Here is a 224845-nt window from a genome sequence, read left to right as displayed (position 1 = left end):
GTTGCGGCCCGACTATCTGCTCGGGATCGATTCGCTCAACGCGAACCAGATCCAGCTGCAGTTCAACACGCCGCTCGGCGCCTATGCCTATGATGCGTCGCTGCGCATCCATGCGGGCTATGTGCAGGCCGAGGCGGAAGCCACCGACGGCGTCCGCGCGACGATCGGCGTGCGCTACGAGACCGCCGACGAACGCGTGACGCCGATCGGCACGACGACGACGCGGCTGAAGAATGATTATTTCCTGCCCGCCGCGACGCTTACCTATAATTTCGCGAGCAACATGCAGCTGCGCGCGAGCGCGTCGAAGACGATCTCGCGTCCGCAGTTCCGCGAGCTCGCACCGCAGCAGTTCCGCGATCCCGAATCGGATCGGCTGTTCTTCGGCAACCCGTTGTTGAAGGACTCGGAGCTCTACAATCTCGAGGGCCGCTACGAGTGGTTCTTCGCGCGCGACCAGCGCTTCACGCTCGGCGGTTTCTACAAGGAGATCAAGAACCCGGTCGAGCAGGTCGGCTTCTACACCGGCGCGGACGACCGGTTGCAGACCGGCTTCACCAACCTGCCCGAGGCGACGCTCTATGGCGCCGAGGTCGAGCTCCAGAAATATTTCGACCTCGATTTCCTCAATTCGGACTTCTTCGCGACGCGGCGCGCGCTGTTCATCGCCAACTACACCTATTCGAAGTCGTCGATCACCGCGGACGATAGCTGTGTCCCGAACGTGCTCAACCAGACGCTCGGCGGGTGTCAGGCGGGCTTCGGTCCGGCCGCGCTCCAGTTCCGCGACGGCGCGTCGCTGACCGGGCAGTCGGATCACCTCGTCAACGTCCAGGTCGGGCTCGAGGATACGGCGTCGCTGTCGCAGGTCACGGTGCTGTTCAACTATGCGAGCAACCGCGTGACCAATCGCGGGCCGTCGAACCTCAGCGGCGTCGGGTTCCAGCCCGACATCGTCGAGAAGCCCGGTATCCGCCTCGACGTCGTTGCGCGGCAGGGCTTCGACCTCGTCGGCGGGCGCTGGGAGCTCAAGGCCGAGGCGCGCAACCTGACGGGCACGCGGTTCCAGGAGGGGCAGACCTTCGACAACGGCGCGCAGGTGTTCATCAACCGGTATAATCTCGGGCGGGTGTTCACGCTGGGACTGAGCACGACGTTCTGAGGCCGGCTGAGGTCGGGACGAGCCGGGGGGCTACCCCCGGCCCGTCATCCCAGCGAAAGCTGGGATCCAGAGTTGCAGAGCACGGCGCTGTTTGGCTCTGGATCCTGGGTCGAGCCCAGGATGACGGAATTGGGGTGGTGAGCAGCGCGCCGGCCTCCCGCCCCGTCATCCCAGCGAAGGCTGGGATCCAGAGTTGCAGAGGACGGCGCTGTTTGGCTCTGGATCCTGGGGTGAGCCCAGGATGACGGGGTGGGTGAGGTGAGCAGTGCGCCGCCCCCGTTCTCCGTCATCCCAGCGAAGGCTGGGATCCAGGGTTGCAGAGGACGGCGCTGTTTGGCTCTGGATCCTGGGTCGAGCCCAGGATGACGGGGTGGGTGGGGTCAGCTGCGCGCCAGCCTCCTTCCCCGTCATTCCAGCGGAGGCCTAGGATCCAGGGTTGCAGAGGACGGCGCTGTTTGGTTCTGGAGCCCGGGATGACGGGGGTGGCTACCCCCAGGGCCGTTCGCGGTACCATTTGGTGATGACGTATTTGACGCCGCTGCGGACCTTCATGCCGTGGTGGAGCGTCGCCGGGTTGGGCGTGCCGTCGGGGCGGCGGTTGTTCCAGGCAAGCAGCTTGCCGGTCTCGGGCTGGACGATCTTGTCGATCGCCTTGAACCGCGTCGCGCCGCCCGCCTCGGGCTGGTTCAGATAGACCATCACGGTCCAGGTGCGATTGCCGGCAACGCTGCAATAGCGGTCATAGTCGATGCCGGTCGGCTCGAAATAATCCGTATGGCCCTTGAACTCCTGCCCGACCGCATAACGCTGTCCCTGCAGCGGCTCGCCGTAGATCCCGTCGAGACCGGTCAGCGTGGCGATATGCGCCTCGACCTCGAGCACGACGGGGTCGGCGGGGTCGAGATCGCCCGTCTCGCTGGTTCGGTAGCTTGCGTCGCCGTTCGAATCCGAGATCGTCGAGGGGCGGCGGACGTCGTCGATCCGCTCGATCAACGCGGCGCATAGCGCGGGCGACAGGAATCCGCGTCTGAGGAACAGCGTCAGCTTGGGGCTCGGTACGCGCTGGACGCCGGGCGCCGCCGTCAGACGCGCGACGATCGGCGCGGCGGCAAGGCCGCTGCCGAGCAGGAGCGTATCCGTCGGGGCCGGATTGGGCGGGACCGGGTTGGGTGGAGTCGGGTTCGGCGGGGGAGTCTGGGCCATGGTCCTGTTTTGCCAAGCGATCCGCGGCTGCGCCAGACCAGGATTAATCTATCGGCGCCTTGACGCGTAACTGTAACATGGCATGCCTAGGCGGGCAGGGGGCCTGGGTGGCCGGGGACTGTGGCGGGAGGGTTTGCAGATGCGATTGACGTTCGACGCGCGCGCGCGCCGCATCCTGCGACGATTGCCCGTGATCACGATCTATTCGGCCGCCGAACTGGCGCTGATGGCGGGGCTGGCGGTGCAGTGCGCGCGGCTGATCTGGGTCGCGGTGACACCGGTCAGCCCGCTCGGCGAATGGCGCCCGGTGCCGGTCGCGGTTGCGGGCGCGACCGCCGACATCCTGCGGGGGTTCGACCCGTTCTTCCGCCTGGGCACGCCCGCGAGCGCGGGGCCGGCAACCGTCACCGCGCTGCAACTGACATTGTTCGGGACGCGGATCGACGATGCGACGGGACGAAGTTCGGCGATCCTCGCGGGGGCCGACAGCGTCCAGCGCAGCGTCGTCGTCGGCGAGGAGATCCAGCCCGGCGTCAAGCTCAAGGCGGTCGCGTTCGATCATGTGACGATCGATCGCGGCGGCGTCGACGAGGACCTGTTCCTCGACCAGTCGGACGCGGTCGCGCCCGTGTCGCCGACGGGTGCACCCGGTGGGGCGATCGGCGGCGGCGCATCCGCGACGGGCGCCGGCATCCAGATCGGCCAGCTGCGCAGCGACATCGGCTTCATCCCGCGGATCGACGGCGGCCGTGTGAGCGGGCTGACGGTGCGATCGCAGGGATCGGGCGCGGCGTTCCGCCAGGCGGGGCTGCGCGACGGCGACGTCGTCACCTCGATCGGCGGGCGCCCCGTCAGCGGCCCCGCCGACCTCGACCGCGTCGCGACCGACTTCGCCAAGGGCGGCAACGTCCCCATCACCGTCGAGCGCGGCACCGATACGCTGCCGCTCGCCATCACGATCGCCCCTCCGCAATGACGCATTCGCCGTCCCCCGCTTCTCGAAACTCCAAGGCCGCAATGAAGAAATTGGTTCTCGCCTCGGTTCTGGCGCCCGTGCTGGCGTTCGCCGTCGCGAGCGAGGCGCGCGCGCAGACGACGCTCAACGTCCGCGATGCCGATATCCGCGCGTTCATTGCCGATGCCGCCAAGGTCACCGGGCGGACGTTCATCATCGACAACCGCGTCGCGGGCAAGGTGACCGTCGTCACCGACCGGCCGCTGACGCGGTCGGAATATTTCGAGGTGTTCCTCTCGACGCTGCGCGCCAACGGGCTGGTCGCGGTGCCGACGTCGAACGGTGCGTTCAGGGTGCAGCCGCTCGACAATGCCGCGTCGCAGCCGAGCCGGATCGGCGTCGCGGGTGCCGCGCGCAACAGCTATGTCACCGAGATCATCCGGCTGCGGTCGACCGACGCGACGAGCGCGGTCGACACGGTCCGACCGTTGGTCAGCGCGCAGGGGTCGGTCACCGCGAACCGCGGCGGCAACAGCCTGGTGGTCGTCGACTTCGCCGACAATATCCGCCGCATCCGCGAGGTGATCCGACGGATCGATACCGACAGCTCGTCGACGCGCGTCGTCGCACTGAAGAATGCAAGCGCGAAGGAGATCGCGACCGCACTGCAGGGGCTCATCGGGACGGGCACCGGCGGCGGGCAGGGCGGCGGCGCGGCTGCCACCGGGCCGAGCGCGTCAGTGGTCGCGGTCGAGGGATCGAACGCGGTCGCGCTGCGTGGCGACCCGACGACCGTCGCCAGGCTGGCGCAGGTGGCCGCCGATCTCGATCAGAAGGCGCGCAACGGGACCGAGATCAAGGTCGTCTTCCTCGAAAACGCCGATGCCGAGCAGCTGCTGCCGGTGTTGCAGGAACTGGTCGGGCAGACGCCGACCCAGCCGACCACGCAGGCGCTGTCGCGGTCGAATTTCGGCGCGAACAGCGGCAGCAACGGCGGTGGCGGATCGGGCTTTGGCGGCACGCAGCAGGCACAGGCGATCCAGCCGGTCCAGACCAGCGGCGGATCGTCGGGATCGGGGTCGGGCCAGCCGGCGATCACCGCCGCCGGGGGACGGACCGCGGCGGTCGTCACGCGCTTCGTCGGCGCCAACGCGATCGTCATCGCCGCACCCGCGGAGATCCAGCGCCAGCTTGCCGAGGTCGTCCGCCAGCTCGATACGCGGCGCGAACAGGTGCTGGTCGAGGCGATCGTCGCCGAGGTGTCGGACACGACCGCGCGGACGCTCGGCGCGCAGTTCATCGTCGGCGATCCCAGCGGCGGGGCGTTCGGCGCGTCGACCTTCTCGAACTCGGCGCCTAACATCCTGCAGATTGCGGGTGCGATCGGCGCGCGCTCGATCACGGGCAACGGCACGACGGTCGTCGCGCCCGATGGCACGCGCACGGAGACCAACACGCCCAATGCCGCCGCGGACTCGCTCGCGCAGTCGGCGATCTCGTCGATCCTCGCCGCGACGGGTGGCTTTGGCGGGTTCGGCGGCAAGATCGGCAGCACCTTCTTCGGCGCGATCATCAACGCGGTGAAGAGTGACACGACGTCGAACCTGTTGCAGGTCCCGCATCTCGTCACGCTCGACAACCAGGAGGCGCACAGCCTGGTCGGGCAGGAAATCCCGATCACGACGGGGCAGGCGCTCAGCAACAATTTCGACAACGCGTTCCGCACGACGCAGCGGCAGAATGTCGGCATCGAACTGACCGTGCGGCCGCAGGTCAATTCGAGCGGCACGGTCAAGCTCAACCTGCGCCTCGAGGTCAGCTCGATCGCGGGACCGGTGTCGAGCGACAATAGCGACCTGATCCTGAACAAGCGCGAGGTCGAGACGACGCGGACCGTCGACGACGGGCAGATCGCGGTGATCAGCGGGCTGCTCGACGACAATGAGCGGCGGACGATCGAGAAGATCCCGCTGCTCGGCGACCTGCCCGTGCTCGGGCACCTGTTCACGTCGAAGGCGAAGCAGCGCTCGAAGACCAATCTGATGATCTTCATCCGCCCGACGATCCTGCGCACCGCCGCGGACAGCCGGCGGATCACCGAGCAGCGTTACGGCTATCTGCGGTTGCAGCAGGGGCTTGCCGAGCCCGAGCGCGAACCGTCGATCGACCAGCTGGTCCGCGATTACCTCGGCGCCGCGCCGCCGATCCCGTCCGGCCCTGTGCCAGGGAGCATCGAGGACCCTCGGATCGCGGTGCCGGTGCGGACCTCGACGACGGTGTTCCGGCCGGTGAAGAAATGATTATCCGCGAGGGGCATGCGCTGGGCGACGAAAGCCCCTCTCCTTCAGGGGAGGGGTTGGGGTGGGGCGATGCCGCGAGCGTTGCCGTGCTCGGGACAGACCCCACCCCCAACCCCTCCCCTGAAGGGGAGGGGCTTGAGGTTGCGCTGCCCCAGATCACCATCCCTTATGCCTTCGCGCGCAAGTTCGGGGTCGTCGTCGACCACACCGAGACCGACTCGCAGCTGACGATCGCGATGCGTGCCGGAGCGGATCCGAAGGTGCTGCTCGAACTGCGCCGCTATCTCGGTCGCGCGTTCGATGTCGGCCTGGTCGAGGCGCCCGCGTTCGACCGGCTGCTGTCGAACGTCTATGCGATGGACGGGCAGGCCAATGCGCTGGCCGCGGTCGGGATGGGCGACGAACTCGACCTGCTTGCGGGCGACATGCCGACCGCGGAGGATCTGCTCGATACTGCGGACGATGCGCCCGCGATCCGGCTGATCAACGGGATCATCGCCGATGCGGCGCGCAACGGCGTGTCGGATATCCATATCGAGCCGTATGAAACGGGGCTCGTCGTCCGGATGCGGATCGACGGCGTGCTGCGCGAGACGCTGCGCATGCCGCCCAATGTCGCGCCGGTCGTCGTCAGCCGGATCAAGGTGATGGCGCGGCTCGACATCGCCGAGCGGCGCGTGCCGCAGGACGGCCGCATGGGGCTGACGCTGGGCGGCAAGCTGCTCGATGTGCGCGTCTCGACGCTGCCGAGCCGCGCGGGCGAACGCGTGGTGTTGCGTATCCTCGACAAGGAGAATGCCGGGATCGACCTCGAGGCGCTCGGCCTGCCGCCCGCGTTATTCGCGCTGCTCAACGAGGCGCTGAGCGAGCCCAACGGCATCATCCTCGTCACCGGGCCGACGGGGTCGGGCAAGACCACGTCGCTCTACGCCGCGCTCCGCCTGCTCAACGACGGCAGTCGCAACATCCTGACGGTCGAGGATCCGGTCGAATATGCGGTCGACGGCGTCGGCCAGACGCAGGTCAATCCGAAGGTCGGGCTGACGTTTGCGGCGGGACTGCGCGCGATCCTGCGTCAGGATCCCGACGTCGTGATGGTCGGCGAGATTCGCGACCGCGAGACCGCCGAGATCGCGGTGCAGGCGTCGCTCACCGGGCATCTCGTGCTGTCGACCGTGCATACCAACGACGCCATCGGCGCGATCACGCGGATGCGCGACATGAAGGTCGAGAGCTTCCTGCTCGCCTCGACGCTCCGCGCGGTGATCGCGCAGCGGCTGGTGCGGCGGTTGTGCCCGACCTGCCGGAAACCCGTGGCGGCGTCCGAGACGGTCGCGCCGCTGCTGGGGATCGCGCCCGATGCAGTGGTCTATGTCGCGCAAGGCTGCGACGACTGCAACCAGACGGGATACAAGGGCCGGATCGGCGTGTTCGAGGCGGTCCGCGTCGACGACACGATCCGCCGCCTGATCAACACCGACGGACATGAGTCGGCGATCACCGCGCACGCGTTCGCGCGGTCGCCGAACCTTGCCCAGTCCGCACGCGACCTCGTGCTGTCGGGACAGACGACGGCCGAGGAAGCGGTTCGCGTGTCGCGGCGCGATACGACCGAGATCGTCGACGAGCCGGCGGCGTGATGCACCCGCATGGCTGATTTCGACTATCTCGCCATCGATACCAAGGGTGCCGAACGGCGCGGCCATGTCGCCGCGTCGGACATCGACACCGCACGCGCGACGCTCGACGCGCGCAAGCTCTACGTCGTCAAGATCACGCCCGGCGCGCCGCCGCAGGCAACCAAGGGCCGCCCGCTGTTCGGGTTGCAGCTCGGCAAGCCCAAGATGTCGGGCAAGAACCTGACGCTGTTCACGCGCCAGCTCGCGACGCTCAACCGCGTGTCGCCGCTCGAGGAATCGCTCCGCACGATCACGCGGCAGACCGAGCAGGACAGCGTCCGCGTGATCGTCCAGCATGTTCACGCGGGCGTCGTCGAGGGCCGGCGTCTCGCCGATTCGATGGCGCGCGAGCCGAAAAGCTTCCCGCCGCTTTACCGCGCGATGGTCGCGGCGGGCGAGAGCTCGGGGTCGCTGCCGACGATCCTCGACCGATTGGCGGCGCTGCTCGAACGGCAGGCGGAAATTCGCGGCAAGTTGATCACCGCGCTCGCCTATCCCGCGATCCTCGCGCTGGTTGCACTGGGCGTCGTCACCGCGCTGATGATGTTCGTGGTGCCGCAGGTGGTCGAGCAGTTCGATACGGTCGGCCAGGAACTGCCGCTGCTGACGCGGATGGTGATGGCGTTTTCGGCGTTCCTCGTCGGCTATTGGTGGGTGATGCTGCTGATCGTCGCGGTCGCCGCGCTGGGTGGCTGGCAAGCACTGAAGGACCCGTCGATCCGGCTCGCCTTCGACAGCTGGCTGCTGAGGATCCCGTTGCTCGGGCGGCTGCTGCGCGACCTGCATGCGGCGCGGATGGCGCGGACGCTCGGGACGATGGTCGCGAGCCGCCTGCCGCTGCTCGACGGGCTCAACCTGACCGCCAGCACGATCCACAACCGCCGCCTCCGGCTCGCGTCGGACCAGATCGTCGAAGCGATCCGCGGCGGCGGCAGCCTGTCGGCGGCGATGCGGCGCGCGGGCGTGTTCCCGCCGCTGCTGACCTATCTCGCGGCATCTGGCGAGGCGGCGGGGCGGCTCGACGAGATGCTCGAGCGCGCGGCCGATTATCTCGAGCGCGAGTTCGACCGGTTTACCGCCACCGCCTTGTCGCTGCTCGAACCGCTGATCATCGTCGTGATGGGCGGCATCGTCGCGACGATCGTGTTATCCATCCTGCTCCCGATCCTCCAGCTCAACACGCTGGCCGGACAATGAGGTCTCGTATGCGTACCGAACAGAAAAAGCGTCCCGTACTCTCCAGGAAGCGCGAAGCGGGCTTTACGCTGGTCGAGCTGATGGTCGTGATCGTGATCATCGGCCTGCTCGCCACGATCGTCGCGCTGAACGTGTTGCCATCGGGCGATACCGCGCGGATCCAGAAGGCGAAGGCCGACATCGCGCAGATCGAGGGCGGGCTCGAGCTGTACAAGCTTCAGAACATGACCTTTCCGAACACGTCGCAGGGGTTGAACGCGCTTGTCACGGCGCCGGCCGGGCTGACCGATCCGTCGCGTTACCAGCGGGGCGGGTATCTGAAGAAGCTGCCGAACGATCCCTGGGGTCGTCCGTATCTCTATGCCTCGCCGGGGACGCATGGCGAGGCCGACGTCTGGACCTTCGGCGCCGACGGCAAGGAAGGCGGCGAGGGGATCGATGCCGATATCGGCAGCTGGCAGTAAGCCTCTGGCCGGGCTTCCCGTCGGTGTTCGCGCCGGCGGGGATCGGCGCGGCTTCACGTCCTTGAGGCGTTCCGCCGAAAACGGCTTCACGTCCTCAAGGCGTTCCGCCGAACACGGCTTCATGTCCTTGAAGCGTTCCGCCGAACACGGCTTCACGCTGGTCGAGCTGATGGTCGTGGTCACGATCATCGGGCTGGCATCGGCCGTGGCGGTGTTCGTCATGCCCGATCCGCGCGGCCGCGTGTTCGACGAGGCGACGCGCTTTGCCGCGCGGGTGCGCGCTGCGCATGACTCGGCGATCGTCGAGGCGCGACCGGTCAGCGTGTGGATCACGGGGGGCGGCTATGGCTTCGACCGGCGGCTTGCGGGCGGCTGGACGCCGATCAGCGAGAAGCCGTTGCGCGTCGAACGCTGGACCGAAGGCACGCGCGCGACGATCGGCGACCTGAGCGGCCGCGTGCGGGTGACGTTCGATCCGACGGGTCTTGTCGATCGCCCGGCGACGGTGGCGCTCAGCCGCGGTGGAGCCGAGGCGAGCGTCACGATCGACGCCGATGGCAGCGTGCGCGCCGATGCGCGCTGAACGAACGAGGTGCGCGCCCATGCCCGTGCGTGCGAGACGAACCGGTCGCCCGGAACGGGGCTTCACGCTTATCGAGATCATGGTCGCGCTGGCGGTGTTCAGCCTCGCGGCGATGGCGCTCGTCAGGTTGGAGAGCGCGACGATCCGGGGGGCGACGATCCTCGACGATACGCTGATCGCACAGATGGTCGCGCGCAACGTCGCGATCGACGCGGTAACCGCCGCGCAGCCGCCGACCGCCGGTGCGGTCGCGGGTGTGGAGACCAATGGCGGGCGAAGCTGGGCCTGGATGCGCCGCGTGCGCGCGATGGGCGGATCGCAGGTGCTGCGGATCGACGTCACGGTGGCAAACCGCAGCGGCGCAATCCTCGGCCGATCGACGATGATGCGTCCTGCGCCGCGCCAGGCTACGGCAGTGGCGGCGTCGTCATGAGCGGGCGGCGCGCTGCTTCGTTCAGGACGTACGAGCGCGCGCACGGCGCGGCTGTGTCGTTCATGCCTGAAAGCGGCCAACGTTTCGAACACGCACTCGAAGACGATCGACGGTCCGCCGAACACGGCTTCACGCTGGTCGAGGTGATGGTCTCGCTCATGATCTTCGGAATGATCGCGGCGGCGGGGGCGGCGATCCTGTCGTTCAGCGTGACGGCGCAGCGCACGACGGGCGCGCGGCTCGACGATATCGGCGCGTTGACGCGAACGCTGTCGATTATGTCGGCGGATCTCGGCCAAGCGTCGCTGCGGGCCGCGCGGGACGAATCGGGTACGCCGATTCCCGCGTTCGTCGGTGAGAGCGGGAGTGGCAGCGGCGACGCCCCGATTCTGCGGCTGGTCCGCGGGGGCTGGACCAATATCGACGGTGCGGCACGATCGAACGCGCAGAAGGTGGCCTATCGGCTGAGCGACGGCGTGGTGCAGCGGATCGCCTATCCGATGGTCGATGGTGCGGGCCCGCTGCCGCCCGCCGCGCTGATGGCGGGGGTGACGCGCATCGGGCTGCGCTATCGGCTGGCGGGCGCGTGGAGCGACCGGTGGGACGGCCTGCAGGGCGTGCCATTGCCCGAGGCGCTCGAGCTCACGCTGCAACGCACCGACGGGACGCTGTTCCGCCAAATGTTCCTCGTCGGATCGGGCTATGCACCGCCGCCGCAGGAGGTCGTCAATGAGACGCCGTGACGTCGCAATTCCTGCTCGCGAGCGGGGTGCTGCATTGCTGACCGTGCTGATGCTGGTGGCGATCATCGCGGTGATGGCGGGGGCGGCGCTCGAGAAGTTGCGTCTGTCGACGCGACTGGCCGGCAATGCGGCAGCGGGCGAGCAGGCGCGTGCCTATGCGCTGGCCGCCGAGACGCTTGCGACGACGCGGATCGGGGCGATGCTCGAGGCGAGCCCGAAGCGCGTGACGTTGCAGGGCGACTGGAGCGGCCGGCCGTTCGGGATGCCGTTGCCGGGTGGCGGATTTGCAACCGCGCGGGTGCGCGACGGCGGGAATTGCTTCAATCTCAACAGCCTCGTGAGCGGTCGGGCGGGGGCCTATGTCACCGACCCGCTGATGCGCCCGCAATTCGTCCGGCTGATGCGGTTGCTCGACGTGCCCGTGCAGGTTGCCGAACAGATCGCGGCGGGGACCGCCGACTGGATCGACAGCGACCAGGCACAGCAGGCGATGGGGGCGGAGGATGCCGCGTATCTCAACCGCGAGACGCCGTACCGGACCGCGGACACGCTGATGACCGACCCGAGCGAGATCCGCGCGGTGGCGGGAATGACGCCGCAAATCTATGCGACGCTGAAGCCGTGGATATGCACGCTGCCCATCGCGCAGGCCGCGCCGATCAACGTCAACACGCTGCTCCCCGAGCAGGCGCCGATCCTCGCGATGCTGTTCCCCGACACGATGTCGATCGCCGGCGCGCGCCAGATGATCCTTCAGCGCCCGCCGCAGGGCGTTGGCAGCACCGATGTTTTTTTCAAGAGCGCGGCGTTGCAGGGCAATGCCAATGCGGATGGCGAGCGCGGGACCGCGATCGTGTCGAAATGGTTCACGCTGCAGATCGACGTGACAATCGGCACGACGGTTTTGCAGGAACATGCGCTGATCGATGCGACGACGCTTCCTGCGCGGCTCGTATCGCGGCAATGGGGCGAAGACTCATGACGACCCTGGTGTTCCTTCCGTCCGGCGAGACCGGTTATCGCTGGATCCGCACGGCGGACAGGCGCGTCGTCGACGAGGGCGAGGGGATCCCCGCGCCCGATCCCGATGGCGCGACGATCGCAGTTGCCCCGGCCGAGGCGGTGACGCTCCACTGGGCCGAACTCCCGTCGCGCAGCCCCGCCCAGGCGACCGCGGCGGCGCGGTTGCTCGTCACCGAGGCGAGCGCTGCGCCGCTGGCCGAGCTTCACGTCGTCGTCGGCGACGAGGGCAATGCCGAACGACCGATCGGCGTGGTCGGCAGCGCGGTGATGCTCGGCTGGCTGCGGATGCTCGCGGAGGCGGGGATCGATCCGGTCGCGGTCATCCCCGCACCGATGCTGCTGCCACGCCCGGACGAGGGATATGTCGGCACCGTCCTGGCGGGCAGCGCGATCATCCGCGGGACGACCTGCGGGTTTGCCGACGAGGCGCCGATGACCGCACTCGTCACGGGCGACAGCGCGCCGGTCCCGATCGAGCGCGCAGACCTGGAAGCGGCGCTGGTCGGGGCGGCCGCGGCACCGTCGCTCGACCTTCGGCAGGGGGTGTTCGCACGGCGGCGGCGATTGGCGCTCGACTGGGCGCTGATCCGGCGACTGGCGGTGCTTGCCGGGCTGATCCTCGCGGTGACGCTGGCGATCTCGCTGGTGCGGATCGCGAAATACAGCTTTGGTGCGGATATGCTCGCGACGCAGGCGGACCTGGTCGCAAGATCGGGCCTGCCGCGCGGCGAGACGGTGACCGACGCGACGCGGCAGCTCGACGAGCGGCTGTCGCGCGTGCGCGGCCCCGGGCTGGGGTTCAGCGCGACCAGCGCGGCGATCTTCGCGGTGGTGCGCGCGGTGCCCGGCAGCGAGGTCACCGCGCTCGATTTCCAGCCGAACGGGACCGTGAGGCTGAGCGTGGCCGTCGAGCGCGAATCGCTCGCGACCGATTTGAAGACCGCGTTCGAGGCGGCCGGGTTCACGGTCCAGGCGGGCGTCTTCCAGGCGGCCGACGGGCGCGTCGCCGGCGACCTGACGCTCAGCACCGGTGGGGGCGCGTGACGATGACGGGACTGCGACACTGGTTCGAGGGACGATCGCTGCGGGAAAAGCGGCTGCTCGTCGCGATGGCGGCGCTGGCGGTGCTGACGCTGATCTGGGGCGCGGTGATCCGGCCCGTCGGCGACGGATTGTCGAGCGCGCGTGAACGGCATGCGAGCGCGGTGACGCGGCTGGGCGAGACACAGGCGCAGGTCGCGATCCTGCGCGAGGCGCAACGCACGCGACCCGCGCCGCTGACGGGCGCACTGGCCGACGTGGTTCGCGTGCAGGCGGATGTCGCGGGGTTCGCCGTGACCAGCCTCGATCAGGACGGGCCTGACCGCGTCCGGATCGCGATCCCCTCGGCACGCCCGGCAGCGCTGACCGCCTGGCTGGCACGGCTGGAACGCGCGGGGATCCTGGTGGATTCGGCGACGATGACCAATTCGGGCGACCGGACGGTGAGCGCGACGATGACGCTGAAGGCGCGCGCGGCATGAGGCGGATCAGGTTGAAGACCGGACCGACCGCGTTGTTCGGGGCGATGCTGGTCGTCGCGCTGCTCGTGTTTCTGCCGATGCGCGCGGCGCTCGGCTGGTTTGGCGTCGGTGACGCGGGGCTGGTGGCACGGCGCGTCACGGGAACGATCTGGGGTGCGACGCTGACCGATGCGCGGTTCGGCGACGTCGCGCTCGGGTCGCTCCACGCACGGCTGTCGCCGCTGCCGCTGCTGGTCGGGAAGGCGCGCATCGTGCTGGCAGGGCCCGACGGGCTGCCCGGGGCGCTGCGCGGCGCCGCCAGCGTCAGCCGGCACGGCTTTGGCATCGACGCATTGAGCGGGACGATCGCGGCGGGGGCGGTGTTCGCACCCGTACCGGTGACCGCGCTGGAGCTGGAGGCGGTCACCGTGGAGTTCGCCGACGGCCAGTGCCAGAGTGCGGAGGGGCGCGTGCGGGCGACACTAGGCGGGACGGTGGCGGGGATCACGCTGCCGCAGTCGGTTGCGGGCACGCCGCGGTGCGACGGGAGCGCGGTGATCCTGCCGCTCGTCAGCCAGGCGGGGACCGAGGGCGTGACGCTGCGGCTGGAGAATGATGGACGGTATCGGGCAGAGCTGACGCTGCAGCCGACCGACCCGGTTGCACAGCAGACGCTCGAAACGCTCGGGTTCGTCCGCGGGGCAGGCGGGTACCGCCAGGCGATCGAGGGCAGTTTTTGAACGCGAGCGACATCGCGGCGCTTGACGGACCCGGACAGCCCGCTTAGGGGCACGGGCCTTCGCGGCGATCGTAGTTCAATTGGTTAGAGCGTCGGCTTGTGATGCCGGATGTTGCGGGTTCAAGTCCCGTCGGTCGCCCCATTATTTCCCGGTCCTGGTACCGGGCGTTATTTTCCCCACTGGCATTATTTCGCCAAGTCCCTGGCATCGTGCAGCTTTGCGCTGGTAAATCGCGCCGGAAAATAATATTTCACCTCACAGCAATTTTATTCCTCCTGACGGAGCCGGCGATGACAGCGGTTTGGGACCTTCCCGATTTCGACGACCATGAGGGCGTCCACAGCTTTACCGATCCCGAATCGGGTCTGCGCGCGGTAATCGCGCTCCATTCGACCAAGCTCGGTCCGGCAGCGGGCGGGACGCGTTTCTGGCATTATGCCGATAACGGCCGCGCGGTGACCGATGCGCTGCGCCTGTCGCGCGGCATGAGCTTCAAGAACGCGATGGCCGGGCTCGAGCTTGGCGGCGGCAAGGGTGTCGTGCTGGCGGCGAAGCCCGGTGACGTCATCACGACCGCGCAGCTCGAAGCCTTCGGTCGCGCGGTCGAGGCGCTCGGCGGTCGGTATGTGACGGCCGAGGACGTCGGCATGTCCGAGGAGCGGATGAAGGTCATCGCGACGCAGACGCGGTATGTCTCGGGCCTGCCGGTCGCAAGCGGCGCGGCGGGTGGTGATCCGGGGCCGTACACCGCGCTCGGCATCTATCTGGGGGTCAAGGCGGCGGCGCAGCGCGGGCTGGGCGCGACCGACATGAAGGGCGTGCGCGTCGCGATCCAGGGAGTCGGCTCGGTCGGCGGCGGGCTCGCGCGGCTGCTGGCGAAGGACGGCGCGGTGTTGACGCTGGCGGACGTCGACGAGGCGCGCGCACAGGCGCTGGCAAGCGAGCTCGGCGCGACCGCGGTTGCGGCCGAAGCGATCCTGACGACCGAGACCGATATCTTCAGCCCGAACGCGCTCGGCGCGATCCTGACCGAGATGTCGATCGCCGCGTTGAAGGCAAAGGTCGTCGCGGGCGGCGCGAACAACCAGTTGAGCGTGCGCGAAGACGGAGCGCGGCTGCATGCACGCGGCATCCTGTACGCGCCGGATTACGTGATCAACGCGGGCGGGATCATCAATGTCGGGCTCGAATATCTCGGCCAGGGCGACGAGGCCGAAGTGAAGGCGCGGATCGCGCGCATTCCCGAGCGGCTGATTCAGGTCTGGGACGAGAGCGACCGCAGCGGCGAGCCGTCGTCGGATGTCGCGGACTCGATCGCGAAGCGGCTGATCGGGCGGTAAGCTCGGGACGCGTGTCGCGTCATGGGCGGAGGCGTTGTCCGGCATGCGTCTCCGCCGCGTCTTCGTTGCCGTCGTCGGGCGAAGTCTCGCGTGACGGCCGGGCAATGAGCCGATAAGGGAGCGGCAGTGCCTACGCTCCATGCCTTCGCCAATCCTGCGCGCTTTCTGAAGATCGCCAAGCCGTTGACGCCGCTGCTGTTCTGGGCGGGGGTGGTGCTTGTCGCGATCGGCTGCTGGGCAGGACTGACGCTGACGCCGCCCGATTATCTCCAGGGCGAGACGGTGCGGATCCTCTATATCCATGTTCCCGCCGCGTGGCTGGGCATGGGCGGATGGAGCGGAATCGCGATCAGCAGCATCATGGCGCTCGTCTGGCGGCACCCGCTGGCGACGATCGCCGCGCGCGCGATCGCGCTGCCGGGGGCGGTCTTCGCGGCGCTGTGCCTGACGACCGGGTCGATCTGGGGTCGGCCGACCTGGGGAACGTGGTGGGAGTGGGACGGGCGGCTGACGTCGATGCTGCTGCTGTTCTTCGTGTATCTCGGCTATATGGCGCTTGCGAAGGCGGATGCGGATCGTCGCGGCGACGGGCGGATCCCCGCGCTGTACGGCGTCGCGGGATCCGTATTGCTGCCGATCATCCGCTACTCGGTGGTCTGGTGGAACACGCTGCACCAGGGGCCGAGCATCGGCCTGACGCAGTCGAGCATTGCCGGTGCGATCCTGTGGCCGCTGCCGATCATGCTGCTGGGGTTCACGCTGGTGTTCGCGGGCATCGTGCTGATGCGGATGCGGACGATCCTAGCGGTGGCCAAGGCCGAGGCCCGGATGCGGCGGATGGCGCGGTCGTGACCGCCTGGCCCTTCGTGATCGCCGCCTATGGCGTGACGCTCGGCGGCGGCGGCGTGGTCGCGCTGCTGAGCTATCTTGCGATGCGGAAGGCGGAGCGATGAAGGCGAAGCATCAGCGGCTGACGCTGGCGCTGCTCGCGCTGGGCGCGGTCGTCGTCGCGGGGCTGCTCGCGCTGTCGGCGCTCAAGGATCAGGCGGCGTTCTTCTATGCGCCGTCGGACGTGCGGCGCGACGGCATCCCGCTGGGGCGCGCGGTCCGGCTTGGCGGGATGGTCGAGGACGGATCGGTCAAGCGTGCGGCCGACGGCGTCACGGTGCATTTCACCGTCACCGACGGCGCAGCGACGACGCCGGTCGTCTTTGCCGGCATCGTCCCCAACCTGTTCCGCGAAAAGTCGGGCGTCGTCGCCGAGGGCCGGTTCGAGCCCGATGGCCGCTTCGTCGCGTCCAATCTGCTCGCCAAGCACGACGAGAAATACATGCCGCCCGAAATGGCAGGCAAGATGCACGAGACCAGGACGCTGGTGACGGACCAGACGCCGTGATCGCAGAGGCAGGCCTTGCCGCGCTCTGGTTCGCGGGCGCGCTGGCAGCGTTGCAGCTCGCCATGGCGGCAATCGGGATTGCACGGAACCGCGACGACGTGTCGGCGGCGGTGCGGCCGGTCGCGATCGTCCAGGGCCTGTTGTCGGCGCTGGCGATGATATTGTTGATCTGGGTGTTCCTGCGGTCGGACATGTCGGTGAAGCTCGTCGTCGAGAACAGCCATTCGGCCAAGCCGTGGCTGTACAAGTTCGCGGGCGCCTGGGGGAATCACGAGGGCTCGATGCTGCTCTGGGTGACGATCCTGGGGCTGGCGGGGGGCGCGGTCGCAATCTTCGAGCGATCACTGGCGGAGCGGACCCTGACCGCGACGCTAGGCGCGCAGGCAGTGATCGCGCTCGGCTTCTATGCATTCCTGCTGTTCTCGTCGAACCCGTTTGCGCGGCTGAGCCCGGCGGCACCCGACGGGCTGGGGCTCAATCCGCTGTTGCAGGACCCGGGTTTGGCGTTCCACCCGCCGACGCTGTACGCCGGCTATGTCGGGCTGTCGGTCGCGTTCTCGTTCGCGGTCGGCGCTCTCGTGACGCGCGACGTCGGGCCGGCATTTGCCAGGGCGATGCGGCCCTGGGTGCTGATCGCCTGGATATTCCTGACGCTCGGGATCACCGCCGGCAGCTATTGGGCCTATTACGAGCTCGGCTGGGGCGGCTGGTGGTTCTGGGACCCGGTCGAGAACGCGTCGTTGATGCCGTGGCTCGCGGCGACGGCGTTGCTCCATTCGGTGACCGTGCTGGCGACACGCGACGGCCTGCGCGCGTGGACGGTGATGCTCGCGGTGGTCGCATTCTCGATGTCGATGATCGGGACGTTCCTGGTCCGGTCGGGCATCCTGACGAGCGTGCACGCGTTCGCGGTCGATCCGGAGCGCGGTGCGTTCATCCTCGCGCTGCTGGCAATCTATATCGGCGGTGCGCTCGCGCTGTTCGCCGCGCGGATCGGCACCGTCCGCGCGGGTACGACGTTCGACCCCGTCAGCCGCGAGGGCGGGCTGGTCGCCAACAACCTGTTGCTGTCGGTGATCCTCGGGATCGTGCTGATCGGGACGCTCTATCCGATCGTCGCGGCGAGCTTCGGCGTGCAGCTCTCGGTCGGCCCGCCGTTCTTCAACAAGGCGGCAGGGCCGATCGCGCTGCTGCTCGTCGCGGTGATGGCGGCGGGGCCGCTGCTCCGCTGGCGACGCGACGAGGCTCGCGCGGTGATCGCGCGGATGGCGCTGCCGATCGGCGCGACGGTGGCTGCCGCGATCGCGCTGATATTCATCTGGCCGGGCGTGCTGGCCTGGGCGGGGCTGTCGCTGGCCGCCGGACTCGCGGTGGCGAGCGTCGCGCCGTTGTGGAAGCGCAACCTGCGCCGCACGCCGCTGTTCACCTACGGCATGGTCATCGCGCATCTCGGCATCGCGGTCAGCCTTGCCGGAATGGCGTCGGACAGCGCGTTCACGCAGGAAACGCTGGTCGCGGTGCGCGCGGGCGAGCCGGCGCGGGTTGGACCGTACCAGGTCACGCTCGACGGGATCGCGCCGGTGATCGGCGACAACTGGTCGGCGCTCGAGGCACGTCTGTCCGTGGTCCGCGGCACGAAGACGCGCGTGCTGCACCCGCAGCTGCGGTTCTTTGCCAATCCGCCGACGAGCACCAACGAGTCCGCGATCCTGACCGCGCTCGACGGGCAGCTCTACACCGTGCTCGGCCAGCCCGATGCGCAGGGACGCTGGCAGTTGCGACTGTGGTGGAAGCCGTTCGTAACGTTGATCTGGTTCGGCGGGGTGCTGATCGCGCTCGGCGGGATGCTGTCGCTGATCGGACGCGTGCGGCGCGAACGCCGTACGACGTTGCGGGCGGAATGGGCGTGAAGCGCGTCGCCTTGTGGGCGCCGCTGGCGATCTTCGCGCTGGTGTTCGTCGTCGTGATCAGCGGGCTGGTGAAGCCCGGCGAAACGGTCGTGCGCTCGGCGATGGTCGGCAAGCCCGTCCCCGACTTCGCGTTGCCGGCGATGGTCGCGGGCAAGCCGGGGCTGAGCGCTGCGACGTTCAGGCAGGGGCAGCCGCGACTGCTCAACGTGTTCGCGAGCTGGTGCGTACCGTGCATCGCAGAGGCGCCGCAATTGATGCGGTTGAAGGCGGCTGGCGTGCCGATCGATGCGATCGCGGTGCGGGACACGGGGACGGCGATCGCGGGATTTCTCGCGCGCAACGGCGATCCCTATGCGCGGATCGGCAGCGATTCGGCGAGCCGCGTCCAGATGGCGCTGGGATCGTCGGGCGTCCCCGAGACCTTCGTCGTCGACGGCCGCGGGATCGTCGTGAAACAGATCATCGGCGACATCCGGCCCGAGCAGGTCGACGAGATCGTCCAGGCCGTCAGGGCGGCGCGGTGATGCGGGGTCGTGTCTTGACGGTGCTGTTGCTGGTCGCTGCGCCTGCCACCGCGCAGCCGGCCGCCCCGCCGGCGCCCTATGCCAATGTCCAGCTTGCCGATCCCGCCAAGGAAGCGTCCGCAAAGGCCCTGATGGAAACGCTGCGGTGCCTGGTATGTCAGGGCCAGTCGATCGCCGACAGCGACGCGGACATGGCGGCCGACATGCGCGCGCTGGTCCGTGAACGGATCGACAAGGGCGAGGCACCCGCATCGATCCGCGCGTGGCTCGTGTCGCGCTATGGCGATTACGTCACCTATGACCCGCCGCTGTCGGCACTGACCTGGCCGTTATGGCTGGCGCCGATCGCGCTGCTGCTGGCGGGGATCTGGGTCGCGCGGTCGAGTTTTCGTCGGAGGGCGCGCTGATGGGCTGGGTCATGCTGGCGGCGATCGCGGCCGCGGCGTTCGGCGTTCTCGCGCTGCTCAAGGTCGAGCGGATGCTGTGGTCGATGGTCGCGTCCGCGCTGATGCTGGGCGCGGCGGGCTATGCGCTGCAGGGCCGGCCCGGCCTTGCGGGGCAGCCGGTGATCGGCGGACTCGCGCCGACGCCCGACGACGGCGCGACGATCGAACTGCGCGACCAGATGCTCGAGCGGTATACCGGGGCGGCAGCGTATCTGGTCGCAGCGGATGCGATGACGCGGCTCGGTGACCGCCGCGCGGCGGTGCAGGTACTGCTCGGCGGAATCCGCATCGCGCCGCGCAGCGTGGTGTTGTGGACCGGCCTCGGCAACGCGCTCGCCGCGCATGACGGCAACCAGGTATCGTCGGCCGCGCTGTTCGCGTTCCAGCAGGCGACGCGATTGGCGCCGAGACATCCGGCGCCACCGTTCTTTCTGGGACTGGCCTATGTGCGTGCTGGCGATTTCGCGGCGGCGCGGCCGTATTGGGCGCGGGCGCTGGCGCTGACGCCGGCGCGGATTTCCTACCATGATGCGATTGCCACGCGGCTGGCGCTGCTCGACCGGCTGGTGGAGGCCCAAGCGACGCGACCTTGATGGTCGCGGGGTGGCGGTCTTTGAAGCCCGACGTTCGTCAGGGCGGTTTGGAGAATTAGGGGAGAGGGGGAGAGATCGGCGCGTCGCGTCCTATCTCTCCTCCGCGCGAGCCGTTACTGGCCGCGGCCGGTCTTGCCCTGGAGTTCGTCGATCTTGAGCGAGGCATCGGCCTTGCTCAACGTCTCGTCGAATTCCTCATGCGCTTCCTCGGAGAGCGTCTTGAGATAGCTCGCCTGTGCGCCGGTCATCTTTTCGTCGCCGGTCGTCCAGTCGTGCGGATCCTTCTCGGCGTTCGAAAAGGGCTCGGACTTGGGGTTCGGGGTGTCGGACATCGGAAATTCCTTTCCCCTGTCCAACACCCGCGTTCCGCATCCGTTCCCGGTTAATTCGACCACGCTTCGTAAGGTAGATCCAGATCATCCGCGACCGCCTTGTACGCGATCTTGCCCTTGTAGACGTTGAGCCCGTTGGCGAGATGCGGGTCGGCCTTCATCGCCGCCTCCGCACCCAGGTTCGCGAGCTTCAGCGCGAACGGCAGCGTCGCGTTGTTGAGCGCGAACGCCGACGTACGCGCGACCGCGCCCGGCATGTTCGCCACGCAGTAATGGATCACGCCGTCGACCTCGAACACCGGATCCTCGTGCGTGGTGGCGTGGCTCGTCTCGAAGCAGCCGCCCTGGTCGATCGCGATATCGACGAGGACCGAGCCGCGCTTCATCGTTTTCAGCATCTCGCGCGTGACGAGCTTGGGCGCTGCCGCGCCGGGGACAAGCACCGCACCGATCACGAGATGCGCGTTCTTCACCGCCGCCGCGATCGCGGCCTTCGAGGCATAGGCGGTCTTGATCTGGCTGGAGAAGAACATGTCGAGCTCGGCGAGGCGATCGTTCGAAATGTCGTAGATCGTGACGTCGGCGCGCATGCCGACCGCCATCTGCGCGGCGTTGACGCCCGACACGCCGCCGCCGAGGATCGCGACCTTGGCGGGCGCGACACCGGGGACGCCGCCGAGCAGGACGCCGCGGCCGCCCTGTTCCTTTTCGAGATAATGCGCACCGACCTGCACCGACATGCGGCCCGCGACTTCGGACATCGGCTTGAGCAACGGCAGGCCGCGGCGATGGTCGGTGACGGTCTCGTACGCGATGCAGGTCGCGCCCGACTTCATCAGCCCTTCGGCCTGCGGCTTGTCGGCGGCGAGGTGGAGATAGGTGAAGAGCAGGTGGCGCGGTTCGAGCATCGCGATCTCGACCGGCTGCGGCTCCTTGACCTTCACGATCATGTCCGCGGCGGCGAAGACCGACTTCGCGTCGGGGAGGATGGTCGCACCCGCGTCGACATAATCCTGGTCCTCGAAGTCGATGCCCGACCCGGCCTGAGTCTCGACGACGACCTCGTGGCCTGCGGCGACCAGCTCGGCGACCGATGGCGGGGTCAGGCCGACGCGATATTCGTGATTCTTGATTTCCTTGGGGACACCGACACGCATTGCTTCCACTCCTTATGTTTGCGCGCCTTTTACGCTGCTTCGCGCGGGAAGGGTTCGCAAACATGTCCCGGTCAGCTACGTCAAACGCATGATTTGTGTGATTAGCGACGTCGCGGCGCGAGATTTGTGACCAATTCGATCGAGCGCAGGATCCTCGACCTGCTGGCAGCGAATTCTGATCTGACGAGTGCGGAGCTTGGCGAGGCGGTCGGGCTGTCCGCGAGCGCGGCGCATCGCCGGGTGGCGCAGCTGCGCGAAAGCGGTGCGATCAGCGGGTATCGCGCGGTGCTGTCGCGGGCAGCGCGGGGCGATCCCAGCATCGTCCTCGTCAACGTGACGCTCCGCGACCAGCGCAAGGAGACGATGGCGGCCTTCGAGGCGGAGATCGTGCGCTGCCCGCAGGTAGTGCAGTGTTTCCTGATGAGCGGCGAGGCCGATTATATGCTGCACGTCGAGATACGGCAGGGCGAGACGTTCGAACGCATCCACCGCGAGACGCTGTCGCAATTGCCGGGCGTCACGCGGCTGGCGTCGCACTTCGTGATTCGCGAGGTGATCACGCGCTGACGGTTCGACGCCCAGACGGGCGCAAAATGCATCGCAACCGGCTCGGGGAGCGGCGGTACATGATCAGCAGCGGTTAATCCACGTTGCCGGCGGTGCCGTTGCCGCCCCCTGACGTGCATGCTAAATGCGCGCGCTTGGGGCACAGGGTGAAATCGGACATTCGATGATGATTGCTGCACTTCCGGGTCGATTCACCGTCCAGTGAGCGTCGACCAGACCGCCGCGGCTTCGACCGTGCCCCCCGCCGGCCTCGATCCGGATACCGGCCACCATCATTCGGACGGCATGCTCAAGCTCGCCTTCGGGGCGATCGGCATCGTGTTCGGCGATATCGGCACGAGCCCGCTCTACGCGTTCCGCGAGACTTTTGCGGGGCACCACAAGCTCGCGCTCGATTCGGCGCACATCATGGGCGTCATCAGCCTGATGTTCTGGTCGATGATGATCGTCGTGACGGTGAAATACGTCATCATCATCATGCGCGCGGACAACAAGGGCGAGGGCGGCAGCCTGGCGCTGCTCGCGCTCGTCTCCGGCAAGACCAAGACGCGGCGATGGAGCAAGGGGATCATCCTGCTCGGCGTGTTCGCGACCGCGCTGTTCTACGGCGACAGCATGATCACGCCCGCGGTGTCGGTGCTGTCCGCGGTCGAGGGGCTGGCGGTCGCCGCGCCGAGCTTTGCCGGGCTCGTCCTGCCGATCGTGATCGCGATCCTGATCGCCTTGTTCTGGGTCCAGAAGAGCGGCACGGCGCGTATCGGCATGGTGTTCGGGCCGATCATGCTGGTGTATTTCAGCGTCATCGCGGTGCTCGGCATCCTCAGCATCATCCAGACGCCGGGCGTGCTCTGGGCGTTCTCGCCGCATTATGCGGTCGAATTCTTCCTGATCGACCCGACCCGCGCCTTCCTCGCGCTCGGCTCAGTCGTGCTCGCGGTGACCGGCGCGGAGGCGCTCTATGCGGACATGGGGCATTTCGGCCGCCGGCCGATCGGCATTTCGTGGCTGTTCTTCGTGCTCCCCGCGCTGATCCTCAATTACATGGGGCAGGGCGCGCTGCTGTTCCGCGACGGGCAGGCGGCGCTCGTCAGCCCGTTCTACAATCTCGCGCCCGAAAGCCTCCAGCTGCCGCTCGTCATCCTCGCAACGATGGCCGCGGTGATCGCGTCGCAGGCGGTGATCTCGGGCGCGTTCTCGGTCACGCAGCAGGCGATCCAGCTCGGCTTCATCCCGCGCCTGCGGATCGAGCATACCAGTGCCGCGACTGCGGGCCAGATCTACATCCCGCTGGTCAACGGCGCGCTGATGGTGATGGTGATCCTGCTGGTGCTGTTCTTCCGCACCTCGTCGAACCTGACCAGCGCCTACGGCATCGCGGTGACGGGGGCGATGCTGATCGACACCTGCCTGCTCGGTGTCGTGCTGTTCCGGCTGTGGAACTGGCCGAAGATCGCCGCGATCCCGCTGCTCGCGATCTTCTTCACCGTCGACGGCGCCTATCTGGCCGCGAACCTGACCAAGGTGCCCGACGGTGGCTGGTTCCCGCTGCTGATCGGGCTCATCATCTTCACCTTCCTGACGACGTGGTCGAAGGGGCGGCAACTGATGATCGACCGGATGCGCGAGGCGGCGATGCCAATCAAGGTGTTCATCGGCTCGGCGGCCGGTTCGGCGTCGCGCGTGCCGGGAACCGCGGTCTTCATGACCTCGACCTCCGACGGCGTGCCGCACGCGCTGCTCCACAACCTCAAGCACAACAAGGTGCTGCACGAGCGTGTGATCCTGCTGACCGTCAAGATCGTCGGCCAGCCCTACTGGCCGGCGCATGACCGGGCTGTGCGCGAGGAGCTGGGTGACGGCTTCCACCGGCTGATCCTGCGCTATGGCTTCATGGAGGATGCCGACGTCCCCGCGGCGCTGCGCCAGGTGCATAGCTGCGGCGCGGACTTCAAGATGATGGACACCAGCTTCTTCCTGTCGCGGCAGACGCTGCTCGCGTCGGACAAGCCGGGGATGATGATCTGGCGCGAGAAGCTGTTCGCGTGGATGCTGCGCAACGCCGAAAGCGCGATGGAATTCTTCCGCCTGCCGACCAACCGCGTGGTCGAACTCGGCAGCCAGATCGAGATTTGACCATGACCGACATAGTGCCTGCGCCGATCATCGTGACGGCGCTGTTCGGGCGGCAGGACACGGCGTTTTTCGACGCGATGCGGCGCGAGCATTTTCCGCCCGAGCGCAACCAGCTCGATTCGCACCTGACACTGTTCCACCACCTGCCACCGTCAGGGCTCGACGAGTTGAAGCACCGGCTGAACCAGGAGACGCGCGGGCTGCCAGCACCGCGGGCGCGCATCGGCGGGCTGATGTCGCTGGGGCGCGGCGTCGCCTACCGGATCGAATCGCCCGAGCTCGTGGGGATACGCGCGCGGCTGGCCGATGCGTTCACGGGGATGCTGACGCCGCAGGACGCGGGCGGCTGGCGTCCGCACGTCACGATCCAGAACAAGGTCAACCCGTCGGTTGCCAAGCTGCTGCTCGGCAACCTGCAGCGTGATTTCGTATCGCGGGACGTCGAGATCGCCGGTCTGGGTGCGTGGTGGTACCGCGGCGGACCCTGGGAAGCGATTTCCCGTCACATGTTTGCTTGACCGCCTCGAATCCGCTTCCTATAGGCCGCGCCTCGCAGGAACGAACGCGCTCCTGCAGACGGTACGGCGAAGTAGCTCAGTTGGTTAGAGCACGGGAATCATAATCCTGGGGTCGGGGGTTCAAGTCCCTCCTTCGCTACCATTTTCAAACACACCGAACGGATCGTTGACGACCAGGATCGCGTCGCTTCGGGCGAGCGCGAGCAGCGTCAGGCCGTGCGTCCGCGCATGATCGATCGCGAGACTGGTCGGTGCGGAAATTCCCACCAGCATCGCCACGCCCGCCACCAGCGCCTTGTCGACCATCTCGAAGCTGATTCGCGACGTGACGAGGATGAAGGCGGGGGGCTCGGTCGACCGGATCGCCAGCCCGCCGACGAGCTTGTCGAGTGCATTGTGGCGGCCGACATCCTCATAGGCGGCCAGCACGTCTCCCGACCGGTCGCACGCGGCGGCGGCATGGATCGCCCCCGTCGCCGCGTTGAGCGGCTGATGCGCGCGCAACCCTGCCAGCGCGGCGAACAGCGCCTCTACCGACGCCTCCGGGCGGGGCGGGGTGGTCGCGACGGGCTTGCGGAGCTGTTCGAGCCCGGAGATGCCACACAGCCCGCAACTCGTGTCGCTGGTGCGGTGGCGGACGCGGTCGTGGATCCGCCCCTTGCACCGGTCGGACAGATCGACGCGGACGATCCAGCCCGCCTCCGCCTCGAACACGTCGATGTCGCGCACGTCGGCGGCAGCGTCGGCAAGACGTTCGGTCAGGAGGAACCCGGTGGTGAACTCGGCCAGGTCGGCGGGCGTCATCATCATCACCGCATAGCCGAGCCCGTCGACCTCGATGGCGACCGGGACCTCGACCGCAATCGTGCGTTCGCCGTGCGTCTGCGAATCGGGGCGCAGGATCGTGGTCGGCTGGATCCGCGAGACGGTCATAGCGCGGCCATGTCGGCCGGCGTGTTGACGTTGGGGACCGGGCCCGCGGCGATGATCGGCAACGCGCCGATCGCCTCGGCCCAGCCGCGTACGGACCGGCGCGGCGTTCGTTGGATATGCGCGAGCAGATGTGCGGCGAACGCGGCCTGCCAGTGGCCGAGCACAGGCGCATCGTTGCAATAGGCGGGCGCACGACGCGCGAGTGCCGCAAGCAGGCCGTCGGGCAGCACCGGCATGTCGCAGGCGATCGTGATGACCGAGGTGAACCCGAGCGTCGCGGCATGGTCAAGTGCGCCCGCTATCCCGCCGAGCGGCCCGAGCCCGGGCTCGGGCAGGTCGATGATGGTACCGCCGATCCCTGCGATGACGACGTCCGCCACATAGGGCCGCAACAGGTTTCCTGCGTGATGCGCGAGCGGCTGGTCACCGAACAGCGCCTGGGCCTTGTCCGACCCGAAGCGCGAGGACTGCCCGCCCGCGAGGACGACGCCGAGGATACTGTCCTGCGTCAGCGCGATTTCTCGATCCGGACGGGCACCGACTTGCCGGCGGGAACATGGCTTTCGCGCGCGTGATGCGACACCGGCATCAACAGGTTGCACTCGGGATAATAGGCCCCGACACAGCCTTCCGGGATCGAATATTCGACGACCCGCAGCTTGCCCAGACGCCGGTCCGCGTTCGACCCCGCGTCGCCGACCAGATCGACATCGTCGCCGTCGGCGATGCCGAGCCGTGCGATGTCCTTGGCGTTCATGAAGACGATGTCGCGCGTCCCTTTCACGCCGCGAAACCGGTCGTGATAGCCATAGACCGTGGTGTTGAACTGATCGTTCGAGCGCAGCGTCATGAGGCGGAAGCGGCCTTCGCTCTCCTCGAACCCGGTCACGTTGAGCGACTGGGGGACGTTGAATTCGGCCTTGCCGCTTTCGGTCTTCCATTCGCGGTGCGCCGCGGGGACGCCCTTCCAGAAGCCGCCGGGGGTGAACATCTGCACGTTGAAGTTGCCGAACATGTCGGGATAGGACACCTCGATCGCGTCACGGACATGGCCATAGTCGCCGACCCACGAATCCCAGTCGAGCTTCGGGTTGGGTGCGAGCGTGGCCTTGGCAATCCCGGCGACGATTGCGGGTTCCGAGAGCAAGGTTTCCGCGGCCGGCGTGGCCTTGCCCTTCGAGCCGTAGATCTGGCTGAACGAATCCTCGATCGATACGCTCTGCGGTCCGGTCGCCTGCATGTCGGTCTCGATCCGGCCGAGGCACGGGAGCAGGTAGCAGGTCTGGCCGGGCAGGAGGTGCGAGCGGTTGAGCTTGGTCGCGATGTGGACGGTCAGGTCGAGACCGCCCCATGCGGGCTCCATCGTCGCATGGTCGGGGATGGCGCGGACGAAATTGCCGCCGAGACCGATGAACGCCTGTGCGCTGCCGTCGAGGACCGCCTCGCACGAGGCTACCGTGTCCCAGCCCTTTTCACGCGGGGGCTCGAAGGCATATTGCTCGGCGAGCAGATCGAGCGGGGCGAGTTCGGGTTTCTCGGTGATGCCGACCGTCCGCTGTCCCTGCACGTTCGAATGGCCGCGCACCGGGCCCATGCCCGCACCCGGCTTGCCGATATTCCCGCGCAACAGCATCAGGTTGACGACCATGTGGACGTTGTCGATGCCGCCGACATGCTGGGTCAGCCCCATGCCATAAACCGCGATGACCGCCTTCGACTTTGCATAGATCTTCGCTGCCGCCTCGATATCGGCACGAGGCAGGCCGCTCTCATGCTCGATCGTCGCCCAGTCGGTCTGGCGCGCCGAGTCGGCGAAATCCTCGAACCGCGTCGTGTGCTCGGCGATGAACGCGTGGTCGAGCACGGGCAGCGTGTTGATCTGCTTCGCCCGGTCGTCCGCTTCGATCAGATACTTGCACATCCCCATGATCGCGGCGACGTCGCCACCGGTCTTCACCTGGTGATATTGCGATGCGATCGGCGTCGACTTGCCGGTGACCATCTCGATCGGGTTCTGCGGATCCTGGAATTTCTCGAGGCCGCGCTCTTTCAGTGGATTGAAGACGACGATCTCGACACCGCGCTTCGCGCAATCGCGCAACGGGTGGAGGAACCGCGGGCTGTTCACGCCGGGATTCTGCCCGAAGTAGAAAATCGCGTCGCACTTCTCGTAGTCGGTCAGGTGGATCGTGCCGACCGCAGAGCCGATGGCGGACTTCAGCCCGACCGAGGTCGTCTCGTGGCACATGTTCGAACTGTCGGGCAGGTTCTGGCTGCCGTACATCCGAGCGAGCAGGCTATACATGTACGAGGTCTCGAGGCTGGCGCGGCCCGAGGCGTAGAAGATGACCTTTGTGGGGTCGTAGGTCTTCAGCTTCGCGCCGATCCCGGCGAATGCCTCGTCCCAGCTGCACGCGACATATTTGTCGGTGGCGGCGTCGTATTTCAGCGGATGCGTGAGGCGCCCGGCCTGTTCGAGGTCGTAATCCTTCCAGCCGAGCAGTTCGCTGACGGTATGCTCCTGGAAAAACGCAGGCGTCACGCGGAACGATGTCAGCTCCCATGCGGTCGCCTTCGCACCGTTCTCGCAGAATTCCGCGACGTGCGGGTGCGCGGGCTTTCCCCAGGCGCAGCTGACGCAGGCAAAGCCGTCGGGCTTGTTCTGGCGTGCGAGTTCGCGGACGACTTCGGGACCGACCTTTTCGCGCGCGGATATCTCGATGAGCGATTTCATCGATCCCCAGCCGCCTGCGGGCGCGGTGTAATCCTCGATCTCAATCGTGCGGTCTTCGCTCATTATAATCTCCGATTTCCTCCTTCAACGAAGCGCGAATGGTTTCGATGCAGGCCAAAGCGTTCTGTCGATGGTTCAAATCACACGGTTGATCGCCTAGATGACGTCTGACTCTCCAAGGATATCAGAATGACGACGCATACCACCCGCATGCTCATCCTCGGCTCGGGGCCCGCCGGGCTGTCGGCCGCGATCTATGGCGCGCGTGCCGGAATGGCGCCGATCGTCGTTCAGGGCATCCAGCCGGGCGGCCAGCTGACCACCACCACCGATGTCGAGAATTATCCCGGCTTCAAGGACGTCATCCAGGGGCCGTGGCTGATGGAGCAGATGCAGGCGCAGGCCGAACATGTCGGCACGCGGATGATGTGGGACACGATCGTCAAGGTCGACGTCAGCAGCCGGCCATTTCGCCTGACCGGCGACAGCGGCGACGTGTATGAGGGCGAGACGCTCGTCATTGCGACGGGTGCGCAGGCCAAGTGGCTCGGCATCGACAGCGAGGAGCCGATGAAGGGCAAGGGCGTCAGCGCGTGTGCGACCTGCGACGGGTTCTTCTATCGCGGCAAGAAGGTCGCGGTCATCGGCGGCGGCAATACCGCGGTTGAGGAGGCGCTGTACCTCACGAACCACTCGCCCGACGTGACGCTGATCCACCGCCGCGATTCGCTCCGCTCGGAGAAGATCCTCCAGGAGCGGCTGTTCGCGCACAAGAGCGTGACGGTGCTGTGGAACAAGGAAGTCCGCGAGTTCGTCGATGGCGGCGGCAATGCCGGGCTGGTCGCGCTCGAGCTCGAGGACACGGTGACGGGCGAGCGGTCGCGGCTGTCGGTCGATGGCGGGTTCGTCGCGATCGGGCATCACCCCGCGACCGAGCTGTTCCGCGGGCATATCGATCTCGATTCGGACGGCTATATCTCGGTCGAGACGGGGTCGACACGGACCAGCGTCGAGGGCGTGTTCGCGTGCGGCGACGTCGCGGACAAGGTCTACCGCCAGGCGGTGACCGCGGCAGGCACGGGCTGCATGGCGGCGCTCGATGCCGAGCGGTTCCTCGCGGCGGCGGAATTTGCGGAGCTGGCCGAAGCCGCGGAGTAAGCGCGGGGGGCGTGCGTCCTTCCGATCCGCGCCCCTCCACCCGTCATCCTGACGAAAGTCAGGACCCAGAGCCAGGAACGGCATCGTCTGTAACCCTGGATCCTGACTTTCGTCAGGATGACGAGTGTGGGGAGGTGCCGGTGTTCCCCTCACATCTTTCGTCCGGCTGACGGGCGGGGGAAGCGCCAGCGTCCTATCCCACCCTCCGTCATCCTTACGAAAGTCAGGATCCAGAGCCAGGAACGGCACCGCCCGTAACCCTGGGTCCTGACTTTCGTCAGGATGACGAACTGGAGCAGGTGGCGGCGCCTGCATCGTCCGTGCAGGCGATCGCCTCCCTGACCGCGGCCTGCAATTCAGCGGCATTGGCGGAACCGGCAAAGCTGTGCGAACCGGTGGCAAGCCGCACGATCCGCGCCGCGCCGCGGTAACGCGCTGCAAACACCTGGCCGGTCGCATCCCCGGTCGCGAGCAGGATGACGACGCGCTCCGCCCAGCCGTCGATCGCACAGCAGACCCGGCTCGCGAGATCGCCCTCGACCTCCCCCGACGCTCGCGACAGTCTCACCAGACCCCGGACGAGCTTGCGCAGGTCGATCCCGCCGCGGAGCAGGCGTTTCCACGTGGCCGGATCGCGCAGCCGCACCGCATAGCGCGCGCGGATCGCGGCGGCGGGGGGGAGGTCGTCGGTCGGCGCGATCACCCAGGGGTTTGCGAGAAGCAGCCGGTCGATTCCGGCCGCCCCCCCGAACAGCGCGAGCGCGCTCGCGGCATCGCAATTGCCGAAGCCGACCAGCCGCGTGACGTGCGGCGCGGCGGCGCGAAACGCGGCGGCGGCGGCGACCAGATCAGGCTGCGCGCCGAGGAAGCCCGTATTCTCCCCCGTCGAATCTCCGACGCCGCGGCGGTCATAGCGAAACACCGGCGTGCCCCCCGCCGCCAGCCGCCGCGCTAGCATCGCCATGCCGCGGTGCGCGCCGCTGCGGATCTCGTTGCCGCCCGACACGATCAGCACCCCGGTAGCGCCCGCGGCGTCGTCGAGCGTCGCGACCAGCGTCTCGCCCTCGCAGGGGACCGCGATCAGCCGGCGCATGTGGCGATCCACCCGGCCACATCGGCAGCGAGCGCCTGCGCGAGCGTCGCGTCGCCGCCGGGTTCCGATCGCCGCCACAGCGGCGCGCCGGGATAACGCGCATTCGCGGGACGCGGATCGCTCTCGAGTCGAACCGTTCGCGACGCGGCATGCGGTGCGGCGTCGCGCAGATCGGCGAGCAGCGCCTCGGACAGGCTGTTACCCGCGTAATCCTCCTCGTCGGGCATCGTCGACGCGCCGCGGATCCGGTTCAGCTCGCGCAGAAGGTCACCGCCCGTCTGCGGTGCGAGCCGCCACCGCCCGGCGAGGCGCGCGTCGCGATCGACGAGCGCACCGCTGCGAATCGTGAGCCCATAAACCGGCGCGTCGAGCGTGCCGACAAGCGTGGCAAAGGCCTGGCGCAGATCGGCCAGCCGCAGGTCGCGCGTCTCGACCAGGCTCTCGCCGATACCGGGCAGGTCGGGCAGGAGGCTACCGATCCCGCGCCCGGCCAGCGCGCGCAGGATGTCGACGACGAACGCGCGCGTGCGGTTCGCCTCCTCGAACAATGGCAGTGCGGCGACGACGATCGGTCCGGTATCGGGGCCGAAGCGCAGCGCCGTCTCGCGCCCACCGGCCCAGTCATAATGGTCGAAGCGTGCGCCGGTCATCCCGGCGGAGGCTAGACCAGCGCCTTGCGCGCGGCAAACTGGACGAGCGCGCCGAACGTCTCGAGCATTTCCCCGTCGATCTCGTCGTCCTCGATCAGGATAGCGAGACGGTCCTCGAGTTCGGTCAGGACGCTTGCCACGGCCATCGAATCGAGTTCGGGCAGCGCGCCGAACAGCGGCGTGTCGGCGGTGAACGCGGCGACTCGGCCGGCGTCGAGGCCGAGAATGTCGGCGAGGACGGCGCGCACCGTCGTTTCGACTTGGGAAGTGCCTTCGAAGATCACGAGCATCGCCTGAACCGTTACGAACCCGGCCCCGCTAGCCTGTGGGGGTGAATTCGGCAACGGCTTGGCGCTATGGGGGGATCATGATCCCGCTCGACCCCGTCCCGTATCCGATCGATCACCTCCCGCTGCGGGGTGCGCCCGACGATGTCGCGCTGATCGATCGCGCGGGAACGATGACGTTCCGCGACCTCGAAATCGCGGTCGGTTCGCTCGCAGACTGGCTCGCGGGGCAGGGGTTGGCGAAGGGCGCGCGCGTCGCGACCTGGTTGCCCAAGACGCGCGTCGCGTGCGTGATGCCGCTTGCGGCGGCGCGCGCGGGGCTGGTCCATGTGCCGGTCAATCCGCTGCTGCGGCGCGCGCAGGTCGCGCATATCCTGGGCGACAGCGGCGCGGCGCTGCTGGTGACGCAAGGCGCGCGGGCGGCGACGCTCGAGCCGGGCGACGTGCCCAAGGACTGCAGAATTGTCGACGAGGCAGTGCTCGATCTGCAGCGTGATGGGGGCCCGGGTCCGTCCGATGCCGACCCGGATACGCTCGCCGCGATCCTCTACACCTCGGGATCGACCGGGCGTCCCAAGGGGGTGATGCTGAGCCATGCGAATCTGTGGCTGGGTGCGATTTCCGTCGCGCATTACCTGAAGCTCGACCGCACCGACCGCGTGCTGGGCGTGTTGCCACTCTCGTTCGACTATGGGCAGAACCAGCTCTTATCGACCTGGGTGGCGGGCGCATCGGTGGCGCCGATCGACTACATGGTCGCGCGCGACGTCGTGAAGGCCGTCGAACGCGTGGGGGCGACGACGCTCGCGGGCGTGCCGCCGCTCTGGGTGCAGCTGCTCGAGGCAGACTGGCCGGAAGCGACCGCGGCGCGGCTTACGCGGTTGACCAATTCGGGCGGCGCGCTGACGCCGCGGCTGGTGCGGGGGCTGCGCGCACGGTTTCCGGGCGCGGACATCTACGCGATGTACGGGCTGACGGAGGCGTTCCGGTCGACCTATCTCGACCCGTCGCTGATCGATTCGCATCCCGACGCGATGGGGCGGGCAATCCCGTTCGCCGACGTCTGGGTCGTGAAGCCCGATGGCACGCGTGCGGCGCCGGGCGAGGCGGGGGAGCTGGTCCATGCGGGACCGCTCGTCGCGCAGGGCTATTGGCGCGATGCGGAGCGGACGGCGCAGCGCTTCCGCCGCGTGCCGGCGGCGCTCGGGTCGGGCGCGGGAATGGCGGTCTGGTCGGGCGATACCGTCATCGAGGGGGCGGACGGCCTGCTCCGGTTCGTCGGTCGCGACGACGAGATGATCAAGATCGCGGGCAACCGGATAAGCCCGCTTGAGGTGGAAGACGCGGTTCTGGCGGGCGGCGAGGCGCACGAAGCGGTCGCGGTCGGCGTGCCGGACGCGCGACTGGGACAGGCGATCAGCGTGATGCTCGCGGGCGATGCGGCGGGCGAGGCCGCATTGCGAGCGCGGTTGCGAACCGCGCTGCCGAGCTTCATGCAGCCGGGCGCATATCTGTGGCGACACGAATTGCCGCGCAATGCCAATGGGAAGCTGGACAGGTCTGCCATCGCGGCTGAGGTCAGGTCCTGGTCCGCCGCGGATGAGGAGGGCGCACAATGAAGCCGATGGGTGCATTTCCGCCCGAGTTCGCGCAGCAGCATGGGCCGCTGGTGATCGGCGGGCGGTCGGCGGCGGACTGGGTCGCACACGCCGGCGACACGCCACTCTTCGTGTACGACAGCGCGATCGCTGCGGCCCGGATCGTGCGGTTCCGCGCGGCGATGCCCGCGATCGACCTGCATTATGCGATCAAGGCCAACCCGCACGGCGACCTGCTCGCGGCGATCGCGCCGCTGGTCGACGGGCTCGACGTCGCATCGGCGGGCGAGCTCGGGACCGCGCTCGGCGTCAAGCGGGCGTCGGCGATCAGCTTCGCCGGGCCGGGCAAGCGCGACGACGAACTCGCGGCGGCGATCCGCGCGGGGGCCACGCTCAACGTCGAGTCGGAAGGCGAGGCGGCACGCGGCTTCGCGATCGGCGAGCGACTGGGCATCGCGCCGCGAATGGCCGTGCGCGTGAACCCCGATATCGAGCTGCGGGGATCGGGCATGCGGATGGGCGGACGGGCATCGCCGTTCGGGGTCGATGCCGTCCGGGTCGCCGCGCTGGTGACGGCGATCGTCGCGGCCGGCGCGGACTGGCGCGGCTTTCACATCTATGCAGGCAGCCAGGCGCTCGATGCGGGTGCGATCATCGAGACGCAGGCGGCGACGATCGCGCTCGCGGCGCGGCTGGCGGAAGAGGCTGATGTGGTGCCGCCGCTCGTCAACCTGGGCGGCGGGTTCGGCGTGCCCTATTTCGCGGGCGACGTTGCGCTCGACGTCGAGCGGGTCGGTGCAGCGTTGCGCGCGGCGCTCGACGACCGCGCGGCGATCCTGCGCGAGACGCGGTTCGCGATCGAGCTCGGGCGGTGGCTGGTCGCGGAGGCGGGCGTCTACCTGACGCGCGTGATCGACGTGAAGCAGAGCCAAGGCGAGACCTTCGTCGTGGTCGATGGCGGGCTGAACCACCAGCTCGCGGCGAGCGGCAATTTCGGGACGGTCGTGCGCCGCAATTATCCCATCGCGGTGGCGACACGGATGGGGCATCCAGCGGGCGATACGGTGTCGGTCGTCGGGCCGCTCTGCACGCCGCTCGACAGGCTGGGCGACAAGGTCGCGCTGCCGCCGGTCGCGGTCGGCGACCTCGTCGCGATCTTCCTGGCGGGCGCTTATGGCGCGAGCGCGAGCCCCGCGGCGTTTCTGGGGCATCCTCCTGCGCGCGAGATCGTTACTCCAGTCTAACCCCAGCCACCGCGCCGAGGGGAGCATGGTTACGGGGCGCTCCTAACGCTATCTTCACCTGTTCCCTGCATAGCCGATCATGAGTTTAGCCGGCTGTCGGACGTCCGACGACCGGTATGGCGCCAGGAGAATAAGTGCCCATGCGTTCCGGACCCGTATCCCGTCCCCTGACGATCCTGGGGCTCGCCGCGTCGACGCTCGGCGCGTGCACGAGCGGCGGCAGCCGGCCCGTACTCCCGCCCGCAGCCTATGTCGCGAACAAGGAATTGCCGGGCGAGGAATATGTGATCGGGCCGCTCGACCAGCTCAACATCTTCGTCTGGCGCAATCCCGAGCTGTCGTCGAAGGTGCAGGTCCGCCCCGATGGCCGGATCACGACGCCGCTGGTCAACGACATGCCCGCGGTCGGCAAGACCCCGGCACAGCTGGCCGACGACATGAAGATCGCGCTCGGCGAGTATGTTAAGAGCCCGATCGTGTCGGTCATCGTCGAGAATTTCAGCGGCACCTACAGCCAGCAGGTCCGCATCGTCGGCGCGACCGAAAAGCCCGCCTCGATCCCGTACCGCGCGAACATGACGCTGCTCGACGCGATGATCGCGGTGGGCGGGCTCAATCAATATGCCGCGGGCAACAAGGCGCGGCTGGTCCGGTATGACCGCGCGAGCGGCAAGCAGACCGAATTCTCGCTGCAGATCTCGAACCTGCTGAAGAAGGGCGATTCGTCAGCCAATGTCAGGCTCGAGCCCGGCGACGTGATCATCATCCCCGAATCGATGTTCTGAGGGACGTGATCGCATGAACGGCATTTACGACGAGGTGCGGGTCGCGCTCCACGCGATATGGACGCGACGCTGGCTGGCGCTCGCGGTGGCGTGGGGCGTGTGCGTGCTCGGCTGGCTGTTCGTGTCGCAGATCCCGAGCCGGTACGAATCGCGCGCGCGCGTTTTCGTCCAGATGCAGTCGCTGCTGCCTGCGAGCATGGACCAGCCGACGCCATCGAGCCAGACGAGCATCGACACGATCCGCCAGACGCTGACCTCCGCGGTCAATCTGGAGAAGGTCGTGCGCGGGACCGACCTCGCCAATACGGTCGCCAGCGACCGCGACGTCGCCGACCGTGTCGCGAGCCTGGCGCAGAACATCAAGGTGACCTCGGCGCAGGACAATCTGTTCGAGATCGCGACGACCGCCGCGAGCCCGAAGCTTGCGCGGACGATCACGCAGAAGCTGATCGACATCTTCGTCGAGGCCAATCTGGCGGGCGATCGGACGAGCACGAGCCAGAGCCTGTCGTTCCTCGACAAGCAGCTCGAGCAGCGACAGAAGCAATTGCAGGACGCCGAGGCCAAGCGCGCGGATTTCCAGAACCGCTATCTCGGATCGCTGCCGGGCACCGGATCGGTCGGCGACCGGATCGGCGCATCGCGTGCGCAGATGGCTCAGGTCGATGGCGACCTCGCGGCGGCGCAGTCCGGGCTTGCGGCTGTGCAGGGGCAGATGGCGGGTACGCCGCAGTCGGTCGCAGGCAGCGGCGGGACCGCAGGCACCGCCGGACCCGCACGCGCGCGGCTGTCGGCAATCCAGGGACAGCTCGCGGATGCGCGGGCGCGGGGCTATACGGAGAGCCATCCCGACGTGATCGCCCTGAAGGCGCAGCTCGCCCAGGCGACCTCCGCCGCGCGGAGCGAGCCGCTGTCGGGTGGCTCGGGGGCAGGGTCGACGCCGAACCCGCTTTACGTGTCGTTGCAGGCGATGATGGCGGACAAGCAGGCCGCGGTCGCGTCGCTGAGGATCCGCAAGGCCCAATTGCAGGGTGATCTCGAGCAGCTCAACGCCAAGCTGTCCGAAGACCCGACGGTCGCGGCCGAGCAGGGATCGATCGACCGCGATTACCAGGTGCTCAAGGACCAGTATGACCAGTTGCTGACGCAGCGCGAGCAGATCGCATTGCGTGGGCAGGCGCAGTCGCAGACCGATCGCGTGAAGTTCAGCGTGATCGATCCGCCGACGACGCCGCAGACGCCGAGCGCGCCGAACCGGATGCTGTTGCTGACGGGGGTGCTGATCGCAGGTCTGGGCGCGGGCATCGGGGGGGCGTTCGCGCTCGGCCAGCTCCGCGGGACGTTTCCGACGAGCGCGAAGCTGGAGCGGACCGCGGGGATGCCCGTCATCGGGTCGATCGGCGAAGTCGTCACGCGGACGCAATCGGATCACCGCGCCAAGCAGCTGAAGCTGTTCCTCGGCGGGACGGCGGCGCTCGGCGGTGCATATATATTGCTGCTCGGGGTCGAGATCCTGCAGCGTGGCCTCGCGGCCTGAGGACATGACCATGCCCGACACGACACCCTCATCGGACAAGCGGCCGGCATCGACCGCGCCGCGCGCGCGCGAAGCCTCGCTGCTGGAGCGCGCCGCCAAGGTCTATGATTTCAGCCAGCACGTGCGCAGCCGTGCCGCGGTGCCGCCGCTGGCGGATTCGGCGTCGGCCAGGACGGCCGACCGGACGATGACGGACACCGGAACCGGGGCCGGATCGGCGCCTGATTCCGATGCCGCGGTCTTTACCGATCCGACGTTTCTCGCGATCCCCGAAGAGCTGCGCGCGCCGATCGGGCAGGAACTGCCCGACGAGTTTCATATGCCCGACGAGCCCGGCGACGTCGCCATGATCGACCGCGGGATGCTCGCGGCCAACGGGATGATGGTGCCGGGTGCGCCGGTCGGCCCGCTCGCCGAGGAATTCCGGCTGATCAAGCGGCAGCTGTTGATCACGCGCGCGCGGATCGCGGAGATCGACGGTGCATCCGAACGCGCGCGGACGATCCTGGTGTGTTCGGCAAGGCCGGGTGACGGCAAGACATTCTGTGCGATCAACCTGGCGATGTCGATCGCCGCCGAGCGCGACACCGAGGTCGTGCTCGTCGATGCCGACGTCGCCAAGCCCGACGTGCTGAAGCAACTGGGGCTGACCGATGCACCGGGGTTGCTCGACGCGCTGGCGGATACCAGCATCGACGTCGAGACGCTCGTGGTGCGGACCGACGTCCCGCATCTGTCGATCCTGCCTGCGGGTCGCAAGACCGCGATGGATACCGAACTGCTCGCCAGCGCCCGGACGCGCAGCGTGCTGTCGCGGCTGATGGCGGCCGATCCGCGCCGCATCGTGATCTTCGATTCGCCGCCCGCGCTCGCGGCGTCGCCTGCCGGCGTGCTGGCGATGCTGGTCGGGCAGGTGATGCTCGTGGTGCGCGCGGATCGGACCCCGGAGGGCGAGGTTCGCGCTGCGGTTCAGCGGCTTGACAGCTGCGAGCATATTCAACTCGTCCTGAACGCGGTATCGTTCGTCCCCGGCGGCGCGCGGTTCGGCAGCTATTATGATCAGGGAGGCGCGAGGTGACGAAATTTCGGGCCATGATCGGCGGGACGGCGGCGCTGTTCGCCACGCCCGCGCTGGCCCAGGCGGATGCGTCGTCCGCGGGCGGGGCCACGCGCCGGGTCGTGGTCGTGCCGTATATCGAGGCGACGCAGATACTCGCCGCTGACCTAAGCGGCGACAGCAACGTGCTGACCTACACCTCGCTTGCCGCGGGCGTCGATGCGGCGGTCGCGACCGCGCGCGTCAATGGGCAGCTGAGCTATCGCTACGAGCGCCGGTTCTCCTATGACGACGACATCGGCGATACCGATATCCATTCGGGTCTCGCGCGCGTCGATGCGCAGCTGACCCGGAACCTGTCGCTCGAGGCGGGGGGCATCGCGACGCGGTCGCGGTCGGACATTCGTGGTGCCGCGCCCGGCGTGCTGGTCGGCAACGTGTCGAACATCGCGCAGGTCTATGCGGTGTATGGCGGTCCCAGCTTCAACGCGCAGTCGGGCGACGTCGTCGTCAACGCCAATTACCGGCTCGGCTATACCAAGGTCGAGACGCCGACGTTCGGGACGACGGCGACCGGCGGGCAACGGCTCGATTATTACGATGATTCGGTCGGGCACACCGCGACGGCGAGTGCGGGGTTCCGGCCGGGAACGCTGCTGCCCGTCGGGTTGACCGCGAGCGCAGGCTACGACCGGGAGACGGCGGGGCAGTTGAGCCAGCGCTACGAAGGGTATTTCGGTCGCGGCGACGCGCTGCTGCCGGTGTCGCCCTATGTCGCGCTGACCGCGGGCGTCGGTTATGAAAAGATCGAGACGAGCCAGAAGGACGCGCTGGTCGATGCGACGGGCGTTCCCGTGCTCGACAGCGACGGCCGGTTCCGGACCGCGCCCGGGTCGCCGCGCCGGATCGCGTATCGCACCGACGGGCTATATTATGACGCGGGCGTGATCTGGCGGCCGAACCGGCGCACCTCGGTCGCGGCGCGTGTCGGCGAGCGATACGGATCGCTCAGCTTCACGGGGACCGCGACCTATCAGGCATCGAAGGACGTCGGACTCGCGGTCAACGTGTATGACGGCGTGCAGACGTTCGGACGCCAGTTGCGCACCGGACTTGCGAACCTGCCGACGAGCTTCATCTCGCCGAGCCAGGGTTTTGCGCAGCAGTTCAACGGCTGCGTGTTCGGGGCGACCGGTGCGGCGCCGGGCGGCTGCCTCGACGACGTGTTCCAGTCGATCTCGACGTCGAGCTACCGCGCGCGCGGGATCGACGCGGTGCTGGTCGCGACGCGCGGGCGCAACACGTTCGGCGGCGGGATCGGCTATGCCAGCCGCAAGCTGTATGCGCCCGACGGTGCCCCCGGGCTCGTGGTCAGCGGGCTCGAGGACGAAAGCTATTACGGACAGCTCTATTACGGCCGCTCGCTCAGCGCGGTGTCGGGGCTGAACGCCACCGCGTTCGTCAATTATTTCGAGACGCAGCTGGGCGGCCAGTCCGGCGGGCAGTCCGGCGACCAGCCCGGCAGCGGGCTGATCGCGACGGGCGACGACGGCGTGTGGTCCTATGGTGCGACAGGGACCTATTATCATAATTTCGGACGGCTTGGCACGACCGCGTCGCTCGGACTGTACAGCTTCAAGGTCGGCGATTTCGACAGCGACTGGTCCGCGCAGGCGCTGCTCGGTGCACGGTATCAGTTCTAGGATATTTGGCAGATGTACGACGAACATTACGGACTGACGGGACGCCCGTTCCAGCTCACCCCGGACCCGCGTTTCTGGTACGAGACGGGGACGCATCGCAAGGCGATGGCGTATCTCGGCTATGGCCTGGCGCAGGGCGAGGGCTTCATCGTCATCACCGGCGACATCGGCGCGGGCAAGACGACGCTGGTCGGGCATCTGATGGACACGATCGACCATGAGAGCCTGAACGCGATCCGTCTGGTGTCGACCGCGATCGAGGCGGACGACCTGTTGCGGATCATCGCGACCGCGCTCGGCGTGGATCCGGCGGGGCTCGAAAAGGCACAGCTGCTGACGGCGATCGAACGCGGGCTCCACGCCGTCGCGCGCACGGGCAAACGAACGCTGCTCATCGTCGACGAGGCGCAGGCGTTGCCCGTGTCCGCGCTCGAGGAATTGCGGATGCTGTCCAATTTCCAGACGGGCGGGCACGCGCTGCTGCAGATCCTGCTGCTCGGCCAGCCCGAATTCCGCGACCGGCTGCACGGGTCGGAACGGCTCGAGCAGCTGCGTCAGCGCGTCATCGCGATCCACCACCTCGATCCGATGGAGGAGCATGAGGTCGCCGACTATATCGCGCACCGTCTTTCGGTGGTCGGCTGGCAGGGCAATCCCGATTTTGCGGACGATGCGTTCACCGCGCTGTACCACGGGTCGGATGGCGTACCACGGCGGCTCAACATGCTCGCCGGTCGCGTGATGCTGTATGCCGCGATCGAGGATCTGCGCGTGATCGACGGCGAGGTGGTGCGCACGGTGCAGCGCGACCTGATGTCCGATATGCCGGTCGTCGCGACGGCGGCGGCAAAGCCTGCGCCAGACGTCCAGCCCGCCGCCGCGGTGGCCCCCGAGCCGGTCGCCATGATGACCGACCCGGCAATCAGCGATCGCGTTGCTGCGCTGGAGGCACGCGTCGAGCAGCAGGACCAGGCGATGCGTCGGATCCTGACATTGCTCGTCGACTGGATCGAGGGCGACGAGCCCAAGCCCGATTACGCGCCGATCCGCGGGGCTGCGCACTGGCACGACGCGGCCTGACCGGGTGACGCAGCGGACGATCCTGAACGGCATGTCGGTCGACGTCGAGGACTGGTTCCAGGTCGGCGCGTTCGAGACGGTCATCGACAAGCGCGACTGGGACGGCCTTCAGTCGCGCGTCGAGGCGAATACCGATGCGGTGCTCGCGCTGTTCGCCGAAAGCGGGGTGCGGGCGACGTTCTTCACGCTCGGCTGGGTCGCGCATCGCTATCCCCGACTGATCCGCCGGATCGTCGATGCGGGGCACGAGATCGCGAGCCATGGCTGGGATCACCAGCGCGTCTTCACGATGGATGCAGGCCTGTTTCGCGCCGACCTCGTTCGCGCGCGCGCGGCGATCGAGGATGCGGCGGGGCAGCGCGTGACGGGATATCGTGCGCCCAGCTTTTCGATCGACCAGCGTACCCCCTGGGCGCACGTCGTGCTGGCCGAGGAGGGCTATGCCTATTCGTCGAGCGTCGCACCGCTCGTCCATGATCATTATGGCTGGCGCGACGCGCCGCGCTTCGCGTTCAGGCCGCTGCCCGACAGCGCGCTGCTCGAAGTGCCGGTAACCGTCGCGCAGTTCGGCCAACGGCGCGTCGCCACGGGGGGCGGGTTCTTCCGGCTGTTGCCGTCGGCGCTGATGGATTTCGCGGTGCACCAGGTGAATGCGCAGGATCACGCGGCGATGTTCTATTTTCACCCCTGGGAGATCGATCCGGGCCAGCCGCGCGTCGCCGCGGCGCCGCTTCGCTCGAAGATCCGGCATTATTCGCGGCTAGGGGCAATGGCGGGCAAGCTGCGCGGGCTGATCGGGCGGCATGACTGGGGGCGCGTCGATGCGGTGGTCGCAGCCGAGGCGGGCCGTTTGCAGTGACGACGACCATGGTCCGCGAGGCCAATCTTGAAGACGCGGGCGAGCGCGCGCGGATCACGGCGTTCGTGACCGCGACCGAAGGAGGTACGCCGTTTCATCTGCCCGCGTGGAGCATCGCGGTCGCACGCGGCTGCGGGCAGCGCGCGCGCTATCTGGTGGCGGAACAGGGTGGCGCGATCGTCGGCGTGCTGCCGTTGACCGAGATGCGCTCGCCTCTGTTCGGGCGCGCCTTGGTCTCCGCGGGGTTCGCGGTCGATGGCGGCGTGCTGGGCGATGCGGTGGTCGAACCGCTGGCGGCGGCGTCTTGGGCTCTGGCGCAGCGGATCGGCTGCCCTTCGGTCGAACTGCGCGGTGGCGCGGTGCCGGCGGGGTGGGACAGCGACTCGGACAGCTATCTCGGCTTTGCGCGCGATCTGGCCGCGGATGACGATGCGGAACTCCTCGCCATTCCGCGCAAGCAACGCGCGGAGGTGCGGCGTGCGCTGGGCTATGCGCTCGACGTCGTGACCGGGAACGATCGCGCGCTGCTCGCCGAGCATTACCGGGTCTATGCTGAATCGGTCCGCAACCTCGGGACGCCGGTCTTTCCGGCGCGGCTGTTCCGCTCTGTCGTCGAGACGATGGACGCGGACGTGCTGACCGTGCGGCATCAGGGGCGGGCGGTCGCGAGCGTGCTCAGCCTGTATCTCGGGGGCACGGTCTATCCCTATTGGGGTGGCGGTACCGAGGCGGCGCGGGGCTTGCGCGCGAATGACCGGATGTATTTCGCGCTGATGGCGCACGCGCGCGCACGCGGCTGCACGCGGTTCGACTTCGGGCGGTCGAAGACGGGAACGGGGGCGGCCGCGTTCAAGAAGAACTGGGGTTTCACGCCCGAGCCGCGACTGTACGCCAAGCGCAGTGACGGGCCGGCGCGCGAGGTCAATCCGCTCAACCCCAAATATGCGCTGATGGTGCGGAGCTGGAAGAAGATGCCGCTCTGGGCGGCCAATCTCGCGGGACCGTGGATCTCCCGGGGTCTGGGGTGAGCGACCTGCTGTTCCTGGCGCACCGCGTGCCGTTTCCGCCCGATCGCGGCGACAAGATCCGCAGTTTCCATGTGCTCCGCTATCTCAGCACTCGCATGCGCGTCCATCTGGTCGCGTTTGCCGACGACGCGGCGGACCTCGATCCGCCTGTGGGCTTCACGAATATGCTCGCGAGCTGCACGATCCTGCCACGTGGCAAGTCGCAGCCGCGCGCCGGGATCGAGGCGCTGGCCACCGGCAAGCCCGTATCGCTGACGGCGTTCGCCTCTTCCGCGATGGAGGACGCTGTCGACCGCATCCTGCCACGGGTTGGCGGCATCTACTGCTTCTCGGGACAGATGGCACAGTACCTCCCCGATGACGGGGCCCCCGCGGTCATGGACTTCGTCGACATGGACTCCGCCAAGTTCGCAGGCTTCGCGGACGAGTCGCGCGGTCCGATGCGCTGGATGATGCGCCGCGAGGCACGGCTGTTAGGGGCCTTCGAGCGGGAGATCGCGGCAAGGGTCTCCGCCAGCCTGTTCGTCAGCGAAGCCGAGGCCGCGCTGTTCCGCGCAGGCGGCGCGACCGGACGCATCCTCGCGGTCGAGAACGGCATCGATTCGGCGACGTTCGATCCGGCTGGGCAGGGTGCAATTCTGTCCCACCACCCCGGCGCAGGCCGGGGCCCAAATGGGAAGGTCACAGGAACCGGGGACAGTCCGTCGCCATCGCCGTCTCCCAATTGGACCCCGGCCTCCGCCGGGGCGGCTAAGGGTGGGGTGGTACTGGGTGAGGTGCGCGCGGACACGTTGATCGTCTTCACCGGCCAGATGGACTACCGCCCGAACATCGAAGCCGTGACGTGGTTCGCGCGCGACATCCTTCCCCAGATTCGCGCGCGACACCCGACGGCGCGGTTCGCGATCGTCGGTCGCGCGCCGACCCCGGCGGTGCAGGCACTGGCAGACGATGCCATCACCGTCACCGGCGCGGTCGACGACGTGCGCGGCTGGCTCGCCGCAGCCGATGCGTGCGTCGCCCCACTCAAACTCGCCCGCGGCATCCAGAACAAGGTGCTGGAGGCGATGGCGATGGCGCGGCCGGTCATCGCCTCGGCGGCGGCGGCGGAAGGCATCGAGCACGCCGGCACGATCCGCGTCGCGGCGGACGCGACGGATTTTGCAGCGCAGGTCTGCGCGGTGCTGGATGCGCCTGCCGCAGCCGCGACGTTGGGGCAGGCTGCACGCGCGCAGGTGCTGCGACGCTATGGCTGGGACGCGCGGTTGGCGCCGCTGGATGCGCTGTTCGGGTTTGAGGGCAGCGACCGGACCGCGTTGTGAGCGGTCGACTGGCGGCGCCCTGGCCACGGCATCTGCTCGCGCTCGGCGTCGCGGCGCTGCTGATGCTGGCACTGTTCCGCCGCGACGTCGCCGATCTGACGACGATCTGGTGGACCAGCACGACCTTCGGGCACTGCCTGTTCATCGCCCCGGTGATCGCCTGGCTGGTGTGGCAGCGGCGCGGCGAGCTTGCGCAGCTGACGCCGGTCGGCTGGTGGCCGGGGCTGGCGCTGGTCGCGGTCGGCGGCGCGGGGTGGCTGATGGGCGATGCGGCGTCGGTTAATCTCGCGCGGCAATTGGGGCTGGTGGTGATGCTACAGGGCGCGGTCGTCGCGATCCTTGGCCCCAATGTCGCGCGGGGGCTGCTGTTTCCGCTCGGCTATGCGGTGTTCCTCGTACCGTTCGGCGAGGGGATCGAGCCGCCGTTGCAGGCGGTGACCGTCGCGATCGTCATGCCGCTGCTACATCTGGTCGGCGTGCCGGCGGTCGTCGACGGCGTGCTGATCCATGCCGGCCGGTATTACTTCGAGGTGGCCGAAGCCTGCTCGGGCGCCAAATTCGTGATCGCGATGGTCGCGTTCGGGGTGCTCGTCGCCAATGTCTGTTTCGTGTCGTGGCGGCGGCGCGCGGCGTTCCTCGTAGTGTCCGTGGTCGTGCCCGTCATCGCCAACGGGTTTCGCGCGTTCGGGACGATCTGGGCGGCGGAGCTGACCTCGGTCGAGGCGGCCACGGGGATCGACCACATCGTCTATGGCTGGCTGTTCTTCGCGCTCGTGATGGCCGCCGTGCTGGCGATCGGCTGGCGCTGGTTCGACCGCGCGCCCGACGATCCCGCCTTCGATCCCGCGCGTCTTCAGGCGGTCCCGCGCTATCGCAGTGACCTTGCCGTCGTCACGCTGCTCGTGCTGGCGGTCGCCTCGGCGTTTCCCGCGTGGAGTGCGGCAGTCGCGGGGCGGCGGCAGGCGCTGCCCGCGCAGATCGCGCTGCCCGACGTGCCCGGCTGGCACCGCGTCGATGTCAGCGTCCGCGCGCCGTGGATGCCCTGGTATCCGGGTGCGGACCATTATCTGTTCGGGCGCTATGCCGATGCGTCGGGCGCGACCGTCGACATGGCGATTGCGGTATTCGGGCGGCAGGGCGACGGGCATGAGCTGATCGCGTTCGGCACGGGGGTGCTGCGCGAGGAGGATCGCTGGGTCCGCGTCGCCGACCTTCCCCCAGTCGCGGACGCCGCGGGCGCGCGCGGTTCGGCGATGCGGATTACCGCGCCGGGACCCGTGGAGCGCATCGTCGCGACGTGGTACCGGGTCGGCAATGCTACCACCGATGACGGGATGATCGTGAAGATCGAGACGATGAAGGCGCGGCTGTTGGGCGGACCGCAGCGCGCGGTGGCGATACATGTGTCGGTCGAGGGGGCGGACGCACGGCCGATGGCGCGGTTCCTCAAGGCGCTGGGGCCCGTCGCCACGGTCGCCGATCATGCCGCAAGGCTTCGCTAGATGTGCGGTATCGCGGGGATCTTCCACCCGGGCATCCCCAAGCCGGTCGATCCCAACCGCATCCACGCGATGATCGCCGCGCAGGCACATCGTGGTCCCGATGGCGACGGCATCTGGACCGCACCAGGCGTCGGGCTCGGGCATCGCCGGCTGTCGATCATCGACCTTGAAGGCTCGCCGCAGCCGATGTCGGACGGCGATCTGACGATCAGCTATAATGGCGAGATCTACAATTTCGCCGAGCTTCGCGCCGAGCTGATCGCGGCCGGCGCGCGGTTCCGGACCAAGGGCGATACCGAGGTGCTGCTGCACGGCTGGCGCGCCTGGGGGCCGTCGATGCTCGACCGGCTGAACGGGATGTTCGCCTTTGCGATCCACGACGCGGGCGCGCGCGTGCTGTTCCTCGCGCGCGACCGGCTCGGGATAAAGCCGCTACATTATGTCGAGCTGGCGGACGGGTCGGTCGCGTTTGCTTCCGAGCTGAAGGGTCTGCTCGCCAATCCGCTGGTGCGGCGCGCGCCCGATCTGTCCGCGGTCGAGGATTACATGGCGCTCGGCTATGTCCCCGACGACGCGTGCCTCGTCGCGGGCGTCAAGAAGCTCGCGGCGGGGCATTTCCTGCTGATCGAGCGCGGGCGTGGCGTGCCCGCGCCGCGGCGCTGGTGGGACGTCGACTTTTCCAACCGCGCGACCGGGTCCACCAAGGCGCTGGGCGAGGAACTGGTCGAGCGGATGCGCGCGGGCGTGCGGTCGCGGATGGTCGCCGACGTGCCGCTCGGCGCGTTCCTGTCGGGCGGGGTCGACAGCTCGGCGGTGGTCGCGCTGATGGCGGAGGCGAGCCCGCGCGCGGTCCGGACCTGCACGATCGGCTTCGACGAGGCGGGGCATGACGAGCGGACCTATGCCACGACGATCGCGCGGCGGTTCGCGACGGATCATGTCGAGCGGGTGGTCGATACGGACGACTTCGCGCTGATCGATACGCTCGTCGCGGCGTTCGACGAGCCGTTTGCGGACGGATCGGCGCTCGCGACCTATCAGGTCTGCGCGCTGGCGCGCGAGCGGGTGACGGTCGCGCTGTCGGGGGATGGCGCGGACGAGGCGCTCGCGGGCTATCGCCGCTATCGCTTCCAGGCGGCGGAGGAGCGCGTGCGTGGGATGCTGCCGGCGTCGCTACGGACGCAGGTGTTCGGGGCGCTGGGGCGGCATTACCCCAAGGCCGACTGGGCGCCGCGACCGTTCCGGGCGAAGTCCACCTTGCTCGCGCTCGCGGCGGGCGGCGGCGAGGCCTATGCGCGGTCGGTCGGAGTGACGGCGCCCGAGGTTCGTGCACAGCTGTTTTCAGGCGCGGCGCGGGTCGCGCTTGGCGGATACCGGGCGGAGGAGCGCTATGTCGCGACGATGGCGGATGCGCCCGCGCGTGATGCGATCGACCGCGCGCAATATGCCGATATCAAGCACTGGTTGCCCGGCGACATCCTGACCAAGGTCGACCGGACGAGCATGGCGGTCGGACTCGAGGCGCGCGAGCCGCTGCTCGATCACCGGCTGATCGAGTTCTGTGCGACGCTGCCCGTCGGGATGCGGCTGCACGCGGGGCAGGGCAAGTGGCTGATGAAGAAGGCGATGGAGCCGTATCTGCCGAAAGACATCCTGTATCGCCCGAAGATGGGGTTCGTGACGCCGATCAGCGCGTGGTTCCGCGGCGCGCTGGCGGCCGAGGCGAGCGCGCTGGGGTCGTCGCGGATGCTCGGCGAGACGGGGTGGTTCGACATGGCAGCGGTCACCGCGCTCGCCGAGGCGCATCGCGGCGGGCGTGCCGAGCATGGCCGGACGCTGTGGCAGCTGCTGATGCTCGAGCGGTCGTTGAAGCGGGTGTTCGGCTAACCCCAGCCGCGCATACCCGCCGTCAGAGCGGCGCTTCGGGGCCGATCGCTTCGCGCATCCAGCGGTCGAACAACTGCGGCCAGAGCGAGCCCGGCGAGCTCGCTGGCAGGCGCGTGCCGAATCCGTGGCGACCGCGGCGCAGGATGTGTGCCTCGACCGGGATACCCGCGCGGCGCGCGGCGGCGAGCATGTCGAGGCTGTTGGCGACGGGCACGGTGTCGTCGTCCTCCGCATGCACCAGGAACAGCGGAGCGTCGCCGCTGCGCAGGTTGCGGTCGATCGCATAGCGCGCCTGCATCCCCGGATCCGGATCGGGGCCGAGCAACTGCGCACGCGACCCGCCATGGCTGCGGCCGGGATCCATGTTCGAGACGGCGTACATCAGCCCGGTAAAGGCGGGACGCGCCGACTGGCGGTCGGCGGCGTCGATCGGGCGGTACACCTCCAGCCCGTGATGGATCTCGAGCGAGCCGGCGAGATGCCCACCCGCCGAAAAGCCCAGCACGCCGAGCGTCTCGGGACGGATGGCATAGCGGCGCGCATTGGCGCGGATCAGCCGCATCGCACGCTGCACGTCCGACAGCGGCACGTTGGCGCGATCCGCCCAGCCTTCGCCGGGCAAGCGGTAGCTGAGCACGAACACCGTGATGCCAAAGCCGTTCAGCACGCGCGCGACGTCGATCCCTTCGTTGCGCAGCGAGGTGATCGAATAGCCGCCGCCGGGGCAGACGAGCACCGCGCGCCCGTCGGGGCGCTGCGGGCGGAAGACGCCGACCTCGGGCTGGACGACGCCGCGCATCTGGACGTCGCGATACTGGCCCGGGCGCCCGGTGATCATCGGACGCGGGCGGGGCAGCGGCGTTGGCGCACCCGCCGGAATGCCGGGCCAGAGGCCGAAGCGTTCGGCGGGCGGCCAGACGGGGTCACCGGGCAGGCGCGTCGTGCCAGTGGCCGCCGCGGACTGGCCGGCAGCATCGGCAACCAGCGCGGCGGGAGCGAGCCCGGCAGCGAGCGGAAGCGCGAGCAGCGTGCGACGGTCGAAGGTCATGGCGACCCTGCTAGCCGATCCGGATCGCGCAGGGGAAGGGGACATCGACGCCCGGCGAAACGGCTGCGTCGTCAGAACACCGCGAGTGCCGCGTGCAGCGTGAGGGCTACCAGCGCGAGGCTCGAGAGCAGGAACAGGATGAACCGGGTCTGCACGCGGTTGGTGGTCGCCTGTGCGATACTGTGGGCGATTCGCAAGCCGACATAGGCCCAGGCGATCCAGGCGTTCACGCCGTCGCCGGTGTCGGTGAGCGTGATCACCGTACAGACCGCGTAGAACAGCGTCGGCTGTTCCATCAGATGATTGTAGTTATGCGCCTTCCACTGCGCACTGGGGGGCAGCGAGCGATCGGCATCGGCGGCACGGGTGCCGACGAGGCTGCCCAGACGGACACCGGCCGCCTTCATTGCGGGCAGCCGCGTCGCGAGCATCCAGAGCAGCATCACCAGCGTCCAGGCGATCAGCGCCACCATCGGCCGCAGGATCTCGCTGTGGATCAGGTCGTCATGCATCAAAAAGCCTCCCCCGGTTCCCCGGAGGAGGCTGCATCAATCACCGGCGCGTAGCAAGGTCGACCGCATTCCGCTCCTCCCCCTTGCGGGGGAGGATTTAGAGGTCAGGCCTTGTCGAAGCTGGCGCCCCACTTGCGGACCGGGCGGTCCTTCCACAGGCCGCGGTGATACGCGTCCGATGCCAGCAGCGGCATGACCGAACCCGCTTCGGCGAACACCATCTGCTCGATGCCGGTGTTGACCTTGCCCCACGACGCCGCCTCCTGCAGCGTCGACGACGAGCAAGCCCCGTCGCGCACGTCGGCGACCGTGATCTGCACCGCGTACTTGTGGACCTGGACGTCGTCATGGCCGAGGATCTCGGCGCAGACGACGGTGTCCTGGATGAAGTTCTTCGGCACGCCGCCGCCGATCATGAGCAGCCCGGTGGTGCCGGCCTTGATCTTGATCTCGGTGAGCTCGCGGAAATCGGCGATCGCGTCGAGGACCATGTACGGCTTGCCCGCCTTCGCCGCATCGACCTGATGCTTGACCAGACCGAAGCCTGCCGAGCTGTCGACGAACGCCGGGCAGAAGATCGGCACGTCATGCTCATAGGCGAGCTTGACGAGGCTGTTGTCCTTCTTGCCGTGCTCGACGAGATACTTGCCCATCTCGCGGATGAACTCGCGGCTCGAATAAGGGCGGGGTTCCAGCGTCTCGGCGATCTCGAAGATCGTGTGGTCGACGTGCTGGAGCTCTTCCTCGTCGATATAGGTGTCGTAGATCCGGTCGATCATCAGCGAGCGCAGGACGTCGTCGTGCGGCACTTCGAGCGCCTGGTAATGCTTGTGGCCGAGGCCCTCGAAGAAATCCATGTCGACGATGGTCGCGCCGGTCGCGACGATGCCGTCGATCATGTTGTTGCGCAGCAGCTCGGCATACAGGTCCATGCAACCGCCGGCGCTCGTCGAGCCCGCGATCACGAGGAAGATCGTGCAGTCCTTGTCGGCGAGCATCTGGTTGTAGATGTCGGTCGCACGGCCGAGGTCGCGGCTGGTGAACGACATCTTCTTCATCGCGTCGACGATCGGCCGCGCGTCGAAGCTCGTGATGTCGATATGCTCGACGGTGGTGGACAGGAGCTCAGCCTTGCGCTGCGCGTCGATGCGGGTGTCTTCGGTCATTGGGAGAGGTCCTCATACGTCGTCATCCCGGCGAAAGCCGGGACCCAGAGCCACGCAGACGATCGCTGGTGGCTCTGGATCCTGACTTTCGTCAGGATGACGGTTATTATTGCGGTCGGCTGTTACAGCTTGACGACGTTGGACGCGAGGTCCTGGTACCGCTCGTCGTACAACGAGACCATCGGCTCGTCGGTGACGATCACCGTCTCGTCCGATCCGAACCCGTTGAACGCGGTCCGCATCGCCGAGCCATAGGCGCCGAGCATGCCGATCTCGATATAGTCGCCGGCCTGGATGTCCGCGGGCAGCAGGAACGGCCCGACCATGTAATCCATGTCGTCGCACGTCGGACCATAGAAGCTGAACTCCATGTCCTTCGCCCGGCTGTCCGGCTCGCGGAGCAATTCGACGGGGAAGCGCCAGCCGATATGCGCCGCATCGAACAGCGCGCCATACGCACCGTCGTTGATGTACAGCTCGGTCCCGCGGCGCTTCTCGACGCGCACGATGATCGACGAATATTCCGCGCACAGCGCCCGGCCCGGCTCGCACCACAGCTCGGACGAATAGCTGACGGGAAGCGATTCGAACGCACGGTGGATCGTCTCGAAGAAATGCTCGAGTGGCGGGGGCTCCATGCCCGGATAGGACGACGGGAAGCCGCCACCGACGTCGATCACGTCGACCGTGACCGCCGCCTCGACGATCGCCGCACGGACACGCTCCATCGCGTTCGAATAGGCCTCCGGGGTCATCGCCTGCGAACCTACATGGAAGCAGATGCCGAGTGCGTCCGCCGCCTGGCGGGCCGCGAACAGCAGCTCCTTCGATTCGCCGGGGGCGACACCGAATTTCGATGCGAGCGAAAGCTTCGAATGCTCCGACGACACGCGCAGCCGGACGCACAGCGTCAGATCGGTGGCTTCGTTGGTGGCACGAACGACCTTGTCCAGCTCTTCCAGGCTGTCGAGGCTGAAGGTGCGTACGCCGTGCGTGTAATACGCCTCGCGGATCGCTTCCTCGGCCTTGACCGGGTGCATGAAGCACAGGGTCGCCTCTGGGAGCGTACGGGCGACAAGGCGCACCTCCGCGATCGACGCCACGTCATAATGCGTGATGCCGTTGTCCCACAGGATCTGCAGGAGTTCGGGGCTCGGGTTCGCCTTGACCGCATACATCGAGCGGCCCGGAAACTTCTCCGTGAAGAAGCGGGCGGCGCGCGCAGCGGCGTGCGGTCGAACGAGCGTGACCGGGTCAACCGGGCGCCCCTTAGCGATGTCGATGCCGCGCCCTGCATTGGCGGAAACGGCGGTCGAATGGGCTTTCGCTAGCCCCAGCGCGTTATGATGCTTGTGCAATTCAAGGGACCTCCAATGTCCTGAGACAAATTACGAAAACACTGCCTTGCGGTTGGAAGTCCCATGGGGCAGCGGAAGGGCGATTTAGGGTCGCTTGCCCCCCATGTAAATAGCGTAGGCCGCGTAGGAGACGACGTGTGACGATTTTGCGACAGCCGACACGGGCGGGGGTTCGCGACGCAGCGGAAAAGATTGCCAGAATTCTCCCCGCAACGCCGCTTTTCACCCATGAAATCAAGGGTGTCGTGGTGTCTTTCAAGGCGGAATCGCTGCAACCGGTCGGAGCGTTCAAGATCCGCGGTGCATGGCATCGCCTGACCGCGCTCGACGACGCGACTCGCGCACGGGGAGTCGTCGCCTTTTCGTCCGGCAACCATGCCCAGGGGATCGCGTGGGCATCGAAACGCCTGGGGATCGCGGCGACGATCGTGATGCCGTCGGACGCACCGCGCACGAAGCGCGATGCCACGCTGGCGCTGGGGGCGGAAGTCGTCGCCTATGACCGGGCGACCGAAAGCCGCGAGGCGATTGCGGCACGGCTGGCGGAGGCGCGCGGCGCGACGCTGGTGCCGAGCTTCGACGACGCGTGGATCATCGAGGGGCAGGGAAGTGCGGGGATCGAGGCGGCGGCACAGATGGTGGCGCTCGGTCTGGGTACGCCCGCGCGCATCGTCATCCCGTGTGGCGGCGGCGGACTGTCCGCGGGGGTCGCGTTGGCGGTGAAGGACGCACGGATCACCGTCGTCGAACCCGAGGGCTGGGACGACATGCGGCGCTCGCTCGAGGCGTCGTGGATCGAACCCGTTGGCGACAACCCGCCGCCGACCGCGTGCGATTCGCTCCAGACGCTGCGCGTGTCGCCGCTGACCTTCGACGTGCTGTCGCGGCGCGATGCGACCGGTGTGGCGGTCAGCGAAACGGAGATCGCCGCGGCACAGCGCTGGGCGGCGGAGACGTTGCGGCTGGTGGTCGAACCGGGGGGGGCCGTTGGGCTGGCGGCGGTGCTCGCGGGCAAGGTGCCGCTCGAGCCGGGACTGCTCGTCATCCTGTCGGGCGGCAATGTCGACCGGGCGGCCTATGCGAAGGTAATGGCGGGCTGACCTCAACCAGTGGTCGGCAACGTGCGGACCGCCGGTTTCGCGCAGGCATAGGCCTGTTTGTAGCCGCGGTTCCAGCAGGCGACGAGCCCGTCGAGGATGTTGAGGTTCATCGGCCAGGCAAAGGCGCGCGGCTTTCCGTCGACGCCGACCGGTGCATAGCCGGGCGGTCGCGGCAATGCCGCCAGTCTGGCGCGCGCGGCATCGAGACCCGCAAGGTCCCTGCGCAGAAAGGCGATGCTGCCGTCGACATAGAGGTTCCAGCCGAACGCGGCATCTTCGGCGGAAGCCTTGCGTGCGGTTTCGAACAACGCGATCGCCGGGGCCGTCTGGCCGGCATTGGCGCGCAACTGACCTTCGTGCCAGTTGAGCAACCCGGCGGTTCTCGGCTCGCCGCCATGCGCCGCGCGCCACGCCTGGATCGCGTCGGCCGCGGCGAGATCGCACCCGGCGGCCGCGAGCGCGCGCCAGCCGCCGGACATCGTCTGGTCGAAAGCGCGTTCGTCGAGCGCGAGCATCGCGGCCTTGTCGTACCGGCAGCTCGCGGGCGTGGGAGCGGCGAGCGGGGGCTTCCGACCGGCAGCGACTGGGGCGGCCTGCGCGACGACTAGGGCAATGAGGATCGGCATTACGGCTCCCATGTCCGGATGGACGATCGCCATGCTATTTTCGTGCTCGCCCGAGTCAATGCGGCGAGCCGGTTTCCTTATCGCCGCGCCTGTGTCTAACACGGGGCATGAACGCTGCCCTCGTCACGATCGCCGCCGCCGCGCCCGCAATTGCCATGCTCGGGATGTTCGCCTGCCTGGTCGGCGGAGTCGTGCTGATCGTCAAGAAACGCGACCGCACCAAGGGCGTGCTGATGCTGGTGATGGCGGCCGTGCTGCTCGCCAATGTCGCGATCTGGACGCTGTAACGCCCCACCGGCGCTGGCGAGGATGCGCTGCGCGTCGCGCGGTGGACGGGGGGCGTCCGCGGAACCGATCCGCCTGACGCCCCTCGTCTAAACGTCGGCAGGGTTCAGCGGATCGGCGAGTTGGGGTCGAGACGCATGTCGAGATACTTGTCCACGCTGCCCATCAGCTGCGGCATTTCATGCTCGAAGAAGTGGTTCGCCTTCGGGATCGTGTCGTGATGGATCGTGATGTGCTTCTGCGTACGCAGCTTGTCGACGAGCTTCTGCGTGGCACCCGGCGTCGCGACCTCGTCGCCCTCGCCCTGGATGATGATCCCGCTCGACGGGCACGGCGCGAGGAACGTGAAGTCGTACAGATTGGCCGGCGGCGCGATCGAGATGAAGCCGCGAATCTCGGGGCGACGCATCAGCAACTGCATGCCGATCCACGCGCCGAAGCTCACGCCTGCGATCCATGTCGTCTGCGCCTCGGGGTGGAAGCTCTGCACCCAGTCGAGCGCGCTTGCCGCATCGGAGAGCTCGCCGACGCCGTTGTCGAACACGCCCTGGCTCTTTCCGACGCCACGGAAATTGAACCGCAGCGTCGCGAAGCCGCGGCGCTGGAAGGTCTTGTAGAGCTGTTGCACGATCGCGTTGTTCATCGTGCCGCCAGCCGAGGGATGCGGGTGGAGGATCATCGCGACGGGCGCGCGCGGACGCGGCCCCGGAGCAAATCGACCTTCGAGACGGCCTTCGGGGCCGGGAAAAATGACTTCTGGCATGAGCACTCGCGAGCTGGAATACGCACTCGGGTGGAGTGCCGGGCTATGCGCGCTATATAGGCCACACGCCTCTTTTCGCAATTGGAACCGATCCTGTCCCGCATCTACCTCGATCACGCCGCGACCACGCCGATGCGCGCCGAGGCGACCGCGGCAGTGATCGAGGGGATGACGCGCTGGGCAAATCCGTCGTCGCCGCACGCCGAGGGGCGCGCGGCACGCGCAGCGCTCGAGGATGCGCGCAGGCGAATCGCGGCTGCACTGCACTGGCCGCACCACGTGATCCTGACGAGCGGTGCGAGTGAATCCGCAGCGATCGCGCTGCGCGGGCGAACCGGCATCGGGCTGGCGGCGATCGAGCATGATGCGGTCCTGCGCGCAGCCGAGCAGCCGGTCATGCTCGGGGTCGATATGGGGGGGCGCGTCGTCGCACAGGATTCGTCCCCGGCCGCGATCGCGCTCCAGTCCGCCAACAGCGAGACGGGTGTCGTGCAGCCCCATGTCGCGGGGTTCCGGATCGCCGACTGTTCGCAGACCGCGGGCAAGCTGCCGCTGCCCGATGCCGATATCGTCATCGTATCCGCGCACAAGCTGGGCGGACCACCGGGGATCGGCGCTTTGCTGGTGCGCGATCTGGGAGTGATCGAACCGACGGGCGGTCAGGAGCGCGGGTATCGCGGCGGGACCGAGAACCTGCCCGGCGCGCTGGGCTTTGCCGCCGCGCTCGAGGCACCGCGCGACTGGGTCGCAGGGATGGAGCAGCTTCGCGCCGATCTCGATGCCGCGATCATCGCCGCGGGCGGCGAGGTCGTCGCGCAGGGCTCGCCGCGGATCGCGACGATCGCCGCCTACCGGATGCCGGGTGTCAGTTCGGCGGCGCAGTTGATCCGGCTCGACATGGCGGGGTTTGCGGTCTCGGCGGGCAGCGCGTGTTCGTCGGGGAGCATGCGGCCAAGCCATGTCCTTGCGGCGATGGGCTATCCACCAGACGTCGCCGCCGAGATCGTCCGCGTCAGCTTTGGCTGGACCACCACGCCGGACGACGTCGCGCGCTTCGCCAGGGCGTGGGCGGCAATCGCCCGCGACGTGGTGCGCGCCGCATGACCTATCTCGACTACCAGGCGACCACGCCGCTCGCGCCCGAAGCACTCGCTGCGATGTTGCCCTGGCTCGAATCGCAGCATGCCAATCCGCATTCGGCGCACCGCGAGGGCCGCCGTGCGCGCGCGGCCGTCGAGACCGCTCGCGACCAGGTCGCGGCGTTGCTGCCGTCGGGTGGCCGGGTCGCGTTCACCAGCGGCGCGACCGAGGCGCTCAACTGGGCGATCAAGGGCAGCACGGGGGCGATCGTCACGCTGTCGACCGAACACGCCGCCGTGCTCGACACCGTCGCTGCGGTGGGCACCGGGCCGGGAGCGCGCGACGTGAGCGTGCTTCCGGTCGGTGCCGACGGCCGGATCAACCCCGACGTCGCACGCAGGGCCATCCGTCCCGGGCTGGTCGCCGCGATGCTGGTCAACAACGAGATCGGCGTGATCCAGCCGATCGCCGCGCTTGCCGACGCCGCGCACGATGCCGGCGCGTTGCTGCTGTGCGATGCGGTGCAGGGCTATGGTCGGGTCGCGATCCCCGACGAGGTCGATCTCGTCGCAATCTCCGCGCACAAGATCCATGGGCCCAAGGGCATTGGCGCGCTCTGGATCCGCGACGGCGTCGATATCGCGCCGCTGTTGCATGGCGGCGGCCAGGAAGCGCCGGGGCGTTCGGGGACGCTATCGCCCGCATTGTGCGCGGGGTTCGGCATGGCGGCGCGGCTGATGGTCGATCGTCGCGACGCCGATGCCGCGCATGTCGAGCGGCTCTGGACGCTTGCGGTCGAGAGGCTCGGGCCGGGATGGGTGATCAATGGGGCGACGGGCGGCGGTGCGGTCGCGAACCGCTATCACGGGAACCTCAACGTCCGGCGCGACGGGCTCGACGTGAACCGGCTGATGTCCGACCTGCGCGACATCGCATTCTCGGCAGGATCGGCCTGCGCCAGCGGTTCGGGGCGGTCGAGCCATGTCCTGCGTGCGATCGGTCTGAGCGAGACGCAAGCGCGATCGAGCATCAGGCTGGGCTTCGGGCGCTATACCGGCGAGGCGGAACTGCGCGAAGCGGTTGATGCGATTGCCGCCGCAGCCCGGACGCAATGGGCATGAACGTCCGCTTCGTCGCGCGCGACGGGACCATCCGTACCGTCGCCGCCGTCCCGGGCGACCGCCTGCTCGATGCGGCGCAGGCCGATGGCCAGCCGCTCGAGGGGACGTGCGAGGGCCAGCTCGCCTGCGCCACCTGTCACGTGATCGTCGATCCCGACGATTTTGCCCGACTGCCCCCGGCGAGCGAAGACGAGGAGGACATGCTCGACCTCGCACCCGGCGCGACGCGGACCAGCCGGCTCGCCTGCCAGATCCGGCTCGACGAGGCGCTCGACGGGCTGACCGTGCAGATCCCCTGACGGCACTGGCCAAGGTTGAACCGCGAACCTTACAAATCCGCAACACGCGGTTCAGGGAGTGTCCAGCGCGGCGAGATGATTATGCCTCCATCGCCCCAATGTACGGGGCCTTACCTTCGGGCATGAGAGGAGTATCATCATGAAAATATTAGCCCTTTTCGCTGCCGGCACGCTGGCGGCCGGAACGCTCGTCACCCCGGCGCCTGCAGACGCGCAGCGTCACGGATGGGACGGGCCGCGCGGTGGTCATGGTCATGGCGGTCGCGGCTGGCATGGGCCGCGTCATCGCTATGACGGGTATCGCGGCGGCTATCGCGGCTATCGCGGCGGCTATCAGGGGCCGCGCGGCGGGTATCGCCGTCATTATGGCTATGGCGGTCCGCGCGGTTACGGGCGGTCGCGCGTCGTCTGTCGGATCCAGCGCGGCTATTACGGGCCGGTGCGTCGCTGCTTCCGTCGCTGATACGGAACCGTAACGAACGGCGGCGAGTTGTGCGCATAGGTCAGGATCGCTCACGTTTCCGGCCGATCAGGAGACTCTCATGAAGTTGCTTACACTCGCCGCCGCCGGTCTTGTCGCGTTCACCGGGTTCGCGCCTGCTGCCATGATGGCGCAGGCCTCGGCGCAACGGACGGTCGTTCATGAGCGTACCGTCGTTCGTCACAACGATAGCCGTCCGGGCGTTCGTCATCGCACGCGGACCCGTCAGGTCTGCCGCAATGTCGTGCGCAATCATCACCGCCAGCGCGTCTGCCGCACGGTCCGCGTCAGCCGCTGAACGACCCGGCAGCCCGGTGATCACAGCAAACGCTTGATCATCCCGCCCGACCCCGCCATATGCGCCGCGGGAGTCGGGCGGACGGGGTCGTCGCCAACTTGGTCAGGTCCGGAAGGAAGCAGCCACAACGATTTCGCTCCGGGTCGTTCCGGCTCCCACCGCGAATGCCGAACGGCTCCCCTGAGCCTGGCAAACCGCCTTCCCGACCGCGGGGGAACAGTAAGGGTTCGCTAGCCCTTCGACAGCGCGACCCAAACCTCCTATATCGAGCGCAATGTCAGATTCCTTCGACCTGGGCGAACCCCCGCAGCCGGCCGCCAAGGCGGATGTCGCCTACCGCGTGCTCGCGCGCAAATACCGTCCTCAGACCTTTTCCGAATTGATCGGGCAGGATGCGATGGTGCAGACGCTCGGCAACGCGATCAAGCGCGACCGGCTGGCGCATGCGTTCCTGATGACCGGCGTGCGCGGGGTCGGCAAGACGTCGACCGCGCGGCTGATCGCCAAGGCGCTCAACTGCATCGGTCCCGACGGGCAGGGTGGTCCGACGATCGATCCGTGCGGCGTGTGCGAGCCCTGCCGCGCGATCGCCGAGGGCCGCCATATCGACGTGATCGAGATGGATGCCGCCAGCCACACGGGCGTCGACGACGTGCGCGAGATCATCGACGCGTCGCGCTATTCGGCGGTCACCGCGCGGTTCAAGATCTACATCATCGACGAAGTCCACATGCTGTCGAAGAACGCGTTCAACGCGCTTCTGAAGACGCTGGAGGAACCGCCGGCGCATGTGAAATTCCTGTTCGCGACGACCGAGGTCAACAAGGTGCCCGTGACGGTGCTGTCGCGCTGCCAGCGGTTCGACCTCAGGCGGATCTCGGCGGAACAGCTTGCGAAGCATTTCGACTGGGTATCGCGCGAGGAAGGCGTCGTCGCCGAGCCCGAGGCGCTGATGCTGATCGCGCGCGCGGCGGAGGGGTCGGCGCGCGACGGTCTTTCGATCCTCGACCAGGCGATCGCGCATGGCAGTCTCGACGGCGCGGGCGTGACTGCGGATGCGGTACGGCAGATGCTCGGCCTGTCGGATCGCGGCGCGGTGCGCGACCTGCTGACGCTGGTTCTTGCGGGGGATGGCGCGGCGGCGCTCGCCTCGATGCGGCGGCAATATGACTATGGCGTCGATCCGCTGTCGGTGTTGCGCTCGCTGCTCGAGACCGTCCACGGTATCACGCTGACCAAGGTCGGGACGCCGATCGACGCGGCGCAGCCCGCCGAGGAACGCGCCGCGCGCGAGGACTGGGCGGCGAGCCTGTCCTATCCCGCGCTGCACCGCCTATGGCAGCTGTTCCTGAAGGGGCATGACGAGGTCGCCAAGGCGGCGCTGCCGATCGAGGCGGCGGAGATGGCGCTTCTGCGTGCGATCTATGCCTCGACGCTGCCCGATCCCGGCGAGCTCGCGCGGCAGATCGCGAATGGCGGGCCCGTCGCGACCGCAGCGCCGGCTGCACCGCCACCGGCGCCTGCGGCGGCGGGCGAAGCGCCGCCGTGGAATGCCGCTGCGGTGACACCTGCTCCCGAGCCCGTCGCAACCGGCCCGATCCTGCCGCCGACGTTCGAGGCACTGGTCGACCTGCTCGACGAATCGGGTGGCCTGGCGATCGCGGCGCGATTGCGGCACGGCGCGCGTATCGTCGGCTATGCACCCCCCGAGATCACGCTCAGCGGCAGCCGACCGATATCGGCGGACACGCTTGCCGAGCTCAACACGCTGTTGAAGACGGTGACGCGGACCGCGTGGAAGGTGTCGATCGTTGATGCGCCCGGCGCGCCGACGCTGCGTGAAGCGCAGGACGCAGCGGACGACGCGGTGCGCCAAGCCATTCTCGAATCCCCCATCATGAAGGCCGCGGTGGCAGCGTTTCCGGACGCCAAGCTCGAATCGTGGCCGGGTCAAAGGAGTAACGCATGAAGAATATCGACGAAATCCTCGCCATGGCGCAGAACGTCCAGAGCGAGCTGGAAAAGGCGCAGGCCAATCTCGACACCATCGAGGTCGAAGGCGCATCGGGCGGCGGCTTGGTCAAGGTCAAGGCGTCGGCCAAGGGCCGGATCATCGGCATCGCGATCGACGATTCGCTGATTCAGGTAAGCGAGAAGCAGATGCTCGAAGATCTGCTGACCGCGGCGTTCAACGACGCGCGTGCCAAGGCCGACGCGGTTTCCGGGACCGAGATGTCGAAGATGACCAGCGGTCTGCAGCTGCCGCCAGGTTTCAAGCTGCCGTTCTGATCGCCTAGCCGGTCATCACGATTAAGCCCGGCGGCTGTCTCTAACGGAGGCAGCCGTCGAGGCCTTCGCTGCGGACGGTCGAAACGCGGCGTGACAGCGTGTTGCCGTGTTTGCGGACGAACCCGCGGGGGGCGATTGCCGCGCGCTTCTTGGGAAGCGGGAGGACCGCGGCGATCCGGCCCGCCTCGGTCGGCGACAGCCGCGACGCGTCGTGATTGAAATAGCGGATTGCGCCGGCATTCGCGCCATAGGTGCCGATCCCGGTCTCGGCGATGTTCAGATACACCTCCATGATCCGCCGCTTCGGCCACATCGCCTCGATCAGCACGGTGAAATAGGCCTCGAACGCCTTGCGAACATAGCCACCGCCCTGGAACAGGAATGCGTTCTTCGCGGTCTGCTGGCTGATCGTCGAGCCACCGCGGATCCGGCCACCTCGCGCGTTGCGCGCGGCGGCGCCGGCGATCGCCTTGAAATCGAAGCCGTTGTGCGAACAGAAGCGCGAGTCCTCGCCCGCAATCGCTGCCCGCGCCATGTCGGAATCCATTTCCGACAGCGGCATCCAGTCCTTCGTGACGGTATGCCCCGAAAGGACATCACCCATCATCGTGAAGGTGAAGGGCGGGGGGACGAAGCGATAGAGGCCGACCCAGGCGACCGTCACGACGACGAAGACGAACGCGAATTTGGCGAGGATGCGAAGAAAGCCCATCGGCGCGTCTTATGCGATCGTCGGGTCGTCGCCAATGATCGCGCGTGCCGCCGCGACGCCGGTTTCATACGCACCGTGCGCGGTCGAGAAATCGTGGGGATGGCAGGCTTCACCCGCGAAGAAGATCCGGCCGTTGACCGGTCTGGCGAGTACCGCGCGCTGGCCTGCGCGGCCGATCCGCGCGTGACTGTAGCTGCCGCCGATCCAGCGTTCGTGGCGCCAGCGGGTCGTGGCGAGGGGGTGAACGCGACGCCGAAAATCGCTGCCGAGCAGGCCGACGAGTTCGTCGATCGCGAACGCCGCGGCGTCGCCGTCTTCGAGCATCTCGGCACAATCGCCGCCGAGGAAGCTTTCGACGATCGGCCAGCCGAACGGCGAAAGACGGTGGCTCGCGGTACAGGCCGCATAGGCATTGCCGACGAGATGCGCGTTCGCCGGCCATTCGGGGTGATCGACATGGAGGAATACCTTGTCCGCGAGGCCGAGCGGCAGGTCGGCGGCGGCGGCGTGCTTGTCGGGTAGCGGCGGGTCGAACACGATCCGCGACGTGGCGAGGACGGTGGTCGGAACGCAGACGATGACCCGGTCCGCTTCGATTCGCCCGGTTGGCGTATCGAGCCTGAGGCAGCGACCGTTGTGATCGATGCGCGTTACCGGCGTGTCGAGGTGGGTCGGGAGATCAGCGCCGTGGCTGACGACGAGCGTGCCGTAGCCCTGCTTCACGGTCCAGTTGTCGTCGGACGCGGCATTTTCATACGCTGCCCAATCGTGCAGCGAGACCTTGGCCAGGTTGGCGCCGTTGGAGTATCCCGAAATCGCGTCGATCTTCGCGCGCCATGGGTCATCAGCGCTGATGAAATCCGACAGCGGCCGGTCGGGGCCGTCAAGGGCGGCAAGCGCGCGTTCGTTCCAGGCGAGGTAAGCCTTGGCGGAAGCACGCTGATCCTCAGGCGGGAAGCCCAGATCGCGCCACTGGCTGCGCCAGTTCGCGTCGGAACGGTCGACGGTGAACCCCGAGGCTTCTGCGATGCGCGTCCACGGATTGCGCTGCGCCGAGTGGAGCCAGCCACAGCCCGCATCGACGGTGTAGCTTGCGCTCCCGGGGTGCGCCTCTGGCGCCGTGCTCCGGCCTGACACCCGGGGATCCAGCGAAAGGCTGCGAGCGCGACCTCCGAGCCGGTCGCTCGCCTCCAGCAGCAGGACTTCGTGTCCCGCATCGTGGAGCGTCCGTGCGGCAGCAATGCCAGCCGCACCGCCGCCAACGACGACGGTGCGTATCACGTCACGCCGCCAGCAGGCGCTTTTCACCGGCGATACGCATCATCGCCTTTTGCAGCTTTTCAAAGGCACGGACTTCGATCTGGCGGACACGCTCGCGCGATACGCCGTACACCTGCGACAATTCCTCGAGCGTCTTCGGATCGTCGGTGAGGCGGCGTTCGGTCAGGATATGCTGCTCACGGTCGTTGAGATCGTCCATTGCGGAGACCAGCATCGAGTGACGGACATCGGCTTCCTGCGCGTCGGCGACGATCTTGTCCTGCAGCGGTGCATCGTCCTGCAGCCAATCCTGCCACTGGCCGTCGCCGTCCTCGCGCATCGGCACGTTGAGCGAGGTGTCGCCGCCCATCGCCATGCGGCGGTTCATGCTCACGACGTCGGTTTCAGCGACGCCCAGATCGGTCGCGATCTTGGTGACGTGTTCGGGACGCAGATCACCGTCCTCGAATGCATCGAGGCGGCTCTTCATCCGGCGCAGATTGAAGAACAGCTTCTTCTGAGCGGCGGTGGTGCCCATCTTCACGAGCGACCAGCTGCGCAGGATATATTCCTGGATCGACGCGCGGATCCACCACATCGCATAGGTCGCGAGGCGGAAGCCGCGCTCTGGCTCGAACTTCTTCACGCCCTGCATCAGCCCGATATTGCCCTCGGAGATCAGCTCGGACGTTGGCAGGCCATAGCCGCGATACCCCATCGCGATCTTCGCAACGAGACGCAGATGCGAGGTAACGAGCTGCGCTGCAGCATCGGTATCACCATGCTCCTGGAAGCGTTTGGCGAGCATATATTCCTGCTCTGGCTGCAGGATCGGAAATTTCTTGATCTCGGCGAGATAGCGATTGAGCCCCGCTTCGCTGCCGAGCGCGGGAATGGTCGCTGGAACGTTGGAGCGGGCTGCCATTTTCGTCTTCCCTTTCTACGAGCCTATACCGCACTGCGGCAGGCCCACTATCTATACGTGAAGCTGACTGAACAGTTCCTGCATGTCTGCAGGCATCCTGCTTTCAAACGCCAAAGCGGTATTATTCACCGGATGGATGAACCCGAGATAGGCCGCGTGCAAGGCCTGGCGCCGGAAACCGAGCGTTTCGATCACTGTCTTGTGAGTGGACTTTACCTTAGCGTAAACAGGGTCGCCGAGCAAGGCGTGGCCGATCGACGCCATATGGACGCGGACCTGATGCGTGCGTCCGGTCTCCAGCCGGCATTCGACGAGCGCGGCATCGCGCAGCGGCTGCAGCGTCGTGAAGTGAGTCACCGCGCGCTTGCCGCCCTGGACGATCGCGATCTTCTTGCGGTTCTGCGGGCTGCGCGCGAGCGGTGCGTCGATCGTCCCCGCGGCAGGACGCGGGGTCCCGCCGACGATCGCACGATAGCGTCGATCGATGCTGTGGTCGTGGAACTGTCGTGCCAGGCCCTCATGCGCGCGATCGGTCTTCGCCGCGACCATCAGTCCCGAGGTATCCTTGTCGATGCGGTGGACGATGCCCGGCCGCGCAACGCCGCCGATCCCCGACAGATTGCCCGCACAGTGATGCAGCAGCGCGTTGACGAGCGTACCGTCGAAATTGCCCGCCGCGGGGTGGACGACCAGTCCCGCCTGCTTGTCGATCACGATGAGATCGTCGTCCTCATAGGCGATGACCAGCGGGATCGCCTGCGCCTCGTTGTGGAGCGGCGTGGGGGCGGGGACGGCGATCGCGAAGAGCTGACCGGCGGCGGTCTTTTTCGATGTCTCGCGCCATGGCTGCCCGTCATGCGATACCGCACCCGCTGCGATCAGCGTCTTGAGCCGCTCGCGCGACAGCGTCGGGACCGCATCGGCGAGCGCGCGGTCAAGCCGCCAGCCATGAGCCGTGTCCGCGATGCGCGCTTCAATCGTGGAAACCCCCCGGTCCATGCGGTAGCGATGTGGCGATGAGCGTAACGATTTCAAGCAGCATGCTGCAGCAATTGCTTCGTCATGCCGGCGCGTCACCCGATGCGGAGGTCTGTGGACTGCTGTTCGGCACGCGCGACAGGATAGACGCGGTCGAGGCATGCGAGAACGTCGCCGCAGATCCGGCGCGCACGTTCGAGATCGCCCCGAAGGCGCTGATCGCGGCGCACCGGCGGTCACGTGCGGGCGGTCCGGCAGTCGTGGGTCACTATCATTCGCACCCCTCGGGCTTGGCGGTCCCCTCCGCCCGCGATGCCGCGCAGGCGATGGGGGACGCCGCCGTCTGGGTCATTATAGGCGGTGGATCGTCGCGTGCGTGGCGGTCGGACGAGCCGGGGTGCTTCGTCGAGGTCGATATCGTCATGAACTGACCCGGACATGCGCGGGATCGACCGGGTTATCGGCCTTGCCAGCTTCGGCCATGCGCGCCAGAACAGCGTGATATCACGAGAGGATTTCGATGACTGTCAGCCCGGTCGACTTTGCCAGCCTGCTGTGTTCGCGACTGTGCCACGACCTGTTGTCGCCGATCGGGGCGTTGAACAACGGGCTCGAGTTGCTGGCGGACGAAACCGATCCCACGATGCGTGCGCGGTGCATGGAATTGCTCGCGGACAGCGCGCGGGTATCGGCAAGCAAGCTGAAATTCTTCCGTCTGGCCTTCGGAGCCGCGGGCGGATTTGGCGAAGAGGTCGCCACGCGCGAGGCGCGTGCGGCGATCGAGGGGCTGATCGGCGAGAACAAGCGGATCGAGCTCGACTGGGTCGTCGAGGTGCCGACGATGCCGAAGGCGGCGATCAAGGTCCTGCTCAACCTCGTGCTGATCGCAAGCGAGTCGCTGGTGCGCGGTGGCCGCATGGAGATTGGCGGCGAGGACAATGCCGGGCATCTCGAGATCGTGGTCAAGGTCGAGGGCGCACGGCTCGTGCTCGACCCGGAGATCCGCCGCACGCTGATCGAAGGGCAGGGGAGCGACGAGGTCACGCCGCGCGCCGCCGCCGCCTATATGGTGCATGCGCTCGTTACCGAATCGGGGGGCAGCATGCAGGTGTTCGAGCCCGACGAAGGCGTCATGATCTTCGGCGCGGTGTTCAACGCCCGCTAGGTGAGGGGCGCGCGGTCCGGCGCCGGAGCGGCACGATCCTAACGGCGCCTTAACCCCTGTACGGCATGACGGTCCCGACAACGCGTTTCGGGGCCCTCATGGACGATCTGCTACAAGACTTCATTGCAGAGACGCGCGAGACGCTCGAGGCGCTTTCGGGCGAGATCGTGGCGTGGGAAGCCGCGCCCGACGACCGCGCGAGGCTCGATGCGATCTTCCGGTTCGTGCACACCGTCAAGGGAAGCTGCGGCTTTCTCGACCTGCCGCGGCTGGGACGGCTCAGCCATGCGGCGGAGGACGTGCTCATGGCGGTCCGCGAGGGCAAGCGCGTTCCCGATACTGCGCTGGTCGACGCGGTGCTGGCGATCGTCGATCGGATCGGCGACCTCGTCGAGGCGATCGACGGCGGGATGGCGCTCGACGATTCGAGCGAGGACCTGCTGATTGCCGCACTGGCGCCCGACGCCGCCCCCGCGACGCATTCCGCGCATGTCGCCGTCCGCACTGCGAGCCGCAGCGTGCGGCTCAACGTCGATCTGCTCGACCGGATGATGAGCGGCATGTCGGACATGGTGCTCGCGCGCAACGAACTGGCACGCCGCCTGCGCGATACCGAGGGGGACCCGCATGTCGAGGCGGCACTCGAGCGGCTGTCGCTGACGGTCGCGGACATGCGCGACACGGTGACGCGGACGCGCATGCAGAAGATCGAGGCACTCTTCTCGGCGTTGCCACGCATGGTCCGCGACACGGCGGCCGAGCTCGGCAAGACGGTCAGCCTGACGATCGAGGGATCGGACGTCGAACTCGACCGCGAGATGATCGAGCTGATCCGCGATCCGCTCGCGCACATCATCCGCAACTCGGTCGATCACGGGATCGAAACGCCGGCGGATCGGCTGGCGGCGGGCAAGCCGGCCAGCGGGCGGCTGCTGGTGTCTGCACGGCAGGCGGGGAACCAGATCCTCGTCGAGATCGAAGACGACGGGCGCGGTATCGACGTCGAGCGCATCGTCGCAAAGGCGCGCGAACACAGGTTGCGGACCGATGCCCAGATCGCCGCGATGGACGATGCGGCAAGGCTCGACCTGATCTTCGAAGCCGGATTGTCGAGCCGCGACGCGGTCACCGCGATATCGGGTCGCGGGGTCGGCATGGACGTGGTGCGCGCGAACATCGAGCAGACCGGCGGCCGGATCGCGCTGACCAACCAGCCGGGCAAGGGGCTGCGGATCGTCATCCACGTTCCCCTGACGCTGTCGATCCTGTCGACGATCATCGTCGGCGTCGGCACGCAGCGGTTCGCGCTCGCGCGGCAGTCGATCGAGGAGATCGTCAAGGTACGCGGCGACCAGGTGCGGATCGATGCGATCGGCGATGCGGTCGCCGTATCGGTGCGTGGCCGTCGGATGCCGCTGGTCTCGCTCGGCGCGCTGTTCGGGCTCGGCATCGGCGACCCGTCAACGCTGGTGATCGTGTCGACGCGCGAAGGCGATTATGCGCTGGGCGTCGACGACGTGCTCGACACCGAGGAACTCGTCGTCAAGCCGGCGTCGCCGCAGGTGATGGCGACGGGCGTCTATGCGGGGCAGACGCTGCCCGACAGTGGGCTGCCGATGCTGCTGCTCGACGGGGCGGGGATCGCCGCGGCGGCCGGATTGCGGTTCGCGCCCATCACGATCGCCGATACGGTCGATGCGGAGGATGTCGCGCCAGGGATTGCGGCATTGCTGTTCGAGGATCTCGACGGCCATCGCCGGGTCCTTGCGCTTGCCGTCATCGACCGGGTCGAGCCGGTTCCGACCGCATCGATCTGCTGGAGCGCGGGTGCGATGCGGCTGGCGGTCGGCGAGGCGATCATTCCGCTGCATATGGTCGGCGATCTGGCTGACCGGACCGAGGTCGCGGTCTTGCGGCTGACCGATGGCGACAGCGAGATGGCCTATGCGATTGCCGAGGCGATCGAGATCGTGACGCTGCCGGCCCACATCGCGCCGGCGCGCGGGACCGGGCCGATCGCGGGTGTCGTGATGATCGCGGGCGAACAGGTCGAGGTCGTCGACCCCTATGCGCTGTTCGCGAGCGAGCCCGTGCGACCCGCGTCGCGGCCGGTATGCCTGCTGCACAGCGACGGCAGCGGATGGATGGAAACCTTCCTCACGCCCGCGCTCGAGGCGTCGGGGTATCGCTGCGTGACCAGGCTCGGCGTCGACGAGACGGCGGCAATCGTGCTGGCGATGGACGATGCATCGATCGAGCCGCGCGTCGCGCCGGTCGTCACGCTGCGGCGCAATCGTACTGGCGCGGGTGCCGACGACGGCAGCATCTATCGCTATGACCGGCCCGCGCTGATCGAGGAGATCGCGCGGCGGATGATGGCGGACCCGGTGGTGCCGCCGGTCCGCATGGCATGGCCAACCACGACCGCGATCGGGGGACGGGGCTGATGGAACTGTTTCTGATCGCGCATATCGCGGGGCGCGGCGTCGCGATTCCTGCCGACCAGGTCGCATTGGTCGTCGATATCGGTGATGTCGTCGCGGTCCCGCTCGCCGAACCGTCGGTGCGCGGGCTCGCCGCCTTGCGCAGCCGGGTGGTGACGGTGATCGACACCGGCACGGCACTGGGTCTCGCGCCGACGCCCGACGCGGCACGACGCGCGGTCATCACGCAGGTCGATGGCCATCATTACGCGATCCTGGTCGATTCGCTCGAGGACGTCGCGCCGTTCGAACGCCTGCCATTGTCGTCCGGGCTCGCGCTCAACCATGGCTGGGCAAGTGCCGCGACCGGGCTCGTCGAACGGGATGGCGAGCCGTTGCTGGTGCTCGACCTCGCGACGATCCTGCCGGTGTCCGCGCTGCAATCCGCCGCCTGACGCCCGGGCGCCTTAACCCCGTCCTTACGCTTTGCCGGCTAAGACTGGCGTCACGATCACCCCTGGAAGGCTTTCCATGAAGACCTGTCTTGTCGTCGATGATTCTAAGGTGATCCGCAAGGTCGCACGCCATATCCTCGAGACGCTCAACTTTACCGTCAGCGAGGCCTGTGACGGTCGCGAGGCGCTCGAAGCGTGCATGGCGTCCGTGCCCGACGTGATTCTGCTCGACTGGAACATGCCCGTGATGAGCGGGATGGATTTCCTGCGTGCGCTGCGGCTGAGCGATCTGAGCCATCGGCCGAAGGTGGTGTTCTGCACGACGGAGAACGGCATGGCGTATATCCGCGCCGCAATCGAGGCGGGTGCCGACGAATATGTGATGAAGCCCTTCGATCGCGATACGCTCGAGTCCAAGCTGCAAATCGTCGGCATGGCCTGATCGGGGAGGCGACGCCGTGGCCGTTTCGCTGCCCTTCACGCCTGTGCTCAAGGCGCCGGTGGACCGGGCGTCGCGAGTCCTGATCGTCGATGACTCGGTCGTGGCCCGCGCGGTGATGGCGCGGCTGGTCGACGCGAGCGAACAGTTTTCTGTGGTCGGCGCCGTCGCCAATGCCGCGGCCGCGCTGCAGTTCCTCAGCGGCGCGAGCGTGGATTTCATCCTGCTCGATATCGAGATGCCCGGCGTCGACGGCCTCACCGCCTTGCCCGACCTGATCGAGGCGGGTGCCGGGGCCAAGGTCGTGATCGTATCGTCGTCCGCGACCGAGGGCGGCGTCGCCGCGGTCCAGGCGCTCGCGCTGGGCGCGGCCGAAACGCTGGTCAAGCCCGGCGCGACGGGGATGTCGGGACGGTTCGCCAGCGCACTGGTCGAGACGCTCGAACGCTTGTCCGAAACGATCGCCGACACGCCCCCGCCGCTGTCGCTGCGACCGACGAGCCGGTCGGGCGTCAGCCCTCGCCTCGCGACGAGCACCAATGAGCCGACCGAGCGCCCCGGATCGTCGGATGACTATGACATTGTCGCGATCGGTGCGTCGACGGGGGGGATCCACGCACTCAGCGCGCTCCTGCGCGCCTTGCCGGTATCGTTCCGCCTGCCGATCCTGATCACCCAGCATCTGCCCGCATCGTTCATGCCCTATTTCGCGGCGCAGCTGGCGGTGTTGTCGGGGCGGCCATGCGACGTGGCGACGGATCGCCTGCGCATCCGTCCCGGCCGATTGATCGTCGCCCCCGGCGACGCGCATCTGCGGTGCGTCACGCTGCCCGGCAGCGGCGCGGCGATCCGGCTGCTGCACGAGCCGGTTGCGAATGGATGCCTGCCTTCGGTGGATCCGATGCTGCGATCGGTCGCAGAGGTGTTTGGTTCGCGCGCGCTCGCGATCATGCTGAGCGGCATGGGGCGCGATGGGGCGGAGGGGGCGCAACATGTTCGCGATGCGGGCGGCTGTATCCTCGCGCAGGATCAGGCGAGCTCGGTAGTCTGGGGTATGCCGGGTGCCGTGGTCGCTGCGGGACTCGCCGACGCCGTCCTTGCGCCCGATGCGATCGGCCGCCTCGTCGCGATGCGGCGTCGGCCATGATGTCCGGACCACCCGCCAGCCGATCCGAGGCAAGCCCGGTGTCGCAGATTGCGACCAACGTCCTCACCGCGCTGCTCGAAGCGCGTACCGGCCAGCAGATCTCGGCCTATCGCTCGTGGCGGCTCGACACCGCGTTGAAACCGTTGCTGCGCGATCGCAAGCTCGACACGCTCGACCAGCTCGTCACGCAGCTGCTCGAGGGCAGCGACCGGGTCATCGGCGACCGCATCGTCGATGCGCTGCTCAACCAGGAGACCTCGTTCTACCGCGATGCGCTGGTGTTCGAATCGCTCGTCGAGGCGATCGCCGACGCGGAGGCGAAGGGGCGCGCGGTCCGTATCTGGAGCGCGGGCTGCGCGACGGGTCAGGAGCCGCTGTCGCTGGCGATGCTGTTCGCCGAGCGTCACGAGCAGACCGGCGCGCCGATACCCGAGATCGTCGCGACCGATGTCTCTGCAGCGGCGATCGCGCGCGCGCGTGCCGGGCGGTTCACGCAGTTCGAGATCCAGCGCGGCCTGCCGATCCGGCGGATGATGCGGTGGTTCGACGGCGATGGCAGCGACTGGGTCGCCAAGCCGGAGCTGGTCAAGATGGTGACGTTTCGGCGCCTCAACCTCGTCGCGGATCCGGCGCCGTCGGGGCAGTTCGATGTCGTGCTGTGCCGCAACGTCCTGTTGTACCTTGCCGCCGATACGAAACGATGCGTGTTCGCGACGATCGCGCGGGCGTTGCGTCCGGGCGGGCTGCTCGTCATGGGGGCGGGCGAGACGGTGATCGGCCAGACGTCGGCGTTCGAGCCGAGCAAGCGCTTTCGCGGGTTCTACGAGACGCCGCCCCCCGGGTCGACCACGCTGACCGCCGGTCGCGCTGCCGCCTGAGCCGGACCAGTGCCAGCGTCGCCTGGCTCGCATCCGGTGGTGGCGGATGGCTTTTCCGCTATTACGCCGGCGATCGGTTGACGCTATTGCCGACGCAAGCGGGCTGCATGCTGCCCGCTTGCCATGGCTGGAGGGGAAGCTCGCTTGACGATCATCGAGACGCCGTCACCGAATTTCGACGATCGCACGCTGCCTATCAGCATGATCGTGCTGCACTATACCGGGATGCAGGACGGCCCGTCGGCGATCGCCCGGTTGCGCGATCCCGACGCCAAGGTCTCGTCGCATTATCTGATCGACGAGGACGGCACCGTGTTGCGGATGGTGGCCGAGGACAAGCGCGCCTGGCATGCGGGGCGCTCGCACTGGCGCGACATCGACGACGTGAATTCGGCGAGCATCGGCATCGAGATCGTCAATCCGGGCCATGAATTCGGCTATCGCCCGTTTCCCGCCGAGCAGATCGCCGCGTTGCTTCCACTCGTCGCGGCGATCAAGGACCGGCACGAGATTACGCGCGGCAACATCGTCGGCCATTCGGACATCGCGCCGACGCGCAAGCGCGACCCCGGCGAGCTGTTCCCGTGGCATGAACTCGCGCGCCGCCGCCTCGCCTTGCCGCGGCCGACGAAGAACCTGATGGATCCGGGCTGGACCGAGGCGGGCTTCTGCCTTGCGCTCGAACGCTTCGGCTATGATGTCGAAAACCGGATGGCGGCGATCATGGCGTTCCAGCGGCGTTTCCGACCCGAACTGGTCGATGGCGAGATCGATGCCGAATGCCGCTGCATCCTGCTCGCTTTGCTGCTTCCCAAACCGATGGGTGACGATTAGGGATCGTCGCGCCAGAGGGTCGGGCGGCCGCGGGGGTGTTGTAATGGCATCCGCGAGGAAAGTCCGGGCTCCGCGAAACGACGGTGCCGGGTAACGCCCGGCGGGGGCGACCCCAGGGACAGTGCCACAGAGAGCAGACGGCCAACCCTCGGCGCAAGCCGGGGCGGTCAGAGTGAAAGGGTGCGGTAAGAGCGCACCGCGCGCCTGGTAACAGGGGCGGCACGGCAAACCCCACCGGGAGCAAGATCGAATAGGGGTGGCGCATGGGCTTCGTTTCAGCTCGTCACCCGGGTTGATTGCTTGAGGCGACGGGCAACCGTCGTCCTAGAGGAATGGTCGCCTAACTTCCGTATCGAAGGATCGGGAATGGACAGAACCCGGCTTACAGACCCTCTGGCACCGTTTCCCGCATTGCCCCGGCCAGCGGCGTGGGGCAGGGCCGCCGTCGCCCGGTCGGAGCGACAGCGGCGCCGTTAGACGAGGACCTTGGCCGGACGGCCGATCTCGTCGAGCACCGTATCCGACGCGATCTCCATCAGCGGTTTGATATGGCCGTCGCGCATGTCGTAGACCCATCCGTGAAGCGCGAGTTCCTGGCCGCTGGCGAACGCGTCCTGCACCGTCTTGGTCCGGGCAAGGCGAACCAGCTGGTCGCGCACGTTGACCTCGACGAAACGGTTCACCTTCGCCTCCGCGTCGGGCTGCGCGTCGATTTCGTCGCGGTGATCATCGAGCACCTGACGCGCGGTATCGAGCCACTCGTTGACCGGGCCTTCCGTCCCGCCGTGAAACGCGCCCTTGATGCCGCCGCAGCCATGATGGCCGCAGACGATCACGTGCTTCACCTTCAGCACGTCGACCGCATATTGCAGCACCGACATCAGGTTCAGGTCGTGTTCGTTCACGAGATTGGCGATGTTGCGGTGGATGAACATCCCGCCCGGCTGGGTCATCGTCATCTGTTCGGGGCTGACGCGACTGTCCGAACAGCCGATCCAGAGAAACTCGGGGCGCTGGCCGAGCGTCTGCCGGCTGAAGAATTCGGGGTTCTCGTCCGTGAGCTCGGCGACCCATGCCTTGTTGGCGAGCAGGAGCTGTTTGTAGCGTCTCATGTGTAAAGAACCTCGCTCGATGGCGCGTTGATCAGCGCGGCGCGCTTGCCGGCGATGTCCCCGCGCAAGCTGACCGTGATGCCGCGATAGACCGCGCCTTTGATGAACGCGTTGATGATGTCGATATTGTCGAGATCGACATAGCTGGTCGAGGACAGGTCGATCAGCACCTGCGTGTTGTCGGGCACGCGGTCGAGCGACTTCTGCAGTTCATATTTGTGGATGAAGTACAGGTTGCGGCGCGCGCGGACGAGGCAGTCGTCGCCATCGCAGGCGAAGGTGATGGCCGTACGAAAGTTCCGCGCGATCACGAACACGAAGCCGACGACGATGCCGATGATGATGCCCTCGAGCAGGTCGGTGAACAGGATCGCGACGACGGTGACGACGAACGGAATGAACTGCGTCCATCCCTGCTTGTAGCGCTCGATGAAGAGCTTCGGCTTGGTCAGCTTGTAGCCCGTCGCGATCAGCACCGCGGCCAGCGCCGACAACGGGATGAGGTTCAGCACGGCAGGGATCAACGCCACGCTGATCAGCAGCCAGAAGCCGTGGAGCATCGTCGACAGCTTGCTCTCGGCCTTCGCGTCGACATTGGCCGACGACCGGACGATCACCGATGTGACGGGAAGCCCGCCGATCATGCCGGAGATGATGTTGCCGCCGCCTTGCGCCAGCAATTCCCAGTTCTTGTCGGTCGAGCGGCGCCGCGGGTCGATCTCGTCGACGGCCTTGACGCTCAGCAGCGACTCGAGGCTGGCGACGATCGCGAGCGTGATCGCGGTGGTCCAGACGATGCCGAGGCCGATCCCGGAGAAGTCGGGCAGCGTGAAGAGCGACGGAAATTCGGAAAGCCGCTGCGTGATGGGCACCTGCACGAGATGCGTGGCCTGCAATTGCCACTCAGGCTTGAGGGCGCCGAGGAGCACGTTGCCGATCACGCCGATCAGCACGACGACGAGCGGGCCCGGGACGAACCGCAGTGGCCCGGTCTTGGGCTTCGCGCCGTCCCACCAGAACAGGAAGGCGAGGCTGATGCCGGCGATCAGGATCGCGCCGGGGGTGGTGCTCGCCGACAGGCTGTCGAGAATGCGCGTGAAGGTGTTCGCGCCGTTGGCGGTACTGAATTCGAAGATCCCCTCCGCCTCGCGGTCAAAGCCGACGGCATGCGGGATCTGCTTGAGGATGAGGATCAGGCCGATCGCCGCCAGCATGCCGGTGATCACCGACGAGGGGACGAATTCGCTGAGGATCCCGGCGCGGGTCAGCGAGAAGGCGAGCTGGAGCACACCTGAGAGCACGACCGCGAGCAGGAACATCTGATAGCTCGGCATGCTCTCGATCGCGGCGAGCACGATCACCGTCAGGCCCGCCGCGGGGCCGCTGACCGAAAGCGGCGATTTCGAGAAGAGGCCGACGGCGATACCGCCGACGATCCCCGAGATGAGCCCTGCGAACAAGGGTGCGCCTGACGCAAGCGCAACGCCGAGGCACAGCGGCAATGCGACGAGCGCGACGACGATCGAGGCCGGAAGATCTGCCCGCCAGGTCGTTAGCTTCGGGATGAGTGACGTCACCGGTGTTCCAGTCGCTATGGTGTCAGCCGGGATGCGACCGGAATGGACGCTTCATCCCATGCCAGATGACAAAATGTTCATCTTGATACGCGATGAAGGTACGCCAACTCAAGCGTCAAGTGGCTGGACCGTAGATGATGCAGGGCAAGATTGCGGACGGGCGTGGTTGCGTTGTCGGCGCAGACGCCTATCTCGGGCCGCTATGGCGCGAAGCACGACACGTACGTCCGACTGGGGCTTTCCGCGGTGGCGGGGCTATGGCTCGAGCAGCGAGGCGACGACGGTGCGGCTGTGCGACCGGCATGGTTGCAACGAGCCCGGCAATTGTCCCGCGCCGAAATCGCCGAACAGCCCCGATCGCTGGTATTTCTGCATGGAGCATGCAGGCGAGTATAATCGCGGGTGGAATTATTTCGAAGGCTTGAGCGCGGAGGAAGCCGCCGAGCGCGAGGCGGCGGAAACGCGGACGGCGGACGGATATGCCGACCCCAAACATTATGCCTGGGCAGGATCGGGTGACGGCAGCCGGTCGCGCGACGAGATGCGCGCGCTGGAAGTGCTGCAGCTCGAGCCCGATGCGACGTTCGAGGACGTCCGCGCGGCGTGGCGGCGGATGGCGAAGGCCAACCATCCCGATGTTCGGCCCGGCGACAAGGATGCCGCGACGCGGTTCCAGGGGGTGCAGGCGGCGTACGAGGTGCTGCGCGCGGCCGAGGATGCACGGACGTGGAAGCCGGTGTGATCCGCGTGCTCGCGAGCCGCTGGCAGGGCAGCGTGCTCGTGTGCGGCAAATGTTCGAAGAAGCTCGACGGCGGGTTCGGCGACAAGCGCCGGACGTCGCTTGCCAAGCTGTTGCGGACCGCATTCGGGGTTAAGAAGGGGCGCAAGGCCGATCGCGGCGTCGTCGAGGTCAAGTGCCTGGGGGTCTGCCCCAAAAACGCTGTCGTGATGATCGACGGCGCGCGGCCGGGGCACTGGATGCTGGTGCCGGCCGGGACCGAACCGCGCGAAGTCGTGGCGATGCTTGCGCAGGATTGAAGTCGACGATCCGCCGCCGGCCGAGGCATTGCGCTAGGCGGCGTAACGCTCGGCCGTTTCGCGGATCAGCGCGATCATGTTCGGGATGCCCTGCGTCCGGTTCGAGCTGAGCTGCTTGCTCAGGTCGAACGGTGCGAGCGCGTCGCCGATGTCGGTCGCGACGATCGTCGCAGGGGCCTGATCCTGGACGGTCTGGAGGACCAGTGCGATGATCCCCTTGGTAATCGCCGCGTTCGAGTCCGCAAGGAAGTGGAGGCGGCCATCGTCGGTCTTGGTCGGGTACACCCACACGGAGGCCGAACATCCGCGAACCAGAGTCGCATCGGTCTTCAGCGCATCCGGCATGGGTTCGAGATCGCGCCCGAGATCGATCAGCAGACGGTAGCGATCGTCGGGTTCGAGGAAGTCATATTCCTCATGGATAGCGGAAAGGTCGGGCATTGCGCTGCGGTACCCCGGCGTCATGTCGGCCGCAACCATCGTAAACTCGCGTCTGACGCAATCGCCCGGGTGGCCGATCGGGCAGCCGCCGAGGCGCGACGGGGTGAGCGTCCTACAGATCCACCCCGGCGGCAATCGCCTCGAGCTTCTTGATACGCTCTTTCAGGTCGGCGATCTCGATCCGCGCGCCGGTCGATACCGCGACGGGCATTCCGGTGTCGTGCGCATGGTCGAGTTCCATCCGCCGGAGCGAAAGCCAACCCCGCCAGCCGGCAAGCCCTGCCGCGACGATCATCGCAAGTCCCGCGAGGCTCGTCAGGGCCAGCGTGATGTAGATGTTAGGTTCGGTCATGTCCGCCTCCTCCTAGCGGTCGCGAAGCCGCTCGATCTCCCGATCGAGGTCGACGCTCTTGTGATTGTCGGTGATCACGCGCTCCAGCACCTGGATGCGTTGTTTCATCTGGCTGACTTCCTCGCGCAGCCGCAGCGTGTCGGCGGTGTCCGCCGGGTTGATCAGCGAGCCCTGCGCCCGGTATTTCGCCCTGAGGACTTTCGAAACCGCCACGATCAGGACGATGCAGACGACCATCGTAAAGGGATTCATCGGATTTCTCCTGCTTACGCGTCTAGTTGAGAGGCCGCTCGTCGCGGAGCAGATCGATTTCGCTGGATAGGGCGATGCCGCGATCGGTCACGATCCGTTCGAGCACCCGGACGCGCTGTTCGAGGCGTTCGGTGTGGGCGGCATATTGCGCCGCCTTTTCCGCGGTCTGCGCCGTCAGCGCGGTCGACATCGTTTCCTTGTGCTTCAACCAGCGCTTGAACATCTCGCTGCCGATCCCGAGCGTGACCGGCAGGCCGACGCAGATGATCGCGAGCATGAAGATCGTGAACCCGTTCATCTTCGTACCCTTCAACGGTTGCGGAGTGCTTCGATCTCGCGGGCGGTACGCTCGGCGGGGTCAGTGGCGATGCGTTCGAGGACGGCGATCCGTTCCTCGAGCCGCGAGACCTGGCCGGTCAGCCGCTCGTTCTCGGTGCTGAGCAGCTGTACCTTGCGCTCGCCATCGGGATCGCCACGGTGCGTCTTGCCGCTCCATTCGTCTTCCAGCGCATAGCCATGCTTTGCCCGGATCCAATTGTTGATCACCCATCCCACCGTCGAGATCGCGATGATCGCGATGACGAAGCCCGGTCCACCCCAACTCATTGTTCGTCTCCCTCAACCCCGCCCGCGTCTCAGCGCAGGCTGTCGATCTCTGCTGCGAGGCTGTTGCTCGAGCGGCTGGTATAGTGCGTCTCGATGTCGGCGAGGCGGCGGTCGATATCGCGGAACTTGCTGCGGACCTCGGCGGTCGAGCGCTTCGGGTTGGATCGCACGCCCTGCCAGAACTTCGCGTCGTCCGGCGTCTCGTACAGCCCGTACGGCTTGGCCTCGCCCATCCATGCGACCAGCCAATAGGCGATCAGCGTCCAGGGGAACCCTCCGGCGAACGTCAGCAGGACCATCGCGACACGGACCCAGAGGACATCGACCCCTGTATAGTCGGCGATCCCGGCGCAAACGCCCTTGTACTTGGCGTTCTGCTTGTCGAGGTAGAACTTGGTGCGGCTGGCGGACATTTCAGTTCCTCCGGTTGAACGATTGATCGAGGTCGCGCTTCATCTCGTCGCGGTCGATCTGATAGGGCGAATGGGTCTGGCTGGTGATCCCGGGCTTCCAGTCGGGGTTGTCGGCGGCGATGATCCGTTCGACGGTCATCACCCGGTCCTCGAGGCGGCGGGCGAGCATCTGCAGCTCGTCGAGCAGGCGCTCATCCTCTTCGGTGATCCGTGGCGCCTGCTTCCATTTGGTAATGTAATGCAGGATGACCCAGGGCAGACCGATGAAGATCGAGGTGATCGCGATCAGCGGTACAACGACGTCTTCCATCTCAGTCTTCCTTCTTCAGGCGCGCCTTGAGGGCGGCGAGCTGGGCATCGACCTTGTCGTTGCTGCGCAGTTCGGCGATCTCCTCCTCCAGCGTCTTGACCACCCCGAGCCCCATCGCATCCGCGCGGCCCTCGGCCTCGTCGACGCGGCGATCGAGGATGTCGAAGCGGCTGAAGGCCTCGTGCGTCTTCGGGCCGTTGTACATCTCGCGGAGCCGCGTCCGGTTGTTCGCGCTCTCCAGTCGGGTCTGCACCGCGTTCTGCTTGGTGCGGGCTTCGCGCAGCTTGGTCTGCAGCTTGGCGATGTCCTCTTCCGACGCGCGCAGTGCATCGTCGAGAACGACGATCTCCGCTTTCAGCTGATCGGCCATGTCGAACGCCTTCTGCCGTTCGACCAGCGCGGCCTTGGCAAGGTCTTCGCGATCCTTGCTGAGCGCGAGTTCGGCCTTCTCAGTCCAGTTGTCCTGGAGCTGCTCGAGCTTCGAGATATGACGCCGCATTTCCTTCTGATCGGCGATCGTCCGCGCCGCGGAAGCGCGCACCTCGACCAGCGTTTCCTCCATCTCGAGGATGATCATGCGGATCATCTTCGACGGATCTTCGGCCTTCTCGATGAGATCGGCGAAGTTGGCAGCGACGATGTCGCGAGTGCGGGAAAAAATGCCCATGTAAATCCTACTCCAGGGATCGGCCCGAGGCTCTGGTCGAGCCGTCGGGCACTTATGCCACGATTGCGGTGTGTGCCGCGACCGCGTTCGCTTGATGCGCCGGTGCGACTGCGCCCAGCACGCAGGTCGCGCTGAAGACGATGGTGCAGAGTGCGGCGGCAACGGTGCGGATGATGTCGGTCTTGAACATGATGGAACTCCCTGATGGTGCGATGTTCCGCCTGTGTGCGGATTGTCTCAAGCTTTGCATCAGTCGTGCCAGTTTTGAAAAAGGTGGAAAAACCGGTACTTAGCGATTTCCTTCAGATCGATATCGATCAGGTGCTTGCGAAGAGTTGGTAAATCGCGCCACATCTTCGTCATGGAGCGAACAACGCAGGTCATCGGGGAATCGAGCACCTTCATGGGGGCGCTGGAACGCGCATCGCGTGCGGCCGCACTCGACCGCCCCGTGCTGGTCATCGGCGAGCGGGGAACGGGCAAGGAACTGGTCGCAGAGCGACTGCACCGCCTGTCGCCGCGCTGGGATCAGCCGCTGGTGATCATGAACTGTGCGGCACTGCCCGAGTCGCTGATCGAGGCCGAGTTGTTCGGGCACGAGGCGGGGGCGTTCACGGGCGCGACCAAGGCGCGCGTCGGGCGGTTCGAGGAGGCCGATGGCGGCACGCTGTTCCTCGACGAGTTGGGGACGTTGTCGATGGCGGCGCAGGACCGGCTGCTGCGCGCGGTCGAATATGGCGAGATCACGCGGATCGGATCGTCGCGGCCACGGCGTGTCGACGTACGCATCGTTGCCGCGACCAACGAGCATCTGCCCGACAAGGTCGATCGCCATGAGTTTCGCGCCGACCTTCTCGATCGGCTGTCGTTCGAGGTGGTGACACTGCCGCCCTTGCGCGCACGGAGCGGCGACGTGGTGGTGCTTGCCGAGCATTTCGGGCGGCGGATGGCGTCCGAACTCGGACGTGATCGCTGGGAAGGGTTCGGGCCTGCCGCGATGGACGCGCTGGTCGCGTACCGCTGGCCGGGCAATGTCCGCGAACTGCGCAACGTCGTCGAGCGCGCGGTCTATCGGTGGGAGCAAGCGGGTCCGATCGACGAGATCGAGATCGACCCGTTCCAGTCGCCGCACCGCCCCGGTGCGGGGCAGGCGCCTCGGCCTCAGGCCATTGTCCCGGCCGCACCGCCCGCCCGGCAGCCCGACGTGCCGGCGATCGACGAGGATGATCCCGTCGTCGCGTGTGAAGAAGGGCCGTCCGATTTCAAGTCGCGCGTCTCGCGGTTCGAGCGGGATCTCCTCGCCAAGGCATTGTCCGAACATCGCTTCAACCAGCGGGCGACGGCGGAAGCGCTCGGGCTGTCCTATGACCAGTTGCGACATGCGTTGAAGCGCCACGACCTGCTGAACGCCGGCGGCTGACCCGCAACCATCTTGTGATGCCTGCACCCTCGCTATCACCGCGCAGGGTGGTCGGGACGCTTGCGGAACGACTTTGCGCGGACCATTTGGGGCGGGCGGGCGTTAAACGTCCAACCCATTCACCAAGGAGACTTCCGATGGCTTTCGAACTACCGCCGCTGCCTTACGCCTATGACGCGCTCGAGCCGGTGATCGATCAGGAGACGATGAAGTTTCACCACGATAAGCATCATGCGGCCTATACTGCGAAGCTGAATGAAGGTGTCGAGAAGGACTCCGCGCTGGCGGGCAAGTCGATCGAGGACATTCTCGGGATGATCTCGTCGCAACCGCCGCTCGTTCGCAACAACGGCGGCGGCTTCTGGAACCATGACTTCTTCTGGAAGACGATGGCGCCCAAGGCTGGTCAGGCCCCGTCGGGCAAGCTGGCAGAGGCGATCGATCGTGACTTTGGGGGCCTCGACAAGCTCAAGGACGAGTTCAACACCAAGGGCGCGGGCCAGTTCGGGTCGGGCTGGGCATGGCTGATCGCCGATGACAGCGGCAAGTTGAAGGTGACGAGCACGCCGAACCAGGACAACCCGCTGATGGACGACGCCAAGGAGCCGGGCACGCCGCTTCTGGGTAACGATGTGTGGGAGCACGCCTATTACCTGACGTACAAGAACGATCGTCCGGGCTATCTGAAGGCGTGGTGGGACATCGTGAACTGGGACGTGGTCGGCGAGCGCTACGCGAAGGTCGCGGGCTGAACTGACGCTTGAACCGTCACCCCGGCGAAAGCCGGGGTATCCCCGTGGCAGTCGTGACGTCTGACACGGGGAGATTGCAGCGTTGCTGCGATGACGGGTTTTTCATTACCCTTCGGGCGGCAGGTCGGTGACGGCCTTGTCGCCCGTTTGCAGTCCATGCTTCAACAGCATCGGAATATTGGCGAACGCGAAGATCAGCGTCAGCGGGATCGCGCCCCAGAGCTTGAAGCCGACCCAGAAATCCCATGTGCTGTTGCGCCAGACCGCTTCGTTGAGCACCGCCATGAACACGAAGAACACCGCCCAGTTACGCGTGAGCTTGCGCCAGCCGTCCGCGGACAGTCCCGGATACGCCGTGCCGAGTAGCGACTGGAGCAGCGGGCGGCCGGTGACGAGCCCGAACGTCAGGATGGCGGCGAACATCGCGTAGATGATCGTCGGCTTCATCTGGATGAAGCGCTGGTCGTGAAAATAGATCGTCAGTCCGCCGAACACGACGATCAGCGCGCCAGACATCCACAGCATCGGCGAGATGTGGCCCGACTTCACCTTGGAGACGATCATCGCGACGATCGTGGCGATGATGAACGCGGTCGTCGCGGCGACGACGCGCGCGATCGGTGCGCCCGGGGTAAGCGAGTTCACCGCAAAGAAGATCGCGAGCGGGCCATAGTCGATCGCCATGCGAAGACCGGGGGGCAGGGGGGATTTGGTCACTGTGTCTTCCAAGAAATGCGGTGAAATCCGGTTCGCCCCGACCATAGTCGAACGACATTGCCACAAGCTGGCCGGTCGTTGACGTCGCGCAGGACGAACGGAGGGTACCCCCCCCCCCGGACGGCGTGTTACTTCCGAACGCTCTCCACGCCCGCGATGATCCGGCTGACCTCGTTCGCATCGAACGGCCGGAGGTCGGTCATCCCCTCGCCGATGCCGATCGCGTGGATGGGGAGGCCGTATTTCTCGGCCGCCGCGACCAGCACGCCGCCACGTGCGGTGCCGTCGAGCTTGGTCATCACGAGCCCGGTCACGCCCGCGACCTCCTTGAACACCTCGATCTGCTGGAGCGCGTTCTGGCCGGTGGTCGCGTCGAGCACGAGGACGATGTCGTGCGGGCTCTCGGGGTTGATGCGGCCGAGCACGCGGCGGATCTTGGCCAGCTCGTCCATCAGTTCGCGCTTGTTCTGGAGACGGCCTGCGGTGTCGACGATCAGCACGTCGATCCCCGTCTCGGTCGCTTTTTTCACCGCGTCCCACACCACGCCCGCCGCGTCGCCGCCCTCCGGGCCAGTGACGATCGGCACGCCGACGCGCTCGGCCCAGGTACGGAGCTGGCCGATCGCGGCGGCGCGGAACGTGTCGCCCGCGGCCAGCATCACGCCGTAATCCTGCTCCATCAACAGATGCGCGAGCTTGGCGATCGTCGTGGTCTTGCCCGAGCCGTTGACGCCGATCACGAGAATGACCTGCGGACGTGGAAACGCGTCGATCTCGATCGGCTTGGCGACGGTCGCAAGGACCTTCTCGACCTCTTCCGCGACGATGACGCGGATGCCGAGTTCCTCCATGTTTCGCTCGAAGCTGCCTTCGGACAGCCGGTGACGGATCCGGCCCGCGGTTTCAGGGCCGAGATCGGAGGCGATCAGCGCCTCCTCGATATCGTCGAGCGTCGCGTCGTCGAGGCGTGCGCCGCCAAGGCCGGCGAGATTGCCGACGAGCCGGTCGGACGTGCGCTTGAAGCCGCCGAGCAGCTTGTCGTGCCAGGTGGGGGTGGTGCTCATGTGTTGTCCCGTGTTGCGCTCAGGCGGTCGCCCGTTGCGCCGGTGATTCTGACGCGGACGATTTCGCCCGGTATCGCGGTTTCGTCCAGCACGACTTCGGCAAAGTTACCGATATGGCCGCGGTCGCCGGGTCGCTCGACAAGCAGGTCCTGCGTGGTGCCGACCAGTCCGCGCAACCACTTCGCCCGTGCAGCCTCACCCGCCTCGCGCAACAGCGTCGCGCGCTGGCGGCGGATGCCGGGCTCGACCTGGGGCATGCGTGCAGCGGGCGTGCCGGCGCGGGGCGAATAGGGGAAGATGTGCGGGTGGACGATCATGCAATCGTCGATCAGCGCGAGCGTGTTCGCGAACATCGCGTCGTCTTCGGTCGGGAAGCCCGCGATCAGGTCGGCGCCGATCGCGATATCCGGACGTGCCGCCTTGAGTCGCTGGACCAGATCGACGCTTTCGGCGCGCGAATGGCGGCGCTTCATGCGCTTGAGGATCATGTCATCCCCGGCCTGCAGCGACAGATGGACGTGCGGCATGATCCGCGCGTCCCCCGTCAGCACGGCAAAGAGCCGGTCGTCGATCTCGATCCCGTCGAGCGACGACAGCCGCAGCCGCCGCAATGCGGGTACGTGCGTGAGGATCCGCTCGACGAGGTGACCGAGCGTGGGGGCGCCCGGCAGGTCGGGGCCGTAGCTGGTGAGGTCGACGCCCGTCAGGACGATCTCGCTGTGCCCGGCGTCGACCAAGCCCGCGATGCGATCGACGACCGCGCCGGCGGGGACCGAACGGCTCGCGCCGCGGCCGAAAGGGATCGCGCAGAAGGTGCACCGGTGGTCACATCCGTTCTGGACCTCGACGAACGCACGGGCGTGGGCGGAAAAGCTCGCGGCGAGATGCGGTGCGGTCTCGCGAACCGTCATGACGTCGGAGACCAGGACCGCCGCCTCGCTCTGCCAGGCAGACGGCAACAGCTTGTCCGCGTTGCCGATTACCCGGTCGACCTCGGACATTGCGGCGAAGCTGGCGGGATCGATCTGCGCTGCGCAGCCCGTGACGACGATCTGCGCCGATGGACGGTCGCGGCGGGCGCGCCGGATCGCGACGCGGGTCGCCTTCACCGCCGCGTTGGTGACCGCGCAGCTGTTGACGACGACCATGTCCCGCCCCGCGACGAGTGCGCGGATCGTTTCGCTTTCGGCGATATTGAGGCGGCAACCCAGACTGACGACGTCGGGACCGGCCTCTGGCGCAGCCTGAGGCAGGGGGGCGGATGGCATGGGTGCGATCTATAAGCGACGTTGCGCGAAGTCCACGCAATCTCTTTCGCGCGGATAGACCGTGCAGGCGCGGGCCTGTCGGCCGGTCGGTCAGCTTGCGAGGCGGGGCGACGAATCGCGCAGTGCCGGGAACTCGCTGTCGGGCTGGTGCGCGAGAAGGCGCTTTTCGGCGAGCATCCGGCGGACCTGCGCGGCGTTGAGGGGGCGGCCGTAGAGATAGCCCTGACCCTTGGCACATCCGATCGCACAGAGGCGTTCCTCGACCGCGGCGTCCTCGATTCCTTCCGCGGTGGTCGGCAGGTTGAGGCTGTCGCCGAGCCGCGCGATCGTGTTGACGATCGCCATGCTCTCGGGGTTTTCGAGGATCGAGGCGACGAAGCTCTTGTCGATCTTGATCCGGTCGAACGGCAGCGCGCGCAGATGCGCGAGGCTCGAATAGCCCGTCCCGAAATCATCGAGCGCGAGGCGGATGCCCTGGTTCTTCAGACTTCCGACGATCGATTGCGCGAGCGGCAGGTTGTCGAACAGCGCGCTCTCGGTGATCTCGATTTCCAGCCGGCTTGCGGGGAAGCCCGTCTCGACGAGAGTCTTGATGATCTTCTGTGCGAGCCACGCGTCGCGAAGCTGGAGCGGCGAGATGTTGACCGACAATGTCAGCGCCGCATCCCAATCGCGCGCCGCCGTGAATGCCTGCCGCATGATCGACAGCGAGAGGTCGCCGATCGCGCCGATCTCTTCGGCGATCGGGATGAAGACGTCGGGGGTGATCGTGCCGCGGGTAGGATGTTCCCACCGCGCAAGCACCTCGAACCCCGTGACACGCCCCGTTGCGAGATCGACCTGCTGTTCGAAGCAGGGGATGATCTGCTGCGCCGGAATCGCATGGCGCAGGCCCGTCTCGAGTTCGCCGCGAAGCTGGAGCGTGCGCTCCATTGACGGGCTGAACCATGCATGGCGGTTGCGGCCGTTCGTCCGCGCGGCGTGCAGCGCGATGTCCGCGGTACGGAGCAGCGCGTCGATCGAGGCGCAATCCGCGTCAGATCGCGCCACGCCGATCGAGGCGCTGGTATGGATTTCGATCCCGTTGGCGCGAAACGGCGTGGCGAGGCCGGCGACGAGGCGCTCGGCGATGCGGTCGGCGACTTCCTGATGCGAGGGGTCGAAGATGAAGGCGCAGGCAAATTCATCCGCGCCGAGTCGCGCGAGCAGGCTGGACCCCGGAACGATCGCGGCGATCGTCTCCGCGACATGGATGAGCAGCAGGTCACCGATCGCATAGCCGTGCAGATCGTTGACGCCCTTGAAGAGGTCGATGTCGATCATCAGCATCGCGACCGCCTTGCCGCGGCGACGCGCGCTCCCGAACAAGGTCGCACCGTCTTCCGACAGACTGCGCCGGTTGAGAAACCCCGTAAGCGGATCGCGCTGCGCGAGGATCCGATCCCGCATCCCCGCATCGGCGACTTCGTTCAATTCGACCGATAATGCACGATAGCGCAGGACCCCGAAGAGAATGAGCGCGACGTTCAGCAGCATCGCGACGATCAGCCGGTGGTCGATTCCCGTCCCGTCACCCGTCACATGCGCGATCGCGTCGAGCAGAACCGCGCCGCCGGTACCGACCAGCAACAACGCAGCCGCGCCCGTCACGGCACCCGTGACGAACTCACGGCTGATGTTGCGGGGCAGGCGGGGAGCCGCCGGCGATGCTGTCATGCGATGACGGGCCTTTGCGCTTATGATCTACATCACATCTGCGCGCGAAATGTGTAGGACCCGTTAAGAGCCGGTTTAGCCGCGGTGCGGAGCGTCGTGCGCAACTGTCCGGCGGGCGCCATCTTGCATCGAGCGGCGCGGTCGCGTATCGGGCGTTCCACGTTCCGTCACGGGACGCATAAGACGAGCATCCAAGGATGCACGCTGGCCGGCGAGGTTTCGCCCGCCGGCGCTTTTGCGTTTGGTGACGGTGTATTGGAGTATTTCGATGTTCGAAAGCCTGAGCGATCGACTTGGCGGCGTCTTCGACCGCCTTCGCGGCCGGGGTGCGCTGACCGAAGCGGACGTGCGCGCAGCGATGCGCGAGGTGCGCGTCGCGCTGCTCGAGGCCGACGTCGCGCTGCCCGTCGCGCGCGACTTCGTCGAGAAGGCGACCGAGAAGGCCGTTGGCCAGAACGTGCTGCGCTCGGTCACGCCGGGGCAGCAGGTCGTCAAGATCGTCAGCGACGCGCTCGTCGAGATGCTCGGCGCCGAAGCCTCCGAACTCGAACTCGGCGTCACGCCGCCCGCGGTCATCATGATGGTCGGGCTTCAGGGCTCGGGCAAGACGACCACCACCGCGAAGATCGCCAAGCGGCTTGCGGCGGGGCAATCGGCGATCGGCGGCAACGGGCGCGAGCGCAAGAAGGTGCTGATGGCGTCGCTCGACGTCAATCGCCCGAACGCGCAGGAACAGCTGGCAACGCTCGGTACGCAGATCGACGTTTCGACGCTGCCGATCGTGGCTGGCCAGCAGCCGGTCGATATCGCACGGCGCGCGATGCAGGCGGCCAAGCTGCAGGGCTATGACGTCCTGATGCTCGACACCGCGGGTCGACTCCATGTCGACCAGGCGCTGATGGACGAGATGAAGGCGGTCGCGGATGTCGCCAAGCCGGCCGAAATCCTGCTCGTCGTCGATTCGCTGACCGGTCAGGACGCGGTCAACGTCGCGCAGAACTTCTCCGATCAGGTGCCACTGACGGGTATCGTGCTGACCCGTATGGATGGCGATGCGCGCGGTGGTGCGGCGCTGTCGATGCGTGCGGTCACGGGCAAGCCGATCAAGTTTGCGGGCACGGGCGAGAAGCTCGATGCGCTCGAGGCGTTCCATCCCGAGCGCGTCGCCGGTCGGATCCTCGGCATGGGCGACGTGGTCAGCCTGGTCGAGCGCGCGGCGGAGTCGATCCAGGTCGAAGACGCCGAGCGGATGGCCGCCAAGATGGCCAAGGGTCAGTTCGACATGAACGACCTGCGTGCCCAGCTCGCGCAGATGCAGCGGATGGGCGGGCTCGGCGCGCTGGCGGGGATGATCCCCGGCATGAAGAAGGCGCAGGGCGCGGTCGCCTCGGTCGGCGGCGAGAAGGTCCTCGTCCATATGGACGCGATGATCGGATCGATGACGATCAAGGAGCGCAACAAGCCCGAGCTGATCAACGCCAAGCGCAAGATCCGCATCGCCAAGGGCTCCGGCACCACGGTGCAGGAGGTCAACAAGCTGCTCAAGATGCACCTCGAAATGTCGACTGCCATGAAGAAGATCAAGAAGATGGGCGGCATGAAGGGCATGATGGCGATGCTCGGTAAGGGCGGCATGGGCGGCGGTCTTGGCGGCATCGGTAACGCGATCGGCGGGCCGCAGATGGGCGACATGCTCAACAAGGCCGGCACAGGCGGGCTTCCGGGGGGTAATTCCGGGGGCGGCCTGCCGGGCCTGGGCGGCAAGATGCCGCAGCTGCCCGCGGGCTTCGACGATTTTCTGAAGAAGAAATAACCCTCCGCGCCCCGCCGTCATCCCAGCGAATGTTGGGATCTCCCGGTGAGAGTGCGGAACCTACCAACCCAAAGACCCCAGCTTTCGCTGGGGTGACGTTTAGATCCAGAAGGAAAATATCATGGCAATCAACATTCGCCTCGCGCGCGGTGGCTCCAAGAAGCGTCCCTATTACAAGATCGTCGTCGCCGACGCGCGCAGCCCGCGTGACGGCCGCTTCATCGAGAAGATCGGCAACTACAACCCGCTCCTCGCCAAGGATAACGAGCAGCGCGTGCAGCTCGACGCCGACCGCGCGAAGCATTGGCTGAGCGTCGGCGCGCAGCCGACCGACCGTGTCGCTCGCTTCCTCGATGCCGCAGGCGTTCTCGAGCGTTCGGCGCGCAACAACCCGAACAAGGGCAAGCCCGGCGAGAAGGCCACCGAGCGCGCTGAAGAGCGTGCGACCAAGGCGGCTGAAGCTGCCGAGGCCGAAGCGGCTGCAAAGGCGGCACCTGCTGCCGACGCAGAGGCACCTGCTGCCGAGACCGAAGAAGCCGCTTCGTAAGATCGACTTCCTCGTCATCCCAGCGAAGGCTGGGATCCAGAGCCAGGGACGGCAACATCCTAGGCTCTGGATCCTGGGTCGAGCCCAGGATGACGGACTGGGGGCGGCGATGCCCGCACCCGAATGGCGGCTCATGCGTTCTTTGTCGGTCTGTCACCCACAAGGAGCGCATGATGACCCCCGATCCAGATCCAAGAACAGCCCCCGCACCCGAGGACATCGAAGATGCCAGCAATGAAGGCGTCTCCGCCGAAGACCCCGCAGAAGGCGCCGACGACAGCCCCGGACCCGACACGGGCTCCGCGCAGGGATAAGGTCACGCTCGCCGTCGTGATCGGCGCGCACGGCATCGGCGGCGAGGTGCGGCTGAAGGTCTTTGCCGAGAATTTCGCAGCGTATAAGAGCTTTAACGATGGCGCGCTGACGTTGAAGTCCACGCGTGCCGGCAACAACGGCACGATCGCACGCTTCGCCGAGGTGGCCGATCGCAATGCCGCCGAGGCGATTCGCGGGACCGAACTGACCGTGCCGCGATCGTCGTTGCCGCCGCTCGATGACGGCGAATATTATCATACAGACCTGATCGGGCTCGCCGTCGTCTCGACCGATGGCGACGTGATCGGGCGCGTCGTTGCGATCGACAATTTCGGCGCGGGCGATGTCATCGAGATCGAGCGGTCTGCCGTGGACGAAAAGCCCGGCAAGCGGTTCATGGTGCCGATGCGCGTCGAGGCGGTGCCCGAATGGGATTCGGAACGGCTCGTGGTCGAGGCGTCCTTCGCTACCGAATAGGGCCCTCGTAACGTCTTGTTCTCCCGCGAAGGCGGGAGCCCAGTCTGGGTCCCCGCCTTCGCGGGCACACATGACGTTAGCGCCGGATCGGGCGCTGTTCCGACAGCATGTTGCGGATCGTCGTGGCGGCCACCCCGGCTTCGCCCATCGCGTGGCTGATCTGGTCGAGCCCCTTGACGACATCGCCCGCCGCGAACAGCCCGGGAATCGACGTGCGCTGATGATCGTCGACCTCTAGGCACCCTTCGTCCGTCGCGCGTGCGCCGGCAGCGACGGCGAGTTCCGACCGGATCACCGAGCCTAACGCCGGATAGACGCTGTCGAACGCCATCCGCCCCTCGACCGTGTCGAGCGCGAACCGGTCGGCTTCGATCGCATAGTTGCCGCAGGGGCCGCCGACCCGGACGATGCCCGCGTCGTCCAGCGCCGCCTCGCACGCAGGATCGAGATCGTGGCCACCGTCTGGCGCGATCAGGGTCACGTCCTTAGTGTAGCCGCGCAGGAACAGCGCCTCGCGCATGCCGTGGTCGCCAGTGCCGATCACGCCGACACGCTTGTCGGTCACCTCATAGCCGTCGCAGATCGGGCAATAGCGGAACAGGCCGGCCTCGAGCGCTTTGTCGTGGACCGCATCGGGCATGGCGGGGCGGTTGTTCACCACGCCGGTCGCGAGCAGGACGCTCCGCGCGCGGGCGCGGCGGTCGCCCAGGCGGACGGTGAAGCCGTCGTCATCGACCTCGATCGCGTCGACGCGCGCGCCCTCACGCACCGCGCCGTAGGTCTCCGCCTGCGCGAGCATCCGCGCGAGCAGATCGGTGCCGCGGATCCCCTCGGGATAGCCGGCGTGGTTGTGCGTGCAGGGGATCAAAGCGGCGCGGCTGCTGCCGCAGTCGAACAGCCGGATCGAAAGGTGGAACCGCGCGAGATAGATCGCCGCGGTGAGGCCTGCAGGCCCGGCGCCGATGATGATGCAATCGTCCATCCCGCTATAAGCGCGGCGCGGCAAATCCGTTCCGGTGGCGAAACGCTCGATCGCTATCGCAAGCCGGGCGCGGGAGTGATAGCGGCGGGCGGCATGAGCTATTGTGATTGGTCGGAAGGCGATCTCCACGCCTATGCGTCGCAAACCCAGGAGGGTGCGCGCCGGTACGTCGCGCAGGTCGCCGAGCCTGTGGTCGCGCGGTGCGGGGTGGAGGCGGAGTATGTCGAGGACAGCGCTGACGCTTTCCTCGCGCGCCTGAAATGGCTGAAGGCGCAGGGGTGTAAATTTCCCGCCGACGTCGTCCCCCAGGTCCTCGCCGCGGCACAGGAGGAGGCGCGGCTGGCGCGGCTGGCGGCGGGTGAGCTGCCCTGGGCGGCGACGATCGTGACGCTGTACCCCGAGATGTTCCCCGGGCCGCTCGGCACCTCGCTTGCCGGGCGGGCGCTGGGGGAGGGGCGGTGGTCATGCGAGCCCGTCCAGCTGCGCGACTTCGCGACCGACAAGCATCGCTCGGTCGATGATACGCCCGCGGGTGGCGGTGCGGGGATGGTGCTCCGCGCAGACGTCGTCGCCGCGGCGATCGACAGCGTGGCCGATGGGCGGCCGGTGCTGGCGATGACGCCGCGCGGCAGGCCGCTGACTCAGGAGCGGGTGCGCGAACTCGCACAAGGGCCCGGCGTCACGATCCTGTGCGGCCGGTTCGAGGGGTTCGACGAGCGGCTGTTCGAGGCGCGCGCCATCGAGGAGGTGTCGATCGGCGACTATATCCTGTCAGGCGGCGAGATGGGCGCGCTGGTGCTGCTCGATGCTTGCATTCGGCTGCTCCCCGGCGTAATGGGCGCGGCTTCTAGTGGGGATGACGAGAGCTTCGAAACGGGGCTTCTCGAATATCCGCATTATACCCGACCTCAGATATGGGAAGGGCGCACGATCCCGCAGGTGCTGCGATCGGGGGATCATGCGAAGATCGACGCATGGCGCAAACGCCGCGCGGAGATCGATACACGGTCACGGCGACCGGACCTTTGGGAGCGCCATGAGGGCGCTCGGGTCCAGTCGCCCTCTGGCGCGCGGCGACACGAGGACTGACTATGAACCTGTTGCAGACGATCGAAGCCGAGAACATCGCGAAGTTCCTGGCCAACAAGACGATCCCCGATTTCCGTCCCGGCGATACGCTGAAGGTCGGCGTGAAGGTCGTCGAAGGCGAGCGCACGCGTATTCAGAACTATGAGGGCGTGTGCATCGCGCGCTCGAACAAGGGCATGGGCAGCAACTTCACCGTGCGCAAGATCAGCTTCGGCGAGGGCGTCGAGCGCGTCTTCCCGCTGTACTCGCCCAACATCGATTCGATCGAAGTCGTCCGCAAGGGCGCGGTGCGTCGCGCCAAGCTGTATTACCTGCGTGGTCGTACCGGCAAGTCGGCGCGTATCGCCGAGCGCCGCGACAACCGTCCGGCCAAGGGCACCGCAGCCGCCGAGTAATCGCGCGGCCCGGTACGCCGGGTTTGACAGGGAAAAGGGCGCGGGGGCGTTGGTCCCCGCGCCCTTTTTCGTGCGCGCCGTCCGTGCGGGTCGGCCCCATCGAGACGGCCGAGTCGAGGAGGTTGAGGCGCCGGCGCCGGTTTGGTGCTGCTTGCCCCGGATAATGCGGCGCGGCAACGGGACCGGCGCGATGTAGACAGCGATGGTCCTTCCAACGCGCCCCTGCGCAGCGCCGTCAGGCGGGAAGTGCGGCGTCCGCTCTCGACGTGGCGGCGGAGGCCGCAGGGGCGGCGGGAGCGGCGGGAGCGGCCGGTGTCGCCGTGGAGGCTGGCACGGGCGCGGGATCAGGGTCGGGGGCCATCAGCCAGTGCTCGGCGTCCTCGAGCGAGCCGAAATAGTGCGCCGCGCGGCTGTCGGCGGCGCGCTGGATCTGCATCCGCGCGAGCGACTGCGGGACGACGAAGGCGAGCCGGCGCGAGGCCCTGGCGGGATCGACGAGGACAGCGCGGAACGCAGCGACGCTGTCCTGTGCCTGGATATCCATCGCGCGGATGTCGATCAGCGTGACCTGCTGGTTCGCGCCGCAGGTCAGCAGGCGGTGCGCCTCGTTGCGGGCCGCGACGAACCGCGCGATGTCCGCGGGCTCGAAGAACCCGGCCATGGTGATGACGACAAGGCTGCGCGGGACGTCGACCCGGATGGAGAAGTGCGCTTTCATCGCCGTATCATAGCGGCCCCGACACCATAGGCGGCACGGCCGCGAGCCATTTTTTGCGCGTCCCCGGCGCGTGCCGGCCGGTCTTGCGGGGCGGGCTAGGGAGCCGGGGTAGCGGGAGGCGGAGCGCCGGGCAGGGCGGGGTCCGCATCCACGGCGAAGAGCCAGGTTTCGGCGGCCTCGACGGTGTCGAAATAGCCGGCGTCGCTGCGTTCGGTGAGGCGGCGGATCTGCATCCGCGCAAGTGCGGCATCGACGACATAGGCGAGCCGGCGCGAGCGGGCGGCGGGGTTGTCGAGCATCGCGGTAAACGCGGCGACCGCGTCCTGCGACTGGATCTGCACCCCGCGCGTGTCGCACAGCGTGACGTGTGGCGGCGCCCCCGCCTGGCGCTTCAACACCGCGATCTCCGCCGCGACGGTGGCGGCGAACGCCGCGACGTCGTCGACCGTGAAGAAGCCCGAGATCTTCATGCGGAGACAATTCCGCTGCGGCTCTGCCGCGACTATCCATGACGCCTTCATGGGGGGAGCGTAACAGTCGAGGTTTAACGGGGGGTTACGTCGCTATCCTGCGCGGAAGGCCGTGCGCTCGTAGCACTGTCGCCCGACATGTCGCGAAACGCCGCGGCGCACGCCGATGCGATCAGGAACAGCGGGAGCACCCACCAGGGCGGGCCTGCAACCTTGTGCATGAGGATCGCGAGGAGCCCGGTGGCGGCGAGATAGCTTCCGACGACCCAGACCACCTGTTCCAGAAACATGCGGATCCGGGGATTGAGCTTGTGAAACATAAACGGGGCCTGCTGGTCGTTGGGTCTCCGCATGACCACTATGCGGGGATGCGCCAGCGAGCAACCGGGCGGGCAATTCCTTGTGCCGGCACGATATCCGTGTCGAGGTTGGATCCCTGCGCATGATCCTGAACGTCTTGGGCCAAGCGTGCGCTCGTCACATCGACGAACTACGCCAGCGTCGCGGGCGGCGTCGGCGAGCCCCCGTCGGTGAATTGACTGAGGACGTCGTAGCGGTTGTTGAAGAGGATCAGGCGGGGCTTTGAAGGAATTGTTGGCTCGGTTCGAACGTAATTCCTCCCCCTGGCGGGGGAAAATTGATAAAGATACTGCTCGGAGGCTAACCAGTTAGTGAATGCGTTATTGCTCCAACGAACTTCGCGGCGGCGGCGATAACGGCATACACCTCTGGCAGTATCCCGGTTATCTTTAGAATCAAGGCGGCACCTAGTGCCTTTCCGCTAGTTTCTAGCATGGCATCGGTGAACTTGGTGCCCCGTCCCCCGCCCCAAGTCATCGCCGTCTGCGCAAACTTTGATAGCTTGCCTTGTCCCTCTATTATAGCCTGCGTGTCAGGAGCGGGGGACTTTGCCTGTTGCTTCATCCGTTTGATGGTTACGACTAAATCGGCTAACTCTTGTCGCAATACAGGATCATAGTCCAACCCCTCGGGCGGCATGTTATGCCCGAACCGCGGCTTAGGATCATTTATAGCTGTAACCGCCGCTTCCAAAGCCGCGATAGCTGCTAGAAAGGCCTCCCGCTCGACCTCAACCTCATTTGGCCTTGTTGTTTCTGCTTGGGGGCTGGGGAGCTCATTTTTGTCGGTAAATTCATCAGGTCTCGAACGCCAGTTCGATGACGTTTCGGATAGGCGGTCGCTTATGTCTCGAATAAGCCACGGATCCATCGTTTTTCCATACCGAGACTGCAAAACTTCATAAGGCGCAATCGTATCTTGCGGCAGCCATCGGTATCTCCGCGTTATGCCAGCCGCGCGTTCAGCCTCGGGATCATAAAACAGGTCGTTAAACCAAGCGTAGGCCTCCGCCTCAAGTTGCTGCTCGTCATGCCAATAGGGGCTACGGCCAGGAGGGTCCAACGTCTGCTTCCAATCTTGGTGGTTGGGAATCGTCCGGTGTACTGGCGGTATAATGCTTTTGAGTACCTAATACGCTCACGACGTGAAACCGCTATGGTTATGCGAGGGTGTCCTACGACGAAGTCAGGCGCGGTTAATCTCCATGCGGCCCTCGATGGCTGCCACCATTATGACACGCCTAGTGCGGCTTGGATAACGCACGTGGTTCTCCATACCCGCAGGACGTATCACTATCGCCAAACAATCAGCCATCGGCTCCGTACAGCAAGGTCTGCCGAGGCTGTGAGAAGCGCCGACGGGCCGAGGGTGGCGGTAACCTCATGCAAGTTTGTGCGGCTGCTTTCGGGGATTATCCCTTTCGGCCAAATCAAACTTGTTTCCCCGCGTAGGCGGGGATCCAGACTGGGCTCCCGCCTTCGCGGGAGAACAGGGAAGGGCGGGTGTCTTGCGAACGCCGGCTCGTCGTTGTTCGGGGGATATCGGAGCCGATGCTTTCTCGCATTGACCCCGGTACAATAACGAAAAAGGCCGCGGTGTTTCCACCGCGGCCCGTTCGTTTGATCAGATATTCCGCAACCCTTACTGGTCGAGGAAGCTCCGCATTTTCCGGCTCCGGCTCGGATGCTTCAGCTTGCGCAGCGCCTTCGCCTCGATCTGGCGGATGCGCTCACGGGTCACGCTGAACTGCTGGCCGACTTCCTCGAGCGTGTGATCGGTGTTCATGCCGATGCCGAACCGCATCCGCAGAACGCGTTCCTCACGCGGGGTGAGGCTCGCCAGCACGCGCGTGACGGTTTCCTTGAGGTTCGCCTGGATCGCGGCATCGACCGGGATGATCGCGTTCTTGTCCTCGATGAAGTCGCCGAGGTGGCTATCCTCCTCGTCGCCGATCGGCGTTTCGAGACTGATCGGCTCCTTGGCGATCTTCATCACCTTGCGGACCTTCTCGAGCGGCATGGAGAGGCGTTCGGCCATCTCCTCCGGGGTCGGCTCGCGGCCCTGCTCGTGGAGGAACTGGCGGCTGGTGCGGACCAGCTTGTTGATCGTCTCGATCATGTGGACCGGGATGCGGATCGTGCGGGCCTGATCGGCGATCGAGCGGGTGATCGCCTGGCGGATCCACCAGGTCGCATAGGTGCTGAACTTGTAGCCGCGGCGATACTCGAACTTGTCGACCGCCTTCATCAGGCCGATATTGCCCTCCTGGATGAGATCCAGGAACTGAAGACCGCGGTTCGTGTATTTCTTGGCGATCGAGATCACGAGACGCAGGTTCGCCTCGACCATTTCCTTCTTGGCGATACGCGCCTCGCGCTCGCCTTTCTGGACCATGTTGACGATCCGGCGGAACTCGGTGAGCGCCATGCCGGTCTGCTGCGTGATGTCGGCGATCTCGGCGCGGATGCGCTCGACCGCCTCGCTCTCGTTGGCGACGAACGCGGTCCACTTCTTGTCGACCTTGTTGACCGTCGCCAGCCAGTTCTCGTCGATCTCGTGACCGATATAGCGATCGAGGAAGTCCTTGCGCGGCACCTTATGGCGCTCGGCGAGGCGCAGCATCTGGCCGCCGAGAGCGGTCAGGCGACGGTTATAGGCATAGAGCTGATCGACGAGATATTCGATCTTGGCGTTGTGAAACTGGACGCTCTCGACTTCCGCCGTGAGTTCCTCGCGCAGCTTCTGATACTTGCGCTCGTCGGCCGCGGAAAACTCGCCGCCGATGCCCATCGCGTCGACGCGCGATTGCTGGATCTTGCTGAACTTCTTGTAGAGCGCGGTGATGTTGGCGAACCGCTCGAGCGCGATCGGCTTGAGCTGCTCTTCCATCTGCGCGAGGCTGAGGGTGTTGTCCTCCTCCTCGTCGTCCGACGCGCGCGGGGTGCGGCGCTCGCCGTCCTCGTCCTCGTCGGCGGACGGCTCTTCGGGCTCGGCCTCTTCCTTGAACGAGGGGCCGGCGTTCTTTTCGCTGATCTCGCCGTCGTCGGCCTCGCCGTCTTCGGCCATCGCCTCGGGCGCGGGGTCCTTCGAGAGCATCGCGTCGAGATCCATGATCTCGCGCAGCTGCATCGTGCCCTCGTTGAGCGCGGTCGACCAGTCGATGATCGCGTTGAAGGTGATCGGCGATTCGCACAGGCCGAGGATCATGGTGTCGCGACCCGCCTCGATCCGCTTGGCGATGGCGATCTCACCCTCGCGGCTGAGCAGCTCGACCGCGCCCATCTCGCGCAGATACATGCGGACCGGATCGTCGGTGCGATCGACGGTCTCCTTCTTCTTCTCGATCGCGGGACCCGCGTCGGCTTCCGCGTCGGCGGTCTCCGGCTCGTCGTCGTCGTCCTTGGCGGGCTCGGCCTCGCCTTCCTCGCCAGCTTCGTCGTTGTCGACGATGTTGATGCCCATCTCGCTCAGCGCGGCGCTGATGTCCTCGATCTGGTCGGACGACATCTCGCCCTGCGGCAAGGCTTCGTTGAGCTGATCATAGGTGATGTAGCCGCGCTTCTTGGCGCGCGCGATGACCTTCTTGATCGACGCATCGTTCATGTCGATCAGTGGCGCATCGCCGGTGTCGTTCGTCTCGGCGGGTTCCGCCATGTTCGCCTTAGCCATCAATCGCCCTCGGTACCCAACGCTCGGGCGTCTTCGTTCGACTGTACAAGATTTGCAAGTCGGACTTCCAACGCCTGTTTCTCTCTTACCATAGCCACTTGTCGTTCGAACGCGCTTTCGGTGAAGTGCGTCTGCATCGCCGCGGTCGCCTGTTTGAGCGCCGCATCGACCTCGGGACGCGCGACCATGATCGCGATCGCCTCGTCTAGGTCGGCGCGGACGCGGGCGGGATCGGCCGTGGTCTGCGTGAACGAGTAGGGCATCGTATCGGCTCTCAACAGGTCACTCGCGACTGAATTGAAACCGGACCTCGCCAATATGGTGAGCAAGCGGCCGCTATCAAGCTTCTGGTCCTCAAGTGCAACATCGACGACCGCCTCGAACAGCCGGCCGAGCGCGCCGTCGATGAGTTGCAGCGGGCCCAGCACCTCCATGTGGCGGGCGATCTCAACGGGATGGCGGATCAGCCCGGCGAGCACGGCCTTCGCCAGCACACGGTCGATTCCGGTGGCGAGAAACGCCTTCGCATCCTCGGTGACGGGCGCGGCGGGGGGCTTCCACCCGCCTTTCGGGCGTTCGCCGCGGGGGACGAAGGGCGCGCGGACGGGTTTGAAGTGCTTGTAGAAGCGGTCCTTGAACTCGGACTGGTATTCCTGTTTCACCGATGCGTCGGCGATGCCTTCCGCGAGCTCGTGGAGGCGGCGCTTGAGGCCGGCGCGCTGTTCGGGGGTGTCGAGTGCCTCGGCGGCGACTTCGGACGCCCAGAGGCGCTCGACGAGCGGTTCGGGGGTCTTGAGCAGCGCTTCGAAGGCGGCGGGGCCGCCCGAGCGGACGAGGTCGTCGGGATCCTGGCCTTGCGGGAGCGTGACGAAGGCGAGGCTGCGGCCTGGGGCGAGCAGGGGGAGCGCGCGGTGTGCGGCCCTGAGCGCGGCCTTCTGCCCGGCAGAGTCGCCGTCGAAGCAGAGGAGGGGGACGTCGACCATCCGCCACAGCCGTTCGAGCTGTGCCTCGGTCAGCGCGGTGCCGAGCGGGGCGACCGCTTCGCCAAACCCGGCCTGGGCGAGCGCGATGACGTCCATATAGCCTTCGACGACGAGGACGCGGCCCGATTTCCGCGACGCGGGGGCGGCGCGGTCGAGATTGTAGAGCGTGCGGCCCTTGTCGAAGAGTGGGGTGTCGGGGGAGTTGAGATATTTGGGCTCGCCGCCGTCGAGCACGCGCCCGCCGAACGCGATCGTCCGGCCGCGCGGGTCGCGGATCGGGATCATCAGCCGGCCGCGGAACCGGTCATACGGGTCCTTGCCCTCGACGTTGATCAGCATGCCGGATTCGACGAGCATCGGGTCGCCGTATGTTTTCAGCGCGGCTTTCAGCTTGCCGCGGCTGTCGGGGGCGAACCCCATGCCGAATGCGCGCGCGGTCTCGGGGGTGATACCGCGGCGGTCGAGCAGCGCACGGGCGTCGTTGCCCGCAAGGCCGTTCAACTGCTCGACGAACCAGTCGGCGGCGTCGGACATCACCTCGTGCAGGCCCTTGGCGCGTTCGGCCTTGGCGGCGGACTGGCGGTCCATCGCGGGCATGTCGAGCCCGGCGGCCTGGGCGAGCTCCTTGACCGCGTCCATGAACGGCAGGCCGCGCTGGTCGGTCATCCACTTGATCGCGTCGCCATGCGCGGAACAGCCGAAGCAGTGGTAGAAGCCCTTGTCGTCGTTGACGTAGAAGCTGGGCGTCTTCTCGTTATGGAACGGGCAGCAGCCCTTGTGCTCACGCCCGGCCTTGGTGAGCTTGGTGGTCTTGCCGATCAGCGCCGACAGCGACGTGCGGCCGCGCAGCTCGTCCAGAAATTGCGGGGTCAGGGCCATGCGCGCGAGTATAGCTCGGTATCACTATTGGGGTGATACCTGCAATCCGAAGAGGAGAAGAAGCAGGGTTTGTTCGCGCGGAGGCGCGGAGGCGCGGAGGGGGTGCGTCCGGGGCTTCTGCTGCGCGTCAGCGCAAATGTCGATCTACCCTGCCGCTGCGCGGCGACAGTGGTGCTCGCCCGCTCCCGGCGAGCGCAACACCTCCGCGTCTCCGCGTCTCCGCGCCTCCGCGCGCACAAAATCTTCTTAAGACAGCGCCGCCTTCACCAGGCCGCTTGCCTTGCTCATGTCGAGTTCGCTCGCGTGGCGCGCCTTCAGTTCGGCCATGACGCGGCCCATGTCCTTCATGCCGGTCGCGCCGAGTTCATCCTTGATCGTCAGGATCGCGGCCGTCGTTTCCGCCTCGTCCATCTGGGCTGGCAGGAATCGTTCGATCACCGCGACCTCCGCGGCCTCGGCGTCGGCGAGTTCCTGGCGGCCGCCGTTCGAAAACATTTCGATCGACTCGCGGCGCTGCTTGACCATCTTCTGGAGCACTTCGATCACCAGCGCGTCGTCGCTCTCGGGCGCCTTGCCGGTCCGCGCCTCGATGTCGCGGTTCTTGATTGCGGCCTGGATCAACGAGATGGCGTTGCGGCTCTCCTTGTCGCCGGCCTTCATCGCGGTGAGCTGCGCGGCCTTGATGTCGTCGCGAATCATATACGGGTCTTTCGGGCGGTTCGGGATAGCCGGACGCGATAGCGCGTCGAGCCAAGGTTTAACAGATTGACGCTGCGGCACGCCGGCCTTAGCGGACACCACTTAGCGACATCGTCAACGTAAAGAGAGTGCCCAGCCTGATGGCCGACGCCCAGCCTACACCCATGTCTTCGGCAAAGCCCGCCGGCGCGACCGGCGTACTCGTGCTTGCCAATGGCGACGTGATCTGGGGGCGCGGGTTCGGCGCCGAGGGCGAGGCGGTCGGCGAGGTGTGCTTCCACACCGCGATGACCGGATACCAGGAGGTGCTGACCGATCCGTCCTTCGCCGGGCAGATGATCTGCTTCACCTTTCCGCACATTGGCAACGTCGGCGCGAACCCCGACGATATCGAGGCGGACGACCCGCACGCGCTGGGCATCATCGTCCGCGAGGACGTGACGCAGCCGTCCAGCTTCCGCGCCGTCGAGGGCCTCGACGGCTGGATGAAGCGGCATGCGCGGATCGGCCTGTCGGGGATCGACACGCGCGCGCTGACGCGGCGGATCCGCGTCGGCGGCGCGCCCAACGGCGTGATCGCGCATTCGGCGAGCGGCGAATTCGACGTGGCCGCATTGCTGGCGATGGCGCGGGGCTGGCCGGGGCTCGAGGGCATGGACCTCGCCAAGGGCGTGTCGACCGAGATGCATTATGGCTGGGGCGATCAGGCGCCGGGCGGCACGTGGCGGCTTGGGTTCGGCTATGGGGAGAGCGGTGCTTCGACTGCGCTCAGCACGAACGGGGAAGGGGATGCGTCGCCCCAATCGTCCGGGTCGAGCGAAGGCGATGCCCCCGTCGCGAGCGCGGCCCGCCCGCATGTCGTCGCGATCGATTACGGCTCGAAGCGCAACATCTTCCGCAACCTCGTCGCGGCGGGCGCGAAGGTGTCCGTCGTGCCCGCCACTGCGACCTATGACGAGGTGATGGCGCTCGCCCCCGACGGCATCTTCCTGTCGAACGGCCCCGGCGATCCCGCTGCTACGGCCGAATACGCCGTGCCGGTGATCCGCCAGCTGCTCGAGACGGGCAAGCCGCTGTTCGGCATTTGCCTCGGCCATCAGCTTCTCGGCCTCGCGGTCGGCGCGACCACGACCAAGATGTTCCAGGGCCACCGCGGCGCCAACCATCCGGTCAAGCGCCTGTCCGACGGCGCGGTCGAGATCACCAGCATGAACCACGGCTTCTCGGTCGAGCGCGACAGCCTGCCGGCGAACGTCCGCGAGACGCATGTGTCGCTGTTCGACGGGTCGAATGCGGGGCTCGAGCTGACAGACAAGCCGGCGTTTTCGGTGCAGTATCATCCGGAAGCGAGCCCGGGGCCGCAGGATAGCCTGTATCTGTTCGAGCGGTTTATTAAGTTGTTGGAGGCGAAAGTTGAGTAGCGCTACAACTTACCTCACCGTGGCAGCTATGTTCGCGTTGCGAGCAGCTTCTACAACGCAAGGTATGCCGACAAATCGCGAAGATTTCGGGCAGCTTGTGGAGGATCGCTACAAGTGGAAAATCGATGCCCTTGCGACTGAAAAGGTTATCCGACAGCTAGAAGCTTGGCGGCTAATTTCAGTGATAAATGACAAATATGCCGGCGAAATGCTTCGTCTATTTGGCGCAAAGACCGATGATGCGTTGAGCTACGTATCAGAAAATGGACATCAAGCGCTCGTTTCTAACGGCCTCTCCGGTGGAGTAGAGTGGTTCAAAAAGGTGTTTGGAAGTACTGATTTTTGGGTGGACCTGCATAATGACCCGCTCGCATCAGTTGATGACGAATCTGACGCCACCGGCGTAAACCCTAGCGATGATCTTATTCCGGCGTCTGATCGTATTGTAACGCGGTCGGACAATCGGGCTGAAATAGAAGTAATGGAGTCTGACTTCCATGGACTGGTGGAGGAGCTTGACAGCAATAATGAAGTCTCCATCGCTTTGGGTGATGAAAAGGACGTTATAAATGGTGAATTGAGAACAGCAGAGACTTTGATAAGTCAACCTGCTTTCCGCTTATCAAAACTTTCTTCTCTAGTTTTGCCTGCTTTGAGATATCTCGCAGAAAAATTTGCGTCTGGCGCAATCGGCGAGATGGCAAAAAGGCTGATCGCAGCCATCATGGGTCTTATGTAATGCCAAAACGCACCGACATCACCTCGATCCTCGTCATCGGCGCAGGACCCATCGTCATCGGCCAGGCGTGCGAGTTCGATTATTCGGGCACGCAGGCGATCAAGGCGTTGAAGGAGGAGGGTTACCGGATCGTCCTCGTCAATTCGAACCCCGCGACGATCATGACCGATCCCGAGCTGGCCGACGCGACCTATGTCGAGCCGATCACGCCCGCGATCGTCGCCAAGATCATCGAGAAGGAGCGTCCTGACGCGATCCTGCCGACGATGGGCGGCCAGACCGCGCTGAACACCGCGCTCGCGCTGTTCCATGACGGTACGCTCGAGAAGTTCGGCGTGACGATGATCGGCGCGGATGCCGATGCGATCGACATGGCGGAGGACCGGCTGAAGTTCCGCGACGCGATGGACCGGATCGGCCTGGAAAGCGCGCGCTCGGCGATCGCACATACTGTCGACGAAGCGCTGGAAGGGCTTGAAAAGACGGGGCTTCCCTCGATCATCCGGCCGAGCTTCACGATGGGGGGCTCTGGCGGCGGCATCGCGTATAATCGCGAGGAGTTCATCGCGATCGTCCGCAACGGGCTCGACCTGTCGCCGACCACCGAGGTGCTGATCGAGGAATCGCTGCTCGGCTGGAAAGAGTACGAGATGGAGGTGGTGCGCGACCGCAAGGACAACGCGATCATCATCTGCTCGATCGAGAATGTCGATCCGATGGGCGTCCATACCGGCGACTCGATCACGGTCGCGCCGGCGCTGACGCTGACCGACAAGGAATACCAGATCATGCGCAACGCATCGATCGCGGTGCTGCGGGAAATCGGTGTCGAAACAGGCGGTTCGAACGTCCAGTTCGCGGTCAATCCGAAGGACGGCCGGCTGGTCGTCATCGAGATGAACCCGCGCGTGTCGCGTTCGTCGGCGCTGGCGTCGAAGGCGACGGGCTTCCCGATCGCCAAGGTCGCGGCCAAGCTCGCGGTCGGCTACACGCTCGACGAGATCGAGAACGACATTACCGGCGCGACGCCCGCGAGCTTCGAGCCGACGATCGATTATGTCGTCACCAAGATCCCGCGCTTCGCGTTCGAGAAGTTCAAGGGTGCGTCGAGCACGCTCGGCACCGCGATGAAGTCGGTCGGCGAGGTGATGGCGATCGGCCGCAACATCCATGAATCGATGCAGAAGGCGTTGCGCGGGCTCGAGACCGGGCTGTCGGGCTTCAACCAGGTCGACCACCTCGTCGGTGCGCCGCGCGCCGAGATCGAAGCGGCGCTGGCCGTCGCGACCCCCGACCGGCTGCTGGTCGCCGCGCAGGCGTTGCGCGAGGGCTTCACCGTCGCCGAGGTACACGCGATCGCGAAGTACGATCCGTGGTTCCTCGAGCGGATCGCCGAGATCATCGCGGCCGAGGCCGAGGTGATGAAGGACGGGCTGCCGATCGACGCGACGGGGATGCGGCGTCTCAAGAGCATGGGGTTCAGCGACAAAAGGCTCGCCTGGCTCGCGCTGCAATCCGCCAATCTGCGGGGCATGAACCGCGGGATCGCGCGCGGATCGGGGCTGATCCACGAGGTCGTCAAGGCGATGACCGGCGGCGTGACCGAGGAGGAGGTGCGCCAGCATCGCCTGAAGCTCGGCGTGCGGCCGGTGTTCAAGCGGATCGACACCTGCGCGGCCGAATTCGACGCCAAGACGCCGTATATGTACTCGACCTATGAGGCGCCGAGCTTCGGCGAGCCCGAGAACGAGTCCGCGCCGACCGACCGGAAGAAGATCGTCATCCTTGGCGGCGGGCCGAACCGGATCGGGCAGGGGATCGAGTTCGATTATTGCTGCTGCCATGCATGCTTCGCGCTCGCCGATGCGGGCTATGAGACGATCATGGTCAACTGCAACCCGGAGACCGTGTCGACCGATTACGACACGTCGGACCGGTTGTATTTCGAGCCGCTGACCGCCGAGGACGTGCTCGAGATCCTGCATGTCGAGGCGTCGAAAGGCGAACTGGTCGGCGTGATCGTGCAGTTCGGCGGGCAGACTCCGCTGAACCTCGCGCGCGCGCTCGAAGCCGCCGGGATCCCGATCCTGGGGACGACGCCCGACGCGATCGATCTGGCGGAGGACCGCGAGCGGTTCGCGGCGCTGATCACCAAGCTCGGTCTGCTCCAGCCCGCCAACGGGCTCGCGCGCAGCCGCGACGAGGCGGTCGCTGCCGCCGAGCGGATCGGCTATCCGGTGCTGATGCGGCCGAGCTATGTGCTAGGGGGGCGGGCGATGGAGATCGTCGATACGCTCGGGCAGCTCGACGATTACATCACCACCGCGGTGCAGGTGTCGGGCGACTCGCCGGTGCTGATCGACCAGTATCTGCGCGATGCGATCGAGGTCGATGTCGACGCGATCTGCGACGGGACCGATGTCGTCGTCGCGGGTGTGCTGCAGCACATCGAGGAGGCGGGCGTCCATTCGGGCGACAGCGCCTGCTCGATCCCGCCTTACTCGCTGTCCGCGGAGATTATCGCCGAGATCGAACGGCAGACGGTGGCGCTGGCGCATGCGCTGTCGGTCGTCGGGCTGATGAACATCCAGTTCGCGGTGAAGGACGGGCTGGTCTACCTCATCGAGGTCAATCCGCGTGCGTCGCGCACCGTGCCGTTCGTCGCCAAGGCGATCGGCGTGCCCATCGCCAAGATCGCGTCGCGCGTGATGGCGGGCGAGAAGCTCAAGGACCTGCCGCCGATCGACCGCCATATTCCCTATTATGCTGTCAAGGAGGCGGTGTTCCCGTTCAACAAGTTCCCGGGCGTCGATCCGGTGTTGTCACCGGAAATGAAGTCCACCGGCGAAGTCATGGGAATTGATCCCGATTTCACGACGGCCTTCGCCAAGGCGCAGCTCGGGGCGGGGACCATCCTGCCGACGAGCGGCAACGTGTTCGTCAGCGTGAAGGACGGCGACAAGGCGATGATCGTCGAGGCGGTCAAGGCGCTGATCGACACGGGCTTTGCGATCGTCGCGACGGGCGGCACCGCGGATTACCTCGCGCGCGCGGGGCTCCCGGTCGAAAAGGTCAACAAGGTCGCGCAGGGGCGGCCGCACATCGTCGACCGGATCAAGGACGGCAACATCGCGCTGATCTTCAATACGACCGAGGGGTGGCAGAGCCTGAAGGACTCGCAACCGATCCGTGCGTCCGCGCTCGGGCAGCGCATCCCCTACTTCACGACCGCGCCCGCATCGCTCGAGGCGGCCAAGGCGATCGCCAAGCTTTCGACGCACAGCCTTGAAGTACGGCCCTTGCAATCCTATTATTCGCAGTCGCACAACTGATCCCGACATGAGCGTGATGTGTGGGCGGGGCCATCGCGCCCCGCGTCGGGTAATGAATTTGGGGACGAGATGATGGCGACCGTCGAAAAGATGCCGATGCTGCAGGAAGGCTATGAGACGCTGAGTGCGGATCTTAAGCGCCTGAAAGCCGAACGTCCGACGATCGTCGACGCGATCGAAGAGGCGCGCGCGCATGGCGACCTGTCGGAAAACGCGGAATATCATGCCGCGAAGGAACGCCAGGGCCAGGTCGAGGCATCGATCTCGGACATCGAGGACAAGCTGTCCCGCGCGCAGATCATCGATCCCAAGGACCTGTCGGGTGACAAGGTCGTGTTCGGCGCGACGGTCACATTGCTCGACGAGAACGACAAGCCGGTGACGTATCAGATCGTCGGTCAGACCGAGGCGAACGCCAAGACGGGCCGCATCTCGTACAATTCGCCGCTCGGGCGTGGCCTGATCGGTCGCAAGCTCGACGAGGAAGTCGAGGTCACGGTGCCCGCGGGCGATCGCTATTACGTGGTGTCGAAGATCGAGTTCATCTGATCGCCATGCCGTTTTTCGAGACGCGGGCGACGGCGATCATCGCGATCGTGACGGTCATCGTCTCGGGATTTCTGCTGGTTGCGGGGATGCTGCCCTACTGGGCGGTCAACGCGGGCTTCATTCCGCTGCGGATGGGCGAGGCCGGCGTGCCGGTCGATCACATGTTCGCGGTTCCCGCCTGGGCGACGCCGCTGACCGCGACGCTGATCCATGGCGGATGGGCTCATGTCCTGCTCAACTTGGTGATGCTCGTCTATTGCGGGCAGTTCGTCGAACGCGCGATCGGGACGCCGCAGACGGTGCTGCTGTACGTTGTGGGCGCGTATGTCGCAGCGGCGGGGCACTGGGCCTTCGATCCGCAGTCCGTTGCTCCCATGATCGGCGCCAGTGGCGCGATCTCGGCGGTCGTCGGCGCCTATGCGCTGTTGTACGGCGAGCGGCGCGCGAAAGCGATTGGTCCGGTGCCTGCTGGCGTCGTGCATGTCGCGTGGCTTGCCGCGGCATGGATCGGGATCCAACTGTTGATGGGACTGGCCGGGTTTGGCGCGTCGGTCGGTGCGAATGGGCCGATTGCGATCGGCGCGCATATCGGCGGATTTCTGGCGGGGCTAGTACTTGCGCGGCCGCTGTTGCTGTGGCGTTACCGGGCGGCCTGATCGATTACCCGGCGGGCGCGGACACGGCGTCCCGCGCCCGCCCTCCCGTCATGCGGTGGCAGACAACCTACAGATGCCGCGTTGGCCGTGTTTGGCACTGGGTCCTGACTTTCGTCAGGATGACGGGCGGGGCTTGCGGTAGTCGTTTAAGCGGCAGTGGGCGTGCTGTTGAGGTTTGGCTCGAGCATGCGGTGGAGGTGGACGACGACGAATTTCATCTCGGCGTCGTCGACCGTACGCTGCGCTGCGGCACGCCACGCCTTCTCGGCGCTGGCATAGTCGGGATAGACGCCGACGAATTCGATCTTGCTCAGATCATTAAAGTCGAGGGTGCGCGGGTCGCTGACGCGGCCGCCGAATACGAGGTGAAGCTTGCTCATGCGCTGCTGTCCTTGGGAGGGATGTCGCAGTTGCCCTAGCGTGTTCGACCCGCGCTTTGAACCCTTAGCTGGCCGGCTTTTGCGTTACGGCCTTCGCACCTGCGGTGCTCGCGGTGGTCAACGCCTTGACGACGCCTTCGACCAGACCCTTGGCCTGGCCGCGGGCATTGTCCTTGGTCAGCCCGAGCTCGCCGAGCTCCGACTGGCCCGCTGCCTTGGCAGCAGCGACGGCGGCGACGGCGGTCGCACCCAAGCGCTTGCCGAGTGGCGCGAGCAACTGCTTCTCACGCGCTGACCGCGGGATCAGCGCACCCGCGAGCGCGCCGACGGCGAGGCCGCCGACGAGAATCCCGAGCGGGTTCGATTCGAGGCTGTGGACGGTGCGCTTGGCAGTCTCGCGCGAAGCGTCGAGCGCCTCGGCGGCCTTGTCGCCCGCGTCGTGGATGACGCGCGATGCGGTTTGGCGAACGCTGTCATAGCCCTCGCGCAGACGGTTTTCGGCATCGTGGATCTTGGTATGGGCGTCGGTCATGGGACGGTCCTTCTGGTTTCCGGCGTCACGGTATCGAACGCACGCCGGTGAATAGGGTTTCGGTCGAAACCGGTCAGCGACCGCGGCGGAAAAGGCCGACGATACGGTGACGGGCGAAGAAAAGCCCGGCGACGGCCGCGGCACCCGCCGCCGACCCCGGATTGCGCCGTACCGTATCGACACCCGCGGTGAGCGCGGCGCTGCTCACGTCCGCCATATCGCGGCTGGCGTTGAGCGCGAGACGGCGCGGATTGAGCCGGTCCTGAAGCTGGCCGATCGTCATCATGACGCGCTGGCGGGCGAGGGCGGCTTCGATCTCTGCGGCGGCGACTTTGGCGGATGTCATGATACGGGCTCGCTCTTGGTCTGAAGCTTGGACTTGCCGATCATCGCGAGGATGCCGGCAAGCACCAACACAACCCCGACGACGGTGACGGTCGCCCAACCTGGCCCCACCAGCGTCGCCAGCGTCAAGATCGCACCGACCAGCAGTGCGATCAACGCGGCCAGCCCCAGCACGCCGGCGACCGCGAAGAACATCGCCGCCGACTTGTAGGCCGACGCCGTTTCGCCGAATTTCGCCTTGTAGACAGCGACTTCCGCGCCCGCGAGTGCACGGGTCTCCGCGGCGAGACGCCCGACGACTTCGGTCAGGCTCTCATCGTTGTCGAACGGGGACGTGACGGAGTTGTCCAAGGTCAGACCTTCGGATCGGCATCGACGCCGGACTGGACGAGGCGCGCGACGACGAACCCAACCGCCGCGGCCGCGCCGATCGCGATTGCCGGCGACTTGCGAACCAGCGCGGTCGCGTCTTCGATCAGCGCGTCGATGTCCTTGGCCTTCACCTGATCGGCAAAGCCCGACACGCTGTCGGCTGCGGTGCGCGCATAGCCGCCATATTGTGCGCCGAGCTTGTCGTCGACCTGGCCCGCCGCGTCGGTCAGAAGCTGCGCGATCTGGTCGAGCGCTTCGCCCGCACGCGTCTTGCCGTCCTCGGCGAAGCTGCGCGCCTTGTCCGCGGCCTGCTGGCCATATTTGCCGGCATTGTCCTTGAGCGCCTGCTTTGCGTCGGTGACGGTATTTGCGAGAGCCGTGCCATCCGACGTCGTGGCGGTCTGCGTGGCGCCCTTTACCGGCGTTGTGGCGGTGGCAGTGCTGGCGGCGTTGAAGTCGGCATTGCCCATTGGCTGTGCGTCGGTATCGGCCATGACGGTCCCTTTCGAATTGTTACGGTCTCAACACCGGCGCGATGGCACGGTTCCGCCTTGCCGGCCCGATTGCCCGATAAGTCGCGAGGCGATAGAGGCAACGCGAACGACCCCGGGTGATCGGATCAGCCTGGGAATTTGTAGGAGCATCGTTACATGACCGCAATCATCGACCTTCATGCACGCCAGATCCTCGACAGCCGTGGCAATCCGACCGTCGAAGTCGACGTGCTGCTTGAGGACGGCAGCTTCGGTCGCGCGGCGGTGCCGTCGGGCGCATCGACCGGCGCGCACGAGGCGGTCGAGCGTCGCGACGGCGACAAGACGCGCTGGGGCGGCAAGGGCGTCGACGGTGCGGTCGACGCGGTCAACGACGAGATCACCGACACCGTGCTCGGCATGGACGCGGAGGACCAGTCGGATCTCGACCGCGCGATGATCGAACTCGACGGCACCGAGAACAAGGGCCGGCTGGGCGCGAACGCGATCCTCGGCGTCAGCCTCGCGGTCGCCAAGGCGGCGGCGGAAGCGCGCGGCCTGCCGCTGTACCGCTATGTCGGCGGCGTGCAGGCGCATCTGTTGCCGGTGCCGATGATGAACATCATTAATGGCGGCGAGCATGCCGACAACCCGATCGATTTCCAGGAATTCATGATCGTGCCGGTCGGCGCGTCGAACATCCTCGAGGCGGTGCGCTGCGGCTCGGAGATCTTCCACACGCTCAAGAAGGGCCTGAGCGAGAAGGGCCTGTCGACCAGCGTCGGCGACGAGGGCGGTTTCGCGCCGAACATCGGCAGCACGACCGAGGCGCTCGACTTCATCATGTCGAGCATCGAGAAGGCTGGCTACAAGCCCGGCGAGGACGTGATGCTCGCGCTCGATTGCGCCGCGACCGAATTCTACAAGAACGGCAAGTACGACATTTCGGGCGAGGGCCGGATCCTCGAGAGCGCCGAGATGGCCGAGTATCTCGCCGACCTGACGCGCCGCTATCCGATCTTCTCGATCGAGGACGGCATGGGCGAGGACGATTGGGAGGGCTGGAAGACGCTCACCGACCTGATTGGCGACAAGGTCCAGCTGGTCGGCGACGACCTGTTCGTGACCAACCCGAAGCGCCTCAAGCGCGGGATCGACGGCGGCTATGCCAACTCGCTCCTGGTGAAGGTCAACCAGATCGGCACGCTGACCGAGACGCTGGAAGCCGTGTCGATGGCACAGCGCGCCAAGTATACCGCGGTGATGTCGCATCGCTCGGGCGAGACCGAGGATGCGACGATTGCCGACCTCGCGGTCGCGACCAATTGCGGGCAGATCAAGACGGGCAGCCTCGCGCGGTCGGACCGGCTCGCCAAGTACAACCAGCTGATCCGGATCGAGGAAGAGCTGGGCGACGCGGCGCGCTATGCGGGTCGCGACATCCTGATCGGGCGTTGATAGGCTAGGCGCAGGAGAACCGACATGGCGCGCGTGACCAAGACGAGCAAGCTGCGGCGGACGATGCGCAAGGCCGCATGGCCCGCGCTGGGGCTGACGCTGATGGCGTTCTTCGGCGCGTACGCCGTGCTCGGGCCGAACGGCATGTTCGCCTATGGCGACTATAAGCGGCAGCTCGCCAAGCGCGAGCGCGACTATGCCGCACTCGACCGGAAGCGCGAGATCCTGAAGAACCGCGTCGCGCTGCTCGATCCCGATCATGCCAATCCGGACATGGTCGACGAGATGGTGCGCAAGGAGCTCAACGTGGCGCATCCGGATGAGGTGATCGTTCCGCTGGGGAACTGACGATCGTGCCGGTCTGGATTTGATCTGGCGGCCGGGGGCGGTTGCGGTATCGCTCGGGGCTCTGGGTCCTGACTTTCGTCAGGATGACAGACGGGGGCCCTGTTGGCGCCTTGATCGTCCCGCAGGAACTTACCATCCGTCATCCTGGACTTGATCCAGGATCCAGAGCCACTGGCGGTATCGCTTGGGGCTCTGGATCCTGACTTTCGTCAGGATGACGGGGGTTTAGTGATCGACGACGGAATTACCGGCCGAGGAACGTCAGCAGGTCGTTGGTGAAACGCTCGCTTTCCGTCAGGGTGAGGCCGTGGGGGGCGCCGTCATATTCGACGAGCTGCGAGCCTGCGATGCCCTTGGCGGCGGCGCGGCCGGTGGCATCGATCGGCACGGTCTTGTCGCTGGTGCCGTGGACGATCAGCGTGGGTATGCGGAACGCCGCGAGATCCTGGCGGAAATCGGTGTGGCCGAACGATTCGGCACAGGCGAGCGTGGGCTTGAGCCCGGCCTGCATCGCCAGACCCCAGACCCAGTCGACGACCTCGTCGCTGACCGGCGAGGTGATGAACCCGACGCCGAGGAACTGCTGCAGGAACGTCTTGAAGAAGGCCGGACGGTCCTCCTCGATACCGGCACCGATGCTGGCGAGCGTCTCGGCGGGGACGCCGTCGGGATTGTCATCGGTCTTGAGCATGTACGGGACGACCGAGGCGATCAGCCCGGCGGCGACCACGCCCTTGCCGTCATAGCGGCTCATGTAGCGCGCGACCTCGCCGCCGCCCATCGAGAAGCCGACGATCGTCGCATCGTCCTGCGCACCCGTGGCCTCGAGCACGTCGGCAAGATCGTCGGTCAGCGTGTCATAGTCATAGCCCGACCAGGGCTGGCCCGAGCGACCGAACCCGCGGCGGTCATACGCGATCGCGCGGAACCCGGCATTGGCGAGCGCCATCGCCTGCGCATCCCAGCTGTCGGCGTTGAGCGGCCAGCCATGCAAAAGGACGACGGGGCGCCCGCTGCCCCAATCCTTGACGTAAATATCCGTGCCATCACGTGTTTTTATAAAGGGCATGATACTCTCCAAGATAGATCGGGCGTATTTGGACGTAACGGGTGGAGTCATCCCCCGTTCCCGCTCTAGCGCCGACGCGTTTCGACTGGCAGCATCGGCCGACCGGTTGGGCGTGAAGGGGGAGAGGCATGCGGACCACGCGTCTGGCTACGGTCGCGACCATCTGGGTCACGCTGTCGCTGGGTTCGTGTGATTTCGACAGGACCGCTTCGGAGCGGGCTTCGCGTGCGGCGAGGGGTCGGGCGGGGGCGCTGGCTGGGGGGCAGGCGGGGGGCGAGACGCGCGCGCGACCGCAGGTGCGGCACAACCGGGACTGGGCCGCGTTCCGCGACCGCTTCGTCGAGGACTGGTTCCGGATCGACCCGGCCTATGCGGTGTTCCAGGGGCGCCACGATTTCGATGGCGGGCTTTCCGACTGGAGCGCGGCAGGGCTCGCACGGCAGGCGGCGTTCCTTCATGCGGCAATCGCGCGTGCGCGGGACTTTGGCGACGCTGCACTGAATTCCGACGAACGGTTCGAGCGCGACTATCTGGTGATGGTCGCACGCGGCAAGCTGTTCTGGCTCGAGGATGCGGATCAGCCGCATCGCAATCCGGCCTGGTACGTGACCGGCGGGCTCGATCCGAACGTGTATGTCATGCGCGCCTATGCCAGTCCGGTAATCCGGATGAAGGCGCTGACTCGCCTGCTGCGACGGATCCCGGTCGCGGCGGCGAACATCAGGGCGAATCTCCGGACGCCGATGCCGCGCAGCTTCGTCGATTACGGCGCGACCGCGTTCAACGGCTTTGCCGCCTATTACATGGACGATTCGGTCAAGGCGTTCGCGGAGGTCGACGACGAGCGGTTGCAGCGCGAGCTGGCGGATGCGGCGATGACGGCGTCGGAGGCGATGCGCGACCTCGGGCGGTGGATGGAGGCGCAGCGATCGACCGCGACCGAGGCGTTCGCGCTGGGCGACCGCCGCTTCGCGCGGATGATCGCGGCGACCGAGGGGGTGGATACGCCGCTCGACCAGCTTGAGACCGCCGGGCGCGCGGACCTCGCGCGCAATCAGCTGGCGCTGGAGGTCGCCTGCCGCACGTTCGCGCGCGGCCAATCGATCGCTGCGTGCATGGCGAAAATGGCGGCGGACAAGCCGGTCGACGGACCCGTGGCGGAAGCGCGGCGGCAGATCCCGCTGTTGCAGTCGTTCATCCAGTATCGTGACCTGCTGACGATCCCCGGGCCCGAGCGGGCGCTGGTCGAGGAAAGCCCGCCCTATAGCCGGCAGAATCTCGCCTATATCGATCCGCCGGGGCCGTTCGACCGCGGCGTGCCTTCAGTCTATTACATCTCGCCGCCCGATCCGCGCTGGACGCCTGCGGTCCAGGCGGCGTTCGTGCCCGGCCGCGACGACCTGATGTTCACCTCGATCCATGAGGCGATGCCGGGGCATTTCGTTCAGTTCCTCCACTCCAACCGGTCGCCGTCGCTGATCGGGCGGGTGTTCGTCGGCTATGCATTTGCCGAGGGCTGGGCGCATTATGCCGAGGAGATGATGTGGGAGGCGGGCCTCAACGCGGGCAATCCGGAAACGCATGTCGGCCAGTTGTCGAACGCCTTGCTGCGCGACTGCCGGTTTCTCGCGGCGATCGGCCTGCACACGCGCGGCATGACGCAGGCGCAGGCGTTCCGGCTGTTTGTCGACCAATGCCACCAGGACGAGGGCAATGCGCGGCAACAGGCGCTGCGCGGGACATATGATCCGGCCTATCTGAACTACACGATGGGCAAGCTGCTGATCCGACGGCTGCGCGCCGACTGGACCGCACCGCGCGGGGGGCGACGCGCGTGGAAGGCGTTCCACGACCAGCTGCTGAGCTATGGCGGGCCGCCGATCCCGCTCGTCCGGCAGCGGATGATGAACGAGCCGCGCCCGGTCGCGGTGTTCTGAGCCGCGGGTCAGCGCGCCTGCGACGCGGGCTGGACGTCGCGCGTCTCGTCGGTCGGGGGATTACGGATCGAGGGGCGCAGGCGGGACAGGCTGCACAGCCCTGCGACGAGCGCGAACCCGGCGGCGACGAGCGGCGGCGTCGCGCCCGCACCGATCCCGAGCGCGAGCAGCGCGGCGACGAGCGTCGCGCCCGTCGTCTGCCCGACCAGCCGCACAGTCGAAACCAGCCCGCCTGCCGCCGCGGCGCGGTCGCGTGGTGCGGACCCGATGATCAGCCGCGCGTTGGGCGGCAGGAACATCCCGAACCCCGACCCGCACAGCGCCATCCGCCACGCGACGTCGAAATAGCTCGGGTCGGCGGGCATGAACGCGATCAGCAGCAGCGCGGCGATCGATATCGCCATGCCGATCCCGCCGAGGATCCCCGCGGGATAGCGATCGGACAGCCAGCCGGCGAGCGGCGCGACGATCATGTTGGTCAGCGGCCAAGGGGCGATCGCGGCGCCGACCTCCGCTGCGGAAAAGCCATAGCCGTGCGTCAGGCGGAACGGCGTCGACAGCAACAGCGTCATCGATGCGATGAACGCGGTATAGGCCCCGACGGCGGACAGCGCGAGCACGGGCCGCGCGAGCAGGTCGATCGGCAGGATCGGCTTGGTCTCCGCACGCTCGCGACGGACGAACACCCAGCCGATCGCGATGCCGGTCAGGACGATCGCCGCCGAGACGACCGGGCTGTCGCCGTGGACGCCGCTTTCCGCACCGCCGATAACGAGGCCGAACATCGCCGCGCACATGATCGCGCCGACCACGTCGAACGGCTCGTCGCGCTTGCGCGGCTCGGGCAGCGACCGGCCGAGGACGAGGCTGATGATCGCGAACGGCACCGCGCTGGCAAAGACCCACGGCCAGGGCGCGATCGCGAGGACGAGCCCGCCGATCGTCGGGGCAAGCGCGGCCGAGCTCGACACCACGACCGAATTGATCCCGAGCCCGCGGCCAAGCTGCCTTGCCGGATAGATCGACCGGATCAGCGCGGACGAGACGCTGAGCGCCGCGGCGGCGCCGAGCGCCTGGACCGCGCGGACGACGAGCAGGAACGGCAGGCTCTTGGCAAAGAAGCACAGGATCGTCGCGACGGTGAAGACGAGCTGGCCATATTGGTACATCCGCTTGAGCCCGATCCGGTCGCCCAGACCCGAGAAGGGGAGCAGCGCCATCGCCAGGATCAGCTGATAGACGGTGACCACGGTCACGACGGCGCTGCTGCCGACGTTCAGATCGCGCGCGATCGTCGGCAGTGCGACATTGGCGACACCGCCATCGATGATCGTCAGCGCGGTGCCCGCGGAGATTGCCGCGACCGCGAGGAATCGGCGGGGTTTGGGAAGGCCATCGACGGCCGAGATCTGGTCGGGCTGCATTGCAGAGCGCGATAGACCGCGGCATGTACCTCGCTCAAGGCTTTCGGGGCCAAGCCCTTCGGGACCAGGCGCTTCGGGGCCAAGCTTTTAGCGGGAGATAAGACGATGCGGGTTGTGGCCACGGCACTAGCGGCGACGATCCTGGCGGGATCCGTCGGGGTTGCAGGAGGCGATGCGCTCGCCCAAGTCGCATCGATGACCACGCCCAACGCTTCCAAGGCCCCGCAGGCCGACGCCGCTGCCGACCCCTATATCTGGCTCGAGGACAAGGACGGTGCGAAGCCGCTTGCCTGGGTCGAGGCGGAAAATGCCGTGACGCTGCCGCGGCTGCAGAACGACCCGCGCTACAAGAGCTTCTATGCCGAGGCGCTGGCGATCGCGGCGGCGAAGGACCGGATCCCGATGCCCGACCAGCGGTTCGGCCGGATCTACAATTTCTGGCGCGATGCCGAGCATCCGCAGGGGATCTGGCGCTGGACGAGCGAGGCGGGCTACGCGCAGGCGACCCCCGTCTGGACCACCGCGCTCGATCTCGACGCGCTGAGCAAGGCGGAGGGCAAGAAATGGGTCTGGAAGGGTGCGACCTGCCTCCAGCCCGACGAGCGATTGTGCCTGGTGTCGCTGTCCGAAGGCGGCGAGGACGCGGTGACGTACCGCGAATTCGACCTCCAGACCGGGCAGTTCGTCCCCGGCGGCTTCACGCTGCCGACCTCGAAGCAAGGCGCGTCATGGGTCGACAAGGACACGCTGCTGGTCGCGCGCGACTGGGGCGCGGGATCGATGACCGCATCGGGCTATCCGTTCGTCGTGAAGGAGGTCAAGCGCGGCCAGCCGCTGAGCGCGGCGCGCGAGATCTTCCGCGGCGAGACGTCGGATCAGCTCGGCACCTATGCCGGCGTGATGACCGACGGGCAGGGCAATCGCGTGACGATGATCCAGCGGCGGCCGACGTTCTTCGGCGGCGAGAAGCACGTGGTGACGCCCACCGGACTGGTGAAGCTCGACGTTCCGGCGCGGGTGTTTCCGTCGGGGATGGTCGACGGGCATGTGATCTTCTCGACCAGCGAGGCGTGGGGGCAGATCCCGGCGGGTGCGATCGCGTCGGCACCGCTCGACGAGGTGCGCAAGGGCCGGTTCACGCCGACGCTGATCTTCGCGCCCAACGCGCGCCAGTCGGTCGATGGCGTGTCGGTGACGCGCGATCACGTCGTGGCGAGCGTGTATGACAATGTGCGCGGCCGGGCGATGGTGTTCACGCGCGGCAAGACGGGATGGACGTCGCGCGCGGTCGCGTTGCCCGACAACGCCTCGATCGACGTCGCGAGCACGACCGATCGCAGCAATGCGACGTTCGTACAGGTCACGGGCTTCCTTCAGCCGACGACGTTGTGGACGCTGGATGCGGGCCCGACGGGGGTTCCGAAGCAGGTCAAGGCGCTGCCGGCGAAATTCGACGCCTCAAACGACATCGTCGAGCAGTTCGAAGCGGTTTCGACCGATGGCACGAAGATTCCGTATTTCGTGGTCCACCGCAAGGGCGTGCCGCTCGACGGGACGACGCCGACGATCATGACCGCCTATGGCGGGTTCGAATCGTCGATGACGCCCTATTATTCGGGGGTGATGGGCAAGCTGTGGCTCGAGCGCGGCGGCAGCTTCGTGCTCGCCAACATCCGCGGCGGCGGCGAGTTCGGGCCGAAATGGCATGACGCGGGGCGCAAGACGAAGCGGCAGATCATCTATGACGATTTCGCGGCGGTCGGGAAGGACCTGATCGCGCGCAAGCTGACGAGCACGAAGACGCTCGGCATCTATGGCGGGTCGAATGGCGGGCTGCTGATGGGGGTCGAGTTCAACCAGCACCCCGATCTGTGGAAGGCGGTGACGATCCAGGTGCCGCTGCTCGACATGATCCGGTACGAGCAGATCGCCGCGGGCGCGTCGTGGGTCGACGAATATGGGTCGGTCGCGGTGCCGGAGGAAAAGGCGTTTCTCGAGACGATCTCGCCCTATCAGAACATCAAGCGCGGGGTGGCCTATCCCGAGCCGTATATCTGGACGACGACCAAGGACGACCGCGTCGGCCCGCAGCATGCGCGCAAGTTCGCCGCTCGGTTGAAGGAATATGGGCTGCCCTATCTGTTCTACGAGGATACCGCGGGCGGGCATTCGGGGGATGCGGACATCGAACAGGGCGCGCGGATGCAGGCGCTGCAGATGACCTATTTCGCGCAGAAGCTGATGGGGCCGGCAAAGTAGCAGCCGTCATCCTGGACTTGATCCAGGATCCAGAGCCGGACGCCGTGTCGCTCGCGGCTCTGGATCCTGACTTTCGTCAGGATGACGAGGGGGGCGGTGTGGTGGCCGCCATATTCTCCGTCATCCTGGGCTCGACCCAGGATCCAGGGTCGCGGGCGGTGCGGTTTATGGCTCTGGGTCCTGACTTTCGTCAGGATGACGGTTGGGGTGCGGGGACCGTGATCCTGGCCCTCGCCAGTGTCACGGTCCCGCGAACAAGTCGCAGCGCCGCGCGTCAGCGGCAGCGGATCTGGCTGTTGTTCTGTTCGACCGCGCGGCCCGCGAGACCGCCCGCGGCCGCGCCGAGCAGCGAGCCGACGATGCGCGAGCGGCCGCCGTCGATGACGTTGCCGAGGATGCCGCCACCCGCCGCGCCGATGATCAGCCCGGTCGTGCCGTCATTGCGCTTGCAATAATAGCGGCCGTCCTGCCCGGCATAGACGCGATCGTTCTCAGCGAGCGTGCGCTCCTGGTAATTGGGCGATGCGCGGTAATAGCGCGAGGGGTCGTAATTGCCCTCGTCGCGCTCGTCGGCATAGCCGTCTTGATAGCGGTCGGGCGCCTGGCGATAGCCGCCCTGCGACGGGGCGGGGGGCACATAGCCGCCGCCGCGGTTGCCGCGGAGCGACTGGTAGCGATCGAATTCCTGGCGGAAGATCTGCAATTCGCTGTCGAGCCGCGACTGGGCGGCGGCGAAGCGCGCGTCGTCGGCGCTGCTCTGCGCAGCGACGGGCGTGGCGGCGGACAGGCAGGTCGCGGCGATCACCGTCGCGAGGCCGAGAGAACGCTTCATGATCGAAATCCTTTCAGGGTTGGGTGACGTGGAACCGGGCGACGACACCGTGCCGCCGCCCGTCCTGGCGTTTGTCATGTCGTCGGCGGTGGCGACCGTGCGCCGCCACCGGGTTGTCATCAACGGCAGATCTGGACGCGGCGATGGTTGCGCCATTCGGTGCGGCAGCGGCGATTGTTGTTCCAATTGCGGCGGTCATTGCCGCGGCCGCGATAGCGACGGTCGTCGTGACGGCCGCGATGGTCATTGCGACGGTAATCACGGCGATCCGCGCGGTGCGGCCCGCGATGGTCGTTCTGGCTGTAGTGGCGATCGGGACCGGGGCCACGCTGCGCCTCGGCCGGCGCGACCACGCCCATGCCGAGCGTGGCAAGGGCAAGACCTGCCGCGAGTAGTTTGGTGAATTTCATGCGCTATCCTCTCGGACCCGAATATCGGGTGCACCGGCGATACGATTCCGCACCCGCATCGTTCCTGAACGCGATTGTCGGCTTGTGTACAGGTTCGCTTCGGTCGCCCCGGATTGGGACACGGCGTCAGGGCGCAAGCGTGACGAAGCTGTCCATGACGCGCTTGCGCCCCGCCTGTTCGAAATCGATCTCGAGCTTGTTGCCCTCGATCTCGGCGATGCTGCCATAGCCGAACTTCTGGTGGAACACGCGCATCCCGAGCGACAGGTCGTCGCGGCCCTTGTTGCCGAGGCTGATCGCGCTCGTGCGGCTCTCGACGACGCGCGCGGGTTTGGCGGAGAAGCCGCCGCCGGGGCTTGCCGCGCGCTGCCAGCCGGGGCCGCGGCCAGTGCCGCGCGCGACGTCGGCGAACGGATCGGCGCGGTCGGACCAGTTCGCCTGCCACAGGCTCGCGCCGCCCGACATCGTCGTCTCGGTGTCGGTATGTTCGTCGGGCAGCTCGGCGACGAAGCGCGAGGGGATCGACGAATTCCACTGGCCGTAGATGCGGCGGTTGGCGGCGTGGATGATGACCGCCAGCCGGCGCGCGCGCGTGATCGCGACATAGGCGAGGCGGCGTTCCTCCTCGAGGCTCTTGACGCCGCCCTCGTCGAGCGAGCGCTGCGAGGGGAACAGCCCTTCTTCCCAGCCGACGCAGAAGACGGTGTCGTATTCAAGGCCCTTGGCGGCGTGGATCGTCATGATCGTGACCTGCGGATCCTGCGCGCCGCCCTCATTGTCCATGACCAGCGAGACATGCTCGAGGAACGCGCCGAGCGAGTCGTACTCCTCCATCGCGCGGACGAGTTCGCTCAGATTCTCGAGCCGGCCGGTCGCCTCGACCGACTTCTCAGCCTGGTACATCGCGGTATAACCGCTCTCGTCGAGCAATTGCCGTGCGAGTTCGGCGTGCGGCAGGGTGGTCGCCATGTCGCGCCAGCGCGCGATGTCGCCGACGAGGCGGCCGAGCGATTTCTTCGCGGCGCCGGTCAGCTCGTCGGTATCGAGGATACGCGCGGCGGCGGTGGTCAGCGGCGTGCCGGTGGCGCGCGCGAGCTGGTGGATGCGCGCGACCGCCTTGTCGCCGAGCCCGCGCTTGGGGACGTTGACGATGCGTTCGAAGGCGAGGTCGTCCGCGGGCTGGTTGACGACACGTAGGTATGCCAGCGCGTCGCGGATTTCGGCGCGTTCGTAGAAGCGGAAGCCGCCGACGATCTTGTACGGCATGCCGATCGCGATGAAGCGGTCCTCGAACTCGCGCGTCTGGTGCTGCGCGCGGACCAGGATCGCGACGTCGTCCAAGGACTTGCCCGAGCGGCGGACGCTCTCGATCTCCTCGCCGACGCGGCGCGCTTCCTCGGGGCCGTCCCAGACGCCGATGACCTTCACCTTCTCGCCGACGTCGAGCTCGGTCCAGAGCTGCTTGCCGAGGCGGCCGCCATTGTTGGCGATCACGCCGCTCGCCGCGCCGAGGATGTGCGGCGTGCTGCGGTAATTCTGTTCGAGGCGGATGACCTTTGCGCCCGGAAAGTCGCGTTCGAACTTCAGGATGTTCTCGACCTGCGCGCCGCGCCACGAATAGATCGACTGGTCGTCGTCGCCGACACAGGCGATGTTCTTGCGCTCCTGCGCGAGCAGCCGCAGCCAGAGATATTGCGACGAGTTGGTGTCCTGATACTCGTCGACCATGATGTATTTGAAGCGCTGCTGATACTGGGCCAGCACGTCGCGGTGCGTCTTCAGGATGACGAGCATGTGGAGCAGCAGGTCGCCGAAATCGCACGCGTTGAGCGCGCGCAGCCGGGTCTGATATTGCTCGTACAGCTCGCCGCCGCGGCCGTTGGCGTAGCGCTCGCTCTCGCCCGCATCGATATCGGCGGGGACGAGGCCCTTGTTCTTCCACTGGTCGATCAGCCCGGCTAGGCTGCGCGTCGGGAAGCGCTTCTCGTCGATATCGGCGGCGAGGATGACCTGCTTGAGCAACCGCAGCTGGTCGTCGGTGTCGAGGATCGTGAAATTGGACTGCAGCCCGACGAGTTCGGCATGGCGGCGCAGCATCTTGGCGGCGATCGCGTGGAAGGTGCCGAGCCACGGCATCCCCTCGACCGCGTCGCCGACCAGACGCCCGACGCGCTCGCGCATCTCGCGTGCGGCCTTGTTGGTGAAGGTGACGCTGAGGATCTCCGACGGCCACGCCTTCTTGGTGAAGATCAGATGCGCGAGTCGCGCGGTCAGCGCCGCGGTCTTGCCGGTGCCCGCGCCGGCGATGATCAGGACGGGGCCGTCGGTGGTCAGCACCGCCTCGCGCTGGGGATCGTTGAGGCCGCGGAGATAGGGCGGCTGGCGGTTTGCGTCGGACGGATGGGCGATCTGGTTCACCGGTGAACAGGTAGGGAACGGGGGGCGATGGGGCAAGCCGGTAAGGCTTGCACGGGGTGGCGATGTGTGGAACAAATCAGGAATATAATCGGGAGGCGTGCATGTTGTCGGGACGATGCCACTGTGGAGCGATCCACTATGTCGCGACGGGTGAGGCGGCGCATCACGCGCTGTGCCACTGTGAGGATTGCCGCCGCAGCGCAGGCGCGCCGATGGTCGGCTGGATCGCGTTCAGGACCGAGCAGGTGACGATCTCGGGCGATCCGGTGACCTATGCGTCGTGCGAGCATGGGCGGCGAAAGTTCTGCGGGACGTGCGGGACGGGCCTGTTCTACACCAACCCGGTTGCGCTGCCGGGGATCATCGACATCCAGTCGTGCACGCTCGACGATCCCGAGTCGGTCGCACCGGGGGCGCAAATCCAGGTTGCGGAGCGGCTGGCGTGGATGGCGGATCTGGCGAGCCTGCCCGAATTCGCGCGCTATCCGGGGATGTGAACGGGCGTGCCGTCGCCATCCGGGTGCGGGGAATCGAAATCGCAGGGCGACCGATGAACCGTCGCCAAACCGTCGCGGGCGCGTAACGATCCGGGCGTAGGGCGTGCGCAGCGACGAGGGTCTTCGTCGGAGAGGCCGCGCAGAGACGGTCCTCCCGGCGCTCGGTCATTGTCGCGCGCAGGCGGCGTGCCTGCGGACCGCAGGACCAACAAAGGACGTCATCATGAAGATTCTCCACAGCGTCGCTTTGGCGGCGATCGCCTCCGCGTGCCTTTTTGCGACCGGCGCTGCCGCCGATCCGGTGCGCGACCCCGTCACGATCCGTGTCTCGCACGCCGGGCTCGACCTCACGAACGATGCCGGGCGGCGCGTGCTCGCGCGTCGCGTCGAGTCGGCGGTCAATCGCGTGTGTGCGCCGCGGACCGGCGGACTAAACGCGTTCGCCGAGTCGCGCCGGTGCCGCGCGGACATGATGCAGGACGCCACGGTGCAGACCGCGGCTTTGCTGGAGCGCAACGGGACGCAGCTCGCGAGCCTCGCGGGGCGGTGACGGGGTAAGCGTGTTCGCGCCCGACCTCGTGCCCGATTGATGGAGCGCCGCTGTTGATACGGTCCCCCCGGGCATGGGGAGGACTGTATCAGCGTGCTCCCGTCCTCCCCCTCCGTCAGGCTGCGCCTGCCACCTCCCCCTGGCTGGGGAGGATAGGGGGCGGTTGCGCTCTGTACGGTCGCCTGCGTGACGCATCTCGATCGGGGGCGCGCGCTACGAGTTTTCCCGTCCCGGGACGGCGATGCACGGCGTTGTCATAAAGTTGTAATCGTAAGGGCCGACTGCGCGATCATGGCTACTTCCACATTGACGGTCGAGGCGATCGACCGCGCGCCGCGCAGCGGGCCGCGGCTCGATCATGATCTTCATCCGGCCGGGCGCTGGATCTTCCTCGCGGTGCTGGTCGGGGGGCTGGCCTATGCGGGGTTCAGCATCGTCGTCGATACCGCGCAGGTCGGCGAATCGATGGCGGTGGGGGCGTTCGCCTTCCTCGCGCTCGCGCTGCTGATCGCGCTCGGCTTCGAGTTCGTGAACGGCTTCCACGACACCGCCAACGCGGTGGCGACGGTGATCTACACGCATGCGATGCCTGCGCCGCTTGCGGTGGTGTGGTCGGGGTTCTTCAATTTCCTGGGCGTGATCCTGTCGTCGGGTGCGGTCGCCTATTCGATCGTCACGCTGCTGCCGGTCGACCTGATCCTGCACGTCGGCAGCGCTGGCGGCTTCGCGATGATCTTCGCGCTGCTGCTGGCCGCGATCCTGTGGAACCTCGCGACCTGGTTCGTCGGGTTGCCCAATTCGTCGAGCCACGCGCTGATCGGGTCGATCCTCGGCGTCGGCCTCGCCAACCAGCTGATCACGGGCGGCCCCGACGGCACGTCGGGCGTCGACATGGCGCAGGTGTGGAAAGTGTTGTCCGCGCTCGCGTTCAGCCCGCTGATCGGGTTCGCGGGCGCGCTGCTGCTGCTGCTCGTGATGAAACGCTTCCTGCGCGACCGCAAGCTGTACGAAGCGCCCGAGGGCAACACGCCGCCGCCGCGCGGGATTCGCGCGCTGTTGATCGGCACCTGCACCGCGGTGAGCTTCGCGCACGGCAGCAACGACGGGCAGAAGGGGATGGGGCTGATCATGCTCATCCTGATCGGCTGCGCGCCGACCGCCTATGCGCTGAACCGGACGATGCCCGAAAGCGCGACGCCGGCGTTCGTGCAGACCGCCCGCGCCGCGTCCGCCGCGTATGGCGCGCACGCCAATGGCGCGCCCGCGACCATCGACGCGGCGCGCGCCGCGGTGACGGGCGCGCTGAAGACCAAGCAGGTTTCGGATCCGTTCGTCTATGGCGCGCTGGCGTCGCTGTCGGACGACGTCTCGACGCGGATTGCGGGCTATGGCTCGCTCGGCAAGGTGCCCGCGGCCGCGACGTCGAACCTGCGCAACGACATGTACCTCGTGCTCGACACGACCAAGCTGGTGGTGGCGGACAAGCGCGCGCAGAGCCGCTTCACCGCGCAGGAGATCACGACGCTCAAATCCTATGGCGGGCAGCTCGAAAAGGGCACGCGCTATATCCCGATCTGGGTAAAGGTCACGGTCGCGCTGGCGCTCGGGCTCGGGACGATGGTCGGGTGGAAGCGGATCGTTGTGACCGTCGGCGAACGGATCGGCAAGACGCATCTGACGTACGGCATGGGCGCTTCGGCCGAGCTGGTGGCGGCGGCGACGATCATGATGGCGGACCGGTTCGGCCTGCCCGTGTCGACGACGCATATCCTGTCGTCGGGCGTCGCGGGCGCAAGCGTCGCCAATGGCGGCGGGCTTCAGCGCCGGACGATCCTCAACATGGCGCTCGCATGGATCATGACGCTGCCGGTGGCGATGCTGTTGTCGGGCGGGCTCTACTGGATGTTGCTGATGCTGGCACGCACGCTGGGCTACTGATCGCGCATACGCCAGCATCGTGAGGCGGCGTTGCGATTGACGCACGCGCGCGGTACGGCGATGCACACGGCATGAGCACGCTTAGGTCCAACCGCCGTATCCTTGCCGCCAGCCTGGTCGGCACCGCGGTCGAATTCTACGACTTCTACATCTATGCGACCGCAGCCGCGCTCGTGTTCGGGCCGCTGTTCTTCGCGGGCCAGTCGGCGTCGGCGCAGCTGTTGCTGAGCTATGCGACGTTCGGGCTGGCGTTCGTCGCGCGGCCGGTGGGCGCGGTGCTGTTCGGGCATTTCGGCGACCGCGTCGGGCGCAAGTCGACGCTGGTCGCCTCGCTGTTGCTGATGGGTGGATCGACCGTCGCGATCGCGTTCCTGCCGACCTATGCGCAGGTCGGCTGGTGGGCGCCGGCGCTGCTCTGCCTGATGCGGCTGGGGCAAGGATTGGGGCTGGGTGGCGAATGGGGCGGCGCGGCGCTGCTCGCGGTCGAGAATGCGCCGCCGCACCGCCGCAACACGTTCGGGATGTTCCCGCCGCTCGGCGCGCCGGTCGGGTTCCTCGCGGCCAACGGGCTGTTCCTGATCATCGGGCTGGTGCTCGACGACGCGCAGTTCCTCGCCTGGGGGTGGCGGATCCCGTTCCTCGTCAGCGCGGTGCTGGTCGGGCTGGGGCTGTGGGTGCGGCTGAAGCTGACCGAGACGCCCGCGTTTCTAGAAGCGGAGAAGACCGATGCGATCCCGCGCGTGCCGATCGCCGAGCTGCTGACGCGGCATCTGCGCGCGACGCTGGCGGGGACGTTCGGGGTGATCGCGTGTTTTGCGCTCTTCTATCTCGCGACCGCATTCGCGCTCGGCTACGGCACCAAGACGCTCGGCTATTCGCGCGAGGCGTTCCTCGGCGTCGAGCTGGTCGCGATCTGGTTCCTCGCGGCGGGGGTGATCCTCGCGAGCGTGCTGGCGGATCGCTATTCGGCGGCGCGGATGCTCAGCGTCGGGTTTGCGGGCTGCATCGTCGTCGGCGCGCTGATGGGGCCGATGCTGGGATCGGGATCGCTGGTCACGGTGTCGCTCTGGCTGTCGGGCGCGCTGTTCGTGATGGGGTTCGCCTATGGCCCGCTCGGCGGGTGGCTGCCGAGCCTGTTTCCGGCGGGCGTGCGCTATACCGGCGTGTCAATGACGTTCAATCTGGGCGGCGTGCTTGGCGGGGCGCTCGCGCCGATCGTGGCGGAGGCGCTGGCACCGCGCGGGCTGGGGCTGGTCGGGGTGTATCTGATGGCCGCGGGGGTGCTGAGCCTTGGCGGGCTGCTGATCGTCGGGCGCCGCGCCGACGCGTAGGACGGGGTCTCCCGCTTGCGCGGGAGACCGTTACGTCAGGCGGGGCGCAGCAGCGTCAGCCGCGCCTTGCCATGGACGCGTGTGGCGTCGACCTCGAAGCCCGCCAGTTCGACGACCTCCGCCTTCGCCGTCTCGAGGCTGATCCACGTCGCCGGGCTCGTCCAGCCGAGCCGGGCGAGCTTGTCGAGCGCGACGAGGCCCGCACCGGTGTCATAGGGCGGATCCATCAGGATGATGTCGAGCGGCGCGGGCGCGGGGCCCATCGCCATCACCGAGGTCGCACGGACGTCGCCGCGAATGCCGAGCTTGGCGAGATTGCCCTTCAGCGCATCGAGCGCGGGCTTGTCCTGCTCGACGAACAGGCACGATCCCGCACCGCGCGACAAGGCCTCGATCCCGAGCGCGCCCGAGCCCGCGAAGAGATCGGCGACCGCGAGGCCTTCGAAACTGCCGACCCGGCTGGTCAGCATCGAGAACAAAGCCTCGCGCATGCGATCGGCGGTCGGGCGGGTCGCGTCACCCTTGGGCGCGACGATCTGGCGACCGCGATACTGGCCTGCGATGATGCGCATCAGCGTTTACCTCCGCGTGGTGCACGGGGCGGGTGACCGCGCCCCCCTGATGGACCCTTGCCGGGACCGGCGGGGCGGCTGCCGCGCTCGGGCCGGGCGGGGGCGTCGCGCGACGTATCGCGGGTCGGGCGCGGATCGGCGCCCGGGCGTCCGGCGGCGCTGCGGGCCGCGCGCTTGTCGAGACCGCTGCGGGCGCGCGAGTCGTCGGCCTGCGGGCGGAAGCCACGCGTCGGCTCCTGACGCTGCGGCGTGTCGGAACGCCGTGTGCCGATGGTGCCACCGCCGCCGACGCGGGTCGGCGCGGCGCGCTCGCGCGGCGGCTTGGCGGCACGGAAATGCTTGATCTTGGGGCTGGTGCTCAGTTCCTCGCCGCGGTCCGCACGCTCCTGGCGCGCATAGGGGCGGTCGGTGGCGCCGGTGTTCGCACCGGTCGCGCGGGCGTGATGCGTGGCAGGCGCGCGATTGCCGCCGCGCGCGTCGGGCTTTGCCCAAGGGTCAGTGACGTCGCCGCGGACCATCGCCGCGGTCGGGCGGATCCGTTCGGGGCGTGCCGGGCGCGCAGGACGCGCAGCACGATCCGCGGGCGGGGCACCGGTCGAAAAGCCCGAGCTGGCGGGGGCGGCATAGGGACTGCGCACCGGCTGGCGCGGCGCACCCGTCGTCGGGCGGGCAGCGGGGGCGGGGCGGGGCGTATTGGCACCACGCTGGCTTGACTTGACGCCGATGCCTGCACCCGCGCCGGCACTCGCGCTGATGCCGACGTTGGGACGCGCGCCGGGGCCCTCGGGCTTGCCGCGCGCGAGCTCCTTCTGGAAGGCTACAACGTCGTGCTGCAGCACTTCGCCGATCTGACCGGGCGCGAGATCGCCGAGCACGAACGGACCATAGCGCGTGCGGATCAGGCGCGACACCTGGAGACCCAGATGCTCGAGCACGCGGCGGACTTCGCGGTTCTTGCCCTCGGTCAGGATCATCTCGATCCAGACGTTCGCGCCGGTGCGGCGTTCGATATTGGCGTTGATCGAGCCGTAGCGGACACCCTCGATCTCGATCCCCTCGATCAGCTCCTCGAGCTGCGGCTGCGTGATGTTGCCATAGGCGCGCGCGCGATAGGCGCGTTCGACGCCGGTCGCGGGGAGTTCGAGCTGGCGTTTGAGGCCACCGTCGGTGGTCATCAGCAACAGCCCCTCGGTGTTGAGATCGAGGCGACCGACGGGGACGAGTCGCGGCAGCTCGCGCGGCAGGCGATCGTAGATCGTCGTTCGGCCCGCCGGATCGCGCTCGGTGACGAGCAGCCCGGTCGGCTTGTGATAGAGGAACAGCCGCGCCGCGCTCGGCGCCTCGACCGGGTCGCCGTCGACGGTAACGCCGGCGAGATTGCGCAGGATCGTCGCGGGCGTGTCGAGCGTGGTGCCGTTGAGCGCGACTCGCCCCTCGGCGATCATGCGCTCGATGTCGCGACGCGACGCGATGCCCGCGCGCGCAAGCAATTTGGCGATGCGATCGCCCTTGATGGGGGCTGCTGGAGCTGGTGCGGGCGCGTCGTTCGACGGGCTGGCAGTCGGGTTGTCGTCTTTTGAAGTCGTCATGGCGCGGCTGATACTATGGATCGCACCGCAGCGCGAAAATATTTGCGTCCCTTAGCGCTGCCGCTGCGTTATGTGGCACAAGCGTAACGACCTATCGTTGCGCGCGGGGGCCCCGTCTCGATGCTGTTCGGAAAGAAGAAGCGGTTGATCGTTCGCCTGCTGGTCGTCGAGGACGAACCGCTGATCGCATTCGACACCGAATATTTCCTGACCGAATCGAAATTCACCGTCGTCGCGACGGTCGACCGGGTCAGCGATGCGCTTGCGGTGATCGAAAGCGGATCGGCGATCGATCTCGTCCTTGCCGACGTCAGCCTGAGCGACGGGTCGGGGCTGGACGTCGCGCGCGCCGCGCTCGCCAAGGGTGTCCCGGTGCTGTTCGTGACGGGGAATTGTCCGATCGAGGCGACCACGCTCGCCGCCGGGTGCCTGTCGAAGCCCTATTCGCAGCGCGACCTGCTCGGCGCGATCGCGGCGATCGAGGCGCAGATCGGTGGCGTCGTCCCCAAGCGTCTGCCCTCAGGCTTCCGGCTGTTCGCTACGCCAGCATAGCAGGCGTGCGAGCGGGGTAGGAACGCGTGTTTCCCCCCGCTGACGTCTTGCCGCTTTCCTCGCGTCGACAGCCCGCTATGGTCGCGGCATGTCCGTTACCACAGTCCAGCGTCGCTCGCTGCTCGCCACGCTTGCACCCTATCTTCGTCCGAGACCGGTCGCGGCCCTGCTGCTGGGCATATCCAGCGGGTTTCCGCTCGCGCTGCTGCTCGGGACAATGGGCTATTGGTTGTCGAAGGTCGGGATCGACAAGAAGACGATCGGGTTCGCGATCGGGCTTACGACACCGTATACGCTGAAGTTTCTCTGGGCGCCGTTCATCGACCGGTTCGAGATCCCGGTCCTGACGCGGTGGGTGGGGCAGCGTCGTGCGTGGCTGTTCGTCGTGCAGGCGTTGCTGTTCGGGTCGGTCTGGATGCTGGGGTTCAGCGCGCCGCAGGAGCATCTGGGGGTGTTCGCGTTCTGGGCGATCGTGACCGCGTTCCTCGGCGCGACGCAGGACATCGTGATCGACGCGTACCGGATCGAGATCCTGCCCGAAGACGAACTCCCGCACGGCACCGCGAACAACCAGTTCGGCTATCGGCTGGGCAATCTCGCGGCAGGGGTCGGCACGATCGCGATCGCCTCGTCCGAGGGGCTCGGGCTCGGCTGGGCGATGGGCTATGGGCTGACCGCATTCTGCGTCATTCCCGGCGCGCTCGCAGCGCTCTGGGCGGGCCGCGGGCTGCACGACAAGGTGCTGGCAAAGCAGGATGCGGCATCGGGTGGGGCGTCGCGCGGGCGCTGGCTCGAGGATACGATCATCGGGCCGTTCCGAGAGTTCTTCCAGCGTCGCGGCGCGGTGCTGATCCTGTTGTTCGTGCTGATCTACAAGCTTGGCGATGCGATGGGGCAGGGCATGCTCAACCCGATGATCGTCGAGCTGGGGTTCAGCGACACCGAATTCATCGCGATCAACAAGCTGGTCGGGTTCTGGGGGCTGATCGTCGGGACCGCGCTGGGTGCGCCGTTCATGGCGTGGCTGGGGCTCGGGCGCGCGCTGTTCGTGTCGGGCATGCTGATGATGCTCAGCAACTTCATGTTCGTGATCCTCGCCTGGCACGGCCATTCGAACACCTGGCTGACGATCGCGGTCGCGACCGAGCAGGTGACGAGCGGGATCGGGCTGACGGTGTTCGTCACCTATCTCTCGGGGCTGTCCAACCTCGCCTATACCGCGACGCAGTTCGCGCTGCTGTCGTCGTTTGCTGCGGTCGGCCGGACGTGGCTTGCGGCGCCCGCGGGCTATGCGGCCAATGCGCTGGGATGGCCGGGGTTCTGGATGTTGACGATGGTCGTCGCGATACCGGGGCTCGCGCTGCTGTGGATCCTGTGGCGGCAGGGCTTCGTCGTCGAAAGCGTGCGACGCGATCCCGCCATCGAAACGGAATAGCCGCGTCAGATCGTCACGGGCCGGCCCTCGTCGGCAAACGCGGCCGAGACCGCCGCGGCGCTGGCGAGAACACCATCGACGCGGCGAACGCCGAGCAGGTCGGCCATCAGCAGCCGTGCGGTATCTGGCGCATAGTCGATCCGGCTGATGATCGTCAGCAGCGCGTTCTCGGCGGGCGTCATCCGCGCACAGCAGCAGGGCGCGATCGCGATCGTGCCGGACGCCGTGCCCGCCAGATCGGCCATCAGCGCGCGCAGCAGGACGAGCGGGCGACGGAAATCCTGCCCGAACGCGGTGAACAGCAGGTGCGCCGCGCGCGCGTCGGACAGCCCGTTCGCGCCCATACGCCGGATCGCGAACAACGTGATCCGCGCATTTTCGCAGACCGGCAGTGCGTGCGGCAAGAGGGTGGTAGCGGTTCGTACATCGGTCATGGTCGCGCGACTCCGTGGTCTCGCGCTGATCGTCGCCCCTTCGTTAATGATAGTCAATATCAATAAGACATCAGTCGGGCAGCTCGTCGTTCGCCGCGAGCACTTCGCCCGCCAGATAGAGCGATCCCGCGATCAGGACGCAGGCGGGACCAGCATCCGTCGCGGCCACGGCGTCCAATGCGGCGGCCGGATCGGCTGCCGTCGCCACCGTCTTGCCAAACGTGCGCGCAAGGGCCGCGAGCGTCTCCGGCGCATGATGCGCATGCCCGGGAACGGGGATGGTGACCACGTGATCGACCGCGGGGGCGAGGATGCGCAGCACCGCGTCCGCGTCCTTGTTCGCGAGCATTCCGATGACCAGCGTCACGCGACGGCCGCGCGCGAGCGTCGGCAGGATGCGCGCGATCGGTTGCGCAGCGTTGGGATTGTGCGCGCCGTCGAGCCACAGGTCGCTGCCCATAGGCAGCCTCGCGCGGAGCGGGCCGTCGGCAAGACGCTGCATCCGCGCAGGCCAGCGGGCATGCGCCGACGCTGCATGAAGCGCGGCCTCGGGGATGGGCAGCGCGTGCTGGTGGCGAAGCATCGCGAACGCCAGCGCCAGGTTGCGCGATTGGTGCGGGCCGACGAGGCGGGGGCGGTCGGCGACGACGCTGCCTTCCGCATCGGTGTAGCGGACGGTCGTGCGCGTGGTGGTGCTGGTCCAGCTCATGCTCCGCGCGAGGACGGGTGCTCCCGCGGCGGCCGCGACGGCGGCGATCCGCGCGCGGAGCGGTTTGGGATAGTCCATCGTCACGAGCGGGACGCCGGGCTTGGCGATCCCCGCCTTCTCCCCCGCGATCGCGAGCAGCGTGTCGCCGAGAAACGCCTGGTGGTCGATCCCGAGCGCGGCGATGCCGGTGACGACGGGGTTGGGGATGACGTTGGTCGCATCGAGCCGGCCGCCGAGCCCGACTTCGACGATCGTCGCCGCGGCTGGCGTGCGCGCGAAGGCGAGGAAGGCGGCGGCGGTGGTGACCTCGAAGAAGCTGGCCTGCAGGTCGGCTGCGTGGTCGAGCACCTCTTCCAGCAACGCGGCGAGCAGGTCGTCCTCGATCAGCGATCCGGCGAGGCGGATGCGTTCGTTGAAGCGGACGAGGTGCGGGCTCGAATAGACATGGACGCTGTGTCCGGCCGCCTCGATCGCGGCGCGGAGAAAGGCGCAGGTCGAGCCCTTGCCGTTGGTCCCGGCGACATGGAAGACGGGCGGGAGCGACAGATGCGGGTCGCCGAGACGGCGCAGGAGCGCAGTGATCCGCTCGAGACCGAGAATGTCGGCGCCGGGCGACAGCGCGGTCGGCCGGTCGAGCTGCGCCTGTACGGCGGGCGAGGAGGAAACGGCGTGGTCGGGCATTCTTGGCTCCCTCTCCCCTCCGGGGAGAGGGCTGGGGTGAGGGGCGGTTCCGGGCGCAGCAGTGCTGGGCGGCCCCTCACCCCGACCCTCTCCCCGGAGGGGAGAGGGAGTACGTTACGCCGCTTCGCGCGCGCTCAGATAGCCGATGACGGTGCCGAGCTGTTCGCGCAGATCCTTGCGGTGGACGACCATGTCGATCATCCCGTGCTCGAGATAATATTCCGACGTCTGGAAATCGTCGGGCAGCTTCTCGCGGATCGTGCTCTCGATCACGCGGCGGCCTGTGAAGGCCAGCGTCGCCTTGGGCTCGGCGATCTGCACGTCACCGAGCATCGCATAGGCCGCCATCACGCCGCCCGAGGTCGGATCGGTCAGCACGACGATATAGGGCAGCCCCGCATCGTGGAGCATCTGGATCGCAACCGTGCTGCGCGGCATCTGCATGAGGCTAAGAATGCCCTCCTGCATGCGCGCGCCGCCGCTCGCGGTGAAGATCACATAGGGCACGTGGTCCTCGATCGCCGCCTCGACGCCGCGGACGAACGCCTCGCCGACCGCGAGCCCCATCGAGCCGCCCATGAAGCCGAAATCCTGCACGCCGACGACGACGCGGTGGCCGTCGATCGCGCCGCGGGCGTTGATCAGCGCATCCTGCTCGCTATTGTCGGTGCGCGCCGCCTTGAGGCGATCGGTGTAGCGCTTCTGGTCGCGGAACTTGAGCGGATCCTCGGGCACTTTCGGCGCGGGGAGCTCGCTGCAGCTGCCCTCGTCGAACAGCTGTGCGAAGCGGACCTTCGGCCCGATGCGGTCGTGATGATCGCATTTCGGGCAGACGTAGAGATTGTCCTCGAGTTCCTTGGTGAAGACCATCTGCCCGCAGCCCTTGCACTTGTGCCAGAGATTCTCGGGCGTCTCGCGCTTTGCAACGAAGGGCAGGACGTTGCGGACGCTGTTGAGCCAGCTCATGCCCCAATCTCCATGGGAATTTCCTTTCGGGCCGACGCGACGGCATCGGCGAGAGATTTGATATAGGCGCGGACGGGCTCGGCCGCAGCGGTGCCGTGCTGCGCGACGAGTTCGACGATCGCCGAGCCGACCACGACCCCATCGGCGACGCGCGCGACATTGGCGGCCTGTTCGGGCGTGCGGATGCCGAAGCCGACCGCGACCGGGATGTCCGTCTGCGCTTTCAGCCGCGCGACGGCGTCTTCGATCGAGCCCTGCTGCGCCTGTTGCAGTCCGGTGATTCCGGCGACCGAGACGTAATAGAGGAACCCGCTCGCGCCATCGAGCACGGTCGGCAGGCGCGCGGCATCGGTCGTGGGCGTGGCGAGGCGGATCAGGTCGATCCCCGCGGCGCGCAACTGCGGTCCGAGCGCATCGTCTTCCTCGGGCGGTACGTCGACGCAGATCACGCCATCGACTCCGGCGGCGGCGGCGGCCTGCGCGAACCAGTCCGCGCCGCGCCGGAGCATCGGGTTGCCGTAACCCATCAAAACGAGCGGCGTGTCCGGATGCCGCGCGCGGAACGCGGTCGCGATCGCGAGGATGTCCGCGGTGCGTGTTCCCTGCGCGAGGCTGCGGATGTTCGCGGCCTGGATCGCGGGGCCGTCGGCCATCGGATCGGTGAACGGCATGCCGAGCTCGATCGCATCCGCGCCGCCCGCGACGAGCGCGTCGAGGATCGTAGCTGTCGCGGCGGTCGACGGATCGCCCGCCGTGACGAACGCGACGAGCGCTGCTCGACCGGCGGCTGCGGTGCGCGCAAAGGTGGCGGCGAGGCGGCTCAAATCGCCACCCCGAGTGCTTCGGCGACCGTGAAGATGTCCTTGTCGCCGCGGCCGCACAGGTTGGCGAGGATGATCTGGTCCTGCCGCATCGCGCGCGCCTTCTTCGTCACCGTCGCAATGGCATGCGATGGTTCGAGCGCGGGGATGATGCCTTCGGTGCGGCACAGCAACTGGAACGCGTCGAGCGCCTCGGTATCGGTCGCGCTGTCATATTGCACGCGGCCGATGTCGCGCAGCCACGCATGCTCGGGGCCGATGCCGGGATAGTCGAGCCCGGCCGAGATCGAATGCGCCTCGGTAATCTGGCCGTCCTCGTCCTGCAACAGATAGGTCTTGTTGCCGTGGAGCACGCCGGGGAAGCCCCCCGCCAGGCTCGCCGCGTGCTGCTTGTCGAGCCCGTGGCCCGCCGCCTCGACGCCGAGCATCTGCACGTCGGCATCGTCGAGAAACGGATGGAACAGCCCGATCGCGTTCGATCCGCCGCCGATCGCGGCGACGAGCATGTCGGGCAGGCGACCGGTCCGCGCGAGCATCTGCGCGCGCGCCTCGGTGCCGATCACGCTCTGGAAATCGCGGACCATCTCGGGATAGGGGTGGGGCCCCGCGGCGGTGCCGATGATGTAGAAGGTGTCGTGGACGTTCGCGACCCAGTCGCGCATGCCCTCGTTCATCGCGTCCTTCAGCGTGTGCGCGCCGCTGGTAACGGGGCGGACCTCGGCGCCGAGCAGCTTCATGCGGAACACGTTGGGCGCCTGACGCTCGACGTCCTTGGCGCCCATGTAGATCACGCACGGCAGGCCGAAGCGCGCGCAGACCGTCGCGGTCGCGACGCCGTGCTGGCCCGCGCCGGTCTCGGCGATGATCCGCGTCTTGCCCATGCGGATCGCGAGCAGGATCTGGCCGATGCAGTTGTTGATCTTGTGCGCGCCGGTGTGATTCAGCTCGTCGCGCTTGAACCAGATCTGCGCGCCCATGCCTTCGGGAGCGGACTCGCGCAGCGCCTCGGTCAGGCGTTCGGCATAGTAGAGCGGGCTTGGGCGGCCGACATAATGTTCGAGCAGGTCGTCGAACTGCGCCTTGAACGCAGGGTCGGCCTTGGCGGCGCGGTACGCCTCGTCGAGTTCGAGGACGAGCGGCATCAGCGTCTCGGCGACATAGCGTCCGCCGAAGTCGCCGAAATGGCCGCGCTCGTCGGGCTGGGCGCGGTAGGAATTGGGGGCGAGGGGAGCGTTCATGGGACGCGCTTTAGCACCTCGGTACGGTGCGCCAAGCCCTTGTATCCCCGCGAAGGCGGGGATCCAGTCTGGGCACCCGCCTTCGCGGGTGACCATGTCAGGCGGTGGTGGCCTTCAGGAACGCCGCGATCTTCGTTTCATCCTTGGTACCGGGCGCGGTTTCGACGCCCGAGGACACGTCGACCAGTTCTGCTCCCGTTCGCCGGATCGCCTCTCCAACGTTCGCCGGATCGAGCCCGCCCGACAGCGCCCAGGGGAGGGGGTGCTTGAACCCGTCGAGCAGGTCCCAGTCGAACCGAAGCCCCATGCCGCCGGGCAGCGCGGCCGAGTCGGGCGTCTTCGCGTCGTACAGGACGCGGTCCGCGACCCCTGCAAACCCATGCGCGGCATCCAAATCGCTGCGCGTGCGCACCGCCACGGCCACCCAGGTCTCGGTCCCGAACTTCGCGCGGATTGCGGCGGCGCGCGTAGGTGTCACCTTGTGAAGCTGCAGGACGTCGAGTGCTGCCGACGCGACCGCCTGTTCGAGCATATCGTCCTCCGGATCGACGAACACGCCGACCTTGGCGACGTGCCCCGGCACGCGCGCGGCGAGTTCCGCGGCCTTGGCGAACGTCACGTGGCGCGGCGAGGCGGGGAAGAAGACGAAGCCCACATGGCTCGCGCCGTGCCGGATCGCGGCGTCGAGCGTCGCGGGGGTGGAGAGGCCGCAGATCTTGGCGGTGGTCATGGTGTTCCTTTTATGCCTCCGAGCGAGAGAGGCGTGGGCCACCCTCGCAACCCCCCGTCATCCTGACGAAAGTCAGGACCCAGAGTACCATGCGCTGCCCTGAGTAACCCTGAATCCTGACTTTCGTCAGGATGACGGAAGGGGGCATGATTGCGCGGGGGCCGCCCGTCAGGATGACGAGGCCAATTTACAGCGTCGCGCCGATCGCACGCGCGGCGGTGTCGGGGTCTTCGGCCTGCGTGATCGGACGGCCGACAACCAGGATCGAGGCCCCCGCGTCGAGCGCCTGGCGGGGCGTGACGACGCGTTTCTGGTCGCCGGTCTGGCCGTCGGGCAGCCGCACGCCGGGCACCACGAAGAATCCCTTGGGCCAGATCGCCTTCGCCGCGGCGACCTCGGCGCCCGAGCAGACGATACCGTCGACGCCCGCCTCGTGCGCGAGTTCGGTCAGCCGCGAGACCTGGTCATGCGCGCTGCCGGTGATGCCCGTCGCGGCGAGATCGGACGCGTCGAGACTCGTCAACATCGTCACCGCGATCACCTTGGTATTAGCCGGCGCCGCCGCCTTGGCGTCCTCGAGCATCGCCCGCCCGCCACTTGCATGCACCGTCAGGATCGCCGGGTTCAGCGTCCCGAGTGCCTGCACCGCCTTGGCGACGGTGTTGGGAATGTCGTGCAGCTTGAGATCGAGGAAGATCGGCAGACCGAACTCGGCCATCGCATGGACGCCGGGCTGACCATGCGCTGAGAAGAATTCGAGCCCGAGCTTGATCCCGCCGACATGATGGCGGACGCGAGCGGCGATCGCCTTGGCGCGCGCCAGATCGGGCGTGTCGAGTGCAACATAGATTCGGTTCGTCACAATGTCGTACTCGGTACGGGCGCGATCGTCGTGGTCGTCGTCGATGCGCTTGCGGGTATCGTCGGAGCCGCGGCCGGCGACGTCCGGACCGGTGTCGCAGTGGCCGGATAGGCACCCGCCGGCGGTGTCTGCGCAGCGCGCAGGTCGAGGATCGTGCGCTCGGCGGTCGCGAGCCGCTGACGCAGACGCCAGCGGAGCGCGAGATTGTAGAGCGCGGTCGGGACGAACCCAACGAGGAAGGTGACGAGCAACAGCATCGGCAAATTGACGTCGGCGATCAGCCCGCCCCAGAGCCGGATCGGCACGGTCGCCCAGTTGGCGATGGTGAACACCGCGGCGATGAACGCCAGCAGGCACCAGAACAGGATTTTCAGGAACTGCATGACTTATCCCCTTGCATTTGCGCAGGGGTAATCGTCGAGGTCGGGTTTGGCCAGCCTTGAGCGTCGCGGGATTTTTCGGAGTATTCGCGCGATCACCCGATTTCGCGGCGCAGATCGGCGAAAAGCGCGGGGATCGCTGTCAGCCGGCCCTCCTCCTCATCAAGGATCGCGACGAAGGCGGCGCGCTTGATCGCAGCAACGCGGCCGGGCTTCATCCGGACCGACGCCGGCAACGTCGACACGGTGATGTCAATCATCCGCTCTGCACCGTGCAGCCGCCCCCAGAGATAGTCGTTCTCGCGGTAGGCGCGGCTGAAAAAGGCACCGAAGCTGTTGAACTGGATACCCTTCAGCGTTGCCTCGGCGCCACCCGAGCGGATCGCGACCGCGTCGTCGGGGGCGATCCGGTCGACCTTGATCGGATCGAATTCGTCGAGCCCTTCGCCCTGGAGCAGCGGCAGCGTGGCTGTGTCGAAATAGGGGAAGCCGAGATAGGCGAGCAGCATCGATCGGCGGACGGGCTTGTCGAGCGCCGCGAATGCGTCCGCCAGCCGGACGTCGGTTTCTGCATCGAGCCGCGCCAGGTCGAGCGACTGGCCAAGCGCGTCGAGCAATGCGGTGGCGTCGCCGCGCAGCGACCGGACCGCATGGCGAAGCCCCGTATGCTTGTCGGCGCGCTGGCATTCGAGATAGGCCGAGAGCGCGACGTAGATCGCATCGCGGATCGGGGCGAGCCCGGCCTCGTCGACATCGGCCTCGAGCACGGTCAGGCGTCGTGCCATCAGCCGCAGGCGGCGGATCCGGAACGACAGGTCGAACCGGCGCAGGAAGGCGATCGTCTCCGCACTCGCGCCCCCGCCATGTGCCGCACCGATCGCCTCCGCACCGCTCGCGGTGACCGTCGTCGCGATCGCGGCGCGGATCCGGGCCCAGCGCTCGGGGCCCGGCTCGCCACCGGCATGGTACAGAAGCCCGGTGAGCGTCTCGACGACGCCCGCGACCTTCAAATGGCCATAGGCGGCATAGCCATAGCCCGCGCTGGCCGCGGCCGCCTTCTGCGCGCGCGCGCGCCATGCGACGAGCCGCGCGGCGGTCGGGCGGTTGAGGAAGAGCGTGTGCCCGAACAGCGACTCGACCTCCGCCTCGACGTCGGGACGGATCGCATCGACGATCGCGCGCATCCGGTCGATCTGCGCCGAACGCGCCGCGATCGCGTCGAGATTGTCCCGGATCGGCTGCTGGCGGGGGAGCTCGCTGATCGCGCCGATGATCGTCTGGAAGAAACCCGGCGTACCGTCCTGCGGCGGCAGGCGAAATTTCATCCCGGGCGAGGGGTCGATATACACGAACCGCCGGTCGATCTGGCGACGCGCGGGGCGGTCCTTCAGCGCGTCGATCGCGGGGCGGAACGGGGCATTGGCAAGCACCGACCCGTCGATCAGCACGACCTGCTCGGCGGTATTGGTCGCGGACTGACGCGGCAGGATGCGCTTGAGGAACGCGGCCTTGCCCGGCCATGTCGTCGTCCGCGCATCGAGCACGCCGTCGAGTTCGGCGACGACGAACGGCGGGAACGCCCCCGGAAAGCTCGACGTCGCACGTGCGGCAAACGCAAGCTCGGGAATGTCGGCGAGGCTGTCGGTCGCGATGCCATGATCGGAGAAGTCGACGACGACGCGGTGCTCGGTCTCGACGACTTCGGGCGGCGAATTGAGCTTGAGCCGTTCGGGATGGCCCGTGAAGTCGGTGACGGTGACGTAGAGGTCGAGCGGTTGGCCGGGGGGAAGCAGTCGCGGCCCGCGCGTGCTCGCTGCCATCGCGTCGAACGCATCGAGCAGCAGCCCGGTAAAGGTCGCGCCGCCGAATGGCGGCTCGAACCAGCGCGAGCGGACGAAGTGCGACAGCTTCGCCTTGACCTCCTCGCGCGTTGAATCGTCGAGCGTCTGGACCTTGTCGGCGGTGCGCCCCGCGGCAACCCACGCAAGCGGGAGCGCCCAGGCCTTCGAGAAGCGCGACCGCGGCGCTGCGGTCGAATCGATCAGCGCTTCGACGTCGGCGGAACTCAGCCAGAGGTCGGTCAGCGGGTCGAGGCTCTGGCCGGTCGAAATTGCCTGTGCGAGGAAGATGCCGTTGATCCCGCCCGCACTCGCGCCCGCGATGATGTCGGCAAGGACGCGGACGCGTAATTCGCCCTGCGCCTCGATCTCCTCGAGCAGGTCGCGGTAGACCGCCTGGCTCCCGCTGCCGCGCGGCGTGCCGTCATGATGCCCATGGCTGGCGCGGACGAGGTGCCAGATCTCCTTGGTGATGCCGTGCATGTAGACCGCGAGGCTGATCCCGCCGTAGCAGACAAGGGCGAGGCGAAGTTCCTTCTCGCGCACCGGGTCAGCCGCCGCGGATCCGGAAGGGGGCGATATGGGGGGCGTGGGCGGTCATGCGGGGGCCAGCGTCGCCCAGATCGGCAGGTGATCCGACGCCTTGCGCGCGGCCGGGCTGGTATGCACGCCGCATTCGACGACGCGGAGATCGCGCGATGTCATGATCCGGTCGAGCCGGGCGATCGCATGCCGTGAATGGAAGCTCGCGCCGGTCTCGGCAAAGGTGAAATCGCGGCCGAAATCGCGCAGGCAGCCCGACCCGGCACTCCACTCGTTTAGGTCCCCCATCAACACGGTCGGACGCCGCGCCGCACAGGCGTCGACATGCGCGAGGATCGCCGCGGCCTGTCGCCGCCGCCAGAGCCCCGACAGGTCGAGGTGCATCCCGACGACGCGGATCATCCCGCCCGCCGTGCGGACGTCGGCCATCACCGCGCCGCGCGGTTCGAGCGAGGGGAGATGGATCGCGTCGCACGCCTCGATCGTCGCGGACTTGCGGACGAGCACGACATTGCCATGCCAGCCCATGCTCAGCGCGTTTAGACCGACGGGGATCGGCTTCCAGTCGCTGTGATCTTCGAGCATGTGGAACGGCAGGACGCAGGCGCGTGTGCCGAAGCGCCGGTCCGCCTCCTGCAGCGCGACGACGTCCGCGTCGATCTCGCGCAGGACCTCGATCACGCGTTCGGGATTGCGCCGGCGATCGAGCCCGATGCCCTTGTGGATGTTGTAGCTGGCGACCTTGATCATGTGCGGGGGGATAACGCCGCGGATGCTGCGAGGGTTGCCGAGGTCGCTATTGTCGGGTCGGCGGATCGCAGAGAAGACCAGCGAAGTGGCAGGATGGATAAACGATGTCGAAAGATGGTCGTGATCCTGTGATGCGCAATATTGGTATAGGCGTGCCGTTGAAAACGACAAAATATCGCTTGCGTACGCGATCCCATTAGGGTGTCATGCAAGCATAATAAAGTCAGGGACGAACGATAACGAGCCGAGATGCATGGCATTTCGGTCGATGGGGGAGTGTGCCGGTGTCCGGACCGCAAGGTCCGGCCGCTTGGAAAGGTGAGCGACTTTCCAGGGGAAGCGCCGCGGTTGCGGTGCGTAAACGGGGGCGGCACACATGATCACGCGGCGATCGATTCTACAGCATATCGGCATGGCGGGCGGCGCGGCCGCGACCTTCGGTGCGATGGAGGCACTGGGGATTGCCGGCAACGTCGCGGCGGCGGCGCCGATGCCCGACCTGCCGGCCGGGTTCGGCAAGGGCAAGTCGGTGATCGTGCTGGGCGCCGGGATTGCGGGGCTGGTCGCTGCCTATGAACTTCAGGCTGCCGGGTTCGACGTCACCGTGCTCGAAGCGCGCGACCGGGTCGGCGGGCGCAACTGGACGGTGCGTGACGGCGACCGGATCGTGATGAACGGCGAGGCGGACCAGATCGCGCGGTTTTCGGAGGGCGCCTATTTCAACGCGGGGCCGGCGCGCCTGCCGAGCTTCCATCACCGCATCCTTGGCTATTGCGGCAAACTGGGTGTGCCGCTCGAGGTCGAGATCAATTCCAGCCGCAGCGCCTTCCTGATGAATGCAAAGGGCGACAAGGTGCGGATGCGCACCGCGATCAACGACACGCGCGGCCATGTCGCCGAGCTGCTGATGAAGGCGGTCAACCAGGGATCGCTCGACCAGAGCCTGAGCGCTGCGGACAAGCAGGCGTTGCTGCCGTTCCTCAAGACCTATGGCGACCTCGATCCGCAGGGGCATTTCGCAGGGACGTTGCGCTCGGGGTTCCAGGCGTTTCCCGATGCGGGCGTCGGGGTGTTCGCGCGACCGCCCGCGCCCGTCCCGCTCGGGCAGTTGCTCGCCAACGAACAGCTTCCGGCGATGCTGTTCGAGGACAATGTCTACATGCAGGCGACGATGTTCCAGCCGGTCGGCGGGATGGACCGGATCCCGGCCGGGTTCGAGCGCGCGCTGACGCGCAAGGTCGTGCGCGGCGCCGAGGTGACGCGGATCCGCAATCGCCCCGACAGTGTCGAGATCGCCTGGCGCGATGCCAAGACCGGTGCGGGCCGGATCGCGGTGGCCGACTTTGCCGTGTGCACGATCCCGTTCCCCGTCCTCGCAAAGGTCGATTGCGATTTTGCCAAGCCCGTGACCGAAGCGATCGCCGGCGTGGTCTATGACCATTCGAACAAGGTCGCGTTCGATGCGCCGCGCTTCTGGGAAAAGGACCAGATCTATGGCGGTATCTCGTTCGTCGGGGGCGATACGTCGCTGATCTGGTATCCGAGCGCAGGGCTGTTCAGTCCGCGCGGGATGCTGCTCGCCTGCTATACCTCGGGCGAGCGCGCCGAGGGGTTCGCGAGGCTGCCGATCGCGGATCAGGTCGCGCGCGCGCGCGCCGCGGTCGAGCGGCTGCACCCGGGGCACGGCAAGGACCTGATCAACGGCGTCGCGGTCAACTGGAACAAGGTGCCGTACAGCCTGGGGCCGTGGCCCAACTGGTTCGTCGGGATGGCGGGGCATCAGGAGGGGGACATCGACACCGACGGCTATCGCCTGCTCAACCGGCCGGCGGGGCGCACGGTCTTTGCAAGCGCCGCGCTCAGCCAGACGCCGGGCTGGCAGGAAGGCGCGATCCAGTCCGCGCACCACGCGATCGCGTCCGTTGCAGCGATGCAGCGCGGCGATGGCGTCACCCAGCCGGTCAAAGCGGCGGCGTGATGGCGGATGCGGGGGTGACCGGTGCGGAATCGACCGGTGCGGGATTGGCCGGTGCGGAGGGTGTCGCGGCAAGCGACGGGCGCGGGGTATCGATCCGGGTGGCGACGCGGGCGGACATCCCCGCGCTCGAAGCGCTGATCGCGCGATCCGCCGCCGCGCTGGGGCGCACGTTCTACGCCCCCGATGCGCTGGCGATGGCAATCCGCGACATCTTCGGGGTCGACAGCCAGCTCGTCGACGACGGCAGCTATCTGGTCGCGGAGATCGACGGCAGGCTGGCGGGGTGCGGTGGCTGGAGCCGGTTCGCGACGCTGTTCGGCAGCGACCGCTATGCCGACCGGTCACCGGCCTTGCTGGTGCCCGGACGCGATGCTGCCCGGGTCCGCGCGATGTTCACCGCGCCCGACTATGTCCGCCGCGGCGTCGGTTCGGCGATCATGCACGCCAGCGAGAAGGCGGCGCGCGCAGCGGGGTTCGACGCGCTCGCGCTGATGGCGACATTGTCGGGCGTCGCCTTCTATCGCGGCCATGGTTTCATCGCCGCGGCGGGCGTCACGGTCGACGCGGGCGGAATCGCGGTCCCGTTCGTGCCGATGCACAAGACGCTGCACGATCCAGCCGGCGCCTGACGGAGCCGGCATCACATTCACGGGAGAAACGATAATGGCTTTTGACACGAACATCGCGGCGCGCTGGAGCATCATGGCGGCGGGAGTCGCGGCGGCACTGCTCACGCCGACGACCTGTGCGGCGCAGATCGTCCGGCACGCCAATCCGGGAGCGACGCCCTCGCTGATCCTGCAGAGCGTGACGATCCCGGCGGGGGCGGAGACGCTGGTGCTGTCGGGTCAGCTGGCGGCACCGATCGATCCGTCCAAGCCCGTCACCGGGGTGGACTCGTTCGGCGATACCAGGACGCAGACGATCAGCGTGCTGACCAAGATAAAGGGGATCCTGGCCGAGCATGGCTACACCATGCGCGACGTCTACAAGCTGACGGTGTTCGTCGCGGCGGATCCGAAGCGGACCGATGGAAAGATGGATTTCGCGGGCATGAACGAGGGGTTCAAGATGTTCTTCGGCAATGCGGAGAACCCCGAAACCGTCGCGCGGTCGACCATACAGGTCGCAGCACTCGCGGGGCCCAATTTCCTCGTAGAGATCGAGGCGACGGCGGCACGCGTCGTGGCGAAGCGCTAGGGCGAGCCGGCGGTCACGGCCTGAAAAGAGCCCCGCGGTCCTGACGGTCGTCAGGACCGCGGGGTGAGCAGGGCGGCTGATGTGCCGCCCCATTGGATCACTTCGAGCGTTCGACCTGTTCGAACTCGAGCTCGACGGGCGTCGCGCGGCCGAAGATCGAGACCGACACCTTGACGCGGCTGCGGTCGAAATCGAGTTCCTCGACCAGACCGTTGAAGCTCGCGAACGGACCGTCGAGCACCTTGACCTGATCGCCGATCTCGTAGTCGACCTTGACCTTCTGCTTGGGCGCAGCAGCGGCCTCTTCCTTGCTGTTGAGCATCCGCGTGGCTTCCGCCTCGCTGATCGCCTGCGGCTTGCCCATGCTGCCGAGGAAGCCGGTCACCTTGGGGGTGTTCTTGACGAGGTGATAGACGTCGTCGTTCATGTTCAGCTTGGCGAGCACATAGCCCGGCATGAACTTGCGCTCGACCGCGATCTTCTTGCCGCGACGGGCCTCGGTGATCGTCTCGGTCGGGACTTCGATCTGCTCGACGAGCTGTTCGAGACCCATGCGGGTCGCCTCTGCCATGATCGAGTCGCGGACCTTGCCCTCGAAACCCGAATAGGCGTGAATGATGTACCAGCGCGCCATGTGCGGACCTTATTGAGCGAGTTTCAGAAGGGCGGTGACGATCGCCTGAAGGATCGAGTCGACGCCGAAGAAGAAGACCGCGAGGATCGTCGTCATGATGACGACCATCACGCCGGTCATGATCGTCTCGCGACGCGTCGGCCACGTGACCTTGGAGGTTTCCGTGCGGACCTGCCGGATGAATTCGAGTGGGGACGTTTTAGCCACGATGCTGTTCGAACCCGCCTGATTGGGAAAAGAAGGAAGCAAGTCATAGACCCGTTACCCGCTTCTTGTGAAGGGCGCCCCGGTGAGGGCAGCCTGCAAGAGCAGGGGCGTGGGTCCGGTCTGCTGTCGGATGGCGGCGCAGATAGCTTCCGCGCAGGGGGAACGCAAGGGGGCGCACGGCGAGGGGCCGGGGCGCGGCCGATGGGACTCGTAATGGGGAGGGCGCGCGACAGCGTGGGCGATTGGGGAGGAAGGTACGGGGGAGAGCGATTGGCTCGATCCCCCGTCGGCCGTCTGCCGGTGCCGGTCATGCCGGCGGCTCCGCTCCCACGTTTCTGTTTTATTGTCCGGCGTGACGATCGCGTGATCTGGATACACCTGCTGCGGACGAAAAAAAAGGCCGGTCAGAGACCGGCCATGAAAGTTTTAGGAGAGGATGCCTGAAAGGCACACTCTTTGTGCATCGCAGCACCGAACTTCACAACTGCGCAAATTGCATTAACAAATGCATTTCTTGCAATCGTGATACTCGCAACGAAGCGAGGTCCCTGGACGCGATGGTCGAGGTGCCGGATGCGGACGACGATGCGAGAAATGGCAGGAGTGCTCGGATTCGAACCGAGGGCCTTCGGTTTTGGAGACCGACGCTCTAACCAACTGAGCTACACTCCTGTGCGGTGGCGGGCTCTAGCGCCATGTCCGGGGGAGGGCAAGCACCCGATCATGCGATCGTGACGATTGCCGTTCGTGCAACCGGCGGGCACGCGTCGTCTGCGAGATGGTGTCAGCGGCTAAGGCCGTGAGTCGGCGCGCGCCGCGTGTCAGGCGTCGGGGTGACGATGGCCGATGCGCAGGATAGGAAGCGGGCAAAGGGAGCCTGATATGTCACGTTATTTCCGCCGCGCGGTCGCGCGCGTCACCGTCCTGCCTGCCGCGCTGATGCTGGTTGCAGCGGATCAGCCGCCCGCCGTTCCCGATTTCGGACCGATGCTCGAGCGGTTCGCCTATCCCTGGCCGGTCCAGACGATGGAGGTCGATATCATCGGCGCGCCCGCGCAGATGGCGTTCATGGATATTGCGCCGCAGCGCCCCAATGGCCGCACCGTCGTGCTGCTCCACGGGAAGAATTTCTGCGGCGCGACCTGGGGGAGCGCGGCGCGCGCGCTGAGCGGCGCCGGCTACCGCGTGATCGTTCCCGACCAGATCGGCTTCTGCAAGTCGTCCAAGCCGCGCGCGGCGCAGTACAGCTTCGAGATGCTCGCGACGTTCACGCGGCGGTTGCTCGAATCGCGGGGGATCCCGCGCGCCACGATCGTCGGGCATTCGATGGGCGGGATGCTCGCGATGCGCTACGCGATCCTGTACCCGGCGGCGGTCGAGCGGCTGGTTCTCGTCAATCCGCTCGGGCTGAGGGACCGCTCGGAGGATGGTGTGCCCTATACCGATGTCGATACCTTGTGGGCCGGCGAGAAGAAGACGAGCTACGCGTCGATCAAGGCGTATCAGCTCGAGAACTATTATCACGGAACGTGGAAGCCGTCCTATGACCGTTGGGTCTGGATGCAGGCGGGCATGTACCAGGGGGCAGGGCGTGACAGCGTGGCGCTCGCGCAGGCGAAGGCCAGCGAAATGATCCGAACGCAGCCGGTCGCGCACGAGCTGTACCGCGTCACGCCGCCGACCACGCTGATCGTCGGTACGCTCGACAAGACCGCCTTCGGCCGCGCGCAGGCCCCGGCGAACCTGCGCAAGTTCCTCGAGGCGATCCCCGTGATCGCGCCGCGCGCGGTGAAGCAGATGCCCAATGCGACGCTGCTGACGCTCGACGGGCTCGGCCATTCGCCGCAGGTCGAGGATCCGGAGCGATTCGAGAAGACGCTGCTGACTGTGATCGGGGCGCGGTCACGGTAGGGCCGGCCAGCGGTCCTCCCCCGTTTGGGGGCGGATTGCAGGCGTCGCAAACCGATTCCGGCCCGTTGACCCGCGCCGCGTCCTGACCTATAGGCGCGCCCTGTTCTTCGGGAGTGTTTCCCGCCGGGCATGCTTGAACATTGCTGGATGCATTCCAGGACCTGAGGGGCGCCGTGTGCGCGTCGATGGTCCTTTTTGTATTCTCAGGCGCCTCAATGGCTCCAGCAAAGTAACCATTTGAAAGGTGAAGGCTTCAATGCCGACGATCAACCAGCTGGTCCGCAAGGGCCGCGATCCGCAGAAGGCCAAGTCGAAGGTCCCTGCGATGGAAGCCAACCCGCAGAAGCGCGGCGTTTGCACCCGCGTCTACACGACGACCCCAAAGAAGCCGAACTCGGCTCTGCGCAAGGTGGCCAAGGTTCGCCTGACCAACCAGCGCGAAGTCATCAGCTACATCCCGGGCGAGGGCCACAATCTTCAGGAGCATTCGGTTGTCCTGATCCGTGGCGGTCGTGTCCGCGATCTTCCGGGTGTTCGCTATCACGTCCTGCGCGGCGTGCTCGATACACAGGGTGTGAAGGACCGGCGTCAGTCGCGTTCCAAGTACGGCGCCAAGCGTCCGAAGTAAGCCGATCAGGTATCTGATCACACAGGCTGAAGTTTAGAAGGAATATAAAATGGCACGTCGTCGTCGTCCCGAAAAGCGGGTCATCCTGCCTGATCCCAAGTTCGGGGATGAGGTTCTGTCGAAGTTCATGAACAGCGTCATGCTGGACGGCAAGAAGTCCGTCGCAGAGCTGATCGTGTACGGTGCATTCGAAACCGTCGAGAGCCGCGCAAAGCGCGATCCGATCGGCGTGTTTCACGATGCGCTGAACAACGTGAAGCCGGGCATCGAAGTTCGTTCGCGTCGCGTCGGTGGTGCAACCTACCAGGTTCCCGTCGAAGTGCGTCCCGAGCGTGCACAGGCGCTGGCGATCCGCTGGCTGATCGGTGCGGCACGTTCGCGCAGCGAGAACACGATGGCCGCACGGCTGTCGGGCGAGCTGATGGACGCCGCGAACAACCGCGGCAACGCGGTCAAGAAGCGCGAAGACACGCACCGGATGGCAGAAGCCAACCGTGCATTCTCGCACTATCGCTGGTAACAGCGGGCTTCGAAGCCTAGCATTGGTAACCGTGTCACGGGCGGTCTTTCGCCCGTAACGCAAACACCTATATATTGGGGAGCCGGCACGTTCGGCTCCCCATATCCTTAAGGAAGCACGATCATGGCCCGCAGCCATCCGCTCGAACGTTACCGTAACATCGGCATCATGGCGCACATCGACGCCGGCAAGACGACGACGACCGAGCGCATCCTCTATTACACCGGCAAGTCCTACAAGATCGGCGAAGTGCACGAAGGCACCGCGACGATGGACTGGATGGAGCAGGAGCAGGAGCGCGGGATCACGATCACGTCGGCTGCAACCACCTGCAAGTGGCGCGCCGAAGAAGGTAAGGGCGAAGAGCACCTTATCAACATCATCGACACGCCCGGCCACGTCGACTTCACGATCGAAGTCGAGCGTTCGCTGCGCGTCCTCGACGGCGCGGTCGCATGCTTCGACGGCGTTGCCGGCGTCGAGCCGCAGTCCGAGACCGTGTGGCGTCAGGCCGACAAGTACGGCGTGCCGCGCATGTGCTTCGTCAACAAGCTCGACCGCACCGGTGCCGACTTCTATTTCTGCGTCGACTCGATCATCGAACGCCTCGGCGCGCGTCCGGCGGTCCTGTACTTGCCGATCGGCATGGAAGGGGGCTTCAAGGGCCTCGTCGACCTCGTCGAGAACCGCGCGATCATCTGGCTCGAAGAGAGCCTGGGCGCGAAGTTCGAATATCAGGACATCCCGGCCGACATGGCCGACAATGCCGCCAAGTATCGCAGTGACCTGATCGAGATGGCCGTCGAGCAGGACGATGCTCTGATGGAAGCCTATCTCGAGGGTAACGAGCCAAGCGTCGCCGACCTCAAGAAGCTGATCCGCAAGGGTACGCTCAGCATGGCATTCGTGCCGGTGGTCTGCGGTTCGGCGTTCAAGAACAAGGGCGTCCAGCCCCTGCTCGACGCCGTGGTCGACTATCTGCCTTCGCCGCTCGACGTTCCCGCGATCCAGGGCTTGAAGCTCGACGGCGTGACGCCGGACGAGCGTCCTTCGTCGGACGAGGTTCCGTTCTCGGCGCTGGCGTTCAAGATCATGAACGATCCGTTCGTCGGCACGCTGACCTTCGCCCGCATCTATTCGGGCAAGCTGGAGACCGCATCGCAGGTCACCAACTCGGTCAAGGACAAGAAGGAAAAGGTCGGCCGCATGCTGCTCATGCATGCGAACAGCCGTGAGGACATCCAGGAAGCCTTCGCTGGCGACATCGTCGCGCTCGCAGGCCTCAAGGACACGACGACGGGCGACACGCTCTGCGCGATGAACGCACCGATCATCCTCGAGCGGATGGAATTCCCCGAGCCCGTGATCGAGCTTTCGGTGGAGCCGAAGACGAAGGCCGATCAGGAGAAGATGGGCGTCGCGCTCAATCGTCTCGCACGCGAGGACCCCTCGTTCCGCGTGTCGTCGGACCCCGAGTCGGGCCAGACCATCATCAAGGGCATGGGCGAGCTCCATCTTGAGATCCTGGTCGACCGCATGAAGCGTGAGTTCAAGGTCGAGGCCAATGTCGGCGCGCCGCAGGTGGCGTATCGCGAGTACCTCAAGAAGCCGGTCGACATCGACTACACGCACAAGAAGCAGTCGGGTGGTACCGGGCAGTTCGGTCGCGTGAAGGTGAAGCTGACGCCGGGCGAGCGCGGGTCGGGCATCACGTTCAAGGACGAGATCAAGGGCGGCAACATTCCGAAGGAATATCTGCCTGCGATCGAGAAGGGCTTCCGCGAGACCGCCGCGTCGGGTTCGCTGGTCGGCTTCCCGATCATCGATTTCGAGATCGTGCTGTATGACGGCGCGTATCACGACGTCGACTCGTCGGCACTGGCGTTCGAAATCTGTGCACGTGGCGCAATGCGCGAAGCCGCACAGAAGTCGGGTATCACGCTGCTCGAGCCGGTCATGAAGGTTGAGGTCGTTACCCCGGAGGACTATCTGGGCGACGTCATCGGCGACATGAACAGCCGTCGTGGACAGATCCAGGGCACCGACAGCCGCGGCAACGCGCAGACGGTCGAAGCGATGGTGCCACTGGCCAACATGTTCGGCTATGTGAATTCGCTCCGCTCGTTCACGCAGGGCCGTGCACAATACTCGATGCAGTTCTCGCATTACGACGAAGTGCCGCAGAACGTCGCTGACGAGGTGAAGGCGAAACTGGCCTAACCCTTTAAGGGGGTAGGGCTAGCGTCAGGCTTTAACAGCCGCTATGGGGCCGCGTTCGCGCGGTTCCCGGTGTGGCACCGGAATACGAATCAGAAGGTAGGAAACAATGGCCAAGGCAAAATTTGAGCGGAACAAGCCGCATCTCAACATCGGCACCATCGGTCACGTCGATCATGGCAAGACGTCGCTCACCGCTGCGATCACGAAGGTTCTGGCAGAGACGACCGGCGGTACCGCTGTCGACTTCGCCAACATCGACAAGGCTCCCGAGGAGCGTGAGCGCGGCATCACGATCTCGACCGCACACGTCGAGTACGAGACGGCCAACCGTCACTACGCGCACGTCGATTGCCCGGGCCACGCCGATTATGTGAAGAACATGATCACCGGCGCAGCCCAGATGGACGGCGCGATCCTCGTCGTCTCGGCGACCGATGGCCCGATGCCACAGACCCGTGAGCACATCCTGCTCGCACGCCAGGTCGGCGTGCCTGCGATGGTCGTGTTCATGAACAAGGTCGATCTGGTCGACGACGAGGAAATCCTCGAGCTGGTCGAGATGGAAATCCGCGAGCTGCTCAGCTCGTACGACTTCCCGGGCGACGACATCCCCGTCATCAAGGGTTCGGCAACCTGCGCACTTTCGGGTTCGAACCAGAAGCTCGGCGCCGACGCCGTCACCGAGCTGATGCAGGCTGTCGACGACTACATCCCGCAGCCCGAGCGTCCGCTCGACAAGCCGTTCATGATGCCGATCGAGGACGTGTTCTCGATCTCGGGTCGTGGTACGGTTGTCACCGGCCGCGTCGAGACGGGCATCGTCAAGGTTGGCGAGGAAGTCGAGATCGTCGGTATCCACCCGACCGTTCGCAAGACCACGGTCACGGGCGTCGAGATGTTCCGCAAGCTGCTCGACCAGGGCCAGGCTGGCGATAACGTCGGCGCGCTGATCCGCGGCGTTGCACGTGACGAAGTCGAGCGTGGCCAGGTGCTCTGCAAGCCAGGCACGATCAAGCCGCACACCGACTTCAACTCGGAAGTGTACGTGCTGTCGAAGGAAGAGGGTGGCCGTCACACGCCGTTCTTCGCCAACTACCGCCCGCAGTTCTACTTCCGTACGACGGACGTGACCGGCACCGTCGAGCTGCCTGAGGGCACCGAGATGGTCATGCCAGGCGACAACGTGTCGCTCGGCATCAAGCTGATCGCCCCGATCGCCATGGACGTGGGCCAGCGCTTCACGATCCGCGAAGGCGGCCGTACCGTCGGTGCAGGCGTCGTGAGCCAGATCGACAAGTAAGCGTCTTCTCCTTCGGGAGGTGATCGAAAAGAGCCCGGCTTCTCGCGAGAGAGGTCGGGCTTTTTCGTGTTTGGGGCGGGCGTGTGGAAGTGGCTCGACAAACTCGTTCGGGGTAGTCCGCTTGCGCCCAATTGCAGACATTGCGCCTGTCAGGCAAAAGGCCACGATGAGCTATGACTTGATGGTGTTCGACCCAAGGATCGCTCCGCGCGACCGCGAGGGTTTCCTAAACTGGTATAGTGCGCAGACCGAGTGGGTTGAGGAACACTCCTATGACGATCCCAAAGTCACAACACCTGCTCTAGCAGGTTGGTTCGCCGAGATATCTGGAGGATTCCCCCCGATGAACGGCCCTTTAGCGTCTACTGATTGCGACGATTTAAGGGTTACTGACTACTCGATCGGGAGGTCGGTCATCTACGCGGCTTTCGCATGGTCGCAGGCAGAATTGGCTTTCGCAGCAGTTGATCGTCTCGCAGCAAAGCATGCTGTCGGCTTTTTCGATGTGAGCAGCAACGAGGGACTTATTCGCTTTCCCTGAGCGTCTGCTTCCCTCCCCAGTTCTGCCATTCGGCTTCCGGCTCGGTCCTCCCCCGCTAGGGGGAGGTGGCGCCGGAGGCGTCGGAGGGGGAGGGGGCGATTAGCTTTCAAGTGTGATTCGCCGTTGAAGTGCGATGGAGGTGATCTGGCGGACGACGTCGTCGAGGCTGGCTAGCATTTCGCGGGCTGGGTAGCGGAGAACCCGGATGTCTTGGGCAACCAGCCAGGCGTCGCGCGTTGCGTCTCGTTCGGGACGGTTGCCGTGGTCGTGGGCTTCGCCGTCGACCTCGATCGCGAGTCGGGCTGGGGCGCGGTAGAAGTCCAGGACGTATCTCCCTGCGGCATGTTGCCGTCTGAAGCGCAGGCCTGCCTCGTTGCCGCGTAGCGCTAGCCACAACGCGATCTCCGGCGGGGTCATCTGTTTCCGCAGCCGCTTGGCGTTGCCGCGGCCGGGTAGGGATCCTTCGAGCCGCATCGCTTTCCTCCCCCTCCGTCACGCTTTGCGTGCCACCTCCCCCTGGCGGGGGAGGATTGTTTGTGAGCGCATGCTAATTATCACATCCTCCCCCGCCAGGGGGAGGTGGCGCCGTAGGCGTCGGAGGGGGAGGATAGGGCAGCGTGGGCCAATGCTCCCTTGGTCGCCGCCAACCCGTCGAAAACCGTCTCCCCCCGGTTGCATTTCACCCGACTCTCCCGTAATGGCCCGCCTTCGGTTTAAACATCAACCAGCAAGAGCCCGGAAACGGGCCCGCTCTTTCGCATCGGTAGGGACTATGGACAGCAATATCCGCATTCGTCTGAAGGCGTTCGATCACCGTGTGCTCGATCAGGCCACTGGCGACATCGCCGACACCGCACGCCGCACCGGCGCGCTCATCCGCGGTCCGATTCCCCTTCCGACGCGCATCGAAAAATTCACCGTGAACCGCGGCCCGCACATCGACAAGAAGTCGCGCGAGCAGTTCGAGGTGCGCACGTACAAGCGTATGCTGGATATCGTCCAGCCGACGCCGCAGACGGTCGATGCGCTGATGAAGCTGGACCTCGCCGCTGGCGTTGACGTCGAGATCAAGCTCGCCTAAGGGCGAGCGCGGCGCGGTCGACCGGTAACGGTCCCGCGCCGTTCGACATTGGGATACCGCCGTCGGTGCAAACCGACGGGGCAGCGTCCCCCGTCACGCTCCCGCATTCGCAGGAGCACCAGCCCGGGACGGGGCGCGTTTCGTATTTACCGGGTTGATCCGACTCCATTCAGGGCATTTGCCGGGAATGGGGTCAGGTGGATGCATCATGGAGCTTGCTCCGGACATGGTCCGCAAGCCCCCGAGGAATAGTCCGACGGGGCCTCTGTCTAGGAAGGGACAAGATCATGCGTACTGGCGTGATCGCGAAGAAGATGGGGATGACCCGCCTGTTCCAGGAAGATGGTCGGCACGTGCCGGTCACCGTTCTGGCACTCGAAGGCAATCAGGTCGTTTCCGTTCGCGAAATGGATCGTGACGGCTACACCGCCGTCCAGCTTGGTGCAGGCGTTGCCAAGTCGAAGAATGTCGCAAAGCCGCAGCGCGGCCATTTCGGCAAGGCCGAAGTGGAGCCCAAGGCTGTCGTCCATGAGTTCCGTGTGAACGCAGACGGCCTGCTCGACGTTGGCGCCGAGATCTCGGCCGACCACTACGTCGCAGGCCAGATCGTCGATATCCAGGGCAAGACCCAGGGTAAGGGCTTCCAGGGCGGCATGAAGCGTTGGGGCTTCGGCGGTCTGCGGGCAACCCACGGCGTGTCGGTCTCGCACCGTTCGCTCGGTTCGACCGGTCAGCGCCAGGATCCGGGCAAGGTCTTCAAGAACAAGAAGATGGCCGGCCACATGGGCGACAAGTATCGTACCCAGCAGAACCTCGAGATCGTATCGACGGACGTCGAGCGTGGTCTCCTGTTCGTCAAGGGTTCGGTTCCTGGCTCCAAGGGCGGCTGGCTCTTCGTCAAGGACTCGGTGAAGGTCGCGCGCCACGCCGACGCACCGTTCCCCGCCGGTCTCAAGACCACCAACAGCAACACTGCAGCAGACACGCCGGCCGAAACGACCGACGCACCTGCAGCCGACGGCCAGGAGGGCTGAGCGTGAAGATCAAGGTTTCATCTTTCGCCGGTACCGACGCTGCGGACATCGAGCTCAACGACGAGGTCTTCGGCCTCGATCCGCGCGCCGACATCCTGCACCGTGTCGTCACCTGGCAGCTCGAGAAGCGTCGCGAGACGGCTCGCGGCACCCGTGAGCGCGCAGACGTCGCCCGCACCGGCAAGAAGTTCGGTCGCCAGAAGGGCGGCGGTACGGCGCGTCACGGCGATCGTCGCGCACCTGTGTTCATCGGTGGTGGCAAGGCACACGGCGCCCGCGTCCGTGACTTCAACCCGTCGCTGAACAAGAAGGTTCGCGCACTCGGCCTGCGCATGGCGCTCAGCAGCCACGCCAAGGCGGGTTCGCTGGTCATCATGGACAGCCTGGCTGTCGAGGGTGGCAAGACCAAGACGCTGCTCGGCGATCTCGCCAAGCTCGGCTTCGGCAAGCGTGCGCTCGTCATCGACGGCGACATGGTCGACACCAGCTTCGCATTCGCTGCGGGCAACCTGTACGAAGTGAACGTGATGCCGGCAGCCGGCGCCAATGTTTACGACATCCTGAAGCATGACACGCTGGTGCTGACGCGCGCCGCTGTCGAAAAGCTGGAGGCGCGCTTCCATGGCTAAGAAGCAGAAGGGCACGATCGATAACCGTCATTACGACGTTATCCTCGCGCCACACATCACCGAGAAGACGACGACCCTGTCGGAGCACAACGCGGTGGTGTTCAAGGTGTCCAACGACGCCACGAAGCCCGAAATCAAGGCGGCCGTCGAGGCGCTGTTCGACGTGAACGTCGTCGGCGTGAACACGCTCGTCCAGAAGGGCAAGACCAAGAAGTGGAAGGGCACGAACTATTCGCGCTCGGACATGAAAAAGGCAATCGTGACGTTGAAGGACGGTCAGTCCATCGACGTGACGACGGGGATCTGAGGCCATGGCACTCAAGCATTATAATCCGACATCGCCGGCACGCCGCGGTCTCATCCTGGTCGACAAGTCGTCGCTCTGGAAGGGTCGCCCCGTCAAGGCGCTGACCGAAGGCAAGCACAAGACCGGCGGTCGTAACAACAAGGGCCATGTGACCTCGCGCGGCATCGCCGGCGGTCACAAGCAGAAGTACCGCTACATCGACTTCAAGCGTCGCAAGTGGGACGTCGAGGGCATCGTCGAGCGGATCGAGTATGATCCCAACCGCACCGCGTTCATCGCCCTGGTCAAGTACCCGGACGAAGAGCTGGCCTACATCCTGGCGCCGCAGCGTCTGGGCGTCGGCGACAAGGTGATCGCGGCCAAGAAGACCGACGTGAAGCCAGGCAATGCCATGGAACTCGGTCAGATGCCCGTCGGCACCATCGTCCACAACGTGGAGATGAAGCCGATGAAGGGTGGCCAGATCGCCCGTTCGGCCGGCACGTACGTGCAGGTCGTCGGTCGCGACAAGGGCATGGTGATGGTCCGCCTGAACTCGGGCGAGCAGCGCTACATCCGCAGCGATTGCATGGCGACGGTTGGCGCGGTCTCGAACCCCGACAACCAGAACCAGAACCTCGGCAAGGCAGGGCGTTCGCGCTGGATGGGTATCCGTCCGCTGACCCGTGGTGTCGCCAAGAACCCGGTCGACCATCCGCACGGCGGTGGTGAAGGCCGCACCTCGGGTGGCCGTCATCCGGTCACGCCTTGGGGCAAGCCGACGAAGGGTGCTCGCACTCGTCATAACAAGTCGACCGACAAGATGATCATCCGGTCGCGTCACGCGAAGAAGAAGGGCTAAACGATGGCTCGTTCCGTATGGAAGGGTCCTTTCGTGGACCTTCATCTGCTCAAGAAGGCAGAAACCGCCCAGGACACCAACGCGCGTTCGCCGATCAAGACCTGGTCGCGTCGCTCGACGATCCTGCCGTCGTTCGTGGGCCTCACGTTCAACGTCTATAACGGCCGCAAGTTCGTGCCGGTCTCGGTTAACGAGGACATGGTCGGGATGAAGCTGGGCGAGTTCGCGCCCACGCGCTACTTCCCCGGCCACTCCGCCGACAAGAAGGGCAAGCGCTGATGTCTAAGCAAGTCAGCCCGCGCAAGGTCGCGGACAACGAGGCGCTTTCGGTCGGTACGCAGATCCGTGGTTCCGCGCAGAAGCTCGGCCTCGTGGCTGCGCTGATCCGTGGCAAGAAGGTCGGCGATGCGATGAACATCCTCGCCTTCTCGACCAAGGGCATGGCGATCGAAGCGCGCAAGGTGCTGGCCTCGGCCATCGCCAATGCGGAGAACAACCACAACCTCGACGTCGACTCGCTGGTCGTCGCCGAGGCCTCGGTTGGCAAGTCGATCACGATGAAGCGCTTCGCTACCCGCGGCCGCGGCAAGTCGACCCGCATCCTCAAGCCATTCAGCCGTCTGCGCATCGTCGTGCGCGAGCAGGAAGAAGCATAATGGGTCAGAAGAGCAATCCCATCGGTCTGCGTCTGCAGATCAACCGCACCTGGGACAGCCGCTGGTACGCCGAGGGCGCCGACTATGGTCGGTTGCTGCTCGAGGATCTCAAGATCCGTGCGTACATCATCAAGACGCTGCCGCAGGCCGCGATCTCGAAGGTCGTGATCGAGCGTCCTGCCAAGCTGTGCCGCATCTCCATCTTCGCTGCACGCCCCGGCGTGATCATCGGCAAGAAGGGCGCGGACATCGAGAAGCTGCGTTCGACGATCGGCAAGATGACGTCGTCGACCGTGTCGCTGAACATCGTCGAGATCCGCAAGCCGGAAGTCGATGCGCGTCTCGTCGCGCAGGGCATCGCCGATCAGCTCGAGCGTCGTATTGCCTTCCGTCGCGCCATGAAGCGTGCGGTCCAGTCGGCGATGCGTCTCGGTGCCGAGGGCATCCGCGTGAACTGTGGCGGCCGTCTTGGCGGCGCAGAGATCGCCCGCTCCGAGAGCTACCGCGAAGGTCGCGTTCCGCTGCACACGTTGCGCGCGAACATCGATTATGCCGAGGCTACGGCGCACACGTCCTACGGCGTCTGCGGCGTGAAGGTCTGGGTCTTCAAGGGCGAGATTCTCGGCAATGATCCGACGTCGTATGACCGGATCATGATGGAGGCTCAGACCTCCGGCGTGCGTCCGCAGCGCGACGATCGTCGCTAAGGGTCAGGAACAGACATGCTGCAACCAAAAAAGACCAAGTTCCGGAAGGCCTTCAAGGGGAAGATTTCGGGCGACGCCAAGAGTGGCTTCTCGCTCAATTTCGGATCCTACGGGCTGAAGGCCATGGAGCCTGACCGGATCACCGCACGCCAGATCGAGGCGGCTCGCCGCGCGATCACGCGTCACATCAAGCGCCAGGGGCGTTTGTGGATCCGCATCTTCCCGGACGTCCCCGTCTCGTCGAAGCCTGCCGAAGTCCGCATGGGTAAGGGCAAGGGATCGCCCGAGTTCTGGGCCGCGCGCGTCAAGCCAGGCCGGATTCTGTTCGAGCTCGACGGTGTCGAGGGCCGGATCGCCGCTGAGGCATTCGAGCGGGCGGCCATGAAGCTGCCGATCAAGGTAAAGGTCGTTGCCCGCCTGGGCGACACCTCGCATCTGGGAGGCGAGTAAGATCATGGCTCGTATCGACGACATGAAGGCCAAGAGCGACGACCAGCTGTCGGAGTCGCTTGGCGAACTGAAGCGCGAGCAGTTCAACCTGCGCTTCCAGGCCGCCACGAACCAGCTCGAAAAGCCGAGCCGCGTTCGTGAGGTCCGCCGCGACATCGCTCGCATCAAGACCCTGCAGGCTCAGCGCACCAGCGCTGACGCCGCGAAGTAAGGAACACATCATGCCGAAGCGCGTGCTGACCGGTCTGGTCGTGTCCGACAAGGGCGACAAGACGGTGGTCGTGAACGTCGAGCGTAAGGTGAAGCACCCGCTCTACGGGAAGATCATCCGTCGCTCGAAGAAGTATCATGCTCATGACGAGAGCAACGAGTTCAAGCAGGGCGAGACCGTGCGGATCGAAGAGACCGCACCGATCTCCAAGCTGAAGACCTGGAAGGTGATCGAGCGGGTCAACACCCACGCGACGCCGGAGCGGGCTTCGGCCGAGGGCTGAACGGGGTTCCCGTCATCCTGACGAAAGTCAGGATCCAGAGCCAGGGGCGTAACACCTGACAACTCTGGATCCCAGCTTTCGCCGGGATGACGGTTTACATTGGAACCTTGTGTTCCACCGAGGGAACGGCTAAGCGGCCGCTCCTCCCCGTTGCGGTTCTTCCGCGGCGGGGTGATTTTTTAGGCGGGGTTCGGTCGGTATCGACCCCAGAGACAGAGAAGGGATACGGATCCATGATCCAGATGCAGTCCAATCTCGACGTCGCTGACAACAGCGGCGCGAAGCGGGTGCAGTGCATCAAGGTGCTTGGGGGTTCCAAGCGTCGTGTTGCGGGCGTTGGCGACATCATCGTCGTCAGCATCAAGGAAGCGCAGCCACGTGGCCGTGTGAAGAAGGGCGACGTTCACCGCGCGGTGATCGTGCGTACCGCCAAGGATATCCGCCGTGCAGACGGTACGGTCATCCGCTTCGACGGCAACGCCGCGGTGCTGGTCAACAAGAACGAGGAGCCGATTGGCACCCGTATCTTCGGCCCAGTCGTTCGCGAGCTGCGCGGCAAGAAGCACATGAAGATCATCAGCCTCGCGCCGGAGGTGCTGTAATGGCGTCGCAGCGTATCAAGAAGGGTGACAAGGTCATCATCCTGTCCGGCAAGGACAAGGGCAAGACCGGCGAAGTGACCATGTCGATGCCGAAGGCCGACAAGGTCGTCGTCGCGGGCGTCAACATCGCCGTGCGCCACACCAAGCCGACCCAGGGCGACCCGCAGGGTGGCCTGATCCGCAAGGAAGCACCGATGCACGTTTCGAAGGTCGCGCACGTGACCGCCGACGGCAAGCCGACCCGCGTCCGCTTCGAGGAGCAGGACGGCAAGAAGGTCCGCGTGGCCGTCAAGACCGGGGAGAAGATCAATGGTTGATCAGAACACGGGCGCAGACGCTGCTGGCACCGAGGTCGCCTACACGCCGCGCATGCGGAAGATGTACGACGAGACGATCATCAAGGCGATGGTCGACAAGTTCGGCTACAAGAACGTCATGGAGATCCCACGGATCGACAAGATCGTTCTGAACATGGGCGTCGGCGAGGCCACGCAGGACAAGAAGAAGGTCGACCAGGCTGCTTCCGAAATGGAGCTGATCGCCGGCCAGAAGCCTGTCGTGACGAAGGCCAAGAAGTCGATCGCACAGTTCAAGCTGCGCGAAGGCATGCCGATCGGCGTGAAGGTCACGCTTCGCCGCGAGCGCATGTACGAGTTTCTCGACCGTTTCATCACGATCGCTCTTCCCCGCGTCCGCGATTTCCGCGGGCTCAACCCGAAGAGCTTCGATGGCCGTGGCAACTATGCCTGCGGTATCAAGGAGCAGATCGTGTTCCCAGAAATCAGCTATGACCGGGTCGACAAGGTCCGCGGCATGGATGTGATCGTGACGACGACCGCAAAGACCGACGACGAGGCTCGCGAGCTTCTGCGTCTGTTCGGTTTCCCGTTCCCGATCGAAGACGACGCTGCCGACGCGAAGAAGGCAGCGTAAGAGACTCCCTCTCCCTCGGGGAGAGGGCTGGGGTGAGGGGGAGTGAGTCTCCCTTGCCCCGCCCGAAAACTGGAGGCGCGGTCCTGCTGGGCTGCCCCTCACCCCGACCCTCTCCCCGGAGGGGCGAGGGGGCAGAAGAAAGAAAGAACTTAAGTCGATGGCGAAACTGAGTTCAGTCAACAAGAACGAGCGCCGCAAGCGCATGGTCAAGCAGTATGCCCCGAAGTACGCGGCACTGAAGGCGATCGCAGCGGACAAGACGCTCGACGATGGTGAGCGTCTGATCGCTCGCCTCAAGATGGCGGCCCTGCCGCGCAACGCGAACCCGACCCGCATCCGTAACCGGTGCGAGCTGACCGGTCGCCCGCGCGCTTATTACCGCAAGTTCCGGCTCTGCCGTATTCAGCTGCGCGATCTGGCCAACAAGGGCCTCATCCCCGGCGTCACGAAGTCGAGCTGGTAAGGACTAATCATGGCAGTGACCGATCCCCTGGGTGATTTGCTCACCCGTATCCGTAATGGCCAGCGCGCGAAGAAGGACTCCGTCCTGACTCCGGCGTCGAAGCTGCGCGTCCGCGTGCTCGACGTTCTGCAGCGCGAAGGCTATATCCGTGGCTATAGCGAAGAGCAGATGGGCCCCGCGGCCGGCCTTCGCATCGAGCTGAAGTATTTCGAGGGCCAGCCTGCGATCAAGCATGTCGCGCGCGTCTCGAAGCCCGGCCGTCGCGTCTATTCCGGCTCGCAGGAACTCCCGCGCGTCCGTAACGGCCTCGGCATCACCATCGTCTCGACGCCTCGCGGCGTGCTCTCGGATTCCGAAGCACGCGAGCAGAACGTCGGCGGCGAAGTCCTCGCGGAGGTGTTCTGATGAGCCGTATTGGTAAGAAGCCGGTTTCGGTACCGGCCGGCATTACGCCGACCATCGAGAACAAGCAGCTGACCGTGAAGGGCCCCAAGGGCACGCTCACGATGCCGCTGCGCGAAGAGATCAGCTACACGATCGAAGACGGCGGCATCTCGGTGCAGCCGGCCAACGATACCAAGCGCGCTCGCGCGTTCTGGGGCATGCAGCGTACGATGGTGCAGAACCTGATTACGGGCGTGTCGGAAGGCTTCACCAAGAAGCTGCTGATCACCGGCGTCGGCTACCGTGCCGCTGCCCAGGGTCGTAACCTCAAGCTGCAGCTCGGCTACAGCCATGACGTGAACATCGACGTGCCGGAAGGCATCGAGGTGAAGACCCCGGACAACACCACGGTCGAGATCTCGGGTTCCGACAAGCAGAAGGTCGGCCAGCTGGCCGCCGAAATCCGTCAGTGGCGCAAGCCCGAGCCATACAAGGGCAAGGGTATCAAGTACGACGGCGAGTTCATCTTCCGTAAGGAAGGGAAGAAGAAGTAATGACCAAGGGTCTCTCTCTTTTCGCAAAGCGGCGTCGCCGCAATCGTACCGCGCTCCGCGCACGTGCAGGCACCCGTCCGCGGTTGTCGGTGCATCGCTCGGGCAAGCACATCTATGCCCAGGTGATCGACGATGCCGCTGGCACGACGGTCGCTTCGGCTTCGACGCTGGAGAAGGACGTGCGCGACACGTCCGGCGCCAACATCGACGCGGCGACCTCGGTCGGCAAGCGCGTCGCCGAGGCTGCCAAGGCAGCGGGCGTGACTCAGGTCGTGTTCGATCGCGGCGGCTTCCTCTACCACGGTCGCGTGAAGGCTCTTGCCGATGCCGCGCGCGAAGCCGGATTGGAGTTCTAAGACATGGCTGACGAAAACAACACGCCAGCGGTAATCGCACCCGAGACGACCGCACAGGACGTCACGGCTCAGAATGTCCCGCAGAGCACCGGCTACCAGGGCAACACCGGCGGTGGCCGTGGTCGTCCCGGCGGCGGCGGCGGTGGCGGTCGTGGTGGCCCCGGCGGCGGCCGCAGCGGTGGCCCGGGTGGCAACCGCGGTGGTCGCGATGGCGGTCGCGGTGGTCGTGACAATCGTGGCGGTCGTCCTGGTCAGGACGATGGCGGCGAAGAGCTGATCGAGAAGCTGGTTCACATCAACCGCGTCTCGAAGACGGTCAAGGGCGGCAAGCGCTTCGGCTTTGCAGCACTCGTCGTCGTCGGCGATGGCAAGGGCCGTGCAGGCTTCGGTCATGGCAAGGCACGCGAAGTGCCGGAAGCCATCTCGAAGGCGACGGCTGCTGCCAAGAAGAAGATGGTTCGCGTTCCGCTCAAGGACGGTCGCACGCTGCATCATGACGGCAACGGTCACTTTGGTGCCGGTAAGGTCACGCTGCGGTCGGCTCCTCAGGGTACGGGCATCATCGCCGGTGGCCCGATGCGCGCCGTCTTCGAGTCGCTGGGCGTTGCAGACGTCGTGACCAAGTCGGTCGGCACGTCGAACCCCTACAACATGATCCGCGCAACGTTCGAAGCCCTTGGCGAGCAGACCTCGCCCAAGGCCGTCGCACAGCGTCGCGGCAAGAAGATCGCCGACCTGCTCGGCCACGGTGGGTCGAAGACCCCCGAGGCTGACGCAGCTGCGATCACGGAGTAAGCGATCATGGCTACCATCAAGATCACGCAGACCGGTTCGCCGATCCGCCGCGAGAAGGACCAGCGCGCAACGCTGGTCGGTCTCGGCCTCAACAAGATGCACAAGACCCGCGAGCTGGAAGACAGCCCAGAGGTCCGCGGCATGATCCGCAAGGTGCAGCACATGGTGTCGGTCGAAGGCTGAGCCTTCACGATCCACGTGACAAATACGGGGAAGGGGGCTAACGGCCCCCTTTCTTATTCCAGAATCCATTTCCACAGCGCGTAACAAGCGAAAGCGAGTGCATTACCATGAAGCTCAACGAACTCCGCGATAACGAAGGTGCCCGTAAGTCCAAGATGCGCGTCGGACGCGGCATCGGCTCGGGCAAGGGCAAGACCGGCGGCCGCGGCCAGAAGGGCCAGAAGAGCCGCGAGGGCGTGTCCATCGCCGGCTTCGAAGGCGGCCAGATGCCGCTCCACATGCGTCTGCCTAAGCGCGGCTTCAACAACATCTTCCGCAAGGACTTCGCAGAGGTGAACCTCGGCGCGATCCAGCTCGCGGTCGATGCCGGCAAGATCGAGGCGAACGCCACGCTCGACCACAACGCGCTGAAGGCCGCTGGCTTGGCACGCGGCGGCAAGGACGGCGTCCGCCTCCTCGCCAAGGGCGAGCTGACCACGGTCCTCTCGTTCACCGTCGATGGCGCGTCGAAGGGCGCGATCGAGGCGGTCGAGAAGATCGGCGGCAAGGTCGAGGTGATCCACTTCGTCCCCGCAGCCGAGAAGGCTGCCGCCAAGAAGGGCGTGAAGTATAAGGAGCGTGCGGCGCACAAGGCGTCGTTCAACGCCTGACCTTGAAGGGGGAGGGAACGCCGGGTGCGTTCCCTCCCTTTTTTGTTCGTGCTGCCTAGGGGCGCGGCAATTCCAAGCCCACCTGATCTCACATGCCGTGCCGTTCGTGCCGAGTAGAGATCGAGCGTAGTCGAGACCTCGTATCGAGGTACAAGACCTAGACAGGCCGGTCCCTCGATACGCCGTCTCGACAAGCTCGACGGCTACTCGGGACGAGCGGCATGGGGTGCGGGACCGTACTACGGCCCGGGAATTGAGCCGATCGGGTGGCTCGCCACCTCGCCATATCCCACCTAGGCATTAGACAAGCGCGCTCGTGCGCCTATATGAGCGGGGGGGGCGGTCATAACGCATCCCGCCTTCTTTGTTTCCAGGACGATCACACGCATGGCATCCGCAGCCGACCAGATGGCGCAAAGCATCAGCCTTTCGAAATTCGCAAAGGCAACCGACCTCAAGAAGCGGTTGTGGTTCACGATCGGCGCGTTGATCGTTTTCCGCCTGCTCAGCTACGTGCCGCTGCCGGGGGTCGATCCCACCGCGCTCGGCCTGTTGTCGCAGCAGACGCAGGGCGGCGTGCTCGACTTCTTCAACACTTTCTCGGGTGGTTCGCTCAGCCGCATGTCGCTGATCGCGCTAGGCGTGATGCCGTACATCACCGCCTCGATCGTGGTGCAGCTCGCGACCTCGCTGTCGCCGACGCTCGCCGCGATCAAGAAAGACGGCGAATCGGGCCGCAAGCGCCTCAACCAGTACACGCGCTACGGCACGGTCGGCCTGACCGCCGTGCAGGGCTATTTCATCGCCGTCGGGCTCGAGACGCTCGGCGCGAACCAGGGCATCGCTGCGGTCATCGAGCCTGGCATGACGTTCCGGATCGCGGCCGTCATCTCGCTGATCGGCGGTACGATGTTCCTGATGTGGCTGGGTGAACAGATCACCAGCCGCGGCATCGGCAACGGCGTCTCGCTGATCATCATGGCGGGCATCGTCGCGCATCTGCCGACGACCCTCGTCAACCTGCTCGAGGGCGGCCGTTCGGGCAGCCTCGATCCAATCAAGCTGATCGGCATCATCGTCGCGGTCGTCCTGCTCGTGCTGTTCATCTGCTTCATGGAGCGCGCGCAGCGCCGCATCCTGATCCAGTATCCGAAGCGCCAGACTCAGCGCGGGATGCAGGCCGATCGCAGCCATCTGCCGCTGAAGATCAACACCGCGGGCGTCATTCCTCCGATCTTCGCATCGTCGCTGCTGCTGATGCCGCTGACGATCTCGCAGTTCGCGGGCCAGCGCGTCGCGGGCGAGTCGAAGTGGGGCGATTTCATCATCACCCTCAACCAGTATCTGCAGCACGGTAGCCCCGTGTACATGCTGCTGTACGGCGCCGGCATCATCTTCTTCTCGTTCTTCTACACCGCGATCGTCTTCAACCCCGAGGAAACCGCGGACAATCTGAAGCGGCATGGCGGGTTCATTCCCGGTATCCGTCCGGGCAAGAACACCGAGAATTATTTCGACTACGTACTGACGCGCATCACCGTCATCGGTGCCGCCTATCTGACGATCATCTGCCTGTTGCCCGAATATCTGGTGACCGCGCTGTCGATCCCGTTCTACCTCGGCGGCACCAGCCTGCTCATCGTCGTCAACGTGACGATGGACACGGTGACGCAGATCCAGAGCCATCTGCTCGCGCATCAATATGGCGACCTGATCAAGAAGGCGAAGCTGAAGGGCGGTCGACTTCGCTAAGATGCGGGGTTACCGAGTTATTATCCTGCACGAACGAGGGGAGTGCGTTTCGTGAATATCATCCTTCTTGGCCCGCCAGGCGCGGGCAAGGGTACGCAGGCGGCCACGTTGGTCGCCGATCGCGGCATGGTCCAGTTGTCGACCGGCGACATGCTCCGCGCTGCGGTCGCCGCCGGATCGCCCGTCGGGCTGCAGGCGAAGGCCGTGATGGCCGCGGGCGGTCTCGTCAGCGACGAGATCGTGTCCGGCATCATCGGCGAGCGGCTCGACCAGCCGGACACGGCCGAGGGCGTGATCTTCGATGGCTATCCCCGGACAGAGGCGCAGGCGCACGCGCTCGACGCGCTGCTCGCCGAGCGCGGCCGGACGCTCGACTTCGTGATCGAGCTCGCGGTCGACGAAACCGCGCTGATCGACCGCGTGGTCGGCCGCTACACCTGCGCCAAATGCGGTGCGGGCTATCACGACCGGCACAAGCAGCCTGTCGTGGCAGGCGTGTGCGACGTGTGCGGCTCGACCGAGTTCAAGCGCCGCCCGGACGACAATGCCGAGACCGTCGCGAACCGGATGACGGAGTATCGCGCGAAGACCGCGCCGATCCTGCCGCTGTACGAATCGCGCGGCCTGGTGCGCCGGGTCGACGGCATGGCGGACATCGCGCATGTCGGATCCGCGATCGCGGCGATCCTCGACGAGAAATAACCCCGTATCGACCGGCGTCGCGAACGGCGCCGGCAACATGACAAAATTGTCATCTTTGGGTCATCACGGCGACGGGCATTCGATCCTAGAGCAGCGCCAAGGCCAGCAACGGCCGGAAGCGTTTCCAGAGATCGGTGCCCGTCACTCCCGGGGGTACCGTGGGGGCCGGCGGAAACGTGCTTTCCGCCGGCCTTTCCGTTATGGAGACAGGTGAAAGCGATGACGCCGTGAACCGCAAGATCCTGATCGTAGAAGATGATGCCTCTACCGCGAGCTATCTCGTCAAGGGATTGGCAGAGGCGGGCTATGCCGTGGAGTCGTGCGGCGATGGTCGCGACGGGCTGTTCCTCGCGAGCGAGGGCATCTTCGACCTCATCATCGCGGATCGCATGCTGCCGGGTCTCGACGGGCTGGCGATGGTCAGCGCGATCCGCGCGGCGGGGATCGTCACCCCGGTCCTGATCCTGTCCGCGCTGGCGGCGGTCGACCACCGCGTCGACGGGCTGAAGGCGGGCGCGGACGATTATCTGTGCAAGCCCTTCTCGTTCGCCGAATTGTCCGCGCGCGTCGAGGCGCTGGTCCGCCGTTCCGACCGGCTGGCGAGCGACCCGCAAAAGACGAAGCTGTCGGTCGGTGACCTGGAGATCGACTTGCTCGCGCGCGTGGTGTCGCGCGGCGGCAACACGATCCCGCTGGGCGCGCGCGAATTCAACCTGCTCGAGTTTCTCGCGCGTCATGCCGGACAGGTGGTGACGCGGACGATGATGCTCGAGAAGATCTGGAATTATCATTTCGACCCGGGCTCGAACGTCGTCGACGTGCATATCGGCCGTCTGCGCCGCAAGCTCGAGGACGGATTCCCGACGCCGATTCTGCATACGGTGCGCGGGGCAGGGTATCGGCTCGCGGTCGACGGCTGACCCGCGTTGCGGCTGTCGATCACCGCACGGATCGCGCTGCTCGCGATCATCCTGTCGCTGGTATCCAATCTCGCGCTGATTGGGTTCGTCTGGAAGCAGACGAGTGCGGATGCGATCGATGCGATCCGGCGCGAGACGACCGAGCAGTCGGATGCGCTGCGCACCGTGTGGCAGATCGGCGGGCTGCCTGAGCTTCGCGCGGCGATCCGCGAGGCGGACAATCCGGGCGACGTATCGCAGGTGCTCGCGCTGCTCGACGCGAACGGGCGCAGTTTGCAGGGCATGGCGCCGGACCGCGTGACGATCCCGTTGAAGACGACGACGTTCCGCATCGCGCGGCTCGGCAATGATTCGCTCTGGGCGGCGCGGGAGACGGGCTATGCGCTCTATCCCATCGGGCGGAACTGGTTGCTCACGGGACGCAATCTCGACCTGATCGCGGCGGAAGAGCGCGCGATGGAGCGCGCGCTGGCGTTTGCGATCACGCTGTCGCTCGCGCTCGGCATTTTCGGGGGGCTGGTGCTCGCGCGCTATGTCGGGCGACGGCTCGACGCGATCGCCAACGTCATCGAGGCGGCGGGCGAGGGCGACCTGTCGCGGCGCGTCGGCGTGGTGGCGGGCGGCGGTGATGCGTTCGATCGGCTGGCCGCGCGGCTGAACGTGATGCTCGGCAAGCTCGAAGGCGTGATGGCCGAACTGCGCGTCGTCACCGACAGCCTCGCGCACGATCTGCGGTCGCCGCTGGCACGGTTGCGCACCAAGACCGAGCAGGCGGTGCTGATCGCCGACCCCGATGCGCGAGAGGTCGCGCTTGGCGGGCTGTTGACCGAGACCGATCTCGTCATGCGGATGCTGACGATGGTGATCGAGATCAGCCGGTCGGGATCGGTGTCGCGCGACCGTTTTATCGAGGTGTCGCCCGCCGACCTGATCGAGGAGATCGGCGAGCTCTATGCCCCCGTCGCGGAGGATGCCGGGCTGACGTTCCAGGTCGCGATCGACGACCGGCCGATGCCGATGGCGTTGCACCGCGAGTTGATCAGCCAGGCGATCGCGAACCTGATCGACAACGCGCTGCGGCATGGTGCGACCGGCGGATCGGTGACGCTGCGTTTAATCGAGCGGGGGGACGGCGTCGTGATCCAGGTCGAGGATCGCGGCCCGGGTATCGCGGAGTCGGACCGCGCGCAGGCTCTCAAGCGATTCGGCCGGCTCGATAGCGCGCGGACGACGCCGGGCGCGGGGCTCGGGCTCTCGCTGATCGAGGCGGTCGCGCGGCTGCACGACGGCCGGTTGGAACTCGGGGACAACGCGCCGGGCCTCGTAGCGCGGATCGTCCTGCCCTTTTAAGTCGTACGCCAAGCCCGGTGTGCGCCGTTTCGCTACCGCAGGGGGTGGCGTTGTCGGGGTAGGCGGGATTAAGGGCGGCTATGGACGCGCTCTCGCTCTTCGGCCTCGCTGCCGTTTCGTTCACGCTGCTTTGCTATGCCAAGGAGGCGGGGTCGCACTGGTGGACGTTCGGTTTTGCGGTCGGGTGCCTGCTCGGGTCGGTCTATGGTTTCCTGCAGGGCGCGTGGCCGTTCGGCGCGGTCGAGCTGATCTGGTTCGTGGTGGCGATCCGGCGCTGGCAGACGATGCGGCTGGTGGTCGATCCCGCAGCCTGAACCGTCGCGGTGCTGCGGTACCGCGCGGAACCCACGGCTTGACAGTTCGTTTGCCCGCGCCTAATTCGGCTTTCCCGATACGACGGTTCCCGGCGGCGCTCTTTTGCGTACGCCGTCGTCGTGCGTTTCGGATCATCGCTAGGAGATGGGCGCCGTGCAGCCATGCCGGGGCCCGTGGAGCAGGAGAACCAAGTTCATGGCACGTATCGCGGGTGTTAATATCCCGACCAACAAGCGCGTGGTAATCGCGCTGACCTATATTCACGGCATCGGTTCGACCAAGGCCAAGGAAATCGTCGCCAAGCTCGGCATCGCCGACACGGCGCGAGTCCAGGACCTGACCGATCAGGAAGTCCTGCACATCCGCGAGACGATCGACGCCGATCACACCGTCGAGGGCGATCTGCGTCGCCAGACGTCGATGAACATCAAGCGCCTGATGGATCTCGCCTGCTATCGTGGCCTGCGTCACCGCAAGGGCCTGCCGGTCCGCGGCCAGCGCACGCATACCAATGCGCGCACCCGCAAGGGCAAGGCCAAGCCGATCGCCGGTAAGAAGAAGTAATCCCTTAATCGGATTACTCCGCCGGCGCCGGTCCGAAGGGACCGCCCGGCGTCATGAAGATACAGGTCAGGAAATACACCATGGCACGCGAACCTCAGCGCATTAAGCGGCGCGAGCGCAAGAACATCACCTCTGGCGTCGCTCACGTGAATGCCAGCTTCAACAACACCATGATCACGATCACCGATGCCCAGGGCAACGCGATCTCGTGGTCGTCGGCGGGCGCAATGGGCTTCAAGGGCTCGCGCAAGTCGACCCCGTACGCGGCGCAGGTCGCAGCGGAAGACGCCGGCAAGAAGGCCGCCGAGCACGGCGTCCGGACGATCGAAGTCGAAGTGAAGGGCCCCGGTTCGGGCCGCGAGTCGGCCCTGCGCGCGCTGCAGGCGGTCGGTTTCCAGATCACGTCGATCCGCGACGTGACCTCGATCCCGCACAACGGCGTTCGTCCTTCGAAGCGTCGTCGCGTCTGATTTCTCCGACGTTGCCCGTGCGCGGTTGATCGCGCGGCACGGGTGCATATTCATGGCCGGCGGGAGTCCTTTCCGCCGGCCCCCAAATTAGGGGAAGCAAGTGTCTGTCAACGCAAAGAACTGGCAGGAACTCAAGAAGCCCAGCGGCCTGGAGAAAAAGGCCGGTGGCGACACCAAGCGCAAGGCGACCTTCATCGCCGAGCCGCTCGAGCGTGGCTTCGGCCTGACGCTCGGCAACGCGCTGCGTCGCGTGTTGCTCTCGTCGCTGCAGGGCGCGGCCGTCACCTCGATCAAGATCGAGAACGTGCTGCATGAGTTCTCGTCTCTGGCAGGCGTCCGCGAGGACGTGACCGACATCGTCCTCAACGTGAAGCAGATCGCGATCCGCATGCAGGGCGAGGGGCCCAAGCGCCTCCAGCTCTCCGCAACGGGTCCGGGTGAAGTCAAGGCCGGCGACATCGCCGTCTCGGGCGACATCGAGATCATGAACAAGGATCTCGTGATCTGCCACCTCGATGAGGGTGCGACGCTCAACATGGAGCTGACCGCCGACATCGGTAAGGGTTACGTGCCCGCGACCGCAAACCGCCCGGCCGACGCGCCGATCGGTCTGATCCCGGTCGATGCGCTCTACTCGCCGGTACGTCAGGTGTCGTACAAGGTCGACCCGACCCGCGTCGGTCAGGACCTGGATTACGACAAGCTGACGCTGACGATCGAAACCGACGGCACGATCACCCCGGAAGACGCAGTCGGCTATGCCGGTCGCATCCTCCAGGACCAGCTCGCGCTGTTCGTCCACTTCGACGATTCGTCGGTCACCCGTTCGTCGGCCCCGATCGGCCAGGCAGCACCCGCTGCCGGTGGTGCGGAGCCCGCAGGCGACACGCAGCAGATCAACCGGTACCTTCTCAAGAAGGTGGACGAGCTCGAGCTGTCGGTGCGTTCGGCGAACTGCCTCAAGAACGACAACATCATCTATATCGGCGATCTGGTCGGCAAGACCGAAGCCGAGATGCTGCGCACGCCTAACTTCGGCCGCAAGTCCTTGAACGAGATCAAGGAAGTGCTGTCGTCGATGGGTCTTCGCCTGGGCATGGAAATCCCGGGCTGGCCGCCTGAGAACATCGAAGAGATGGCCAAGAAGCTCGAGCAGGAAATCATGGGCTGAGTGCGAAGCCGTCCGTTATCCTGACGCAATTCAGGATAACGGACGGCACCGTATTCTACCCTGGATCCCGGCCTTTGCTGGGATGACGGATAATCGGGTGGGCCGCCGTCCCCACCAGCTCCCGGGTACCTCATACGGCCCCTGAACGAACGAAAAGGTATTAAACATGCGCCATCGCGTAGGCGGCCGTAAGCTTCAGCGGACCTCGGCCCACCGTCTTGCCCTGTTCCGCAACATGAGCGCCGCGCTCATCAAGCACGAGCAGATCACCACCACCGTCGCCAAGGCGAAGGAACTGCGTCCCTATATCGAGAAGCTGATCACGCTCGCGAAGAAGGGTGGCCTGTCCAACCGTCGTCTCGCGCATGCCAAGCTGCTCGACGATGCGCAGCTGATCAAGCTGTTCGACGTTCTGGCGACCCGTTATGCGGATCGCAACGGCGGTTACACCCGTGTCATCAAGGCCGGTATCCGCATGTCGGACGCCTCGCCGATGGCCGTCATCGAGTTCGTCGACCGCGACGTCTCGGCGAAGGGTCAGGATTCGGGTCCGGTGATGTCGGACGAGGATTACAACGAAGCGGCATAATCGCTGCCTCTTGTTAGTCGAATTGCAGGCCGCGTTTCCCATCCGGGAGGCGCGGCCTCTTTCGTTACGGGTCCCATCCGGCTATGCGCCCGACATGGAGCATCCAGACAGCATTCTCATCGTCGATTTCGGCAGCCAGGTAACCCAGCTGATCGCCCGCCGCGTGCGCGAAGCCGGCGTCTATAGCGAGATCGCCCCCTTCCAGTCCGCCGCGGCCGCGTTCGAACGGATGCAGCCAAAGGGGATCATCCTGTCGGGTGGCCCCGCCTCGGTCACGACCGAGAACAGCCCCCGGGTGCCGCAGCATTTCTTCGAGGCGGGGATCCCGATCCTCGGCATCTGCTACGGCCAGCAGGTCATGTCCGCACAGCTCGGCGGCAACGTGATCGTCTCGGGTGACGGCGGCGAGTTCGGCAGCGCCTTCATCGAGGTCAAGTCGCCATGCGCGCTGTTCGACGGTCTGTGGGCCGAGGGCGAGCGGCATCAGGTCTGGATGAGCCACGGCGACAAGGTCGACGCGATCCCGCCGGGCTTTACCCCCGTCGCGGTGTCGACCGGCGCGCCCTATGCGATCGTCGCGGACGAGACGCGGCGCTTCTACGGCGTGCAGTTCCACCCCGAGGTCGTCCACACGCCCGATGGCGGCAAGCTGATCGCGAACTTCGCGCGGCACGTCTGTGGGCTCAGCGGCGACTGGACGATGGCCGAGTTCCGCGAGACCAAGATCGCCGAGATCCGCGCGCAAGTGGGTAAGGGCAGGGTGATCTGCGGGCTGTCGGGCGGCGTCGACTCGGCGGTCGCGGCGGTGCTGATCCACGAGGCGATCGGCGAGCAGCTCACCTGCGTCTATGTCGACCACGGCCTGATGCGCGCGGGCGAGAGCGAGCAGGTCGTCAGCCTGTTTCGCGGCGCGTACAACATTCCGCTGATCCATGTGAACGTCGAGGAGCTGTTCCTGAGCGGGCTCGCCGGGATCACCGACCCCGAGCTGAAGCGCAAGTTCATCGGCAAGACGTTCATCGACGTGTTCGATGCCGAGGCGAAGAAACTGGGCGGTGCGGAGTTCCTCGCGCAGGGTACGCTCTATCCCGACGTGATCGAGAGCGTCAGCTTCACCGGCGGGCCGTCGGTGACGATCAAGAGCCACCACAATGTCGGCGGTCTGCCCGAGCGCATGAACATGAAGCTCGTCGAGCCCTTGCGCGAACTGTTCAAGGACGAGGTCCGCGCGCTGGGTCGCGAGCTGGGGCTGCCCGAGATCTTCGTCGGCCGTCACCCGTTCCCCGGACCCGGCCTCGCGATCCGCATCCCTGGCGAAGTCACGAAGAAGCGCTGCGACATCCTGCGCAAGGCCGACGCGATCTACCTCGAGGAGATCCGCGCCGCGGGGCTCTACGACACGATCTGGCAGGCGTTCGCGGTGCTGCTGCCGGTGCGCAGCGTCGGCGTGATGGGCGACGGTCGGACCTATGACAATGTGCTGGCATTGCGTGCGGTGACGTCGACCGACGGCATGACCGCGCAGGCGTTCCAGTTCCCCGGCGACTTCCTGCCGCGCGTGGCGACGCGGATCATCAACGAGGTCAAGGGCATCAACCGGGTGACCTACGACTACACGTCGAAGCCCCCCGGCACGATCGAGTGGGAATAACGGCGCGGCGTACCAGGCGGGTGAGGGGATCGGCGCGGCGAAGCTCGTAGCGCTTGCCGCGCCCAAGGGTTCGCTTTCCGGCCACCGCGCGGCTGTTTCGCCAAGCGGATATCGATGCATATCTGGCCGGCTGGCTCGACGTCCGGCGCTGACAAAGTGTGGATTGTCTCATCGGCGACGCGCATTTGTGCGGGCCGGTATACGGAACCGAAACGGCCCGCTCGAGAAAGGGGGGAAACTCGTGCGGGCCGCAGTCCAGTGCCGACGTCACCGTCTTGGGGGAGTGCGTCGGACAGATCGAATATGGACCTAATGGTCTGGCAGTTCAAGGGTTTTGAAACTTCAGTATGCCGGGCCGCCTTGGTGACGAGCCAAAGGATCGACGACCCGGCATACCTGCAGGGTCAACGTCCGATCGGGTGATCCGGGCGCAGAATTATCAAGAAGATATCGCTGGAGACAGACCGGGGAAGCCGTCGAGCGCCAGGGCGCGGAGGCGGGGTATCGATCGGGGCGGACCTATCGTCGCGAATCGGTCGTTTGCGCCGGGAGGCTGCGCGCCCCGCCGGTCCGTGTGACTGAAGCTGGCGGGGCGCTGAAGGTTACGCGATACTGAAAGCGATGCCTCTAGCCGTCGATATGACAAACATAAGTGAATTTCAAATGAACGAGGTGCCCCGCCCGTCCGTGTGACACTCTCGCATCCGGGCGGGGCACCGAGGCCGGCACGTCAGCGACGTTTCGGCACGGACATACGCTAGCATCGGTTGCGAAACATGACAGAGCAGTTCGTCACATCGCAGGCTCGGTTCGGCCGAAACGGACGCGTTCGCCTGCCGGGCAGCCCAGTGTCGGCGGTGAAACCGGCGATGCCCGCCTGGCCTGCGGGGCGATGCGGGGTCGCTTGCGACAACAGAACATTTGCTAATTCGTGCCACCGGCGTGAAACGGACGACCGTGACGCCGCGTTAGGCAGCGCAGGGTTAGCGAAGGGTCCTTTACGAGCATGCCGAATGCGTTCGTTGCCGCGCGCGATGCGCTGGCATTCCTCGAGGTGCACCGTCTCGAGCCCATGGCCGCCAATTACGCCTTCGCGCTTGCCGTCGTCGGCGATCCGAACTCGGACCTCGCGCGTGCCGTGGCATCGGAAACGGATGGTGGCCTGCGGCTGACGGCGCGGTCGCTGGAGACGCTGAGCGACCGCTATCTACCCGCAAGGCCCGACAGGACGGCGGAGCGCGAGACCGCGGTCACCCGCCATGCCGACCAGCTCGACGCGTTGACGTCGGATGCACAGGCGCTGACGCAGTCGCTGAGCAACGATGTCACCGCGATGTCGATCGACGCGCAAGGGTGGCCCGAGTCGACCGCGCTGGTGACGCGGTTGTCCGATGCCGAGCGCGAGCTCGCGGATCTGCGCAGGGACGTCGCGCGGCTGCAGGCGGATCTGGGGTCGCTGGGCGAACGGCGCGCGGACCCGATGCGCGATACCGCAACGCAGGCGCTCACGCCGGAGGGCGCGCGGCCGATGTTCGCGCATCTGGCGGATCAGCATCGCAGCTATGTCATGCTGATCTTCAGCGTCGCGGATCTTGCCGGGATCAACGAACGCTTCGGCCACGCGGTCGGCGACAATGTCCTGAGTGCCTTCGTCGCCAACCTGCGTCAGGCGTTCCACGGGGAAGAGGTGATCCGCTGGACGGGCAACGAGTTCGTCCTGGTGGTGACCGACGTCGCGCTGGCCGCCGCGCGCGGGCTCGCCGAGGAAGTTCTCGCGTCGTTCGAAACACGCCGGCTCAAGCTGCGCGGCAGTGGCGAGTGGATCGGCGTGGTGACGGCGTCCGCGGGGATCGTCGTGGGGCAGGGCGGCGATCAGGAGGCAGCCCTGAGCCAGGCACGCGCCGCGTTGTACCGCGCCGCGGTCAGGGGGCTGGGGCAGGTCGAGGGCTGAGACGCTTCGATCGACGAGCCTCGGGCAGCACCAATGTTGCCCCGGCCCGATCGGTTCAGGACCGGTCGAACGTCATGCTGATCCGGACCCCGCCGATCAGCACGTCGCGGTGCCCGCGCTCGAGATGCGCGCGGCGGACATATTGCAGATCGGGCTGGATGGTCAGGAACGACGCGACGGTATCGCGATAGGTGAGCTCGAACCCCGTCTCGGTCGCATCGGGGTGCTGGCCGGAGATCGCTAAAGTGCGCCGGAAGGCGGACGACAGCGCGCCCTGGAAGACGCCCGTCGAAAGTTCCGACCGGGGCCGGCCCGATATGGCGCCGCGGACCAGCACACCGGTCTGGAACCCACCGACGAACGGCGTGGTCCTGCCCTCGGACAAGCCTGCGCGCAGGAAGACGTCAACGCCCCGGTCATCATCGCCAGACACGCGCTGGTCGAGCAGGACATAGGCGCCCGTCGCGATGCGGTGTGCCGGCGCGCCGGTAACGTCGCGCGCGAACAGATCGTCCTGCCGCCTGGTGTATCGCCATGCGCCGATCGCCAGCTTGCCGTTCGCGGTCATACCCGCCTCCGCAATCAGCAACGCGCCGTCATGCATGCCGAGGTCCATCCCGGCAGCGTCGCCCAGCACGCCCGCGCGCGCATTGACGATCGCGGCGCGCACATAGCCTGTGCCACCGATCCTGACGTCCGCGCGGAACGTCAGCGCGGTCGACGGAAAGATCGAGGGGCCGTTGGGTCCGGTCGCGGCCAGTTCCGACCCGATCCCGAACGCAGGCGCGATCAGCATCCCGGCGGAATCGTCCTGGTAGAAATCGACGTTGAGATCGGACAGTCCGACCAGCAGCGAGACGCGATCCTGCCAGAGCCTTTGTTCGACCCAGGCTTCGTACAGCTTGGTCCGTCCGTCCGCGACTTCGATGTTGTCGACGCCCTGGATCGTGCCTGCAAGCGTGTTGATCGCGCCGCCATGGTTGCTCAGCAGATGGACGTGCGCCGTCGCGTCGCGCCACCCGATCAGGCGATCGAGATCGCCGTCGGTCGTCACGTCGAGATTCCCGAGTGCGCGCGCGCCGCGATCGCTGCCACCCGCGAGGACGCCGATCGCGTCGGCGACATAGCGGACCTCCATCGAGACCGGATGGGGGGCAGGGGCGGCATCGTCCGACATGGCTTGCGCGAATATCGATGTCGGCCACAGCAATGCCAGGGGCAGGGCTGCACCGCATAGGCGGCGTCTCGTGACAATATCCACCGATCATCCTCCAGACGCGCCAATACTGGCTATTATAGGATGGTGAATTTCTCCTTTGTGGATGGGCGCCAAACAATGTTGAGCAAGTACAAGAGCGACGCGGGTACGATGTCGCTGGGACGCTCGATCCGCATCGCCGGGGGGATATTGGTCGGGCTGATCCTGCTGTGCGGCGGGACGGGGATCGGCGCGGCCTGGATGCAGCCCGCCGCGCTCAAGCGGCAGACCGAGTCCGCCGCGCTGCTCGTGAACCACGGACAGGCGGACATGATGCACGACGCGATCCGCAGTGACGTGCTGGCCGCGTTCCAGGCGGCGGAACCGGACAGCCCGCTCCGACACGACGACGTCATAAAGGACTTCGTGACCCACCGCGCCGAACTGCAGCGCGCGATCGGTGCGGATACGCACTATAAGGGGGCGGCTGACGTCTCTGCGTTGACCGCGAAACTCGGCGCGCCGATGGCGGGCTATGTCGCCTCCGCGACGGCCATCATGGCGAAGATCGACGAGAATCCGGCGCGGGCCAGGCGGATGCTGCCCGCGTTCTTCGGTGAATTCCGCAAGCTTGAGGTGTCGATGGCCGCGGCGACCGACGCGATCGAGGCGAACGAAGCGCGCGCGGTGGTGGCGGCCGAACGGATGGGCAGGATCGCGATGATCGTGCTCGTCATCACGCTGCTCGCGGGCGTCGCCGGGACGCTGCTGGTGGTCGTGCTCGCCATCCGCCGCGTCGTCGACCCGATGGTGACGCTGGCGACCACGATGCGCGCGCTGGCAGGCGGCAATCTCAAGGCGGAGGTCGCAGGCGCCGGGCGCGGCGACGAGCTGGGCGACATGGCAAAGGCGATGCTCGCGTTCCGCGACCAGCTGCAGGCCGCCGAGGCAGCGAAGCAGGCGCAGGCGCAATTGATCGTCGACAGTCTCGGGACCGGGCTGACCGCGCTCGCGCAGGGCGATCTGACCGTGGAGATCGTTGCGGATCTCCACGCGCCCTTCACCGGGCTCAAGGACAATTTCAACAGCGCGCTGGTCGGGCTTCGGTCGCTGATCGGGTCGGTCGCCGACAGCGCGACGATGATCCGCACCGGCTCCGACGAGATCGCGCACGCAAGCGAGGACCTCGCGCGGCGCACCGAGGGCAATGCGGCGAGCCTCGAGCAGACCTCGGCCGCGATCGCGCAGATGGACGAGCGGCTCAAGGCGACCGCGGTGGCTGCCGAGCGGACCGTCGAGCGCGCCGACGGTGCGATCACGACGGTCGCCGGGGGACGTGGCATCGCCGACGAGGCGGTCCAGGCGATGACCCGCGTCAGCGACAGCGCCAAGGGTATCGACAGCGTGATCGAAGGGCTCGACAAGATCGCGTTCCAGACGCGCGTCCTTGCGATGAACGCGGCGGTCGAGGCGGGGCGAGCGGGTGAGGCGGGACGCGGGTTCGCGGTCGTCGCGGACCTGGTGTCCGCGCTCGCGATGCGCGCGGAGGAGGAAGCGGGGCGTGCGCGCCAGCAGCTGACCGCAACGCAGACGGATATCGGGACAGCGGTCGAACATGTGAAGCGCGTCGACGGCGCGCTGTCGGCGATCGCGAGCGATGTCGGCGAAGTCCATGCGCTGCTCGCGAACATCGCGACCGACAACCAGGCGCAGTCCTCGGCGATCACCGAGGTGAGCGCAGCGGTGGGGGCGATGGACCGCGCGACGCAACAGAATGCAGCGATGGTCGAGGAGACGTCCGCCGCCGCGCGCAACCTCACCACGGAGGTCGCCGGACTATCGGATCAGGCAGCCAGGTTCAGAATCGGTGAGCCATCACGACGCAGCGCGGTGGTAGGGGATCGCGCAGTCTCGACCGTCACTCCAAGGCCGCGTTCGGTGAACGGGCAGGGCAGTGTTGCAACTACGTTCCAACGGGAGATGGCAGACGCGGGCGAGGAATGGTCATCGTTCTGACGGGACCATGATCGACAGCGGGGTAGAGTATCACAAGGTGATACCGCCTGGGCCGCACCACCGATCACGATGCCCGTGCAGTGCGCACAAGAAAAATGGGCCGAGACTAAGCTCGGCCCACCATCTTAGTTGCTGTCGGAACGGTCGTTGTCGTTCTCATTGTCGATGATGAGATACGTGACGCCCGCGAGAATGCCGACACCGATCACGATCGGTGCGATGCTGGCACCCTGCAGCCCGGCAAGCTTGCTCGACTTGGACGTCGACGTACCCGCACGGACCGCGGGGGAAACGGACAACGCACGAGCGGCATTTGCGCCTGCAGGAGCTGCGGTCGCAGCGTTTGCCGCGACGGGCAGGGCGGTCATGGACAGCGCGCTCACGCCGAGGATCAAAGTCTTCATCATATATAGTCTCCCGATAAGGGCAGCCGTAGAGGCCGCGGTCGTTGAACGACCCTGGATGCAAAAAGTAACCGCGATCAATAACCCAATACGATAAGCCGGGTTCCCGACGGGGTCGGTTTCCTGCCCGAACCGCAGGGGCCGAGCCGATATCGCTGGAGTGGGAAGGCCCATCGAGCGGATGGCCGAGCGTCTTCGCAATGACGCACGGGCAGTTATTGATCGGGGGTGTGTCGGCGAAAAATGGCTCCCTGAGTAGGATTCGAACCTACGGCCACTCGATTAACAGTCGAGAGCTCTACCGCTGAGCTATCAGGGAACGTTGCCGGAGGCGGCTCTATAAACGGCCAGTCGGACGATGCAACCCGGTTTGTCGCGAAAAACCAGAAAAAGGCTAGGCTGCGAACTGCTCCATCGTGATGCGGTCGTCGAGCGCGTGCTCGGGATCGAACAGCAGGGTGAGCTCGCGCGCGCGGTCCATGCAGATGTCGACCTGCGCGACGTCGCGGATCTCGCGCTGGTCGGCGACGGCCGAGACGGGGCGCTTGCCGGGGTTGAGCACGCGGATGCGGATCCGCGCCTTGTCGGGCAGAATCGCACCGCGCCAGCGACGTGGGCGGAACGGGCTGATCGGCGTCAGCGCGACCATCCCCGACCCCAACGGGAGGATCGGCCCCTGCGCGGAGAAATTGTACGCGGTGGAGCCTGCGGGGGTGGCGACGAGGATCCCGTCGCAGGCGAGCTCCGGGAGCACGACGCGGTCGTTGACGGTCACCTCGAGCTTGGCGGTCTGGCGCGTCTCGCGAAGCAGCGACACTTCGTTGATCGCGGGCAGCGTGTGCGTGCGCCCGTCGATCCCGACCGCGGTCATGCTGAGCGGCGTAACCTTGAACGGCTTGGCGCGCGACAAGCGGTCGTCGAGGCCGTGGTGGCGCCATTCGTTCATCAGGAACCCGACGGTGCCGAGGTTCATCCCGAATACGGGCACCGCCGGCTTGCGACGCTCGAGCATCGCGTGGAGCGTCTGGAGCATGAACCCGTCGCCGCCGAGCGCGATGACGACGTCGGCCTCGTCCTCGCCGACCCAGTCGCCGAGATCGGTCAGCTGCGCCGCGGCTTCGCGCGCCTGGGGCGTCGAGGATACGACCAGCGCCCGGCGCGCGTAATGCGTCATCCGCCCGTCACGCTCATGTGACGCGCGACCGCGGGCCCCTCGCCCTGGCCGATACGGAAGTCGTGGCGCTTGGGCTTTGCATAGAGCCCGGCGTCGATCGCGGTATCGAGACCCGCGATCCCGCCGTCGCGGAGCGCTGCCTTCAGATCGACCTGATCGTCATGGCCGAGGCACATGTAGAGCTTGCCCTCGGTCGTCAGCCGGACGCGGTTGCAACCGTCGCAGAAATTCGCGGTCAATGGCGAGATGAGCCCGAGCCGCGTCTGCGAACCGTCGACGTTCCAATAGCGGGCAGGGCCGCCCGTCTTGTGCGCGTCGCGTGCGAGCGTGAACTGCGTACCGAGCTGCTCGAACACCGTCGTCAGCGGAAGGAAGCGATCGGTACGATCCTCATCGATGGCACCGAGCGGCATTGTCTCGATCAGGGACAGGTCGAACCCTTCGTCGCGGCACCAGGCGAGCATCGGGGCGATCTCGTCCTCGTTGAACCCCTTGAGCGCGACCATGTTGATCTTGATCGCGAGACCCGCATCGCGTGCCGCCATGATGCCGCCGATCACCTGATCGACGTCGCCATGACGCGTGATGTAGCGGAACCGGTCGGGGTCGCGGCTGTCCATGCTGACGTTGACGCGGCGGATGCCGGCATCGACGATCGCCTCGGCGTGTTCGGCGAGCCGCGTCCCGTTGGTGGTCATCGTGAGCTCTTCGAGCCCGCGACCGATATTGCCGCCAAGCCGGGTGACGAGTTCGCCGACGTCGCGCCGGACGAGCGGCTCGCCGCCCGAGAGCCGGATCTTCGTCACGCCGCGCGCAATGAAGCGCTCGGCGATAATCGCGATCTCCTCGAGGCTCAGCAACTTGCTGCGCGGGAGGAAGGTCATCTTTTCCGACATGCAGTAGCGACAGCGCAGGTCGCAGCGGTCCGTGACCGAGATCCGGAGATAGCGGATGGTCCGCTGATGGCGGTCGATCAGCGGACGACCGAGCGCCGACGGATTTTCGAGATTGGTGTCGGTCGCCATCGACATAGAGCTAGGTGCTGCCGTCGCGGGCGACAAGTGCGTTCCAGGATTGGCGGCAGGCGATGCGAGGGCTAGGCTCTCGGGGATGAGACCTGCCGCACTTGAAAATACTGACATAGTGAACAGAACGATGCTGTTCGCCTGCGCGTTCCGTCACGGCGACGAGATCGCCAAGATAGCGACGGCCGGGGGCTGGAACGTGACGACTGCCGCCGCCGGGATCGGTGCGATCGTCTCTGGCTATGCCTCGAGCCGGGCGCGGGTCGCGATTTTCGACGCGCGCGATGCGATCGCGGATGCGCTCGCGGCGACGCGGGCGCTTGCACCGGGGGTCGCGGAGAAGGGCGGCGCGTTGCTGGTCCTGCTGGCGGAGACGGACGTGGCGTCGATCGCCGCGATTTACGATGCGGGCGCGACGCATTTCCTGACGATGCCGGCGGAGGACGAAGTGATCGTGCAGAGCGTGCGGTTCGCCGAACGCCATGCCGCGCGGGCGGTCAGAAAGCCCGCCGATCGCCGGCTGGGGATACCCGCCGAGCGTATGGATCGCGGCGCGGACGCGGCCCGCGGTTGGATCGCGCACCGGATCTCGGCCGCGCGCCCCGTCTCGATCGTGCTCGTGTCGCTGTCACGGCTCGACATCGTCAATGCCGCCCATGGGCGGTCGGCCGTCGACGCGCTGATCGAGGAGGCCGTCGCGCGCGCCGAGGCGGTTGCGCGGGGCACGATCGAAGCCCCCGCCTGCGTCGCGCGGACCGGCGGCGGCGAGTTCGTCGTCGCGGTCGAGGCGATGGATGCGGATCTTGCCGGGTTGATCGCGGCGCTCGACGCGGCGCTGGCGCGGCCGTTCGCGGTGGCATCGGCGCTCGCGGTGCTGGGCTGCCGGTTCGGCGTCGCGAGCCATCCGGCAGCGACGGGGCGCGCCGAGCCGATGCGCGATCCGGAAGACGGAGCCGCGTCGCTGTTGCGCCGCGCGAGCGATGCACTGGCGGATGCGAAGGCGAGCGACGGCGCGGTGCTGCAGGTCGCGTCGGCGCCGAACGGCGTTCCGCTCGATACGCTCGCGATCGACCTGCATCACGCGATCGAACTCAACGAGATCGACATCCGCTTCCAGCCGCAGGTCGAGATCGCGAGCGGCAGGATCGTCGGGGTCGAGGCGCTCGCACGCTGGGACCACCGCAAGCTCGGACCGCTCGGGGCGGACGCGCTGTTCGCCGCGGCGGATCGCGCCGACCTGGGGATCGCGCTGTCGGATCATATCCAGCGCCTCGTCCTCGCGCGGGCGGTCGCGTGGCCGGAGGCGTTGTCGGCGCTGCGCGTGTCGCTCAACCTGACCGCGGCGGATATCACGCGGCCGGGGTTCGCGGCGCTGTTCCTCGCGCGGGTCGACGCCAGCGGCTTTCCGCGCGGGCGTCTGACCGTCGAGATCACCGAGACGGGGCTGATCGAGGATCTCGCGATCGCATCGGTCCTGCTCGCCGAACTGCGCGGCGCGGGGTGTCGGGTGGCGATCGACGATTTCGGAACGGGCTATTCGAGCCTTGCCTATCTGAAGGACCTGCCGCTCGATTACGTGAAGATCGACAAGGCGCTGGTCCGCGACATCGGCGGCAGCCAGCGGGACCGGGTGGTCGTCGCCGGCGCGATCACGATGGCGCGCTCGCTGGGACTGTCGGTGATCGCGGAAGGGGTCGAGACGCCCGACCAGCTCGAGCTGCTCGCCGCGTGCGGGACGCGGCTGTACCAGGGGTTCCTGTTGTCCGAACCGGTCGGCGAGGCGGCGTTGCTCGAACTGATGGCGCGGACATGATGCGCGCGATCCTGATGCCGCTGGCTGCCCTCGCGCTCATCACCGCGGGCGCGACACCGACGAGCAGCCGCGCGCAGGCGGCGGCGCAGGCCCCCGCATCGGTGGCGATCCGGCACGCGATGGAGGCGAGCGCGGCGGGGTGGAACGCCGGCGACCTCGCGCGGTTCGTGGCGATCTATGCCGACGACGCGCTGTTCGTCACGCCGAAGGGAGTGTTGCGCGGAAAGTCCGTGATATCCGCGCGGTACGCGCCGAGCTTCAGTGCGGGTGGCAACAGTCGTGGGCGGCTGGGCTTTACTTTTCTCGAGATGCGCGGGATCGATCCGACGCATGCGGTGCTGATCGCGCGGTGGACGCTGACGGGCGCGACGAGCAGCGAGACGGGGATGACGACGCTCGTCTTCGAACGGCGCGACGGCGCGTGGAAGATCATCACCGATCACAGCAGCTGAGCGCGGCGGCGCTCAGCCCGCCGCCTTTGCCAGCCCCTTCGACAATTGCAGCGCGCCGTGGAGCCGCGCCTTGGGATCGCCCCAGGCGCGCTGGAGCACGAGCTTGCTGTCGGGGCGCAACCGCGCGACGCCGTTGAGCCGTTCGACATAAGCGAGCAGCTTGTCGATGTTCGGCGGCGTGTCGTTGTGGAACGACACCAGCACGCCGCGCGGGCCGACGTCGATCTTCGACACGCAGGCGCGCTTTGCGTTCAGCTTGATCTCGATGACCTTGATCAGATTCTCGGTCGCGTCGGGCAGCGGGCCGAAGCGATCGATCATCTCGGCGGCGAACGCCTCGATCTCCTGGCCCTCGTCGAGCTCGTTCAGGCGGCGATACAGCCCCATCCGGAGGTCGAGATCGGGGACATATTCCTCGGGGATGAGGATCGGCGCGTCGACCGTGATCTGCGGCGAGAAGTCCTTCGGGCGCGCAGACGCGAGACCGCCCGACTTGGCGTCCATGATCGCCTCCTCGAGCATCGCCTGGTAGAGTTCGAACCCGACCTCCTTGATATGCCCGGTCTGCTCGTCGCCAAGCATGTTGCCGGCGCCGCGGATGTCGAGATCGTGGCTCGCCAGCTGGAACCCGGCGCCGAGCGAATCGAGATCGGACAGCACTTTCAGCCGCTTCTCGGCGGTCACCGTCATCTGCCGCTCGGGCGGGGTGACCAGATAGGCATAGGCACGCGTCTTCGAGCGGCCGACGCGTCCGCGCAGCTGGTAGAGCTGGGCGAGGCCGAAGCGGTCGGCGCGGTGGACGATCATCGTGTTGGCGGACGCGATGTCGATCCCGCTCTCGATGATCGTCGTCGAGACGAGCACCTCGAACTTCTTGTCGTAGAAGGCGGACATGCGCTCCTCGACCTCGGTCGGCGACATCTGGCCGTGCGCGACGACGAAGCGGATCTCGGGCACCTGTTCACGCAGGAACTCCTCGATCTCGGGCAGGTCGGCAACGCGCGGGGTGACGACGAAGCTCTGCCCGCCGCGATAATGTTCGCGCAGCAGCGCCTCGCGCAGGACGACGGGGTCGAACGGCATGATGTAGGTCCGCACCGCGAGGCGATCGACCGGCGGGGTCTGGATCACCGACAGCTCGCGGATGCCCGACATCGCCATCTGCAGCGTGCGCGGGATCGGCGTCGCGGTCAGTGTCAGCATGTGGACGTCGGCCCGAAGCGCCTTCAGCCGCTCCTTGTGCGTGACGCCGAACCGCTGTTCTTCGTCGACGACGACCAAGCCCAGCCGCTTGAAGTCGATATTCTTCGCCAGCAGCGCGTGCGTGCCGATGACGACGTCGATCGTGCCGTTCGCCAGCCCCTCCTTGGTCGCCTTCGCCTCGCTCGCGGTGACGAGCCGCGAGAGGCGGCCCATGTTCATCGGGAAGCCTTCGAACCGGCTGACGAAGTTGTTGTAGTGCTGGCGCGCGAGCAATGTCGTCGGGCAGACGATCGCGACCTGCTTGCCGCCCATCGCCGCGACGAACGCGGCGCGCAGCGCGACCTCGGTCTTGCCGAAGCCGACATCGCCGACGACGAGCCGGTCCATCGGCTTGCCCGCGGACAGATCGGCGAGAACCTCCTCGATCGCGCGGTCCTGGTCCTCGGTTTCCTCATAGGGGAAGCGATCGACGAAGCTGGGGTAACCGCTCGAATCGGGTTCGAGCACGTCGCCGGGATGCAGCGCGCGTTCGGCGGCGGTCGCGATGAGCTCGCCCGCGATCTCGCGGATCCGCTCCTTCATCTTCGACTTGCGACGCTGCCAGCCTTCGCCGCCGAGCTTGTCGAGCGATGCGCCTTCCTCCGACGAACCGTAGCGCGAGAGGACGTCGATATTCTCGACCGGCACGTAGAGCTTGTCACCGCCGGCATAGCTCAGCGCGACGCAGTCGTGCGGGCTCTGGCCGACGGGGATCGAGGTCAGCCCCTCGTAGCGGCCGATGCCATGTTCGGTATGGACGACGAGGTCGCCCGGCGTCAGCGTCGCGAGTTCGGCGAGGAACGCGTCGGCGGATTTCTTGCGCTTCTTGCGGTGGACGAGGCGGTCGCCGAGCATGTCCTGCTCGGTGAGGACCGCGACTCCCGGCGCGGTGAAGCCGTGATCGAGCGGGAGGACGATGAGCGCGACGCCGAAGCTCTTGGCGGTATCGGCGACGCCGAGCGCCTCTTGCCAGGTCTCGGCGTGCTTGCCGCCCTTCATCCCATGATCGGCGAGCAGGCTCCCGAGGCGTTCGCGCGCGCCGATCGAGTAGCTGGCGAGGATCGGCTTGCGGCCCTGCTTGCGCAGTTTCTCGACATGATCGGCGACGGCTTCGTAGATGTTCGCCTGTGCGGCACGCTCCGGGCCGAAGTCGCGCGGGCCGTCGACCGCGAAGTCGAGCACGGTCGCGCTTTCCGGCTCGTGGAAGGGCGAGGTGATGTGCGCGGCGAACGCCTCGGTCGCGCCCGACCAGTCCTGCGCGTCGAGATAGAGCGCCTTGGCGGGCATCGGCCGGTAACTGCCGGGTTGCGCGGCCTCGGCACGCTTGCGGTTCTCGTAATAGTCGGCGATCGATTCGAGCCGGCTTTCCGCCGCCGCGGCGACGCCGCTGTCGCGCACCAGGACGTCGTCGGCGCCGAGATGGTCAAACAAGGTCGCCATCTTCTCTTCGAAGAGCGGCAGCCAATGCTCCATGCCTGCGATCCGCCGGCCTTCGGAGATCGCCTGGTACATCGGATCGCCCGTCGCGGTCGCGCCGAACGCGTCGCGGTAGCGCGTGCGGAAGCGCTTGATCGAGTCCTCGTCGAGCAAGGCTTCGGAGGCGGGGAGCAGGACAAAGCCGTCGATCCGGCCGGTGGTGCGCTGGTCGGCGGCGTCGAAGGTACGGACGCTCTCGATCTCGTCGCCGAAGAAGTCGAGCCGCAGCGCGTGGTCCTCGCCCGACGGGTAGAGATCGACGATCCCGCCGCGCACCGCATATTCGCCCTGGTCGTGGACGGTGTCGGTGCGGACATAGCCGTTCGCCTGGAGCAAAGTCGCGAGCTTGTCGCGGCCGATCCGCTCGCCGGGCGCGAGCCGCGCGACGAGCTGGCGGATGCGGAACGGGGTGAGGACGCGCTGTGTCGCGGCGTTCGCGGTGGTCAGGAGGAGCTGCGGGCCCTTGGGCTTGCCTTGCAGGCGCTGCAGCGCGGCGACTCGCTCGGCCATGACGCGGAGCGTGGGCGAGGCGCGGTCATAGGGGAGGCAATCCCAGGCGGGGAAGCTCAGTATCTCGAGATCGGGGGCGAAGAACGCCGCGGTCGAGGCGATCGCGCGCATCGCCGCATCGTCGGGCGCGATGAACACCGCGCGAGTCTTGGCGGCGCGCGCGAGATCGGCGAGCAGCGACGGCTGGAACCCCGACGGCACGCCCGACAGCGTCAGCGGGGTCGTCGCGGAGAGGATGGTGTTCAGATCTGGCATATCGTTCCTGAAGCCCTCTCCCCGTCGGGGAGAGGGTTGGGTGAGGGGCTGTCCTAGGCGCTGCGCTGCTTGGCTGCCCCTCACCCCGACCCTCTCCCCGGAGGGGAGAGGGAGTAGGTTACTTGACGACCGTGACGTAATTGATGTCGCGCATCGCCTGCATCATCGGGCCGTTCCATTCGGGCGGGCACGGAATCGAGCCGATCGCCCAGCCCATGATGTCGACGTCCTGCTCCTCGAGCAGCGCTTCGAACCAGTCGAGCTGCTCGGGCGTCCAGCTGCGGCCATAGGTTTCGAAGAAGCCGCCGATCATCATATCGGCTTCGCGCGTGCCGCGGTGCGAACTGCGGAAGCCGAGGCGCTTGAGGCGGGTTTCGTGGTCCAAGGTACACCTCGTCACCCCAGCGCAGGCTGGGGTCTTATGCGGATAGGGCGCCCGGTCACCAAAAGATGCCAGCTTTCGCTGGCATGACGGATCAGGGCTGGGTTAGGCCAGCAGATAGTCATGCGACCCGAAATCCTCAATCCGCTGTTCGCCGAAACCCTCGTCCTGAAAGGGGTGGGGCCTGCGCTCGCCAAGCCGCTCGACCGGCTCGGGCTGGCGCGCGTCGTCGACGTCGCCTTCCATCTGCCCACCGGCTATGTCGATCGCCTGCCGCGCACCGAGCTGATGGCGAGCGATGCCGGGCGGATCATCGTGATCACGCTGACCGCGCGCGAGCACCGCGTCAGCGCGGGGCGTGGCCCGACGCGCGTGCAGGCGACCGACGCGCATGGCAATTATGTCAGCCTCGTCTTCTTCGGCGGAAGTTCGGGCTGGGCGAAGAAGCTGCTGCCGATCGGCGAGGCGAAGCGCGTCTCGGGGCGGCTCGACGAATATGGCCAGGAACTGCAGATCGTGCATCCCGACATCGTCGAACCCGACGAGGAGTTGCGCGAGCGCGAGCCGATCTATCCGCTGTCGGAGGGGCTCACCTCGCGGCGGCTGGCGGCGCTGACGACGCAGGCGGTCGCGCGCGCGCCCGATCTGGCCGAGTGGATCGAGCCGGGGCTGAAGGCGAAACGCGAATGGCCGGGCTGGCATGATTCGCTCGCGCGCATCCATGCCGACCCGTCGGACGCCAAGGCGCGCGAGCGGCTGGCGTATGACGAGGTGTTTGCCAACCAGCTCGCGATGACGCTCGTCCGCGCCGACACGCGCAAGCGGCGGGGGCGGGCGCTCCACGGCGACGGGCGGCTGCGCGGCATGCTCAAACTGCCCTACACGCTGACCGGCGCGCAATCGCGGACGGTGGGGGAGATCGAGGGCGATCTTGGGCAGACCGCGCCGATGCTGCGGCTGCTGCAGGGCGATGTCGGCTCGGGGAAGACGCTGGTCGCGGCGATGGCGATGCTGATCGCGGTCGAGGCGGGCGCGCAGGCGGCGATGCTTGCACCGACCGAGATCCTCGCGCGCCAGCATTACGAGACGCTGAGGAAGACGCTTGCCGGGTTGCCGATCGAGGTCGGCGTGCTGACCGGGCGTGACAAGGGCCGCGTGCGCGAGGCGACGTTGATGGCGCTGGCGAGCGGCGAGATCGACATCCTCGTCGGCACGCACGCGATCTTCCAGGATGCCGTCGCCTACAAGGACCTTGCGCTGGTGGTGGTCGACGAGCAGCACCGTTTCGGCGTCGCGCAGCGGATGACGCTGCAGGCCAAGGGGATCGCGCCGCCGCATCTGCTGGCGATGACCGCGACGCCGATCCCGCGCACGCTGACGCTCGCGCAATATGGCGAGATGGACGTCAGCCGGCTCGACGAGATGCCGCCGGGCCGCCAGCCGATCGAGACGCGGGTGATCTCCGAGGACCGGCTCGACGACGTGGTCAACGCGCTGGGCCGGCATCTGGCGGACGGGGGGCAGGCGTACTGGGTGTGCCCGCTGGTCGAGGAGAGCGAGAAGAGCGACCTGGCCGCCGCAGAGATGCGCGCGGAGACGCTGCGCGCGCGGTTCGGCGACAAGGTGTCGCTGGTCCATGGCCGGATGAAGCCTGCCGAAAAGGACGCGGTGATGGCTGAGTTCTCCGCCGCGCGCACCGCCGTGCTGGTCGCGACGACGGTGATTGAAGTCGGCGTCGACGTGCCCAACGCGACGCTGATCGTGATCGAGCATGCCGATCGGTTCGGGCTCGCGCAGTTGCACCAGTTGCGCGGGCGCGTCGGGCGCGGCAGCGGGCGGTCGATCTGCCTGCTGATGCGTGGGAGCTCGCTCAGCGAGACGTCGCGCGCGCGGCTCGCGCTGATGCGCGAGACGAATGACGGGTTCCGGATCGCCGAGGAGGACCTCCGCCTGCGCGGCGCGGGCGAGCTACTAGGTACGAAGCAATCGGGCGAGATGGCGTTCCGGCTCGCGACGCCCGACATGATGGCCGACCTTCTCCAATGCGCGCATGACGATGCGCGGCTGCTGATCGATCGCGACGGCGGGCTGGAGGGGCCGCGCGGGCAGGCGGCGCGCACCGCGCTGTACCTGTTCGATCGCGACGCCGGCGTGGCGTTGCTCCGCTCGGGTTGACTGGGGCGGGTTGACCGGGGTGGGGCGAGCGATCACGGACCGGCGATGGCCGCCCTGCTTCCCATCCTCGTCGTTCTTCTCGCCGGTATCGGCCTCGCGATCCAGCCGCCCACCAACGCCGCGCTGGTCAAGGCGTCGGGCTCGTTGTGGCTGGGCTCGCTGGTGTCGTTCGCGGTTGGGACGGTCATTCTGTTCGCGGTCTGGGCGGCGACCGACCGGACGATGCCCGCGGCATTGAAGGGCGCGCCAGGATGGGCGTGGCTGGGGGGCGTGTACGGCGCGTGCTTCGTCGCCGCGCTCGCCTATGCGACGCCGCGGCTGGGGCTGGCGTCCGCGCTTACGATCGCGGTCGCGAGTCAGCTGGTGACCGCACTGATCCTCGACCGGTTCGGGTTGCTCGGCCTCAGCGCGACGCCGATCAGCCTCGCGCGGCTGGCGGGTGTCGCGCTGGTGATCGGCGGCGTCCTGCTGGTCCGCGCCGGCTGACTGCTCAGCTGTTGCGGAGCATCGCGGTGAGCATGCCGTAATAGGCCTTTAGCGGGATCGTGCTGTCGAACGAGCAGCCGATCCGGCCGCCGAGCGACCAGCGGACCTGCGCGACGACCTCGCCGATGATCGGCAGCACGACGCGCAACAGGTCGCCCGCGACCGGATCGCGGTCGCAGCGCGCCATCAACCCGCTCGGCGAGACGTTGACGAGAACGAGCTTGACGCCGTTGCCCTCGCCGTCGGTCGCGCGCGTGCGGTGCATGACCTCGTCGCGCGGTTCGGACCGCGTCTCCTGAATCGCCATCGCCTGGTCTGGCATCGATCGTGTCCCGCTTGAGTTCCGCTTCGATCCTAAAACAGACGCCGTGAAGCGCATGAGAACCGGCATGGCTAATGGGCGATTTACCACACGCGCCCGGCCGGTATCAGGCGGGGACGAGCATCCCGTGCCGCTTCTTGCCGAGGCTGAGGCGAACCGGGGCGGCGACGGCGATCCTTGCCGTTGCCTCACGGACCGGTTCACCATCGACGCGCACCGCGCCCTCGCCGATCTTGCGCCGCGCCTCGCCGTTCGACGCGACGAAGCCGAGCGCCACCAGCGCCTCGACGATGCCGATATCGGCGTCGCCGACGGGGTGGCTCGGCAGCGCGTCGCCCGATGCGCCTTCCGCGAACGTCTTGCGTGCGGTCTCCGCGGCCTGGTCCGCGGCGGCGCGGCCGCGGCACATCGCGGTGGCTTCGTTGGCGAGCACGATCTTGGCGGCGTTGATCTCCGCACCCTCGAGCGCCTCGAGCCGTGCGATCTCGTCGAGTGGCAGGTCGGTGAACAGCCGCAGGAAACGGCCGACGTCGCGGTCGTCGGTGTTGCGCCAGAACTGCCAGTAATCGAAGTGCGGCAACTGGTCCTCGTGCAGCCAGACCGCGCCCGACATCGTCTTGCCCATCTTGCCGCCATCCGCGGTCGTGATCAGCGGGGTGGTGACACCGTAGACCTCGGTGCCGTCCATCCGGCGCGACAGTTCGATGCCGTTGACGATGTTGCCCCACTGGTCCGATCCGCCCATCTGCAACCGGCACTCGGCGCGGCGCGACAGTTCGAGAAAGTCATAGGCCTGGAGGATCATGTAGTTGAATTCGAGGAAGCTCAGCGACTGTTCGCGGTCGAGGCGGAGCTTGACCGAGTCGAACGCGAGCATCCGGTTGACCGAGAAATGCTGGCCGACGTCACGCAGGAACGGGATATATTCGAGCGCGTCGAGCCATTCGGCGTTGTCGAGCATCACCGCGTCGGTGGGGCCGCCCGCTTCACCTTCAGGCGCGAACGTCAGGAAGCGCTCGAAGATGCGGCGGATCGAGGCGACGTTGGCCTTGATCCCGTCTTCGCCGAGCAGCTTGCGCGCCTCGTCCTTGAAGCTCGGATCGCCGATCTTGCCGGTGCCGCCGCCCATCAGGACGATCGGCTTGTGACCGGTCTGCTGCAACCGGCGCAGCAGCATGATCTGGACAAGGCTGCCGACATGCAGCGACGGCGCGGTCGGGTCGAAGCCGATATAGCCCGGCACGACCTGCTTGCCCGCGAGCGCGTCGAGCGCGGCCGCATCGGTCATCTGGTGGACATAGCCGCGCGAGGTCAGCGTGGTGAGCAGGTCGGACTTGTAGGTCATCGCGCAGCCACTAGCAGCGGTTGCGCGGTCCGTCATCCCGGCGGCGCGGTCATCGTTACCGCGAGCCGTCATCCTGACGAAGGTCAGGATCCAGAGCCATCAGCGCCGGGGCCTGTAACCCTGGATCCTGACCTTCGTCAGGATGACGGATACTAAGTGAGGTCCGTCTGCCGCGACGTGCGCTGGTTACAGCCGCGGCAGCTGCGTGGTCGGATCGACCGGCGTGCGTCCCTTGCGCAGTTCGAAGTGGAGCTCGGGACGATCCGCGAAGCCGGTATCGCCGGACAGCGCGACCGTCTGGCCGCGCTTCACGCTCTGGCCGCGCTGGACCATCAGCTTGGAGGCGTGGCCGTAGACGCTGGTCCAGCCACCGCCGTGCTTGACGATTACCAGCCCGCCGAGCGCGGCGATTCCATCGCCGACATAGGCGACGACGCCGTCCGCGGTCGCGCGGATCGGCGTCGCGACCGGGATGGCGATCTTGATCCCGTCGTTGCGCTCGCCGCTCGCGCCGTGGCCGAACCGCTTCACGACGCGGCCATCGACCGGCCAGAGGAAGCTGCCGCCCGCGAGACGGGCAGGCGCAGTGACGACCGCGCTCGGGGGCAGGACGCGCCTCGGCGTCGCGGTCGGTTTCACCGGTGCCTGGTTGCTCGCGAGCGCGGGCTCGCCGCCGGTCAGGATGTCGTCGACGTCGAGCGTGAACGCGGCCGCACGATCGGCGAGGCTGGTGCCGCCCGGCGGCGCAGGGATCGCGATCCGCTGACCCGCGCGCAGCACATAGGGTTCGAGGAGCGCGTTCGCGGTGACGATGCGCGACCATTCGACACCGTAAGCCCGCGCGATCGCGATGCCGGTCTCCCCCCGGCGGACGAGGTGATAGCGGCCGCCGGGGATCGTGAGGCGTTCGCCCGTGCGGATCGTGAAGGGCGGGTCGATCTGGTTGGCGCGCGCGATCGCGTCGCTGCTGACCCCGGTGCGCTCGGCGACGAGCCGCAGCGAATCGCCCGGGCGGACAAGATAGGTCGAGTCGTCCACCGTGCGCGCGTCTGCGACCACCGGGCTCGCCTCCCACGCGGGGCGCGGCGCGGGGAGGGTGGAGACCTGCTCGCTGTCGCTGCGCTCGCGATCGGTGGGCCGATAGGGTGGTGGACTGCGGTCAATGGTGCGGCGCTGTTCAGGACGCCGGCGCGTATCGGCGCGATCGAAGTCGCCCCTTTCGGTCCGGCGCTCGGATTGGGCCTCGGACCGGCGATCCCGATCGTCGTCGGATGGCGGCAGTCGCTGGATGCGTTCCGCCGGGGCACGCGCCGGGGCCTCGTCGCGCAGCACCGGCGCATCGACGCTCGGGATACAACCGGCAACCGCGAGCGCCGTGCCCAGGATCACGGCGCCGCGCTTCACGCGTAGGCTTGCCCGAGCATGTCCAGCGATTCGCCATGCGTGAGGTCGAGATGAAGCGGCGTGACCGAGATATAGCCGTCCATCACCGCTTCCAGATCGGTGGCGCGCATCGGTGTCTCGGCGGTGCCGCTGAGCGAGAACCAGTGATAGTCGTAGCCGCGGGGGTCGGTGTTGGTGACGATCTTCAGCCGGCCGTAATCGCGCAACCCCTGGCTGACGACGCGGATCCCCTTCACCTTGTCCGCGGCGCCGACGGGGAAGTTGACGTTGACCAGCGTCCGCGGCGCGAGCGGCGCGTCGAGCAACGGGCGCAGCACGCGTTCGCCCCACGCGGCGGCGGCCTCGAACGGCACACTGTCCCCCATGCCTTCCCGGCTGTAGACCTGGCTGAGCGCGATCGACCGGACGCCCGCGAGCGCACCCTCCATCGCCGCCGAGACGGTCCCCGAATAGGTGACGTCCTCCGCCAGGTTCGCGCCGCGGTTGACCCCGGACAGGATCAGGTCGGGTGGGCTGTCCTTCATGATCCTCGCAAGCGCCATCATCACCGCATCGGTCGGCGTGCCGGCGACCGCGTAGCGCTTCTCCCCGAACTTGCGCACGCGAAGCGGCCGCGACAGCGTCAGCGAATGGCCTGCGCCCGACTGCTCGTCCGCAGGCGCGACGACCCAGACATCGTCCGACAAGGTCGCCGCGATCGCCTCGAGCACCTTCAGTCCCGAGGCATGATAGCCGTCGTCGTTGGTGAGGAGAATGCGCATCAGCGCCGCGCCTCGAGCATCGTAAGCCCACCGAGATACGGCTGCAGCACCTCGGGTACCGCCACCGATCCATCGGCCTGCTGGTAATTTTCGAGGACCGCGACGAGCGTGCGACCGACCGCGAGGCTCGATCCGTTGAGCGTGTGGACGAACCGCGGGCTCTTCTCGCCCTCGGGGCGATAGCGCGCGTTCATCCGGCGCGCCTGGAAGTCGGTGCAGGTCGAAACGCTCGAGATCTCGCGATACTGATCCTGGCCGGGAAGCCAGACCTCGAGATCATAGGTGCGTGATGCGGTAAAACCCATATCGCCGCCGCATAGAAGCATGCGCCTGAACGGAAGCTGCAGCGCGTCGAGGACACCTTCGGCACACTGGGTCATGCGCTCATGCTCGGCGTCCGACGAGTCCGGGGTGACGATCGCGACCATCTCGACCTTGTCGAACTGGTGCTGACGGATATAGCCGCGCGTATCGCGGCCAGCCGATCCCGCCTCCGAACGGAAGCAGGGGGTCAGTGCGGCGAACCGCAGCGGCAGCTCGCCTTCGCTCAGGATCCGTTCGCGCACGATATTGGTCAGGCTGACCTCCGCGGTCGGGATCAGCCAGCGACCGTCGGTGGTGCGGAACAGGTCCTCGGCGAATTTGGGCAGCTGTCCGGTGCCGAAAACCGCCTCGTCGCGTACCAGCAGCGGCGGCGCGACCTCCTCGAACCCGTGGTCGCGGGTCAGGCGATCGAGCATGAACTGGCCAAGCGCGCGCTGGAGCCGTGCGGCGGGTCCGCGCACCAGCGTGAACCGGGCGCCCGACATCGCGACACCCGTCTCGAAGTCGAGACCGATCGCGGGGCCGATCAGATCATGCTCGCGCGGGGGGAAGCCGAAATCGGTCTTGGTGCCGCGCGCGTGGATCAGGACGTTGCCCGTCTCATCCGTGCCTTCGGGGACTTCGGGGGCGGGAAGGTTGGGGATCGCCGCGAGCGCGCTATCGAGCTCCGCGGTCAGCGCGGCCTCGTCGGCTTCGAGCGTCGGCAACGCAGCTTTGAGCGCGGCCACCTCGGCCATCAGCGCCTGCGCGCGCGGCTCGTCCTTCTGTGCCTTCGCCTGGCCGATCGCCTTGGACAGCTCGTTGCGACGCGTTTGCGCGGTCTGCGCCTCCGCGATCGTCGCGCGGCGGCGTTCGTCGATCGCGACAAGCGCGGCGGAGACGGGCGCGGCGCCGCGGCGCGCGAGCGCGGCGTCGAAAGCGGCGGGATTTTCACGGATGAGGCGGATATCATGCATGGCCCGGGCTATGCCGAGACGCGTATGTCGGCGCAAGTCGCCCCCGTAACCGACCCGCTCGGCGGATCGGCGCAACCGGGCCATGATCCAGGGCGTTATCGTCGTAGCAGGCAAATCAAGGAGAACGCCCGTGGAGCTTCCGCACAATTCCGTCGTCCTGGTCGTGGACGGCCGCAAGATGCTGTTCCTGCGCAACGAAGGCGATGCCGCCTATCCGAACCTGGTCGTCGAACAGGCGGTCGAGCAGGAGAACCCCGCGACGCGCAATCAGGCGACCGACTCGGCCGGCCGCGCCTCCTCGCCCCAGGGCGCCGCGCAGAGTTCGGTCGAGCCGACCGATTTCCACCAGCTCGAGGAGGACCGGTTCGCTGCCGAGGCGGCTGACGTCCTCAAGACACGTGCGCTCCAGAACGACTATGACTCGCTGATCGTGGTCGCGCCGCCGAAGACGCTCGGCGAGATGCGCAAGCATTACCACAAGGAAGTGCAGAACCGTCTGGCGGGCGAACTCGCCAAGGACCTGACGGGCCACCCGATCGCGGATATCGAGACCGCGCTCAAGAACGCCTGAGGCCGGGTAGCGATCGTATGAAAAAGGGCTCGTGGATCGTCGTCCGCGAGCTCTTTTCCGTGTAGTGCGTACCTGACAGGTCAGGCGGTCGGTTTGGAGAACCGCTTGCGCGCGATCAATGCCGCGGCGGCGGCGCCGAACAGCAGGACCATCGGCGGCGCGGGGACCGGTGCGGGCGACCCGCCATTCGATCCGGTCCCGCCATTGCTGCCGTTGGAGCCGTGCCAGCCGCCATTCGAGCTCCAGCCGCCGTTGCTGCTCCAGCCCTTGCTGCTCGACCCGTAACTCGACGACGACGAGGTCGACGTCGATCCGCTGCTGTTCGACGAGACGTTGCCGCTCGAGCTGGTCGATGAGGCAACATTGCCGCTCGAGCTCGACGAGGACGACACGTTCCCGCTCGACGACGACGACACGTTGCCACTCGACGAGGAGGAAACGTTGCCGCTCGACGAGGAGGAAACATTGCCGCTCGACGACGACGAGACGTTGCCGCTGCTGCCGCCGCTCGCGGAGGACGACGTGCTCGAGACGCTCGCGCCGCCCGTGCTGGTCGACGACCCGCCGGTGGAGGAGGTGCTGCTGACGTTTCCGCTCGACGTCGATCCGCCGCTGGTGCTCGACGAGCCACCGCTCGTGCTCGAGGAGCCGCCGCCCGTGCTCGTGGACCCGCCGCTCGACGTCGACGAGATGACGATGCTGCCGCTCGACCCCGAGCTGCCGCCGCCGAAGAAACCGCCGCCGCCAAAGCCGCCGCCAAGACCGCCGCCGCCGAAAAAGCCGCCGCCGCCGATCACCGCGGGCGCGCCGCCACCGCCGCCGCCGACAAAGCCGTCGCTGAGCGGAACGGGCACCGGTGCTGCATTGGCGACCGTCACGACGGTCGGCGCGCAGGCGGTGCTTGTCGTGGTCCGGACGACGCGACGGACGCGGGGACGCGTCGTCGATGCGACCTGCCGGCGGACGACGCGCTTGGTCATATGCGTCTTGGTCTGTGTCTTGGCGTAGATCTCACGCTTCGGGCGCTCGGCGACATGGACTGCGCCACCGCCGATGACAGCGCCACCGCACGCACATGCACATAATTTGGCCAACGCCATCCGCACCGACATAGGTCACTCTTTCGTTGCCGACGCGTACGAGGCGTCGGATCCCGTCTTCACGGCACTCTGGCACCGTCACTATCACCGCAGCGCAAAACAAACCGTTAAGCGCAAGATCATACCCAAGCCGTGAAAGAATTAAGCGAGCGGGTGCGATAAGTCATGCGACAAATTGGCGGGCGTCGTGCCGGTGCGGGACAATCCGTGACGCTGAATGGAGCGGAACAATCGGTCCATTTCGGAACGATCTCCGCCATGTGTAACCGCAATACAACATGGCGCAATAATCTGTCGTCGAACTCCATCGATGCGCAAGGTGGATCGCTTGTGGTGCCGGGCGGGTGAGACTATAGGCGCATTCACCATTTGGGGGTGGCCCCGACGGTCCGGACTTTCCGACCGAACGGGCCTGAGGGAGAGTGGTATGGCAACGGTAATGAATCGCGTAGACGAGACCAGTTCCAGCCAATCGGCGGCCAATGATGCCGATGGCTATCGACCCGACGGCGAAGAGCCGTTCATGAACCTGCGTCAGCAGGCCTATTTTCGTCAGAAGTTGCAGCAATGGCGCGATGCGATCCTCCGGGAATCGCAGGAAACGCTGTCGCAGTTGCAGGTCGACTCGCTGCGCGAGGCCGATCTGACGGATCGCGCGTCGAGCGAGACCGACTGGTCGATCGAACTGCGCACCCGCGACCGCCAGCGTAAACTGGTATCGAAGATCGAGGCAGCGCTGCGTCGAATCGACGATGGCGAATATGGCTATTGCGAAGTGACCGGCGAACCGATCAGCCTCGCGCGGCTCGAAGCGCGGCCGATCGCGACGATGACGGTCGAGGCGCAGGAGCGGCACGAGCGGAACGAGAAAATCTCGCGGGAAGACTGATCGTCCCGGCGGCTGTCGTTCGCGGATAGGCAGTCCGTAACGCTTTTGGTATACGCGCCGTTCGAACAGACGACGGAATGACAGGGCGCGAGACTGGGCATGGACAAGATCAACGACGAACGCCTGGGCTTTGACCGTCCCGCCGCTGACGACGTCGACCATCGTCTGGTCGATGGCGTCGAGGCCGTCGCGGCGGCGCAGGCACAGGGTGCGGGTCCCGGCGAACAGCGACGTTCGCGCGACAGCCTGCTGCTGAGCGCATCGATGCGGATCGGTTTGGCGACCGAGGCGCATGACGTCCGTATCAGGAACCTGTCCGAGGGCGGGATGATGATCGAGTTCGATCGTGCGCTCGCGGTCGATACCGCAGTGATGCTCGATATCCGCGGGATCGGCGAGGTCGCCGGCCGGATCGCATGGTGCACCGAGGGGCGGATGGGGATCGCGCTCGATGCGCCGATCGACCCGAAAAAGGCGCGTAAACCGGTGGGGGCGGGGGCAACGACGCCGACATTCGCCAAGCCGATCGTGTTTCGCGCGCCACGAGGACGCTAATCCCTCCGGTCTTGAGGGGGAAGGCGACCGGAGGGATGCCACGACATGCAGACCGCGTGGCCTGCATGTCGCGTCGTTCGAGCGAGTGATCAAACCGCCGGGTGGGCGGTTCGATTACCCGCGCGAAGTCAACTATTATAGGCCGGCAATCTCTTCCTTCAGACGCAATTTCTGCTTCTTCAATCCTGCAAGCGCCAGGGCGTCGGGCATGGGCCTGTGGATCTCCTCGGAAATCCGGCGATCGAGCATCTCGTGCTTGGTTTCCAGCGCAGCCTGGTGCGTCGTCTGCATGGTGGAAAAGCTCCTTCTGCATTCGTGTTGGGGAACCGAGTAAACCACCCACCTCGTAAAAAGTCTTTAACGAAGGTTGATGAAATCGATTGGCCGACCGGTTTCGAGGGACGGGCCGAGATTCGTGCAAAAGCGGTCGGCACGCAGGCCGAAGGCCTTGCCGAAGACCGTCGCGCGCGATTTTTGATGCTCGCGAAGCCGGGGGCATTTGCTAAAGGCGCTGGAGCAGCAGGGCGGGCCGGGGTGATTATGGTGGATGAGGCGCAGATCAAGGTTCGTCTCGGCGAGATCAGGACCGAGCACCGCGATCTCGACGCGGCGATTGCCGCGCTCTGGGGCAATGTGGTGCCCGATCAGCTTCAGATCGCGCGGCTCAAGAAGCGCAAACTGCGGCTGCGCGATGAGATCGCGGCGTTCGAGGATCAGCTGATTCCCGACATCATCGCCTGAGCACACTCGCCACGGGGCGGCGCCGCGAATCGCATGCCCCTCAAATGAATTAAGACTTTTTTACCATTTTCCCCGTCAAACGAATCTTTTCGGGACAGTCGCCGCGCAGGCGCTGGTTTTCGGCGTGGGCGACGCCGCGAGGCCGTGCCACTCGTCTTCGATGATTCGTGGACCGCATCACGCACCCTTGCACCGAAGACTGATCGACGCGCTGTACGAAGAGGCGATGCTGCTGGCCGATGAGGCGCGCAGCTATTTCGACGAGCCCGACCGAGGCGACCGCGGTGGTCTGGATCCGTTCGTGCGGGTGGCGTTCAGTTGTGAATCGCTCAAGCTGACGACCCGGCTGATGCACGTGATCGCGTGGCTGCTCACGCAGAAGGCCGTGCTCGCGGGCGAGATCAACGCGGACGACGCGGCGAAGCCGTCGCACCGGCTCGGCACGGCCGCGAGGACCGAGGAGGCGATGCTCGACGCATTGCCGACGAAGGCGCGCGGGCTTGTCGAGGCGAGCATCGACCTGCATCGCCGCCTGTCGCATATCGAGCAGGCGCTGTTGACGCCGGCGCGCGCGACCAGCCCCGCGCTGTCGATGCAGATACGTCTGGGTCTGGCGCTCTGATCGCTAGAGCGCGAGGCGGGCTCTGGCAGCGCGATATTCGCGCTCGAGCCGATCGACGCGATCGGCGACGCTTTCCACCGCAGTGACCGCACCGATCCCCTGACCCGATCCCCAGATGTCCTTCCACGCTTTGGGCTTGGATCCACCCTCGCCATTCGCGCCGGCACCGAAGTTCATCGTCTTGAGATCGCCCTCGGGCAGGGCGTCCGGGTCCATCCCCGCCGCGACGATCGAGGCGCGCAGGTAATTGCCGTGAACGCCCGTGAAGAGGTTCGAATAGACGATGTCCGCCGCCCGGCCCTCGACGATCCCGGCCTTGTAGGCGGGATCCGCATTCGCCTCGGTCGTGGCGATGAACGGCGATCCGATATAGCCGAAGTCGGCACCCATCGCCTGCGCCGCAAGCACCGCGTCGCCCGTCGCGATCGATCCCGACAGCGCGAGCGGTCCGTCGAACCACTGGCGTATCTCCTGGATGATCGCGAACGGCGACAGACGTCCCGCGTGACCGCCCGCGCCCGCCGCGACCGCGATCAGGCCATCCGCACCCTTCTCGATCGCCTTGCGCGCGAACCGGTCGTCGATCACGTCGTGCAGCGTGATGCCGCCCCAGCCATGCACCGCGGTATTGAGATCCTCGCGCGCGCCGAGCGAGGTGATGATGATCGGCACCTGCCATTTCGCGCAGGTCTCCAGATCGCGCTCGAGCCGGTCGTTCGACTTGTGGACGATCTGGTTGACCGCGAACGGTGCGGCAGGGCGTTCGGGGTGCGCGCGATTATGCGCGCTGAGTTCCTCGGTGATCCGGTGCAGCCATTCGTCGAGCATCGTCTGCGGGCGCGCATTGAGGGCCGGGAATGATCCGACGATCCCCGCCTTGCACTGCGCGATCACCAGTTCCGGCCCGGAAATGATGAACAGCGGAGACCCGATGACGGGCAGGCGGAGGCTCTTTAGAATGGCGGGTACGGTCATGGCGATTTCATAGCGCACCCGAAACGGCAATGCCAGCGGTCAGCGCAGGCGTATTTTTCGCGCGGAATTGCGCTGTGTCAGCAAAGGCGTACACCCATGACATCACGACTTACGGAGCGTCCCCTTTCATGAAACCCGCCGTTGCCGCCCTGCTCGGGCTGACTGTTTCCGCGCCCGCGCTTGCCGCCGGCCAGTTGCCCCGCACCGTCGTTCCGCTGGTGTACGATATCCAGATCCGTCCCGATGCGAAGGCGATGACCTTCACGGGTACCGAGAGCGTGACGATCGACGTGAAACAGGCGACGCAGACGATCCAGCTCAATGCCGCCGATCTCACCATCGGTACCGCGACGTTCGACGGGCGCCCGGCGAGCGTGAAGACCGACGCGGCGGCACAGCTGCTGACGGTGACGCTGCCCAAGGCGGCAAGCGTCGGGCGGCACACGCTTTCGTTCGCGTGGACGGGCAAGATCAACCAGTCGGCGGCGGGGCTGTTTGCGATCGACTATACCAATACCGATGGCTCGTCGTCGCGGATGCTCGCGACGCAGTTCGAGGCGCCCGACGCGCGCCGCTTCGCGCCGATGTGGGACGAACCCGCATTCAAGGCGAAGTTCCGCCTGTCCGCGGTCGCGCCGGGGCAGCAGCTCGCCTTCTCCAACATGCCGGCAAGCGCGATCACGAAACAGGCCGACGGAACGCAGCTCTACCGGTTCGCCGAGACGCCGTTGATGTCGAGCTATCTGCTGTTCCTCGGCATGGGCGACATGGAACGCAAGACCGCGATGGCGGGCAATGTCGAGATCGGCATCATCAGCCGCAAGGGTGTCGTCGATCAGGGCGACTATGCGCTGGCCTCGGCAAAGACGCTGCTTGCCTATTACAACGACTATTTCGGCCAGCCTTACCCGCTCCCCAAGATGGACATGATCGCGGGTCCGGGGTCGAGCCAGTTCTTTGGTGCGATGGAGAATTGGGGCGCGATCTTCTATTTCGAGAACGAGCTGCTGTTCGATCCCAAGCGGGCGACGGAGAGTGGCCGCCAGCGCATCTATACCGTCGTCGCGCACGAGATGGCGCACCAGTGGTTCGGCGACCTGGTGACGATGGCATGGTGGGACGACCTCTGGCTGAACGAGGGCTTCGCATCGTGGATGGAGGGCAAGTCGAGTGCCGATCTGGTGCCGGCGTGGAAGTCCGAGGCCGCCGCGGTCTCGGGCGAGCGCGAGGGGGCGATGGGGATCGATGCGACCGCCGCGACGCATCCGATCATCCGCAAGATCGAGACGGTCGACCAGATCGGCGAGGCGTTCGACGGCATCACCTATTCGAAGGGGCAGGCCGTCATCGGCATGCTCGAATCGACGCTCGGGCCCGACGTGTTCCGCAAGGGCATCCGCAGCTACATGGCCAAGTATAAATACGGCAACACCGTCACCGAGCAGCTCTGGGCCGAATTGTCCGCCGCCGCCGGGAAGCCCGTTGCCGAGATCGCGCACGACTTCACGCTGCAGGGCGGGGTGCCGCTGGTGACGATGACCGGCGCGCGCTGCGCGGGCGGCACGACGACGGCGACGATGACGCAGGGGCGGTTCGGCCTCGACGCCGCTTCGCGCGTGCCGCAGACGTGGCACGTTCCGCTTGTGGTCGGGACGCTCGGCGGCGCGCAGACGTCGACGATCGTGACGGGTACCGCGCCGTCGAACGTCACGATCAAGGGATGCGGTACGGTGGTGCTGAACCGCGGCAAGGGCAGCTATACGCGCGTGATGTACGACGAGGCGGGGCATGCCGCGATCGTCCGCGATTATGCGAAGCTCGACCTGGCGGACCGGCTGGGGACGCTCGGCGACGATTTCGCGCTCGCGGCGGGCGGCTATCAGGACCTGTCGCGCTATTTCGATGTGATGGCCAAGGTCGGGCCGGCGTCGGATCCGCTCGAATGGTCTTCGGTCGCAGGCGCGCTTGGGCGGATCACCGGGCTGTACGACAAGACGCCGCTCGAGGCGCCGCTGCGCGCGCGGTCGGTGAAGATCCTCTCGCCGGTGCTGGCGCAGATCGGGTTCGAGCCGAAACCGGGCGAATCGCCGCTGACGAGCAACCTGCGCGAGACGCTCGTCGGGCGGCTCGGCGTCAACGGCGACACCGGTGTCGCCGACCGCGCGCGGCGCTATGTCGCGGCGCTCGCAACCAATCCCACCGCGATCCCGCCGTCGATCCGCCAGCCGATCCTGTCGACCTATGCGGTGAACGCGACACCGGCGGAATGGGACGCGCTGCTCGCGCTGACCAGGGCGGAGAAGAACCCGGTCGCCAAGAACCGGTTCGTGTCGTTGCTGGGTGCCGCGCGGAATCCCGCGATCGCCGGCCGTGCGCTCGACCTGCTCAAGACCGATACGATCAGTGCGCCGCAAAAGGCCGGCCTGCTGCGTGCGGTGGCGGGTGCGCATCCCGATCTCGCATTCGACTGGGCGGTCGCGAACCGGACGCTCGTCGACGGGTTCATCGAGGACAGCTCGCGCGCGGGGTATATCGTCGGGCTGGGTGCAGGGTCGAACGATCCGGCGATGCCGGGCAAGATCACGGCCTATGCGGACAAATATCTGGCCGCCTCGTCGCGGGGTGGGGTGACGCGGTCGCTGTCCGCAATCGCGGTCCGCAAGGCGGCGGCTGCGCAGTTGCAGCCGGCCGTCTCGAAATGGGTGGCGCAATAAGCGATCAGCCCCCGGTCCGGTCCAGGCCGGACCGGGGGCGTCACGCGATCGGGGTCAATCCCGACGCACAGGCGCGCGCCTTGTCGACATAGTGCCGTGCCGACACGGCGAGCAGCGCGATCGCGGCGTCGTCGAGCGCGCGAACGAAGCGCGCCGGGCTGCCGACGATCAGGCTGCCGGCGGGAAAGACCTTGCCCTCTGTTACCAGCGCTCCGGCGCCGACGATGCAGTTCTCGCCGATCACCGCACGATTGAGGATGATCGCGCCCATGCCGATGAGCGTTCCGTCGCCGATCGTGCAGCCGTGCAGGATAGCGCGGTGACCGATCGTGCAATCCTCCCCCACGGTCAGCGGCGCGCCGTGGTCCGAGTGCAGCACTGCGCCCTCCTGCACGTTGCTGCGCGCGCCGATCGTGATGGTCGTATTGTCGCCGCGGATCGCTGCCCCGAACCAGACGCTGGAGTCGGCGCCGAGCACGACGTCGGCGATGACGTCTGCGCTGGGGGCGATCCAGGCGCCGGGGTGGCAGGTCGGGCGTTTATCGCCAAGCGCGTACAGGGGCATGCCGGTTTCTCCTCAACGCCCTCCTGCCGTACCGACGATCAAAACGAAACCGCCGTATCGCTGCCCGTCGGCGACGGGGCTGCGATACGGCGGTCGGGTTGGCACGGGCGAGGGAGGTCAGGCGACCTGCGGCATGCCCGTGATCACCTTGTCGAGCGTCAGCGGATATTCGCGGATGCGGACGCCGCAGGCATTGTAGACCGCGTTGGCAACCGCCGCGCCGACACCGCAGATGCCAAGCTCGCCCACGCCCTTGGCCTTCATCGGTGAGGATTTCTCATCGAGCTCGTCCATGAAGAACACGTCCTGGTGCGGCACGTCGGCATGAACGGGGACATGATATTCGGCCATGTCGTGATTGACGAAATAGCCGAACCGCTTGTCGACGATCGCGTCTTCCATCAACGCGGCGCCCACGCCCATCGTCATCGCGCCGATGACCTGGCTGCGCGCGGATTTGGGGTTGAGGATACGCCCCGCGGCGAACGCGCCACCCATGCGGCGTACACGCACTTCGCCCGTTGCCGAGTCGACCGCGACTTCGACGAAATGCGCGCCGAAGGTCGCCTGCGCATAGGTCTTGGTCAGATCGCCGAACTCGATCGTCTCCTCCGCAGACAGCCCGGCGTCACCCGCCGCGTCGGCGATCGAGGCGCTGCGGTCCCCGACGCGGATCTTGCCGCCCTCGAACACCGCGGCGGCCGGATCGAAGCCCAGCTTGCGCGCGATGCTGTCGCGCAGCGCGCTGCACGCCGCGTACACGCCGGCGGTCGAGCTGTTACCGCCCCACTGACCGCCCGACCCGGACGAGACGGGGAAGCTGCTGTCGCCAAGGAGCACGACGACCTTGTCGACGGGCACGCCCATCATTTCGGCCGCCGTCTGCGCGATGATCGTGTAGCTGCCGGTACCGATGTCGGTCATGTCGGTGGCGACGGTCACGACGCCCTTCTTGTCGATCCCGACGCGCGCCGCGGACTTCATCGCGACGTTGTCGCGAAACGCCGATGCCATGCCCATGCCGATCAGCCAGCGGCCTTCGCGCACCTGCCCGGGGACAGGGTTGCGCTTGGACCAGCCGAAGCGCTCGGCGCCGGTCTTGAGGCACCCGACGAGATCGCGCTGCGAGAACTGGCGCGTCGGCTTTTCCGGATCGACCTGCGTATCGTTGACAATCCGCAACTGGACCGGATCCATCTTCAGCTTCTCGGCAAGCTCGTCCATCGCGACTTCGAGCGCGAGCAGGCCGACAGCCTCGCCCGGCGCGCGCATCGCATTGCCCTCGGGCAGGTCGAGGACCGACAGCCGCGTCGCGGTCATCCGGTTTGCGCCTGCATAGAGCAGCCGGGTCTGGTTTACCGCCGTCTCGGGCCCGCCGCCGGGGAGATCGCCCGACCAGCTTTCGTGCGCGATCGCGGTGATCTTGCCGTCCTTCTGCGCGCCGATCCGCAGGCGTTGGATCGTCGCCGGACGGTGCGTGGTGTTGTTCATTATCTGCGGACGCGTCAGCGCGACCTTTACCGCGCGACCACCGATCGCCCGCGAAGCCAGAGCGGCCATCACCGCGTCGCTGCGGATCCACAGCTTCGACCCGAACCCGCCGCCGACGAACGGCGACAGGACGCGGATGTCCTCCTTGGGGATCAGCAACGTCTCGCTCATGTCGCGAACCGCCCAGTTGAGCATCTGGTTCGAAGTCCACAGCGTCAGCTTGCTGCCCTTCCAGGCGGCCATCGTCGCATGCGGTTCCATCATCGCATGGCTGTGGTCGGGCGTCGTGTAGCGCTGATCGAGCTTGACAGGGGCCTTGGCGAACGCGCCGGCGAAGTCGCCGACGGCGGTGTCGGGCGTCCCGTCCTTGGGCTTGACCGCGCTCGACTGCGATGCCGCGAGGTCGAACGATCCGCTGCTGCGGCCATAGCCGACGCGAACGAGCTTGGCGGCCGCACGTGCCTGCTCGAACGTCTCGGCGACGACGATCGCGACGGCCTGGTCGTAATGCTGGACATTGGGGCCGGCGAGCATGTTTGCGGTATGCGCCTTGGCCTTGGCGAGCTTGCCCGCATTCTCGTGCGTCACGACCGCCAGCACGCCGGGTGCGGCCTTTGCGTCGGTCACGTCGATGCTGTCGATCCGGCCCTTCGCGATCGCCGATCCGACGATATAGCCATAGGCCGCGTCGGGCGCGGCGTCGTTGCGTTCATAGGCATAGCGCGCGGTGCCCGTGGTCTTGCGCTTGCCGTCGATCCGGTCGATCGGCTTGCCGACGACGGTCATGCGGTCGATCGGGTTGGTCGTTGCGGGTGTATCGAACTTCATGGCGATCAGGCCTTCGCTTCTTCGAGCACGGCACCGATCGTTCGCTCGACCAGTGGCAGCTTGAATGCATTTTGTGAGGTCGTGCGCGCACCGGCGAGCACCGCGGCGGCCGTGGCTTTTGCGCCCGCGGGCAGCTGCGCTTCTGCGGCCTCGACACGCCAGGGCTTGTGCGCAAGCCCGCCAAAGGCAAGCCGGCCGCGATTGCCGGGCTGGATCACCGCCGCGACGGAGATCAGCGCGAACGCGTAGGACGCGCGGTCGCGGACCTTCTGGTAGATGTGCGTCCCGCCAATGGGCTTGGGCAAGCTGACCGCGGTGATCAGTTCACCGGGAGCCAGCGCGGTCTCGATGTTGGGCGTCGTGCCGGGAAGCCGGTGGAAGTCGGCGATCGGGATCGCGCGCGCCTTGCCTGCTGCATCGACCGTCTCGACGGTGGCATCGAGAACGCGCATCGCGACCGCCATGTCGCTGGGGTGCGTGGCGATGCACGCATCGCTCGTTCCCATGATCGCGAGGTTGCGATTGAACCCGCCGATCGCCGCACAACCGGTGCCGGGCTGGCGCTTGTTGCACGGCTTCGTGGTGTCGTAAAAATAGGGGCAGCGCGTGCGCTGGAGCAGGTTGCCCGCGGTCGTCGCCTTGTTGCGCAACTGGCCCGACGCACCCGACACGAGCGCGCGGCTGAGCACGGCATAATCGGCCCGCACGCGGCTGTCCGCGGCGAGATCGGTGTTGCGGACGAGCGCACCGACCCGCAGCCCGCCGTCGCTGGTCGGCGTGATCTTGTCGAGGCCGAGGCCGTTGACGTCGATCAGATGCTGCGGCGTCTCGATCTGCAGCTTCATCAGATCGAGCAGGTTGGTGCCGCCCGCGATGAACTTGGCCCTGGGATTGCGCACCGCGGCACTGGCTGCCTCGGTCGGGGTCTTTGCGCGTTCGTAGGTAAACGCCTTCATGCCGTGCGCTCCGTACCGGCGACATCATGGATGGCGTCGATGATGTTCGAATAGGCGCCACAACGGCAGATGTTGCCGCTCATGCGCTCCTTGAGTTCCGCAGTGGTGACGCCGGGTTTCGCGGCGATGTCGGACGTCGCGTGGCTGGGGATGCCGTTCTTGATCTCGTCGAGCGTTGCGACCGCCGAGCAGATCTGGCCAGGCGTGCAATAGCCGCACTGATAGCCGTCATGCTTGACGAACGCCGCCTGCATCGCGTGAAGCTTTTCCTCCGTCCCGAGCCCTTCGATCGTCGTGATCGTGTCGCCTTCGTGCATCACCGCCAGGGTCAGGCAACTGTTGATGCGGCGGCCTTCGACGATCACCGTGCAGGCGCCGCACTGGCCGTGATCGCAGCCCTTCTTGGTTCCGGTCAGCCGCATCGTCTCGCGCAGCGCGTCGAGCAGCGTGGTGCGCGTGTCGACGTCGATCTTCGTGTTGCGACCGTTCACCTTGAACGTCACCGGCATCGTCGTCGGGGCGGGCTGCTGTGCGGGCTGCGTCTGCGCACTCACCGCGGTACCGCCGAGAGTCGCCGTCGCAACGCCGCCTGCAATCACGCCGCGGCGCGAAACGGCGAATCCATCGTCTTTAGTCATGCTGATTTCAAAGCTCCCTGTCACGCAAACGGCTCGGCCGACGGTAGGTTGCATTTGCCGTAAAATTCGCTCGAAGATATTGAAACGGCGTAGTTTATTCGACGGCGGTCGATCGCGTGCGCGCTATCAGAAAAATGGCGCGGAGGGGTCGAAATGCGATCGGCGGGCGGTGCCGCGCCGGTTGTAGCCTGATACCGCAAACACTGGATTTCGCACGGTTTTACAGTGGCGAAATCGCTTCGCAAAGTCCTTGGATGGTCCTAGTCTCGTTTGCATAAACAGCGTCATGATGACGGGCAGGGGATTGGCAATGCAGGGTTATGCGCAGACTGTTGCCCGGTTGAGGTCTATGCTGTTCCTGCTCGAGGAGTCGCTGCGTATCGCTGACGAGGGGGGGCATGCACTGGTCGGCGCGAAGGTGAGCGACTGCATCGGCACGATCCAGCAAGAACTCTCGATGATGGTGGACGATCGGTCACCACCACGCTCCGACGCGGCGCCGCAGGCCGATCTTGCCGCCACGAAATCGCGACGGGCGGGTTAGGTCGTCACGCCGCGCCGCCCGCAACGGTTACGGGCTGGCATTTAAGATTTGAGGGAGCATGCCCGCCGAGCGCGTCGCGTTCGGCGGGCCGTAGCGTGTCAGTCGATGTCGCCATGGCCGTGGCCGACCGTGATCTTGGCGCCGGTGTCCGCACCGCCGTTGCCGCCCTCCCACCAGTAAGGCAGCCGCTTGCGCGTGCCGGTGGCGGTCTCGTTCAGCGTGGCGGCATCGTATAGCCGCCCGCCGAGCATGACCTGGGCGATCTTGTCGCTGTTGCGGATGTCGACCGTCGGGTCGGCGGTGAGCACGACCAGATCGGCGAGCTTGCCGGGCTCGAGCGATCCGACGTCGCGGGCGTAGCCGAGCGACGTCGCGGACGCGATGGTGCCCGCGCGCAACGCCTCGATCGGCGTGAAGCCGCCGCGGACGAAGCTCCACAGCTCCCAGTGCGCGCCGAGCCCGGGTTGCTGCCCATGCGCGCCGATCGCCACGGGAACACCCTTTGCCGCAAGCTTGCCCGCCTCGCGCGCGGTCGCGCCGTCGACATAATCCTCCTCGGGCGCGATCTCACGGCGGGCATTCTGCGCCGCGAGCAGCGCGGGCGGCGCATGCCGCGACAGTAGCGGATGCCGCCAGACGTCGCTGTGCGCGCGCCAGTACGGATCGCCCGCGGGGCCACCATAGGCCACCACTAGCGTCGGTGTGTAGCCGACCGTCGTCTGCGACCAGAGGTTCACGACGTCGGCATAGAAATGCTCGAGCGGCACGTTGTGCTCGACGGTCGCGTTGCCGTCCTGGACGAGGCTCATGTCGAGCGTGAACAGCGACCCGCCCTCCGGCACGACCTCCATGTTTTCCGCCTGTGCGGCGGCAACGACCATCTGGCGCTGTTCACGGCGGGGCTGGTTATAGTTCTTCACGCTGTGCGCGCCCTGCGCCTTGAGTCGGCGGATCACCGCCAGCGCGTCCTCATAGGTGTCGATCTGCGCGTAGACGTCGGGCGCCTTCGCGCCATAGACGATCTCCCCGGTCGAGAACGTCCGGGGCGCGAGGAGCATGCCCGTCTGCTGCATCTCGGCGGCGGGGAAGATTTCCGCCGAACGCGACGACGGATCGTGGACCGTCGTCGTCCCCATCGCGAGGTTCGCCATCGCCGACCAGTTTTGCTGCGGCACGATCTCGTCGTCACCCTGGGGGCCGTGCGCATGCGCATCGACAAGCCCCGGGATGATGATCTTGCCCGTCGCGTCGATCGTCCTGGTGCCCGCCGGGATCGCGATCGATGCACGCGGTCCGACCGCGACGATGCGGTCGCCGCGGATGAGGATCGTCGCGTCGTCGATGATCCCGCCATCGCCGCGCGCCATCGTCACGACACGCGCGCCGGTCAGCGCGGTCGTCCCGGTCGCCTTGTCGGCGGCGACCTCCATAGACAGCGAAACGCCGGTCCGCGGCGCGACGAACTTGGGCGCCTCCTCGCCGATCGGCACCGGCTGCGTACGGAACAGGCTTTCGGTCGTGGCGGTGTAAAGCGTCGGGCCGGCGCTCCAGTGGATCTGCGCGCCGTCGTTCGACCAGTTGATGAAGTCGGCGCCATCGCCGCTGACGCGCGTGACGGGCAGGGGGCCGCCCTTGGCATCGACCTCGACCGCCTGCCGGCCGGGGATCAATGGCATGACGAACGCCTCGTAATTCTGGCGGAACGCGACGTAATCGCCCGCCGGCGAGATCTGGTAGTCGTTGACGAGTTCGCCCGACGCGTGGACGCGCCGGTCCTGGCCGCTGAGGTCGGTACTGACCAGCTGACGCTTGTCCTTGTCGGTCGCGATCAGGAAGACGCGGTCGTCGCTCCGGCCGAATTGCGGCGCGGCGACGTCCTTGGCGATCCGGACCGGCGCACCGCCGCTCGCCGCGACGCGGTAGGCGCCGCTGCCGGGGTTGCCGCGTGCCGCGGTCAGGCCGCCGCCCTCGCCCTGCTCGAACACGATCGTCCGCGCGTCGGGCGAGAATCGCGGCCGGCGATAGTGCCCGGCCAGCGTGGTGACGGTCCGCGGCGACCCGCCGCGCGCCGCGATCGTCCGGATCTGGCCCAGCCCCGCATCGGTCCAGCCGACGAAGACGATCTGGCGGCCGTCGCGGGACCAGCTCGGGAACAGCTCGAGCTCGTCGGAGCCCCGCGTCAGGCGGACCGCGGTGCCGCCCGCAACCGGCTTGGTCCACAGCTTGCCGAGCGTCTCGAAGACGACGGTCCGGCCATCGGGCGAAACCGTCGCCCAGCGCGGCATGCGCGTCGTGACGCGATCGGGCGCGACCGCGATCTGCGGGTGGACCGCGTCGACGATCACGCGGGTGTCGTCGATACGGAACGGGATGACGCTGCCGCCCGAGCCGTCGGGCGCGACGCGGCGCAGCTTGCCGCCCGCCCAGAACACGATCGCGGTGTCGCCGGGCGTCCATGCCATGTCGGGATAGACGCCGGTGACGGCCCATGTCTCCTGAACGTCGCGATCAAGCGCACCGTAGACGACGCGCTCGACCCCGCTGGCGAGATCCTTGACCCATAATTTGGTGATGTTGTTCTCGCGCCGGACGAACGCGATCCGCTTGCCGTCGCGCGACGGGGTCGGGCGCACCGAGCCACCGACGCCCGATACCGCGGTGGTCACCTCGCCGCTGTCGATGTCGTAGCGTTCGATGTCGAACAGGTCGGTGCGCGAGTTCTGCGCATATTCGAAGATCGGTCCGGGCGAGACGTTGCGCGTATAGAAGATGCTCTTCCCGTCGGGCGCGTAGATCGGCTCGCCAAGCTCCTTCTGCAGCTGTTCGCTCGCGCGCTTGACGAGCTGGACGCCGCCGCCGCCCGATACGTGGTACAGCCAGATCTCGCCGGTGCCGAGCGACCGGCCGGTCGTGAAATGCTTCTTGGCGGCGATGAACCGGCCGTCCGGGCTCCAGCTCGGCTGGTTGAGCAGGCGGAAATCCTCCTTGGTGACCTGTCGCTTGTCGGCACCGTCGACATTCATCACCCAGATATTGTCGCCGCCGCCACGGTCGGAGGTGAAGGCGATGCGACGGCCGTCGGGCGAGAAGCGCGGCTGGTGCTCGAAGGCGAGACCCTCGGCGATGCGCGTCGGCGTGCCGCCCGCGATCGGCATCGTGTAGATGTCGCCGAGCAGGTCGAACGCGATCAGCCGCCCGTCGGGCGAGACGTCGACGTTCATCCAGCTGCCTTCGTCGACCTGCATCCTGACCTCACGCGTACGCAGGCCGCGGGGCTTGTTGACGTCCCATGCTGGCGGCTTCTTGTCGCTTTTCGCGGTCGCCGACGGCGTCGTCGCGGCGTCAGGTGCGGGTGTGGCGGCGGGCGTCGGCGTCGCGAGCGGGCCGGCGGGCGACGCGAGCGGTGCCGTCGCCTTGTCCTCGGGCGCCTGTGTCCGTTCGACGGGCTTGGCGGCGGGCGGCGGCGCGCTCTGGGCGGAAATCTGTTCGGCGACGAGACAAAGTGCGAGTGCGGTCAGTGCGCGGTGCTTCACGGTACTGCGATCCCCCTGTTTGCGACGGGTCTAGCCGATTGAACGTCACGGTCACGCAGAAATGCGACCGCCCGCGTGCGCGATCGCCTATCCCGCGAGCCTGAGCGCGTCGCCCGGTGCACGGCGCGGCTGGTCGGTCCAGATCCCGCGCGTGTCGAGAACGGTCTTGGTCACGCGTTCCTCGAGCGGGATCGAGCGGAAGACGTCGTGATCGACCAGCACGACCATGATCGGGCATGTCTCGATCGCGGTATCGACATCGATCAGCGTCGCGCCCGTCCCGTCGAACGCGGGGGGAAGCGTCGCGGCATAGGGTTCGACGATCCGGACGCGCTCGCCGAACCGCTCGGCCACCGCCTTGGCGACCTTCATCGCGGGGCTTTCGCGGAAGTCGTCGATGTTCGCCTTGAACGCGAGCCCGAGGCAGGCGACCGCGGCGCCGGGCTGTGCGTCGATCATCGCCGCGACCTGCGCGATGACATGCTCGGTCTTGCCGTCGTTGACCTCGCGCGCGGTGCGGATCAGCGGCGTCTGGTCGGGTGCCGCATGGACGAGGAACCATGGATCGACCGCGATGCAGTGGCCGCCGACGCCCGGGCCTGGCTGGAGGATGTTGACGCGCGGGTGCCGGTTGGCGAGGCGGATGACCTCCCAGACATCGACCCCCATCGTATCGGCGATCAGCGACAATTCGTTGGCGAACGCGATGTTGACGTCGCGAAAGGCGTTCTCGGTCAGCTTCGTCATCTCGGCGGCGCGCGCCGTGGTCGTGACGCAGGCACCGCGGACGAAGCGGCGGTAGAAGGTGAGCGCCTTGCGCGCGCACCGCGGCGTGATTCCGCCGATGACGCGGTCGTTGTCGATCAGCTCGACGAGGATCCGCCCCGGCAGCACGCGTTCGGGGCAATAGGCGATCGCGATGTCGGCCTGTTCGCCCGTCCGCCCGGGCACGCGCAGATCGGGGCGCAGCGTGGCGATCAGGTCGCGCACCTTCTCGGTGGTGCCGACGGGTGAGGTCGATTCGAGGATGATCGTGTCGCCGGTCTTCAGCACGGGGGCGATCGTCGTCGCGGCATTCAAGACATAGGTTATGTCGGGCGCATGCGAGTCGTCGAACGGAGTCGGTACCGCGATCACGAAGACGTCGGCGGGCTCGACCGTCATCGACGCGCGCAGTGTTCCCCGCGCGACGACGCCCGACACCAGTCCGTCGAGATCGACCTCCTCGATATGGATCCGCCCCGAATTGATCGTGTCGACCACGCGCTGCGTGACGTCGACGCCCAGCACCCGCGCGCCGGTGCGCGCGATCACCGCTGCGGTCGGCAGGCCGATATAGCCGAGCCCCATCACGACGACGGTCATTTCAGTATCCGAAAGCATGGACGATGATCCTAACGAGTGCCGGCTGGCGCGAGGGTCGGTGCGAACCTCTGCGCGATGATCGCCGCGATCCTTGGCGCCGACCGGCCGTCGCCGAACGGGTTGTGCGCACGCGCCATCGCCGCATAGCCCGCCTTGTCGTCGAGCAGCGTGAAGATTTCGGAAACGATCCGGTCCTCGTCCGTGCCGATCAGCCTGGCGGTGCCGGCTGCGACGCCCTCGGGGCGCTCGGTCGTCTCGCGCATGACGAGCACGGGCTTGCCGAACGCGGGAGCCTCCTCCTGAACGCCCCCCGAATCGGTCAGGACGATGTCCGCGATACCCAGCGCGCGCACGAAGGTCGGATAGTCGAGCGGTTCGATCCGCGCGATATTGGACCGGTCGCCGAGGATCGCGTCCATCACCGAGACGACATTGGGATTGGGGTGGACGGGGAAGATCACGGCGACGTCGTCGCGCGCGGCGATCCGCGCGATCGCGCGCGCGATCGACGCCATGCCGTCGCCAAAATTCTCGCGCCGGTGCGTGGTCACCAGGACGACGCGCTTGCCTGCGAACCGCTGCACGACCGCGTCGAGGCCGGCACCGAGCCCTGGATCCGCCGCGACCCGGTCGCGCGTCCAGTGCAGCGCGTCGATCACCGTATTGCCCGTGACGTGGACGGTCTCCGCGGCGACGTTTTCACGCAACAGTGCGTCTGCGGCGGTCTGCGTCGGTGCGAAGTGGAGCATCGCGATCGGCGCGACGATCCGGCGGTTCACCTCTTCGGGCCAGGGATGGTGGATGTCGCCCGAGCGCAGCCCCGCCTCGACATGCGCGACCGGGACCTTGCGGTAATAGGCGGCCAGCGCCCCCGTCATCGCGGTTGCTGTGTCGCCCTGCACGACGACGAGGTCGGGCCGTTCGGAATCCATCACCTCGCCAAGCCCGACCAGCAACCGCGCGGTCAGCCGGTCGAGCGTCTGGCCGGGCTCCATCAGGTCGAGATCGATGTCGGGCACCAGTCCGGCGATCGCCAGAACCTGGTCGAGCAAACCCCGGTGCTGCGCCGTCACGCAGGTCCGGACCGACAGCCCGGGCCGTGCCGCGAGGGCCGCGATGACGGGGAAGAGTTTGATCGCTTCCGGGCGCGTGCCGAAGATGACGAGTATTTTTGACATGGAACTCGCCTACACCGAACGTCTTTAATGACGCGCTAACTGCCGCGATCGATTTGCCGAGCCGTTTCGGCGTCGATATGCGGATAGATGATACCAGACTGCTCGAGACGATGCGCGACGTTTCACCGCGACGTGCGCCGGAACGGGAAGACCAAAGGGAGCACCGAATGACGATCAAACCGCTACGCAAGGCCGTATTTCCCGTCGCAGGACTAGGAACGCGTTTCCTGCCTGCGACCAAGTCGATGCCGAAGGAGATGCTGACCGTCGTCGACAAGCCGCTGATCCAATATGCGGTCGAAGAGGCGCTCGAGGCGGGGATCGAGCAGATCATCTTCGTGACCGGACGCGGCAAGGGTGCGCTCGAGGACCATTTCGACATTTCGTTCGAGCTCGAGGCGACGATGCGCGCGCGCGGCAAGTCGCTGTCGATCCTCGACGGCATCCGGCAGAAGCCCGGTTCACCCGTCTACGTCCGGCAGCAGGAGCCGCTCGGCCTTGGCCATGCCGTGTGGTGCGCACGCGAGATCGTCGGTGACGAGCCGTTCGCGGTGCTGCTCCCCGACGAGCTGATGGTCGGCAAGCCGGGCTTCATGAAGCAGATGGTCGAGGCGTATAACCAGGTCGGCGGTAACGTGATCGGTGCGCTCGAAGTCGCGGATTCGGAAACCGACAAATACGGCATCATCTCGCCGGGTGCGATCGACGGGCGCCTGACCGAGGTCACCGCGCTGGTCGAGAAGCCCGCCAAGGGCACGTCGCCGTCCAATCTCATGATCCCCGGTCGCTACATCCTCCAGCCCGAGGTGATGCGGATCCTCGAGGGTCAGGAAAAGGGTGCCGGCGGCGAGATCCAGCTGACCGACGCGATGGCGCAGCTGATCGGCAACCAGCCATTCCACGGCTTCACCTTCGACGGGCAGCGTTACGACTGCGGCGACAAGGCGGGGTATATCCAGGCCAATCTGGCGCTCGCGCTGGCGCGCGACGACATCGGGCCGGCCGTCCGCGCGTTCGCCAAGACGCTGCTGGGATGAGTGCAGGGGAGGGGGCTCAGCGGGCCCCCTCCCGATCCTCATCCTCCGGAGCCGTCATCGCGGCCGTTCCGCAGCCGAGACAGCCGGGATCCTTCGGCAGGCGGATCGTGCGGAAGCGCAGCGCCATCAGATCGACAAGCAGCAACTTGCCCGCAATGTCCTCACCGAACGGGGCGATCGCGCGAAGCACCTCGAGAGCGGCGAGGCTGCCCACGACGCCCGTGACGGGGCCGAGGATACCGTCCTCCGCGCAGCTCGTCTCGGCGCGCTCGGGATCCTGCCCGACGAAACACCGATAGCAGGGGCGATCGCTTTCCCAGCCGCGGTACACGCCGAGCTGGCCTTCGAATTGCCCGACCGCCGCGGACACCAGCGGGATCCGCGCGGCGAAGGCGGCATCGGCGACGACAAACCGGGTCGCGAAATTGTCGCAGCCATCGAGCACGACATCGACCCCCGCGAGCAGCACGCCGGCATTGTCCGGGTTGATCCGGAGCTGGTGCGTATCGACCGTCACGTGCGGGTTGATGCGGCGGGCGGCGATCGCTGCGGCCTCGACCTTCGCGATGCCCTGATCTTCCGTTCGGAAGATCGTCTGGCGTTGGAGGTTCGACGGCTCGACGCGATCATCGTCGATCAGCACGAGCCGCCCGACGCCCGCGGCGGCGAGATACTGGATCGCCGGCGAGCCGATCCCGCCCGCGCCGATCACGGCGACGGTCGCCGCCTTCAACCGCATCTGGCCCGCGCCGCCGAACTCCTTGAGCACGATGTGCCGGGCGTAGCGCGTCAGTTCGTCATCGCCGAGCGTCACGCCTTCCACCCGAACGTCATCGTCGTGCGATACCAGATGTCGCCCGCCGCACCGCGCAGGTCGATGTTGTCGCGCGCGGCGCCGAGCAGCAGCCCCGCCGCATATTGCTCGACCGTCGGACAGTCGATCGCGCGCGGCGTCACGCGGCGTATCCGGCCGTCGGCGGTGGCGAACAGCGCGAGGTGGATCGTTAGCTGCCAGCCGTCGCGCGTGCGTGCTGCGCCCGAACATTGTCCCGAACTGACCTGGCCCGCGACGAACGCCGTCGATTCGGTCGTTGGCGTGACGGGGCGGCGAAACCGCAGCACGGGCAGCGCCGACCAGTCCTGTGGCGGGAGCGGGGCCGCGGCAGGACCGGCGGGGATGACTGGGGCGGGGGCCGGCAGCGGAGCCTGGTGCGGCGACGCACCCTCCTGCGCCGGGATCGCCGCCACCGAATCCCGCGGGACTGCGACCTGCGCCATTGCCGCGGACAGCGCCAGGACGGTGATGGAAAGCCCCATCATCGCCCGGTCGCCCCGCAACCCCCGGGCCCGCGCGTCGCAAAGCCCGTGGCGCCTGGGGCCACCCGAGGCGGCGAGCATGCCGCGCTGGATAAACGATACATTCGCGTTCCTTTCATCGATCGCAGCCTGTGCGATCGTCCGTCTGCGGTTCAGTCGCTGCCCGAGGCCGCGGGTTGCGTCGCCGTCACGCCTGTCGAACCAAAGCCGCCGAGGCCACGCGCCGACGACGCACTGAAGCGATCGACGATCGAGAAGGTCGGGCGGACGATTGGCAGGAAGACGAGTTGTGCGATGCGATCGCCGGGCGAAATGACGATCGGTTCGCTGCCGGGGGGTGTCCGGAGCCATGCGCTGATGAAGATCTGATCGGCGTAATCGGCATCGATCGTGCCGACCGCCTGGCCGAGCACGAGACCCTTCTTGTGACCGAGCCCCGACCGGGCAAGCAGGAAGGCGACCATGTCGGGCGAATTCATGAGAATGGCGATCCCCGACGGGATCAGCACCGCGGGCGCCTGCGGCTGCAACGTCATCGGCTCGGCGATGCAGGCGTGCAGATCCATCCCGGCGGACAGGTCCGTCTGATATTTGGGAAGCCCCCAGTCGTAGAGGCGGTCGTCAAGGACCCGCAATTCGAGATGGGGGTTCTTTTCGAAGGTCATGGCGTCTTCAACATCCTTTTGTGGCGCGGCGGCGCAGCGTCCCGCTACGCGGGCATGGCCATCGGCTGGCCGAGCCGGCGCCGTGCTGTTGCTAGAGTAGGGGCATAAGGCCGTCGTTCCAAGCGTGCCGGCCGGATGACGGGCATCGCCGCCCCGTCGCGTCGTTGCTCAGACCCGCGCCGCGATCCCGAAGCGGACAAGTTGGGAGAGGCCGGTCGCACCCGTCTTCTTCATCAACTGCTCGCGATACGTCTCGACGGTGCGCGGGCTGATCTCGAGCCTCGCGGCGGTCTGTTTGGCGGTCATGCCCTCGACGATATGCCGCAGCACCTGGCGTTCGCGCCGCGATAGCGAGGCGAGGCATTTCTCGATGTCGGTCGAGGAGGATATGCGCTGGCGGACCTGCTTCAACGCGTGCAGAAGCTCGTGCGGTTCGAACGGCTTTTCGAGGAAATCGGCGGCGCCCGCCTTGATCGCCGCCACCGCGAGCGGGATGTCGCCGTTCCCCGTGATGAGGATGACGGGATCGGACCGGCCGAGCGACGGCAGGGCCAGCAGAAGCTCGAACCCGCTCATGCCGCCGAGCGAAATGTCGCCGAGGACGATGCCCTTCGGCAAGCCTTGGAGCGCGTCGAGGAACGCCTCGGCGCTCGCGAACGACCGGCTCTCGAGGCCTTCGACGGCGAACAGCATTTCGAGCGACCGCCGCATCTCGGGTTCGTCGTCGATGACGTAGATGATCCCGTCATGCGGCACCCGCCAGCTCCTCGCGACAGGACCGGCGTGGCAGCGTGAACGAGAAGCTGGCGCCGCCCCGCGGGTTCGAGGCGCCCGTGATCCGCCCGTCATGAGCCTCGACGATCGTCCTAGAGATCGCGAGGCCGACACCGAGGCCGTTGCGCTTGGTCGTCTGGAAGGGGGTGAAGAGAGCGCTCTCGATCTCCGCGGCGAGGCCCGGGCCGGTATCGGACACGGTGATCGTGCAGCGTTCCTCCGGGCCGGGAAACGCGCGTAGCGTGATCGTGCGCGTCGCGCTGTCGGCAACAGCGTCGGCGGCATTCGCGATGAGATTGAGCAGGACCTGCTGGATCTGCGTCGCGTCGATGAACACCTCGCCGATGTCGTCGTCGATCGTCACCGTCAGTTCGGCGCCCGCCTGGCGCACCGCAAAGGCGCCGAGCTTTGCCCCCTCCGTGATGATCTGCCGTGCATCGACCCATTCCGCCTGCAACGGGCCGCGCTGGACGAACCGGCGCAGGCCCTTCAGCACGTCGGCGGCACGGAATATCTGTTGCAGCGCGGAGTCGAGCGCGTCGCCGACCTCTGCGGTCATCGGGCCGCGCGACGCCGCGACCTGCGCGATCTTGGCGTAATTGGCAGCCGCGGCGAGCGGCTGGTTCACTTCATGCGCGATCGCCGAGCCGAGCTGTCCAAGCGCGGTCGCGCGCGCGAGCTGGTGGAGCTCCGCCTGCAGCAGCGCAAGCGCTTCGGCGGCGGCGATCCGGTCGGTCTCGTCGCGGATGTAGATCGTGCGCAGGTCGTCCGTCGCGGGCGGCAAAGCGACGCTCGAGACCGACAGCGTCAACCGCTTTCCGTCGGCCCTTTGCACGCAGCAGGGATCGACGTCGGCATTGGACCAGCCCGGCAACAGCGTCGCCAGCGTCAGGCGTTCGACGTCCTCGTCCCCGATCCCGAATATGTCGCGCGCACTCGTGTTGATCGCGAGGATGTTGTCGGCGGCATCGGCGATCAGCATCGCCGCGGGCGTGGTCCCGAAGATCGACTGGAGATAGTCTTCGCGCCGGCGCGACCGGCTGGCCTCGACGTCGGCGCGCTTGCGCAACGCGGTCGTGTGTCCGCCGAACAGCGCCAGGATAAGCGAAAAGACGATGACGACCACGATATTGACCGGTGTCACGAACGGATGGTCGGGGTTGAGCATGACCGCCGCGGGGATTGCGGTGACGACGACTGCGACCGCGGTCAGCGCCCCGCCCCACGCAGCCGCCAGCGCGACCGCGACCAGCGCAAAGGCAAAGGGCAGGTCGACGCCGATCAGGTGCCGGCTGATCGTCGTCAGAAACAGCGCGGCACCGCCGAGCGCGACGCCATGGGCCAGCCTGCGAGGCCATTCCGTCGACGGCGCTTGCTGATCGACCTTCGCCCATAGTCGCTGCACGGCAGCCCTCTCCCCCAATTTCATCTGCACCGGTCGAGATGCCGGCTGTGCGCGTACAGAAGGAATTACTTAAGCTTAGCTGAACGGTCAGCCGCGTATATCCGTAAAGATACGGAGGCTGGCGCAGCCGCGTTGACGGAGTCGGGATCGATCCGGAACGCACCCGCTGCGCGCCGGTGACGAGGGGATCCCGGCGCAATCGTTGGTTCCGCGCCATCGCGTATCCGAAACGCGTCGCGTCACGCGGTCATCGACTGTAACACAATGGGACAGATGGGTAATCCTACGGAGTTGCTCGTATTATCACGCTGCCGCACCGTCTGACCCGACGATAGTTGGAGTTATCACCCCGATAATTTGATGAACTTATAGTCGCATGGGGGCACCATGAGAAACGACGCTGTTATTGAGCATGTAGTCAATACTTCGTGCACGGTTGTGGCAAGTGGATCAGAGATATTCCGGTTCGGAATATCCAACTTGTTGCGACGCGAACTTTGCATAGCGACCGTTCTGGAAGCATCCAGCTGGTGTGTTGCACAGTCTTATCTGGTGCATCGGCAGACGACCAACCTCATCATCATCCACACCGACGTCATCAACGGCCAGTGTCACACCACGGTGCGAAACCTGCGGCTTGCCTATCCCCGCCTGCGGATCGTGTTCGTCGGACAAGGGCAGGAGCGGATGAAGATCCTCGCGCTGATCAGTGCCGGCGCGCACGCCTATGTCCTCGAATCGATGCCCATGGATGTGATCGCGAAGGCGGTGCGGATGGTCGCCGCGGGTCATGTCTACCTGCCGGACAGCGTCGCCGACCTGGCGATCCCCGAGCACGCCGACGACCGGCGTGCTGGTGCGCTCACGCGGCGGCAGGAGCAGGTCCTGCACCTGCTCGCCGAGGGGGCATCGAACAAGGACATCGCGCACCGGCTCAACCTCGCGGAGGGGACGATCAAGGTGCATCTGAGCGGCCTGTTCAAGGCGCTGGGCGTGCACAGCCGGGCAGGCGCCGTCGCGTCGGTCCACGCGCGTGCCTACTGACGAACGCACAAGGCAGGGTGTCCGGCTAGACCGTTCGCCCATGCCCGGCCGGTACGGTCTATCCACCAGACTAGGTCGACTGGCCTAATTGATCGCGCGACCAGGCACGGCGCATCAGTACGTCACCACGACAGATCATGGACTGGCGAACATTACGTCTCAAGGGCGAAGGGCAACCGATGGAGCGTCGAGATTTCCTCAAGGTCGGGGCTGGGGCGACCACCGTCGCGCTGGCGGCGACGGCGCAGCAGCTGATCACCCCGTCGACGGAGCCACTCGCGGTCGCGCCGCGGCCCGCGGCGCCGACGGTGACGTCGTCCTCGACCGGCATGGCGGGGCTGCTCCAGCTCGTGATCGAACCGGTCGAGAAGGAGATGATCGACGGCAAGATCGTCTACATGGTGTTCTATTTCCTGACGACGGGGCAGCCGCAGCCGGTGCTGCGGTACCGCGAGGGCGAGACGGTTTCGCTAAGCGTCACCAACAACGACATCGTCGCGCACGGCTTTGCGATCACCGGGATCCCGCAGGCCACGGTCGCGGCGATCCCGCCCGGCGAGACGCGGCTGGTGCCGATGTTCGTCGCACCCGTCGGCGGCTCGTATCTGTATCACGATCCGCTCGAGGCGCCGCTCAACCGCATCCTCGGGCTGCACGGCGCGTTCGTCGTCGACCCTGCGCTCGGCACGACGGCGATGGGGTCGCCGACGCCGTTCAGTCGCGCCATGCACACGCCGCAGATTGCCGCGGTGTTCGATGCGTTCGGCCGGCATCCGCGCTTCCCCGGCGATCGCTGGAACCCGCAGGATGCGGCACGCGACAAGGTGTGGGTGTTTTCACAGACCGACTCGACGATCAATGCGCGCGCGGCATCGGGAAACCGCATTTCAGGCCAGGCGCTGGTCGACGCATTCCTGCCCGACTATTTCCACATCAACGGGCTTAGCGGCTTCGATACGGCGACCCACTCCACCACCACGAGCGCGGACCTCGCGGGTGCGCAGGCGATCGAGCCGGTCGGGCGACAGGGGCAGCCGACGCTGTTGCGCGTGATGAACGCCGGGCTCTGCACGCATTCGGCGCATATCCACGGCAACCACCTGTTCGAATGCACCGAGCCCGACGCGAGCGGCGTGCCCTATTGCGAGACCAATGTTTACGAGCGCGACGTGTGGATCATGCGGCCGATGGATCGCAAGGACATGATCCTGCCGTTCGAACGCCCGCCCGACATCGCCGTCTGGCCGCCGAAGCAGGAGCCGTTTCCGCTGCGCTACGTGATGCACTGCCACACCGAGATGTCGCAGACCGCGGGGGGCGGGAACTATCCGCAGGGGCTCGTCACGCACTGGACGATGACCGGCCCGATCTACACTTTCTGACAGCGGGAACAGACCATGGGCGCGGATACCGTCAGTGCATCGGGGATCGACTGGACCAAGACCGGGGTCAAGGGGATCAGCAATTACCAGACGTTCGGCTGCAACGTCTTTCAGGAAAGTCCCCCGACGCCCGACAAGCTGGCACCCGACATCAGTTTCGTGCGCCAGGTCTCGACCAGCGGGCAGCTGATGGCGCCGGATGGCGCGAAGCTGCGCTACTGGTCGTTCGAGGACCCGGCGAGCGGCGTGAAGGCGCCGTATCCCTCACCGCTGCTGCGCGTGCGCGAGGGGCAGGTCGTCCACGTCAAGCTGCTGACCGCGAAGAATGCGCATACCATCCATCACCATGGCATCGAGCCATCGACGATGAACGATGGCGTCGGTCACGTCTCGTTCGAGGTGAAGGACCAATATACCTATCAATGGAAGCCGGCGAACGCGGGCACGTTCTTCTATCATTGCCATCGCAATACGCCGCTGCATTTCGAGATGGGGCTGTTCGGCGGTCTGATCGTCGACCCGCCGGAGGGGCCTGGATATCTCTATTCCTCGAGCGTGCCGAATGCCCCGAACCAGCGCTACCAGGTCGAGCGGTTCTGGGTGTGCGACGACATGGACATCCGCTGGCACAATGTGATGGGCCAGAAACACGATGCCGGCATGTGCGGCGAAAATGTCGGGATGAACCGCTTCGAGCCGCAATATTTCCTGATCAACGGCGTGTTCAACACCAAGACGATGAACGACCAGAAGGTCGCGGCGACCGCGCGGGTCGGCGACACCGTCCTGATCCGCGTCCTGAATGCGAGCTACTGCATCCTGCGCGTCACCTTCCAGGTGGCGGTGACCTGTGTGTCCTGCGACGGACACCGGCTCGGCAAGGAAAGCTGGAATGCGCCGATCGTGTTTCCCGCCGGCACGCCGATCGAATTGACGACCGCCGGGCGGCTGGACCTTCTATTTACGGCAACACAGCGAGGCAGCATCGGCGCGACGATCGAGTATCTGCACTGGATCACCCGCCGCGTGCACGACAACGGCCGCGGCGTGGCCAAGACACAGATCGTCGTGTCATGACCGGCCCGTCCAACACGCGCGCGGCAACCGGTGCGACTGTGCCCGTTCCTTCCGCAAACAGGCATGCAGGCGGCATGCCGGGAGGCCATGATCACGGCGCCGTCGCGCCGGGCATCGCCCAACTGGGCGGCGCGTTCGCCTTCTCCGACACCGTCGGTCGCACGATAGCGCAGGCGGATTTCCGGGGGCGCTGGACGCTGTTGTTCTTCGGCTATAGCCGGTGCCGCGCGAGCTGCCCCATCGCCATCCCCAAGATGGTGCGGACGGCGGACCTGCTGCGTCAGTCGGGTGTCGCTGCACGCGCGATGTTCGTCGATATCGACGTGCCGCCGCTGGGGGTGATGCGGTTTCGTCGACCGGGTGCGGCCGCCGCGATGGCGGGGCATTCGGGGCATGCGCATGGTCATGGCGAACTCGACCGCGTCGCGGCAATGCGCGCGCTTGCCAAGGCCTATGACGGAAAGCTGATCGTCGCCACGGGCACGCGCGCGCAGCTGTCCGCCGCGACCCGCGCCTTTGCGGTCGCCCGCGAGCATATTCCGCCGCGGCCGGGCGAGCTCGGCCACAGCATCAACCATTCGTCGCTGATCTATTTCCTCGCGCCCGACACGCGTGTCGCAGGCTATGCGATGCACGACCAGTCGGTCGCGGACATCGAGCGGACCTTGCGGCAACTGGCGCGCATGACCTGACGCGCCAGCACGCCGTTTCCGCCATCGTCTCGGCCGGTCGACATCGTCACCGGATCGGGCCCCCGCCGCCGCACCTTGCCCCTCCGCGCCGGCGGCGGGGTGCGGCGGCGGCCTGCCGTCATCACGATAGCATGCATGATGCCGCAGCGGTTCCGCGGGGCGGATCGCGCGGGTGACGCTGCGCTTCCCTACGTCTCTGCGCTTCGGAACGTATCCGTCGAGCGAGCGTGGACGCCGCGTTCGGCCGGCTCTGTCCGCCATGTGCCGGGTCGCCCTAATCCGTTCCGCCTAGGGCATGGCCTAGATAGCGGATGGTGCGGGTACGTCCTTCATATGACTTAGCAACCTGCCGTATTGATGGGAACATGCAGGCGAGCCAACAACGGTCCTGACTTCCGATCCCGGCGTCGCAACAGTGTCGGGCAAGAAGATGGGGCCATCATCTTAGATGAGGACCCTGCCATGTCTGGTGATTTCACGGTCGATCTCGGCGATCTCAACTTCATTCTCGCGCAGATCAAGATTGCGGAACGCAATGCCGCCGGTGAATCGCTTGCCGGAATCATGGGGCCACAGGGGCAGCTCATTCCGTACGGGTTGCGGACGGTGGACGGCACCTACAATAACCTGCTGCCGGGGAATGCGGTCTATGGTGCGGCCGACCAGTTGCTGCCACGGCTGACCACGCCCGTCTTCCGCAATCTCAACGACGGCGGCACCTTCACGCCCGGTCCGGGCGCACCGACCCTGACCAACACGGATTACGGTACGCCGGGAAGCGTCGTCGATGCCGATCCGCGGCTCATCAGCAACCTGATCGTCGACATGACCAACAGCAATCCCGCGGCGATCGCCGCCTGGTATGTCAACGCGCACGCGCAATCCGCCTATGCCGATGCGCATGACGGCAACCCGCCGCCAAACGGCTATGTCCCGACCGACGAGGAACTGTCGCTCATCCCCAATCTGTCGCCGGACATCGGCCTGTCGCCGTCGTTCAACGCGTGGATGACGTTCTTCGGGCAGTTTTTCGATCATGGGCTCGATCTGATCACCAAGGGGGGCAACGGCACGGTCTTCATTCCGCTCCAGCCCGATGATCCGCTGTACGTCCCCGGCGGCCCGAACTTCATGCCGCTGACGCGCTCGACGCAGTATGACGCCAACGGCAACCAAGTCGTCGGCGGGACCGAGACGGTCAACACTACCACGCCGTTCATCGACCAGAACCAGACCTATACCTCGCACGCGTCGCACCAGGTGTTCCTGCGCGAGTACAGGTTCTCGGTCGATTCCGACGGCGACGGCGTCAAGGATTCGCGGGCCGTCGCGACCGGGCGGCTGCTCGACGGCGCGATCGGCGGCATGGCGACCTGGGGCGACACGAAGGCGCAGGCGCTGTCGATGCTCGGCATCAGGCTCGACGACTACGATGTCCTCAATGTGCCGCTGCTGCTGACCGACGCGTACGGGAAGTTCATTCCGGGCGCGAACGGCTATGCGCAGATCATGCTCAAGGACGGGACGTTGCTCGAGGGCACCGCCGCCGGGGTGTCGGTACCCGCCAACGCCTATTCGGCCGGTGCTGCGTTCCTCAACGACATCGCACATCATGCCGAGCCGGTGCTCGTCGATCTCGACCATAACCCGGCGACAGACCCGCTGCGGCAGATCGCGGACACGGATCTGCTCGACTTTAATGGCGACGGCGTCTCGGACGAGGCCGACCTGGTGTCGGGTGTCCTGCGCATCACCGATGCCGACGAGGACGGCGAGATCACGGTTGCCGATCTCGCCGACGTCAACCTCGACGGCAGGATCGACGCCAGCGATCTCGTCGCGGACGACAATAATCCGCTGACCTACGACAACGAGATGCTCGACGCGCATTTCGTGACCGGCGACGGGCGCGGCAACGAGAATATCGGGCTGACCGCGGTCCACACCATCTTCCATGCCGAGCACAACCGCGTGGTCGAGGCCGACAAGGACACGATCATCGCATCGGGTGATCTGGCGATCGTCAACGAGTGGCTGTTGCCCACCACCGGCACCACGCGCGACGCGATCACGCAGGAGGAGCTCGATGCGATCAACGCGCTGACCGGGAGCGTCAGGGTGGCGGCGATCGACGCGCTGAACTGGGACGGCGAACGGCTGTTCCAGGCTGGGCGGTTCAGCACCGAGATGCAGTATCAGCATCTGGTCTTCGAGGAATTCGCGCGCAAGATCCAGCCGAACATCGATCCGTTCGTGTTCAGCAACTCGGCCAATATCGACCCTGCGATCACGGCGGAGTTCGCGCACGCGGTGTACCGGTTCGGCCACTCGATGCTGACCGACACGATCGAGGTTTCCGATCCGACGCTGACCACCGAGTCGCTGACGCTGGTGGAAGCGTTCCTCAACCCGCAGGCGTTCACCGCCGCGAGCCTCGACGGCACGACGGGCCTGTACGATGCGGGGACCGCGGCGGGCGACATCATTCGCGGCATGACGCGTGTCGAGGGCAACGAGATCGACGAGTTCGTCGTCGACTCGCTGCGCAACTTCCTCGTCGGACTGCCGCTCGACCTCGCGGCGCTCAACATCGCCCGCGGTCGCGACGCGGGGGTCGCAGCGTTCAACGTCGTGCGCGCGCAGCTCTATGCCGCGACCAACGACGCGCAGCTCAAGCCCTATACGAGCTGGCTCGACTTTGCGCAGAACATCAAGAATCCGGTTTCGATCGTCAATTTCATCGCCGCCTATGGGACGCACCCGCTGATCACCGGGGAGCTGACGCTCGAGGGCAAACGCGCTGCGGCGACGTTGCTGGTGATGGGCGGCGCCGATATGCTCGTCCATGCGAACGAGGCGATGGGCGTCGTGGAGCACATGATCCATGCACCGACGGACCGGCTCGACTTCCTGCAGAGCAAGGGCAGCTGGGCGCCGAACAATGTCGGCGGCGTGAACACGCATGAGAGCGGTCTGAACCTCGTCGACCTGTGGATCGGCGGCCTGGCCGAGGAGAAGATGGAATTCGGCGGCATGCTGGGTTCGACCTTCAACTATGTGTTCGAACACCAGATGGAAGACCTGCAGAACGGCGACCGGATGTATTATCTGAGCCGTACGCAAGGGCTCAACATGCTCAACGAGCTGGAGAAGAACACCTTTTCCGATCTCGTGATGCGCAATACGAATCTGGGCGACGTCAACTCGACTCATGTGAGCGGGCATTTGTTCGATACCGTCGACTACACGCTTGAACTCGATCCGTTGACGAAGCAGATCACCAACCTTGACGAGGATGGCAACTTCCTAGCCGGGGGCACCTTCGATCCCCGATGGTCCGATGCGTTCCAGCAGGCGATTGACCCCAAGGTCGTGCGCGTCGCGCCGGGGGCAGACGTCGACGGCGACGGCTTCGACGATGGCGGGCTGCTCAAGTACAGCGGCGGCGAGCATGTCACGCTCGGCGGCACCGAGGGCAACGACTCCCTGTATGGCGACAAGGGCATCGACACGCTGTGGGGCGACGGCGGCGACGATTATCTCAACCCCGGGATGGAGTCGGACGAAGTCTTCGGCGGCGACGGCGACGACATCATCGAGGATCCGTTCGGCGATGATTTCCTGCGTGGCGGCGAGGGCAATGACGTCATCAGTGCGGGTCCCGGTCTCGACATCATGTTCGGCGGCGGCGGCAACGACTTCATGGTCGGCGGGACCGACGCCAAGGAAATGTTCGCCGGGCGCGGCAATGATTTCCTGCTTGGCGGGAGCGGTGGCGACAATCTGATGGGCAATGAGGGCGATGACTGGCTCGAGGGAGGCGACGGTTTCGACAGCCTGACGGGCGAGAATTCGAACCTGTTCTTCAACAGCCCGATCATCGGCCACGACATCATGGACGGGCAGGGCAACGATACCGACTATGACGGCGAGACCGGCGACGACATCATGGTCCAGGGCGCCGGCATCCAGCGCAACAACGGCATGGCGGGGTTCGACTGGTCGATCCACCAAGGGGATGTCACCAACGCCAATTCCGATCTCGGGCTGAGCGCGGCGGTCAACCAGCAGGCGTTCACGCTGCGCGATCGCAACGACCTGGTCGAAGCGCTGTCGGGGTGGCGGCACGACGATATCCTGACCGGGCGGCAGATCCCGCTCGGGCTGGTCAGTCTGGGGGCGAACTTTGCGGATCTGCTCGGCGACACCAACCCGCGGATCCTCGGCAACGATCTGTACGAGGACGGCGTCCGCCGGATCGACGGACTGCGCGAGCTGCTCGACTTCAAGACATGGGATGCCAGCAATCTTGATGCACTGGTGATCGACGGCGACGCGGCCGATGACCTGTTGATCGGCGGTGGCGGCAGCGACGTCATCAAGGGCCGCGCCGGCAACGACATCATCGACGGCGATGCGTATATGCACGTCTTCATCAGCGTGCGGGAGAACAAGGACGGAACCGGTGCCGAGCTGTTCCGCGCCGACTCGCTGAACCAGATCCAGGCACGGCTGCTCGATCGCACGATCAATCCCGGCCAGCTCGTCGCCTCGCGCGAGATCGTCTACCGCGAGACCGTCAACGGCTACGCGATCGGCGCGGCAACGGTGACCGAGGGGATGGACACCGCGGTCTATATCGGCAACCGGTCCGATTTCACGATCACCTTCCGCCCCGACGGACGCGTCAATCTCGTCGACAATATCGGCGACGAAGGCGACGACATGCTGCGCAACATCGAGCATATCCAGTTTGCCGACGGCATCCTCGAGATCAACCGCAAGCACCTTGGCACATTCGCGATCGACCAGACGACGCCGAAGGTCGGCCAGACGCTCGCGGTGACGACCGGGTCGTTCGTCGATTACGACGGGACGACGACATTCTCTCGCCAGTGGCAGCATCTGGTCGAGGGCGTGTGGACCGACATTCCCGGCGCGACGGGGGATAGCTACCAAGTCACCGTCGACTATGTCGGCGAGGCATTGCGGGTCACGACGAGCTACACCGACAATCGCGGGTTCAGCTCGAGCGGCACCAACCAGTTCGAGGGGGTGGTTTATTCCGATCCGACCGTGCCCGTTGCGGTCCCCGATGATGCCATCGTCGGCGACGGCGCTGCGAATACGCTGGCCGGTACGGAAAATGCCGATTTCATGCTCGGGCTCGGCGGTGACGACGTGCTGCTCGGACTTGGCGGCAACGACCGCCTGTTGGGGGGCGCAGGTGACGATTTGCTCGATGGCGGCACGGGTGCCGACGCGATGTCGGGCGGCGTTGGCGACGATATCTATGTCGTCGAC

General features: G+C 66.7%; 231 protein-coding genes, 4 tRNA genes and 2 other RNA genes (2 of these 237 cut by a window edge). 141 read left to right on the top strand and 96 right to left on the bottom strand.

Annotation, left to right across the window (positions count from 1 at the left end):
- Window positions 1-1162, top strand: the 3' end of a protein-coding gene (locus ASE72_RS01630) for a TonB-dependent receptor domain-containing protein (RefSeq protein ID WP_056015818.1). The gene continues 1631 nt to the left of window position 1, outside the view; only the last 1162 of its 2793 coding nucleotides appear in the window; the start codon falls outside the window, past its left edge; its stop codon occupies window positions 1160-1162.
- Between the two features lie 486 nt (window positions 1163-1648).
- Here ASE72_RS01630 and ASE72_RS01625 read toward each other — a convergent pair whose 3' ends face one another.
- The gene (locus tag ASE72_RS01625) at window positions 1649-2365 is read right to left on the bottom strand and encodes a prolyl hydroxylase family protein (protein WP_082445721.1); all 717 of its coding nucleotides are present in this window, start codon (window positions 2363-2365) and stop codon (window positions 1649-1651) included.
- A 139-nt stretch (window positions 2366-2504) separates the two neighbouring features.
- Here ASE72_RS01625 and ASE72_RS01620 point away from each other — a divergent pair, with 139 nt between their 5' ends.
- The 20 genes from ASE72_RS01620 to ASE72_RS01525 all read left to right on the top strand — a co-directional run bounded on the left by ASE72_RS01620 (window position 2505) and on the right by ASE72_RS01525 (window position 20193).
- A complete protein-coding gene (locus tag ASE72_RS01620; RefSeq protein ID WP_056015815.1) occupies window positions 2505-3341 on the top strand; it encodes a type II secretion system protein N in 837 nt (278 codons plus the stop codon).
- Window positions 3342-3382: 41 nt separating this feature from the next.
- Window positions 3383-5620 carry a type II secretion system secretin GspD gene (gene gspD, locus ASE72_RS01615; RefSeq protein ID WP_056015812.1) on the top strand — a complete coding sequence of 746 codons (2238 nt, stop codon included), beginning with the start codon at window positions 3383-3385 and terminating at the stop codon, window positions 5618-5620.
- Complete coding sequence (locus tag ASE72_RS01610) at window positions 5617-7260, top strand: GspE/PulE family protein (protein WP_082445720.1); 1644 nt, start codon at window positions 5617-5619, stop codon at window positions 7258-7260. Before gspD ends, ASE72_RS01610 begins: the two co-directional genes overlap by 4 nt.
- Before the next feature lie 9 nt (window positions 7261-7269).
- On the top strand, window positions 7270-8496 hold the full coding sequence (gspF, locus tag ASE72_RS01605; protein ID WP_056015808.1) for a type II secretion system inner membrane protein GspF: 1227 nt from the start codon (window positions 7270-7272) through the stop codon (window positions 8494-8496).
- Between the two features lie 8 nt (window positions 8497-8504).
- The gene (gene gspG / locus ASE72_RS01600; protein ID WP_082445719.1) at window positions 8505-8960 is read left to right on the top strand and encodes a type II secretion system major pseudopilin GspG; all 456 of its coding nucleotides are present in this window, start codon (window positions 8505-8507) and stop codon (window positions 8958-8960) included.
- A gap of 121 nt (window positions 8961-9081) precedes the next feature.
- Window positions 9082-9543, top strand: coding sequence for a GspH/FimT family pseudopilin (locus tag ASE72_RS01595; RefSeq protein WP_056015805.1), 462 nt, complete (start codon window positions 9082-9084; stop codon window positions 9541-9543).
- 19 nt (window positions 9544-9562) lie between these two features.
- Window positions 9563-9976, top strand: coding sequence for a type II secretion system minor pseudopilin GspI (gene gspI / locus ASE72_RS01590; RefSeq protein WP_056015802.1), 414 nt, complete (start codon window positions 9563-9565; stop codon window positions 9974-9976).
- 62 nt (window positions 9977-10038) lie between these two features.
- A complete protein-coding gene (gene gspJ / locus ASE72_RS01585; RefSeq protein ID WP_082445851.1) occupies window positions 10039-10719 on the top strand; it encodes a type II secretion system minor pseudopilin GspJ in 681 nt (226 codons plus the stop codon).
- Complete coding sequence (gene gspK, locus ASE72_RS01580) at window positions 10706-11701, top strand: type II secretion system minor pseudopilin GspK (protein ID WP_200916142.1); 996 nt, start codon at window positions 10706-10708, stop codon at window positions 11699-11701. Before gspJ ends, gspK begins: the two co-directional genes overlap by 14 nt.
- Window positions 11698-12786, top strand: a complete 1089-nt coding sequence (gene gspL, locus ASE72_RS01575; protein WP_056015800.1) for a type II secretion system protein GspL — start codon at window positions 11698-11700, stop codon at window positions 12784-12786. The genes gspK and gspL overlap by 4 nt, the downstream gene beginning before the upstream one ends.
- Before the next feature lie 2 nt (window positions 12787-12788).
- On the top strand, window positions 12789-13265 hold the full coding sequence (gene gspM / locus ASE72_RS01570) for a type II secretion system protein GspM (RefSeq protein WP_056018696.1): 477 nt from the start codon (window positions 12789-12791) through the stop codon (window positions 13263-13265).
- Window positions 13262-13984: a type II secretion system protein N gene (gene gspN, locus ASE72_RS01565; RefSeq protein WP_056015796.1), complete on the top strand. Its 723-nt coding sequence runs from the start codon at window positions 13262-13264 to the stop codon at window positions 13982-13984. Before gspM ends, gspN begins: the two co-directional genes overlap by 4 nt.
- A gap of 64 nt (window positions 13985-14048) precedes the next feature.
- Window positions 14049-14125: transfer RNA gene (locus ASE72_RS01560), tRNA-His, on the top strand.
- 149 nt (window positions 14126-14274) lie between these two features.
- Entirely contained in the window at window positions 14275-15324 is a 1050-nt protein-coding gene (locus ASE72_RS01555; RefSeq protein ID WP_056015793.1) for a Leu/Phe/Val dehydrogenase, read from the top strand.
- 126 nt (window positions 15325-15450) lie between these two features.
- Window positions 15451-16176, top strand: coding sequence for a heme ABC transporter permease CcmC (gene ccmC / locus ASE72_RS01550; protein WP_056015790.1), 726 nt, complete (start codon window positions 15451-15453; stop codon window positions 16174-16176).
- Window positions 16177-16273: 97 nt separating this feature from the next.
- Entirely contained in the window at window positions 16274-16720 is a 447-nt protein-coding gene (gene ccmE, locus ASE72_RS01545; RefSeq protein WP_056015788.1) for a cytochrome c maturation protein CcmE, read from the top strand.
- Window positions 16717-18630, top strand: a complete 1914-nt coding sequence (locus ASE72_RS01540) for a heme lyase CcmF/NrfE family subunit (protein WP_056015785.1) — start codon at window positions 16717-16719, stop codon at window positions 18628-18630. The genes ccmE and ASE72_RS01540 overlap by 4 nt, the downstream gene beginning before the upstream one ends.
- Window positions 18627-19154, top strand: a complete 528-nt coding sequence (locus tag ASE72_RS01535) for a redoxin family protein (RefSeq protein WP_056018694.1) — start codon at window positions 18627-18629, stop codon at window positions 19152-19154. The genes ASE72_RS01540 and ASE72_RS01535 overlap by 4 nt, the downstream gene beginning before the upstream one ends.
- A complete protein-coding gene (locus tag ASE72_RS01530; RefSeq protein ID WP_056015782.1) occupies window positions 19154-19561 on the top strand; it encodes a cytochrome c-type biogenesis protein in 408 nt (135 codons plus the stop codon). Before ASE72_RS01535 ends, ASE72_RS01530 begins: the two co-directional genes overlap by 1 nt.
- Window positions 19561-20193, top strand: a complete 633-nt coding sequence (locus ASE72_RS01525) for a hypothetical protein (protein WP_056015779.1) — start codon at window positions 19561-19563, stop codon at window positions 20191-20193. Before ASE72_RS01530 ends, ASE72_RS01525 begins: the two co-directional genes overlap by 1 nt.
- A 113-nt stretch (window positions 20194-20306) precedes the next feature.
- On the opposite strand, the gene ASE72_RS01520 is transcribed toward ASE72_RS01525, so the two are convergent.
- Together ASE72_RS01520 and ald are read right to left on the bottom strand one after the other, a co-directional pair.
- Entirely contained in the window at window positions 20307-20525 is a 219-nt protein-coding gene (locus ASE72_RS01520) for a DUF3072 domain-containing protein (RefSeq protein ID WP_056015776.1), read from the bottom strand.
- Window positions 20526-20575: 50 nt separating this feature from the next.
- Window positions 20576-21682 carry an alanine dehydrogenase gene (gene ald / locus ASE72_RS01515; protein WP_056015773.1) on the bottom strand — a complete coding sequence of 369 codons (1107 nt, stop codon included), beginning with the start codon at window positions 21680-21682 and terminating at the stop codon, window positions 20576-20578.
- Between the two features lie 126 nt (window positions 21683-21808).
- Here ald and ASE72_RS01510 point away from each other — a divergent pair, with 126 nt between their 5' ends.
- The 4 genes from ASE72_RS01510 (at window position 21809) to ASE72_RS01495 (ending at window position 25042) form a co-directional block, all read left to right on the top strand.
- Complete coding sequence (locus tag ASE72_RS01510) at window positions 21809-22249, top strand: Lrp/AsnC family transcriptional regulator (RefSeq protein WP_056015770.1); 441 nt, start codon at window positions 21809-21811, stop codon at window positions 22247-22249.
- A gap of 201 nt (window positions 22250-22450) precedes the next feature.
- The gene (locus ASE72_RS01505) at window positions 22451-24382 is read left to right on the top strand and encodes a potassium transporter Kup (RefSeq protein ID WP_443019265.1); all 1932 of its coding nucleotides are present in this window, start codon (window positions 22451-22453) and stop codon (window positions 24380-24382) included.
- 2 nt (window positions 24383-24384) lie between these two features.
- A complete protein-coding gene (locus ASE72_RS01500; protein WP_056015767.1) occupies window positions 24385-24900 on the top strand; it encodes a 2'-5' RNA ligase family protein in 516 nt (171 codons plus the stop codon).
- Between the two features lie 65 nt (window positions 24901-24965).
- Window positions 24966-25042, top strand: a tRNA-Met gene (locus ASE72_RS01495).
- Here ASE72_RS01495 and fdhD read toward each other — a convergent pair.
- The 3 genes from fdhD to ASE72_RS01480 are packed head-to-tail and all read right to left on the bottom strand — an operon-like array spanning window position 25021 to window position 28630.
- A complete protein-coding gene (gene fdhD / locus ASE72_RS01490; protein ID WP_056018687.1) occupies window positions 25021-25833 on the bottom strand; it encodes a formate dehydrogenase accessory sulfurtransferase FdhD in 813 nt (270 codons plus the stop codon). The genes ASE72_RS01495 and fdhD overlap by 22 nt on opposite strands.
- Window positions 25830-26435 (bottom strand): molybdenum cofactor guanylyltransferase, encoded by a 606-nt coding sequence (gene mobA, locus ASE72_RS01485; protein WP_235532187.1) that lies wholly within the window; start codon window positions 26433-26435, stop codon window positions 25830-25832. Before mobA ends, fdhD begins: the two co-directional genes overlap by 4 nt.
- Complete coding sequence (locus ASE72_RS01480) at window positions 26342-28630, bottom strand: FdhF/YdeP family oxidoreductase (RefSeq protein WP_056015764.1); 2289 nt, start codon at window positions 28628-28630, stop codon at window positions 26342-26344. Before ASE72_RS01480 ends, mobA begins: the two co-directional genes overlap by 94 nt.
- Window positions 28631-28756: 126 nt before the next feature.
- On the opposite strand from ASE72_RS01480, the gene trxB reads away from it, so the two are divergent.
- Entirely contained in the window at window positions 28757-29725 is a 969-nt protein-coding gene (gene trxB, locus ASE72_RS01475) for a thioredoxin-disulfide reductase (RefSeq protein WP_056015761.1), read from the top strand.
- A gap of 277 nt (window positions 29726-30002) precedes the next feature.
- Here the strand turns inward: trxB and ASE72_RS01470 are convergent, their stop codons facing one another.
- The 3 genes from ASE72_RS01470 to ASE72_RS01460 are packed head-to-tail and all read right to left on the bottom strand — an operon-like array spanning window position 30003 to window position 31758.
- Window positions 30003-30818, bottom strand: coding sequence for a hydrolase 1, exosortase A system-associated (locus ASE72_RS01470; RefSeq protein WP_056015757.1), 816 nt, complete (start codon window positions 30816-30818; stop codon window positions 30003-30005).
- Window positions 30806-31468 (bottom strand): hypothetical protein, encoded by a 663-nt coding sequence (locus tag ASE72_RS01465; RefSeq protein WP_056015755.1) that lies wholly within the window; start codon window positions 31466-31468, stop codon window positions 30806-30808. Before ASE72_RS01465 ends, ASE72_RS01470 begins: the two co-directional genes overlap by 13 nt.
- Before the next feature lie 11 nt (window positions 31469-31479).
- Complete coding sequence (locus tag ASE72_RS01460; protein WP_156350040.1) at window positions 31480-31758, bottom strand: acyl carrier protein; 279 nt, start codon at window positions 31756-31758, stop codon at window positions 31480-31482.
- Window positions 31759-31835: 77 nt separating this feature from the next.
- Between ASE72_RS01460 and ASE72_RS01455 the strand changes: the two genes are divergently transcribed.
- The 12 genes from ASE72_RS01455 to ASE72_RS01400 all read left to right on the top strand — a co-directional run bounded on the left by ASE72_RS01455 (window position 31836) and on the right by ASE72_RS01400 (window position 47357).
- Window positions 31836-33374, top strand: coding sequence for an acyl-CoA ligase (AMP-forming), exosortase A system-associated (locus tag ASE72_RS01455; protein ID WP_056018679.1), 1539 nt, complete (start codon window positions 31836-31838; stop codon window positions 33372-33374).
- Window positions 33371-34597, top strand: coding sequence for a pyridoxal-dependent decarboxylase, exosortase A system-associated (locus tag ASE72_RS01450; RefSeq protein WP_056015750.1), 1227 nt, complete (start codon window positions 33371-33373; stop codon window positions 34595-34597). The genes ASE72_RS01455 and ASE72_RS01450 overlap by 4 nt, the downstream gene beginning before the upstream one ends.
- 140 nt (window positions 34598-34737) lie before the next feature.
- Window positions 34738-35382, top strand: coding sequence for an XrtA/PEP-CTERM system exopolysaccharide export protein (locus ASE72_RS01445; RefSeq protein ID WP_056015748.1), 645 nt, complete (start codon window positions 34738-34740; stop codon window positions 35380-35382).
- 13 nt (window positions 35383-35395) lie between these two features.
- Window positions 35396-36919: an XrtA system polysaccharide chain length determinant gene (locus tag ASE72_RS01440; RefSeq protein WP_056015745.1), complete on the top strand. Its 1524-nt coding sequence runs from the start codon at window positions 35396-35398 to the stop codon at window positions 36917-36919.
- 10 nt (window positions 36920-36929) lie between these two features.
- Complete coding sequence (locus ASE72_RS01435; protein ID WP_056018676.1) at window positions 36930-37997, top strand: AAA family ATPase; 1068 nt, start codon at window positions 36930-36932, stop codon at window positions 37995-37997.
- Complete coding sequence (locus ASE72_RS01430; RefSeq protein WP_235532186.1) at window positions 37994-39679, top strand: hypothetical protein; 1686 nt, start codon at window positions 37994-37996, stop codon at window positions 39677-39679. The genes ASE72_RS01435 and ASE72_RS01430 overlap by 4 nt, the downstream gene beginning before the upstream one ends.
- Before the next feature lie 12 nt (window positions 39680-39691).
- Window positions 39692-40759, top strand: coding sequence for an XrtA/PEP-CTERM system-associated ATPase (locus tag ASE72_RS01425; protein ID WP_056015739.1), 1068 nt, complete (start codon window positions 39692-39694; stop codon window positions 40757-40759).
- 31 nt (window positions 40760-40790) lie between these two features.
- Entirely contained in the window at window positions 40791-41618 is an 828-nt protein-coding gene (locus ASE72_RS01420; protein WP_056015736.1) for an XrtA system polysaccharide deacetylase, read from the top strand.
- 8 nt (window positions 41619-41626) lie between these two features.
- Window positions 41627-42646: a FemAB family XrtA/PEP-CTERM system-associated protein gene (locus tag ASE72_RS01415; protein WP_056018674.1), complete on the top strand. Its 1020-nt coding sequence runs from the start codon at window positions 41627-41629 to the stop codon at window positions 42644-42646.
- Window positions 42643-43968, top strand: coding sequence for a glycosyltransferase (locus tag ASE72_RS01410; RefSeq protein ID WP_056015733.1), 1326 nt, complete (start codon window positions 42643-42645; stop codon window positions 43966-43968). Before ASE72_RS01415 ends, ASE72_RS01410 begins: the two co-directional genes overlap by 4 nt.
- Window positions 43965-45470 (top strand): exosortase A, encoded by a 1506-nt coding sequence (xrtA, locus tag ASE72_RS01405; protein ID WP_268795869.1) that lies wholly within the window; start codon window positions 43965-43967, stop codon window positions 45468-45470. Before ASE72_RS01410 ends, xrtA begins: the two co-directional genes overlap by 4 nt.
- Complete coding sequence (locus ASE72_RS01400; protein WP_056015730.1) at window positions 45471-47357, top strand: XrtA/PEP-CTERM system amidotransferase; 1887 nt, start codon at window positions 45471-45473, stop codon at window positions 47355-47357.
- A 22-nt stretch (window positions 47358-47379) separates the two neighbouring features.
- On the opposite strand, the gene ASE72_RS01395 is transcribed toward ASE72_RS01400, so the two are convergent.
- From ASE72_RS01395 to ASE72_RS01380, 4 genes are all read right to left on the bottom strand, one after another.
- Complete coding sequence (locus ASE72_RS01395) at window positions 47380-48405, bottom strand: alpha/beta hydrolase (protein WP_056015726.1); 1026 nt, start codon at window positions 48403-48405, stop codon at window positions 47380-47382.
- A gap of 71 nt (window positions 48406-48476) precedes the next feature.
- A complete protein-coding gene (locus ASE72_RS01390; protein ID WP_056018668.1) occupies window positions 48477-48902 on the bottom strand; it encodes an MAPEG family protein in 426 nt (141 codons plus the stop codon).
- A 119-nt stretch (window positions 48903-49021) separates the two neighbouring features.
- Window positions 49022-50083: a 1,9-bis(guanidino)-5-aza-nonane synthase gene (locus ASE72_RS01385; protein ID WP_056015723.1), complete on the bottom strand. Its 1062-nt coding sequence runs from the start codon at window positions 50081-50083 to the stop codon at window positions 49022-49024.
- A gap of 122 nt (window positions 50084-50205) precedes the next feature.
- Window positions 50206-51441, bottom strand: a complete 1236-nt coding sequence (locus ASE72_RS01380; protein WP_056015720.1) for a type III PLP-dependent enzyme — start codon at window positions 51439-51441, stop codon at window positions 50206-50208.
- A 137-nt stretch (window positions 51442-51578) separates the two neighbouring features.
- Between ASE72_RS01380 and ASE72_RS01375 the strand changes: the two genes are divergently transcribed.
- Window positions 51579-52541 (top strand): threonine ammonia-lyase, encoded by a 963-nt coding sequence (locus tag ASE72_RS01375; RefSeq protein ID WP_056015716.1) that lies wholly within the window; start codon window positions 51579-51581, stop codon window positions 52539-52541.
- A 2-nt stretch (window positions 52542-52543) separates the two neighbouring features.
- On the opposite strand, the gene ASE72_RS01370 is transcribed toward ASE72_RS01375, so the two are convergent.
- Window positions 52544-53200, bottom strand: coding sequence for a hypothetical protein (locus ASE72_RS01370; RefSeq protein ID WP_235532185.1), 657 nt, complete (start codon window positions 53198-53200; stop codon window positions 52544-52546).
- A gap of 74 nt (window positions 53201-53274) precedes the next feature.
- Between ASE72_RS01370 and ASE72_RS01365 the strand changes: the two genes are divergently transcribed.
- Window positions 53275-53454 carry a hypothetical protein gene (locus ASE72_RS01365; RefSeq protein WP_056015713.1) on the top strand — a complete coding sequence of 60 codons (180 nt, stop codon included), beginning with the start codon at window positions 53275-53277 and terminating at the stop codon, window positions 53452-53454.
- Between the two features lie 104 nt (window positions 53455-53558).
- Here ASE72_RS01365 and ASE72_RS01360 read toward each other — a convergent pair whose 3' ends face one another.
- Window positions 53559-54215, bottom strand: a complete 657-nt coding sequence (locus ASE72_RS01360; RefSeq protein ID WP_056015710.1) for an alpha/beta hydrolase — start codon at window positions 54213-54215, stop codon at window positions 53559-53561.
- 90 nt (window positions 54216-54305) lie between these two features.
- On the opposite strand from ASE72_RS01360, the gene ASE72_RS01355 reads away from it, so the two are divergent.
- From ASE72_RS01355 to ASE72_RS01325, 8 genes are all read left to right on the top strand, one after another.
- Window positions 54306-55319 carry a cysteine desulfurase family protein gene (locus ASE72_RS01355; protein WP_082445848.1) on the top strand — a complete coding sequence of 338 codons (1014 nt, stop codon included), beginning with the start codon at window positions 54306-54308 and terminating at the stop codon, window positions 55317-55319.
- Complete coding sequence (locus ASE72_RS01350) at window positions 55316-56416, top strand: cysteine desulfurase family protein (RefSeq protein WP_056018660.1); 1101 nt, start codon at window positions 55316-55318, stop codon at window positions 56414-56416. The genes ASE72_RS01355 and ASE72_RS01350 overlap by 4 nt, the downstream gene beginning before the upstream one ends.
- Complete coding sequence (locus tag ASE72_RS01345; protein WP_056018657.1) at window positions 56413-56715, top strand: 2Fe-2S iron-sulfur cluster-binding protein; 303 nt, start codon at window positions 56413-56415, stop codon at window positions 56713-56715. Before ASE72_RS01350 ends, ASE72_RS01345 begins: the two co-directional genes overlap by 4 nt.
- Window positions 56716-56854: 139 nt before the next feature.
- The gene (locus tag ASE72_RS01340; RefSeq protein ID WP_056015707.1) at window positions 56855-57178 is read left to right on the top strand and encodes a hypothetical protein; all 324 of its coding nucleotides are present in this window, start codon (window positions 56855-56857) and stop codon (window positions 57176-57178) included.
- Between the two features lie 79 nt (window positions 57179-57257).
- Window positions 57258-57494 carry a hypothetical protein gene (locus ASE72_RS01335; protein WP_056015704.1) on the top strand — a complete coding sequence of 79 codons (237 nt, stop codon included), beginning with the start codon at window positions 57258-57260 and terminating at the stop codon, window positions 57492-57494.
- A 66-nt stretch (window positions 57495-57560) separates the two neighbouring features.
- Window positions 57561-57656, top strand: an RNA gene (gene ffs / locus ASE72_RS19505) — signal recognition particle sRNA small type.
- 112 nt (window positions 57657-57768) lie between these two features.
- Window positions 57769-59463 carry a DNA polymerase III subunit gamma/tau gene (locus ASE72_RS01330; RefSeq protein ID WP_056015701.1) on the top strand — a complete coding sequence of 565 codons (1695 nt, stop codon included), beginning with the start codon at window positions 57769-57771 and terminating at the stop codon, window positions 59461-59463.
- Complete coding sequence (locus ASE72_RS01325) at window positions 59460-59783, top strand: YbaB/EbfC family nucleoid-associated protein (protein WP_055878059.1); 324 nt, start codon at window positions 59460-59462, stop codon at window positions 59781-59783. The genes ASE72_RS01330 and ASE72_RS01325 overlap by 4 nt, the downstream gene beginning before the upstream one ends.
- A 40-nt stretch (window positions 59784-59823) precedes the next feature.
- Here ASE72_RS01325 and mtgA read toward each other — a convergent pair whose 3' ends face one another.
- The 4 genes from mtgA to ASE72_RS01305 are packed head-to-tail and all read right to left on the bottom strand — an operon-like array spanning window position 59824 to window position 63679.
- On the bottom strand, window positions 59824-60495 hold the full coding sequence (gene mtgA / locus ASE72_RS01320) for a monofunctional biosynthetic peptidoglycan transglycosylase (protein ID WP_056015698.1): 672 nt from the start codon (window positions 60493-60495) through the stop codon (window positions 59824-59826).
- Between the two features lie 9 nt (window positions 60496-60504).
- Window positions 60505-61776 carry a flavin monoamine oxidase family protein gene (locus ASE72_RS01315; RefSeq protein ID WP_056015695.1) on the bottom strand — a complete coding sequence of 424 codons (1272 nt, stop codon included), beginning with the start codon at window positions 61774-61776 and terminating at the stop codon, window positions 60505-60507.
- A gap of 1 nt (window position 61777) precedes the next feature.
- Window positions 61778-62680 carry an RNA polymerase sigma factor RpoH gene (gene rpoH, locus ASE72_RS01310; RefSeq protein ID WP_056015692.1) on the bottom strand — a complete coding sequence of 301 codons (903 nt, stop codon included), beginning with the start codon at window positions 62678-62680 and terminating at the stop codon, window positions 61778-61780.
- A 51-nt stretch (window positions 62681-62731) separates the two neighbouring features.
- Window positions 62732-63679 (bottom strand): RluA family pseudouridine synthase, encoded by a 948-nt coding sequence (locus tag ASE72_RS01305; RefSeq protein WP_056015689.1) that lies wholly within the window; start codon window positions 63677-63679, stop codon window positions 62732-62734.
- Window positions 63680-63696: 17 nt separating this feature from the next.
- On the opposite strand from ASE72_RS01305, the gene ASE72_RS01300 reads away from it, so the two are divergent.
- The 9 genes from ASE72_RS01300 (at window position 63697) to rnpB (ending at window position 71400) form a co-directional block, all read left to right on the top strand.
- Window positions 63697-64089, top strand: a complete 393-nt coding sequence (locus tag ASE72_RS01300; protein WP_056018654.1) for a M67 family metallopeptidase — start codon at window positions 63697-63699, stop codon at window positions 64087-64089.
- An 89-nt stretch (window positions 64090-64178) separates the two neighbouring features.
- Window positions 64179-64823, top strand: a complete 645-nt coding sequence (locus tag ASE72_RS01295) for a histidine phosphotransferase family protein (protein ID WP_056015686.1) — start codon at window positions 64179-64181, stop codon at window positions 64821-64823.
- Between the two features lie 98 nt (window positions 64824-64921).
- Window positions 64922-67270: a chemotaxis protein CheA gene (locus ASE72_RS01290; protein WP_082445718.1), complete on the top strand. Its 2349-nt coding sequence runs from the start codon at window positions 64922-64924 to the stop codon at window positions 67268-67270.
- Window positions 67270-67701, top strand: a complete 432-nt coding sequence (locus ASE72_RS01285) for a chemotaxis protein CheW (protein WP_056018651.1) — start codon at window positions 67270-67272, stop codon at window positions 67699-67701. Before ASE72_RS01290 ends, ASE72_RS01285 begins: the two co-directional genes overlap by 1 nt.
- Window positions 67702-67777: 76 nt before the next feature.
- Window positions 67778-68143: a response regulator gene (locus tag ASE72_RS01280; protein ID WP_056015683.1), complete on the top strand. Its 366-nt coding sequence runs from the start codon at window positions 67778-67780 to the stop codon at window positions 68141-68143.
- A 16-nt stretch (window positions 68144-68159) separates the two neighbouring features.
- Window positions 68160-69287, top strand: coding sequence for a chemotaxis-specific protein-glutamate methyltransferase CheB (cheB, locus tag ASE72_RS01275; protein ID WP_268795868.1), 1128 nt, complete (start codon window positions 68160-68162; stop codon window positions 69285-69287).
- Entirely contained in the window at window positions 69287-70165 is an 879-nt protein-coding gene (locus ASE72_RS01270; RefSeq protein ID WP_082445846.1) for a CheR family methyltransferase, read from the top strand. The genes cheB and ASE72_RS01270 overlap by 1 nt, the downstream gene beginning before the upstream one ends.
- 201 nt (window positions 70166-70366) lie before the next feature.
- Complete coding sequence (locus tag ASE72_RS01265; RefSeq protein WP_443019355.1) at window positions 70367-70999, top strand: N-acetylmuramoyl-L-alanine amidase; 633 nt, start codon at window positions 70367-70369, stop codon at window positions 70997-70999.
- An 11-nt stretch (window positions 71000-71010) separates the two neighbouring features.
- An RNA gene (gene rnpB / locus ASE72_RS07790) (RNase P RNA component class A) lies at window positions 71011-71400 on the top strand.
- Window positions 71401-71472: 72 nt separating this feature from the next.
- On the opposite strand, the gene ASE72_RS01260 is transcribed toward rnpB, so the two are convergent.
- Both ASE72_RS01260 and ASE72_RS01255 read right to left on the bottom strand, forming a co-directional pair.
- The gene (locus tag ASE72_RS01260) at window positions 71473-72111 is read right to left on the bottom strand and encodes a carbonic anhydrase (protein ID WP_056015678.1); all 639 of its coding nucleotides are present in this window, start codon (window positions 72109-72111) and stop codon (window positions 71473-71475) included.
- Complete coding sequence (locus tag ASE72_RS01255; RefSeq protein ID WP_082445717.1) at window positions 72108-73688, bottom strand: SulP family inorganic anion transporter; 1581 nt, start codon at window positions 73686-73688, stop codon at window positions 72108-72110. The genes ASE72_RS01260 and ASE72_RS01255 overlap by 4 nt, the downstream gene beginning before the upstream one ends.
- A gap of 202 nt (window positions 73689-73890) precedes the next feature.
- Here ASE72_RS01255 and ASE72_RS01250 point away from each other — a divergent pair, with 202 nt between their 5' ends.
- The gene (locus tag ASE72_RS01250) at window positions 73891-74430 is read left to right on the top strand and encodes a J domain-containing protein (protein WP_056015673.1); all 540 of its coding nucleotides are present in this window, start codon (window positions 73891-73893) and stop codon (window positions 74428-74430) included.
- Complete coding sequence (locus ASE72_RS01245; RefSeq protein WP_235532183.1) at window positions 74415-74726, top strand: (2Fe-2S) ferredoxin domain-containing protein; 312 nt, start codon at window positions 74415-74417, stop codon at window positions 74724-74726. Before ASE72_RS01250 ends, ASE72_RS01245 begins: the two co-directional genes overlap by 16 nt.
- A 33-nt stretch (window positions 74727-74759) precedes the next feature.
- Here ASE72_RS01245 and ASE72_RS01240 read toward each other — a convergent pair whose 3' ends face one another.
- The 10 genes from ASE72_RS01240 to ASE72_RS20505 form a co-directional block, all read right to left on the bottom strand.
- Window positions 74760-75167 (bottom strand): SufE family protein, encoded by a 408-nt coding sequence (locus ASE72_RS01240; RefSeq protein WP_056018636.1) that lies wholly within the window; start codon window positions 75165-75167, stop codon window positions 74760-74762.
- 112 nt (window positions 75168-75279) lie between these two features.
- Window positions 75280-75519 (bottom strand): hypothetical protein, encoded by a 240-nt coding sequence (locus ASE72_RS01235; protein ID WP_056015670.1) that lies wholly within the window; start codon window positions 75517-75519, stop codon window positions 75280-75282.
- Window positions 75520-75531: 12 nt separating this feature from the next.
- A complete protein-coding gene (locus ASE72_RS01230) occupies window positions 75532-75771 on the bottom strand; it encodes a hypothetical protein (protein ID WP_056015667.1) in 240 nt (79 codons plus the stop codon).
- A 22-nt stretch (window positions 75772-75793) separates the two neighbouring features.
- Window positions 75794-76069 (bottom strand): hypothetical protein, encoded by a 276-nt coding sequence (locus ASE72_RS01225; protein WP_056018633.1) that lies wholly within the window; start codon window positions 76067-76069, stop codon window positions 75794-75796.
- Between the two features lie 11 nt (window positions 76070-76080).
- On the bottom strand, window positions 76081-76377 hold the full coding sequence (locus tag ASE72_RS01220; RefSeq protein ID WP_056015664.1) for a hypothetical protein: 297 nt from the start codon (window positions 76375-76377) through the stop codon (window positions 76081-76083).
- 29 nt (window positions 76378-76406) lie between these two features.
- Entirely contained in the window at window positions 76407-76790 is a 384-nt protein-coding gene (gene pspC / locus ASE72_RS01215; RefSeq protein ID WP_056015661.1) for an envelope stress response membrane protein PspC, read from the bottom strand.
- A 1-nt stretch (window position 76791) separates the two neighbouring features.
- Window positions 76792-77100 carry an envelope stress response membrane protein PspB gene (gene pspB / locus ASE72_RS01210; RefSeq protein ID WP_056015658.1) on the bottom strand — a complete coding sequence of 103 codons (309 nt, stop codon included), beginning with the start codon at window positions 77098-77100 and terminating at the stop codon, window positions 76792-76794.
- A 1-nt stretch (window position 77101) separates the two neighbouring features.
- Window positions 77102-77767, bottom strand: coding sequence for a phage shock protein PspA (gene pspA, locus ASE72_RS01205; protein WP_056015655.1), 666 nt, complete (start codon window positions 77765-77767; stop codon window positions 77102-77104).
- A 52-nt stretch (window positions 77768-77819) separates the two neighbouring features.
- Window positions 77820-77957, bottom strand: coding sequence for a hypothetical protein (locus ASE72_RS20595; protein WP_200916138.1), 138 nt, complete (start codon window positions 77955-77957; stop codon window positions 77820-77822).
- A 59-nt stretch (window positions 77958-78016) separates the two neighbouring features.
- Complete coding sequence (locus ASE72_RS20505) at window positions 78017-78172, bottom strand: hypothetical protein (protein WP_162235439.1); 156 nt, start codon at window positions 78170-78172, stop codon at window positions 78017-78019.
- On the opposite strand from ASE72_RS20505, the gene pspF reads away from it, so the two are divergent.
- Together pspF and ASE72_RS01195 are read left to right on the top strand one after the other, a co-directional pair.
- On the top strand, window positions 78129-79187 hold the full coding sequence (gene pspF, locus ASE72_RS01200; protein WP_056015652.1) for a phage shock protein operon transcriptional activator: 1059 nt from the start codon (window positions 78129-78131) through the stop codon (window positions 79185-79187). The two genes, ASE72_RS20505 and pspF, sit on opposite strands and share 44 nt — an antisense overlap.
- Before the next feature lie 137 nt (window positions 79188-79324).
- Complete coding sequence (locus ASE72_RS01195; protein WP_056015650.1) at window positions 79325-79939, top strand: superoxide dismutase; 615 nt, start codon at window positions 79325-79327, stop codon at window positions 79937-79939.
- 105 nt (window positions 79940-80044) lie between these two features.
- On the opposite strand, the gene ASE72_RS01190 is transcribed toward ASE72_RS01195, so the two are convergent.
- The 4 genes from ASE72_RS01190 to ASE72_RS01175 all read right to left on the bottom strand — a co-directional run bounded on the left by ASE72_RS01190 (window position 80045) and on the right by ASE72_RS01175 (window position 84704).
- Window positions 80045-80656 (bottom strand): septation protein A, encoded by a 612-nt coding sequence (locus ASE72_RS01190; RefSeq protein WP_268795866.1) that lies wholly within the window; start codon window positions 80654-80656, stop codon window positions 80045-80047.
- A gap of 128 nt (window positions 80657-80784) precedes the next feature.
- A complete protein-coding gene (ftsY, locus tag ASE72_RS01185) occupies window positions 80785-81720 on the bottom strand; it encodes a signal recognition particle-docking protein FtsY (RefSeq protein WP_056015644.1) in 936 nt (311 codons plus the stop codon).
- Window positions 81717-82988 (bottom strand): tRNA (N(6)-L-threonylcarbamoyladenosine(37)-C(2))-methylthiotransferase MtaB, encoded by a 1272-nt coding sequence (gene mtaB / locus ASE72_RS01180; protein WP_056015640.1) that lies wholly within the window; start codon window positions 82986-82988, stop codon window positions 81717-81719. Before mtaB ends, ftsY begins: the two co-directional genes overlap by 4 nt.
- A 90-nt stretch (window positions 82989-83078) precedes the next feature.
- Window positions 83079-84704, bottom strand: a complete 1626-nt coding sequence (locus tag ASE72_RS01175) for a putative bifunctional diguanylate cyclase/phosphodiesterase (RefSeq protein WP_056015639.1) — start codon at window positions 84702-84704, stop codon at window positions 83079-83081.
- Window positions 84705-84972: 268 nt separating this feature from the next.
- Between ASE72_RS01175 and ffh the strand changes: the two genes are divergently transcribed.
- The 3 genes from ffh to rimM all read left to right on the top strand — a co-directional run bounded on the left by ffh (window position 84973) and on the right by rimM (window position 87856).
- Complete coding sequence (gene ffh, locus ASE72_RS01170) at window positions 84973-86517, top strand: signal recognition particle protein (RefSeq protein ID WP_056015637.1); 1545 nt, start codon at window positions 84973-84975, stop codon at window positions 86515-86517.
- Window positions 86518-86638: 121 nt separating this feature from the next.
- On the top strand, window positions 86639-87064 hold the full coding sequence (gene rpsP / locus ASE72_RS01165) for a 30S ribosomal protein S16 (protein WP_031396325.1): 426 nt from the start codon (window positions 86639-86641) through the stop codon (window positions 87062-87064).
- 234 nt (window positions 87065-87298) lie between these two features.
- Window positions 87299-87856, top strand: coding sequence for a ribosome maturation factor RimM (gene rimM, locus ASE72_RS01160; RefSeq protein ID WP_082445715.1), 558 nt, complete (start codon window positions 87299-87301; stop codon window positions 87854-87856).
- Between the two features lie 76 nt (window positions 87857-87932).
- On the opposite strand, the gene ASE72_RS01155 is transcribed toward rimM, so the two are convergent.
- Window positions 87933-88838 carry an NAD(P)/FAD-dependent oxidoreductase gene (locus ASE72_RS01155; protein ID WP_056015635.1) on the bottom strand — a complete coding sequence of 302 codons (906 nt, stop codon included), beginning with the start codon at window positions 88836-88838 and terminating at the stop codon, window positions 87933-87935.
- A gap of 363 nt (window positions 88839-89201) precedes the next feature.
- On the opposite strand from ASE72_RS01155, the gene trmD reads away from it, so the two are divergent.
- Together trmD and rplS are read left to right on the top strand one after the other, a co-directional pair.
- Window positions 89202-89927, top strand: coding sequence for a tRNA (guanosine(37)-N1)-methyltransferase TrmD (gene trmD, locus ASE72_RS01150; RefSeq protein WP_056018626.1), 726 nt, complete (start codon window positions 89202-89204; stop codon window positions 89925-89927).
- 2 nt (window positions 89928-89929) lie between these two features.
- Window positions 89930-90322 (top strand): 50S ribosomal protein L19, encoded by a 393-nt coding sequence (gene rplS, locus ASE72_RS01145; RefSeq protein ID WP_056015633.1) that lies wholly within the window; start codon window positions 89930-89932, stop codon window positions 90320-90322.
- A gap of 235 nt (window positions 90323-90557) precedes the next feature.
- On the opposite strand, the gene ASE72_RS20590 is transcribed toward rplS, so the two are convergent.
- The 7 genes from ASE72_RS20590 to ASE72_RS01110 form a co-directional block, all read right to left on the bottom strand.
- Window positions 90558-91040: a hypothetical protein gene (locus tag ASE72_RS20590; RefSeq protein ID WP_056015632.1), complete on the bottom strand. Its 483-nt coding sequence runs from the start codon at window positions 91038-91040 to the stop codon at window positions 90558-90560.
- 95 nt (window positions 91041-91135) lie between these two features.
- Window positions 91136-91510 carry a hypothetical protein gene (locus tag ASE72_RS01135; RefSeq protein WP_056015630.1) on the bottom strand — a complete coding sequence of 125 codons (375 nt, stop codon included), beginning with the start codon at window positions 91508-91510 and terminating at the stop codon, window positions 91136-91138.
- Between the two features lie 74 nt (window positions 91511-91584).
- Complete coding sequence (locus ASE72_RS01130) at window positions 91585-91830, bottom strand: hypothetical protein (protein WP_156350038.1); 246 nt, start codon at window positions 91828-91830, stop codon at window positions 91585-91587.
- A gap of 340 nt (window positions 91831-92170) precedes the next feature.
- A complete protein-coding gene (locus tag ASE72_RS20050) occupies window positions 92171-92740 on the bottom strand; it encodes a hypothetical protein (protein ID WP_156350036.1) in 570 nt (189 codons plus the stop codon).
- A gap of 771 nt (window positions 92741-93511) precedes the next feature.
- Window positions 93512-95539 (bottom strand): RNA polymerase sigma factor RpoD, encoded by a 2028-nt coding sequence (rpoD, locus tag ASE72_RS01120; RefSeq protein WP_056015625.1) that lies wholly within the window; start codon window positions 95537-95539, stop codon window positions 93512-93514.
- Window positions 95539-97401 carry a DNA primase gene (dnaG, locus tag ASE72_RS01115; RefSeq protein ID WP_056015623.1) on the bottom strand — a complete coding sequence of 621 codons (1863 nt, stop codon included), beginning with the start codon at window positions 97399-97401 and terminating at the stop codon, window positions 95539-95541. The genes rpoD and dnaG overlap by 1 nt, the downstream gene beginning before the upstream one ends.
- Window positions 97402-97647: 246 nt before the next feature.
- Window positions 97648-98100 carry a GatB/YqeY domain-containing protein gene (locus ASE72_RS01110; protein ID WP_056015621.1) on the bottom strand — a complete coding sequence of 151 codons (453 nt, stop codon included), beginning with the start codon at window positions 98098-98100 and terminating at the stop codon, window positions 97648-97650.
- A 140-nt stretch (window positions 98101-98240) separates the two neighbouring features.
- On the opposite strand from ASE72_RS01110, the gene carA reads away from it, so the two are divergent.
- The 5 genes from carA to ASE72_RS01085 all read left to right on the top strand — a co-directional run bounded on the left by carA (window position 98241) and on the right by ASE72_RS01085 (window position 104797).
- Window positions 98241-99521 carry a glutamine-hydrolyzing carbamoyl-phosphate synthase small subunit gene (gene carA / locus ASE72_RS01105; RefSeq protein WP_056015619.1) on the top strand — a complete coding sequence of 427 codons (1281 nt, stop codon included), beginning with the start codon at window positions 98241-98243 and terminating at the stop codon, window positions 99519-99521.
- Window positions 99514-100260 carry a hypothetical protein gene (locus ASE72_RS20045; RefSeq protein ID WP_156350034.1) on the top strand — a complete coding sequence of 249 codons (747 nt, stop codon included), beginning with the start codon at window positions 99514-99516 and terminating at the stop codon, window positions 100258-100260. The genes carA and ASE72_RS20045 overlap by 8 nt, the downstream gene beginning before the upstream one ends.
- Entirely contained in the window at window positions 100260-103592 is a 3333-nt protein-coding gene (carB, locus tag ASE72_RS01095) for a carbamoyl-phosphate synthase large subunit (protein WP_056015616.1), read from the top strand. The genes ASE72_RS20045 and carB overlap by 1 nt, the downstream gene beginning before the upstream one ends.
- A 72-nt stretch (window positions 103593-103664) precedes the next feature.
- Window positions 103665-104141, top strand: a complete 477-nt coding sequence (gene greA, locus ASE72_RS01090) for a transcription elongation factor GreA (protein WP_056018624.1) — start codon at window positions 103665-103667, stop codon at window positions 104139-104141.
- A gap of 5 nt (window positions 104142-104146) precedes the next feature.
- A complete protein-coding gene (locus ASE72_RS01085; RefSeq protein WP_056015615.1) occupies window positions 104147-104797 on the top strand; it encodes a rhomboid family intramembrane serine protease in 651 nt (216 codons plus the stop codon).
- Between the two features lie 146 nt (window positions 104798-104943).
- On the opposite strand, the gene ASE72_RS01080 is transcribed toward ASE72_RS01085, so the two are convergent.
- The 5 genes from ASE72_RS01080 to ASE72_RS01060 all read right to left on the bottom strand — a co-directional run bounded on the left by ASE72_RS01080 (window position 104944) and on the right by ASE72_RS01060 (window position 106920).
- Window positions 104944-105177: a DUF4170 domain-containing protein gene (locus ASE72_RS01080; RefSeq protein WP_056015613.1), complete on the bottom strand. Its 234-nt coding sequence runs from the start codon at window positions 105175-105177 to the stop codon at window positions 104944-104946.
- A gap of 64 nt (window positions 105178-105241) precedes the next feature.
- Window positions 105242-105709, bottom strand: a complete 468-nt coding sequence (locus ASE72_RS01075; RefSeq protein WP_056015611.1) for a hypothetical protein — start codon at window positions 105707-105709, stop codon at window positions 105242-105244.
- 73 nt (window positions 105710-105782) lie between these two features.
- Window positions 105783-106055 (bottom strand): hypothetical protein, encoded by a 273-nt coding sequence (locus ASE72_RS01070; RefSeq protein ID WP_056015609.1) that lies wholly within the window; start codon window positions 106053-106055, stop codon window positions 105783-105785.
- Window positions 106052-106405: a phage holin family protein gene (locus ASE72_RS01065; RefSeq protein WP_200916136.1), complete on the bottom strand. Its 354-nt coding sequence runs from the start codon at window positions 106403-106405 to the stop codon at window positions 106052-106054. Before ASE72_RS01065 ends, ASE72_RS01070 begins: the two co-directional genes overlap by 4 nt.
- A 2-nt stretch (window positions 106406-106407) precedes the next feature.
- Complete coding sequence (locus ASE72_RS01060; RefSeq protein ID WP_056015605.1) at window positions 106408-106920, bottom strand: hypothetical protein; 513 nt, start codon at window positions 106918-106920, stop codon at window positions 106408-106410.
- A gap of 156 nt (window positions 106921-107076) precedes the next feature.
- On the opposite strand from ASE72_RS01060, the gene eno reads away from it, so the two are divergent.
- A complete protein-coding gene (gene eno, locus ASE72_RS01055) occupies window positions 107077-108357 on the top strand; it encodes a phosphopyruvate hydratase (RefSeq protein WP_056015603.1) in 1281 nt (426 codons plus the stop codon).
- A 24-nt stretch (window positions 108358-108381) separates the two neighbouring features.
- Window positions 108382-108705, top strand: a complete 324-nt coding sequence (locus ASE72_RS01050; RefSeq protein WP_056015601.1) for an FtsB family cell division protein — start codon at window positions 108382-108384, stop codon at window positions 108703-108705.
- A 244-nt stretch (window positions 108706-108949) separates the two neighbouring features.
- Here the strand turns inward: ASE72_RS01050 and ASE72_RS01045 are convergent, their stop codons facing one another.
- Window positions 108950-109774, bottom strand: a complete 825-nt coding sequence (locus tag ASE72_RS01045; RefSeq protein WP_056015599.1) for an alpha/beta fold hydrolase — start codon at window positions 109772-109774, stop codon at window positions 108950-108952.
- Window positions 109775-109902: 128 nt separating this feature from the next.
- Here ASE72_RS01045 and ASE72_RS01040 point away from each other — a divergent pair, with 128 nt between their 5' ends.
- Window positions 109903-111711 (top strand): DUF885 domain-containing protein, encoded by a 1809-nt coding sequence (locus ASE72_RS01040; RefSeq protein WP_082445714.1) that lies wholly within the window; start codon window positions 109903-109905, stop codon window positions 111709-111711.
- An 8-nt stretch (window positions 111712-111719) separates the two neighbouring features.
- Here the strand turns inward: ASE72_RS01040 and ASE72_RS01035 are convergent, their stop codons facing one another.
- Window positions 111720-113135, bottom strand: a complete 1416-nt coding sequence (locus ASE72_RS01035) for an MFS transporter (protein ID WP_056015597.1) — start codon at window positions 113133-113135, stop codon at window positions 111720-111722.
- Between the two features lie 195 nt (window positions 113136-113330).
- On the opposite strand from ASE72_RS01035, the gene ASE72_RS01030 reads away from it, so the two are divergent.
- Window positions 113331-115394: a prolyl oligopeptidase family serine peptidase gene (locus tag ASE72_RS01030; protein ID WP_056018619.1), complete on the top strand. Its 2064-nt coding sequence runs from the start codon at window positions 113331-113333 to the stop codon at window positions 115392-115394.
- A gap of 274 nt (window positions 115395-115668) precedes the next feature.
- Here the strand turns inward: ASE72_RS01030 and ASE72_RS01025 are convergent, their stop codons facing one another.
- The 3 genes from ASE72_RS01025 to ASE72_RS01015 form a co-directional block, all read right to left on the bottom strand.
- Complete coding sequence (locus ASE72_RS01025; RefSeq protein WP_056015595.1) at window positions 115669-116226, bottom strand: glycine zipper 2TM domain-containing protein; 558 nt, start codon at window positions 116224-116226, stop codon at window positions 115669-115671.
- Between the two features lie 119 nt (window positions 116227-116345).
- On the bottom strand, window positions 116346-116636 hold the full coding sequence (locus ASE72_RS19500) for a hypothetical protein (RefSeq protein ID WP_082445712.1): 291 nt from the start codon (window positions 116634-116636) through the stop codon (window positions 116346-116348).
- Window positions 116637-116762: 126 nt separating this feature from the next.
- Window positions 116763-119054 (bottom strand): ATP-dependent helicase, encoded by a 2292-nt coding sequence (locus ASE72_RS01015; protein ID WP_443024694.1) that lies wholly within the window; start codon window positions 119052-119054, stop codon window positions 116763-116765.
- Between the two features lie 101 nt (window positions 119055-119155).
- On the opposite strand from ASE72_RS01015, the gene ASE72_RS01010 reads away from it, so the two are divergent.
- The 4 genes from ASE72_RS01010 (at window position 119156) to ASE72_RS00995 (ending at window position 123370) form a co-directional block, all read left to right on the top strand.
- Window positions 119156-119551: a GFA family protein gene (locus ASE72_RS01010; protein WP_056015592.1), complete on the top strand. Its 396-nt coding sequence runs from the start codon at window positions 119156-119158 to the stop codon at window positions 119549-119551.
- A 223-nt stretch (window positions 119552-119774) separates the two neighbouring features.
- Complete coding sequence (locus tag ASE72_RS01005) at window positions 119775-120101, top strand: UrcA family protein (RefSeq protein WP_082445711.1); 327 nt, start codon at window positions 119775-119777, stop codon at window positions 120099-120101.
- A 291-nt stretch (window positions 120102-120392) separates the two neighbouring features.
- A complete protein-coding gene (locus ASE72_RS01000; RefSeq protein WP_056015588.1) occupies window positions 120393-122039 on the top strand; it encodes an inorganic phosphate transporter in 1647 nt (548 codons plus the stop codon).
- A 71-nt stretch (window positions 122040-122110) separates the two neighbouring features.
- A complete protein-coding gene (locus ASE72_RS00995) occupies window positions 122111-123370 on the top strand; it encodes an MFS transporter (RefSeq protein WP_056015586.1) in 1260 nt (419 codons plus the stop codon).
- A 35-nt stretch (window positions 123371-123405) separates the two neighbouring features.
- On the opposite strand, the gene rsmD is transcribed toward ASE72_RS00995, so the two are convergent.
- Window positions 123406-123942, bottom strand: a complete 537-nt coding sequence (gene rsmD, locus ASE72_RS00990) for a 16S rRNA (guanine(966)-N(2))-methyltransferase RsmD (RefSeq protein WP_056015585.1) — start codon at window positions 123940-123942, stop codon at window positions 123406-123408.
- On the bottom strand, window positions 123942-125531 hold the full coding sequence (locus ASE72_RS20740; RefSeq protein ID WP_235532182.1) for a pseudouridine synthase: 1590 nt from the start codon (window positions 125529-125531) through the stop codon (window positions 123942-123944). Before ASE72_RS20740 ends, rsmD begins: the two co-directional genes overlap by 1 nt.
- A gap of 120 nt (window positions 125532-125651) precedes the next feature.
- Between ASE72_RS20740 and ASE72_RS00980 the strand changes: the two genes are divergently transcribed.
- Window positions 125652-126083, top strand: coding sequence for a response regulator (locus tag ASE72_RS00980; protein WP_056015583.1), 432 nt, complete (start codon window positions 125652-125654; stop codon window positions 126081-126083).
- A gap of 88 nt (window positions 126084-126171) precedes the next feature.
- Window positions 126172-127518: an AmpG family muropeptide MFS transporter gene (locus ASE72_RS00975; protein ID WP_056015581.1), complete on the top strand. Its 1347-nt coding sequence runs from the start codon at window positions 126172-126174 to the stop codon at window positions 127516-127518.
- A 5-nt stretch (window positions 127519-127523) separates the two neighbouring features.
- On the opposite strand, the gene ASE72_RS00970 is transcribed toward ASE72_RS00975, so the two are convergent.
- From ASE72_RS00970 to ASE72_RS00925, 10 genes are all read right to left on the bottom strand, one after another.
- Window positions 127524-127952, bottom strand: a complete 429-nt coding sequence (locus ASE72_RS00970) for a DUF6628 family protein (RefSeq protein WP_056015579.1) — start codon at window positions 127950-127952, stop codon at window positions 127524-127526.
- 70 nt (window positions 127953-128022) lie between these two features.
- Window positions 128023-129342, bottom strand: a complete 1320-nt coding sequence (locus ASE72_RS00965; RefSeq protein ID WP_056015577.1) for a bifunctional folylpolyglutamate synthase/dihydrofolate synthase — start codon at window positions 129340-129342, stop codon at window positions 128023-128025.
- Between the two features lie 114 nt (window positions 129343-129456).
- Entirely contained in the window at window positions 129457-130308 is an 852-nt protein-coding gene (accD, locus tag ASE72_RS00960) for an acetyl-CoA carboxylase, carboxyltransferase subunit beta (protein ID WP_056015575.1), read from the bottom strand.
- Window positions 130305-131132 (bottom strand): tryptophan synthase subunit alpha, encoded by an 828-nt coding sequence (trpA, locus tag ASE72_RS00955; RefSeq protein WP_056015573.1) that lies wholly within the window; start codon window positions 131130-131132, stop codon window positions 130305-130307. The genes accD and trpA overlap by 4 nt, the downstream gene beginning before the upstream one ends.
- Window positions 131129-132367, bottom strand: a complete 1239-nt coding sequence (gene trpB, locus ASE72_RS00950; RefSeq protein ID WP_056015571.1) for a tryptophan synthase subunit beta — start codon at window positions 132365-132367, stop codon at window positions 131129-131131. The genes trpA and trpB overlap by 4 nt, the downstream gene beginning before the upstream one ends.
- Before the next feature lie 97 nt (window positions 132368-132464).
- Window positions 132465-133097, bottom strand: coding sequence for a phosphoribosylanthranilate isomerase (locus ASE72_RS00945; protein ID WP_056015569.1), 633 nt, complete (start codon window positions 133095-133097; stop codon window positions 132465-132467).
- Window positions 133098-133284: 187 nt separating this feature from the next.
- A complete protein-coding gene (gene pyrF / locus ASE72_RS00940) occupies window positions 133285-133959 on the bottom strand; it encodes an orotidine-5'-phosphate decarboxylase (protein WP_056015567.1) in 675 nt (224 codons plus the stop codon).
- Window positions 133956-134342, bottom strand: a complete 387-nt coding sequence (locus ASE72_RS00935) for a LapA family protein (RefSeq protein WP_082445710.1) — start codon at window positions 134340-134342, stop codon at window positions 133956-133958. Before ASE72_RS00935 ends, pyrF begins: the two co-directional genes overlap by 4 nt.
- A gap of 92 nt (window positions 134343-134434) precedes the next feature.
- The gene (locus ASE72_RS00930; protein ID WP_056015564.1) at window positions 134435-136723 is read right to left on the bottom strand and encodes a patatin-like protein; all 2289 of its coding nucleotides are present in this window, start codon (window positions 136721-136723) and stop codon (window positions 134435-134437) included.
- Between the two features lie 51 nt (window positions 136724-136774).
- Window positions 136775-137470, bottom strand: coding sequence for an endonuclease/exonuclease/phosphatase family protein (locus ASE72_RS00925; RefSeq protein WP_056015562.1), 696 nt, complete (start codon window positions 137468-137470; stop codon window positions 136775-136777).
- Window positions 137471-137846: 376 nt separating this feature from the next.
- Here ASE72_RS00925 and ASE72_RS00920 point away from each other — a divergent pair, with 376 nt between their 5' ends.
- From ASE72_RS00920 to ASE72_RS00910, 3 genes are read left to right on the top strand one after another with little or no spacing between them, the layout of a single operon-like run.
- Window positions 137847-139448: a flavin monoamine oxidase family protein gene (locus tag ASE72_RS00920; RefSeq protein WP_327196448.1), complete on the top strand. Its 1602-nt coding sequence runs from the start codon at window positions 137847-137849 to the stop codon at window positions 139446-139448.
- Between the two features lie 14 nt (window positions 139449-139462).
- Window positions 139463-140077, top strand: coding sequence for a GNAT family N-acetyltransferase (locus ASE72_RS00915; protein ID WP_235532181.1), 615 nt, complete (start codon window positions 139463-139465; stop codon window positions 140075-140077).
- Window positions 140078-140111: 34 nt separating this feature from the next.
- A complete protein-coding gene (locus ASE72_RS00910) occupies window positions 140112-140648 on the top strand; it encodes a RidA family protein (protein ID WP_056015560.1) in 537 nt (178 codons plus the stop codon).
- A 97-nt stretch (window positions 140649-140745) separates the two neighbouring features.
- On the opposite strand, the gene nusG is transcribed toward ASE72_RS00910, so the two are convergent.
- The 3 genes from nusG to ASE72_RS00895 form a co-directional block, all read right to left on the bottom strand.
- On the bottom strand, window positions 140746-141282 hold the full coding sequence (gene nusG, locus ASE72_RS00905) for a transcription termination/antitermination protein NusG (RefSeq protein ID WP_031393771.1): 537 nt from the start codon (window positions 141280-141282) through the stop codon (window positions 140746-140748).
- 9 nt (window positions 141283-141291) lie between these two features.
- The gene (gene secE, locus ASE72_RS00900; RefSeq protein ID WP_056018608.1) at window positions 141292-141489 is read right to left on the bottom strand and encodes a preprotein translocase subunit SecE; all 198 of its coding nucleotides are present in this window, start codon (window positions 141487-141489) and stop codon (window positions 141292-141294) included.
- A gap of 595 nt (window positions 141490-142084) precedes the next feature.
- Window positions 142085-142161: transfer RNA gene (locus ASE72_RS00895), tRNA-Trp, on the bottom strand.
- Between the two features lie 210 nt (window positions 142162-142371).
- Here ASE72_RS00895 and ASE72_RS00890 point away from each other — a divergent pair.
- From ASE72_RS00890 to ASE72_RS00865, 6 genes are all read left to right on the top strand, one after another.
- Window positions 142372-143400: an alpha/beta fold hydrolase gene (locus ASE72_RS00890; RefSeq protein WP_056015557.1), complete on the top strand. Its 1029-nt coding sequence runs from the start codon at window positions 142372-142374 to the stop codon at window positions 143398-143400.
- Between the two features lie 256 nt (window positions 143401-143656).
- Window positions 143657-144028 (top strand): 30S ribosomal protein S12, encoded by a 372-nt coding sequence (gene rpsL, locus ASE72_RS00885; RefSeq protein ID WP_010164594.1) that lies wholly within the window; start codon window positions 143657-143659, stop codon window positions 144026-144028.
- Between the two features lie 49 nt (window positions 144029-144077).
- Complete coding sequence (gene rpsG / locus ASE72_RS00880; RefSeq protein WP_031393769.1) at window positions 144078-144548, top strand: 30S ribosomal protein S7; 471 nt, start codon at window positions 144078-144080, stop codon at window positions 144546-144548.
- A gap of 123 nt (window positions 144549-144671) precedes the next feature.
- A complete protein-coding gene (fusA, locus tag ASE72_RS00875; RefSeq protein WP_056015555.1) occupies window positions 144672-146768 on the top strand; it encodes an elongation factor G in 2097 nt (698 codons plus the stop codon).
- A 106-nt stretch (window positions 146769-146874) separates the two neighbouring features.
- Window positions 146875-148068, top strand: a complete 1194-nt coding sequence (gene tuf / locus ASE72_RS00870; protein ID WP_031393767.1) for an elongation factor Tu — start codon at window positions 146875-146877, stop codon at window positions 148066-148068.
- A 166-nt stretch (window positions 148069-148234) separates the two neighbouring features.
- Window positions 148235-148609 (top strand): hypothetical protein, encoded by a 375-nt coding sequence (locus tag ASE72_RS00865; RefSeq protein WP_056015553.1) that lies wholly within the window; start codon window positions 148235-148237, stop codon window positions 148607-148609.
- A 99-nt stretch (window positions 148610-148708) separates the two neighbouring features.
- Here the strand turns inward: ASE72_RS00865 and ASE72_RS00860 are convergent, their stop codons facing one another.
- Window positions 148709-149083, bottom strand: coding sequence for an endonuclease domain-containing protein (locus ASE72_RS00860; RefSeq protein WP_056015550.1), 375 nt, complete (start codon window positions 149081-149083; stop codon window positions 148709-148711).
- Window positions 149084-149381: 298 nt separating this feature from the next.
- Between ASE72_RS00860 and rpsJ the strand changes: the two genes are divergently transcribed.
- The 32 genes from rpsJ (at window position 149382) to ASE72_RS00700 (ending at window position 171163) form a co-directional block, all read left to right on the top strand.
- Window positions 149382-149690 carry a 30S ribosomal protein S10 gene (rpsJ, locus tag ASE72_RS00855; RefSeq protein ID WP_007406109.1) on the top strand — a complete coding sequence of 103 codons (309 nt, stop codon included), beginning with the start codon at window positions 149382-149384 and terminating at the stop codon, window positions 149688-149690.
- 287 nt (window positions 149691-149977) lie between these two features.
- The gene (gene rplC / locus ASE72_RS00850) at window positions 149978-150724 is read left to right on the top strand and encodes a 50S ribosomal protein L3 (protein WP_055872654.1); all 747 of its coding nucleotides are present in this window, start codon (window positions 149978-149980) and stop codon (window positions 150722-150724) included.
- Between the two features lie 2 nt (window positions 150725-150726).
- Entirely contained in the window at window positions 150727-151353 is a 627-nt protein-coding gene (gene rplD, locus ASE72_RS00845; protein WP_055872651.1) for a 50S ribosomal protein L4, read from the top strand.
- Window positions 151346-151660 carry a 50S ribosomal protein L23 gene (locus tag ASE72_RS00840; RefSeq protein WP_056015548.1) on the top strand — a complete coding sequence of 105 codons (315 nt, stop codon included), beginning with the start codon at window positions 151346-151348 and terminating at the stop codon, window positions 151658-151660. Before rplD ends, ASE72_RS00840 begins: the two co-directional genes overlap by 8 nt.
- Before the next feature lie 4 nt (window positions 151661-151664).
- On the top strand, window positions 151665-152501 hold the full coding sequence (gene rplB, locus ASE72_RS00835) for a 50S ribosomal protein L2 (RefSeq protein ID WP_056015546.1): 837 nt from the start codon (window positions 151665-151667) through the stop codon (window positions 152499-152501).
- A gap of 3 nt (window positions 152502-152504) precedes the next feature.
- Window positions 152505-152780 (top strand): 30S ribosomal protein S19, encoded by a 276-nt coding sequence (gene rpsS, locus ASE72_RS00830; protein WP_031393761.1) that lies wholly within the window; start codon window positions 152505-152507, stop codon window positions 152778-152780.
- Complete coding sequence (gene rplV, locus ASE72_RS00825) at window positions 152780-153157, top strand: 50S ribosomal protein L22 (RefSeq protein WP_037529220.1); 378 nt, start codon at window positions 152780-152782, stop codon at window positions 153155-153157. Before rpsS ends, rplV begins: the two co-directional genes overlap by 1 nt.
- The gene (rpsC, locus tag ASE72_RS00820; RefSeq protein WP_056015544.1) at window positions 153157-153864 is read left to right on the top strand and encodes a 30S ribosomal protein S3; all 708 of its coding nucleotides are present in this window, start codon (window positions 153157-153159) and stop codon (window positions 153862-153864) included. Before rplV ends, rpsC begins: the two co-directional genes overlap by 1 nt.
- A gap of 15 nt (window positions 153865-153879) precedes the next feature.
- Window positions 153880-154314 carry a 50S ribosomal protein L16 gene (rplP, locus tag ASE72_RS00815; RefSeq protein WP_056015542.1) on the top strand — a complete coding sequence of 145 codons (435 nt, stop codon included), beginning with the start codon at window positions 153880-153882 and terminating at the stop codon, window positions 154312-154314.
- 4 nt (window positions 154315-154318) lie between these two features.
- On the top strand, window positions 154319-154525 hold the full coding sequence (gene rpmC, locus ASE72_RS00810) for a 50S ribosomal protein L29 (RefSeq protein WP_031393757.1): 207 nt from the start codon (window positions 154319-154321) through the stop codon (window positions 154523-154525).
- A 10-nt stretch (window positions 154526-154535) separates the two neighbouring features.
- On the top strand, window positions 154536-154808 hold the full coding sequence (gene rpsQ / locus ASE72_RS00805) for a 30S ribosomal protein S17 (RefSeq protein ID WP_031393756.1): 273 nt from the start codon (window positions 154536-154538) through the stop codon (window positions 154806-154808).
- 233 nt (window positions 154809-155041) lie between these two features.
- A complete protein-coding gene (rplN, locus tag ASE72_RS00800) occupies window positions 155042-155410 on the top strand; it encodes a 50S ribosomal protein L14 (protein WP_031393755.1) in 369 nt (122 codons plus the stop codon).
- Entirely contained in the window at window positions 155410-155727 is a 318-nt protein-coding gene (gene rplX / locus ASE72_RS00795; protein ID WP_056015539.1) for a 50S ribosomal protein L24, read from the top strand. The genes rplN and rplX overlap by 1 nt, the downstream gene beginning before the upstream one ends.
- Window positions 155720-156343: a 50S ribosomal protein L5 gene (gene rplE, locus ASE72_RS00790; RefSeq protein ID WP_200916134.1), complete on the top strand. Its 624-nt coding sequence runs from the start codon at window positions 155720-155722 to the stop codon at window positions 156341-156343. Before rplX ends, rplE begins: the two co-directional genes overlap by 8 nt.
- Window positions 156344-156500: 157 nt before the next feature.
- Window positions 156501-156806 carry a 30S ribosomal protein S14 gene (gene rpsN, locus ASE72_RS00785; protein ID WP_056015537.1) on the top strand — a complete coding sequence of 102 codons (306 nt, stop codon included), beginning with the start codon at window positions 156501-156503 and terminating at the stop codon, window positions 156804-156806.
- 9 nt (window positions 156807-156815) lie between these two features.
- A complete protein-coding gene (rpsH, locus tag ASE72_RS00780; protein WP_031393751.1) occupies window positions 156816-157211 on the top strand; it encodes a 30S ribosomal protein S8 in 396 nt (131 codons plus the stop codon).
- Window positions 157211-157744 (top strand): 50S ribosomal protein L6, encoded by a 534-nt coding sequence (rplF, locus tag ASE72_RS00775; RefSeq protein WP_056015535.1) that lies wholly within the window; start codon window positions 157211-157213, stop codon window positions 157742-157744. Before rpsH ends, rplF begins: the two co-directional genes overlap by 1 nt.
- Window positions 157744-158100, top strand: coding sequence for a 50S ribosomal protein L18 (gene rplR, locus ASE72_RS00770; RefSeq protein WP_056015533.1), 357 nt, complete (start codon window positions 157744-157746; stop codon window positions 158098-158100). The genes rplF and rplR overlap by 1 nt, the downstream gene beginning before the upstream one ends.
- Before the next feature lie 3 nt (window positions 158101-158103).
- Window positions 158104-158895: a 30S ribosomal protein S5 gene (gene rpsE / locus ASE72_RS00765; protein WP_082445708.1), complete on the top strand. Its 792-nt coding sequence runs from the start codon at window positions 158104-158106 to the stop codon at window positions 158893-158895.
- 6 nt (window positions 158896-158901) lie between these two features.
- Complete coding sequence (rpmD, locus tag ASE72_RS00760) at window positions 158902-159078, top strand: 50S ribosomal protein L30 (protein WP_031393747.1); 177 nt, start codon at window positions 158902-158904, stop codon at window positions 159076-159078.
- A 107-nt stretch (window positions 159079-159185) separates the two neighbouring features.
- Complete coding sequence (gene rplO, locus ASE72_RS00755) at window positions 159186-159728, top strand: 50S ribosomal protein L15 (protein WP_056015531.1); 543 nt, start codon at window positions 159186-159188, stop codon at window positions 159726-159728.
- 387 nt (window positions 159729-160115) lie between these two features.
- On the top strand, window positions 160116-161480 hold the full coding sequence (gene secY, locus ASE72_RS00750) for a preprotein translocase subunit SecY (protein WP_056015528.1): 1365 nt from the start codon (window positions 160116-160118) through the stop codon (window positions 161478-161480).
- 51 nt (window positions 161481-161531) lie between these two features.
- Window positions 161532-162182, top strand: a complete 651-nt coding sequence (locus tag ASE72_RS00745) for an adenylate kinase (RefSeq protein WP_056018598.1) — start codon at window positions 161532-161534, stop codon at window positions 162180-162182.
- Between the two features lie 227 nt (window positions 162183-162409).
- A complete protein-coding gene (locus ASE72_RS00740; RefSeq protein WP_056018595.1) occupies window positions 162410-163102 on the top strand; it encodes a winged helix-turn-helix domain-containing protein in 693 nt (230 codons plus the stop codon).
- A gap of 6 nt (window positions 163103-163108) precedes the next feature.
- The gene (locus ASE72_RS00735) at window positions 163109-164452 is read left to right on the top strand and encodes a sensor histidine kinase (RefSeq protein ID WP_056015526.1); all 1344 of its coding nucleotides are present in this window, start codon (window positions 163109-163111) and stop codon (window positions 164450-164452) included.
- An 80-nt stretch (window positions 164453-164532) separates the two neighbouring features.
- The gene (locus ASE72_RS00730) at window positions 164533-164766 is read left to right on the top strand and encodes a hypothetical protein (RefSeq protein ID WP_056015524.1); all 234 of its coding nucleotides are present in this window, start codon (window positions 164533-164535) and stop codon (window positions 164764-164766) included.
- Between the two features lie 196 nt (window positions 164767-164962).
- A complete protein-coding gene (rpsM, locus tag ASE72_RS00725) occupies window positions 164963-165331 on the top strand; it encodes a 30S ribosomal protein S13 (RefSeq protein WP_056015521.1) in 369 nt (122 codons plus the stop codon).
- 80 nt (window positions 165332-165411) lie between these two features.
- Window positions 165412-165801, top strand: a complete 390-nt coding sequence (rpsK, locus tag ASE72_RS00720; RefSeq protein WP_031395237.1) for a 30S ribosomal protein S11 — start codon at window positions 165412-165414, stop codon at window positions 165799-165801.
- A gap of 100 nt (window positions 165802-165901) precedes the next feature.
- The gene (locus ASE72_RS00715; RefSeq protein ID WP_031395236.1) at window positions 165902-166972 is read left to right on the top strand and encodes a DNA-directed RNA polymerase subunit alpha; all 1071 of its coding nucleotides are present in this window, start codon (window positions 165902-165904) and stop codon (window positions 166970-166972) included.
- A gap of 166 nt (window positions 166973-167138) precedes the next feature.
- Window positions 167139-167561 (top strand): 50S ribosomal protein L17, encoded by a 423-nt coding sequence (gene rplQ / locus ASE72_RS00710; RefSeq protein WP_056015519.1) that lies wholly within the window; start codon window positions 167139-167141, stop codon window positions 167559-167561.
- A 94-nt stretch (window positions 167562-167655) separates the two neighbouring features.
- The gene (gene guaA, locus ASE72_RS00705; protein ID WP_056015517.1) at window positions 167656-169212 is read left to right on the top strand and encodes a glutamine-hydrolyzing GMP synthase; all 1557 of its coding nucleotides are present in this window, start codon (window positions 167656-167658) and stop codon (window positions 169210-169212) included.
- Between the two features lie 1006 nt (window positions 169213-170218).
- Window positions 170219-171163, top strand: a complete 945-nt coding sequence (locus ASE72_RS00700) for a GGDEF domain-containing protein (RefSeq protein ID WP_056015515.1) — start codon at window positions 170219-170221, stop codon at window positions 171161-171163.
- A 55-nt stretch (window positions 171164-171218) separates the two neighbouring features.
- Here ASE72_RS00700 and ASE72_RS00695 read toward each other — a convergent pair whose 3' ends face one another.
- Window positions 171219-172340 (bottom strand): carbohydrate porin, encoded by a 1122-nt coding sequence (locus ASE72_RS00695; RefSeq protein ID WP_082445707.1) that lies wholly within the window; start codon window positions 172338-172340, stop codon window positions 171219-171221.
- Window positions 172341-172499: 159 nt separating this feature from the next.
- Between ASE72_RS00695 and ASE72_RS00690 the strand changes: the two genes are divergently transcribed.
- Complete coding sequence (locus ASE72_RS00690; protein WP_235532180.1) at window positions 172500-174377, top strand: methyl-accepting chemotaxis protein; 1878 nt, start codon at window positions 172500-172502, stop codon at window positions 174375-174377.
- A gap of 125 nt (window positions 174378-174502) precedes the next feature.
- Here the strand turns inward: ASE72_RS00690 and ASE72_RS00685 are convergent, their stop codons facing one another.
- The 4 genes from ASE72_RS00685 to moaA all read right to left on the bottom strand — a co-directional run bounded on the left by ASE72_RS00685 (window position 174503) and on the right by moaA (window position 176986).
- Window positions 174503-174784, bottom strand: coding sequence for a hypothetical protein (locus ASE72_RS00685; protein WP_056015513.1), 282 nt, complete (start codon window positions 174782-174784; stop codon window positions 174503-174505).
- 241 nt (window positions 174785-175025) lie between these two features.
- Window positions 175026-175100 (bottom strand) — tRNA-Asn (locus ASE72_RS00680).
- Window positions 175101-175175: 75 nt separating this feature from the next.
- Window positions 175176-175955, bottom strand: coding sequence for an NAD kinase (locus ASE72_RS00675; protein WP_056015511.1), 780 nt, complete (start codon window positions 175953-175955; stop codon window positions 175176-175178).
- Window positions 175952-176986, bottom strand: a complete 1035-nt coding sequence (moaA, locus tag ASE72_RS00670; protein WP_235532179.1) for a GTP 3',8-cyclase MoaA — start codon at window positions 176984-176986, stop codon at window positions 175952-175954. Before moaA ends, ASE72_RS00675 begins: the two co-directional genes overlap by 4 nt.
- Window positions 176987-177098: 112 nt before the next feature.
- Here moaA and ASE72_RS00665 point away from each other — a divergent pair, with 112 nt between their 5' ends.
- The gene (locus ASE72_RS00665; protein ID WP_235532178.1) at window positions 177099-178793 is read left to right on the top strand and encodes an EAL domain-containing protein; all 1695 of its coding nucleotides are present in this window, start codon (window positions 177099-177101) and stop codon (window positions 178791-178793) included.
- Window positions 178790-179245 (top strand): YybH family protein, encoded by a 456-nt coding sequence (locus ASE72_RS00660; RefSeq protein WP_235532177.1) that lies wholly within the window; start codon window positions 178790-178792, stop codon window positions 179243-179245. Before ASE72_RS00665 ends, ASE72_RS00660 begins: the two co-directional genes overlap by 4 nt.
- Before the next feature lie 12 nt (window positions 179246-179257).
- On the opposite strand, the gene mfd is transcribed toward ASE72_RS00660, so the two are convergent.
- Both mfd and ASE72_RS00650 read right to left on the bottom strand, forming a co-directional pair.
- The gene (mfd, locus tag ASE72_RS00655) at window positions 179258-182728 is read right to left on the bottom strand and encodes a transcription-repair coupling factor (RefSeq protein WP_056015507.1); all 3471 of its coding nucleotides are present in this window, start codon (window positions 182726-182728) and stop codon (window positions 179258-179260) included.
- Window positions 182729-182846: 118 nt separating this feature from the next.
- On the bottom strand, window positions 182847-183113 hold the full coding sequence (locus ASE72_RS00650) for an FAD assembly factor SdhE (protein WP_056015505.1): 267 nt from the start codon (window positions 183111-183113) through the stop codon (window positions 182847-182849).
- Between the two features lie 120 nt (window positions 183114-183233).
- Here ASE72_RS00650 and recG point away from each other — a divergent pair, with 120 nt between their 5' ends.
- On the top strand, window positions 183234-185285 hold the full coding sequence (gene recG / locus ASE72_RS00645; RefSeq protein WP_056015503.1) for an ATP-dependent DNA helicase RecG: 2052 nt from the start codon (window positions 183234-183236) through the stop codon (window positions 185283-185285).
- A 45-nt stretch (window positions 185286-185330) separates the two neighbouring features.
- The gene (locus ASE72_RS00640; RefSeq protein WP_056015501.1) at window positions 185331-185771 is read left to right on the top strand and encodes a DMT family transporter; all 441 of its coding nucleotides are present in this window, start codon (window positions 185331-185333) and stop codon (window positions 185769-185771) included.
- A gap of 4 nt (window positions 185772-185775) precedes the next feature.
- On the opposite strand, the gene ASE72_RS00635 is transcribed toward ASE72_RS00640, so the two are convergent.
- The 5 genes from ASE72_RS00635 to serS form a co-directional block, all read right to left on the bottom strand.
- Window positions 185776-186093 carry a PilZ domain-containing protein gene (locus ASE72_RS00635; protein ID WP_056015499.1) on the bottom strand — a complete coding sequence of 106 codons (318 nt, stop codon included), beginning with the start codon at window positions 186091-186093 and terminating at the stop codon, window positions 185776-185778.
- 106 nt (window positions 186094-186199) lie between these two features.
- Window positions 186200-187438 carry a tyrosine--tRNA ligase gene (gene tyrS / locus ASE72_RS00630; protein WP_056015497.1) on the bottom strand — a complete coding sequence of 413 codons (1239 nt, stop codon included), beginning with the start codon at window positions 187436-187438 and terminating at the stop codon, window positions 186200-186202.
- Between the two features lie 186 nt (window positions 187439-187624).
- Complete coding sequence (locus ASE72_RS00625; RefSeq protein ID WP_443024731.1) at window positions 187625-188824, bottom strand: peptidoglycan DD-metalloendopeptidase family protein; 1200 nt, start codon at window positions 188822-188824, stop codon at window positions 187625-187627.
- A 14-nt stretch (window positions 188825-188838) separates the two neighbouring features.
- The gene (gene surE, locus ASE72_RS00620) at window positions 188839-189603 is read right to left on the bottom strand and encodes a 5'/3'-nucleotidase SurE (protein WP_056015493.1); all 765 of its coding nucleotides are present in this window, start codon (window positions 189601-189603) and stop codon (window positions 188839-188841) included.
- A complete protein-coding gene (gene serS / locus ASE72_RS00615; RefSeq protein WP_056015491.1) occupies window positions 189603-190883 on the bottom strand; it encodes a serine--tRNA ligase in 1281 nt (426 codons plus the stop codon). Before serS ends, surE begins: the two co-directional genes overlap by 1 nt.
- Window positions 190884-191013: 130 nt before the next feature.
- Between serS and ASE72_RS00610 the strand changes: the two genes are divergently transcribed.
- A complete protein-coding gene (locus ASE72_RS00610) occupies window positions 191014-191454 on the top strand; it encodes a host attachment family protein (RefSeq protein WP_056015489.1) in 441 nt (146 codons plus the stop codon).
- An 80-nt stretch (window positions 191455-191534) separates the two neighbouring features.
- On the opposite strand, the gene ASE72_RS20040 is transcribed toward ASE72_RS00610, so the two are convergent.
- Window positions 191535-191846 carry a hypothetical protein gene (locus tag ASE72_RS20040; protein ID WP_156350032.1) on the bottom strand — a complete coding sequence of 104 codons (312 nt, stop codon included), beginning with the start codon at window positions 191844-191846 and terminating at the stop codon, window positions 191535-191537.
- Between ASE72_RS20040 and ASE72_RS19490 the strand changes: the two genes are divergently transcribed.
- From ASE72_RS19490 to ASE72_RS00595, 3 genes are all read left to right on the top strand, one after another.
- Window positions 191818-192462 carry a hypothetical protein gene (locus ASE72_RS19490; protein ID WP_235532176.1) on the top strand — a complete coding sequence of 215 codons (645 nt, stop codon included), beginning with the start codon at window positions 191818-191820 and terminating at the stop codon, window positions 192460-192462. The genes ASE72_RS20040 and ASE72_RS19490 overlap by 29 nt on opposite strands.
- A gap of 519 nt (window positions 192463-192981) precedes the next feature.
- Window positions 192982-193443, top strand: a complete 462-nt coding sequence (dksA, locus tag ASE72_RS00600) for an RNA polymerase-binding protein DksA (protein WP_056015485.1) — start codon at window positions 192982-192984, stop codon at window positions 193441-193443.
- A 99-nt stretch (window positions 193444-193542) separates the two neighbouring features.
- Window positions 193543-193998 (top strand): PilZ domain-containing protein, encoded by a 456-nt coding sequence (locus ASE72_RS00595; RefSeq protein ID WP_082445704.1) that lies wholly within the window; start codon window positions 193543-193545, stop codon window positions 193996-193998.
- A 135-nt stretch (window positions 193999-194133) separates the two neighbouring features.
- Here the strand turns inward: ASE72_RS00595 and ASE72_RS19485 are convergent, their stop codons facing one another.
- Complete coding sequence (locus ASE72_RS19485; protein WP_082445703.1) at window positions 194134-194289, bottom strand: YdcH family protein; 156 nt, start codon at window positions 194287-194289, stop codon at window positions 194134-194136.
- A 252-nt stretch (window positions 194290-194541) separates the two neighbouring features.
- Here ASE72_RS19485 and ASE72_RS00590 point away from each other — a divergent pair, with 252 nt between their 5' ends.
- Together ASE72_RS00590 and ASE72_RS00585 are read left to right on the top strand one after the other, a co-directional pair.
- The gene (locus tag ASE72_RS00590; protein ID WP_056015483.1) at window positions 194542-194739 is read left to right on the top strand and encodes a YdcH family protein; all 198 of its coding nucleotides are present in this window, start codon (window positions 194542-194544) and stop codon (window positions 194737-194739) included.
- A 187-nt stretch (window positions 194740-194926) separates the two neighbouring features.
- On the top strand, window positions 194927-195361 hold the full coding sequence (locus ASE72_RS00585) for a DUF1465 family protein (RefSeq protein ID WP_235532175.1): 435 nt from the start codon (window positions 194927-194929) through the stop codon (window positions 195359-195361).
- A 3-nt stretch (window positions 195362-195364) separates the two neighbouring features.
- Here the strand turns inward: ASE72_RS00585 and ASE72_RS00580 are convergent, their stop codons facing one another.
- Window positions 195365-196336: an NAD(P)H-dependent flavin oxidoreductase gene (locus ASE72_RS00580; protein ID WP_056018581.1), complete on the bottom strand. Its 972-nt coding sequence runs from the start codon at window positions 196334-196336 to the stop codon at window positions 195365-195367.
- Between the two features lie 128 nt (window positions 196337-196464).
- On the opposite strand from ASE72_RS00580, the gene ASE72_RS00575 reads away from it, so the two are divergent.
- On the top strand, window positions 196465-199050 hold the full coding sequence (locus ASE72_RS00575) for a M1 family metallopeptidase (protein ID WP_056015479.1): 2586 nt from the start codon (window positions 196465-196467) through the stop codon (window positions 199048-199050).
- A 40-nt stretch (window positions 199051-199090) separates the two neighbouring features.
- Here the strand turns inward: ASE72_RS00575 and ASE72_RS00570 are convergent, their stop codons facing one another.
- From ASE72_RS00570 to paoA, 4 genes are all read right to left on the bottom strand, one after another.
- A complete protein-coding gene (locus ASE72_RS00570) occupies window positions 199091-199615 on the bottom strand; it encodes a gamma carbonic anhydrase family protein (RefSeq protein WP_056015476.1) in 525 nt (174 codons plus the stop codon).
- A gap of 117 nt (window positions 199616-199732) precedes the next feature.
- Window positions 199733-201934: an aldehyde oxidoreductase molybdenum-binding subunit PaoC gene (gene paoC, locus ASE72_RS00565; RefSeq protein ID WP_056015474.1), complete on the bottom strand. Its 2202-nt coding sequence runs from the start codon at window positions 201932-201934 to the stop codon at window positions 199733-199735.
- A 5-nt stretch (window positions 201935-201939) separates the two neighbouring features.
- Window positions 201940-202890, bottom strand: coding sequence for an FAD binding domain-containing protein (locus tag ASE72_RS00560; protein ID WP_056015472.1), 951 nt, complete (start codon window positions 202888-202890; stop codon window positions 201940-201942).
- On the bottom strand, window positions 202887-203528 hold the full coding sequence (paoA, locus tag ASE72_RS00555) for an aldehyde dehydrogenase iron-sulfur subunit PaoA (protein ID WP_056015470.1): 642 nt from the start codon (window positions 203526-203528) through the stop codon (window positions 202887-202889). The genes ASE72_RS00560 and paoA overlap by 4 nt, the downstream gene beginning before the upstream one ends.
- Window positions 203529-203838: 310 nt before the next feature.
- Here paoA and ASE72_RS00550 point away from each other — a divergent pair, with 310 nt between their 5' ends.
- Complete coding sequence (locus tag ASE72_RS00550) at window positions 203839-204072, top strand: hypothetical protein (protein ID WP_156350030.1); 234 nt, start codon at window positions 203839-203841, stop codon at window positions 204070-204072.
- A gap of 98 nt (window positions 204073-204170) precedes the next feature.
- On the opposite strand, the gene ASE72_RS00545 is transcribed toward ASE72_RS00550, so the two are convergent.
- From ASE72_RS00545 to wecB, 3 genes are all read right to left on the bottom strand, one after another.
- Window positions 204171-207605, bottom strand: coding sequence for an amidohydrolase family protein (locus ASE72_RS00545; protein ID WP_056015466.1), 3435 nt, complete (start codon window positions 207603-207605; stop codon window positions 204171-204173).
- Between the two features lie 87 nt (window positions 207606-207692).
- Window positions 207693-208988, bottom strand: coding sequence for a UDP-N-acetyl-D-mannosamine dehydrogenase (gene wecC, locus ASE72_RS00540; protein ID WP_056015464.1), 1296 nt, complete (start codon window positions 208986-208988; stop codon window positions 207693-207695).
- Window positions 208989-208999: 11 nt separating this feature from the next.
- Complete coding sequence (gene wecB / locus ASE72_RS00535) at window positions 209000-210148, bottom strand: non-hydrolyzing UDP-N-acetylglucosamine 2-epimerase (protein ID WP_056015462.1); 1149 nt, start codon at window positions 210146-210148, stop codon at window positions 209000-209002.
- Window positions 210149-210315: 167 nt separating this feature from the next.
- On the opposite strand from wecB, the gene galU reads away from it, so the two are divergent.
- Window positions 210316-211185 carry a UTP--glucose-1-phosphate uridylyltransferase GalU gene (gene galU / locus ASE72_RS00530; protein ID WP_056015459.1) on the top strand — a complete coding sequence of 290 codons (870 nt, stop codon included), beginning with the start codon at window positions 210316-210318 and terminating at the stop codon, window positions 211183-211185.
- A 16-nt stretch (window positions 211186-211201) separates the two neighbouring features.
- On the opposite strand, the gene ASE72_RS00525 is transcribed toward galU, so the two are convergent.
- The 5 genes from ASE72_RS00525 to ASE72_RS00505 form a co-directional block, all read right to left on the bottom strand.
- On the bottom strand, window positions 211202-211999 hold the full coding sequence (locus ASE72_RS00525; RefSeq protein WP_056018578.1) for a HesA/MoeB/ThiF family protein: 798 nt from the start codon (window positions 211997-211999) through the stop codon (window positions 211202-211204).
- Window positions 211996-212505 carry a hypothetical protein gene (locus tag ASE72_RS00520; protein WP_156350028.1) on the bottom strand — a complete coding sequence of 170 codons (510 nt, stop codon included), beginning with the start codon at window positions 212503-212505 and terminating at the stop codon, window positions 211996-211998. Before ASE72_RS00520 ends, ASE72_RS00525 begins: the two co-directional genes overlap by 4 nt.
- Before the next feature lie 149 nt (window positions 212506-212654).
- On the bottom strand, window positions 212655-213167 hold the full coding sequence (gene dut, locus ASE72_RS00515) for a dUTP diphosphatase (protein WP_056015456.1): 513 nt from the start codon (window positions 213165-213167) through the stop codon (window positions 212655-212657).
- 168 nt (window positions 213168-213335) lie between these two features.
- Window positions 213336-213923, bottom strand: coding sequence for a response regulator transcription factor (locus tag ASE72_RS00510; protein WP_056015454.1), 588 nt, complete (start codon window positions 213921-213923; stop codon window positions 213336-213338).
- Window positions 213913-215346, bottom strand: coding sequence for a PAS domain-containing sensor histidine kinase (locus ASE72_RS00505; RefSeq protein WP_056015452.1), 1434 nt, complete (start codon window positions 215344-215346; stop codon window positions 213913-213915). Before ASE72_RS00505 ends, ASE72_RS00510 begins: the two co-directional genes overlap by 11 nt.
- 552 nt (window positions 215347-215898) lie before the next feature.
- Here ASE72_RS00505 and ASE72_RS00500 point away from each other — a divergent pair.
- From ASE72_RS00500 to ASE72_RS20585, 5 genes are all read left to right on the top strand, one after another.
- The gene (locus ASE72_RS00500) at window positions 215899-216390 is read left to right on the top strand and encodes a LuxR C-terminal-related transcriptional regulator (protein ID WP_056015450.1); all 492 of its coding nucleotides are present in this window, start codon (window positions 215899-215901) and stop codon (window positions 216388-216390) included.
- A 179-nt stretch (window positions 216391-216569) separates the two neighbouring features.
- A complete protein-coding gene (locus ASE72_RS00495) occupies window positions 216570-217772 on the top strand; it encodes a multicopper oxidase domain-containing protein (protein ID WP_082445698.1) in 1203 nt (400 codons plus the stop codon).
- Between the two features lie 15 nt (window positions 217773-217787).
- On the top strand, window positions 217788-218849 hold the full coding sequence (locus ASE72_RS00490) for a multicopper oxidase domain-containing protein (protein WP_056015448.1): 1062 nt from the start codon (window positions 217788-217790) through the stop codon (window positions 218847-218849).
- A gap of 74 nt (window positions 218850-218923) precedes the next feature.
- Window positions 218924-219541: an SCO family protein gene (locus tag ASE72_RS20500; protein WP_162235446.1), complete on the top strand. Its 618-nt coding sequence runs from the start codon at window positions 218924-218926 to the stop codon at window positions 219539-219541.
- Window positions 219542-220003: 462 nt separating this feature from the next.
- On the top strand, window positions 220004-224845 hold the 5' portion of the coding sequence (locus ASE72_RS20585; protein WP_056015444.1) for a peroxidase family protein. It continues 2433 nt past the right edge of the window; 4842 of the gene's 7275 nt are visible here — the first part of the coding sequence; the start codon lies at window positions 220004-220006; the stop codon falls past the right edge of the window.

Source organism: Sphingomonas sp. Leaf20 (genome assembly GCF_001421535.1).
Taxonomy (GTDB): domain Bacteria; phylum Pseudomonadota; class Alphaproteobacteria; order Sphingomonadales; family Sphingomonadaceae; genus Sphingomonas.
The sequence above is the reverse complement of the archived record's forward strand: the minus strand, read 5'-3'. Positions and strand labels throughout refer to the sequence as shown.

Coding starts and splice junctions, on each gene's coding strand:
- rsmD (WP_056015585.1), bottom strand. CDS start 123,942: ATGCGCATCATCGCAGGCCAGTATCGCGGTCGCCAGATCGTCGCGCCC.
- ASE72_RS01000 (WP_056015588.1), top strand. CDS start 120,393: ATGGCTACTTCCACATTGACGGTCGAGGCGATCGACCGCGCGCCGCGC.
- ASE72_RS01130 (WP_156350038.1), bottom strand. CDS start 91,830: ATGTTTCACAAGCTCAATCCCCGGATCCGCATGTTTCTGGAACAGGTG.
- surE (WP_056015493.1), bottom strand. CDS start 189,603: ATGCGCATTCTCCTCACCAACGACGACGGCTATCATGCCTCGGGACTG.
- ASE72_RS01330 (WP_056015701.1), top strand. CDS start 57,769: ATGTCAGATTCCTTCGACCTGGGCGAACCCCCGCAGCCGGCCGCCAAG.
- ASE72_RS01110 (WP_056015621.1), bottom strand. CDS start 98,100: ATGATTCGCGACGACATCAAGGCCGCGCAGCTCACCGCGATGAAGGCC.
- rpsH (WP_031393751.1), top strand. CDS start 156,816: ATGGCAGTGACCGATCCCCTGGGTGATTTGCTCACCCGTATCCGTAAT.
- ASE72_RS01395 (WP_056015726.1), bottom strand. CDS start 48,405: ATGACCTTCGACCGTCGCACGCTGCTCGCGCTTCCGCTCGCTGCCGGG.
- ASE72_RS20590 (WP_056015632.1), bottom strand. CDS start 91,040: ATGAAAGCGCACTTCTCCATCCGGGTCGACGTCCCGCGCAGCCTTGTC.
- ASE72_RS01400 (WP_056015730.1), top strand. CDS start 45,471: ATGTGCGGTATCGCGGGGATCTTCCACCCGGGCATCCCCAAGCCGGTC.
- rpsP (WP_031396325.1), top strand. CDS start 86,639: ATGGCAATCAACATTCGCCTCGCGCGCGGTGGCTCCAAGAAGCGTCCC.
- rimM (WP_082445715.1), top strand. CDS start 87,299: ATGAAGGCGTCTCCGCCGAAGACCCCGCAGAAGGCGCCGACGACAGCC.
- rpmC (WP_031393757.1), top strand. CDS start 154,319: ATGGCTCGTATCGACGACATGAAGGCCAAGAGCGACGACCAGCTGTCG.
- wecB (WP_056015462.1), bottom strand. CDS start 210,148: ATGTCAAAAATACTCGTCATCTTCGGCACGCGCCCGGAAGCGATCAAA.
- ffh (WP_056015637.1), top strand. CDS start 84,973: ATGTTCGAAAGCCTGAGCGATCGACTTGGCGGCGTCTTCGACCGCCTT.
- ASE72_RS00575 (WP_056015479.1), top strand. CDS start 196,465: ATGAAACCCGCCGTTGCCGCCCTGCTCGGGCTGACTGTTTCCGCGCCC.
- carB (WP_056015616.1), top strand. CDS start 100,260: ATGCCAAAACGCACCGACATCACCTCGATCCTCGTCATCGGCGCAGGA.
- ASE72_RS01075 (WP_056015611.1), bottom strand. CDS start 105,709: ATGACCGACGCCCATACCAAGATCCACGATGCCGAAAACCGTCTGCGC.
- rpsG (WP_031393769.1), top strand. CDS start 144,078: ATGGCACGTCGTCGTCGTCCCGAAAAGCGGGTCATCCTGCCTGATCCC.
- rpsQ (WP_031393756.1), top strand. CDS start 154,536: ATGCCGAAGCGCGTGCTGACCGGTCTGGTCGTGTCCGACAAGGGCGAC.
- rplE (WP_200916134.1), top strand. CDS start 155,720: ATGGTTGATCAGAACACGGGCGCAGACGCTGCTGGCACCGAGGTCGCC.
- dnaG (WP_056015623.1), bottom strand. CDS start 97,401: ATGGCCCTGACCCCGCAATTTCTGGACGAGCTGCGCGGCCGCACGTCG.
- dksA (WP_056015485.1), top strand. CDS start 192,982: ATGGCAACGGTAATGAATCGCGTAGACGAGACCAGTTCCAGCCAATCG.
- gspL (WP_056015800.1), top strand. CDS start 11,698: ATGACGACCCTGGTGTTCCTTCCGTCCGGCGAGACCGGTTATCGCTGG.
- ASE72_RS01030 (WP_056018619.1), top strand. CDS start 113,331: ATGACCACGCCCAACGCTTCCAAGGCCCCGCAGGCCGACGCCGCTGCC.
- ASE72_RS01470 (WP_056015757.1), bottom strand. CDS start 30,818: ATGCGCCGGCTGATCGCGGTCCCCTGCGAGGGCGAGACGCTGGTCGCG.
- ASE72_RS01045 (WP_056015599.1), bottom strand. CDS start 109,774: ATGCCCTTTATAAAAACACGTGATGGCACGGATATTTACGTCAAGGAT.
- rpsC (WP_056015544.1), top strand. CDS start 153,157: ATGGGTCAGAAGAGCAATCCCATCGGTCTGCGTCTGCAGATCAACCGC.
- ASE72_RS00695 (WP_082445707.1), bottom strand. CDS start 172,340: ATGTCGGACGATGCCGCCCCTGCCCCCCATCCGGTCTCGATGGAGGTC.
- ASE72_RS19485 (WP_082445703.1), bottom strand. CDS start 194,289: ATGCAGACGACGCACCAGGCTGCGCTGGAAACCAAGCACGAGATGCTC.
- rplS (WP_056015633.1), top strand. CDS start 89,930: ATGAACCTGTTGCAGACGATCGAAGCCGAGAACATCGCGAAGTTCCTG.
- rpsE (WP_082445708.1), top strand. CDS start 158,104: ATGGCTGACGAAAACAACACGCCAGCGGTAATCGCACCCGAGACGACC.
- gspK (WP_200916142.1), top strand. CDS start 10,706: ATGAGACGCCGTGACGTCGCAATTCCTGCTCGCGAGCGGGGTGCTGCA.
- rplF (WP_056015535.1), top strand. CDS start 157,211: ATGAGCCGTATTGGTAAGAAGCCGGTTTCGGTACCGGCCGGCATTACG.
- ASE72_RS00910 (WP_056015560.1), top strand. CDS start 140,112: ATGGCTTTTGACACGAACATCGCGGCGCGCTGGAGCATCATGGCGGCG.
- ASE72_RS01385 (WP_056015723.1), bottom strand. CDS start 50,083: ATGACCGAAGACACCCGCATCGACGCGCAGCGCAAGGCTGAGCTCCTG.
- ASE72_RS00595 (WP_082445704.1), top strand. CDS start 193,543: ATGGACAAGATCAACGACGAACGCCTGGGCTTTGACCGTCCCGCCGCT.
- fdhD (WP_056018687.1), bottom strand. CDS start 25,833: ATGACCGTCTCGCGGATCCAGCCGACCACGATCCTGCGCCCCGATTCG.
- ASE72_RS00860 (WP_056015550.1), bottom strand. CDS start 149,083: ATGCGGCTCGAAGGATCCCTACCCGGCCGCGGCAACGCCAAGCGGCTG.
- ASE72_RS00520 (WP_156350028.1), bottom strand. CDS start 212,505: ATGATGGGGCTTTCCATCACCGTCCTGGCGCTGTCCGCGGCAATGGCG.
- ASE72_RS00580 (WP_056018581.1), bottom strand. CDS start 196,336: ATGACCGTACCCGCCATTCTAAAGAGCCTCCGCCTGCCCGTCATCGGG.
- ASE72_RS01220 (WP_056015664.1), bottom strand. CDS start 76,377: ATGAGTTGGGGTGGACCGGGCTTCGTCATCGCGATCATCGCGATCTCG.
- ASE72_RS20505 (WP_162235439.1), bottom strand. CDS start 78,172: ATGAAGGTGCTCGATTCCCCGATGACCTGCGTTGTTCGCTCCATGACG.
- ASE72_RS01465 (WP_056015755.1), bottom strand. CDS start 31,468: ATGACCGGCGCACGCTTCGACCATTATGACTGGGCCGGTGGGCGCGAG.
- serS (WP_056015491.1), bottom strand. CDS start 190,883: ATGCATGATATCCGCCTCATCCGTGAAAATCCCGCCGCTTTCGACGCC.
- ASE72_RS01050 (WP_056015601.1), top strand. CDS start 108,382: ATGGCGCGCGTGACCAAGACGAGCAAGCTGCGGCGGACGATGCGCAAG.
- ASE72_RS01370 (WP_235532185.1), bottom strand. CDS start 53,200: ATGGCGATCGTCCATCCGGACATGGGAGCCGTAATGCCGATCCTCATT.
- ASE72_RS20595 (WP_200916138.1), bottom strand. CDS start 77,957: ATGTTCAAGACCGACATCATCCGCACCGTTGCCGCCGCACTCTGCACC.
- ASE72_RS00550 (WP_156350030.1), top strand. CDS start 203,839: ATGCAGGGTTATGCGCAGACTGTTGCCCGGTTGAGGTCTATGCTGTTC.
- mfd (WP_056015507.1), bottom strand. CDS start 182,728: ATGCCAGATCTGAACACCATCCTCTCCGCGACGACCCCGCTGACGCTG.
- ASE72_RS00640 (WP_056015501.1), top strand. CDS start 185,331: ATGGCCGCCCTGCTTCCCATCCTCGTCGTTCTTCTCGCCGGTATCGGC.
- ASE72_RS01625 (WP_082445721.1), bottom strand. CDS start 2,365: ATGGCCCAGACTCCCCCGCCGAACCCGACTCCACCCAACCCGGTCCCG.
- ASE72_RS00865 (WP_056015553.1), top strand. CDS start 148,235: ATGAGCTATGACTTGATGGTGTTCGACCCAAGGATCGCTCCGCGCGAC.
- ASE72_RS01620 (WP_056015815.1), top strand. CDS start 2,505: ATGCGATTGACGTTCGACGCGCGCGCGCGCCGCATCCTGCGACGATTG.
- pspB (WP_056015658.1), bottom strand. CDS start 77,100: ATGGAAGACGTCGTTGTACCGCTGATCGCGATCACCTCGATCTTCATC.
- pspC (WP_056015661.1), bottom strand. CDS start 76,790: ATGTCCGCCAGCCGCACCAAGTTCTACCTCGACAAGCAGAACGCCAAG.
- ccmE (WP_056015788.1), top strand. CDS start 16,274: ATGAAGGCGAAGCATCAGCGGCTGACGCTGGCGCTGCTCGCGCTGGGC.
- ASE72_RS00570 (WP_056015476.1), bottom strand. CDS start 199,615: ATGCCCCTGTACGCGCTTGGCGATAAACGCCCGACCTGCCACCCCGGC.
- ASE72_RS01070 (WP_056015609.1), bottom strand. CDS start 106,055: ATGACATCCGCCAAAGTCGCCGCCGCAGAGATCGAAGCCGCCCTCGCC.
- ASE72_RS01290 (WP_082445718.1), top strand. CDS start 64,922: ATGGACGATCTGCTACAAGACTTCATTGCAGAGACGCGCGAGACGCTC.
- ASE72_RS01010 (WP_056015592.1), top strand. CDS start 119,156: ATGTTGTCGGGACGATGCCACTGTGGAGCGATCCACTATGTCGCGACG.
- tyrS (WP_056015497.1), bottom strand. CDS start 187,438: ATGACCTACAAGTCCGACCTGCTCACCACGCTGACCTCGCGCGGCTAT.
- ASE72_RS01080 (WP_056015613.1), bottom strand. CDS start 105,177: ATGAGCAAGCTTCACCTCGTATTCGGCGGCCGCGTCAGCGACCCGCGC.
- ASE72_RS20050 (WP_156350036.1), bottom strand. CDS start 92,740: ATGGATCCGTGGCTTATTCGAGACATAAGCGACCGCCTATCCGAAACG.
- rpmD (WP_031393747.1), top strand. CDS start 158,902: ATGGCTACCATCAAGATCACGCAGACCGGTTCGCCGATCCGCCGCGAG.
- rpsS (WP_031393761.1), top strand. CDS start 152,505: ATGGCTCGTTCCGTATGGAAGGGTCCTTTCGTGGACCTTCATCTGCTC.
- moaA (WP_235532179.1), bottom strand. CDS start 176,986: ATGTCGATGGCGACCGACACCAATCTCGAAAATCCGTCGGCGCTCGGT.
- ASE72_RS00925 (WP_056015562.1), bottom strand. CDS start 137,470: ATGATCAAGGTCGCCAGCTACAACATCCACAAGGGCATCGGGCTCGAT.
- ASE72_RS01135 (WP_056015630.1), bottom strand. CDS start 91,510: ATGAAGATCTCGGGCTTCTTCACGGTCGACGACGTCGCGGCGTTCGCC.
- greA (WP_056018624.1), top strand. CDS start 103,665: ATGGCGACCGTCGAAAAGATGCCGATGCTGCAGGAAGGCTATGAGACG.
- ASE72_RS01195 (WP_056015650.1), top strand. CDS start 79,325: ATGGCTTTCGAACTACCGCCGCTGCCTTACGCCTATGACGCGCTCGAG.
- ASE72_RS00660 (WP_235532177.1), top strand. CDS start 178,790: ATGATGCGCGCGATCCTGATGCCGCTGGCTGCCCTCGCGCTCATCACC.
- ASE72_RS00700 (WP_056015515.1), top strand. CDS start 170,219: ATGCCGAATGCGTTCGTTGCCGCGCGCGATGCGCTGGCATTCCTCGAG.
- fusA (WP_056015555.1), top strand. CDS start 144,672: ATGGCCCGCAGCCATCCGCTCGAACGTTACCGTAACATCGGCATCATG.
- ASE72_RS01085 (WP_056015615.1), top strand. CDS start 104,147: ATGCCGTTTTTCGAGACGCGGGCGACGGCGATCATCGCGATCGTGACG.
- gspJ (WP_082445851.1), top strand. CDS start 10,039: ATGCCTGAAAGCGGCCAACGTTTCGAACACGCACTCGAAGACGATCGA.
- ASE72_RS01235 (WP_056015670.1), bottom strand. CDS start 75,519: ATGACCGAACCTAACATCTACATCACGCTGGCCCTGACGAGCCTCGCG.
- accD (WP_056015575.1), bottom strand. CDS start 130,308: ATGAGCTGGCTCAACAGCGTCCGCAACGTCCTGCCCTTCGTTGCAAAG.
- tuf (WP_031393767.1), top strand. CDS start 146,875: ATGGCCAAGGCAAAATTTGAGCGGAACAAGCCGCATCTCAACATCGGC.
- ASE72_RS00935 (WP_082445710.1), bottom strand. CDS start 134,342: ATGCAGTTCCTGAAAATCCTGTTCTGGTGCCTGCTGGCGTTCATCGCC.
- ASE72_RS01555 (WP_056015793.1), top strand. CDS start 14,275: ATGACAGCGGTTTGGGACCTTCCCGATTTCGACGACCATGAGGGCGTC.
- rplC (WP_055872654.1), top strand. CDS start 149,978: ATGCGTACTGGCGTGATCGCGAAGAAGATGGGGATGACCCGCCTGTTC.
- paoA (WP_056015470.1), bottom strand. CDS start 203,528: ATGACTAAAGACGATGGATTCGCCGTTTCGCGCCGCGGCGTGATTGCA.
- ASE72_RS01530 (WP_056015782.1), top strand. CDS start 19,154: ATGCGGGGTCGTGTCTTGACGGTGCTGTTGCTGGTCGCTGCGCCTGCC.
- ASE72_RS01280 (WP_056015683.1), top strand. CDS start 67,778: ATGAAGACCTGTCTTGTCGTCGATGATTCTAAGGTGATCCGCAAGGTC.
- rpoD (WP_056015625.1), bottom strand. CDS start 95,539: ATGGCTAAGGCGAACATGGCGGAACCCGCCGAGACGAACGACACCGGC.
- ASE72_RS00995 (WP_056015586.1), top strand. CDS start 122,111: ATGAGCACGCTTAGGTCCAACCGCCGTATCCTTGCCGCCAGCCTGGTC.
- rplX (WP_056015539.1), top strand. CDS start 155,410: ATGGCGTCGCAGCGTATCAAGAAGGGTGACAAGGTCATCATCCTGTCC.
- ASE72_RS01440 (WP_056015745.1), top strand. CDS start 35,396: ATGAACGGCATTTACGACGAGGTGCGGGTCGCGCTCCACGCGATATGG.
- ASE72_RS01525 (WP_056015779.1), top strand. CDS start 19,561: ATGGGCTGGGTCATGCTGGCGGCGATCGCGGCCGCGGCGTTCGGCGTT.
- ASE72_RS01035 (WP_056015597.1), bottom strand. CDS start 113,135: ATGCAGCCCGACCAGATCTCGGCCGTCGATGGCCTTCCCAAACCCCGC.
- ASE72_RS01435 (WP_056018676.1), top strand. CDS start 36,930: ATGCCCGACACGACACCCTCATCGGACAAGCGGCCGGCATCGACCGCG.
- ASE72_RS00490 (WP_056015448.1), top strand. CDS start 217,788: ATGGGCGCGGATACCGTCAGTGCATCGGGGATCGACTGGACCAAGACC.
- rplV (WP_037529220.1), top strand. CDS start 152,780: ATGTCTAAGCAAGTCAGCCCGCGCAAGGTCGCGGACAACGAGGCGCTT.
- eno (WP_056015603.1), top strand. CDS start 107,077: ATGACCGCAATCATCGACCTTCATGCACGCCAGATCCTCGACAGCCGT.
- ASE72_RS01480 (WP_056015764.1), bottom strand. CDS start 28,630: ATGAGCGAAGACCGCACGATTGAGATCGAGGATTACACCGCGCCCGCA.
- ASE72_RS00635 (WP_056015499.1), bottom strand. CDS start 186,093: ATGCCAGACCAGGCGATGGCGATTCAGGAGACGCGGTCCGAACCGCGC.
- ASE72_RS01260 (WP_056015678.1), bottom strand. CDS start 72,111: ATGAGACGCTACAAACAGCTCCTGCTCGCCAACAAGGCATGGGTCGCC.
- trpB (WP_056015571.1), bottom strand. CDS start 132,367: ATGAACGCTCCCCTCGCCCCCAATTCCTACCGCGCCCAGCCCGACGAG.
- ASE72_RS01345 (WP_056018657.1), top strand. CDS start 56,413: ATGAACGTCCGCTTCGTCGCGCGCGACGGGACCATCCGTACCGTCGCC.
- ASE72_RS01270 (WP_082445846.1), top strand. CDS start 69,287: ATGTCCGGACCACCCGCCAGCCGATCCGAGGCAAGCCCGGTGTCGCAG.
- ASE72_RS01325 (WP_055878059.1), top strand. CDS start 59,460: ATGAAGAATATCGACGAAATCCTCGCCATGGCGCAGAACGTCCAGAGC.
- dut (WP_056015456.1), bottom strand. CDS start 213,167: ATGACCTTCGAAAAGAACCCCCATCTCGAATTGCGGGTCCTTGACGAC.
- nusG (WP_031393771.1), bottom strand. CDS start 141,282: ATGGCGCGCTGGTACATCATTCACGCCTATTCGGGTTTCGAGGGCAAG.
- rpsN (WP_056015537.1), top strand. CDS start 156,501: ATGGCGAAACTGAGTTCAGTCAACAAGAACGAGCGCCGCAAGCGCATG.
- rplQ (WP_056015519.1), top strand. CDS start 167,139: ATGCGCCATCGCGTAGGCGGCCGTAAGCTTCAGCGGACCTCGGCCCAC.
- ASE72_RS00965 (WP_056015577.1), bottom strand. CDS start 129,342: ATGCCCGACCACGCCGTTTCCTCCTCGCCCGCCGTACAGGCGCAGCTC.
- rpsK (WP_031395237.1), top strand. CDS start 165,412: ATGGCACGCGAACCTCAGCGCATTAAGCGGCGCGAGCGCAAGAACATC.
- ASE72_RS01025 (WP_056015595.1), bottom strand. CDS start 116,226: ATGAAGCGTTCTCTCGGCCTCGCGACGGTGATCGCCGCGACCTGCCTG.
- rplP (WP_056015542.1), top strand. CDS start 153,880: ATGCTGCAACCAAAAAAGACCAAGTTCCGGAAGGCCTTCAAGGGGAAG.
- rplR (WP_056015533.1), top strand. CDS start 157,744: ATGACCAAGGGTCTCTCTCTTTTCGCAAAGCGGCGTCGCCGCAATCGT.
- ASE72_RS01340 (WP_056015707.1), top strand. CDS start 56,855: ATGAAAATATTAGCCCTTTTCGCTGCCGGCACGCTGGCGGCCGGAACG.
- rpoH (WP_056015692.1), bottom strand. CDS start 62,680: ATGGCAGCCCGCTCCAACGTTCCAGCGACCATTCCCGCGCTCGGCAGC.
- ASE72_RS01285 (WP_056018651.1), top strand. CDS start 67,270: ATGGAACTGTTTCTGATCGCGCATATCGCGGGGCGCGGCGTCGCGATT.
- ASE72_RS00690 (WP_235532180.1), top strand. CDS start 172,500: ATGTTGAGCAAGTACAAGAGCGACGCGGGTACGATGTCGCTGGGACGC.
- wecC (WP_056015464.1), bottom strand. CDS start 208,988: ATGCTTTCGGATACTGAAATGACCGTCGTCGTGATGGGGCTCGGCTAT.
- ASE72_RS00675 (WP_056015511.1), bottom strand. CDS start 175,955: ATGACGCATTACGCGCGCCGGGCGCTGGTCGTATCCTCGACGCCCCAG.
- ASE72_RS01500 (WP_056015767.1), top strand. CDS start 24,385: ATGACCGACATAGTGCCTGCGCCGATCATCGTGACGGCGCTGTTCGGG.
- guaA (WP_056015517.1), top strand. CDS start 167,656: ATGGAGCATCCAGACAGCATTCTCATCGTCGATTTCGGCAGCCAGGTA.
- ASE72_RS01450 (WP_056015750.1), top strand. CDS start 33,371: ATGAAGCCGATGGGTGCATTTCCGCCCGAGTTCGCGCAGCAGCATGGG.
- ASE72_RS01040 (WP_082445714.1), top strand. CDS start 109,903: ATGCGGACCACGCGTCTGGCTACGGTCGCGACCATCTGGGTCACGCTG.
- pspA (WP_056015655.1), bottom strand. CDS start 77,767: ATGGGCATTTTTTCCCGCACTCGCGACATCGTCGCTGCCAACTTCGCC.
- rplN (WP_031393755.1), top strand. CDS start 155,042: ATGATCCAGATGCAGTCCAATCTCGACGTCGCTGACAACAGCGGCGCG.
- ASE72_RS20740 (WP_235532182.1), bottom strand. CDS start 125,531: ATGACGACTTCAAAAGACGACAACCCGACTGCCAGCCCGTCGAACGAC.
- ASE72_RS01295 (WP_056015686.1), top strand. CDS start 64,179: ATGACTGTCAGCCCGGTCGACTTTGCCAGCCTGCTGTGTTCGCGACTG.
- mtaB (WP_056015640.1), bottom strand. CDS start 82,988: ATGCCATCCGCCCCCCTGCCTCAGGCTGCGCCAGAGGCCGGTCCCGAC.
- rplB (WP_056015546.1), top strand. CDS start 151,665: ATGGCACTCAAGCATTATAATCCGACATCGCCGGCACGCCGCGGTCTC.
- ASE72_RS01610 (WP_082445720.1), top strand. CDS start 5,617: ATGATTATCCGCGAGGGGCATGCGCTGGGCGACGAAAGCCCCTCTCCT.
- pspF (WP_056015652.1), top strand. CDS start 78,129: ATGGAGCGAACAACGCAGGTCATCGGGGAATCGAGCACCTTCATGGGG.
- ASE72_RS00920 (WP_327196448.1), top strand. CDS start 137,847: ATGATCACGCGGCGATCGATTCTACAGCATATCGGCATGGCGGGCGGC.
- secY (WP_056015528.1), top strand. CDS start 160,116: ATGGCATCCGCAGCCGACCAGATGGCGCAAAGCATCAGCCTTTCGAAA.
- ASE72_RS00945 (WP_056015569.1), bottom strand. CDS start 133,097: ATGACCACCGCCAAGATCTGCGGCCTCTCCACCCCCGCGACGCTCGAC.
- ASE72_RS01365 (WP_056015713.1), top strand. CDS start 53,275: ATGAACGCTGCCCTCGTCACGATCGCCGCCGCCGCGCCCGCAATTGCC.
- ASE72_RS01305 (WP_056015689.1), bottom strand. CDS start 63,679: ATGGACCGGGGGGTTTCCACGATTGAAGCGCGCATCGCGGACACGGCT.
- gspM (WP_056018696.1), top strand. CDS start 12,789: ATGACGGGACTGCGACACTGGTTCGAGGGACGATCGCTGCGGGAAAAG.
- gspG (WP_082445719.1), top strand. CDS start 8,505: ATGCGTACCGAACAGAAAAAGCGTCCCGTACTCTCCAGGAAGCGCGAA.
- ASE72_RS01300 (WP_056018654.1), top strand. CDS start 63,697: ATGAGCGTAACGATTTCAAGCAGCATGCTGCAGCAATTGCTTCGTCAT.
- ASE72_RS01460 (WP_156350040.1), bottom strand. CDS start 31,758: ATGCTCGTGATCTTCGAAGGCACTTCCCAAGTCGAAACGACGGTGCGC.
- ASE72_RS01175 (WP_056015639.1), bottom strand. CDS start 84,704: ATGACAGCATCGCCGGCGGCTCCCCGCCTGCCCCGCAACATCAGCCGT.
- ASE72_RS01250 (WP_056015673.1), top strand. CDS start 73,891: ATGGCGCGAAGCACGACACGTACGTCCGACTGGGGCTTTCCGCGGTGG.
- gspN (WP_056015796.1), top strand. CDS start 13,262: ATGAGGCGGATCAGGTTGAAGACCGGACCGACCGCGTTGTTCGGGGCG.
- gspI (WP_056015802.1), top strand. CDS start 9,563: ATGCCCGTGCGTGCGAGACGAACCGGTCGCCCGGAACGGGGCTTCACG.
- ASE72_RS00890 (WP_056015557.1), top strand. CDS start 142,372: ATGTCACGTTATTTCCGCCGCGCGGTCGCGCGCGTCACCGTCCTGCCT.
- gspD (WP_056015812.1), top strand. CDS start 3,383: ATGAAGAAATTGGTTCTCGCCTCGGTTCTGGCGCCCGTGCTGGCGTTC.
- paoC (WP_056015474.1), bottom strand. CDS start 201,934: ATGAAGTTCGATACACCCGCAACGACCAACCCGATCGACCGCATGACC.
- ASE72_RS01360 (WP_056015710.1), bottom strand. CDS start 54,215: ATGCCAGAAGTCATTTTTCCCGGCCCCGAAGGCCGTCTCGAAGGTCGA.
- rpsJ (WP_007406109.1), top strand. CDS start 149,382: ATGGACAGCAATATCCGCATTCGTCTGAAGGCGTTCGATCACCGTGTG.
- carA (WP_056015619.1), top strand. CDS start 98,241: ATGGCCGACGCCCAGCCTACACCCATGTCTTCGGCAAAGCCCGCCGGC.
- galU (WP_056015459.1), top strand. CDS start 210,316: ATGACGATCAAACCGCTACGCAAGGCCGTATTTCCCGTCGCAGGACTA.
- mtgA (WP_056015698.1), bottom strand. CDS start 60,495: ATGGGCTTTCTTCGCATCCTCGCCAAATTCGCGTTCGTCTTCGTCGTC.
- rpsM (WP_056015521.1), top strand. CDS start 164,963: ATGGCACGTATCGCGGGTGTTAATATCCCGACCAACAAGCGCGTGGTA.
- ASE72_RS01240 (WP_056018636.1), bottom strand. CDS start 75,167: ATGCCCGACCTTTCCGCTATCCATGAGGAATATGACTTCCTCGAACCC.
- ASE72_RS00685 (WP_056015513.1), bottom strand. CDS start 174,784: ATGATGAAGACTTTGATCCTCGGCGTGAGCGCGCTGTCCATGACCGCC.
- ASE72_RS01425 (WP_056015739.1), top strand. CDS start 39,692: ATGTACGACGAACATTACGGACTGACGGGACGCCCGTTCCAGCTCACC.
- ASE72_RS01005 (WP_082445711.1), top strand. CDS start 119,775: ATGAAGATTCTCCACAGCGTCGCTTTGGCGGCGATCGCCTCCGCGTGC.
- ftsY (WP_056015644.1), bottom strand. CDS start 81,720: ATGAGCACCACCCCCACCTGGCACGACAAGCTGCTCGGCGGCTTCAAG.
- ASE72_RS01225 (WP_056018633.1), bottom strand. CDS start 76,069: ATGAACGGGTTCACGATCTTCATGCTCGCGATCATCTGCGTCGGCCTG.
- ASE72_RS01350 (WP_056018660.1), top strand. CDS start 55,316: ATGACCTATCTCGACTACCAGGCGACCACGCCGCTCGCGCCCGAAGCA.
- ASE72_RS00840 (WP_056015548.1), top strand. CDS start 151,346: ATGGCTAAGAAGCAGAAGGGCACGATCGATAACCGTCATTACGACGTT.
- ASE72_RS00495 (WP_082445698.1), top strand. CDS start 216,570: ATGGAGCGTCGAGATTTCCTCAAGGTCGGGGCTGGGGCGACCACCGTC.
- recG (WP_056015503.1), top strand. CDS start 183,234: ATGCGACCCGAAATCCTCAATCCGCTGTTCGCCGAAACCCTCGTCCTG.
- trxB (WP_056015761.1), top strand. CDS start 28,757: ATGACGACGCATACCACCCGCATGCTCATCCTCGGCTCGGGGCCCGCC.
- ASE72_RS01265 (WP_443019355.1), top strand. CDS start 70,367: ATGATCGTGCTGCACTATACCGGGATGCAGGACGGCCCGTCGGCGATC.
- ASE72_RS00975 (WP_056015581.1), top strand. CDS start 126,172: ATGTCCGTTACCACAGTCCAGCGTCGCTCGCTGCTCGCCACGCTTGCA.
- ASE72_RS01060 (WP_056015605.1), bottom strand. CDS start 106,920: ATGGCCGATACCGACGCACAGCCAATGGGCAATGCCGACTTCAACGCC.
- ASE72_RS01445 (WP_056015748.1), top strand. CDS start 34,738: ATGCGTTCCGGACCCGTATCCCGTCCCCTGACGATCCTGGGGCTCGCC.
- ASE72_RS01595 (WP_056015805.1), top strand. CDS start 9,082: ATGTCCTTGAAGCGTTCCGCCGAACACGGCTTCACGCTGGTCGAGCTG.
- gspF (WP_056015808.1), top strand. CDS start 7,270: ATGGCTGATTTCGACTATCTCGCCATCGATACCAAGGGTGCCGAACGG.
- ASE72_RS19500 (WP_082445712.1), bottom strand. CDS start 116,636: ATGAAATTCACCAAACTACTCGCGGCAGGTCTTGCCCTTGCCACGCTC.
- ald (WP_056015773.1), bottom strand. CDS start 21,682: ATGCGTGTCGGTGTCCCCAAGGAAATCAAGAATCACGAATATCGCGTC.
- ASE72_RS01155 (WP_056015635.1), bottom strand. CDS start 88,838: ATGGACGATTGCATCATCATCGGCGCCGGGCCTGCAGGCCTCACCGCG.
- ASE72_RS00970 (WP_056015579.1), bottom strand. CDS start 127,952: ATGACCGATGTACGAACCGCTACCACCCTCTTGCCGCACGCACTGCCG.
- ASE72_RS01415 (WP_056018674.1), top strand. CDS start 41,627: ATGGTCCGCGAGGCCAATCTTGAAGACGCGGGCGAGCGCGCGCGGATC.
- ASE72_RS00980 (WP_056015583.1), top strand. CDS start 125,652: ATGCTGTTCGGAAAGAAGAAGCGGTTGATCGTTCGCCTGCTGGTCGTC.
- ASE72_RS00560 (WP_056015472.1), bottom strand. CDS start 202,890: ATGAAGGCGTTTACCTACGAACGCGCAAAGACCCCGACCGAGGCAGCC.
- ASE72_RS01455 (WP_056018679.1), top strand. CDS start 31,836: ATGATCCCGCTCGACCCCGTCCCGTATCCGATCGATCACCTCCCGCTG.
- ASE72_RS01420 (WP_056015736.1), top strand. CDS start 40,791: ATGTCGGTCGACGTCGAGGACTGGTTCCAGGTCGGCGCGTTCGAGACG.
- ASE72_RS00730 (WP_056015524.1), top strand. CDS start 164,533: ATGGACGCGCTCTCGCTCTTCGGCCTCGCTGCCGTTTCGTTCACGCTG.
- ASE72_RS20500 (WP_162235446.1), top strand. CDS start 218,924: ATGCCGGGAGGCCATGATCACGGCGCCGTCGCGCCGGGCATCGCCCAA.
- ASE72_RS01520 (WP_056015776.1), bottom strand. CDS start 20,525: ATGTCCGACACCCCGAACCCCAAGTCCGAGCCCTTTTCGAACGCCGAG.
- rpsL (WP_010164594.1), top strand. CDS start 143,657: ATGCCGACGATCAACCAGCTGGTCCGCAAGGGCCGCGATCCGCAGAAG.
- rplO (WP_056015531.1), top strand. CDS start 159,186: ATGAAGCTCAACGAACTCCGCGATAACGAAGGTGCCCGTAAGTCCAAG.
- ASE72_RS01335 (WP_056015704.1), top strand. CDS start 57,258: ATGAAGTTGCTTACACTCGCCGCCGCCGGTCTTGTCGCGTTCACCGGG.
- ASE72_RS01230 (WP_056015667.1), bottom strand. CDS start 75,771: ATGAATCCCTTTACGATGGTCGTCTGCATCGTCCTGATCGTGGCGGTT.